Below are 230,686 nucleotides of genomic sequence, written 5' to 3' on the forward strand. Positions count from 1 at the left end.
ACTAATTTTAATCGCACCTATTTGGTATTGAAATTCAACATGAACCAGGTCGGATGTAACAGCAATGTTGATTTTAATCGCACCTATTTGGTATTGAAACGAAAGGTGCGCTCGCCGAGCAGGCCCTCGAACGCGCGTTTTAATCGCACCTATTTGGTACGAGACGTCGCCGGAAGAGCAGGAGCGGCTCTATCGGCTCGGGGTTTTAATCGCACCTATTTGGTACGAGACCCTTTCACGTGGAGGACGCTCCTGATGAGTTCGCCGAGGTTTTAATCGCACCTATTTGGTACGAGACCCCTAACCGAAATCCCAAAGACCTTCACGCGATCAAGGTTTTAATCGCACCTATTTGGTACGAGACAAAGTGCATCTTACCTTCTCTCTTCGCCTCGCTATCTCCCCCCTCACGCTTGCCTTTCTGCAGAAAGAGGTTGTAGTATGCGTGGATTAAGTCCACAGTCCACTATATGTCAATGCCACCTGCTATAACACGGACGCGACGGGCCCGCCAGATCGCCGAAGTGCTCCTCCGACACGGCCTGGGATACCTGGTAAGCGTCTCTGGCCTGGACCGGTTCGTTCCCCTGCACCGGGGACTGCTGGGGCATCCACGCCGCGCTGAACCCTACGCTGCCCCCGAACATCTGCGCATGGCTCTCGATGAACTGGGAGCTGCCTGGATCAAACTCGGCCAGTTTCTGGCCACCCGCGCCGATTTGCTTCCCCCTTCCTATCAACGGGAACTGGCCAAACTGCAGGACGCTGCCGCACCCGTCCCCGGCGAAGTCGCGCAAGCCATCATCGAAACTGAACTGGGACGCTCCCTCACGGATCTGTTCGCCCACTTCGACCCCCAACCCTTAGCAGCCGCCTCTATCGGTCAAGCTCACGCAGCTACCCTAACCGACGGCACCGAAGTGGTCGTCAAAGTGCGCCGCCCAGGCGTGGTCGAACAGGTCGAACAGGATCTGGAACTGCTCCTCAACCTGGCCCACACAGCCAACCGCCACTGGGAACTGGCCGAAACCTACGACATCGTCGGAATCGTTCAGGAATTCGCGCTAACGCTCCGAGCCGAACTGGATTACCTGCGCGAAGGCCGCAATGCCGAACGTTTCGCCCAACACTTCGCCCACAACCCGACTGTTCATATCCCCCGCGTGTTCTGGGATTATACCACCTCTCGCGTACTTACTCTAGAACGCATCCGAGGCATCAAAATCGATCACCTGGAGGCGCTCGACGCCGCTGGCTTCAACCGCACGGAACTGGCGGAACGAGTCGCCCGCATCCTCCTGCAAATGGTCTTCGAAGACGGATTCTTTCACGCCGATCCCCATCCAGGCAACTTTTTCGTCGAAGCCGACGGTACCATCGGCCTGATCGACTTTGGCATGGTCGGCACAGTAGATGCTCCCACTCAGGATCGACTGGCGTTGCTGCTGCTGGCCATCGCTCAGCAAGACCCGGACCGCCTGGTCGATGCCTTCCTGGAACTGGGCGTCGCCCGAGGCCACGTCGACCGCCTCACCCTCCGCGAAGACCTGCGCCACTTTCTCCTGGCTTACTACGATCGCCCCCTTCGCGAACTACGCCTTGAACCGCTCCTGAAAGAAGCGCTTACGATCGTTCGACGCCACCACCTGCACCTGCCTACTAACCTCGTACTTTTGCTGAAAACCGTTACGATGGCGGAAGGACTGGCCGCCCAACTGGCCCCCGATTTTCAGGTGGCCGAACTGCTCCCCGACTACATCCATCGCCTCTTGCTACACCGTTATCGCCCCCGCACATGGCTTCGGCGGCTGGGCTGGACCAGTCTGGAAGCGGCAGAATTCGGTCTGGAGTTGCCGCGTCAGCTCCGTCGATTGTTGCGCGCCCTGGAACAGGGCACGCTCCAGCTCGGCATGCGCCCCGAAGGCTTCGAACCGCTCATTGCCCGCCTGGAGCGACTGACCAACCGATTAGTGCTGGGTATCATCACGGCGGCCTTCATTGTAGGCCTGGCCGTGCTCATGACCACGTTCCGCCTGCCCGGCGTTGAACATCTAATAGGCCCTGCTTTCGGCCTGGGCTTCCTGCTGACTGCCCTGCTAGCAGCCTATCTCATCTGGGTCATTCTGCGCTCCGGCCGGATTTAACCTAAAACACTGCGCTCAGCTCTACGCGAAGCGTATGGCGGAAGGGAGCAGCCGCCCGCAGCCGCCCGTGATACCCGAACGTTAACTCTAGATTGTCGGAAAGCGTACGCTCCAGTTCAACGCCCCAGGTCACATTCCAACCTGCCGTAAGCCCCTCTGCAAGGAGATAGCCTGCCAGTCCACCTCCTGTCCCCTGCTGCCAGACATAGGCCGGGTCCAGACGCAACCGTATTCGTCCTATGCCAGGACGTGCCTGTTCGGCTTCAAGGGGCATGCGGATCGTCCACAGACGCAGCGCCTGGGGCTGGGTCTGTCCGCGCCCTATGACCAGCGCTCCACTCGCCCGACCCCGGAGCAACCTGCGGGTCAGTGCTACCCGCAGCCGGGACCGGTGCAACCGGTAGGTACGTCCACGCAACCCTTCGCTGAACTGACGATCACGCTGCACCTCGGCTTCGAGGCCTACCTCCCATTGCCGGGTTACCCGGAAGCGCACCTGCAGGCGCCCCTGCACCATGCGCCGTTCCTCGCGCCCTGTAGCCCGGTGAGCCAACGCGCGCACAGCCACCATCGATAGCGTGATGCTACGCGCTGAATGCCCTCTCCACAGATAAACGTCCTGTATCAACCGCAACCGACCGTCCAATGTCGCATCGGGGCGCAGCAAATGCGCCGGATCAAGCAACAGGAGCCGGCGCAGTGCAGGATCCCGGGTACGATCCCGCAACTCGACGGTCGTGCGCAACGTGAGTGGTCGAAGCACCTCCCAGCGGCGACCGGGCAAAAGCTCCCATTGCATCTGCACCTCAATAGCGGTGGCCGACGTGAGCGAGTCCGAAGGCACCAGAACCCGCTCGTAAATCCCTTCGTCTGGTAACGTTTCCGGGACAAACTCATCTACCTGGGGCACGCCATCGCCATTGAAATCTTCCCAGACATATTGCCCGAATTCCGGACCGGTGCGCACGTACACTTCCTGAAGCACCGGGGCCCGCTCACTCTGCACCCGGTAGCGCCAGTTCAACCGAAGCAACTGCCGACGGCTACGAAAGAATCCATTCCATTGGACTGCCAGCGTCTGATCCTGCGGAAACTGCTCCGCAAAGCGCGGAGGCGTGCGACGGCGACGATAGCCCAGCGCAGCCGTCGTTCTGAAGCGTGGGCCCGGAGCGTACTGAAGCCGCCCCTGGAGCGTCCAGATGCGTCCGGAAAGCAAACGTTGTCCCCGCCACACCTCCTCCTCTCGTCGCCATCCTATCGACAGGTCAGCATGCCATGATGAATGCTGCCATAAAAGTCCCGGTCGCACCTCCAGGTAAGCCAGCGACCCTGCCCGAAGGCTGTCGGAAGTCAGCGCACGCTGCCGACGATCTTCATGCCATCCTTCAAGGTACGACGTCAGCCCAGCCCCCAACGGTACCGCTAGCCGTCCCTCCTGACGCAGCCAATGGCCTTGCTCACGGGCCGCTTCATGGCGGCTCCGAATTTTTTCCAGATGGTAGCGAAAATGGGTCCGGGCCTCACGGCCCAGCATCATCCGAAACGCCTGCCGCACACCGCGAAACTGCCCGGGCCGATGCATTTGCCCCAACTCCAGGCTGGCCCAAATAATCTGCCCTGCCTGCCAGTCCAGACGTGCTTCATCGGTGATCTCTGCTACGGACTGCACAAAGACGCCTTTACTTTCCGCCAGATCGCGCACGCCCAAATTCCAGCGACGTGCAAACTCGACCGGCTGCAGACGACTGAACGCCGCAAAGTTGGCGCCCAGATGCTGGCGCTGCAGCGTAGCGGCCAACCACCCGACTGGCAGGGCTACCGAGTCAATCTGCAGAAAAAGCCGGTAGGCGCCTGCGCGATCATCGGATGCATCCAGCGACGAAAGCCGGTTGGCGTCGTAGCGAGAGCGAGCCCATTCGCCTCCCAGTGTCCAGCCCGGACGCGGCTGCAAGCGGGCTCGAAGCCCCACCAGCTCATGAAGGACAGGAGCTGGTAGCAACCGCACCGGTTCGTAGTCCCCCTGTCCGGGCCCTCGATAGACGTACACAATACCGTTGACGTTTTGCCCGGCCCGTACGTAGCGCCCCCGCCCGGGCCCTACCCGGCTGAACGTGACGCGGTAGACCGGCGTGCCGGGTGGTGGCGTGCTCGACAGCGCCACATAAACCGTATCGGTCGAACCATCAGGCAAGGTTCGAACTTCCCGCGTGTAGAGGACATACGGAGCCTCTGGATCAAACGGTACCCTTTCGGCCCCAGAGCGAACGGCCAGTCCGTCGCCTGCCTGTCGAAGCGCGAGCGAATCAGCACGGGTCAGCCCGAAGATCTCCCCAAAACGCCGCCCGTCGGCCTCGCGTAAGGCAGCCACCTCCAGGAACGCCACGGTGCGGCGCCGTCCCAGTTCCAGTTGCGCCTGCGAAGCCAGCAGCGAACGAGTACCGGCACCGGTTGTGTACTCAAACTCCACACTGATGCGGCGTTCGGCTGTGATCAGATGCCGGGCCGTGAAGGTCAACTCGCCGGTCGCATAGTCCATCACATAGTCGGTACCCCGGTCCAGTAACCGGCCATCCAGGTAAACCCGTTCACTGCCCGGAAGCACCAGTACGAACGGTTCACCAGCAGCGCCGGTGAGCCGATAAGGCCCCTGCATTCCTTCAACAGGCACAATGACCTGACGCCGATAAGTGCCCTTCGACACGGCTCCCGAAGCATGGATGCGCAACCGACGAACCAGCCCGGTCCCTGGCCACTGCACCGTGAGCAAAGCCCCCTGGAGCTTGCGCTGCACTTCGTACAGCGCGCCTGGCGCCAGCTTCAGGTCGTAGTCCCCCAGTTGAACCTGACCGTTTCGGGTTTGCAACCGCACAAAGACACGATCAAACTCCCGAAGGCGTTGCGTCGTCCCTTCTGGGCTAAGGGGCACGTTGGCATCGCTCAACAACGCCTCCAGGGTGACCCCATCTGCCACTTCCCCGCTGAGTTCGAGTTGCAACGCGGAGGCGACCGAAAGGTCCTGACGGTTACCGGTCACAATACCCCGCGTGATGCGGCCGCGCGGCCGTAAGCTTGCCACAGAGGGTGTAGCAGGTGCCGGCGGAACCGTCCGGGCAGGCGCGTCGGACCTGTCCGGGGGAGGAGGCAATCGGCGCGCCTGGTAATGCTGGTAGACAGGAGATACAGCCAGCGGCAGGGTGCGGTAGGCCACGACCAGCCGCTTGCCCTGCACGCTATCAGCCAGCACCAGTACGCCCTGCACGGCATCCAAGCGGTAAGCAGTTGTGTCCAGCGATCGATTGTCGAGCCAGACCTGAACGGTGCGTCTCAACATGAAAGGCCGCAGCACAAAGACGCGCGTCGTCCCCACCTGCAGCGTATCCTGCCAGGCAATCGTCCCGGGAAAAGTTTGCCCGTAGGCCGACGCAATCGTTCCCAGCAGCAGCACCCCGCCAACCAGCCCTGCCTGTAGCCGCACGATGCCTCAGCGGTTCGTTTTGGAATACCTCTATCCTTCTCGTAACACAACATTCATGCGCGCGGCGTTTGGCTCAGGATGGCTCCTTACGCGGAATATCGTAATTTGCGGAAAGTCGCTTCAAGAAGCCTTTCATCTGGCCTGGTCGGCATACATGTTGTCGGCTGGCAGCTCACGGGACGTCTACTGGATCAACCCTTAAGCATCACGCGCCAGTGATGAAGATCGATGTGGGAGAACAGGCCCTGAAGGAGGCCGAACAGTACATTCAGGAAAACCTTCGCTTTCTGCAAGCACACATTCGCAGCTTGAAGGATCGCATGCGGGCGCTGCGCAAGGCTAACATGCTTTCTCCCCGCCGTAAATATAAGATCATAGCCGAGATCCTGAGCACCACTGCCTACTTGCGTCCGGGCGCCGACAATTGAATGCGGTAAAGACGCCGCTGCGAGAGCAGCCATCCACGCTGGCCCTGCCATACCAGCCCCACCACGTCAAACGGCAGGTGCCCTACAGCTTCCAGGTGTCCACCGGGCAGGTAACGATACAGGCTACGATCGATCACCAGCCAGAGCGTATCGCCCTGCGCGGCCAGCGCCCGAGGGGCACGGGGCAACACCGGGGTCCATTGTTTTTCAAAGGTGCCCAGCCGATCGTAGGCAAGTACCACGCGTTGCGCCCTGTCGGCAATCAACAGCCGGTCGCTCGGTCCGCTGGTGAGAGCTACGGGCTGTTGCAACGGATCCCCGGCAGCAGCGCCCCCTGTCACCAGCCAGCGTTTGTCTGGTCCTCGCCGCCAGAGCTGGCCGCTGGCTGCGTCCAGCACAAAAAGCCAGCGGCCGCGCTGCTGCACGGCGATGGGCCGCATGCGCTCAGGCAGCGGAATTATTTCCAGCGGCATGCCCTGCCAGGTGAGTCGCTGCAGCCGCCGGCCCCCCTCTTCCGCCACCCAGAGCGATAGCCCGGCCTGCGCATCAATAGCTACCGGCATATCGAAGCGGCCTGGCTCGCTGCCCGGTCCGCCCAGTTCGTCTTCCACGTGCCCCTCAGGGGTAAGCCGAACCACCACGTGCCGGGCTGCATCGGCCACATAAAGTCGCCCGCCAGGATCAACTGCCAGAGCCCGCGCCTCGACAAACACCGCCCGAGGCTCCAGAAAGATTGTATCGGGTGCCTGTGCGGCGGCAAGCGATGCCCCGAGGAGCCAGCCAATCCACCAGCTATACCTGCCCCGCCGCAGCCAGCCGTGCCAGCCCTTTCTGCCCGATGTCACGGCGGTAATATTTCCCCTCAAAGTGAATGTGCGCAACCGCCTCGTAGGCGCGCCGGATCGCTTCGGTCAGTGTTTCGGCCATAGCCGTCACCCCCAGCACCCGTCCACCTGCCGTTACCAGTTGCCCTTCCGCTGTCCGCTGCGTACCTGCGTGGAAGACCACAACGTCCGGCAGCGCTGCAGCCGTCTCCACGCCTTCAATGGGCAGGCCCTTACGGTAGCGTCCGGGATAGCCCTCCGAAGCCAGCACCACGCAGGCAGCCGCGCGACGCGCAGGCGGCATCCTCAGGTCAGCGACCCGTCCTGAAGCTACCCCATCAAACACTTCTACCCAGTCCACTTCCGCCACAGGAAGCACCACCTGCGCTTCAGGATCCCCCAGGCGACAGTTAAACTCGACCACTCTGGGGCCATCCTCCGTGATCATCAGCCCGCAATAGAGCACTCCCTGGTAGGGATGTCCTTCGTCAGCCATTCCAGCCAGCACTGGTTCGACGATTTCACGGGCTACCCGCTCCAGCACAGCTTCACTCACTACCGGAGCCGGCACGTAGGCCCCCATTCCACCGGTATTCGGGCCGGTATCCCCCTCGCCAATGCGCTTGTGGTCCTGTGCCGGGGCCAGCAGCACATAGTCGCGGCCGTCGGTCAGGGCAAAGACACTGGCTTCCTCTCCCTCCATAAAGGCTTCAATTACCACTTCATTTCCGGCTGCGCCCAGTCCGCCTTCTTCCATCATCCAGCGCAGCGCTCGACGGGCCTCTGCTCGCGTCTCACACACGACGGCCCCTTTGCCCGCCGCCAGTCCACTGGCCTTCACGACGAGCGGTTCTGGATGCTGATCGATATAAGCCAGCGCTTCGTCGAAGTGCTCCGACGAAAACGTTCGGTGAGGCGCGGTCGGGATGCCATGTCGTTGCATAAAAGCCTTGGCGAACGCCTTGCTACCTTCCAGCCGGGCGGCTGCCGCCGAGGGCCCTACTACGCGCGCCCCCTCAGCTCGCAGGGCGTCGGCCACCCCTTCAACAAGCGGCTGTTCTGGTCCTACCACAACCAGCTCGATGCCCTGGTCCCGCACCAGTTTACGCAGGTTGGCCGCATCCGTAGCGGCAATCGGCACGTTGGTCCCCAGCGCAGCCGTTCCCGGGTTACCTGGCGCAATGAACAGTTCCGGGCGCTGCGGGCTCTGGGCCAGCGCCCAGGTGATCGCATGCTCTCGTCCACCGCTTCCGAGCACTAAGATCCGCATGGTTTCCTTCCGGCTCTGGTTTAGCGACACGACAGGGCTCGGCGCTAACCCGGCTGCCCGTTGGGGGTTTCCGGAGGCTCATAGAACGGGTTGCGCGCAGGCCGCACCTCACCCCGATAGATAGCACTGTATTCCAGATAGTTCTGCGCGTAACGCGCAATGTTGGCGACCTCCTCGTCGGTGAGCGTGCGCACGATGCGTCCTGGCACGCCCAGCACCAGCGAGCGCGGCGGCACCTTCATGCCAGGCGGCACCAGGGCGCGGGCTCCGATCAGACTGTCGCGCCCGATTACGGCACCATCCAGCACCACCGCCCCGATCCCAATCAGCACATTCTCTTCCACCGTGCAACCGTGCAGCACGGCCCCATGGCCGACGGTTACGCGCGGACCAATCACCGTAGGCGCCGTTCCTCGTGTGACGTGAAGAATCGCGCCATCCTGGATGTTTGAAGCCTCGCCGATTCGAATCCAGTTCACGTCGGCCCGCACTACCGCTCCGTACCAGATGCTGGCATACGGTTCCAGGGTTACATCGCCGATAACGACGGCGTTTGGCGCAATGAAGTTGGTCGCATCAAAGCGCGGATAAGCACCCAGAAAATCACGAATCATGGCGTTCCACGAGTCGCTTGAGTTCGTCCAGGAGCAGCAGCGCCTCAATGGGCGTCATGCGGTTGGGATCGATCCGGCGCAGCCGTTCTTTGAGCGTTTCAGCCACCGGATCCGGCTCGGGCTGCGCAAACAGCGAAAGCTGAAAGGCCGACGGGTCGGCGGGAATGTGTGCGCGCCGGACTGTTCGCACGGCCGGCCCAGGCTCTCCATCGCCGGCCGGAGCATCCACCACCAGGTGTTGGGCTTCCAGATGACGCAGAATTTCACGCGCGCGGGCAACGACCGGCTCCGGCAATCCGGCCATCCGGGCCACCTCAATGCCATAGGAATGGTCGGCTCCTCCGGGTACCAGCTTGTGCAGAAAAATGATTTTTCCTTCGTGCTCTTCTACTTGCACGCGGTAGTTCTTCACGCGCGGGAAGCGCTCGGCCAGCTCGTTCAGTTCGTGGTAATGCGTGGCAAACAACGTGCGCGCCGCGACCGACGGGGTTTCGTGCAGGTATTCCACAAGGGCCCAGGCAATCGACAATCCGTCAAACGTCGACGTGCCCCGTCCTACTTCGTCGAGTAAGATCAACGAGCGCGGGGTAGCGTTGTTGAGGATATTGGCCGTTTCGTTCATCTCAACGAGAAACGTACTCTCCCCGGCTGCCAGATTGTCGGAAGCGCCCACGCGCGTGAAGATGCGGTCCACAATCCCGATACGGGCGCGGCGAGCCGGCACAAACGAACCGATCTGAGCCAGCAGCACAATCAGCCCGGTCTGGCGCAGCACCACGCTTTTGCCGGCCATGTTCGGTCCCGTAATGATCAGAATCTGCTGCGAGTGCGTGTCGAGATAAATGTCGTTCGGGATAAAGGGCTCGCCGGGCGGCAGCGTGCGCTCGACCACCGGATGCCGGCCTTCTTCAATGAGCAGTTCGGTGCCTTCGTGCAGCTCCGGGCGCGTGTAGTCGTAGCGATCGGCCACTTCAGCCAGACTGCAAAATACGTCAAGCATGGCCAGCAACGAGGCGTTGAGCTGCAACTCAGCCGTGGCTTCGGCCACTTCCAGCCGCAACCGGTTAAAGAGCTCTGCCTCCAGGCTGGTAATTTTCTCTTCAGCCGAGAGAATCTTCTCCTCGTACTCCTTCAGTTCGGGCGTGATGTAGCGCTCAGCATTAACCAGCGTTTGCTTGCGAATGTAGTGGGACGGGACTTTATCGCGGTGCGTGTTGGTCACTTCAATGTAGTACCCGAACACTTTGTTAAAGCCCACCTTGAGCGAAGGAATTCCGGTGCGCTCAATTTCTTTTTGTTGTAGCCGGGCGATAAAGTCCTTGCCCGAACGAGCGATTTCGCGCAGCTCATCCAGTTCCGGGTTGAAGCCGTCCCGGATTACGCCTCCATCACTCAGCGAAGCCGGCGGATCATCAACAAGCGCCTGCCGAATGCGCTCGACAACCTGCGTGCAGAGCGTCAGTTGCTCAGCCAGCCGGCGCAGCGTGTGGCAGGAGACCTCACGCAGCGCTTGCTTAATGGGCGGGATCTGTTCGAGCGTTAGCCGCAGGTGCATCAGGTCGCGTGGCGTGGCGCGTCCCGTGCAGACGCGGGCTGCCAATCGCTCCAGATCGCCCACCTGACGGAGCTCTTCGCGCAACTGCTCCCGCAGCCGCCGGTCGTGCACCAACGCCTCGACGGCCTCCAGACGCTTTTCGATCTGACGCACGTTTTTGAGCGGGCGCAATAGCCAGCGCCGCAGCAGCCGCCCCCCCATCGGCGTGAGCGTCTCGTCCAGAATCTGAACGAGCGAGCCCTCCTGCGTGCCGTCCTGCAGCGAGGCGACCAGTTCCAGATTACGCTTCGTCTGCGGGTCAAGCACCATGTACTCATCGGTTGCGTAGCGCGTTAGCCGACGTACATGGGGCAAGCGCCCTTTCTGCGTTTCTCCCAGATAGTGCAGAGCCGCACCGGCTGCTCGAAGCCCCAGGCGCAACTCCTCGACCCCGAACCCTTTGAGCGAGTGCGTTTTAAAATGCCGGAGCAGCACTTCATAGGCGTAGTCGAAGCTAAAGACCCAGTCTTCCTGGGGCGTTACCACGAAAGAAAGACCTCGAATGTCCTGCAGTCGCTCCCGCTGCCGTTTGTCGACCAGCACCTCAGCAGGTTGAATCGTTTGCAGCAACTCTTCCAGGCGGTGAGCCGGCGCTTCGGTCACCGAAAATTCGCCCGTCGAAGCGTCCAGAAAAGCAAACCCGATGCGATCTCGTTCGCTGCGCTCCGTTCCCCAGACAACTGCGGCCAGATAATTGGGCCGTTTGGGTTCTAGCAGGTGCTCGTGAAACGAAACGCCCGGCGTAACGACCTCGACCACATCACGCTTGACTACCTTACGGGCATACTTAGGATCTTCGAGCTGCTCACAGATGGCCACCCGGTAGCCTGCGCGCACCAGCCTGGGCAAGTAGTTGTCGAGGGCGTGATGCGGGAAGCCGGCCAGCGGCACCTCGGCCGCCTGGCCGTTGGCCCGTTTGGTCAGCATAATGCCCAGCACCCGGCTCACAATATGCGCATCCTCGTCAAACGTCTCGTAGAAGTCCCCCATCCGAAACAACAAAATGGCGTTCGGATAGCGGGCCTTGATCTTATAGTACTGCCGCATCAGCGGCGTCTGTCCGGTCGGCCTGGTCTCCCCCATAGGCGTGACTGCATGCTTTTAGACCGGGAGTAAAGTAGGGCGAGATCGGGACATTACGCAACGCATCAAACCGAAAGCAGGCAGGGAACCTGCGGTCCACTCACCGGTTTTTGCGCCTAAGAAAAAATCAAATAATCTTCTTATACGTTTTTCATATTTTATTTTTTGCCTTTACACAGGGCACTTTTCAGGAGCGTGTTACGTAATATTCGGAAGCGGTTCCAATTTGTTCGAAATGCAGTCGCAAGGAGCTATGAAACACGAAGAAGCCCTGCTGCAGGAGTTTCAGGCACGCATTGAGGCCGGGGAAAAAATTGAGCCGCGCGATTGGATGCCTGAGCGGTACCGGCGGCAGCTCATCCGCATGATGTCGCAACACGCCCACTCCGAGGTAGTTGGCATGTTGCCTGAAGGCAACTGGATTACCCGGGCCCCCACGCTGCGACGTAAACTGGCCCTGCTGGCCAAAGTGCAGGATGAGGCAGGACATGGCCTTTATCTCTACAGCGCTACCGAAACGCTGGGCGTCGATCGGTATCAGCTCATCCAAGACCTGCTCGAAGGACGCGCTAAATACTCCAACATTTTCAATTATCCCACCCTGACCTGGGCCGACGTAGGCGTCATTGGATGGTTCGTGGATGGGGCCGCCATTGTCAACCAGACCATGCTGGCCAAAACGTCCTATGGCCCCTACTCTCGGGCAATGATCCGGATCTGCAAAGAGGAAGCGTTCCACAAGCGGCAGGGCTACGAAATCTGCGTCACGCTGGCTCGCGGGACGCCTGAGCAGCGTCAGATGTTGCAGGACGCAATCAACCGCTGGTGGTGGCCCACGCTTATGATGTTTGGCCCACCCGACGACCAGTCGCCCAACAGTGCGGAACTGCTGCGCTGGAAAGTCAAACGCAAAACAAACGACGAGCTGCGCCAGCACTTCGTGAACATCACCGTGCCGCAGGTGCTGGCTCTGGGCATGACGGTTCCCGATCCAGAACTGCGTTACGACGAGAAAACCGGTAACTGGATCTTTGGACCAATCGACTGGGACGAGTTCTGGCGCGTCATTCGTGGACACGGCCCCTGTAACCGAGAGCGCCTGCAGGCGCGCCGAAAAGCCCACGAAGAGGGCGCCTGGGTACGCGAGGCCGTGCAGGCCTACGCGCGCAAACGCCAACAGCAAGCTTCCCCAACCTCTGCAGAAGTAAGCCATGGCTGAACTGGAAAACGGCATGCGGCTGTGGGAAGTGTTTGTGCAGCCGCGCACTGGCAAACCCCACGAACATGTCGGCAGCGTGCGGGCTCCGCATGCCGAAATGGCCCTGCAACACGCCCGTGACGTCTATGCCCGTCGCGGGCCGGTCGTCAGCATCTGGGTCGTGCCCACCGAAGCCATCTATGCGACCAAGCCAGGAGACGAGGGGCCCTTTTTTGATCCGGCCGACAACAAGCCTTACCGCCATCCGCTCTTCTACAAAGTACCGCATGGTGTCAAAAATATTTGAGCCCTACAGCAAACATGACCCTCGAAACACTCGACGCCTCCCTCCGCCCGGTGTTGTTTGAGTACTTACTGCGCCTGGGCGACGATGCGCTCATTCTAGGCCATCGCCTGTCAGAATGGTGCGGTCACGGGCCGTACCTGGAAGAGGATATTGCGCTGGCCAACCTGGCTCTCGACTGCCTGGGCCATGCCGAAGCGCTGCTGACGTTGGCCGCTGACGTTGAAGGCAAAGGCCGCACTGCCGACGACCTGGCGTTTCTGCGAGATGCCTATGAATTCCGAAATGTGCAGATGGTCGAGCTGCCGCGCGGCGACTTTGCCTTCACCATCGTGCGGCAGTTTCTGTTTGCTACCTACGCCTGTCTGCTGTACGAAGCCCTGCAACAGAGCAGCTTTGAACCGCTCGCCGGCATTGCGGCCAAAGCCTACAAGGAGATGCGCTATCACCTGCGGCACAGCAGCGAATGGGTACGCTGCCTGGGCGACGGCACCGAAGAAAGCCATCGCAGAGCGCAGGCCGCCCTGGATGATCTGTGGATGTACACTGGGGAACTATTTGAAGTAGACGACACGCACCGGGCCCTGCTAGACGCTCGAATTGCGCCAGACCTGAACGCGCTCTATCCCAAATGGAAAGAGCAGGTCGAGTCCGTCATTCAGGAGGCTACGCTGACCGTTCCGGAAACGCCCCTGTACATGGCCACAGGCGGCCGGCGCGGTCACCACACGGAGCACCTGGGCCACCTGCTGGCTGAAATGCAATTTCTGCAACGCGCTTATCCAGGCGCCCAGTGGTAGGCAGGCAATCCCTGATAGGCCGGGCTGTTTGACCTTCTGTCCGTAGAGGCCACCATGACTCCCGCAGAAATTCTCGAGGCGCTGACCGAAGTCCGAGATCCGGAAATTCCGGTTCTGAATATTGTGGAGATGGGCATCGTGCGCGACGTGCGGCTGGAAGACGAGGCCGTGCATGTTGACATTACGCCTACCTACACCGGCTGTCCCGCTATGCGCACCATCGAAGAGGCAATTGTGCGCACGCTTCAGGCCCGAGGCTTCCAGCAGGTCGTGGTGCACAAGGTCTTTCGGGAACCCTGGACGACCGACTGGATGACCGAAGAAGCCCGCGAAAAGCTTCGGGCCTACGGCATCGCTCCGCCACCACCGCGTGCCGAGGAAGCGCCCGATCTGATTCCTCTGCCGTTTTTTGTCGCGCAGCAGGGCCCCACTGTTCCCTGTCCGTTCTGCGGCTCCGAGCAAACGCGCCAGACCAGTGCTTTTGGCTCGACCGCCTGCAAGGCCCTCTTTTTCTGCGAGGCCTGCCGCCAGCCTTTTGAATACTTCAAGCCCCTCTGACGCGGGCGGCTCCAACGTCCCCTCTTCGCGCTCCCGCACCCGGGCAACGTCGCAGCGCCTGGGAAAAGCACGCCTTTTCGGATGCAGCACCTACCAGGATCCGCATAGCTGCACGCCAACCCAGCCCCCTACTTGATCCGGTACCCTCCTTCTTCGTTAGCAAAAATCCAGGCCACGACCTCCCCGATTTCAATCGTGTCGTGCAGATACGTGGTGCGGGTAATGGAAGCAGACCCCTGCGTATGCAGGAAAGGCCGAGAGGCTAACATGCGTCGGAAGCGTTCCTGCCACCGCTCCATATTGACCGGCCGCAGGTCCACCCATCCCTTGCGGGCCCACTGGTCAATGGCTTCTGGCGTCACCGCTACTTCTTCGTAAATACTTTCTGGAATGTTGAGAAATGGTCCCCGGATGAGTTGCTGCCCATCCGGTGCCAGAATAGGCACGCCAATCGAGACGATCTGATTGCGCAGCGCCGCATCCTTTTCCAGATAACGGAACAGGGTCTCGGCTACCTCAGCGGCCGGCGCGTCACACACGGCCTGCAGCGTGCCATAGTTGAGTTTGAGCAGGTGCGCTTCATACAAAAGCTTTGAAAGCTCAGGCGGTCCCAGTTGCCCCAGCGCCACGCTATGCCCCTGCGATTCTTTCTCAAGCTGGCGGAGCCGGCGCAGCGCTGTATGACGCAGCACTCCTGCCCGGTAGCTCGGCGTCATCACGTTACTGTCCAGCCCGGCGATGATGTCGTGCCCGGTATTGCTCCCCTTAATCTCCAGCACTACCTGCTCGGCAATTTCTTCGGGCGTCAGGAATTCCATCTGGTCGATGTGCGTGATCGTCTCAAACTCCCCGCGGGCAAAAAAGCCATTTTCGCCCGTATCCACGCCGGCCATGACGAGCGTGCCCAGCCGTCGATAGGCCTGCTCCGACTCGCGCAGGCGCAGCCGATCGGTCAGGGGCGTCGTTCGGCTTTCATAGACAAACTGGGGCTGGCCGCGCCGGCGAACCGGCTGAAGGGCCACGCGCCGATAGCCGATCATAGCGGCCGGCTTGACCTCCTTGACCAGCGGTCCACCGGGCGTGCGCGCCATCAAAAACAGCAACCCGGTGTGCGCGAAGGCCATGGCGGTTTTCATCATAAGCGGCACGCTGGGGCGATCTTCGCTGTGCGTGTACGGGATATTGAGCCCCATGCCGCCGGTCCCTGTAGTGCCGATCTTTACATAAACGCGCGTTCCCACCTCGCACATGGCCCGGTGCAGCAACCGGACGTGGCGAATCAGTTGCAGCGTCGCCTGTGAAATAAGAAGCGTTTCAATATCTTGCGTCAGCGCTTCCTGCGCCTCTCTGCGATCTGGAGCGGCCCGAAACTGGTGCAGGGCATCGTGGGTCTTCAAACTGAGCGGCTCTACGTCCTGATAGCTCAGGGCGGTAGCTGTGTTGATACAGTCGACAATAACATCCGGGCGGTGCTCCCGAATCAAGCGCACCAGGACCGAACGTTCATAGGCAGCTTCAATATCGCCAAAAAGGTCCTCATACAGCGCTTCCCGATAGGCTGGATTGGCCAGTAACTGTTCCCGCGGTAGCTCTCGGAAAGCTTCACGGACAAACACATTGCCCCACGTTCCCACAAACGTTACCTCCGGGAATTCTTGCTGCAACTCCTGCAGCAGCGCGTCAACCTCTTCGCGAAGCAGACTGGAAACTACAATCTTTCTGGGACGCAACTGCCGGCTCACTTCGCGCACAATCTGAGAGCCGACCAGTCCGGCGCCCCCTAACACCAGAAAGCATTCGTCACGCATGATGTACGCTGGTTGCTTGGCAATTCTGAATTTCAGAAAGCGACCAGTTCGCGCATGGTCTCCGCGATCTGATCTACGCGGGGCACGGTTGCATTCAACAATTGCAAGTTATATGGAATCGGGATGTCCGGGACGGCCAGCCGCTCGACGGGTGCGTCCAGGAAGATAAATGCATCCCGCGCCAGCACCGCAGCGATTTCTGCGCCAAACCCAGCCGTCAGGGTATCCTCGTGCACGATCAGGCAACGGTTTGTTTTCTGAACCGAGGCCAGCACGGTCTCCCGATCCCAGGGACGCAGCGTGCGCAGGTCAATGATTTCCGCATCGACACCGCTCTGCTGACAGGCTTCTTCGCAGCGATGCACCATCGCGCCCCAGGTTACCACGGTCAGCGCTGTGCCAGACCGCACGATGCGGGCCTTTCCAAATGGCAACACGTACGCATCACCCGGATAGGGACGGCGCGCACTGGGATGGTCCAGCAACAGGCGATGCTCGAAAAAGATGGTGGGGTTGGGCGAACGCATGGCGGCCCGGAGCAGTCCGACGGCATCCTCCGCATTCGATGGGTAGGCGACCTGCCATCCGATAGCATGCACCCATCGGACCTCGTCCGACACGCTGTGCCAGGGATCCCCGACCTTAGCAAACCCGCCCGGCATGCGCACCACGATCGGAGCGGCGAAACGATTGGCCGTGCGCCAGCGGATCGTACCGCAGTTGTTAAGTTGCTCGGTCGCCGGATCCGCGTATTTCCGAAACTGAATCTCGGCCACCGGCATCAGACCAGCCAGTGCCATGCCAACCGCCCGCCCGATAATTCCTTCCTCTGAAAGACTGGTATCAAAGACCCGGGCTTCGCCGAACTCTTCCTGAAGGCCCAGCGTCGCGGTATGCACGCCGCCCTTTTTGCCCACGTCTTCCCCGAAGATGAGCAGACGGGGGTTCACCCGGAGCTCATGGGCCAGCGTGCGCCGGATGGCCTCAATCATGTTAATGCGGGGCGAGGTAGGCTGGGGCCGGTCTGTGCCCGTCGGAAGCTCCACCCCTTCGGCTGCCAGCCCGCCGGCCTGCTGCACCTCCAGGGACCCGTCCGGACGGGTCTCGGCAAAGACGTACCGGGTTACCCGTGCAGGATCAGGATCTGGACGCCGGAGCGCTGCCTCCAGCGCCGCCTCCACGTCCTGCTGCACCTGCATTTCCAGCGCCCTCCATTCGTCCTCGCTCAGATGACGAGGTACCAGCAGGGTCTTCAGGCTGCGGAGTGGATCTCGCGCCCGCTCGGCTTCCAACAGCTCCGGAGGCTTGTAGGCCTGGTTATCCTGCCCGGAATGTCCCGACAGCCGAGGGACTGTCAGGCGAAGCAGGGCCGGCCCCTGTCCGGAGCGCACATAGGTAACCGCTTCCAGAAGCAGACGGGCTGCCTCGTCGACCCGGGAGCCGTCACCATCCCAGATGCGCAGGTGTTTAAAGGAAGCCAGATTTGCGGCAATGTTACCACCGGGCGTTTGCAGATGCGCCGGCACCGAAATCCCGAACCCATTGTCCTCAATGTAAAAGAGCAGCGGTAGCCGCAGCGTGGTAGCGATCGTCAGAGCCGACCAGAAACCGTTGGTTGCGACCGCTCCTTCGCCGGCGTGCGCCACCGCGATGGCTCCCTCATAAATGGCCTCTCCCAGCACCTGCCGGCGATACTGGATAGCCTGGGCCCACCCGGCCGCTGGCGTAAACTGCGAGCCAACATCCCCTGCCATTGGGAGCACGGTCGGTCCCTCTTTGCCGGGTAGATTGCACACGACCCCAATGTCTCGACCGTCACTGTAGGCCCCTGCTTTGCCCATGGAAGCAGCAAAGGCATCCGCCACCGAAACGCCCAGCGTGAGCATCAGCGGGCGCGAACGGTAGTAGGTGCTGATCCCGTCGCGCGGATGGTTCAACAACATGCCCAGCAGCACCTGGGTCACGTCGTGGCCGCGCGCCGAGAACTGGTAAAGCACCTTGCGTTGCGGTACCAGCCGGGTTTCCTCAATTTCATCGATGAGCCGAGAGGTCAAAACGAGGGCAACGACCCGGCGCCAGTCGAATGCTTCCGGAAGCAGCGCTTTTGTTTTGGCCTCTGCCGCTTTTCCCGCTCGTTTGCGTGCCATCAGGCTTTTTGCTTCCGCTGTTTACGTTCTAGAAAGGCCGTCATCCGCCGGTACTTCTCCTCATCTTCAAAAAGAATGGCCTGCATCATCGTTTCCAGGGTCAGTCCGACGTCGGTGCTCATCTCAAAGGCGGCGTTCAGGGCCATTTTGGCAAAACGGACAGCCAGCGGGCTGGCGGCTGCAATTTCTCGGGCCAGCGCCCGGGCTTTTTCCAGCACCTGATCATCCGGCACGACCTCGTTTACCAGCCCGATAGCAAGCGCTTCCGAAGCCTCAATGATACGTCCGGTGTAGATCAATTCCCGGGCTTTCCCCAGTCCGACCAGGCGAGGCAACCGATAGGTAGCTCCAGCACCTGGAATAATGCCCAGTCGGACCTCAGGCTGACCAAAGCGGGCGCTTTCGCCGGCAATTCGGAGGTCGCAGGCCATGGCCAGCTCGCATCCGCCTCCCAGCGCCCATCCGCGCACCGCTGCAATGGTCGGAGCGGGAAATTGCTCAATCTCCCGGAACAAACTGTTGTTGATGCGCTGCAGCGCTTCTGCCCGTCCCCGCTCTCGAAGCTCGGCAATATCGGCACCGCTGACAAATGCCTGCCCCCCGGCTCCGGTAAAAATGAGCACCCGCACCGCGTCGCGCCTGGCCAACTGGTCGAGTAACTGCCGCACCTCCTGCACCATCTCCAGATTAAGCGCATTGCGCACTTCCGGCCGGTTAAAAGTGCAGCAGACAATGCCCTGTTCGTCTTCCTCGACCAGCAGCGTTGCAAACTGAAAGGTTTCGGTCATCACTCTTTTCTGGCTGGAAGCGCTTTTATTATACCAAACCCCTCTTCTCCATTCAAGCAACCCTTCGTGAAGAGATCTTGGGAATCCTTTCCGGATGGGCGCTGGCGGCAACGCCCATCCTGCCACGTCTCTTGGCTTGTCTGCTCCTCATGTTACCCGCTGCCCGTGCGCACCGATTCTTCTCAGGCGGGAGTTAGCGGAGCAGTATTCACATGCGGTCCTAATTCCCAGAGATCTACCAGCTCGTTGAGCAGATCTTCTTCGGTGTCCAGAAAGGTTCCGTCGGCATTGGCAATCTGCACCAGATCATGAAAGGCTGTCAGCCGCTGCTCAGGCGTAAGAGCCAGTTTGATCGCCTCGGCAGAAGCGCGGAGTTCGGTCTCGGTCAGGCCTTCGGCGTAGCGGTCGATCGCTTCCTGCAAGACGGCAGCTACCTGCTGCGCGCTCAGCTCAGGACACCAGGCCCGAAGCTTCCGCACAATGATCTGCCGCTCCTGGCGCGTCAGCTCATGATCAACGCCATGCGCCAGCACCAGATACAGAATGGCCAGGTGAATGAGCACTTCGGGAATATCCTCCTGACCGGGATCAAGCATGCGCAGCCGCTCATACGGGGGCTCCAGCCCCCAGCGTCGCGCCACCATCTCCAGAAGCTGGCGCTCGCTTTCCATAACAATACCATCGGCTTCCACAATGCGCAGCAGATCATGCAACACGGCCTGGCGTTGCGCTTGCGAGAGGTGCGGCTCAACCGCTTCCAGCGCGGCCTGCAACAACGCATCCTGGTCCTCTGCAGCCAGCAACACGTCAAAGGCCTCCAGCACCAGTGCCCGCAACTGGGCCGGCGGAATGGTCGAACAACGCGCCTGCAACTGGTCCATCACCGCCTCCAACCGACCATCGCCGACCGGCCATCCTTCTCGCGAAGCCGCAATCAGATACAAGAGGGCCAGTTCCTGCAGCCGGCCGGCCATGCAGTGCGATTCAGACATGCCAGCTCCCTCCTTGCATTTGTAGATCTTCTATCGTCAGCCCGGGTGGGCAGTATATTCAACCTGGCCTGTATCGGCCAGCCGGCTGTGCTTCTTTAACAAATTTCGGAAAGCAAGGTGCTTAGGTGCAAGCCCCGTTTGTTACGCTTTTGCAAGGGATTCATGTGCAGCAGGCACGCGCAGTTGCTTCACGGCCTTAACCATGGGATCGGCCGGATCAGTGCTTCGAATAATCTGAAAACCAAGCTTCCGGCACACATGCTGCATCGCGTGGTTCTGCACCAGAATATCGGCTACAATGCGCTCCAACCCTTCTGCCTCACCAATCTGAATCAGCCGGCGCAACAACTCGCTGCCCAGTCCTTTCCCCTGCACATCATCCCGCACCAGCATGGCAAACTCCCCATCATTTGTGCCATAAATTTTGGTTAGCCGCGCCACAGCCAGAATTTCAGGGCGACCAGTTTCAGGGCTGCGCCGCTCCGCTACCAGCGCCATTTCACGATCATAGTCAATAAAGCAGAGTCGCGCCAGTCGCTCATGGGCCACGCGCTGGCTGAGCTTCAAAAAGCTGGCGTAGCGAAGATAAACGCTACGCTCAGAGAGCTTGTGATGAAATTCTACCAGCAATGGTTCGTCCTCAGGACGGATAGGACGAATGAGCACCGGCGAGCCGTCCTTGAGTCGCCAGGTGCCCATATACTGACGGGGATAAGGCCGAATCGCCGGACGAGGCAGCTCCTCTTCGGCCATGTCCGGCGGATGCAGCACAATCCGAGCATCCAGGGCCACAATCTGATCGGGTGCCGCCAGCAGCGGATTTACATCGATTTCCCGAATCCAGGGTTGCTCCACCACGAGCTGGCTGAAACGCACCAGCAGCTTCTCCAGGCGGTCAAGATCGACGGATGGCCGCCCCCGCACCCCCTGAAGCGCTCGGTATACTCGGGTCTGCTCCATCATACGCCGCGCCAGCGTCGTGTTGAGCGGTGGCAGCCCGAGCGCTCGATCCCGATACACCTCTACAAGCGTCCCTCCAGCCCCAAAAAGCAATACCGGTCCAAACTGGGGATCAATGGTGCTACCTATAATCAGTTCGTAGCCGTCTTGCACGCGCACCATCGGCTGCACCGTAACCCCATCGAACGCATCGGCCTGCCCCCGTTCTACCAGGCGGTGCTGGATGGTCTCGAACGCCTGGCGCACCCTGTCGGGCGTGTCCAGATTAAGCTGCACTCCCCCTACTTCTGTCTTATGAGTGATGGTGTAGGAATGGAGCTTCAGCACGACTGGATAGCCCAGCTCCTCCGCAATGGCTACCGCTTCGTCGGCCGTGCGGGCCAGATGCGTCGGCGTTATGGGCAGGCAGTAGGCGGCCAGCACCTGCTTCGCCTCGTATTCGGTAAGCAGCGTGCGTCCGGCGCGGCGAACCTGCTCAATAATTTGCCGGGCTTGCTCACGATCCGGTCCCCCCTCAATCTCATCGTCCGGTAGCGAAGGAGTTTCATAGAGCGCGCGCAAATTGTAGCTGTAGCGCCACATGTAATTGAACACGCGCACCGCCGTGTCAGGGTACTGAAAGGTAGGGATGCCGACCCGGTTCAGGATCTGCTTGCCAGCGGCCACTTCTACCCCACCCATCCAGCTTGCCAGAATCGGCTTACGGCTCTGCGCAAAACGCCGCAACTGCTCCGCCGTCTGCGTAGGGTCAGTCATGGCCTGAGGCGTCAGAATAACCAGCAGCCCATCGCTGTTTTCATCGGCCAACGTTACTTCCAGCGCCTTCGCATAACGCGTCGGGTCGGCGTCTCCCAGAATGTCCACCGGATTACCGCGGCTCCAGTGGGGCGGTAGGAATGCATCAAGTTGCTGCAGCGTTTGCTCCGACAGCCTGGCCAACTGTCCCCCACCCTGAACCAGAGCATCCGTAGCCAGCACCCCCGCACCGCCGGCATTGGTCAGAATCGTAAGCCGCGGTCCTTCGGGACGCGGTTGCTTGGCCAGCACTTCTGCCATGTAAAACAGATCGGCAATGCGGTCCACGCGCAGTACCCCGGTGCGTCGAAAGGCTGCATTGAGCACCTCATCGCTACCGGCCAGCGCACCGGTATGCGAAAGCGCTGCCCGGGCTGCTTCTTCGGTGCGGCCTGCCTTGATTACAATGATGGGCTTTTGAAGCGCTACTTCGCGCGCTGCCGACAAAAAGGACCGCGCATCGCCAATTGATTCCATGTAGAGAATGATGCTCTTCGTATAGGGATCGCTGCCCAGGTAGTAGATCAGATCGCCCCACCCCACGTCCAGCATCGACCCGATCGAGATGAACGCGCTAAACCCTACGTTCGCCTCCAGACTCCAGTCCAGAATGGAAGTCAGCAGCGCCCCACTCTGACTGATAAACCCCACGCTACCCGGCCGCGCCATCGCGCTGGCAAACGTGGCGTTCAGCCCGGTAACAGGCCGCATCACCCCCAGACAGTTCGGACCAATGATGCGCAGCCCTCCCCGGCGCGCAATCGCCAGAATGCGCTCTTCCAGCCGCTTGCCTTCTGCCCCAATCTCTTTGAAACCAGCTGAAATAATGACCGCTCCTCTAACACCAGCGTCCACGCATTCCTGCACAACCTCCGGCACCGTAGGCGCAGGAGTTGCAATAACCGCTAAATCCACCGGCTCGGGCACCTCTTTTACCGAAGGATAGGCCCGAATGCCCAGTACGTTGGTACGCTTTGGATTGACGGGGTAGACGGTGCCGCCAAACGGATTACTGATCAGATTCCAGAGCAGCGTCCGCCCAACGCTCCCCGGACGCTCGCTGGCACCAATAACTGCCACGCTGCGCGGTTTAAAAATGGCATCCAGGTGCAAACGCCGCGGCTGGAAGAGCTCATGGGACGGGTCAGATTGCGCCGTAACGGGCCGATCCTCCATAACGTTCTAACGCTCTCGTTTAGCAAGTATTTATACCAGCATATGTACCCGTGCTATATCTAAAAGTTGAGCTCCGTTTACAAATTGATCAATTTCTTACTGTTCTGTCTGCATTTCCTCCACAAAGCGTTGCACCAGCGCAGCGGCTTCTTCGGGCGTACGCGCCTCGGCATAGATGCGCAGAATTGGTTCGGTGTTCGACTTTCGGAGGTGCACCCAGCCTTCCTCCAGGTCAATCTTCAACCCGTCAAGGGTTGAAATGCGGGCATGCGCATAGCGCCGGGCCAATCGCTGCAATGCCTGCTCAACATCTAAATGGGCAAGCGGAAGCTTGTGCTTGACCATTGCATAACGCGGCAACGTAGCCACGAATTCGGCAAGCGATTGCTCCAGATTGGCCAGGTGCTGAAGCACCATCGCTGTTCCCACCAGCGCATCACGCCCATAATGCACATCAGGCAAAATCACTCCTCCGTTTCCCTCGCCCCCCAGAATAGCCCCCACCTCCTTCATTTTCTGGACCACATTAATCTCCCCGACCGCGGCCCGGTACACTGGCATCCCATAGCGGGCTGCTACCTCCTCAATCGCCCGCGATGAAGAAAGATTGGTAACAAAAGGACCCTCCCGAAAACGCCACAGAAAATCGGCTGCAATCACCTGCGTTAACTCTTCGCTAACGTACACGCCCCCGTTGGCAATGAGTGCCAGCCGATCTGCATCAGGATCCACAACCAGTCCTAAATCGGCTTCAGTGCGGGCCACCGTCTGAATCGTTTCGTGCAAATGCTCAGGCAGCGGTTCCGGAGGATGTGCAAAACGGCCGTTTGGTTCGCCATTAAGCAATAATACCTCGGCGACCCCCAACCGTCGAAGCAGCAGCGGCAGCGCTATAGCCCCTACGGAGTTGATCCCATCGACCACGACCCGGAAGTGCCGCCGCCGGATGCGCTCTGGTTCTATAAAATCCAGCGCCAGAATGCGCTGCACATGTTCTTCCAGAAAATCACGTTGCTCGTAACAGCCCAGTTGCTCCCAGCTTACCAGGGGCATGGCGCCCGCGTCGGCCAGTGCCAACACCTGCCGGGCTTCGTCCGGCGTCAGAAATTCCCCTCGTCGATTAAGCAACTTCAGCGCGTTCCATTCGGCCGGGTTGTGCGATGCCGAAAGCACAACGCCCCCATCGGCCTCTGCAGCCAGCACAGCCACTTCAACAGTAGGCGTTGTTGCCAGATCGGCATCCACGACATCGCAGCCCACGCTCTGCAACGTAGCCGTCACGAAACGAGCACATACGGAGCCCGTCACCCGCCCATCACGCCCCACGACCACGCGGGGACGCCGCCCCTCAACCTGCTGCCGAAGCCAGGCGCCAAAAGCCGCCGCGTAGCGAACCAGTTCCGATGGCCCCAGTCCATTTCCAAAAATACCCCGAATTCCTGAAATCGATGCGATCAGCGTTTTAGCCATCGTCTTTTTCTGGACTTCTTTCAAAGAAACGGTACAGTTTACGATGTCTCTTCCATTTTCAGCCAATGCTTTTTCTTTTTTTCGTGAACGCGTTCGATCTCTGCAGGATATTCCTCGGCTTCAACCGGTTCCATTGGGCGTCGTCCGCACAGAGCTGCGTTGCCCGGAAAACATCTCGAATAAGGAGCCCAGAGGAGACGCCAGCGCAAACCACGACAAAAAAACACGTTCAACTCTTTTTTAAGAAACAGCATGTCATGGCATCCCGTTGCCTCCGTAACTTTAGGGTGTTGATGCAGCGGGCTTTTTCCTGGTTCTATGCCTGACAAATGGACCATTCCTGTTTATTCCTACCGAGAGCGGGCGCGCGGGCGCTGGTGGTTTGCCGTATTGACCGCCGTTTTCACCCTGGCTCTGATTTCATGGGGCGGCTTCGTTACCACAATCGACGCCGGCATGGCTGTGCCCGACTGGCCCTCGTCGTTTGGCTCCTACGATCCGTTTAAAACCGGCTTTCATGACCCGACGGACCCTTCAGCGCAGTGGTGGGATCGCACGCCCATCCTTGCCGAACATGGCCATCGCCTCTTAGGCGCGCTGGTGGGACTTTTGACGATTGGACTGGCGCTGTGGACCTGGTGGCGTGATCCAAGGCGCTGGGTCCGCACGTTAGGCTTCGTTGCACTCGGGCTTGTTATCTTTCAGGGCATTCTCGGTGGACTACGGGTTACGGAAAACTCGCTTACGCTGGCGGCAGTGCACGGTGCCACGGCACAGCTTTTCTTTTCCCTGATTGTGGCGATTGCGCTGTTTACGTCGCCTGCCTGGCTGGAAGCTCGTGCCATTCCGGCAGATAGTCCCCAACTGGCACGGCTGCGCCGCCTGGCATTGTGGACTATAGGGGCCCTCTACCTGCAGATTATTCTAGGCGTCCTGCTGCGCCACCCGGGCCAGGGCATTGCCCTCAATTTTGCGGCTGTGCACATTGCAGGCGCTTTTGTGGTAACCGGCCTTGTGCTGGCGGTATTCATCCACGTGCAAAAACACTACGAATCGAATCCGCTACTTAACCGGGCGGCCTGGGCCATGCTCTGGATCGTTACGCTGCAGTTTGCGTTGGGCCTTTCCGCCTACCTGGTTCTGCTGTATGAGACGCCGGCAGCCCTGCGGAGCACGCTCCAGGTGGTGCTGCGCACGGCCCATGTCGCCACAGGCGCGCTGCTCATGGGTAGCACCGTCGTGCTTACCCTGCTGGCACTGCGTCGCCGCGCCAATACACCGGCCTCAGCGGCTCTTCCTGAACTGGCCGCTACCTCGTAAACCAACCGTTGAGTCATCGTGCGTGACCAGACCCGTTCGCTACCGACTGTCCTGTCCCTTTCGGCCGAACGTCGCGTTCAGCTCCAGGCCTGCTGGGAGCTGACCAAACCGGAAATTACCTTTCAGGTAACGCTTTCGGCACTGGCTGGTTATCTGCTTGGCACGCCAGCCGCGCTCAACGGCTGGCACTTACTGGGCACGCTCACAGGCATCGGCCTGACCGCGGCTGGCGTTGGCGCCCTGAATCACTATCTGGAGCGGGACTATGACGCGGCCATGCGCCGGACGGCCCGACGGCCGCTTCCCTCGAAACGCATCTCACCGGCCACAGCGCGTTATCTGGGGCTGTTTCTCGTTTTTGCCGGCATTGGACTGCTCTGCCCGGTGGCTAACGCGCTAACAGCCGCCCTAGCCATCGCTACCGTCTTACTCTATCTGTATGTGTACACGCCCCTCAAACGGCGCACCAAGTACAATACGCTGATTGGCACCATTCCAGGTGCGCTGCCCGCGCTGGGAGGCTGGACAGCTGCAACAGGAACCCTAGAACCCGGCGGGTGGACGCTCTTTGCCATCCTGGCCGTCTGGCAAATGCCGCACTTCCTATCGCTGGCCTGGATGTATCGGAAAGATTATGAGCGTGCGCACTACCAGATGCTGCCTGTCGTAGAGCCCGATGGTCGCTCCACAGCCTGGCAGACGCTAGGCTTTACTGCCTTATTGCTTCCCCTGGGCATCAGTCCCTACCTGGCCGGCGTAGCCGGTCTGGTCTATCTGGTAGGAGCCGTGCTTCTGGGCCTGTATTTCCTGTGGCCAGCCTGGACCTTTTTCCGGACGCGCCACGTGCAGGACGCTCGCCGCGTGTTGATTGCCTCGGTCGTGTATATTCCAGCCCTGACAGGGCTTATCGTGCTGGACTGGCTGTTGCGCTAAACATGCCGGAAGCTGCTGTTACCATCGAAGACCTCACGTTCCGCTACGGTTCGCATACCGCACTTCGGTCGATCTCTCTCCATATTCCCGCAGGTTGCTGCTTTGGGCTGCTGGGGCCCAATGGAAGCGGCAAAACCACCCTCATGCGCCTGCTGGCTACGCTACTCTCTCCTACGTCGGGCCGCCTGCAGGTTTGCGGCTACGATCCTGTCCAGGCCCCCGATGCCGTTCGCCGCTGCCTGGGCGTCGTCTTTCAGCAGCCGGCACTGGACGGCGACCTGACCGTCGAGGAAAACCTGCGCCTGCACGGTGCTTTCTATGGACTGCGCGGCCCTGCCCTGACACGCCGCATCGATGAGCTGCTGGAACGCTTTGGCCTGCAAAAGCGCCGGCGCGAATTGCTCCGACGCCTGTCAGGCGGCCAACAGCGACGGGTCGATCTGATGCGAGGCCTGCTACATCGTCCCCAACTGCTGCTCCTCGATGAACCCACAACCGGACTGGATCCTCTGGCCCGCCATACCTTCTGGCAGACGCTGCGTCAGCTCCGCCAGACCGATCACCTGACGTTGATTGTAGCCACGCACCTGCTTGAAGAAGCCGAACTATGCGACCAGGTGGCCCTACTCGACGAAGGTCGCCTGGTAGCTACCGGCGCACCCGACCTCCTTGCCCGCGAACTCGGCGAGGAAGTGCTCTGGTTAGAGACTTCTGAACCAGAAACCATTGCTGCCTTCATCCAGACCCACTTCGGCCTGGAAGCCCGTGTAATCGGCGCATCCGTACGCGTAGCGGCGTCTGATGCGCACGCCCTCCTACCGCGTCTCTATGAAGCGCTGGGGAGCCGCCTGCGCAGCGCGACGGTGCGCCGTCCAACCCTTGAAGATGTCTTTCTCATACACACAGGGCACCACTTGCACCCTGCCGCTCACGCTACGCTGAGCTCATGAATGCCACGCTGCAAACCATCCGGATGCTCTGGTGGCGCGAACTGGTCAAGTTCGTACGCGACCGTGCGCGGTTGTTTGGCGCGCTCGCGCAGCCATTGGGCTTCTGGTTGCTCTTAGGACTCGGCTTCCATGGTTCCATTCGATTGGCCGGATCTGCGTCGCCAGCCTCCTACCTGGCCTATCTCCTGCCGGGTATTGTGGTGCTGACTATTTTATTTACCGCCATCTTCTCCACCATGGCCATTGTCGAAGAACGCCGAAGTGGCCTGCTGCAGGCTGCCCTGGTAGCACCCGTCCCCCGCACCGCGCTGGTGCTCGGCTATGGGTTAGGCGGCACCACGCTGGCGCTGCTGGAGGCCGTACTGCTTCTGGGTCTGCTTCCTTTCGTCAACGGCGTCCACCTTACACTCTCCGGACTGGCGCTGACGCTGGGCGTCAGCCTCCTGGCCGGACTGGCCTTCGCCGTGCTTGGTTTTGTGGTAGCCTGGCACGCCACCTCCACGCGAGGGTACCATGCGGTAATGAATGTGGTACTCCTACCACTCTGGGCCCTTTCCGGCGCCGTCTTTCCGATTGAGGGAGCTGCCCCTGTCCTTCAGGTAATGATGCGGCTGAATCCGGTTACCTACATGGTCAGCGCCTTTCGGCAGGGTCTGTTTGGGCCAGACGCTGCCGGTGCGGTGAGCACGCCCGAAGCCTGCCTGTTTATTACCACCCTGTTCACCCTGGCGTTATTGCTGCTGGCGATACGCACCGTGCGCCGATCCTCCGATCAGGGCTATTGAGGTACTGCCACCAATATCCTGCCTGCTGCCTCTGCCAGACACCTCGAGGGAACAGGACAGGTTTACTACCACCGGCCAGTCAACGTGCGTAGGCTTTCTGTGAAAGCAAGACGCACGGGAACTTCCGGCAACGCTTGTGGCTTGAAATGCCCGCAGCGCAAGCGGTATATTGTCTGGTGTGCTGTGGGTCCTTAGCTCAGTTGGTTAGAGCGCCACGTTGACATCGTGGAGGTCAGTGGTTCGAATCCACTAGGACCCACCTCTAAAGGCGGGAGGCCCAAAAGGCTCCCGCCTTTGGCTTTTCAGAAGCCCCATGTATAGGTCCACTTCACCAGCAGCACACTGGTCGGCGAGCGTCGCAGCGTGCGCCACGCAAAGCGCCAGGAATCTGCGGTTCCCTGATTGCTCCAGGCCTGCTGACTCCAGGTCCAGACCACGTAGAGGGTGGAGCCTGGCCGGTATTCGTACCGAAGGATCACGTTAACGTTCAACGTGCCCTGCTGAAAATCCGGATTGCCGTAGCGATCGCGGTCATACGGTTCCGTCAGAGGAGCCAGGCGTCCGTCCTCCCCCAGCTTCTGAAAATCCCGGTAGTGTCCCCGCGCCCAGAACCACTGCAGATAGCCCTGCAATGTCAGATCCCGCGTGAACGTATGCGCGCCCCGCAGCGTCAGGCTGATGCGGTCTACATCGCGCCGTCCGAATACGCTGGTAACCCTACCGGCCGTTTCCATTCCGTTCACATTTTGCGCCCAGGCTACTTCCCGTCGGCGAGAGCTTATGCTGAGAGCCAGGCTCAGGTCAGTGCGCTCGCCGAAACGCACCACCGACCCGATGCTTCCTCCCCAGGCGCGTCCTCCATACCGATCGACCTGCCGGTTTACCGAGACGGACAGTCCGACCGTCCGACGCTCATCGGTACTCACCGAAGCCCATACGTTCCAGCGCTGCGGTTTGCGAAATAGCCCGGCCCCGCGCGCTTCGTACAGATCCCACCCTTCGGATTCCAGATTGAGTCCCAGCCGGGTCCACCAGAAGTTCCGCCATTGCAGGTGCAGGTTCGGGCTTATTCCCCGGCTCAGGAGCAGCCCGGGGGAAAGCCGATGCATCCACCAGTAGTTCTGATTCAGGCGCACCTGCAGCAGCGGTCCCCAGGGACGCAGGTAGCGCCACTGCGTCCAGATATAGGTAACGGCCAGGTTGGTCATCGTGTGAAACCCCACATCATTGGGGTCATAATCTCGGGTGGAAAAGTTGGCCCCTACAATGCCCACCACGTGAGGGTGCCGGAGCGATCCGATCCGCGCCTGTCCCTGATATCCCACCTGAGGCGGTCCGCCCTGGCGCATGCGACGGCTGAAAGAGAAAAGCCCTTCGGTAACCAGGCCATAGTCCCAGGGATTCCAGCGCCAGTCAAAGCCGCCCGTGTACGCCTGGCGTACCCTCCCATCCTCCCGCCAGGTAGCCGTCCCGATAAGCCCCAGATAGGATCCCGGTGCAGATAGCTCTCGCTGGAGCCGCCCCACCATATAGTTGGTCAGCGGTTCCGTTCGAATGCGTTGCCGCTGGCCATTTACGTGTTCAAAGGTTGCATAGGTGCGCTGCGTAAGGGCATCCAGCAAACCAAAAGCCCATCCGTTTGCGGTTTTTCCACTCAGTTTGACCGCTCCCAGAATAGGGACGGCGGCCGGGTTCTCGACCACCCGCCAGTTCCGAATCGCTCCGGTATCTGGCAAGCTGTAATAGCCCTGCGGCTGCCGACCAATCCGGCGTGAGTAGAAGAGGTACGTCTGGAGCGCACTTTCGCCTTCGGCCCCCACCGTCTGAAAAATTGAAGTCCCTTCCAGAAAGAAAGGGCGTTTTTCGGGGTAGAAGGTCTCAAAGGCTGTCAGGTTAAGCACGACCTCATCCAGTTCCACCTGGCCAAAATCCGGATTGATGGTCAGGTTCAGGACCGTATTGTGGGTCAGACCGTATTGCACGTCGCCCCCCATTCGAAGTGTCGGGCTGAGCGCATGCAGGTACTGCGGCGTGCGGTCGGCGCTCCAGTGCGTGCCGGCTGTGACCACGTAGGGCGTTACCTGCAGGGCACGAGGCGGCCGAATGGACTCAAGCCCTTCCAGCGTGCCAAATCTGGAAACAAAGCCACCGGTAGCGCGGGGCACGTAAGCCCAGAACACCTGTTCGTTTTTGCGTCCGATAATGCGGCTGAAGTTGATCCCCCAGCGCAGCGTGTCGGCCTGGCTGAAGCGCAACGCGGTAAACGGGATCCGAAACTCCGCGCTCCAGCCGTCAGGCCGCATGGCCACACGGGCCTCCCAGAGGGCGTCCCAGTTGAAATCTTCTGCGTTGCCATCGTTCAGAATCAGAAAGTCCGCCTGCGTGCCGGCGGCATTGACCAGAAAAGCAAAGGCAGTTTTGCGATCTCGATAGCTGTCGATCAACACGCCCACCCAGTCAGCCACCACCATTCGGTCGCGCCGGGCCAGTCGTCGCAAAATCCGGTCGGGTTCGCGGTCGTAGCATACAAACCCGACGTAAAGCGCTGCGTTGTCGTAGAGCACCCGTACCTCCGTGCGTTCGGTGGCTGGTTGGCCATCGTGGGGTTCGCGCTGCCAGAACGTGGTGGCGGCCGGGGCCTGCTGCCAGGCCGCTTCTTCGATGCGGCCATCCAGCACAAGTCCCCCTGTAAGCCGCACGGCCCGAAGCGTCGGAGCCTGACGCGGCTGCGCCTGCAACATCCCCGACAGGCACAGCCCCACCATCAACAGACAGCAAGACTTCATCATACAGGAAGGCGGACAGCGGCAGGCAAAAAAAGGAAGGCATACCATTCGACGACTGGTCTACGGGCGCCCCGGTCTTCAGGTTACAGGCTGTAAAAAACCCGTCCTGCCTTTGGGAGCCTCAAGGCCAGCTTGCGGGTAGAAAGGGCCATGCAAACGGGGACAAGACAATGACAGGCAACGGGCAATCCGACGTTATTCGCCTCACCTTCCCGGACGGCTCCACGCGTACGTTTCCCCGGGGCATTACGGGCCAGGAGCTGGCCGCACAGATCTCTCCACGCCTGGCCCGTGAGGCGCTCGCCATTGAGGTTAACGGTGAGGTGCGCGACCTGAGCCGTCCCATTGAAGAGGACGCGCGGATCCGGATCCTGACCTGGAAGGATCCAGAGGGTAAGGCCGTCTACTGGCACTCCACTGCCCACCTGATGGCCGAAGCCCTGGAGGCGCTCTATCCGGGCGTCAAGTTTGGCATCGGACCGCCTATTGAACAGGGATTTTACTACGACGTAGATCTGGGCGGCCGAAAACTCTCGGCCGAAGACCTGGCGCGCATCGAAGAAAAGATGCGGGAACTGGCGCGCCGCGACGTGCCCTACGAGCGTATTCCGGTTTCCAAAGAGGAGGCGCTGGCGTACTTCAAGAAAAAAGGCGATCCGTACAAAGTCGAGCTGATCGAAGAGCTGGAAGACGGCACGATTACCTTTTACCGGCAGGGCAACTTCACTGACCTGTGCCGGGGGCCGCACGTCCCTTCGACCGGCTACATCAAGCACGTAAAACTGCTCAACATTGCCGGAGCATACTGGCGAGGCGATGAGCGCCGTCCTCAGCTTACCCGCATCTATGGCATCAGCTTTCCGAAAAAGAAAGAGCTGGACGAATACCTCCATCGGCTTGAGGAAGCCCGCAAGCGCGACCATCGCAAACTGGGCCGGGAGTTAGAGCTGTTCACCTTCAGCCAGAAGGTAGGGCCGGGCCTGCCGCTCTGGTTGCCGCGCGGCGCCACGCTACGCGAGACGCTGATCACATTCCTGCGGGACGAGCAGATTCGGCGGGGCTATCAGCCGGTCGTTACGCCGCATATCGGCCGGCTGGAGCTATACCGGACGAGCGGGCACTATCCATACTACAAGGATAGCCAGTTCCCCCCCATGATTGAAGATCCGGAGACGGGCGAAGGCTACCTGCTCAAGCCCATGAACTGTCCGCACCACATCATGATTTATGCGGACCGCCCGCGCTCCTACCGCGAGCTGCCGCTCCGGCTGGCCGAATTCGGTCAGGTGTATCGCTACGAGCAAACGGGCGAGCTGAGCGGTCTGACCCGCGTACGGGGCTTCACCATTGACGACGCCCACATTTTCTGCCGGCCGGATCAGGTTAAAGAGGAGTTCAAAAATGTCATTGATCTGACGCTTTACGTTTTTCGGGCCCTGGGCTTTGAAGAATTCGAGGCGCAGATCTCCCTGCGCGACCCGAATAACCGGGAAAAGTATGTGGGGGACGATGCGCTCTGGGAACAGGCCGAACAGGCCATTCGCGAAGCGGCCGCCGAAATGGGCCTTCAGGCCACGGAAGAAATCGGGGAAGCCGCTTTCTACGGCCCCAAGCTGGACTTCATGGTGCGCGACGCGCTGGGCCGCCGCTGGCAGCTCGGCACCGTTCAGCTCGACTATGTACTCCCAGAGCGGTTTGATCTGTATTACATCGGGGCCGATAATCAGAAGCACCGGCCCGTGATGATCCATCGCGCGCCGTTTGGCTCTCTGGAACGTTTCATTGGCGTGCTCATTGAGCACTGCGCCGGCAACTTCCCGCTCTGGCTGGCACCGGTGCAGGTAGCCGTGCTGCCGCTGAGCGACGAATTGAACGACTACGCCGAAGTTATAGGCCATCGCCTGCGCGAGGCCGGTTTTCGGGTGGAAGTGGATACCCGCACCGAAACCATCGGCTATAAAATCCGTCAGGCCGAGGTGCAGAAAATCCCCTACATGCTGATCGTAGGGCGCCGGGAACGCGAAGCTGGCACTGTTGCCGTTCGCAAGCACGGCGCAGGCGACCTGGGTCCCAGCACCTTGGCGGACTTTATAGAACGACTCCGAGACGAAATAGAGGCCGCAACCCGGCACACTCCTGTTTCGGAAAACCCATAAATTTGCATCTTCCTGGTCGGAACTCACGGGCGCGCTGCGCGTGAGTCCGTCCGCTTTGGTCAAGGTTGGAGTATCCATTAACCAAACCAGGGTACGAGCTATCGCTAAGGCAAACAAATTCCGGGTCAACGAAGAGATTCGCGCGCCTCGCGTTCGCGTTGTTGACCCCGAAGGACAGCACGGCATCTATGACCTGAAGACGGCGCTGGAAATGGCCCGCCAGCGCGGGCTGGATCTGGTAGAAATTGCGCCGAATGCAAACCCTCCGGTTTGCAAGATCATTGACTACGGCAAATTCCGCTACGAGCAGCAAAAAAAGGAAAAAGAGGCGCGTCGGAAGCAACATGCCCAGCAGATTAAAGAGATTCGCTTTCGCCCTCACACCGACACCCATGACTTTGAGTTTAAAACGCGTCATGCCCGCCATTTTCTGGAAGACGGGCACAAAGTAAAAGCCTGGGTGCAGTTCCGGGGACGCGACATTCTCTACCAGGATGCCGGCCTGGACCTGTTGCGTCGCTTCATCGAAGCGCTCCAGGATGTGGCCAAAATCGACCAGCCGCCTAAGATGGAGGGGCGACGCATGACAGTTATTCTTTCGCCTACCCGGAAAAAGTGAGCGTTTCACCAGAAATTCCCGCGCCTTCCATGTAAGGTTCGGCATATTGGCTTGCCGAATAGAAGGACGGGGTCGTATAATGGAAGACTCTGTTGATTCTATCGAGCTTGCGTAGCCTGGACGAAAGCTATGCCAAAAGTCAAAACAAACAGCGGTGCCAAGAAGCGGTTCAAGGTGACCGCCACCGGCAAGATTAAGCGGCGGCGGGCGTTTCACAGCCACCTGTTAACCAAAAAGTCCAAAAAGCGGAAGCGTCGCCTGCGCCAGGGCGCACTGGTTGACGCCACGGATGTGGGACGTATCCGGCGTCTGCTACACATTGGAGCTAAAGGATAAGCCAAGCAGGGAAAAGCACCATGCCACGGGCTACGAATAAAGTTGCGGCGCGCCGCCGGCGGAAAAAAATTTTGAATATGGCCAAGGGATACTGGGGCCGGCGGAGTAAAATTTACACCATCGCTAAGCACGCGGTTGAAAAGGCGCTGCAGTATGCGTACCGCGACCGCCGTCAGCGCAAACGCCAGTTTCGGCGGCTGTGGATCATCCGTATCAATGCAGCCGCACGCCTGAACGGAACCACCTACTCCCGGTTCATGGGAGCGGTGCGCAAAGCCAACATTCAGCTAAACCGCAAGGTCCTGGCCGACCTGGCGGTCAATGATCCGAACACCTTCAGGCAGATTGTTCGTGCTGTTTCGTCATGAAACAGGTGGGATCCACCCGATTTTTTAGCGTTCGCGCCACTGGCCTGTAACCGGGGCGCTGAACGTCATGCAAGTATTCCTGCCCGCCCCTGTTACAGGTCGGCGGGCTTTCTTATTCCGCAGGTACGCCATGGCTACCCACTCCATGCAGGAAGAACTGGAGGCGCTGCGTCACGCTATTGAGAATACGCCCATCGACTCCGAAGAGGAGGCCGAAGCCTTTCGCATTCGCTTTCTGGGGCAGCGAAGCGGCCAGATCACCCACCTGTTCAAGCGCATCCGGGAAGCTCCCCCGGAAGAACGCCCGCGCATTGGTCAGCAATTGAACGCGCTGAAGCGGCTGGCCGAACAACGGCTGGAGGCGGCCCGTGCTCGCCTGCAGCAAGCCGCCCGTCCGCGCCTGGAAATACCAGACCTGACGCTACCGGGACGCCGCGCGTTCACTGGCTCCCTCCATCCCCTGACGCAGACCCTGGACGCTATCGTGCGGGTCTTTGAACAACTGGGCTTTTCCGTAGCCGAAGGCCCGGAAATTGAAGACGACTGGCACAACTTTACCGCACTCAACTTCCCGCCCGATCATCCAGCCCGCGACATGCAGGACACGTTCTTCCTGCGTCAGGGACCCTCCTACCGGGACGCCGTCGTGCTCCGCACGCACACGTCACCGGTGCAGATTCGCGTCATGGAGCAAATGGCGCCTCCCATTCGCATTATTGCGCCAGGACGGGTCTACCGCAACGAAGCCGTCTCCTACAAGTCGTTCTGTCTGTTTCATCAGGTCGAGGGGCTCTACGTAGACCGCAACGTGTCGATGGGCGACCTGAAACAAGTGCTCTATCTGTTTGCTCGAGCGCTTTTCGGCGAAGACGTGCGCATGCGCTTCCGCCCCAGCTTCTTCCCATTTACTGAACCCAGCGCCGAAGTAGACATCTGGTGGCCCCTGCCCGATCATCCAGATGGCGGCCGCTGGATGGAGATTCTAGGCTGCGGCATGGTACACCCCAATGTGTTCCGAGCCGTAGGCATCGACCCGGAGCAGTACACCGGGTATGCCTTCGGCATGGGCGTTGAACGCATCGCCATGCTGCGCTATGGCATCGACGACATCCGTCTGTTTTACGAAAACGATCTGCGTTTCCTGGAGCAGTTTTAAACAATGAAACTCTCCTACCGCTGGCTGCAACAATACATCGCGCTCGAGCTGTCGCCTTCGGAGCTGGCCGAAGCCCTGATTGGCCTGGGCCTGGAGGTTGAAGCCGTCGAACCTCTGGGGACCGACCTGAATGGTGTGGTAATCGGCCGGGTGCTGGAAGTGCATCCCCATCCTAATGCAGACCGGCTGCGCATCTGCCAGGTCGATCTGGGCCACAACCAGTCCGTATCCATCGTATGCGGCGCTCCCAACGTAGCCGCCGGACAGAAAGTCGCCGTAGCTACGCCCGGCACAACGCTGTTGCTGAGCGACCGAGAGGGAAACCGCCAGCCCATAACCATCCGCAAAACCAAAATTCGTGGAGCAGTCTCCGAAGGCATGATCTGTGCAGAGGACGAACTGGGCCTCTCGGACGACCATAGCGGCATCCTGGTGCTGCCAGACGACGCTCCGGTGGGCCACCCCTTTGTGGAATACCTGCAACAGCAGCGGCTCATCGTACCGGACTATCAGTTGGAAATTAGTCTGACACCCAACCGAGCGGATGCCGCTAGCCATCTGGGAGTGGCCCGCGACCTTTCGGCCCTACTCGACCGACCGCTCCATCGCCCTGAGGTCGCCCTGCCTGAACCGGGAGGAGAAGCATCCCGTCAGGTACAGGTAACCATTGATGCTCCAGAGGCCTGTCCCCGTTACGTAGCCCTGCTGGTACGCAACGTGCGCGTGGGTCCCTCGCCCCTCTGGTTACGCCAGCGCCTGGCAGCAATTGGCCTGCGCTCAATCAACAACGTGGTCGATGTAACCAACTACGTACTGCACGAATGCGGCCAGCCATTACACGCCTTTGACTTCGATCAATTGCGAGGAGCACGCATCCATGTGCGACGGGCCCGCGCCGGAGAGACGTTCACCACCCTGGATGGCAAAACGCGCCAGCTTCCTGAAGGCGCCCTGCTGATCTGCGATGCCGAGCGTCCAGTAGCCCTTGCTGGTATTATGGGGGGCGAAAACTCAGAGGTTACTGACCACACGACAAATGTCCTGATCGAGAGCGCCTACTTCGACCCTTCCACCATTCGGCGCACCTCCAAAGCCCTGGGACTTCAAACGGATTCGTCCTATCGATTTGAGCGGGGCGTTGATGCCGGCCTCCAGCGCTGGGCCGCCGCTCGCGCTGCTCAGCTCATAGTCGAAGTAGCCGGTGGCGAGATCGTGCCCGGCGTTGTGGACGTGCAGATGCAGCGTTTTGAGCCACGTCCAGTGGTGCTGCGTCTGACGCGTCTGAAACAACTACTGGGCACGGAAATTCCTCCCGATAGAGCCGTTCGCATTCTGGATCGCCTTGGGTTCCAGCCTAAGCGAGAAGGCACTGCGCTTCGCTGCACTGTTCCACTTTACCGTCCGGACGTAACCGAAGAGATTGACCTGATCGAAGAAGTGGCGCGCGTGCATGGATACGATCGGCTCCCTTTGCCCGATACGTTCATTGTGCCGGCACGCGTACCCGTCGAGCCCCCAACCCAGACGCTGCGTCGCCGCATGCGCGCGTTGCTGGCCAGTCTTGGCCTGCGCGAAATCTATACCAACAGCCTTCTTTCCCGGGAGGTAGCGTACCGGTTTACCGCTGCCTCGGAGACCAACGCCCAGGCCCACGCTTCGCATCTAGTCGAAACGCTGAATCCAATCTCGGCCGAAATGGCGGTACTGCGCCCCTCCTTACTGCCGGGACTGGTGCAGACGGCCGTTCATAATCAGAACAGAGGGCAAGAAGTGCTGCGTTTCTTTGAGTTTGGCCGCGTCTTTATGCGCACCGACCGCACCGATACGCTTGTGCCCGGATTTGCAGAACACGAAGCCCTTATTATCGGACTAAGTGGCCCACATGCGCCGGAAGGCTGGGACGTGCGGCCACGTCTGACCGACTTTTTCGATCTCAAAGGCCTGCTTGAAACGCTACTGGCGACGCTGCATCTAAGCGACCGCATTGCCCTGATTCCAGCTGAATCCCCCGCACCCACCGCTGCCTATCAGGTAAATCTGGTGGCCGATGGACAGGTGCTCGGCACGCTTGCCCGCCTTTCCGACGCGCTGCAGGAAGCCTACGAACTACGCGCGCCGCTCTATTACGCCGAACTGAACTGGGACGCATTTGTCGCGCTTGCCTATCCTGTCCAGCAGCGCCGCTATCAGTCTTTTAGTCGCTTTCCTGAAGTAGCTCGCGACCTGGCTGTCCTCGTCGACCGGGACCAACCGGTTGGTCCCCTGCTTGAAACAATTCGCAAGGCCGGCGGCGACTTGCTTCGCTACGTAGGCATTTTTGACGTGTACGAAGGAGAACGCATTCCCAGCGGCAAAAAAAGCGTGGCTTTTTCCCTCCGTTTTGGAGCGAACCGAACGCTGACCGATGAAGAGGTAGATGCCCGCGTAGCAACCATTCTCCAACAGCTCCAGCAGCAATTTGGCGCGCAACTGCGGCGTTGAGGTTGTATATTGAAAGGGCTGAAGCCAGGTGCAACCATGGGTAATCGGAAACACAAAAAGTCACGGCGGCATCGACGGCCACACCGTAGTGGGCCCATTCATCTACGGAGCCTTGAATCGCTGGAGCAGTTGCGCGACCGCGTTGTCGAAACGGCCCGTGAGCTGGCGCGGTTGCGTGAAGCGCAACAGATGCTGCGGGAGCAACTTGGCTCGTTAGCCGCCGAAATGCCTGCCCTGCCTCCGGGTGGAAGTGGTGCACGGATCGTTTTTCCAGAAGACCCGGCCGTGCTACGGCAAAAAGTACAAGCCTTTATCGAAGCGGTCGATTACTACCTGGAACAGGATCTGGGCACGGCAGGCCCCTCATCCGCCGCTTCCTGACCTGACTTATGGCCCCAGAGAAATCCATCCAGGTTACCATTATGGGACGCAGTTACCCGTTACGGGTGCGTCCTGAAGATGAGGCTTTGATGTACCAGTTGGCGGCCACGGTGGATGAAAAAATGCGGGCCTTTCGGGAGGCCCATCCGGAGCAATCCGAGCTCACGGCTGCCGTAATTGTGGCCCTTTCGCTGGCCGAAGCGCTATACGAAGCCCGGGAAGCCCTCCGCGAACTGGACGAAACCTTCTGCGAAGCAGTCCAGGAGCTTCTGGCCCTGCTCGAACATCCAGAATCTGTAGTAGCCTTGCCGGAACAGCCTGCGCGCGATGCAATATAAAGGCGCTGCCTGCATCAGGCAGGCCGGCGCAAGCCTGCAGTCACGCGTGAAAAAGGGACCTAACACCTATACGCGAGGGAGCCTTCCTTCCGGCCCGGACGACAGGCCTCAGTCCCGACAGGGTCGGGATCTCCTTCCAGCGTGGAAGGGGCCGAGGAAGTCGGAACGGTCGGAGCGGCACCCACTGTGTCGATAAGGGGGTTCCTTGAACCCGGGCTGCAGGTTTGCTGCCGTTAGGTTACGCCCCGGCAAGGTAATGGAACTTGCCGGGGCGTCCTTTTTTAATGATGCGTAATCGTTGCTAACGAGGCGTGCTGCCTCCTGTTGTTCATCGCCAACCTGGACGACTATGGAACTGCTACTCATTGCCGGTCTTGCCCTGCTGGCTGTTGGCGCCGGCATTGCGCTGGATAGATGGCTGCTGACACGTACGTTGAAATCAGCTCGAGAACAGGCCCAGCAAATTCTGGCCGAAGCGGAAGCAAAAGCCCAGGCTTATCAGCGCACGCACCTGGCAGAAGCGCAGGCCGCCCTAGAACGTGAGCGGCAGGCGTTTGCGCAAGAACAGGCCGAAGCGCGCAAGGCCTTGCAACAGGCGCAGGAACGGCTTGTCGAACGCCAGGAAGCTCTGAACCGTCGCACGCTGCGCGTCAACGAACGGGAAAAAACGCTGGCCAGGGCTGCTGAGGCGATCGAGGCGCTGCGCCGAGAAGCAGATGCCAACTTCCGCCAGGCTGAAGCGCTGCACCAGCAGGCACAGGCCCTTTTTGAAGCGCTTCGCCGCCAACAAGAAGCGCTGACGCAACGGGAAACCGAGGTCCATCGCCTCCAGGAAGAACTGGCGGCGCGACAGGCAGAGCTGGACCGCACGCTTGAAGAACAAGTGCGCCGCCTGGAGCAGATCGCGGGCATGTCGCGCCAGGAAGCCAAGGAAATGCTCATCGCCCAGATGGTTGAAGAAGCGAAGTTAGAAGCCGCTTCTATGATCAAAGAAATTCGCGACGAAGCCCGCCTGAAAGCCAACCGCGAAGCCCGCAAGATTATTCTGACCGCCATTCAGCGTACGGCTGCCAGCCATGCCATTGAGAACACGGTCTCTGTGGTTAACATCCAGTCTGACGAAATGAAAGGCCGTATCATCGGCCGCGAAGGACGCAATATCCGAGCGTTTGAGGCGGCTACCGGCGTGGAAGTGATTGTAGATGATACCCCCGAGGCTGTAATCCTCTCGGCCTTCAATCCCATTCGTCGTGAAATCGCCCGACTGGCCCTGACCAAACTTATCCAGGACGGCCGCATTCATCCCGCACGCATTGAAGAGGTTGTGGAAAAGGCTACCGCCGAAATTGAAGAACAGATTATCGAAACTGGAGAGCGAACCGTTATCGATCTGAACCTGCATGGCATGCATCCGGAGCTCATCCGGCTTATCGGTCGGATGCGTTACCGGACCAGCTATGGCCAGAACCTGCTTGCCCATTCCATTGAAACAGCACGCATTGCCTCGCTGATTGCGGCTGAGCTGGGCCTGGATGCCGACAAAGCGCGCCGCGCAGGGCTGCTGCACGATATTGGCAAGGTGGTCGAAGAAGAGATCGACCGTCCCCATGCCCTGGTCGGCATGGAACTCTGCCGCAAATACCGGGAAGATCCAGAGGTGTGCAACGCCGTGGGAGCCCACCACGATGAAATCGAAATGACCACCCTTATCGCTCCGATTGTGCAGGCAGCCGACGCCATTTCGGGAGCCCGCCCGGGCGCCCGCCGCGAAGCCCTGGAAGCCTACATCAAACGACTGGAAAAGCTTGAAGCCTTAGCGGCTTCGTTTCCAGGCGTTGAACGCGTCTACGCCATTCAGGCAGGACGCGAGGTGCGTGTGATCGTCAATCATAGCCTGGTGTCAGACGCCCAGGCCGAGCAACTGGCCCTGGACATCTCCAAAAAGATTCAAAACGAAATGCAGTATCCCGGCCAGATCAAGGTAACGGTCATTCGTGAAGTGCGTTCGGTTGCCTATGCCAAGTGATCATTGCCCTCGGACCGTGAGCCAGCCTGATCTGCCTGCACCAGCATTCAGGAGCGGGCCAGCTCACGGTCCAGGTTATAGCGCTTGCGTTTTTCCCAGAGAGTTTTCTTGGAGATGCCCAGCATCTGAGCCACCTCCGTAAAGCTGGCTTTGTAATGCTTGAGCGTGTGCAGAATGTACGCCTTTTCTAGCTCTTCCAGCGTACTGCCACTGGGGAAATAGAACACCCCATTGGAAGGAGGCAACGCGCTGCCGGCAGGCGACGTAGCCGGCAACAGATGCAGATCCTCCGCTTCAATCCATTCCTTTCGGTTAAAAATCATGGCCCGCTCAAGCACGTTCCGCAGTTCCCGTACGTTGCCGGGCCAGTGGTAGGCTAACAGCTTTTCTTCGGCTTCCGGAGTCAAACCCTTGACCTGGCGCCCTAGCTCCTTGTTGAACTGTTCAATAAAATGCCGCGCAATCAGCAGCACATCTCGCCCCATTTCTCGCAGCGCTGGCAGGTAGAGGTTGACCACATTGATCCGGTAAAACAGGTCCTGCCGGAATTTCTGTTCGGCCACCAGTTGCTCCAGGTTAAGATTGGTGGCACATAGAATACGCACGTTGACCCGAATGTCTTCAATGCCCCCCAGGCGCCGAAACGTACGGCTTTCCAGGAAAGAAAGCAGCTTGGCCTGCAAGGCAAGGCTCATTGAATCGATTTCATCCAGGAAGACGGTCCCTCCATCTGCCACCTCCAGCAAGCCGGGCTTGGACGTGCGGGCATCGGTGAAGGCCCCTTTTTCATACCCGAACAGCTCGGCTTCTAGCAGATTGTCGGGCAATGCTGCACAGTTAATTTCTACAAAGCGGCCGCTACTGTAGCAGGAATTCGCGTGAATGGTACGGGCCACCAGGTTTTTGCCTGTACCCGTCTCACCACGGATCAACACAATGGTGCCGGGCACATCTCGAAGCATTTCGATCGTCTGGCGAACCTTACGGATGGCCTCGCTCTCACCGAGGATGCCTGAGATCGGGTAGTCTGTCGTTTCTTCCTGAGAGGTAGCAACCGAGGAGCGTTCGTGTCGCTTGAGAGCTTTTTTGAGAAGCATGCGCATTTCTTCCAGATTGATAGGCTTTTGCAGGTAATGAAAAGCTCCGCGACGCATGGCCTCAACGGCCGTCTGCACCGAAGAATGGGCCGTCATGATAATAACCGGCACGTGCAGCCGACGCTTGCGCAAACGCTCCAGCAGTTCGATGCCATTAATCTCTGGCATCATCAGATCGGCCAGCACCACATCAGGCTGCTGCCCTTCTTCAATGGCTTTCAGCATCGCCTGCGGATGCACGAAAGCCTGCACCTCGTAGCCGTCCCGCCGGAGCACGTTGGCAAATAGCTCGCCCAACTTGGGCTCGTCATCCACCACAAACACACAAGCCTTCGACATAGCGGGGGGGCAGATTGGTAAATGATCGCCTCGTATCCATTGGTCTTCTACTTCCTCTATAGTATCGGCTAAGTAATTCTGAACTCAAGTGATTTCATTTCAGAAAGTGGCAGATCATCCCTCTGGACAGGTACAGCGCGTTTTCTCAGGAAGTGCTTCATTTTGTAACACGTTGCAGCTTCCGGTTGCAAGGCATATAGCCATCGGTAAAAACGAAACTCTCAGGGAATTCGGGCTGTTTTCACAAGCCGTTTCTATCTTAAGAACCTTCACGTGAACCAGAACGCAACATGTTGTTTTTGCGGATACGGCTGTTTCTACTGGGGCTGCTGGCTGGACTCGGAGCCTGCCAGCCTGCTTCCGAACCGGCTGTCGGTGCGCTCCAGTTCACCGATGACCTGGGGCGTACGGTTACGTTGCCTCAGGTACCGCAACGCGTGGTGACTCTGGCCCCCAGCCTGACCGAGGTGGTTTTCGCAGCGGGTGCTGGTCATAAGCTGGTGGGCGTTACCACCGCCGACGATTATCCTCCGGCAGTTGATACGCTACCCCGCTTCAGCGCGCTGCCCGTTAATTTTGAAGCCATTGTTGCCCTTGAGCCTGATCTGGTACTGGCTACCGATCAGGTAAATAATCCACGCGACGCTGCTACCTTCGAGGCACTTGGTTTGCCTGTATATTTTTTCTCTTATGCTACGCTCGACGACGTCCTGGAAGCTATCCTGACCACGGGAAACCTGCTGGGAACTGAGCCGATCGCCCGCCGGACGGTCGATTCACTACACACGCGGCTTGCGAAGCTGGCCCAAGTCACAGATACCCTGTCCTACCGTCCCACGGTACTGGTGCTCATCAGCGACGAAACGCTCTATGCCTTTGGCCAGGGCAGCTACGTGCATGACCTGGTGGCCCGGGCCGGAGGACAGAGCCTGACGGCCTCGCTGTCCAATCCTGCGCCAGTGCTAAGCGACGAACTGGTGCTCCAGCTCAAGCCTGAGGTGATCGTTATAACCGCTGGTGTCGACTATAACCCTGCCTCCTTGCTGCGAAAGCATCCGGCCTGGGATCTGTTGCCGGCCGTTCGCAACCGGCGCATCTGTGGCGTCGAACCTGCTCTCATCCTGCGGCCCGGACCGCGTTTGATAGCCGGCCTGGAGTCGTTGCTTCAATGCCTCCACCCTGACCTGGCTCGCAAGCTGGCGCCATGAGACCGCGACCGATCCTGCTGAGCTTCTGGTTGCTCGGTCTGCTGACGGCCTCTATGGTGGCCGGCGTTGCTCTGGGAAGCGTCTCGCTAACACCGGACGTCGTGCTCCACGCGTTGCTTGGCCAGTTGACCGGGGAAGTGGTCGATCCAGTGGCCGAGCGCATTGTCTGGTAGCTCCGTTTGCCGCGCGTGCTCATGGCCCTGTTGACCGGTGGAGGCCTGGCTATTGTGGGCGTCGCGATGCAGGCCCTGGTACGGAATCCGCTGGCAGAACCTTACATCCTGGGGCTTTCAAGTGGCGCCAGCGCAGGCGCTTCCCTCTTCTACCTGGGCTTTCTACCTCCCCTGCTTTCCCGCACGCTGTCCATGCCGCTGGCGGCTTTTCTGGGCGCACTGCTGGCGCTCACGTTGGTTTATCTGATCGCCCGCCAGAACGGCGCCCTGTCGATTACGCGTCTGCTGCTGGGTGGCGTTGCTATTTCAGCGCTGATGGCATCTATCACGTCGTTCATCACCTTTGCCTCCCCCAGCCCGGACAAACTTCGGGCTGTGCTCTTCTGGCTACTGGGGTCCTTCAGCGGAGCCCGCTGGTCGTTGCTGCCACTGCCTGCGCTGGCTGCACTGCTGGGGTTGCTGGGTATGCTGGCACTCACGCGCCCCATGGACCTCCTGCTACTGGGGGAGGAGCCGGCTGCGCAGCTCGGCATTCCTGTCGAGCAGGCTAAACGCCTGCTGATTCTAATAGCCGCCCTGGTAACAGGAACACTTGTCGCCTTTTCGGGGACCATCGGTTTTGTCGGGCTGATCATTCCCCATGCCACACGTGCTCTGACCGGCGTTCCGCATCGACGCGTGATTCCGCTGAGCTTTCTGCTGGGTGCTACCTTTCTGATCTGGGCCGACCTGATTGCCCGCTTACTGCTGCCGGGCGTTGAGCTACCGGTAGGGGTGGTAACGGCGCTCTGTGGCGTCCCCTTCTTTTTGATGCTACTGCGCCGCAGCCATTACCGTTTTGGCTGACGGCTCATCCAGCCCAGTACTAACGCGGCCAATACTTGCAGTCCTACTGCTACGCTCACGAGTACCGAAATCGACGTGTCGTAGAGCACGCCCAGCAGCGCGCTTCCTCCAAACCAGCACACGCCAAAGATCGCGTGAAACAGCCCAAAAGCGGTGCCGCGTCGCTCTGCAGGAATCATCTGGGCTAGCGCTGCCCGCAGAATGGATTCCTGGGCGCCCATTCCCACCCCCCATATCGCCATACCCACCCAGGCTGCCAGCGCTCCGCCCCAGAACACCAGGGGGGCAAACGCAGCGGTCAGCGCCACGGCCAGCGCCAGGATTACCGGCCCCCGGCGGTCAAACAGCCGGCCGAGCAGGAGCGCCGCCACCGCGTCAACGCCCATAGCCAGCGCATAGCTCAAGGGAATCCAGGCTTCTGGAAGTACACGAGCTTCCCGAAAATGAAAGGCGATCAGCGGAAAGTCGGCATATCCTGCCGCCAGTAAACCCGTCCCGAGCAGATAGATCCAGAACGTGCGCGGCAGTGCGCGATGGGTCGGGCGGGCTGCCTCTGTGCGTTCCAGCGTTTGCGGACGGGGGTAGCGCAACCGGGCCACTCCGAGCAACAGCAATGCCAGCAGGGCAGGCACCAGCAGCAGCGCAAAGGCGGTCTGATAGCTTCTTCCCTGCCATAGAACTCCTGCCATCAAAAGCGGTCCGGCTACCGCTCCGATCTGGTCCAGCGCCTCGTGCAGTCCGAACCCACGGCCGTGGCCCACCTGTGCGGTTGCGTGGGAGAGGAGCACGTCGCGTGCAGGGGCCCGCAGGGCTTTTCCGGCGCGTTCGGCAATGATCAGAGCGGCAGCAATTTCCCAGCGTCCGGCCAGCGCCAACGCCGGGACGGCCAGCAGGTTTACGGCATAGCCAAGCAGCGTGAGGGTCCAGTAGCGTCGCGTTCGATCACTCAGGTAGCCACTGATCAGCCGCAGGCCATAGCCTACCAGCTCACCGGCGCCCGCGACCACGCCTACCGCCGTGGCCGAAGCTCCCAGCCAGCCCAGATAAGGACCGATCAGGCTGCGCGCACTTTCATAGGTGAGATCAGCCAACAGGCTAACCAGCCCGAACAGCACGATAAGCCAAAGGGCCTGTCGCGTCGTCGGTGAAGCAGCGCGTCCCATGACGGGTTAATCGCTCAACGCATGGCGGCCGTGGGTTCGGACATGTCTTGCCGCTGCTGTTGCGCCAGCCATTGCTGAAAAGCCCGGCGTCCCTCTTCCAGAAAGGCGATAAATTCCTCCACCGAAGCCAGTCCAGTATGCCGCGCCAGCAACGGCTGGCCGGCCGGGGCCACAATGGCGTAGGTCGGAAGGGCTACCGTGCCGGTAAGCTGCAACTGATAGCGCTGCCACTCAGGTCCTACTGAGGCATCGTCGGTATACAGTCGGAGCCGCACAAAGTCGTTTTGTAGCCGACGGGCTACTTCAGGATGTGGGAAAACAGTGGCTTCCATTTGCCGGCAGTTGGTACAGGTGTAGCCGGTAAAGTCAATAAACACGGGGCGGCCGATCGCCTGCGCTTCGGCAAAAGCGGTCTCTACCTCCTCATGCCAGCTAAGCTCTGTCCTGTTTTCAGACGCGCTACTTGCCTGCAAGAGGGTTACCAGCCCCACGTCTGTGGCCCGGCGCGGCGGCAGGTAGGCATCCAGATTACCCAGCGGTGCTCCCAGCAGTCCGGGCAGCATGTAGAGCGACATGCCAAAAAAGAGGACCGCGACCAGGAGTCGTCCGACCCCTACCGTCTCTACCAGGGGTTCGTGCGGCAAGCGAAGCTTGCCGATCAGATACAATCCCGTCAGGAAAAAGAGCACCGACACGAGCGCAATGACCAGCGGACGGGAGAGGACCCCCCAGCCCCAGACGAGATCGGCGTTCGACAAAAACTTCAACGCAGCAGCCAGCTCCACAAACCCCAGCACCACTTTGATCGTGTGCATCCAGGAGCCTGAGCGAGGCAGCGCTTCCAGCGCCCGCGGAAAAAGCGCAAACAGGACGAAGGGCAACGCAAACGTCAGGCTGAAAGTTACCATCCCCAGCACGGGATAGCCCCATTCGCCCAGAGCTGTGGCCGCCAGCAATCCTCCGACAAAAGGTGCCGTGCAGGAAAACGACACCAGCGTGAGCGTCAACCCCATGAAAAGTGCGCCCAGGTATCCCCCATGGGTCTGGCTCTGACGGTTGAAATAGTTGACCAGTCCCGAGGGTAGGCGGAGCTCGTAGAGTCCGAGCAACGACAGAGCAAACAATACGAAGACCAGTCCAATGAACAGATTGATCCATGGATTAGCCGCGATGGTCTGGGCGCCGGAAGCGCCCACCAGCAGGGCTGTCAGCACGCCCAGTCCAGTGAACGTTACCACGATGGCCATGCCATAAACGAGCGCCAGGCGAACGGCCTGAGCCCGACTTCCCCCCTGCCGCGTAAAGAACGAGACAGTCAGAGGGATCATGGGAAAGACGCAGGGCGTGAGCAACGCAGCCAGTCCGGCTCCGACGGCCAGGAGCAGGAAGCCCCAGAGCCCGCCCGATCGGGCTCGTGCCAGATCCTGCGCAGCGGCATCGGTCAGGAGCGGAGTTTCTGCAAGAGCGGGCGTGGACGGTTCCGGTTCAATGGGGGGCACGACCGGTTCAAAGCGAGGAGGCGTTGCCACAGTTGCTGCCTGCGGATCAATACGCACTGCTGCCTCGACCGGAACCTTTGTGGGCGGCAGACAAATGCGGTCATTGCAGATGGTAAACTCCACCTGCACCCTGATCCTGCGCGTGCCCGGGCGGGCGTCCGGTGCAGCCACTAAGGGCAGCGCCAGGGCGGCCTGGTCCATGAAATAACGCACTACCTTCTGGAAGAAGGGATCATAGCCTTCCAGAGGAGGCTGCTGGAGCGGATCCCCTGCCTGGCGAATCCCCTCCGGAAGTGCGTCAACAAGCAGGCGAACGCCTTTGGTGGGCGGGGGCGAGTCGAGCGCATACATCTTCCACCCCGCAGCAATCGTCGCCTCCAGTCGGAGCCAGAGCGAATCTCCTGGTGCTACTGCTTCGGGCTGAACGCGGGCGCGCCATTGTACCAGCTCAGTAGCTCGTTGCGCCTGCACGGGTTGGACCAGTACCCCGAGCAGTACCAGCCAGATATATTGTAAGGATTTATTACCGCGCATAGCCTGTTACCAGGTATGGGCAAACAAAAAAGGCGTTCGTCGGGAAAACGAACGCCTGAACCAATTGTTGCCGTTTAACCACACGCGTTAGCTTTCGGGCGTTTCAGGCTCCACGCGAATTTTGATCTGCGCTACCACTTCGGGATGCAGTTTAATCCGGGCGGTGTAGACGCCCAGCATGCGAATGTCCTCCGGCATCTCAATGCGACGCCGATCGATCTGAAAGCCTCGTTGCGCCAGATACTCAGCAATCTGGCTGGAAGTCACGGTACCAAAGATGCGGTTCTCTTCCCCTACCTTGGCCTGGATAACCACCTCCGTCTTCGCCAGCTCTTCTGCCATGCGTTCGGCTTCTTCCCGGATTCGGGCGAGCTTACGCGCCTGCTGCCGGCGTCGCTCCTCCAGGTCTTTGAGCACGCTGGGCGTTGCTTCGATAGCCAGGCCTTTCGGGATCAGGTAGTTTCGACCGTAGCCGTCCCGCACGGTTACTACCTCTCCTTCCAGGCCCAGCTTTTCTACATCCTGCAGCAGAAGTACTTTCATAGCAACATCACGGTTAGGGATAACGCATCACTTCTCGGCTGCACCGGCGACTTACTTAACCGCATCTGCCACAAATGGCAGCAGCGCCAGGTGGCGTGCCCGCTTGATGGCCCGCGCTATCTGCCGCTGCGTTTTCGCCGATACGCCGGTAATTCGCCGCGGCAAAATCTTGCCCTGTTCGTTGATAAACTGCTTCAAAAACTCTACGTCTTTGTAGTCCACGTATTCCAGATCGCGCTTCCGTGCCATGGCTCTGTCTTACTTCCGGTTAATGAAGATCGACGACTACTCTTCAGCTCCCTCTTCTTCCTCTTGCTCTACTTCTACCTCCACCTCTTCTTCCTCTTCCACTTCTACGGCTGCGGGACGCGCGCTCATCTCTTCAGCGGCTTGCTTTTTGCGGCGCTCGTAGTGGCGCAGCATCTTCGCATCCATGCGCAGCGTCAAATAGCGCAGCACTTGTTCGTCGATCTCCAGAAAGCGTTCCAGCGGGGCTATCAGCGAGCCGGGTGCTCGGAAGTACATGTTCACGTAGTAGCCGTTCCGGCGCTTCTGAATCGGATAAGCCAGGCGTCGCGTGCCCCACTCATCGACTTCAACGATCTCCCCGCCGTGCTCTTCAATGTACTGATTGACGCGGCGAACGACTTCTTTGATTTGTTCGTCGCTGAGCGCCGCGTTAATGATGTAGGTCAGCTCGTAGAAGTTCTTTTCCGCCGACATGACGCCTTCCCTGTGGAATGATTACCGGTTTGGTTCATGCCCCCATCCGCAGGTGGGAGCAGGGAGGTTGCAAGGTACGGCGCTTCAACGCTCCATACAAAGGGGTGGTTCTTCTTCGCCAAAAATTAGGCCTTGAGCTGGGCCAGCCGTTCTGCGTGTTCGGCTGTGCGCAGCGCGTTGATCAGTTCATCCAGTTCGCCTTCAATGATGCGATGCAGCGGCCAGTTTTTCAGCTCGCCTTCCAGCCGGTGGTCGGTCACCCGATCCTGCGGAAAGTTGTAGGTGCGAATTTTAGCGGATCGGTCGCCGGTTTTGATCGAAGCGCGTCGCACAGCATCCCGTTCGGCGCGCTGGCGTTCCTGCTCCAGCTCGTACAGACGCGCGCGCAGGATGCGCAGTGCTTTTTCCTTATTCTGGTGCTGGCTTTTCTCGTCCTGGCAGGAGACCACAATACCGGTGGGAATATGCGTGATGCGGACGGCCGATTCGGTGCGGTTGACGTGCTGGCCGCCTGGGCCACTGGCCCGAAAGACGTCGATGCGGAGATCCTCGGGTCGGATTTCTACATCGACCGCTTCGGCTTCAGGCAACACAACTACGCTGGCGGCCGACGTATGAATGCGCCCCTGCGATTCGGTAGCCGGCACGCGCTGCACGCGATGCACCCCGCTTTCATACTTCATGGTGCCGTAGACGTCCGGTCCCTTCAGGCTGAAGATGACTTCTTTAAAGCCACCGACCGTTCCCGGCGACGCGTCGAGCACTTCTACCTTCCATCCTTTTCGTTCAGCGTAGCGGTTGTACATCCGAAACAGATCGCCTGCAAACAGCGCAGCTTCGTCCCCTCCGGTGCCTGCTCGAATCTCCACAATGGCATTGCGCCGGTCCGTTTCATCCTGTGGGATCAGGCGCAACCGCAGATCTTCCTCAACGGTCGGCAGCCGTTTCTCCAGCTCCTCCAGCTCGTGCCGGGCCATCCGAACCAGCTCCGGATCGGATTCTGTGCGGATCAGCTCACGCAGGCTTTCTGCTTCGGCCAGCAGCCGCTCATAGGCTTCGATGGCTTCGACAATGGCACGGAGACTGGCGTGCTCACGCCCCAGTTCGGCCAGGCGTCTGGGATCGGCAGCGACGGCCGGATCCGAAAGCGCCTGCGTAACTTCCTCGTAGCGGCGCTTGATCTCTTCCAGCGGCGTTTTGGGAATCATAAGCTCTGCCCAGTCGATTTCCGCCGGGCTAACGCCAGCAATCGATGAAAGGTGCCGGCTATTCAACCGTCACACTCTTGGCCAGGTTACGCGGCTGATCAACGTTACAACCGCGCATCACAGCGATGTGATAGGCCAGTAATTGGAGGGGCACCACCGTGAGTAACGGAGTCAGAAAGTCGGGGGCAGGTGGAATGCGAATCACGTATTCGCAGAGCGCGTCCAGCTCCCCGTTGCCCTCGTCGGTGATGGCAATGACCGAACCCTGGCGGGCGACCACCTCCTCAATGTTCGAGACCACCTTATCGTAGGTCCGGTCTTTCATGGCTATGAACACGACCGGCATGAAGCGGTCAATGAGCGCAATCGGCCCGTGCTTCATCTCGGCCGCCGGATACCCTTCGGCATGGATATAAGAAATTTCCTTGAGCTTGAGGGCGCCCTCAAGGGCCACGGGGAAGTTGTAGCCCCGTCCGAGATAGAGGAAGTTGGAAGCGTAGCGGTAGACGTGCGCAATGCGACGGATCTCTTCGTCCAAGGCCAACACCTGGCGTACCTTTTCCGGGATTTCAGCAAGGGCGCGCAGGGCCTGCGCCATTTCCGCTTCGGAAAGCGTACGCCCTTCGGCCAGCTTGAGAGCCAGCAGAGTTAGAACGGTTACCTGCGCCGTGAACGCCTTGGTCGAAGCCACCCCAATCTCTGGTCCGACATGCAAATAGACGCCGGCGTCCGTCTCCCGCGCAATGGTTGAGCCCACCACGTTGCAAATGCCCAGCGTCAGCACGCCCTGGCGCTTGGCTTCCCGCACAGCGGCCAGCGTATCGGCCGTCTCTCCGCTTTGCGAGATCGCAATCACGACATCGTTGGCACGCAGCACGGGATTCCGATAGCGAAATTCGCTGGCATACTCTACTTCTACCGGGATGCGGGCAAATTCCTCAATTAAGTACTCACCGACCAAGCCGGCATGCCACGAGGTGCCACAGGCGCAGATAATGATGCGGTCGGCCGCCTGCACGCGGTCCATGACGTCGATCAGCCCTCCCAGCTTCACCGTGTTGTGGGGCAGGTCGAGCCGTCCTCGCAGACAATTCTCCAGGGCTTCGGGCTGCTCCATAATTTCTTTGAGCATGAAATGCGGATAGCCCCCCTTTTCGATTTGCTCCAGGTCCCACTCTAGCTCATGGACTTCCTTTTCGAGCAGCACGTTGTCAATGGTGCGCACCTCATACCCATCGCGACGCACCACAACGACCTCGCCATCGTTCAGATAGACCACCTGGCGTGTGTGCTCTACAATGGGAGCGGCATCGGAAGCCAGAAAGTACTCCCCCTCGCCGATTCCCAGAATCAGGGGACTGCCTTTCCGAGCAGCAATGAGCAGATCAGGATCAGTGGCCGACACGATAGCCAGCCCGTAGGTTCCGACCACCTGCGTCAGGGCTTGACGGACAGCTTCCGGGAGAGGCAGTCCTGTAGCGCGACGCACATCGTCGATCAGGTGCACCAGGGCTTCCGTGTCGGTTTCGCTACGAAACACGTAGCCTTTTTGCTGGAGCCGTTTGCGCAGCGCAGCATAGTTTTCAATAATTCCGTTGTGCACCAGGGCAAAATCCCCATTGCTGCTGACGTGTGGGTGGGCGTTGACATCGTTCGGCGCTCCATGGGTTGCCCAGCGGGTGTGTCCGACGCCCAGCGTACCTTCCGGCAGGCGCTCGCGCAGCGCAGCGGCCAGCTCGTTTACTTTTCCTTTGCGCTTGTATACCTGCAGGCGCCCGTTGCCAACAACGGCAATACCAGCCGAATCGTAGCCGCGGTATTCCAGCCGTTTGAGGCCATTGAGTAGCAACTCAGCAGCCGGACGATGCCCGATATATCCAACGATTCCACACATAAGCGACGAAAGATTTGGCATTCAGCAACCCCTTCTCCTGCCCTGCGCTCCCCCTCCCAGCAAAATACTTGCCGGTCCGGCAGCATGGAAACTTCCCCACCGGACCGGCAACGCTCTGGAAGGCAACCCCGAAGGCATCAGACGGTTTCCGAGAGGGGCTCCCGGACCGTTCGGCCGATAACCTGAGCAATGAGCCGTATCTGACGCATCATTTCCGTAAACTGATCAAAGTAAAGCGACTGGGGCCCATCGCTTTTGGCCGTAGGAGGATCCGGATGCACTTCTACCATGATGCCATCAGCACCCGCAGCTACGGCCGCCCGAGCCATTGGAATCACTTTGTCACGAAGCCCGGTGCCATGGCTGGGATCGGCCACAATAGGCAAATGGCTCTTCTGCTTGATCACAGGAATAGCAGACAGATCAAGGGTATTGCGAGTCTGCGTTTCAAAGGTCCGAATGCCACGCTCGCAGAGAATCACCTGCGGATTGCCATGTGCAATGATGTATTCCGCACTCATCAACCACTCTTCAATGGTAGCCGCCGGCCCCCGCTTCAAAAAGACGGGCTTATCCACTTTGCCCAGCTCCTTGAGCAACGCAAAATTTTGCATGTTGCGAGCTCCTACCTGGAAAACGTCCGTGTAGGGATAAATCAGCTCAATCTGGCCGACCTCCATAACCTCGGTGATGACGCGCAACCCATACTGGTCGGCCGCCTCCCGCAACAGCTTCAGCCCTACTTCTCCCAGTCCCTGAAAAGAATATGGAGAAGTGCGAGGTTTAAAAGCACCGCCTCGCAAAAATGTGGCGCCCTGTGCGGCTACATGGGCAGCCGTGGCCTGAATCTGCTCTTCACTTTCAACAGAGCATGGTCCGGCCATTACTACCACCTCAGACCCGCCGATAACTACCCCTTTTACCTCAATCTGCGTATCCTCTTTCTTCCAGGTGCGGCTGGCGAACTTGTACGGCTCGGTTACCCGATACACGTCCGCCACCCCGTCAAGCACCTTGATGTGCCGAATGTCAAAGTCTGGCTTGACTCCGATAGCGCCTAGAACCGTCTGATTGACTCCGGTTGAGCGATGCACGTCAAAGCCATATGCGTTGAGCCGCTCAATAACGGCCTGGATCTGGGCCTCGGTGGCCCCCGGCTGCATAACCACAACCATATCTCCCGACATCCAACCTGTAGTGGAGATGGCCACTTAGCGTTTAAAGATACGAAAGTTCAACGCGCAGCGAAAATCTACGCAGGTTTTTTGCTGAACCTGCTGTCGTTTTGCCCATTTACATTAAGCTGCAGATAAACCATCCAGAAGGGCCTATGGCCGACCGTAGCTCTACTGCGCACGCTCCGGCGCTTTTGTTTTTGCGTCCTGCTTCGGAACTGACGCTCAAGTCAAGCCGAACGCGCCGCCGCTTTCAGCAACTGCTGGTGCGCAACCTGAAAGATGCGCTGCGCAGCCAGGAAATTCCGTATCGGTTTCAGGGATCCTGGAGCTGGTTTCTGATCGAAACCGAAGCGCCGCTGCAGGCCATCGACGTGCTACGCCACGTACCGGGCATTGGTCCGATCATGCCGATCGAGCTGGTTACGGGCACCACGCTTGAGGAAATTGTGCGCCGCGGTACTGAAACGTTTGCAGAGCGGGTGCGAGGGCGTCGTTTTGCTGTGCGCGCTCGTCGCCGGGGCGATCATCCTTACCGCTCCCGGGATATTGAGGTTGAACTCGGCGCAGCGCTTCGTCCTTTTGCCGAGCGGGTAGACCTGACCAACCCGGAGGTTACAGTCTACGTGGAAGTGCGCGAAGATCGCGCCTACTTTTATACAACGATTCTTAAGGGAATGGGAGGGTTGCCCATTGGCAGCCAGGGCAAGGCCCTGGTGCTCATTTCCGGTGGGTTTGATTCGGCTGTTGCTGCCTGGCTTGCGCTGCGGCGCGGCGTAGCCGTCGACTACCTGTTCTGCAACCTGGGCGGCAAAGCCTATGAGCGCGCGGTGCTGCAGGTGGCCAAAGTGCTGGCCGATGCCTGGAGCTTTGGCACGCGCCCACGCTTTTACTCGCTGGATTTTGGGCCGGTCGTTGACGAAATGCGCCGCCACGTGCGTCCCGCTTACTGGCAGGTGGTGCTCAAGCGCTTAATGTACCGGGCTGGCGAGGCCATTGCGCGGGAGTCGGACGCCCTGGCCCTCATTACCGGGGAGTCGCTGGGCCAGGTCTCTTCCCAGACGCTTAAAAACCTGCACGCTATTGAGGCGGGAACGTCGCTGCCTGTGCTCCGCCCGCTGCTTACCTATGACAAAGAAGAGATTATTGATCTGGCCCGACAGATCGGCACCGCCACCCTTTCGGAGCGCGTGCGGGAGTACTGCGCGCTAACGCCCGACCGCCCGGTAACCGCTACCCGGCCGGAAGCGGTCGACCAGGAAATGGCGAAGCTCCCTCTGTCGGTTCTGGAGCAGGCTATCGCCACAGCAACCGTCTACGACCTGCGCGCGCTATCGGCCTCGGAGCTGGTCACGCCCTACCTGTTCATTGAAGAAATTCCAGAAGATGCTGAGGTCATCGACTGTCAGAGCGAAGCGCTTTACGAACACTGGCACTATCCAGGAGCCCGCCACATGGACCCCTGGCAATTGCTGCAGCAGTTCCGCCATCTGGATCGCAACCGCGTCTATGTGCTCTACTGTCCACGCGGCCTGCAATCGGCTTACGTAGCCGAAGTAATGCAGCGGGAAGGATATGAAGCGTACTCCTTCAAAGGAGGCGTGCCCGCGCTGAAAGCGTACGCCCAGGCGCGCGGAATCGAGGTGCCCGAGTTTTAACGATAGCGCTCCAGCGTAAACTTTTCACCCAGATAGCGCCGGCGCACTTCAGGATCCGCAGCCAGCTCTTCGGCGGTGCCATGTTGGAAGATGCGGCCCTCGTACAGCAGATAGGCCCGGTCGGTGATGGCCAGTGTTTCGTGCACGTTGTGATCGGTAATGAGCACGCCGATGCCGCGCGCTCGCAGATCCGCTACCAGCGCCATGAGCTCTTCGACCGCAATGGGATCAATACCGGCAAAGGGCTCGTCCAGCAGCAAAAAACGCGGCCGGGTAGCCAGGGCTCGCGCGATTTCCGTGCGGCGCCGCTCTCCTCCTGAGAGCATGTAGCCTTTTGAACGGCGCACGCGCTCCAGCCCAAACTCCTGCAGCAACTGCTCCACACGCGCCCGACGCTCGGCCCGGCTGAGCGGCTGAAATTCCAGCACGGCTTCCAGATTCTCTTCGACCGTCAGTTGGCGAAAAATCGAGGCTTCCTGCGCCAGGTATCCCACTCCCAGCCGGGCTCGCTGATACATAGGCAGATGCGTGATCTCCCGGTTCCCCAGAAAAATTTTGCCCGCATTAGGCCGCACCATCCCCACAATCATGTAAAAGGTAGTGGTTTTGCCAGCACCGTTGGGCCCCAGCAATCCTACAATCTCCCCCTGACGCACGCGCAAGCTGACGTCTTGCACCACAAAACGTTTGCGATAGCGCTTGGAGAGCCCTTCGGCCCGCAGTTCAGTGGCGTTCTGCACGTTCATGGGTGGTCGGGTTTGCGGCCGGCGCTGCGGGTGGCGCAGGTTGCCGCCATTTCGGAAGCATGCGCAATCGCTGGCGGATCCAGGTTTCTTGAAGGAAATGGGCTGGCTCTGGCCGAAGTTCCGGCACCCATCGGAAGCCTTCCAGTTGGAAAGGCATCGGGATACGGTCGCGTTCGTACTGCACGCCCTGTACTCCGCCCCACACGCGCACGCGGCGGACCCGGCTTTGCTCAAACCAGAAGACAATTTCATCGCCTGAAACGCGCACAGCCCCCTGCAGCGAGTCGTTGCGATCCCGCAGATAATAGATTGCCTCCGCGTTCGGTCCCACAATCAGCTTCCGCAGCGAGTCCTGCGCAAAATACCCTGTCAGGCGACGCCCCTTGAGCTGTTGCAGCCGGTTAAGCACCGTATCGCGTTGCACCACAAAGGCGTTCGGAAACACCCAGAGCGTGTCGCGGTCTGCCCCTCCCCGTAACCAGAGCGTATCGCCCGAAACCTGCGTTTCTTCGAGCCACGCGATAGGTTGTCCAAACAACCGCACTTCCTCCCACAGGATAGTGCCATTTTGAACGACTCGGTCGTACACCAGTGAGTCGGCCCGGGCTGACAACCGCTGCTGCCAGAGCCGAACCGAATCGACGGCGACCAACCGCCGCAGCGAATCCTGTCGAATAAAGTGCAATTGCCCCGCTCGCACCAACAAGGTGTCAACCCGCCCGGCATCCTCTGGTCGCAACAGTACCAGCAGGGGACGTCCGGTCAGCCGACTGTAGCCTGTCTGTTCGTTGTTAAAAGCCTCTCGTCCCAAAAGCAACGTTCGCGTCACCGTACCATCCTCTGTCGTATCCTGTTGTTCAATAAAGACATGTCCTTTTGCCAGCGCCACCTCCGTATCACGGAAGTAGATAACGGTATCTGCCTCCAGGTAGCGGTTTTTGCCTTCAAGTCGCACGTTTCCGTAGAACGCGGCCCGTTTTTCGTCGGACCAGTACACGCCCCGCTGACTGGTCAAAACCGCCGCACTATCGGCCAGGCGCACCCCAGCTTCAAAGACCGCCCGCTTTTCTCGGGTATAATACCATCCCATTGGCGCTTCCACCATTACACTGCCATCCCAGAGCCGAACCCGTCCGACCGCCCGTCCGACCTTCTGACGGCTGTCATAATAGACCGTATCGGCTGCTAGCGAGTCGCCCCGCTCGACAATGCGTACGTTCCCTACAAAACGGATACGCCGCTCTTCGGGCCACTGCGTGGCACGATCAGCCCAGAGTCGCGTCTCGTCCTGTTGGAGAAAGACATGGCCTATCAGCTCGCGGAAACGCCGACCTGCGGCGTCCACCCCCCCTATGAGGGAGTCGGCCTGCAACGCTACCGGCCGGCGACTTGTATCGGCCGACTGTACCTGAAGAAGTGGCACGTCGCCCCATCCTCCCCATCCCAACAGCAACCCTAATAGGAGGCTGATCATTCGTTTGCTGATGCTTCTTCAATTACGACACGTCCCGTTACGCGACGCAGGCGGTAAGACGTGAGCTGCTCGTCGGCATCCAGCTCAAATCCTTCCACCTGCTCGTCGGGGCTTAGCAGACGCACAAAGCCCGGTGCTTGAAGCCGCTCTTGATCTTCCAGCCAGCGCAATCGTTCGGTCAACAACCGCCGCCCTTCCGGAGTTATCACCTCGACAGCGCCTTCTGCTTCAAAACGACGGTCATGTTCGTAGTATATGACCCGTCTGGCCTGAAAGGCAGCGCCCGAATCTCCTTCGGGCGTAAAGATCCAGCCGCGCACTGGTTCATCTGCTGAGCCTTCAAGCACTACATACGTGCTTTCTGGATATTCCTGGCGAATGAGGTGCGCTGCCAGCAGCCGTGCGCGGGGTTTTCCTTCCAGAGAGAGTCGGTAATCGACCTGCCAGCTTTCCTGCCGGGGTTCTTGCTCGGCCTGAACCGCCGCCTTTAGCTCGGGGGGTGGAGGTTGCCGGCAGGAGGCGACCAGCAGCAAGCTACTCAGCAGAAGAAGCGGCAGGCAATTCATAGCGTGCTGGTCTGTTCTGGTTGGAGTACGGTCCAGGCTGTTTCCACGTGCATTCCGCATCGAGCCAGCCAGTCGGCGAAGCTCTGGCAGATTGCTTCCAACGTCTCCCGGGAAACAGCAGCAGCGGGGGTATAGATGCATGCAACCACGCGGCTGGTTGTGTCATCCGTTTTCGTGGCGAGGCTGTCTTTGACCGGGTTCACAATCGGGTCATCCGTCCCTGTAGCAGGATCTACGCGACAGCCCACAATCAAATCGGCCAGTTCAATTTGCTGTCCGGCTGTGTTGAACACATACGCCTCCCCGTCGGCGCCAAGTCGGAAGCGGAAATGGGTCGTCCCAGCCCGGTCCAGGTCCCAGAGGGATACGGGTAGCATGTGCAGCAGACTCATGTAGTTGGCAACATCTACCACTCCATTGATGCGCGGGAAGCGTCCTGCCTGCGCTTCCCGGAGCAGATACTCGCTGGCCGGCTTGGCACGACCGGTCGGCTTGTAGCGTCCGTTACGTAGCAGATGCCGCACAGCCTGCCGCCGCGTTTCCAGCTCGGGCGGCAATTGTTTCCGTTCAGACAGAAGTTGTTGCAACGCTTGTGATAGTCCTTCGGGCTCGAGGGTAACGGCTACTCCTTCTGCCCGCACCAGACCGAGCAGGGCGTCGTTTCGCGGGATCTTATGCTCAATTTGAACGATCATGTTGGTTCAGACTTTCTTTTTGCGCGAAAAGGTTGTAGTATACAAAAGCTCCGGGTGGTATAGAGTTTGAGCTTCTGTTGGCCAGTTCGGGGAGGTGCATTTTATCTGCGCCCCAACCGGTCGATATTTTCAACCACCCGGGACCAGCCCCAGAATGTGTGATGCATAACCCGTCAGTCATGAGTTTTACGGTTGAACCCCTGAGCGCCGAAACAGTCGTTATCCGCGTGGGCAAAGCCCTGGACTTCCGCAATGCCGCGGAGTTCAAAGCCATCTGCCAGGAACAGGTGCAAAGCGGCGTCCGCAACTTTATCCTGGATTTCTCGGAAACGGGAATCCTGGATTCTACCGGATTAGGTGCCATTTTTTCCCTGTACCGGCAAGTTTCGCCGCGGAATGGCCAGGTGGTCTTCGCGTCGGTCTCGCGGCCTGTGCAGGTGGTTGTGCAGTTGACGCGAACGTACAAGGTTTTCCGGCAGTTTCCCTCGGTTGAGGCGGCACAAGAAGCATTGCAACAAGCCTGACGGGCTCCGGCTGCCGGGTTGATCATGACCCCTCACCTGGACGTGGCCCGAACCTATGATGAGAGAAGTGCGTTACCGGTTTAACAACTTGGAGGATCTGATCGACCAGGTACACACCCTTTTCTCCCGGCCGGATGCCGATCTTCCGCTGCCTCCGGAAGACGATCTGCGTTATCGTGTTCAGTTGACCGTCCATGAATGGCTGGCCAACTTGATTCAACATGCGCGCTTTGGCAATCGCGTGCCAACTATTGAATTGACCATTCGCTGCAATGGAAAGCTCGTCGAGTGTTTCATTGACGATAACTCGGAAGGATTTGATCTGAACGGTCGCCTGGAATCGAACCCATCGATTCAGGAAGCTTTCCCTGAACGAGGCATGGGCCTGCACTTTATTCGCGCCTGTACGCAAAAGCTCAGCTACATCCGACTAAAGGATGGCCGGCATCGTCTGATCTTTACGATAGTCAAAGACGAAGACCCATGGCTCGATATTCCATTTTAGTTGTTGAGGATGAGCACACGCTGCGCCGTTTGCTCGAATACCGGCTGAGTAAGTACTACCGGGTGCGCTCGGCCGCCAACGGCGAGGAGGCGCTCCAGTTAGTGCTGGAGGAAATCCCCGACCTGATCATCTCGGACATTATGATGCCGAAGATGGATGGGTTCGCCCTCCAGCAGGCCCTGCAAACTCGTAAAGAAACCCGTGCTATTCCGTTCATCTTCCTGACCGCTAAAGCCGACGAGCAAAGCCGCATGCGTGGCATGCGCATGGGCGTGGACGACTACATCACCAAACCTTTTGATATTGATCAACTGCTCGCTCGCATTGAACGGCTACTGGAACGCACTCGATACTTTCAAACGCAGCTCGACGCGCGCATTGGACAAGACTTTTCGAAAAAGCTTATGCCCAAACGGCTTCCTTCCGTTCCGGGCTATCGACTCTACTTTCACAACAGCCCCAAAGAATATGGCGGCGGGGACTTTTTTGATTGGACGCAACATCCAAGCGGCGCTTTCTTTATTACGATTGGCGACGTGATGGGCAAGGGGCTGCAAGCTAAGTTCTATGCGTTTAGCTTTCTCAGCTACATTCGGGGCACGCTCTACGCTATGCTCCAGACCTCTCAGTCGCCCGCCGAACTCCTCCGACGGGTCAACCACGTGCTGATGCAAGACACCGTCATGGAGGAGACGTTTGCTTCGCTACTTATCCTGCGATGGGATCCCAATGCACACGAGATTACCTATGCCAACGCGGGCCATTGCCGTCCGATTCTGGTCAAAGATAACCAGGCGGCCGAAGTGGTCGAATACAGTGATCTGATCCTGGGGCTGGATCCCAACGCTACTTTTCAGGACACAACGTTGACCATTCCGGCCGGCGGCGGACTCCTGCTCTACACCGACGGCCTGATGGAGCAACGCACGACAACAGGCGAAATGATCGGCGAGCAAGGCCTGTTGGAACTTGCGCCTCTGATGGTTGGCGCAGAAGATCCGGTTCAGAATCTCTTGCAGGGCGTCCTGAGCCGCTGCAACACCGACACGTTCGACGATGATATCCTTTTCTTCTGGATGGAACGCCTGAGCTAACAGGCAGATACGCACAACGCTACGCTATCCCCCCACCCCCCGCTTTTTTTTTTTCGCTCCTTATGCCCGATGGACTTTTCCCGGTGATTGCCAGCGGCGCCGCGCTTCTTCTTGAAGTCGGCGTCGTGCTACTTTGAGGCCTGCTTCGACCCCTTCGGGCCAGCGCCAGAACGCAACCGGCACCATGAAGCCCGGCAACTCTCGGCGCAATTGCGCGCGCCAGCGTTCAGGCGTCCATGGTGCCGAGTCGCTCAGCCGGACAAAAGCGGCGGGTCGCTCTCCAAACTCCGGGTCAGGTACCGGAACCACCATCGCTTCCGCAACGCCCGGCAGACGCTGCAGCGCCCGCTCAATTGCCTCGGGCTGAATGTTTTCCCCTCCCGAAATGAACCGGTTATCACGGCGTCCCTCTACATGCAACAGCCCTTTTTCATCCACCCAGCCCAGATCACCCGTATCGAACCACCCGCCTTGCTCAAAAGGCCGGCGTAGTTGTCCATTTTCCAGGTAGCCGGCAAATCGTACAGCCCCCCTCACCTGAATGGATCCATCCGGGCCAATTTTCAGTGCCCGGTAAGGCAGCACCTGCCCGGAAGTCCGAAGCAATGCCAGAGAAGCGCCCGGAGGTGTAGCGGTCACCGTTGAAGCCATCTCGGTCAGGCCGTAACTGGTGAGCAGCGGCCATCGGCGGGCTACGCCTTCCTGCAGCACGTCCTCTGGAATAGCACTGCCGCCCAGCAATACCACCCGCAGTGCGCGCGGCGGCGCGTCGCGGAAATCGCGAAGCAGTCGCCAGAGCTGCGTGTGTACCAGCGAAACATGCGTGGGCTCATAGCGCGTGAGCGCCTGCTCCAGCGGCTCCTGACGCTCTGGAATCACAACTGCGGCCCCTACCAGCAGACAGCGGATTACCACGCCCATGCCCCCCACATGATAGAGGGGCAACACCAGCAGCCAGCGATCCCCTGCCCGCAATTGAACATGCTGCGCCACGCCCCGTGCACTGTAGAGGTGATTGCGAAGCGTATGCAGCACACCCTTGGGCGTTCCTGTGCTGCCGGACGTGAAAAAGATTGTGGCCTCCTGCTCCAACGCCAACCGGGGAATGTCTGCCCCCACCACGGGAGCACCTGTCTGTAACGTCTCTGGCGACCAGCAGGGCACCGCCGGCTGCACCGGTCGATCCGTAATCAGCGCCTGAAGCCCAACCTGTTGGATCAATGTTGCCAGCCCTCCGGGTGGCGTGCGCGTGCTCAGCAGACACGCCACGGCCTGAAGCCGCCAGAGAGCAAGCATGCAGGCTATTGTAGCTACCGGATCATCCAGCCAGATCCCGATCCGATCCCCGCGCCCTACTCCTTCCTGTTGCAGTCGGGCGAGAATCCTGCGCACCCGGTGTTCCAGAGCCCCGGCCGTAAGGGGCCCCGACGCCAGCCAGATCACCGGTTGGTCCGGCGCCCGGCTGCTCCACTGAAAAAGAGGACAAATCAGGTTACGCGTGCTCATTGACCTCCTCCAGAACGGCTGCATTGAGACGCCAGGGACCCGTTAACGCGTCGGCTACCCGGGTTGCCGGATGCAGCGCCAGCCGGGGATATACCACATCGTCAGCCAGCCAGTGGTAAGGATCCAGGCCAGCGGCCGCCTTGCTATGCGAGGCGGCGGCCAACGCCAGCAGTCCACGGGTGCCTACGCCGGTCTCAAAGGCCGCGCTCCAGACCACGGTCATGCCCAGGGCGTTTGCTTCGCGAGCGCGTTGCCAGGCCCGCAGCAGTCCCCCGATCAGGGCCGGCTTTAGCACCACGGCCGCCACGCCCTCCCAGCAGTGCAGCGGAACGTCTGGCTGCTCTGCCAACGTTTCGTCTAAGGCAACCGGTACCGGACTTCGACGCACAAAATCGTGGAGCTCGGCAGGATCACGCAACGGTTCCTCCAGATAAGCCACATTCCTATCGGCTATTGCCTCGGCAAATGTCAGCGCCTCGCGCAACGACCAGGCCCGGTTGGCATCCACACGCAACTCAACTTCTGGTCCCAGCAGGTTGCGCAGCAGCCTCACGTCCTGAGCGGCTTCCTTCGGCGCATGCTGTCCCACTTTGACCTTCACCGCCTGATACCCAGCCGCTCGAATCGCCTGCAGTCGCTCTGGATGTTCTCGCCAGTCGATCGGAATCAGCGCATTGATCGAAACCATCGGCAGCGGATCCGGTGCCAACCAGGTATCCAGGCGTTTTCCCCGACGAGCAGCCTGGCACTGCGCAAGGGCCAGCTCGACCCCCCACCGCACCGAAGCAGGCACGGATTCCAGGCTCTGCTCGACTGCTTCGGCCCATTCTGCCCAGGTGATCTCTGGCGGGAAAGAAGTCAGGCGAAATAGCCGATCCTGCAGGATTCGGCCGGCTTCGTCGAGCGTCTCACGGCTAAAGCCCGGGAGAGGAGCAACTTCACCCCACCCAACAGCCTCCGCTTGCTGAATTTGTATCAGCCAGCCCTGCCGCACCCTGGCCCCTGACGGAAGGGAGATCCGCAGCGGCAATGCAAAACGAAACAGGCGCCAGGAAGTCTCCGGCATGGCCATTTCAGGTCAGCACCCACCCCAGTGAAAACAGTATGCTGTAGCTCAGCAGCAAGCGTCCGGTAGCGGCCAGTAACGCATTCAGCACGGCGCCCTCTTGCACACGCGCCAGCGTCCATATGGCCCGGACACTGGCCGGCAGTAGCGCGAGCACTGCTATCGCTCCCCCATGCCGATAGGTGACCAGATACCAGAGCACTGGCAGCAGCAGCGCACTCAGCAAACAGAAGGCATACAAACCCACGCCGAAAGCTCGTCCAAAGCGCACCACAGGAGTCCGCTTACCGGCCTGCCGGTCTTCCTCAATGTCCCGTACGTTGTTTACCAGCAGGATCCCGGTCGAAATCAAACCCGGCGCCAATCCCATCAGCAGTACCTCTCCCGTGATGGAGAGTGTCTGCACATAATAGGTACCCCCTACAGCTACCGGTCCGAAAAAAATGAGCACAAAAAGTTCTCCCAGTCCCAGATAGGCCAGGGCGTACCGTCCACTTGTGTACAGCACGCCGAAAAGAATCGAAAGCAAACCGATGGCCAGCACCGGCCAGCCTCCTCGCCAGATCAGGTAAAGGCCAGCCACCACAGCCAGTGCAAACATCAATGCGGTTGCGCGCCGCATAGCCTCCGGGGTTACCAGACCGGCTGCCGTTACCCGCAATGGTCCCTTGCGCGTGGTCGTGTCCGCACCTTTCAAGTAATCGGCGTAATCGTTGGCAAAGTTTGTCCCGATCTGTATCAACAGCGCCCCGACCAGCGCCAGCAGCGCCGATGGCACATGAACGCCCCCATCTGCCCAGGCCATCGCCGTGCCCATCAATACCGGGGCAACCGCCGCGGCAAGGGTCTTAGGACGCGCGGCCAATAGCCAGACGCGCCAGCGCGGAAGCGCCGGTACCGAAGCCGTTGAACCGGAACCATTCGGCATGGGACCGCAGCCTTCTGCGTTTCAGGGATGGCCTCCTTCACGCAGCAGCCGCCCTTCCGTTCCAGTTTTTTGCGCGCCAGGCTTGAAGCACCTCCTCAAATGCCTGCGCGGCCCTGCTTACATAGGCCCCACGGCGACGCACTATCCCTACCGTCCGCCGAGGCGGCGGCGCAGGCAGGCGAACCGCGCGCAACCCGCAGGCCGTTTCCAAACGCAGCGTTAAGGCAGGCAATATGGTGGCTACTCGCAGCTTACGAACCAGATGCAACAACCCTTCGATCGCATTTATCTCCAGCATTACTTTCGGGCGCACGCCCATCGCCCGGGCCCAGCGATCCCAGAGTCGCCGCGTGCAGTACGTAGCAGGCAGGAGGGCCAGTGGAATCTGCGTAAGCATGTCCAGCGAAGCCACACGCTGCGCGGCCAGCGCATGGTCCGAGGGCACAACCAGCACAAGCTCTTCCTCAAACAACGGCACAGTTTCCAGACCGTCAGATCCCGGCGGCACAAAACTGAGCCCCAGATGGAAACGCCCTTCCAGCACACCGGCCTCTACCTCGTCGGCAGGCAACTCCAGCACCTGCAACCGGATCCCCGGATACATGCGCGTAAATGTTGCGACAGCGTAGGGAATCAGATAGGCTTGCACTGTCTGCACGGCCCCTACCATCAGGCTCCCCCGCTGCAGTCCCTGCAGCTCATCCAGCGCCACCTGCATAGCCTCCAGCTCGGCCAGCACGCGTCGGGCATGCGCCGCCACCACTTCACCTGCCGCTGTCAACCGCACCGGCGTCACCGACCGATCTATCAGCACCTCGCCCAACGCCTCCTCCAGCTTCCGAATCTGCTGCGAAAGCGCAGGCTGCGAAACAAAGCAGCGCGCAGCAGCCCGCGTGAAATGTCCTTCTTCCGCGACGGCCAACAGGTAACGAAGCGATCGCAGCTCGATCATAAGTATAAGTTATCGCTTTTAGAAAAATTAAATATTTTACTTATTGAAGATATCCTCTTACCTTACTGCTGTCAAGTGCCACCCAACCTCTGGACGGCTATGACGACCCAGACAATCCCAGGCTATACGTATGGACATCCGGACGTAGCGCGCTCGCCTGTCTCTATGGAGGAATTTGAGCGGCTTAAACAAACCGTATTATTCACCGAGGAAGACGTACACTACCTGCGCATGGCGGGCGACGTGCTGGCCGATCAAATCGAGGACGTACTGGACCTGTGGTATGGGTTTGTAGGAAGTCATCCCCATCTGCTTTACTACTTCCAGGGGCCAGATGGACAGCCTATTCCGTCCTACCTGGAGCGCGTGCGAGCTCGTTTTGGTCAATGGATCCTGGACACCTGCCGGCGCCCCTATGATCAGGACTGGCTCAACTATCAGATGGAGATCGGGCTCCGGCACCATCGAACGAAAAAGAACCAGACCGACGGCGTCCCGGCTCCTCCCCACATTCCACTGCGCTATCTGATTGCCTTCATTGTTCCCATTACCCTCACCATCCGGGATTTTCTGGCCCGCAAGGGGCATTCCCCCGAAACGGTCGAAAAGATGCACCAGGCCTGGTTCAAAGCTGTCACGCTCCAGGTAGTCCTCTGGAGCTATCCGTACGCTCGGGACGGCGACTTTTGAGCCGGCTCAGCTCCGAAGCATCTCTGCCCGGATGGGCAATTGGCGAAGGCGACGACCTGTGGCGGCGTAGATTGCATTAGCCAGAGCCGGAGCCACGGGAGGCACCGGGGGTTCGCCCAGGCCGGTTGGTTCCTGGTCGCTTTCCACGAAGTAGACTTCAATGGTTGGCGGCACCTCGCGCTGTCGCAGCAGGGGGTAGGTGTCAAAGTTGGTGATGGTGATCCGGCCTCCCTCCAGGGTAGCTTCTGCCTTTAAGGCAGTCCACAGACCATCCAGAATGCCGCCCACGGCCTGGGCTTCTGCGCCGTTCGGATTAATGATGCGTCCGCAGTCGATCGCCGCGACCACGCGATGCACGTGCACCTGGCCTTCGTCGTCCACCGAGGCTTCCACAACTTCGGCTACGTAACTTCGGAATGACCAGTGGCAGGCGATGCCCCGGCCGTGGCCTTCGGGCAACGGCTGTCCCCATCCCGCTTTTTCGGCTGCCAGCTCCAGCACGCGGCGTAGGCGGGCCGGGTCGTAGCCATAGGGCCCATCTGTGCGGGCTTCCATGTCGAACAGTTCCAGGCGATAGGCCAGCGGATCGCGACCGGCGGCCGCTGCCATCTCATCGATGAAGCTCTCGACCGCAAACGCCGTGTGCGTGTGATCGACCGAACGCCACCAACCGCGTGGCAGCGGACTCTGGAAGGGATGGTATTCGAGCCGCCAATTCGGCACGCGATACGGCAGCAGATCGGCTCCCCCGACCTCCGAGCGGTGCTGGTCGGGCGCCTCAGGTCCCTGCAACGTAGCGCGAATAGAAGTCGAAACCACGCGATGATACCAGGCCAGAGGTTGACCGCGTTCATCCAGTGCAGCACGAATGCGATGAACGGCCATCGGACGGTAAAAATCAAATTGCAGGTCATCTTCGCGCGTCCAGACTACCTGCACCGGCGCACCGACAGCCTTTGAAATCAAGGCCGCTTCCACGGCATAATCCGGATTCAGTCGGCGGCCAAACCCGCCTCCCAGCAGCGTGATAAAGACGCGTACGTTTCGCTCCGGAATGCCCAGCGCCTGGGCTGTAGCGCGAGCTACCCAGGCAGGAATTTGCACAGGCGCCCAGATCGTACACCGGTTGCCTTCGACATGCGCGGTGGCATTCATTGGCTCCATCGGCGCATGTGCCAGGAAGGGCACAGCATAGGTGGCGTCGACACGCCGGGCTCCTTGATCCAGTGCTTTTTCTACAACACCCCGCTCGCGGATTACCTGACCGGGCCTGGCAGCTAGCGCCTGCATCTGCTCCAGATAAGCTGCCGAGCTGTGCGCGGCAGCTTCACCGGGCTCCCATTCAACGCGCAGCGCCTGCCGCCCTTTCAAAGCCGCCCACGTATGCTCGGCCACCACGGCCACGCCCGGTCGCACATGCACATCCGCACCAATTGCGGGTACCTCGACGACCGTCCGCACGCCGGGGACCTGACGCGCTGCGGTATCGTCGTAGCTTCGCAACCGACCGGTAATGTAGGGGCACCGCACCACACTGGCCACCAGCATGCCAGGCACATGCATGTCGATACCGTACGTGGCCCGGCCCGTAATGATCTCGGGCACATCCACCCCGATGTGCGGCCGGCCGATCAGTTGAAATGCAGCTGGATCCTTCAGGGACACTGTTGCAGGAGGCTCCAGGCGCGCTGCTTCCGCTGCCAGCTCCCCGTAGGCAAGCACATCCCGTCCGTTCGGATGCAACACCTGCCCTTTTTTCGTACGGCAACGTGCCGGATCGACGCCCCATCGCCGGGCCGCGGCTTCGACAAGCAGCACCCGGGCCATCGCTCCAGCCTCGCGCAGCTCCTGCCAGCGCGTCCGCACGCTGCTGCTGCCTCCCGTTCCCTGGTTTCCGTATCTGGGATCCAGGGGAGCCTGCTCCACCCGCACCTGCTCCCAGTCGGCGTCTAACTCTTCGGCGACCAGCAGGGCCAGCGAAGTACGCACGCCCTGCCCCATCTCCGACTTGGGCACGTAAATGCGCACCGTGCCGTCCGGGTCGATCTGCACATAAGGATTCAGTTCCACGGGAGCTTCTGCACGCGCCTGCCCACTGTGGGGCACCAGACTCCCGATCAACAAGCCTCCCGTGGCAGCTACACCCACCTTCAGGAAGTCCCGTCGGGTGAGCGTAACCGGACGGCGACGCGCTTCCAGACGTTCTAAAATGAGCTCATAGCCATTCATCGCAGCCCCTCCTGCCGCATCAGTTCAGCAGCGCGGCGTATGGCCTGACGAATCCGTAAATAGGTGCCGCAACGACACAGGTTACCGGCCATGGCGGCCACAATCTCTTCGTCGGTGGGATCAGGATGCTGCTGCAGCAGGGCAGCGGCTGTCATGAGCTGACCTGCCTGGCAGTAGCCGCACTGCGGCACGTTGAGCTCACGCCAGGCTCGTTGCAGCGGATGATTGCCTGCTGGATCCAGGCCTTCAATCGTCGTAATAGGTTGGCCGGCCACCGCCGAGACAGGCAACACGCAGGAGCGCACAGGGGCACCATTCAGGTGGACCGTGCAGGCTCCACAAAGCGCTTTCCCACAACCAAATTTGGTCCCTTTCAGGCCCAGCACATCCCGCAGCACCCAGAGCAAAGGCATGTCAGGAGGCACTTCGACTGTATGCCGGGTGCCGTTGACGAGCAATTCAAACCGTTCCATTATGCCTTCTTCGCAGGTACCTGTTGCTTGCATGTTACGATGAAATATATCATCTTGCAAGTAAGAGATCGATCAATCCCCTGGGATCATGAACCGTCGCTCCTTTCTGCAGCAAACCGTTGCTGCATGCCTGTTGCCCCTGATCGGGCCTCGCAGGTTGTCCTTGCAGGAAGATCCGTTTCGCCTACTTCGCCGTAATGTGGGAATTTTTACCGGGCGCGGCGGTACTATTGGCTGGTTGGCCACCTCCGAGGCGCTGATTGTGGTGGACGCGCAGTTTCCCGAAACCGCCACACAGTGCTGGGAAGGATTGCATGCACGCACTGAGCGCAGGATTGACGCGCTCATCAATACCCATCACCATCGGGATCACACAGCAGGCAATCGGGCACTGAAGCCGCACGCGCGCCAGATCATTGCGCATCGCAACGTTCCGGAGCTTCAGCGCCGTGCAGCCCGGCAGCAGGGCACGCTGGACCAGCAGGTCTATGCCGACCGTACGTTTGACACGCAGCTCATGCTCGAAGCGGGCGACGAGCGCGTGCACGTCGTCTACTATGGGCCTGCGCATACAGGCGGCGATGCCATCATCTTTTTTGAAAAAGCTAACATCGTACACGTAGGAGATCTGGTCTTCAACCGGATGCCCTGTTTCATTGACCTGCCCGGGGGAGCGACAACGGAAGGATGGATTGCTGCCCTGGAACGGCTACATACTACCTACGAGTCAGACACCCAGTTCATCTTTGGCCACGGGCATCCCAGGTACGGCGTTGTTGGCAGCCGCGCCGATCTTCTGGTGATGCGCGACTTTCTGGAGGGGCTGCGGCGCTACGTTGAAGCAGGGCTCAAAGCTGGAAAGTCGGTTGACGAACTGGCGGCTGTCGACCGTCTACCGGATTTTCCGGAACATTACCTGGAAAGCTGGCAGCAGGGTATTCCCAATGCCATTCGCGCGGTTTACCAGGAGCTCACCGGTTCATAGAAAGCGGTCCGGATATCGCTGAGCATCGCCTCCAGCTCCTGCCAGCGCGCATAGGTGCGAGTGCGCCGGGTGCGCACTTCGATGAGCGTCGCAGTCGGACGAGTGCACGCTTCACGGTAAGCCTGCGCTAGCTCTGCAAGTGTTCGGGGAGCTGCATAGTCCAGGCCAAACAGCGCGGCTGCCTGTTCAAACCTCAGCCCATGAGGCGTTCCAAAGAAGGGCTCAAACATGTTGGTATGGGCGGCGACAGGAAGAAATGAGAAAATACCCCCCCCGTCGTTGTTCAGCACGACCACAACGACGGGTCGGTTGCGCAACAACGCCAGGCTGTTCAGGTCGTGCAGCAACGCCAGATCGCCGATCAGCAGCGTTACGGGGCGTTCCAGCCCCCAGCCGAAGCCCGTTGCGGTGGCTACGGTGCCGTCAATGCCACTGGCGCCACGATTGGCTGCCACCGGAGGTTGCGGCCCGTCAGGAGCAGCCCAGGTATGCATCAGTCGTACCGGCAGACTGCTGGCCAGCACCAGTCCGTGCGTTGGAGGCAGCCAGCGCCCCAGGTGCCAGGCCACGTCTGGTTCGGCCAGTTCGCCCTCGTCAAACTGTTCCTGCAAACGGTCTTGAATGGCCCTGTTGGCCTGTTGCCAGTGGCAGGTCCAGGCAGACGGTTGCGCTGCAGAGGGCCATGCTTCGCATAGGGCGGCGCAGGCATGAGCGACGTCCGCCTCTATGCGCCACGTTACCCGATGCGTTGGATCGAGCCGTGCCGGACTGTCGTGCACATGCACGTAGCAGCGCAGCCGGGCAGCTTTTACGAATTGAAGCAGGCGTTTAGAGACAAAGCGTCCGCCTACATGCAGCACGGCTTCTGGTTGCAAGGCGTGGGCAGCGCGTTCTGGATCGCGTAACAGCAGTTCGGCAAACGGAACATGCGGAAACGCATCAGCTCCCAGACGCAACCCGGACGTTACATCCGCCAACAGGGGCCAGCCCAGATGCGCTGCCAGTTTTGCAACGTGCGCTGCCGCGCCAAGCGAGCGCAGCCGTCCGGCTATGATGACCCCTCGTTCTACAGACCGAAGCGTAGCCGCCAGCTCGGCAACCGTGGCGGCATGCGGCCTCATCTCGGGCCCTGCATACCGCGTATGCGGCGTTTCGGCGACTTCCATGGTACGAAGTGTCTCTGGCTGAGGCACCAGCGGTTCGCGAAAGGGACAGTTCAGGTGGACCGGACCTGCCGGTGGCCGCATACTGCGATAGACCGCCTGGCTTACGGTGGTTTGAACCAGTGCTGGTTCCAGGTCCGCATCGGGCACAGGAAGCTCAAATTGCCAGCGCACGTACGACCCGAAAAGTTTTACCTGGTCAATCGTCTGGTTGGCACCAGTGTCGCGCAGCTCGGGCGGTCGGTCAGCGGTGAGTAGAAGTAGAGGTACCTCATCCTGGCTTGCTTCAATCACAGCAGGGAATCCATTGGCGACCGCCGTGCCTGAAGTGGTGATCCAGGCGGCGGGTCGTCCTGTAGCACGAGCGTAGCCCAGTGCCAGAAAAGCCGTCCCGCGCTCGTCATAATGAACCACAGCATGCGCATCCGGATGACGGGCCACGGCCGCTACCAGCGGTGTTGACCGTGATCCCGGGGCGATGCAGAAGTGCGTTACGCCACAGCGCACCAGCTCATCAACGAGCCGGTCTGCCCAGTGCTGCTGATTATGAACGTCGAAGCTCAAGGCCCAGCACGTTCACAAAGTCACTGATTTTGTGCTCAATCTCTTCCCACTCCAGCTCAGGTACCGATCCTTCTACAATACCGGCTCCGGAGTAAAGATACAGATGATGCCCCGCCGCCAGACCACATCGGATCGCCACGGCAAATTCCGCTGCTTCAACTCCTAGCCAGCCAATCGGACCGGTGTACCATCCGCGATCGAAGGGTTCCCAGGCGCGGATTGCCTCGACAGCAGCGGGGCGTGGATAGCCGCCTACAGCCGGTGTAGGATGCAACGCTTCGAGCAACGCCCCCGTCGAAACGCCTGGCCGCAATCGTCCGCGAATGCCTGTGTAGAGATGCCGTCCACGCGCCAACGTCATTTCCGAAAGCTGCGCATCGGCCTCCAGCGTCTCACACAGAGGGCGCAATTCCTCAATGATGCTCTGCTGCACGTAGTATTGTTCGCGCCGATCCTTTTCGCTCTGCAGCAATTCGGCGGCCAGCCGGGCATCGTCCGCTTCGGTCTGTCCGCGTGGACGAGTGCCGGCAACGGCTTCGCTCCAGACGTGCCCATCCGCTCGTCGAAACAGTCGCTCTGGCGAAGCGCCTAAAAACGCGGTCCCTGGTTGGGGTTGGTAGTAAAAGTGGAAGCATCCTGGGGTTGCCTCTTCGAGCCGGTGCAGCAGCGCCAGTCCATCAAGCGCCTCGTTAAAGACGTACTGCACCTGCCGCGCCAGCACCACCTTCACCATGTGCCCCTGCTGAAAGGCGGCCAGTGCTTGCGTAACGTTGCGCGTCCACCCCGCCTGATCGGGCATATCACAGCGATCTACCGGCAGCGGAAGCCGAGCGTCCATGGCCACTTCAGGCCATTGCAATGCCGCCAGCGCTTCTTTGATGGCCGCTTCGGCGGTACGATCTAGCTCCGGCACCAGGTTGCACACCAGCCAGTAGCGGCTTCCTTCTCGGCGAAGCTCAAAGCGGGGCAACCAGAACCGCCCCATGCCAAACGGTTGCCAGTGAGGTGCAACAGGAGCCTGTCCATCGAAGCGTCCTCCCCCATAAAACCGAACGCCAGGGTCTGCCTGCTGGAGATACGTCTCCAGGAAGCGCAGCGATTCTCTGGTGAGCGCCCTGTTGACCTCACACTGCAAGACCGCCCCCACTGCCGCAACTGCCTCATTCCCTTCCCGATCTGCCCAGTAGAATTTAAAGGCCATGGACTGAGCTGCCAGCCAGCTCAACAGATCGACCGGAGCAATCGGGCAACGCAGTTGCACAATCCGGTTGGTGCCCGTTTGCTGAAGGGCTCGCCGGATGCGACTCCCTAGCCGTCGAGGAAGCTCTGCGGGCGCGCACGCAGGCATTGCACCCGCTACCGCTGAAGGATCCGTTCGCCTCATGCCACCACCTCCGTTGCGCGTTCTGCTTTCACGGCGAGGCCCTCCAGATGGGCCGTACAATTCAACCGAAGTGCTCGAAACCGACCGTTTTCGCACACCAGATGATTAACGGCCGTATTGGTATGGGGCAGAGCTTCCATACGGGCCAGGCCGTACTCAGGCAGAATAGACGCCAGCAGAATACGGAGAAAGCGTCCATGGGTAACCACCAGTACCGCCTCCCCCTCATGACGCGCCAGTATGGTCTGTAAAGCGCGAAGCGCGCGGCGTTGGACATCCAGAACCGACTCCCCACCGGGAACAGGATAGGCATAATCACCAGCCTGCCAGCGCTCGTAGATGCGGCGAATCTGGGCATCATATGGGGGGGCGCAGGGTTTCCCTTCCAGATCTCCCCAGTCCATTTCTTCAAGATCTGCCATCTGGTAAAAAGGGAGATCCGGATGATACTGGCGCACCGCCTCGGCCGTAGCCCGGGCGCGCTGTAGCGGACTGGTATAGATGGCGTCTAAAGCAACCTCGGCAAAACGCCGCGCCAGCGCTTCAGCTTGCCGTTGTCCGTGTTCATTCAGCGGCGCATCTACACCGCGCCCCTGCACGATGCCGTGGCGGTTATAGTCTGTTTCGCCGTGCCGCACGAAATACAACGTTGTGATCGCCATCTATCTGGTCAGGTTCGGTTCCAGGGAAGCTGGCGCAGGCGCTGCAGGAGTTCCTGCTCCATCGCCTGCAATTCCGGTAAAGGCACGCGGTGGGTCAGAGCAGCCCGCAGCATTAGCGAGCGCAGCACCTGGTCAGGCAGCGGTAAGGGATACAGCGCTGCATGCAGACGATCCAGCAGCGGCCGGAGCAGGCGGGCCAGCACTCCCCATCGAATCAACACAAAAACAGCCAGCCCTGTCCATACTGCCAGCAGGTGACCTTGCCAGGCCAGGCCAGTTAGTCCCACCACATAGGCAGCGCCCTGCAGCCAGGGGTTGGCCAGCCCCTTCAGTATCGGAGTCAGCGGCCGAAGAATCAACAACGGTAGCAGCAGGCTGCTCAGCAGATATACGCCTAACGCCAGGCCAACAGCTACTGCCGGCTCCCATAGCCACAGCAGCGGTAGGAGTGTCCAGAGCATCAGCAGCGCAGGCAGATGCAGCCAGGTGTCGGCCTGGCGCAGCAGTTTATCCAGCGGTTCGCGTGCGAGCAGCGGCCCCGCATAGGTTCTGAGTAATGCTTCCGTTGTGCGAAACCAGTGGCCGGCCGCCGTAAAGAGCCCACGCGGCGTGTCCACATAGTACTCCGAGTGATCGGTCTCAAGGGTCATAGGGGCCGCACTCCGATTTCAGCGCCGTTCGCTCCAACGAGAGGGCTTACGCCTTGTTTCGGTTTCAGCAAAAAGAGACAAAACCGTTACTGAATAAGCACATTGTAGTAGCGAAGCGCCGGTGGAATCATTACAACGTCTCGAATGACAACCCCGTCGGGCAGGTGAAGAATAGGCCGTACGCGTCCGGTTGTATCGGCGCGGATGACTTCATAAGGAACAGTTGCAAAAAAGTCGGGTGCTGTCATCGCTGCTTCGTACTGGAAGAGGGGAACGCGAAAGCGCACGCGCACGGTAGCCGGCTCCAGGGTTACCATCCGCTGGCTGGAGGGCACTCCGGTTACGCGAACGGCCAGTTCTCGGACGCCTTCGGTGAAGGGTACCACCCGAACGTATAGCTGCACGGCCTCGGGGACGACGGTTACCAGTGGCCGCAGCGTATCAGCCAGCGGCACCCGGAGCGACAGGGAATCGCGCACCTCGCGCAGGTGCATCCGCTCAGTTGGCCAGGCAGCAAGCCGGGCTACAATAGAAGCCGCTCCTGAAACCTGCACGCTGTCCGGATCAATGCGTGGCGGATAAAGCAGATCATGCGTGGGAGGCGTCTCTATCACAACGCGCAGTTCAACCGGGAGACGGCGGGTTACGCGCGGTTCTTTTCGCAGCTCCACAACCTGCGGAACAATGCTTTCCACAACCACACCGCGCGGCAGGTTCAGATCTATGCCGGTCAGATCGACTACGTCCTGCCGGGCGTCCAGCGTAACAGTGGGAGGATTAAAATAGAGCTGCACGAGCGGATAGCCTTCTCCGCGAAGCTGCACGCGCACGACCTGTGGCGGCGGCATGGCCAGCGCCTGGTCGGGTGGCAGATTGACAACCCGCACGGGGAGATTTAGCGTCGCGGTATAGGTTTCCTGGAGCGTAAATGTAAACCAGAGGAGCGTAGAAATTAGAATGCAAATGGTAATGACCGTGCCTTTTGAAGGGCCACGCTCTGGGCGGCGTCCGTCACCTGCAGGCGTGCGCCGGCTGAAAAGCTGCTGCAACAATGGGAAGCGCTGCGTGATTTCGCTCCACACAGTCCGTTCAGCCCAGAAAGTTTGCATGGACGTCTCCAGGGCACCGCAATATAGAGCGCCGCACCAGCTTTTTGCAATTTAATCATCTGCTGCTCGAAGCAGCCGCCATCTGCGGCGCAGCCATTGCCACCCTTCTTGAAGCTCTTCGTAGCGATACAGCCGAAACGCTACCACCAGCAATCCATAGAGCAATACCAGCAGCCCCCGTCCGACTAGCCGCGCTGCTGCCGGCCACGTAAGGGTTGGTAAGCCCAGCAAAAATAATCCCACCACAATGGCCGTTGTAAGGCCCAGCACGCGCCAGGGGTACGTGGTAGGACGCACGCGAAGAGCCCGCCAGGCAGCCCCGCCAGCCAGCACCCCATACGCCACAACGGTGGCCAGTGCCGCCCCCATCGCACCCAGCACCGGAATCCACCACAGGTTCAAGGCAACGTTGAGCAGGCCTGCTCCTACCACGTTCCAGGCAATAAACCGGCTTTCGCCAGCCGCATGCAAGACGTTGACAAAGATGTTATGGAGGCCTAATAGCAAATAGCCCAGGCTCAGCGGCAGCACCAGCGGATCTGCCTGCAGGTAAACCGGGTCAGATGCCAGCCACGCGGTCACGTCATAAGCGCTCAGCGACAGTGCCAACACAATCCAGCCGCCCCAGATGCTGTAATGCCGAAACGTTCGCCGATGTAGGGTCGCTTCGCCTGCTGGCTGCGCGCCCAGGGCTTTCAGGCCGATCACGGCAAAGGCTAACTGGAAGCTCTGCACCAGCAGCATGTTGAGCACGCCGCTCAGGCGGGCTGCCCATCCATAAACGGCAACCGTTTCAGGCCCAGCAAGCCATCCAAGCAGATAACGGTCGCCGACATGAAGGACCGGCATGGCCACGCCAGCCAGCGCCAGCGGTACGCCAAAACGCATGAGCGCCCCTATCAAGTGGGGACTCCAGCGCCACGGAATGACCCGCAACATGCCGCCTACCAGCACCAGCGCGCTGCTGCCGGAAGCAAGCACCATGGCCTGCACGACCCCGCGAAGCCCCAGATGGGCGTGCGCCAGAAAGTAGTATACCCCACCAATAAACAGGGTGGTCTCCAGAAGCATGGCTGTCGTATACAGCAAGGCCCGCTCCCGCAGCCGGAGAAATGCCAATGGGACGCCGCCCACAATCTTCGCAGCCAGGTAGCCCCCAAACAGACGTAAAATGGGCGCGCCCTCTGGCCATCCCAACCTGGCGCTTAGCCATCCAGCACTCCCTCCGCTCACAACAACCACAAGCAGGGCCATGCCAACCGACACACTCAGCACGGTAAAGGGCACTGCTTCCTGATCAGCTCGGCGAGCCGGATCCGTTGCAAATTTGAAGAGTCCGGTCGTCATACCCAGCCCCAGGAGGGGAAGCAGCAACTGGGCGGTGGCCTCCAGCAACACCAGGTACCCATAGGATTCTTGAGGCAGCAGTGCCGTGTTGAGATACAGCGGGGCCAACAGCAACCCGCTGGCCTTCAGGAGCAGATTGCCTACGGCATAAATGCTGCCCTGCCGAAGCAGACGGCCCAGCATACCTGAAGGAGCTGCGTGCCTTGCGGACATGACGGTCAGGATTGCGGGCTAGCTACGCGTTCGTACAGCGCCAGCAGTTTGGCTGCTTCCCGCTCCCAGTGTAAGGAAGTGAGAAACAGACGGCGTCCGCGTTGTCCCATCGCCTGCGCTTCGCCTGGATGCTCCAGCAACCAGCGAATGGCTTCCGCAATAGCGCGCACGTCGCGCGGATCGACCAGTATTCCGGCCTCAGCAGGAGCTACAATTTCGCGAATCAGAGGCAAATCGCTGGCCACCACCGGAATACCGGCTGCCATGTATTCAAACAACTTGGTAGGATAAGCATGAGAATAATGCTTGCCCGGATGAATGAGCGCCAGCCCCACCCGAGCCCTGTGCAGCACCTGCTGCACGGCCTCACGCGTTTGCCAGCCGGCGTAGCGGACATACTGCCAGCCAGGCAGTCGTTCCATTTCCTGTTGCAGCGTCGGTGGATGGAAAGCGCCGCCCAGATGGAGGGTAACTGGACATCCCTGCTCGTTGAGCAGCGCGACAGCCTGGATCATCTCCTGAATGCCACGCAAACGCGTCAGCGTCCCTACATACACGACCAGAGGAGCACGGGCTGCATAGGGCATGCCTGCATCCGTCGCAAATTCAGCTCTCAAGGGCAAATTTCTCACCACAATTGTGCGCGGCGAGCGCAATCGTTTCTGAATCGGCTCGGTCGCGACGACAATGCCGTCCAGCCTTGCAACGGCCCGTTGTTCCAGATAAGCAAACAGTCGGCTAAGTGGGCGCCGAGCTAGCCGTGGAATCCAGTGCTGGTAAAGTAGCCAGAGGGGCGTGTCTTCGTGGACGTCGTAGATGACCCGATAGCCCCTCCGTTTTAGCGCAAACCCCACAAATAGCAACTCGGGATCATGAAGATGAAAAATAACGTCTTGCGGATAGGCACATGCGCGCCGCCAGGCTTCCCGGTTGGTTTGCGTGAAGCGTCGGATCCCACGATTCGGTCCCTTCAACGCCCGAATCTGAATACCTTCTATCACTTCATCGCGCTCGCCGGGCGCCACGATTTCCACGGAATATCCTGCCTGTTGCAGCGTGCGGGCTTCTTTGTGGAAGATCCGGATATCCCGGGGATGATGTACTGTCGAAAGATGAACCACTGTAGCGCGTTTCATCTATCCCTGCAGTAGGCGAACAATGTGTTGCGAAGGGGCTTCCGCCCCGTTTTTCAAAGTCGGGGCTGGGCCGGTTGGTTGGCGATGAGCCGCCGCGGCAATGCGCTCTGGATCGGCTCCCACTAGCTGGTTCCAACCGCCTTCAAGCGTTTCTATCCACTCGGTTTCGTCGCGCAGGGTAATGCACGGCACGCCCAGCCAGACCGCTTCTTTCTGCAGACCACCCGAATCGGTCAGCACGGCACGTGCGTGCTGCACCAGCGTTAGCATGGCCAAATAGCCCACTGGCTTGCGCAGCTCCACATTAGCCGGAATGCGAATGCTACCGTCCAGGCGAGCGCGCGTGCGCGGATGCAGCGGCAGAATCACAGGTAGTTCTAACCGTCCCAGCCCTTCGAAGATACCCTGCAACCGAACCGGATTGTCTGTGTTCTCTGCCCGATGCACGGTGGCTAGATAGTACTGGCCCGGTGCATGCCCCGTCAGATGCGTCAGCGGTACCTGTTGCTGCGCCCTCCGGGCATAACACCAGACGGCTTCCTGCATTACATCGCCTGTCAGATGCACGCCACGTGTAATTCCTTCGCGCCGCAGATTTTCGACGGCCGTAGGCGTCGGGGCAAATAACAACTGGGACAGATGATCGGCCACCACGCGGTTGATTTCCTCGGGCATTGTCCGGTTAAACGAACGCAGTCCGGCTTCTACATGGGCCAGCGGCAGCTTCAGTTTAGAGGCCACCAGCGCACCGACCAGCGTACTGTTGGTATCGCCGTAAATCAGGACCCAGTCGGGTGCCGGTTTCATGTTGCGCAGCGCCGCCTCCAGTCGGATCATCATCAGCCCGGTCTGTTCGGCATGGGTACCAGAGCCCACGCCCAGATGTATCTGGGGCGGTGGCAGGCGTAGCTCCTCAAAGAAGATGCGGTTCAGATTATCATCGTAGTGCTGTCCGGTATGAATCAGCACTTCCTCTATGCCAGCATCGACCAGCGCTCGGCTCACCATCGCTGCTTTGATGAACTGGGGGCGTGCGCCTACGATGCTGCAGACTCGCATGGTACCGAGCGGGTTACTTCCTCGAGCAAGTGAGCCAGTTCGCCTGCCAGGTACGGCCGGCTATATCGCTGGGCCAGCGTGGGCAGTGCCCCGGGCAGGGGCCGACCGGCCGCCCAGGCTTCGTAATGCCGACGCAGATAGGCAGCAATGCCTTCTACGTCGTCGTAGTCGAACATCTTGCCGGCCTTTGTCTCCTGCAGAACGGCGGCGGCATCACCCTGCACTGGCCCGATCCCCAGCACCGGCCGCCCGCTTCCCAGGTATTCGTACAGTTTGCTGGTCACAATCCCCGCATTACCGGCCGTTCGGTTGATGACCAGCAGCAGTAGCGCACTCTCCCGCAGGTACGGCAGCACCTGTCGACGCGGCATGAACGGCAGGAGGGCTACCTGCTCCGCAAGGTGATGGCGCATGAGGGCCTGGCGCACCGACGCGTCAATCAGCCCGATCAGACGCACCCGGATGGGAAGTCCGCTGGCCCTCAGTTGCACTAACGCTTTCCATAATCCTTCAGGGTTTGCGGTTGGCCCCATGCTGCCGGCATACGTGATCCAGAAATCATGAGTAGCGCGGGGAGGGCTTGCCTCAAAATCTGCCGGATCGTATCCATTGGGAATGCATACGGCGGACAGGCCTTTGGTCTGGAGCGTGCGTTGCATGGTGGGCGTCACCACAACGCGCGCCTGAGCCTGCGCCAGCACCCGTCGTTCCATCCAGGCATCCAGTCGGCGTGCCCAGCGCGTCATGGGTAGCATCTCGTAGTAATAGACATCCGTCCAGGGGTCGCGCAGGTCGGCTACCCAGGGTAGCCGGTAGCGCCGTTGTGCCCGATACCCGATCAGATGGGTTGAATGCGGCGGTCCGGTCGTGACAATTGCTTCGATCGGATACTGCCGAAGCAGGCGGGGCAGCGCGCGCAGCGCAAACGGCACCCATCCGACCCTGGCATCCGGCAAAAACAGGTTGGCCCGTATCCAGCGCGCCAAGCGCTCTTTCCAGCGCTGGTGGGGACGTCCTGCAAATCCTACGCTCACCGCCTCCTCTTTGCGCTGGCCCAGCCACCGGGCGTAAGCTGCGTATGGATCCCAGGTGCGCGTGCGAAACACCGGGACCTCAACCGGAACCTCTGCCTCCAGGGCCTCATCGCGAAACGGATAGGCAGCATCCTCGGAGCGAACCGTTAGCACCACCGGCCGCCAATCATATGCCGGAAGATAGCGGGCAAATTTCAAAAACCGCTGCACGGCTGCTCCCCCCGCAGGTGGGAAATAGTACGTTACCAGCAACACATACCGCATATTTATGACGCCTCAACCTTTTTCAAACACCTGCTATAAACTTGAACCAGTCTATGAACTACATATTGTTCACCAAAATGTTTTACAGCATATTCTCGAATGTATTTCCGTCGTTTTTTCCATGAATCATAGGCGGTATACATCTGCCGCATGGCGCCGGAAAGTGCTGCTACATTCCCCGGTTCTACCAGCATACCAGTTTCAGGCAGAACAATCTCCTCGGGTCCACCACATTGCGTAGCAATAACCGGCAACCCAGTCGCCATCGCTTCGATAAGAACAACTCCAAACGTCTCATATCTACTGGGGTGCACTAAAACATGAGATTGCCACAGGCATTGGCGTATCTCTTCACGCGTGCATCGGCCGCGAAAATGGACGCGCTCCGCTATGCCAAGCTGCTGCGCTAACCGTTGAAGCGACGCTCGCTCCGGACCATCTCCGCAGATTAATAATCGCACCTTTTGATCCTTTCCAAAGGCCGTCGCATAGGCATGTAACAGATAGTCTATTCCCTTTTCTCTTTTTAGATTAGAGATTGTAATAAATTGAAAACACTCGATTGCAGGCGTTCTTTCAGGAGCTTTAAAAAAAGCTGCCTCTACAAGGTTGGGAATGACTTCAAAATCATATATAGCAAATTTTCTTTGCAAGACCTGCTTCAGCGCCTGACTGACTGCTATCCGAACGCAGGCCTGTCGAAACGCTCGGCGAGCAGTCCGATACTGCCATGCGGGTAAGGATTGCTGCACCAATGCCGAGCTATGCTCGGTGATTACATACGGAATATTCCATGTAGCTGCGATTTGCCGGGCTGCGCTTCCTCCCCACAGAACACCATGGGCATGGATCAGATCAGGCCGTCCATACTGTGCGGCGTATGCTGCAAACAGGCGTGCTGATTGCCTGACAAAAAACCACGCTTCCATTCTCCTGAAAAAAATCTTCCAACCGCGCACATACAATTCCGGAAACCCTTCTGTGGAAGCAGATTCTATCTGAAAACGATAGGATATTAATCTCTTCCATCCTAAACTGGAGATGCCTCTAATCTCGGGAAAAATAACCCCTACTTTAATTCCTGCTCGGTGCAGCGCTTTAGCCTGATCTTTAAAGAAGATTCCTCGTTGGGGATTTTCAGCTATAGCGTACCAGGAAGGTATCAACAAGACATGCATACTCACTTTTTAGCAAAACGCTTTCGATAAAAGGATATGCCATACATAAGGACAATGGTTCCATAAACCAGAAGGGTTGCTATCCATACCAGAACGATGCCCAGCCGATGGCTGCGCGGCTCAAAGCGCATCACCACCGTATGCATCCCTGCAGGCACCGGCACGGCTCGGAGTAGATAGTTGGCCTGCAGGATGGGCACAGGTTGGTCATCGATCGTGGCCTGCCATCCGGCTGGATAGTAGATCTCGTCTACGACCAGGAGCCTCGGGGCGTCCGTATTCACTTCCCAGACAATCTCGCGAGGGCCGAAGCGCACGAGACGGACCCGGGCCGTACTCGTTGAATCAATAGGGACTACGTTGACGCCGGGCGCCTCTCGCAACAGTACCGTCTGGCGTAAATCCAGCGTGGGGTCCAGCAGGCGCTGGCGATGCGCTTCCAGGTCGGCTATCACCTCATAACGTCCTACAAGGAACGCACGTGGCAGCGCGGTAGGATTCTCCAACACGCGCCAGCGGTCGTCCTCAAACACGACCCGCATGTTCGGCAGCGAAGCTCCAGCCGGCACGACCACGTAGCGTACGCTCAGCAGGTCCAGCGCTCGGGAGCGCGGCAGGCCGGTGGTAGGATCGATAAACAGGTGATCAATGTAATCCTGAAACAGCCGTAGCTTGGCCCCGTGGTAGCCGCCGATCGATTCGTGATAATAGGAAGGCCGGGCGTTTGTCATCGGATCGCTGCGCTCCAGCGAGAGGATCCGAAAGTGTCCCGGTCCGCCCACTTCCTGTTGGCGCTCCAACAGAAAATGGTCGAAGGAATAGGTTGGAATGAGTTCGGTAATGGCCTGCGCGTCTGTCAACACCTCTTGATTCAGGTGGCGTCGTCCTACGCCCCACAGGTCTATTGTGATGAGCAGTGCCAGACCGGCCGTCGCTCCCCATCCAGGAAGCCGTTGCCGATCGTAAAGCCACAGAAGTCCACCGGCCAGTAGCAGGAAAAGCAGCGTGCGCTGCGCATCGCGGCCAAATCGCTCGGCGCGTTCGGTTCGCTGCTGGGCTACATACTGGCGCACCACCTGCAGCAGCCGTGGATCGTCGGGCGGCACGTTGTTGGCCGCGGCCACCTGTTGCGCGAGCTGTGCAACTTCACCCGGGCGCTCAAAGGAAAACAGGCTGCCGCGCGCCAGCCAGAGCACCAGCACCAGTCCGGTCAACCCCAGCCATAGTTGATAAGCCGGCCGCAACGAACGCGGCCGTCCCTGTCTGGATGCTACGAACAGCCAGCCCGCGCCCAGTGCAGCCAGTAAAGCGAGGCCCAGTGCCGCTGTGCTCAACCACGTTTCCGGCACGCGAAAGGCGTCGAACAGGGGGAAGTATTCAAACATGAAGCGGTTCAGGAGCGGAAAGTAGCTGCCCAACGAAAAGAGAATCATAAGCAGCGTGCCGCCTCCAATAATCCACACGGTGCGTTCCCGGCGACGCCAGAGCGCCAGCAGGGCCAGCCAGAGTACGATTCCGCCTACATAGTGAGGGCCTTCTGTAAAAGGCTTGGGTCCCCAGTAGGTGGGACTGCCTCCTCCGTAGGCATCTGCAATCAGCAGGGTAATCAGCTCGCCTGGCGCCTGGCTCCAGCCCATCGCATAGTCCCAGTCCAGCCCCTCCTCCCTGCCGGTCACTTCACTACCGCCGCGTATGGTGTACTGCTTGTACTCATAGACCGGCCAGTAGGGCTGGGCGATCATCAGAAGCGCCAGGACACTTCCCAAGGCCAGCCATCCGGTCGCCCGTCCAAACCCTGCCCATCGATGCGCACGCCAGGCCGCAATGCCCTCACCCACCCACCAGAGTCCTAGCAGAAACGTTACATAGTAGGTAATCTGCACATGTCCGGCGCGCAAGTTTGCTGCCAGCGCTACGGCGAACAGTAATCCGGAGAGCAAGCGAGGTTGCCGTAGCACGTGCACAAAAGCCAGCACCAGCCAGGGAGCCAGGCACAGGGCAATAAACTTCGAATTGTGCCCCGCTTTCAAAATAATCGGGATATACGTAGTCAATCCATAGGCTACCGCTGCCAGCACACCGGCCAGCGGGCGGCGTGTCAGATAGACTACCACCCCATACATGCCGGCCAGTAAAAAGAAAAAATGCGAGGTTGGCCAGAGGAACCCCCGTAGCCATCCCAGCAGATTATCAATCTGCGGCACTTTGGCCGGATAGGAAATCATGTAGGCCGGCATGCCTGCAAAGGCATTGGTGGCCCAGAGCGGCTCGGTGCCTGTTGAATCGCGATAGGCAATCACCGACTGGGCCATCGCACGCCAGTTGACCGTATCACTACCGATCAACTGCTTGCCTCCGAAGTGAATGGGCGCAAAAAAGGCAAGCGAGAGGGCCAAAAGCAACAGCAAGCAGAGCAAATGCTGATAGGGTCTGGCAAGGCGTTCCCAGGCGTCATGCCAGGCGGGCCGATGTGCTGCAGCCGCCTTTTTGGAGCGCGACGAGCGGGCCTGCGCAGCCATAAACACGTGCCCCTGCGGTTATTCAATTACTTTCGGCACCCGGAAGTAGTCGCTGTCAGCATCGGGTGCGTTACGCAACGCATCTTCGTGCGAAATGCGCTGCACGACGGAGTCCTCCCGAAAAACATTGTAGAGATCCAGTACGTGCGACATAGGCGGGACGTCGCGGGTGTCCAGTTCATTCAACTTGGCTACGTAATCCAGAATTTCTCCCATCTGCTCGGCCAGCATGTGCTCTTCTTCCTCCGAAAACTCAAGACGAGCCAGCCGTGCAATGTAGCGGACTTCCTCAATAGAGATCGCCATGGTGGTGCATGCGGGTTGATGCTGCCTGGCCTGTCAAGATACCAAACCTCGGGCGCGTGCGCTACCACGTAGCCCTACGCGTGGTTCCCTGCCTCTCGAAGCATCGCCTGCATGCGCGCCTGCACGGTATCCATCAGCGTGGCCAGATGTCGGCGACGCAACCCTTCGGTCGGCACGGGCTCGCCGATCACAACCCGAATTGTACCGGGCCGTGAAACCATGCGGCGCTCATCCAGGCAGCGATAGCTATCACAGATAACTACTGGAATCAGCGGAACGCCAGCCTCGACAGCCAGCAGAAAAGCTCCTTTTTTGAAAGGTCGCAGCTCTGGTCGATAGCCGCGCGTTCCTTCTGGAAAGAGTAGCACCGGATGGCCCTGCCGGATGCGTTCACCTGCCAGCCGTAAGCTCTCCAGCGACCGTCTTGGATTGTTTCGGTCGATAAACAGCGAAGCCGAATGCCGCATGGCCCATCCCAGCACAGGCACACGTTCCAGTTCAGCCTTTGCCACAAAGCCGAAGGGATAAGGCAGCGCATGCGACAACACCAGAATATCCAGGGCGCACTGATGATTGGCCACAAACAGACAGGGCTGCCCTGGAGACAGCCGGGCACGGTCTTCCCAGACAACCCGCCAGCCACAGGCACGCAGAATCATGCCGGCCCACCGTCGCGCCCATTTCTTAAAATTGGCGGCTGTGGGCCGGAAGCGGTGCGTGATCACCTGCAGCGGGGCAATCAGCAGCGTGCTAAGCAGGCCGACTCCAACAAACCAGAAGAAATGCAGCCGCGTCCACAGCGTAGCTGGCGGTGCTCCCTCGACGGGTGCCTCGACAGGTGCGGGGGCCAGTAAAGGCGCTATGGAAGACGTCTCCTTGACAGATTCAGCGGCCATAGCCCATTAGCCTCCAGCAGTCATCGTGGAAGATTTTCGCGTCTGGCGTAGCAGCTTCAGCAAGCGCAACGCATCGTGAAACCCTCGCTTTGCGCGGGGTTCCGCATGCACTTCGAGGCTCAGCGGCCCGGTAAATCCCATTGCCTGGAGCAACTGGAGCTGGGCGTACCATTGCACGGCCCCTTCTCCGAAGGGAGCAGGTTCCCAGACGCCTCGGTCTGGATCGATCCGCCAGTCACTGCAACGCACCAGAAAGATACGCCCTGTCAGCGCCTGCCCTCCCGCAACAGGGTTCTCGCCCGCCTTCAAAGCCGCAGCCGGATTCCAGGCCGCGCCTACCGCCGGGTGATCGACTGCTTCCAGCAGCTCGGCCAGGGCTTTGCCGGTAGGAAACGCGCTTTCTGGTTCGTTCAATACCGCCACGCGCACCTGATAGGCAGCCGCCTTATCGCCTGCCATTCGAAGTGCCTGCGCTGCTTCTTCTATCGCCACTTCCTCCTCCGCAGCAAATGCTGACACCACCACGCAGGAACAATCAATGCGCCGGCAGAAGCTCAGCACTTCATCAAAAGCAGCAATTTCATTCATCCATGTACGCCGATCCCTCACCGATCCCTCAAACATTCCAGGTACAATCGCTACAGCAGGCAGTTCATTCTCCAGCAAGCGCCGGCGCAGCTTTTCTTCGTTAACAAAAGGCACGCGGTCGGACGGCCTGCCAATCGTGCGCAGCTCTACTCCTTCTAACCCCCACAGCAAGGTCAGGTAAAGAGCACGGTCCAGGTTCAGCGTTACGGTATCTGTCAAAAGTGCAGGAATCATGGGCGATGCTCCAAAGCAGGCAATGGGAGCGTATCTTCACGTACGGGTTCCCAGGGCTCCGGCAAAATTACTTCAGACAACAGCGTTGCCTGCGCTGCCCGAACCAGCATGCGGGCTCGTTGCAACGCACGAACCCGAAGCGCTTCAGGGTCCGGGGGTGAAACAGCGGGTGAGGTCCTGTAGATCCGTTGATAGGCCTGCTGCCACCCTGAGGGGACGTTCCAGAATACCTGTCGCTCGACTTGCACCGAGTCGGGCAGCAACACCGGCTTCAGCGTGAGCCCATAGGCCGCTACGAGCTCTTGCAAATGCGGCAACGTTGCAGGATCCGGATCCAGATAGATAATTCGTTGGGTAGCGTTCAGCTCCCAGAGAGGCTGGCGCAGGTAGGCCTGCAGTCCCTGGTATCCCTGACGAGCCCCTGACCAGACGGCGAATAATACCGTGCGCTGAGGAAGCGGCCAGTAGGTAGCCAGTGTGCTGTAAAAACGCGCCAACTCCAGCAGCGCTGCGACCCCTTCTCCCAGATGGGCGCCATCGAATAGCAAAGAAGTGCCTGGCAGGGCAATAGCATCCAGATCCGCGCATACAATGACCAGCTCGGCGCGGAGCAAGGGATCTTTGCCGGCCACAAATCCCAGTACATTGAGCGCTCCCACCTGTGTCTCGTCCAGCCGTTGCACGCGCAACCGCAGGGGACGGCGGAGCCGAAGTGCCACAGCCTCCGCGCCGGTTAGATGCGCTGTCAGCGTAGACGGCGACAGCCCCAGCAGGCGTCCGGCCGCATTCGGCGTTAGCTGCAGGATTTTCAGGTTAGCAATCGGCGCGTGCGCCAGCTCTGGCCGCAATGGTCCCACCAGCAGCACTGCCTGCACCCCCTGAGCACGTGCCACGGCCGGTACCTTTTTGGCAAACGCTGCCGGCAGCAGCCAGACCGGAGCAGACGGACACCCATCTGGCACAGCGCAGAGGGCTACGCGGTCGGCCACTACGCGTCCGGTATCACTACGCGCATCCGGCCAGAATTCCAGTCCGGGATAAAAAGCAGCCGTGTCCCGATCCGCCCATCCCAGGGTGACCGGCCAGGGCAAATGCACACGTGCTTCGTAGACAAGCTGGTAGCGACCTGCTAGTGCCGGCTGCAGTCGAAACTCTCGCATGCGATCTGCTACGTACCGTGCAGCTAAGGCAAAGCTACGCGAACCGGTCACCCGTTCCCGCATAGCAGGCTGCAGCAGCACGTCCAGATGTTCCGCCAGCAAAAGCGGATCGTCCGGTTCATGGAATTGAATCCGTTCTTCCGCGGGGGGACGTGGTGCCGGTGCACAGGTCGCTACCCCGATCGTCAGCCCCAGAATTGGCAGTAGACGGTACATGCCGCGCGCAGCACACCTAAGAGTCAGGACTTAACCCTCAAGCCCTTTATTACGTTTCGCCGGATGCTGGGCCGAACAAAAAGCGGGAAGCTGATAAATCAGCTTCCCGCCTGCTACCCGCCATCTTCTAGTTTCCTGTCAATCACGCGGCATGCGCGCCTGGCGCATCGCTTGCTGACTGAACCGCTCCAACCGTTCTCGAAGCTCCTGGCGGCTGCGTTCCAGCAGGTCGCGCTCCAGCGGCCGCTGGGCCCGCACCGTGAGCGGATCCAGAATCTTCACCTGCAGCACGATCAGGAGTTCAGTCTGGGTAATGGTGCGCTGCGTGCGGCCGAAGATGTACCGCAGCCCAAAAAACCACCAAGGTAGGTCCTTCAAAAGCGGAACGCCCTTCCGCGCAATCGACTCGCGCGTTGAGTAAAGTCCGCCAATAATGGTCTGCTCGCCATCCAGCAGAAGCACTTGCGTATCGGCAGTGTTTCGGTCAATAATGGGGCCGGCCGGGGAAGGCGTTGCGCTGGAATTTTCGACCAGCACATCCAGATGCACAAATTCGACCAGCGGGGCGCCCGCCGTGTCGGCTACCGGGGCTACAATAAGGGTAGGTGTAACGTCGATAATGATACCGGTTGACACAAACTGGGTAATGGTATTGCCGGCAAAGTCCCGGGTCTGGATCGGAACGTCTGAGCCAATCTGGATGCGCCCCTGCTCTCCACTTTGCACCGTGATCTGCGGACTGGCAATTGTCTCGCCGATTCCTTCTGTCTCCAGAAAGCGGAAGAAATTGGTCAGTTGCCGAAAGTTGATACGCTCGGGCGCTTCAATAAGGGGCTGGAGTGGATCAAACAGCTTATCGGTTTTCAGATAGAACTGCACATTATCCTGGCCGGCCACACCTCCTGCTGCTCCCCCACCTCCTACTCCGCCGGCACCGCCTCCCTGGCCCGCACCGACATTGAGCCCAAAGAATTGATCCCAGTTAATGCCGATATCTCGCGCTTTGGTCAGGTTCACGCTGAACAGAATGGCATTGATCTGGATCTCTCTTGTTTCAAGCGTAGCGGGTTGAACCAGTTCGGGCTGGGGAGCCGCTTCAGCCCGCCGAGGCCCGATAATCACCTCTGGCTTTTCAGGAGCCTGTTCGACAATGAAAAACTTTTCGGTTTCCCGATAGGTCAGGCCTTTTGTCTGAAGCACCAGCTCAAAAGCGTCGAAAAAGTGCATGCTTGAGATAGAAATTCCGATAGGCTCGGTGCGTTCTTCAGGATCGATAATCTGCTTGCCCGTCACCCGCTGAAAGATTGGATTGAGCAGCTCAAAAAACTGATTGAGCGGTGTGGTGGGCAAAAACGACACCAGTTGATCAGGGGGCACGTAGGTGCGCATCACCCGTTGCGGTGGGCGATCCTGCGACAGACCGGGCCAGGTCAGCAGTCCACCAATCAGTAGCAAACCAAGTGCTGTCGCGATCCAGGTTCTCGTCTGCACGTGCTCCATGGCAACTCTTTTCGGGTTAGCTTCCATTTACTGGTTTAAGGGCATCAGCAAGACGGGGCCCAGTGCCTGCCGGTAGCGTTCACCGGTTTCCAGGTGCAAGACCACTTCGTCTAGAATGCCCCCACGATTCAGCCGGGCCACCACTCGGCCTTCCACCGGATCAATTTCCGTAATCTGTCCCAGGTACACGGCGTCCCCGACCTTTACCGTGCGCAGCCCGGAAGCGTCCTGAAAGACGGCACGGTCCCCTACGATAGAGACCAGCGTAGCCTGCTCGATGTCTACCAGGTTGTCGGTGTTTGGCGGAAGCTGCTCCAGGATGCCCGGATAGAAGGGATTAACCGGTGGATTTTTTTCTGGAAAGACAGCACGGGGCAGTTGCCGGTACAAACTGTCAGCCAGGTGCGCTACCTGCAGATCGGGCAATCCACCATAGTAGGCTTCCAGTAGCATATTGAACGAGACCATGATCATCATGCGTTCTTTACCGCTGACGCGGTCGGCCTTGACCAGGTCGATGTGGTCCAGCGAAAGATGGCGGATTCGGTAAAGCTCGGGGCTGTTTTCAATTTCCCAGACAAAGCGATACAGGTGATGAAAATAGCCTCGGCCTTCAATGCGGAAGGTGTAGTAATTGACATTCTGCGTTTGTCCGCTTCCTATGAATTGCACATTGAAGGTTTCAAAGCCGCGTCGCGACAGTTCGTTCAGGCGCGCCACGACGTCGGGCGTACTCAACGATGCCGGGATGTATCGATAGCGCGAGCGCCACCGGCTTTCGACTTCCCGCGCGCGCTCTTCAGAGGCGCTGTACTCAGCCAGTAATGATCCCATTTCAGTTTCGCGCATATGCGCCAGCTTTTCCAGCTTTTCGTAGTGTTCAATCGCCCTAGGCAGCTTGAAATAGGTCAGGTAAATGCCCACGCCGGTCAGTATCAACCAGCCTACAAACAGCAGCAGCGCGTTGCCGTACTTCTTCCACATAGTTGCTTATGGATTCGAGGGTTTGGACTGTACAGGCTGAGCATTGACGGCAAACTGCTCGCGCAGGTAGCGTGCAGGCTCGGGCAGGTCGTTGGGCAGCGGGATTTCGATTACAAAGGCATACACCGGCCACCCGCGAATTTCTGAGAAGGTGAGCGCGCGGATGATGCCGTTCATACGCTGAGCCAGCTCCACAACGCGGTCGCGAGCGATGGCGCTGCCCTTTAATTCGACCCCATCGGTACGCGGGCGCCAACTGTCAACCCAGATGCCGCGGACCATTGCGACCTCACGCGAGAGTTGCGCCAGCGCCCGGCTCCAGCGGTCGCTTCCTACCAGCAACGAGTCAAGCACGTCGAGCGCCCGGAGTGCCTGCTGCGTGCGTGCATTCAGACTGTCGATGCGGGCCTGGAGCGCCCGTGCGTCGGTTTCGGCAATAGCCGGGGGAAGCCTGCGCAGGCGTTCCTGGCGTTCGTTCAGCTCGGCCTCCAGCGTCAGATAACGCCATACAAAAAAGAGCGTGGTAACAAAAAGCAGCGCATAGAGCGCCCACACCTGCCAGCCAAACGGCAACTCCCAGCGCCGTCGCAGGCTGGATGGAAAGAGGTTAACAGGTTCGAAGGCCTTCAAAAACTCCGGATCCCCCACCAGACGCAGGGCAGCTAACTGCGCTGCCAGCGATCCCGGCCCCACTTCCTGATCGTCCAGCGGCAGATATCGCCGTAGGTTTTCAATGCGGGCGTTGGGAAAAAAGACCTCCAGACTTCGCTGGATTTCGGTCTCGCCGTGCTCGCCCACCAGGAAGACGTGCGACACTTCCCCGATGCCGTATTCATCTTGCAACAGCAGAATGCGGCTGCAGATCGTCTCGGGCGTGTCGTGCATAGTCAGCGAGCGAAGACTTTCGGCGTGCTGGAGCGTCTCCCCTTGTATGAAGAGCACCAGCGTGTCGTCGGCGCCTACGCGCAGCACCAGCGAGCGCGTTTCCGGCGATTCGGGAGCTATCTGGCGCAGCGCCGTCCGAACCAGTCCCAGGTATAGCGACACTTCGGTCTCAAACAGCCGCGTACGTGGCAACCGGCGATTCGACTCGGCCTTGAGCGCCTGCAGCGTAGCCGTTACCGGCTCGCTGGGACGTGGATAAATGGCCAAAAATCGATGCGTCTCTTCATCAGAAGGCGTCATGGCCAGGAAGGCCACCTGCTCTTCCTCAAGTGGCGTTCCCACCTGCTGCTCCAGTAGCTCCAGCAGCGCCTTGCGATCAACCGGACCGGTCTCCTGATCTTTGGTTGCCAGGCGGCGGGGCAATCGCAACTCAACGTAGGACAGATCCACAGAAGGCAGGCAGAAGGCCACCTCGGGATCGCCATAGCCCGCTTCCCGGCATTCAGCCAGGATGTCGGAAAGCTCCATCACAAAGATGGCGGCCGGCGGTCCCTGTTCGCTGCCTGCTCCATCGCCACTTAGATCAAATTCGGACTTTAAAAATGGCGTTGCAGTCCCACTTCCACCGAACTGAATCGAAAAGTCGCCTCCCGTCTCCTGGCCTTTGACTTCCGGCACGCCCTGTTGCACACTGGCAAAACGGGTTACGCGCTGTCGCGTAAATCGCCGCACGACTTCCAGCCCTTCTGCCTCGCGCTTTAGCAGCACGGCATAGACGGTCCGTCCTGCTATCGTAACGCCCAGCACGTAAGGGACCTTGGCACGCGTGACCTTCTGTTGCTTCGACTTCATGGTGTTACAAATCGTCGTTGCGGTAACGTTTGGAAACGCAGAGCCGCTGTTTACTGGAGCAATTGCTGAAGGCGCCGCTTATTATTGGCGAAATCAAAGGCCACTTCCGGCGTAATCAAATGCTGCCGGACCAGTCGGTACAAATCCTGTTCCAGGGTGGTCATGCCCAGTGCTCCGCCTTCCCACATCATCTGGTAGATTTCGCCGATATTCTTGTTTTTGATGGCCGCCCGTGCTGAGGGCGTCATCCAGAGCACTTCCTTGGCCAGAATGCGCCCTCCCCCGATCTTAGGCACCAGCTTCTGCGAGATCACGCAGCGCAGCACATCAGCCAGCCGATTTCGCACGCGGTCCTGCTCATCGGGCGGATATTCAGCTACGATGCGGTCGATTGTCTCTACGGCCGAGCTGGTGTGCAGGGTGGAAAAGACTTTGTGTCCCGAGTCGGTAATCTCCAGGGCCGCCGAGATGGTCTCGGGATCTCGCATCTCCCCGATCACGATAATGTCAGGGTCCTGGCGAAGGGCCTGCACAATCCCCTCCTTAAAGGTGCGCACGTCACGTCCAACTTCGCGATGGCGAATCAGGCATTTGCGCGAACGGTGCACATATTCTATAGGCCGTGCGATAATGACCACGTGCGCATAAACGTCGTCGTTGTTCGCGTCAATGATGGCATCAAGCGTGGTGCTCTTACCGGAGCCTGTAACCCCCGTCACCAGCGTGAGGCCATCCCGCACGTGCCGAAACATGAGGCCGCGCTCAATCAGCGGATGGAAGCCCAGGCTTTTGAGCGGACGAATTTCGTCGCTAATGGCGCGCATGTTCAGCGCCACATGGTCCATATCGAAGTAGACGGTGGCGCGGAACCGCCGGGGCATGCCATTGCGGCCCTCAACAGGCAGCTCATACGAAAAGTCAAGCGCACACTCTTCGAAAAAGAGCTGGAGCTGCCGTTCAGTAAGCAGATTCAGAATAAGCAGCGCGGCCTCATCACATGAGTAGGTGCCCATTTCCTGGTAGGGCCGCTTGTCGCCATGCACGCGGTACCAGACGTATCCATTGGCAGCGGGCCCTCCCATATCCAGGTCGCTGGCATTGAGCTCCAGCATGCGCTTCACCAGCAACTGCATGTGCTCGCGCAGCAGCGTGCGGTCTTTATCCAGCAGTGCGTTGACCTGCTCGGCCAGATAGCGCGCGCGGTCCTGGCCCACAAGCGAAGGCGGCACCGCATCCAGAAGCGTCTTGCAGATCTTGGGCAAAGGCGGTACGGGCCGCACGCGCGGTCGCTGCGACGCAGAAGCATGCTGCGCCAGCACTTCGGCCAGCGCGGGATTGGGGTTCGACATGGTTCGTTCACCCGATCGGTTACCTTTACGGATATCGCCTCCTACGTCTGTCGCTTAAGTTCGCCGGTAAAAAAAGACGGCGTTACAGCGGAGAAGCGCCTCTGCCGCAACGCCGTCGGCGCTCACATACGACCCGTCGCAGGCTCAGGAAGCCGGAACCGGGATGAATTCGATTTCAATCACCTGGTCACTGAAGTCCGGCATGTGCCCGAAATCGAGCAACTTGTAGTAGCCGCGGCTGTCGGTTTCGCGCCATCCCCATCCACCATAGCTGCGCTTTCCGTTACGCTCTCCCCACTGAGGGCCTCGGCGTCGTCTCCAGCGCCGATCTCCATATCCCCACCGCTTGACATCTTCCAGCTTGGCCCGCGGGAAGATGAGGTCCTCAAAGGCAATGCGCCAGACGTTAGGACGGGTCGGATGCGCCTGAATCATAGCGTACATGCCCTCCTGCATCTGGCTAAAATCACCCACACTCTCCAGCAGCGCAGGCCGCGTGTATTCATAGAAGGGATCATTGATATCAATACTGGTGTCGCCGCGCCGCTCGCAGTTGAAGTCGGCATCGACGGCCAGAATGAAATTCACCCGCTCACCCGGATTCAACACCGTCGAATACAGCGCCTCCGCTCCATCCCGATTGTTCCCCGGCGCAAACACCAACTCAGGCTCCAGGGCAATGTATCGGCCGTTACCGTTACCGCGCAGCTCCACGTCGCGCTGATTGCTGCACGATCCGCCCAGCGCCGGATTGCTGGGATCACATCCTCCCAGATTGTTGCCCATTCCATTGTTGTTCCTGGGCACGAAGCGTTGGAGATAGATGGCCGAGCAATACCCCGCCATCGACTCTAGAAACGTCACCTTCACCTGACTCGGCTGATCCACCTCCAACACCCCCCGCATCACCCGATGCGAACCAATCCGATGCTCCGCCTCCCCATACCGACCGATCGCCACCGCCCCATAGGACGAAGCCCCCAGCGGATAAACCCAGGCCTCGTAGCTGCCTCCCTGAAGCTGACCCGTCAGCTTCCCGGCGCTGCCGTTGACCGCCGAAACCAGTTGCTCCAGGCTCCAGTCGGGGTTGGCCGATTCCAGGCGCCGGGCCCGTGAAATAATCCGGTTGTAGGCTGAACGGGCAATTTCGCGGGCCAGTGCCTCCTCCTGACGCTCCGCCTGTCGCTCATCCGACTCCAAACGCATTGAGCTGCTCTGCAACAGCAGAATGCTACCCCCAATAACTGCTGCTACAGCCAGTAGAATAGCGATCTTTCCCATACCTTTTCTTCACTGTTTTGGTGAATGGATTACGTCTCGTTTACGAGTTGCTATCTATCCTGCGAACCAGCAGGGTTGACCCATAGTAGACCTGTCGTAGCACCTGAGAACGGGCCACTTCAAATGGCGTGACCATGGTAAACCGAACACGGGTATTTTGCATCTGGTCTTTTTGCGCCACCGGATCGCTCAGAGGCTTTGCATCCCGGTCCAGCAAATCGATCCTGAAATAGCTCAGCAGGGCCGGACTGCTACCACTGTATTGCCAGCTTCCACTTCCAACCCGCTCCTCACGCAGAAGCCGGTACACTGCTATCGAATCACCCTGAAGGGCTCGCTTCCCTACCGAAATCAGACGATAGCGTACGTACAGGCGAATGGTTGAGCCATCGCTGGCAATCGAGTCGCGGAAAAATACGAACTGGGTCGTTACGCCTGTTGCGTTATCATATACGGGATTCTCATAGGGCGCCTCTGAGGCAAAGTCAACATTTTCGCCCATCCGCAGCAAGTCATCTTCCAGCCAGGTAGCCAGATCATTGGCCTGACGCTTGATGATATAGTTCACCGATTGCTCCAGGTTGATCTCGGCTACTCGCTGCTGGACTCCCAGCAGCATCAAAAACAGCACGCCACCTACAATCAGGGCGTTGAGATTGTCAAAAATGACCCACATGGCCGCATTTCACCCTTCAATAGCCGTAGGCAAAAACACGCTGCAGTCGAATGGGCACCGATAGAAAAGGATCTAGCGTGTTTCTCCAGTCATCCTGCACCGCAATGGTTACCCGCTTGAAAGCCGTTGGAGAGGTCGCTCTGACTGCCTCGCCCAGCGCGTTGTAATCCACGTACTCGACGGTAATGCCCACATTGAACCACACCGTATCCTGCCCCATTACAAAGGGACGCAGCACGCGCTGGTTATGAAAGTCGTCGATATCGTCACAGGTAGCCGTTCCGCCAAAAGCCTGGCAATGCAGATTAGAGGGCGTCCCGAAGTCTGTCGTGTCCGAAAACAACGTCAGGTCGTTCACCGTCCCATTGGTCAATCCATCCACCACGGCCTGGTCGAAGGCCCGCGTGCGGATAATCTCCATGGTCTCTATCGCCACCGATTGCGCCATTTCTTCGATTTCGCGCTTAAGCGTGGCCCGCTGAAAGGCGACGTACCACTGATTGACCGATACGGCGAAGTTGACGGCCAAGATCATGGCCAGCAACGCAAACAATGACTGGGCCATGACTCCCTGTTGTCTGGTTATGGAATATGGGCTACAAAGGGTATTCCACCCCTTTAGATTCGCCTATCTGGCGCTCTGTGATCTGGATCTCAGCTCGACAGGTTACCTTTTGTAACTCACTCACTCGTCTGTGGTCGTCACCCGCACCATTTCTTCGACCGTAGTCTCACCGGCCAGCACTACCTCACGGGCAGCGTCTCGCAGCGTCTGCATGCCCTCTTTGATGGCCTGCTCCCGGAGCGCATCCTCGTCAATAGATCCCTGGGCCTCGACGATCATGTGCCGGATCGTCCGCGAGAAATACATGGCCTCGACGATCGCCCGCCGGCCCTTGTAGCCAACCCCCTTGCACACTTTGCAGCTCCGATCTCGGCCTGCCTTGTAGAAGGTAGTGCGGGCAATCTCTTCGTCTGTGAAGCCCAGCTTACGCAGCATTACGTAGTCAGGATCCTTGTCTTCTACTTTGCAGGCCGGACAGACTTTTCGGATCAGGCGCTGCGCCACCACCAGGTTAATCGCATAGGCAATCAAAAACGGCTCAATCCCCATCTTGTAGAGCCGGCTCACCGCACTGGGCGCATCGTTCGTGTGCAGCGTCGAAAACGTCAAATGCCCCGTGTTGGCCAGCTTGATGGCCAGCTCGGCCGTCTGCCGGTCGCGCATCTCGCCTACCATGACAATGTCGGGGTCGTGCCGCAAAATGGCGCGCAGCGCATCCTCCAGCCCCAGCTTATGATTGAGCTTAATCTGGCGCACGCCCGGGATGATGTATTCGACCGGATCTTCAATAGTCAGCACGTTCACTTCCGGGCTGACGACCTGGTGGAGGGCGGCGTAGAGGGTGGTGCTTTTACCGCTGCCGGTAGGACCGGTAACGATCACCATGCCGTGAGGCTGCCGAATAGCCCGCTCAAAACGCTCCAGCGCCTTCTTGCTAAGCCCCAGCAGACGCAGGTCTTTGATAACCCGGCGATCGTCCAGCACGCGAATAACGATCGACTCAGAGCGCAGGTCTTCCAGCGCGTTGGCAATAGGCAGTACGGAGACGCGGAAGCGGATCAGGTGGTCGTCGATCCAGCGCTGAATAAAACCATCCTGCGCCGCTTCGCGCTCAAAGCGATCCACATTCATCGACTGGTCTTTGATCACCGCGATGAATGCTTCCGGGTGCACCTTGTCTTCGACGTGCCAGCGCGTGAGCCGTCCATCAATTCGGAAATGAATTTCTACCTTTTTCTGGTTGTTCGGGAAGATGTGGATGTCTGAGGCGCCCTGGCGGACGGCTTCGACCAGCGTTGCTTCAAAGAGATTGATAAGCTTGGAGCGGTTGATCTCGGCTTCCAGGGCGTCTTCATCGATCAGCTCTGTTTCGGTGTCGTAGCTGGTCCCCAGGTCATACGCAGCTTCTTCTTGCACACGCTCCAGGTATTCGTTCCGCCGCGGATAGGCTTCCATCAGCGCCTGCATAATCACCCCCCGGGGCGCGTACTGGAGCTCAAACCGCTCTAGCTTGAGCCGGTGCACCAGCCGATGCACTTCAGGCCGCATGGGGTCGTGCGTAACCAGCACGAGCTTGACGGCACCGGTCTGGGCGTCCAGATCTACCTCAAAGGGCACAACCCCCAGCTCGATCAGGCGCTCCCGCACCTCTTCTTCGAAGGTATCCATCACCGAACGCACAAACTCTGGACTGGGCTTACCCGGCTCCAATTTGGCAATGGGGAATGCGTACAGCCGCGCCGCCTCTTCATAAATGGAGTCCTGAGGCACATGATCACTTTGCGCCAGCACACGCCAGAGTGGTTCCCTGAGCTTTTCATCCTGCTGCCGTTGATAGGCCTGATAGACCTGATGCAGCGCCACCACCTCTTTTTCCAGCAGTCGGCTCACGACACGATCCCGACTAATGGCCTCCTTGAGTTCCGGCAGATCATCCAGTACGATTTTAACAGGCGGCGGCACGTCTTCTTCCTCGTCGTCCGCAGAGGACGTATCAAGCGACTGCTCTTCGTCCCCAGCCGCATCGGACGCCACCTCTAACGTCTCCACCTCCACCTCAGGCGTTGATTCGAGAACAGCTTCAGCCTGGGCTTCCGCCGCAGGCTCTGCTGCAGGCGTGTCGATCAGCTCGTCCGGTGCCGATACGGCAGGAGGGTCGCCAACAGGCGCAGACTCCGAGGCCGGATCTACCAGCACTTCTCCGACAGGCTCCTCTTCAGGCACTCCAGACGTTACGGTGGCCGCTACCTCCTCATCGATTCCTCCTGTATCCTCTTCCCGCCCGCTTTCTGGCAATGCTTCAAGCGCCGAAGGCGCAGGCCGGGCGTCGGCTTCAGTCGCCTCCTCATCGGGTAAGCTGCCCGACACCTCCACTACCTCGGGTTCTGACGGAGCTGCGGATGGCACTGCCTCTTCCCCCTGCGTCGCTTCCTCAGTTTCCGGCATCGATGCCTCCGGCGAAGCCGGTGGAGCTTCGGGCGACGCCGGGGTCAGTAAGGGCGGTCGGAAATTTTCCAGTTCAGCCAACCGTTGCTGCAGAATACGCTCCGGCGCGTACCGTAGCTCGGCCGGCAATCCTAATTGCTGGATAACGGTCTCTAGCTCGGGACGCGTTGGATCGTGCGTGGCCAGCAGCAAGACGCGGTCCCCGCCCTTCTTACCCTGAGCAAATGCACAGGGTAACAGTTGCCACTCAAACAGGGCATGCTGCACTGCAGGCGGCAGCAGCAACAAAATGGCCTTAATGAACTCCACCGACGGACGCGTCTCGTCCACGGGCGCCGGTTCAACTCCGCCGACACGGGCGGCTTCCGCCAGCACGGTTTCCCGATCAACGCCCGGCACTTCCAGCAAGCAGCGCCAGAGCGTTTGATCCGGGCATCGACGGCGCAGCACGATAGCCCGGGCAATTTGATCCAGCCGCACGGCTCCCCCATAGAGCAGCGCCATGACCACCTCATCTTCGAACATTTCTGCCAGCTCAGGCATGAGTGCTCCTGGGGGTAAGGAAGCCGTTCGCGCATCACGGGCTGCTGCTCCGTTGCTTTGCTGGTCAGCTTTCGCGCCAGGTTCTCCAGCGTGCTTTTGAGGCGGCGGGGACGTTCTCCCCGGGACGTTCTCGCCGCCCGCGGCCGCACTAGACAGGCTGGCCTGCATGCGAGCAGGCGGTGGCTCTTTGCCAGCAGCAACATCCGACCGATTTTTCAACCGGCGCTCATCTGGCAGCGCATCAGCGGGTGGCTCTTTGCCAGCAACCTCTAACAGAGCATCCGTCAGATCCGAGGATGCTGTATGAGCAGCGTCTACCTCTATCCTGTCTGGCTCCTGCGACGCAGGCGGCGGTTCTGGAGGACGTTCAGAATGTCCGTCGCCGGCCATTTCCAACCATGCCTGCGTCGGACGCCGATTCTCCTGATGCCCGGATGCTGCTTGCGGTGCAGATTCCGGTTGCCGCTCCTCTGGCGCCTTCCCTCCAGATGCTTGCCCGGCGGCATCGGGCGATTGTTGCATGGAAGCCGACGCGTTATCCCCGAACTTCAGCCGCCGCAGCTCTTCGTTCCACTCACGATGCGAACGGCGGCGCCCGAACAGACCACTCCAGCTCATAGGCTCGATCGTTCTGGCGCGCTTGCGCGTGGTTGTTGGTTAATGCCGCACTGTTCCTCCGCAGCGGTGCTACCGCCCCATCCGCATCAGGTCGGTGGTAGAGGGTTGCACCAGGGCTACCTCGGAGGAAATAATGGTCAGCACGGCAATGGCGATCGTAATCAAAATGGCGATGACTGTCTGGATTCCTTCCACCACCGCCTTCAGCTTTAGCGTTGTCTCGCTTTCGTAGTAGTTGGCCATCTGCTCGGCCGCTCCTCGCACGTTCCCCGTCTCCGAACCACTCCGAAAACGTGCCAGTGCCATCTGAGTAAAGACCCCACTGGCTTCCATGGCCCGCACCAGATCCATCCCCTGCGCTACCATCAAGGGAATCGTAATGGTCTTGATCCGGTGCTCCATGTAGCGGTTACCACAGGCTTCCGCGGCAATTTTGATCACACTGATATTTTCCCCGCTGTTGGAATACAGAATGGCAAAGACCCGGCAGAAAATTTCAATGTTGAGCTTGTGCAACAGTCCACCAATGATGGGCAGCTTGATCAGCCAGCGATGCACAACCAGTTGCCCCTTCTCGGAGCGAGCAAACGCCACAAAAGCGCCTACCGCCGCCGCAAATCCCAGCGTCAGCCACAAAATGTTGCGATCAAGCCACTCTGAAAACTTCATGGTTGCGGCCGTCATGGGCGGCAGTTCCATGCCCAGATCGGCCAGGAGCCCGGCTGTCATCGGGAAGATGTACCACACGTACCAGATAAACGTGGCCACCAGCGCGACGATCGTAATGGCCGGCGTGATCATCGCGCTGCGGACGCTTTTGCGAAACTCGTTCTGCCGCTCCAGGAACCGGGCCGTGGACTCAAAAATCTCGGCCATGTTACCACTTTTGGAGGCCAGGCCGAGCATGTAGGCTGTAAACTTACCCAGAATGTGCTGATGCTTCATGAACGCCTGCTGCGCTTCCATGCCGGCCTTCAGGTCGGCGTTCAAATCCCGAATGACCTGGCGCAGCGAGCTGGAAGAGATGTCGTTAACCAGCAGGTTCAGCACTTCGTCGAAAGGCAACTTCTCGCGCAGCAGATTGGCTGCCAGCCGCACGAACATAATGATGTCGGTCCGGGGGGGCTTCAACTGGAGGTCGAGCAGCTTCCGCTCAATGCGGATCACCTCCAGCCCCATCTTGCGCAGGGCCTGTGCCAGCTCTTCGGCCGTGTACGCCTTTTGCTCACCGGTGATGACCCGGCCGCTTGGATGCCGCACCTTGTAAAGGAACGTGCGGCGCGGCTGCAACATCTGCGGCCGGAAGCCGTGTTTCTTGGCCAGTTCGGCGAGTTTCTTACGGGCTGCCCGCATCGAAGGGGCCAGCACCGTCCCCTGCACAGGAACCCCGCTCAGACTGATCCCACTGAAGCGAAACTCACGAACAGGCATAGGAAGCTGCCGCCAATCCTTATGAAGGGAAGAAAAGGAGGCCGGTGGCGCCCCGCCGGGGCGCACTCCCCCGCACAGAACGCCACCGGACCTTTACGCGCAATGGGTATGTTCGGGGGGTTACAACATCAACCGCCGCCGCCGTTGTTATTATTGTTGCCTGTGGTGTAGCTCCACGTAATGTCGTCCGGCGTGGTACCGTCAATCGTGACCGTGGCAATGGTCGTATTCGCGTCACAAACGCGGTTGCCGTTCTGATCGGTCGTCAGCCCATAGATGGTCAGCGTGGCAGCTGAACTATTACCGCTGAGCGCATAGCAACCATTCACCGTCAGGTAACGGCCATTAGCATCCAGGCTGGACGAGGGAATGCCAATCGCCTGGAAGCTGACGCTCGTCCAATTACCACTGTCGCCTCCTCCACCAAACGCTTTGGGCTTAAGCATCCAGGCCTGGATGTCGGAAATCAGCCGCATCGCATCGCTGACCGCTGCATCCCGGTCGGCCTTGGCCTTACCTTCGGAGAAGGCCTGAATACCGGCGACCACGGCAATTCCGACGATCACCATGCCGAGCACGAGGAGCAGAAGCTGTTGCTGACCCATGACGAGCCTCCTGTTTGGTTAATGAATGTTTCGCTTTTCGTTAGAGGACAGGCTTCTGAGCAGGTATCGACCGCAGGTGCCTGCGGCTTAAATACCTGCCGCATTTTTTTTCCTGCGGCGCCTCCACCGAAGCCCTGGCCCTAGCTTGCTGCACACGTCGTGCCACTTTGATTCCCGACGCTATTGACTGGCCTTTTCGCTATGAAATCCAATCTTTTAGAGCCTATCCTCATCAGAATTGAGTAACCTCCTCTATGCCCCAGGCATTACATTAGGTAACCAGGTGCGCAAAAATGAATCCTCTCTCTCTTTGCGTGGACTGGCAACTGAAGAAAGACGCCGGCCCATCAAGCAGACAACGCGGTAGATCGGCCTTTTAACGCTGCAAAAGCGCAGGTTACAATGCGATAGGCCAGGCACGGGTACCTGCATGCGCCGGTAGCGCCGAACCCACCTAGGCAGTTCCCCCTAAAAAAAGCCCCTCCACAGGGAGGGGCTCAGGAAGATGCCGAAAGAGCGTTCAGGCAAGCGCTCTCTGCTCTGTCCGATCCATCAATTACTGTTCAGTCCGGCACAGGCTTCGACTTCTTTAGCTTTTTCCATCTGGTCGGTCTGCACATACGCCTGGAAGAGGGCGCGGCAAATAGGCTGAACGTTTTCTCCCTGCGCTTCCATGAGCTCGCGCGCCCGTTCCAGCGGCGGAATCGCCTGCGCAAAGAGCTGTCGGCGTTCTTCAATCAATTGCGCTATCTGTTCTTCGAGCTGGCGAATTTGATCACGGGAGAGCTCCGAGCGATGCGCGCGCAGGCTGTCGTCCAGCGCCACAGCTCTGTCGTTCACATCAACCGCCTTGTTAATATAGGTGGCGCCCAGATTGTAGAAGGCGTTTGCATATTCCGGATCCAGCTCGGTTGCCTTCTTTAGATGCGTGATCGCTTCATCGTAGCGACCGGCTTCCAGCAACAGCGAGCCGTAGTTGTATTGGTAAAGTTTGTTGTCAGGCTCTTTCTCTACCGCCTCTTTATACATATTCATTGCTTCCTCTAGCTTGCCGGCCTGCACATAGGCATTCAGCAACTGCGACTCAATATCCGGATCGTCTGGATAGCGCTGGCGTGCCTTTTCCAGGATTTCCAGCGCCTTTTCCGGCTGCTGCTGAATCCGATACAGGTCGGCCAGAATCAGATAGGTATCTTTGGAAGCTTCGCCTTTCGAGATAGCCGTTTCCAGAGGGGGAATGGCTTCCGCCCGCTTGCCCGCATTCAGCAGAGAAAAGGCCTGGTTCACATAGGCCCCGGCCGAATCGGGCTGGATAATGGTAGCCCCTTCAAAATAGGCGGCTGCCCATAGATAGTAGGTTGAATCCTCACTGCCTCGGTTGAAAGCATTAATACCGTTCTGGAACTCTCGAACGTAGGCAAAGCGGAGCTGGTTGACAATACCTTCTTCTAATTTGGGATCCAGTTCTATGGCCTTCTGAAAGGCCGCCACCATCGCCCGCACCGTATCCAGGCGTGCTTCAGGCTCCAGGTCCTGCTGGTTGGCCAGAATGTCCAGAATTATCCGGCCTTTGAGTTCATAGGCCTCGGGGTTCTGCGGATTGCGCTCCAGTGCTTTTTCGACGTTCTCTAGAGCCCGAGCATAGTCCTTATTGCGCAGGTCCAGTTTGGCCCCTTCAATGTTAGGATCTCCTGAGCAGCCATTGGCACCGGCCAGCACCAGCACCCACCCGCTTATCAGCAGCATGCCCAGCGAGCGCTTCCAGGCAGCAAAACAGTGTAGCGCGTTCATGTTGCCCTCGGCTTTGCAGTTAACAGAAATCACCTCAATGCCTTTAACGGCTATTTCTTTCCTGAAGGAAATTAACGACTGAATGCGCCCGGCACAACCGGTTGACTGGATTCTTTCATTTTTGAAAGCAAAACGACAGGGTTTCCCGCCAAAACGTCTGAGCGCCTCGGACACCTGTCGTGCTACGTCACTGCATTTTTTCTCATGTTGTTTGTCGTTTTTTCGGCGGCATGTGCCAATCTGGCGCACTTTCACCAGCGGCATAGCTGTTGATAAAAAGTGGGGTGGAATCCTGAGAAAACAACCATCAAACGGAGGAGAGAGCCATGACGAGCCTGGTTCGTTTCTCGCCGATGACTGAACTGCGCCGGCTGCAGCGCGAAATGGATCGGCTGTTTGATACGTTCTTCGGGCGCGAGGTGGAAACGACCGAAGAAACCACGCCGGTAACCTGGGTGCCGCGGGCTGACCTGGCCGAAACAGACGATGCCTACCTGATCCAGCTCGACGTACCCGGCATGAGCAAGGATGAGCTGACGGTGACCTACCATGATGGCACGCTCACCGTCAGCGGCGAACGGAAGTCGGAAACAAAGGAAGAAAAACCCAACTTCATCCGGGTTGAGCGCAGCTACGGCCGCTTCTATCGGAGCTTTACGCTTCCGAAGGCGGTCGATGACAAAAACATCGAAGCGAAGTACGAGAACGGTGTGCTGACGATTCGCGTGCCCAAAGCGGAAGGCAGCAGGGCACGCCGCATCGAAATCAGCTAATCAGCCCGGCAGCACATGAGATCGGGGCTATTCCCAGCGGAATAGCCCCGATTTTGTTTGTCGCCCTTTGGCGCTACACATATCAGGGGCTATCTGTAGACTCAGACGCGCGGCTTTATGCTGTCTCTTTTTGTTTTTGTGGAGCCGCCTGCTCTAAAACTTCAGGAATCTCCCGAACGCCCCGCGCGTACGCGCATGCAGTATGCGCAGGTTAACTTTTGCGGAGTGCATTGCTCGGTTGCGCCAACGGTTGGCCGGTCCACTTCCTGGCATCGCTGCCCACCTCCAGATGGCTCCGGCCTACCGGCAGTCTCCCGATCAGCTTCGCGTCGAAGGGAAGCCCTGCCGGGAGGCCGGCGTGCTGGCCCTGCTGTTTCCGGAGCAGGATGATCCCTACCTGCTGCTGGTAGCGCGCCCCGCTCATCTGAAAGATCATGGGGGCCAGATCGGATTTCCCGGTGGGCGCCGCGAACAGGGCGAAACGTTGCAGGAAACCGCGCTGCGAGAAGCCTACGAAGAGCTGGGCCTGCCCCCCGAACGCATTGACGTGCTGGGTGCCCTGACGCCCCTTTACATTCCGGTCTCTAACTACTGCGTGCACCCCTTTGTCGGGTGCATCGCTTCGCTGCCGGAGCTCCGTCCCTGTCCTGAAGAGGTGGAAGCTGTGCTCCGCATCCCCCTGACTGCCCTGCTGGACCCCACCAATCGACGCCGAGAACGCTGGATGATTCGAGGCCAGGCGGTTATGGTGCCCTTCTTTGCCATACAGCATTATCGCATCTGGGGCGCTACGGCGATGATGCTGGCCGAGCTGCTGGCTTTGCTCCGCGAGGAGACGCTGATGGATTAGCGAAAAAGCCTGCTTTCTCAGCAATTTCCCGTCGCAATCTCTGATAGATCGCTGTCAGTCCACGCAGACGTTGCATCCCCAGCAGCGGTGCAATGCCCAACTGAGAAAGCAGATCTTCAGGTGCCTCCAGCACCGCTTCGGGAGGCTCCCCGTCAAAGGCCTCAATCAACAACGCCGTAAAAGCACGGGGTGTAGGCGCCTCACGCGGCACATCGGCATAGATGCGCACGCGCCCTTCCTGCACTTCGGGCAAGAAAAAAACCGGCGACTGGCATTCGCGGACCATGCCTATCCCGGCATCCCGAAGGGGGACATACGCAGGCGGAAGCGGGGGCAGCCGATCCGCAAAATCCAGCAGCAACTCCAACCGCTGGTCCTGATCGGCTTCCCGAAACATCTCCAGTAAGACATCCAGCTTACGCATAACCCTTTAATTTTTCTTGAGAGACGCTGCAACAGCAGGCTTTGCTCCCATAAAGCCCCCCTGACACCTAGAGGGCTTCAGTCCGACTCGCCTCCGAATCGCCCCGTTCGATAGGCACGCCGACCAGGTTGCCCCATTCGGTCCACGAACCGTCGTAGTTCTTTACCTGCGCAAAACCCAGCAGGTACTTCAGCACAAACCAGGTATGGCTTGAGCGTTCGCCAATGCGGCAATAGGTGATCACGGTCTCTTCCGGGCACAGCCCTTTCTCCCGCAAATAAATGCGTTCCAGCTCTTCCCGTGATTTAAACGTGCCGTCTTCCCGCACGGCCATGCTCCAGGGGACGTTCTGCGCGCCGGGGATATGACCGGCCCGTAACGCTCCTTCCTGAGGATAGTCGGGCATATGAACCAGCTCTCCCCGGTACTCAGCCGGCGTCCGCACGTCAATCAAGGGCTTGCCCGCCTGCATGTGCGCCTGCACCTCATCCCGGAAAGCTCGAATCGAAAGATCCGGATCCCGGGCCTGGTAAGCGGTGCGCGGAAACGAAGGCATAGCCCGGGTCAGCAGCCGCCCTTCCGCAATCCACTTCTGACGCCCACCATCCATAATGGCGCATCGCTCGTGGCCAAAAAGTTTAAAAATCCAGAAGGCATAGCAGGCCCACCAGTTGTTTTTGTCACCGTAAAAGACGACCAGCATATCGTTTGAAATGCCCCGAGCCGCGCACAGCGCTTCAAATTGTTCTTTGTTGATATAGTCCCGAACGATCGGATCTTGCAGATCCTGCACCCAGTCGATTTTGACCGCGTTCGGGATATGACCGGTTTCGTAGAGCAGCACATCCTCGTCCGACTCCACAAGGCGCACATGCTCGGTATCGCTCAGATGCGCAGCCACCCAGTCGGTAGAAACTAACGCCTCGGGATGGGCATAGCCGGCCATGATTTTATCTGGTTTCTGCGTTACCTGCCTGCTCCCACCCTTTTTAAAGCCTTGTACTCGTTACACCAGAAAATAGTGTCATTCGCCTCGGGACGGAAGATGCTCGGACCCGCTATCGTCGTCTGAGAATAATCGACCCGGTTTTATTTCGGTAAAGCGTTGTGTGGCCGACGAAGTACCTCAGCGCGTGACGACAAACGTGTACTGCACGCGCGCGTAGCTCCCGAAAACACCGCGGCCTCCTTCCACATGCTCCAGCACCGCCGGAATCTCGCCCGGTGAAAGCGTCGAACCTCCCTGCTGCACGCTCTGCGTGCGGATCAAATCGTACAGGTTATCATCCAGCGCACTGATCGTTACCCGATTCGGTCCGTAGAAAAGCACCGCCAACCAGGGCAGTTGCAGGCGCAGTGTTCCATCGGCCGCCTCCACATAATGGGCCTCGTTCAGAATGGGAGAGCCGCTGACGCGCATCTCATCCAGGGTGAAGGTGCTGTCCTCGTAAAGCGCCCGGCCCAGCGGCGTCAGATTCTCTTCGGTGGGCTCCAGGGCTTCGGTGGTGATGATATAGACTGCCTGGCGTCCGGGATATTCGCTGCGCGTCATGAACAGCTCCAGACGCACCTCACTTCGATAACGCACCGAATCCAGATTGACACCAAGCACGCGGAACGTATCCGGCACCGTCGTCTCAGCCGTCAATAGCGTCCCGTCCGGCATGCGGGCCTCCAACCGATACCTGCGCAACGGACGCACCCGCACCTCGCGCACCAGCGGAACCGGCACGTAGTACCCCGGAGCCTCCGGATGCTCTTCGTACGGATACCAACGCTCCAGCATACCCTGGGCGTCCAATAACGCAATGCGCACCTGCGCCCCCCGAACCCGCACCGAATCCGGCACGTAACGCGCCTCCAGCGGAAGCGTCCGCGTCAGCCAGACCGGCTGCAGGGGCTCCCCGGCAATCTGATAGGACTCCACTACGTATTCCGGAACAAAACGAACGGGCGCAACCTGGTCGCAGGCCGCCCAACCCAACGCGCCAAGAAGCACCACGACGATAATGCGATACATAGCTCAAAACTGTAAGGTAAAAGAGAGATTAGGCAACGGAATGGGAATCTGAGGAACTTCGTTGCGCCGGACTTCTCCCTCTCGAGTAAACTCAAAGAAGTAGAACCACAGATTACGCCGGGCATAGGCATTAAGCACCTGCACCTGAAGCGTGTAGTCGGCTATTCCGAAAAAGCGACCGCGCCGCGTCAGCCCTACATCCAGCCGATGATAGGCAGGCAGCCGGGCATTGTTGTAACCCGGCGTCAGAATCACATTGCGCGTATCGGCGCCAAAAGGATCTCGCCCGAGCCGGTACTGCCCGTAGGGCTCTGTATAGGCCTGCCCCGTTGCGTAGGTAAAAACGGTCGAAAGCCGCCAGCTCCTGGACAGATCGTAACTGAGCACCAGACTCAGGTCATGCGTCCGATCGTATTTAGGAGGATAGAACTGCGGACGTCCCTGCGCATCCAGGTTCACGCCCGGGAAACGCCGACGCGTACGTCCCCAGGTATAGCCCAGCAGTCCCGTCAAGCGCCCTACTGAACGTTGCACCAGAACCTCTACGCCATAGGCGTATCCATCTCCTACCCGAAACAGGTCGCGGTAAGCCAACCCGGCCACATCAGGCAGAAATGGATCGAACTCAAACAACGCCCGCATGGTGCGGTAATAGGCTTCCAGCTCCACCTGCACGCCGGCGGCTGGTTCCCACTTGGCGCCCATGACCACCTGATCGCCCCACGCCGGCCGCACGCCCTCATCCACCGTCAACCAGACGTCAAACGCGGTGATGAGCTCACTGGAAATGAGCGTCAGGTACTGATAATAGCGGCCATAGCCCGCCTGCAACCGCAGATTGGCACGGGGACGATACTCGACCGACAGACGCGGTTCCACGCGCACATAGGATCCTCGGCCGAAGTAGCTCAGCCGCACGCCGCCTTCCAGCACCCAGCGCACCGACGGACGGAACGTCTCCTGCACATAAAGCGCGCCGTAAAGCGCATCAATGGCCGCGCGCATGCTCTCTTCCTGGTCGAACCGGTCGCGCAGGCGAAAGCGAAACAGTCCTCCCCAGTACCCCAGTTTCAGCGTATGCTTGTCGCTGGGGAAGTATTCAAAATCGCCGCGCACCGACCAGTCGGTTACCGTGTTGGTGCGTTCGAAGGGCGTGCCCGCCAGCTCAAACGTAGGCAAGCTGAAATAATAGGAACCCGTCACCCGAAAGCTGGCAAATAGTTGCTCCGAGAACAAATGCATCCATCCCACCGTGGCTGTTCGGTTTCCGTAAGAAACCCGCAACTGACTGTCTTCCAGAAAAGGCAACTTCAACGCGTCCATCCCTGCGTAGAAGGCCAGCGAGAGTCGATCATTGGCCGAGGCATCAATGTTCAGTTTACTATTCAGATCATAGAAATAGAACCGATCGGGTGCTCCTTCTACGTTTTGACTGCGCAGCACTGCCAGCAGGGGTTCTATCGTAGATCGGCGAAATGCAATCATCCAGGATCCCCACCGGTATGGGCCTTCGAGCAGGAGGCGCGAGGCTAACATCCCGATGCTCAGGCGGCCCCGGGTCTGGTTACGGTTACCATCTTTGTTGTACACGGCCAGCACGGACCCCAGGCGGCCGCCGTAGGCAGCCGGATACGCTCCTTTATAGAGACGGACGTCCTTAATGGCGTCGGGGTTGAACGTAGAGAAAAAGCCAAAGACATGCGTGGGATTATAGACGGTGGTGCCGTCCAGCAAGATCAGCGTCTGATCCGGGCTTCCCCCCCGCACGTACAGCCCACTGGAGTAATCAGAGGCTGCCTTCACGCCGGGCAGCAGTTGCAGCGTTCGAAATACATCTGGTTCAAAAGCAGCGGGCAGTTCCTGCACCAGGCGGGTTTCAACCTGCGCAACGCTCAGGTTGCGCGCCTCTTCCAGCGTTCGCGTTGCCGTTACCACCACTTCTTCTGCTTTCAGGGGCTCAGGCTCCAGTGCCACATCGAGCCGCCTGCGCTCACCGGGCTGCAGCGTTAGCTCGATCTGGAAGCGGCGATAGCCCAGGTAGGAAACAGCCAGGGTGTACGTGCCGGGTGGGACGCCGGTTAACGTATAGAATCCGGCCGCATTGGTCGCTGTCCCATAAGCGGTTCCTTGGAGCACGACGTTAGCCGAAATCAGCGTTTCGCCGGTGGCAGCGTCCCGCACAAACCCGCTAATCGTTGCAGGTTGCGCCTGCGCCTCCCCGGTCAGTAACAGAGTACCGATGAGCACAAACCAGCAGCCGCGATGCATAAACGTAGGGGTTGTCGGTTCAGGCCGGTTTCATTTGACGAAAAGGCCTGCCGTCGGTTGCATTGCCGCTTCAGCGTGGTAGCAGAGTCAGCGCCCGATCCGGATAGTCCGTAATCAGTCCGTCCACCCCCAGGCGCAGCAGTCGTTGCATGTCCGCGATGCGGTTGACGGTCCAGGGAATCAGGCGCATGCCATGGGCATGGACAGCCGCCACCAGGGATGCCGTGACCAGTCGGAAGTGCGGACCGTACACTTCTGGCACAAACCCTAACCGCTCCAGTTGTTCTTCCAGGGTACGCGGATCGCGGCGCTCCACCAGCAGGGATAGGGCCAGCTCTGGAAACAGCCGCCGGGCCACCTGGAGCACGCGCACATCAAAGGACAGCAGTGTGGTTCGCGCTACCACGCCACAGGCAGCTACCACGGCTTGCACCTGCCGCACGAACGTTTCCGGATCCGGATGGTATCGTCCGTCCCATTCAGGCCGGGATTTGATCTCAATGCTGTAGTGCAGGGGTGGGCGCTTCAGGCTGGCCGCATACGCCTCTGCCTGGCGCAGCACGTCCTTTAGGCGAGGTTTGGGCGCAGGCACAGGTTCCTGATGCGGAAACCGGGGATGTCGCCGGCTGCCGCAATCAAACCGGGCAATTTCTGCATACGTCATCCGGTACAGGTTGTAGCGCCGAAACGGCCGGACGGGACGCCCCGAAGGCTCCCGGCACAAGGTGGCCGAAAACCAGGGCTCATGCGACACGACCATTTCGCCATCTCCGGCGATGACAACGTCCATTTCCAGCGAAGTAACCCCCAGTTCAATGGCTCGAGCAAAAGCAGGCCATGTATTTTCTGGACGCAGCCCGCGCGCGCCGCGATGCCCCTGAATGTCTGGCCAGGTCGGTCCTTTCATTTACCTGCTGCTTCTTTTTTGCAAATACAAATTTATTCAAGCTTTCTAAATCCAGAAAATGAGAACTTTTTTCATCTGGTGCGTTCGCTTTTTTGAGACGATTTTTCTATTTTGTAACGTTTCTCAGCAAAAAACGCTCTGTTACTCTTACATCCAATTTACTGCTTGTTTTAAACCAGTAATATCAAAAATGGAAGCAGAAAAACCTCGCATTATTCCTGTCAATATTGAGGAGGAAATGAAATCCTCCTACATTGATTATTCCATGTCTGTCATTGTGGGACGAGCCCTTCCAGACGTGCGAGATGGTCTGAAGCCGGTGCATCGGCGCGTCCTCTACGGCATGTATGAGCTGGGGTTGACGTCGGGGGCTCCGTACAAAAAAAGCGCCCGCATTGTAGGGGAAGTGCTCGGCAAGTATCATCCCCATGGTGATGCAGCCGTTTACGACACCATGGTGCGCATGGCGCAGGATTTCGCCATGCGGTATCCCCTGGTTGATGGCCAGGGCAACTTCGGCTCCATCGACGGCGACAGTCCCGCGGCAATGCGCTATACAGAGGCGCGCCTGACGCGCCTGGCCGAAGAAATGCTGCGCGACATCGACAAGGATACGGTCGACTTTCAGGATAACTTCGACGGCTCTCTGAAAGAACCGGTAGTCTTGCCCGCAGCACTTCCCAACCTGATCGTCAACGGAGCCGACGGGATCGCCGTGGGCATGGCCACGAAGATCCCTCCGCACAACCTGGGAGAAGCCGTCGATGCCCTGGTGGCTATGATTGACAACCCGGATATTTCGCTTGACGAGCTGCTCCAACACCTTCCTGCCCCCGACTTTCCCACAGGAGGCATTATCTACGGCTATAGCGGCGTCAAGGAAGCCTACGCTACCGGACGCGGCCGCATTGTCATTCGCGCCCGCATGCACGAAGAGGAAGTGCGGCCCGGCCGCATGGCGCTGGTCATTACAGAAATTCCCTATCAGGTGAACAAAAGCAGCCTAATCGAAAAAATCGCGCATCTGGTGCGAGAACGCCGCATTGAGGGCATCACGGACATTCGAGACGAAAGCGACCGAGAAGGACTCCGCGTTGTGTTAGAGCTGCGTAAAGATGCGGTGCCGCTGGTCGTGCAGAACCAGCTCTATAAATATACCCCGTGCCAGCAAACTTTCGGGGTCAACATGGTGGCCCTGGTAAATGGCCGCCCCCGCACGCTCACGCTCCGAGAACTGATGCGCCACTACCTGGACCACCGCCACCAGGTCGTGACGCGCCGCACTCGCTTTGAGCTACGTAAAGCCGAAGAGCGTGCTCATATCCTGGAAGGACTCAAAATTGCGCTGGATCATCTCGACATTGTTATCAACATCATTCGCTACTCGGCCGATCCCGAAGAAGCGCGGCAGCGCCTCATGGAAGGCGTGCTGCCCGAACGTCTGACGCCAGCCCAGCGGCAACGCCTGGGCCTACCCGTCGAACCGGTCTCGCACTTTACGCTTACCGAAACCCAGGCCAATGCGATCCTGGCCCTGCGGCTGAGCCGCCTGACCGGCCTCGAACGCCAGAAAATCGAAGAAGAGTATCGCACCCTGCTGCAGGAAATTGAACGGCTACAGAGCATTTTGAACAACGAGCCGCTGCGCTGGCAGATCATTCGGGAAGAACTGCTGGCACTGAAGCAGAAGTACGCCGACGCGCGCCGCACCGAGATCGACTACGCCGGCGGGGGAGACTTCGCCATTGAGGACTTGATCGAAGACGAGCAGGTGGTGGTCACGCTCTCGCATCAGGGACTCATTAAACGCACCCCGGTCCACATCTACCGCCAACAGGGCCGCGGTGGCGTCGGGATGAAGGCCAGTGGCATGCGCGAAGACGACTATATCGAACACTTATTTGCCTGCAAGAACCACGACTACCTTCTCTTTTTTACCGACCACGGCCGCTGCTACTGGCTGCGCGTCTATGACATCCCCGAAGGAAGCCGCACCAGCCTGGGCCGCTCCATTCGCAACCTGATCCAGATCGCACCCGACGACCGCGTACGGGCTGTGCTGAACATTCGCAAGGAAGATTTTGAAAACCCGGATTTCCTACGCACACATTACGTGCTCATGGCCACCCGTCAGGGACTCGTCAAAAAGACGGAGCTGGCCGCCTTTAGCCGTCCTCGCGCCGACGGCATTATCGCTATAGCGTTTGCCGAAGGCGATGAACTCATTGAAGCCGTGTTGACCGATGGCCGGGCGCACGTACTCCTGGCCTCTTCCGGCGGACGCGTGGTGCGCTTCGACGAATCCGATGTGCGGCCTATGGGACGCAACACGCGGGGCGTGCGCGGCATTGCGCTGGGCACTGGCGAGCAGGTGGTGGGCATGGTGGCTGTCGCTCCGGAAGTAGCACCCTGCATTCTGGCTATCAGCGCCAGAGGCTACGGGAAACGTACCCCCCTGGCGGAATATCCCGTTCACCGGCGGGGCGGCAAAGGTGTATGGACCATGAAAATCACACCCCGCACCGGCCGTCTCATCGCCATCAAAGCCGTGCAGGACACCGATGACTTGATGATTATTACCCAGAACGGCTTGATGATTCGTCTGCATGTAGCCGGCATTAATCGGATGGGGCGGCACACCCAGGGCGTCCGACTGATCCAGCTCAAACCGGGCGACGCTATTGCGGATGTAACCCGACTCGTAACCGAAGCGCAAGAGGACGAAGCCGTGCCAGCAGAGACTACTGTCTGAGGTGGCCCGCAGCGACTTTTCAGGGACTCGTCCGCTCGGACGAGTCCCTCGCTCGGGTGGGCCGCGCCTGCTCATGGGACACGGGTGCACCCCCGCTTTACAAAAAAATAAGGTCGGCCTTTACAGACCGACCTGAGGATACCACGCAGACCGCGTTTCAGCTAGCAGACTGCTGACGTGCCACGTGCTCCAGCGCCCGGCGTAACCGTTGAAGCCCCTCGTCAATCTCCGCCTCGGTGATAATAAGGGGAGGCCGAAAACGGATTGAGCGTTCTCCGCAGGCCAGGATAAGGACGCCCTCTTCCAGGCTTCGCTGGCGGACGGCATCCCGAAACGCCGGCGTTGGCAGGTCAAAGGCGCACATGAGTCCGCGCCCCCGCACATTGGTCATGAAGGGGAGTTCCCGCGCCATTTCCTCCAGGCGACGCAACAGATGAGCGCCCGCCCGGGCTGCGTTTTCTACTAGATGATCTTCTTCAATAATCTCCAGAATCCGATCAAACCGAACCATGTCCGCCAGGTTACCGCCCCAGGTAGAATTTAACCGGCTGGACACGTGAAACACATTGTCTTCGACTTCATCCAGCCGGCGTCCTGCCAGAATGCCGCACACCTGCGTCTTCTTGCCAAAGGCAATGATGTCGGGCTGCACGCCAAGCGCCTGATGGGCCCAGAAGGCACCTGTAATGCCTACTCCGGTCTGCACCTCGTCAAAGATCAACAAGGCATCGTTCTCATCCGCCAGCTCCCGAAGCGCCTGCAAAAACTCTGGCCGGAAGTGGTTGTCGCCCCCTTCTGCCTGAATCGGCTCAATGATAATGCAGGCAATTTCATCTTTGTACTCGTAGAAATACTGTTTGGCCTGGCGGATCGCCAGTTGCTCCAGCCTAATCGTACGCTCCAGGTTTTCCTCCGTCAGCGGAAACGTCAGTTTGGGATTGATCACGCGCGGCCAGTCAAACTTGGGAAAGTACTGGGTCTTCCGTGGATCAAACGTATTTGTCAAGGAAAGCGTATAGCCACTGCGCCCATGAAATGCCTGATCAAAATGCAATACGCGGTGCCCTACTTCACGGCGATATCCCTTCTGAAAGTTCTTGCGCACTTTCCAGTCAAAAGCCGCTTTGAGTGCATTTTCTACAGCCAACGCCCCGCCATCGATGAAGAAAGCATAAGGCAAATAGTCTGGGATGCCCACCCGCTCGAACGTCTGCACAAACCGCGCCATATGGACGGTATAAATATCCGAATTGGTTACCTTGTTAAGCGCAGCCTCCAGCAGACGTTTTTTAAAGTCCTCGTCTGCTAGCATTTTGGGATGATTCATCCCGACCGCGCTGGATGCAAAAAAACCAAAAAAGTCAACAAATTCCCGACCCGTAAGCTGGTCGTACAGACGCACGCCCTGGCTCCGCTCCATATCAAGCACAAGGGGCAGCCCATCCGTCAGCAGGTGGCGCGACAGAACGGGCCGCACCATTTCCGGCGTAATCTGCTGCGTGGTCAGATGCTCCATAAGACACTCCCTTCTGTTTTCCACAACAACAGTTCAGGCGCAAAATACAAAAACCAAACCATCGAAACGGAAACGCCGGGCGGGAAAAACTTGAAAGAACAACGAAGGAGCGACTGGATCTGCCTGGTAACCGCATGGGATCATTTCGGCACGAACCGGGTAGCCTTTCCCCGATTTTGGGTCAGCTAAGATGCTTTGGAAAGCGCAACCTGCTATGAACCAGCAGCATACCCCGTCACCTCGTCGTCGCTTTCTACCGGGCGAAATTGAGTTAAAGCGGGTGCCCAAGGAGCCCCTTTTCCCAGAAGGAGATGGAGGTTTTTTCGAACTGCCCGTCATTGATCCGCCTCCTGTAACCAACGAGCGCGGCCGGCGCCCGGCCTGGCTTCGCGCCAAATTACCCTATGGCCCTACGTACCGACGCGTGCTGGACATCGTGGAGACGCACCGGCTGCACACGGTCTGCCAGAGTGCCCGCTGTCCGAACATGGGGGAATGCTGGACAGCAGGTACGGCCACGTTTATGATCCTGGGGAACGTCTGCACGCGCTCATGCGGCTTCTGCGCGGTCAAAACTGGCCGACCCGATCCGGTCGATTGGGATGAGCCGCGTCGCGTAGCCGAAGCCGTGCGTCTGATGGGCATCCGACATGCCGTCGTTACCTCCGTTGACCGGGACGATCTGGAAGATGGGGGCGCGGCCCTGTTCGCAGAAACGATTCGACAGATTCGAGCCCTCAATCCGGGCGTAACCGTCGAAGTGCTGATTCCGGACTTTCAGGGCAACTGGGACGCCCTGCAATTGGTGTTGGACGAACGTCCGGACATTCTTAACCATAATATCGAAACCGTCCCTCGCCTCTATCGACGCGTACGTCCGCAGGCACGTTATGACAGATCTCTGGAACTGCTCTGGCGCGCCAAGCAGGCCGGCCTGCGCACTAAAAGCGGTATTATGGTTGGACTAGGCGAAACCAGAGAAGAGGTGCTGGCCGTGATGGACGACTTCGCCCGCATTCAGCTCGACATTATGACCATTGGCCAGTACCTGCAACCTACCCGCATGCACTTGCCGGTAGAAGAGTTTGTGCATCCCGACGTGTTCCGATGGTACAAAGAAATGGGAGAAGCCAAGGGTATTGGCCATGTTGAAAGTGGACCCCTTGTCCGCTCTTCCTATCACGCCGAGCAGCACGTATAGGAGGCGTCCTTAGCGCCGTCTCCGGCTATTTGTCCGAGGCGAAGCGCCCTGCTCCAGCTTTCGGACCCATTGCTGCCACTGGGCCGGATCAATCAGAACGGCTACCGCCTTTCCCTGCCGCTGCACAATTACCGGCCCCTGGGCCAGTCGTCTTTTCAGTTCTTGTGTCGCCTGCAAGCGAATCCTGGAAATAGCCACCGTCTCTGCCGGTGCTTCACGCATGCGCTTCATTGTCCCAGATCAGTCACCTCTCTAGCATTTGTAGAGTATTACGCCGAACCAGTCAATTTTTGCCGTTCGTTACCACTTTATTACGCATGTTACTTCCCCCATCTATTACCTTGTATTTGGTTGTCATAACAAACTGGATGGGCCCCTGTCATGAAACGTAACGTAGGCACCATTGACCGGGTTATTCGCATTGTCATTGCCCTGGTAATTGGCGGGCTGTACGTTACCGGTCAGATCAGCGGCACCGTGGCCGTCATTCTAGGCATTCTGGCGCTGATTTTTCTGGTAACGGGGCTGGCCGGGAGCTGTCCCCTTTACGCCGCCCTTGGCCTGTCCACTTGCCCGCGAAAAGCCAGCAGCTAATCGCTCCAGCGATTACGTTTCCCGCATGGTGAGGTAGCGTAGCAAGCTACCCCACCATGCGGAGCGTATGCTGTTTCTCAGGCTTTACCCGGTCCGGAAAAGAGACTGGAACTTCATAGCCATCGGCAGTGAGCCGCTCACCTTGAGTTTGCCCATCATCATGAGCGACATCGGATTGGCCTTGCCGTTGTTGATCTTAAGCCAGTTTTCGGCGGAGGTGGTTACAGTGACCGTGGGGTTTTCGTGCGTTCCTTCTTTGATTTCCAGCGTGCCATCCTTGATCACCATGTAGTACGTCCCTCCGCCTTCGCCGGTCAGGTTAAGCTGCACGACACCTTCCACACCTGCTGCCTGATCGGGCAGGAATCGCTCCTTATAGGATTCGAGCACTTCGGGAATACTGTTGTACTGTGGCATGGCTGATCTCAGCTTGGTGAAACGGTTCATGTTGTAGCCAAACCGGCCCCGAATGCTCCTTCGGCAGCCAGTTTCTGAATTTCCTTCATTGTAAACCCAGCTTCCTGGAGCACCGTCAGGGTGTGCGCGCCCAGAGAGGGCCCGGTATGCCGATAGGTAGGCGGCGTGCGCGAAAAATGTACAGGAAAGCCTACCTGGCGCTGGGTGGTGCCGTCTGGACGCGACACGGTAACGATCAGTTGCCGCGCCTGCACCTGAGGGTGCTGCGTCATTTCCTCCAGCGTCAATACGGGCTCAACGCACACATCATGTTCAGCAAAGCGTGCCTGCCATTCGGCCAGGGTGCGCGAAGCGATGGTCTGGTGAATTTCCTTTTTGAGGCGTTGCTGGACAGCGACATCCCACACATTGTAGCCGTAAGGAGCCAGGTCGGGGCGACCGATTGCCTTGCAAAAGCCTTCCCAGAACTTAGGCTCCAGTCCGGCCACAGCCAGGTAGCGTCCGTCGCGCGTGCGGTAGCAGTCGTAGAAACTGCCCCCATTCAGGGGTTCGGTTTCGTAGCCGGGTTGATGTCCGGCTGCTAGAAAACCACTGACGGCCAGGCCATTGAAAGCGATGGTGGTATCAAGAAGAGCCAGATCCAGATATTGTCCTTTGCCTGTGCGCTGGCGATGCACTACAGCAGCCAGAATGGCCAGCGCGGCAAAGAGTCCGCCTGCCACGTCGGCCAGGGGCACGCCAGAAGGTCCTGGTCCGGCTTCCCGACGGCCGGTATGGCTCAGCAGACCCGAAAGCGCCTGATAATTCAGGTCATGCCCTGCCCGTTCGCGGTAAGGCCCTGTCTGGCCATAGCCCGTGATGGAGCAGTAAATCAGGGCTGGATTTTCCTTAGCCAGCGTCTCATAGTCAAGCCCCAGCCGCTGCATAACGCCTGGCCGGAAGCCTTCAATGACCACGTCGTAGTGCCGGACGAGCCGGCGTACCACCATGGCCGCTTTGGGGTGCTTCAGGTCAAGTGCTACAGAACGCTTAGAGCGGTGGATCCAGGCATAGCCGGCCGCCACTCCGGTTTCATCGTAGGGGGGTGCCAGACGCATCAGGTCAGGCCGATCCGGGGCTTCAATGCGCACCACGTCGGCGCCCAGATCGGCCAGCAGGAGCGTCGCATACGGTCCGGGCAACAGCGTCGTAAAATCGAGCACGCGTAGCGAAGCCAGCGGTCCTGGCATAGATCTTCAGGCATTTACCGAGGCGGAAACGCCCATGGCCGTTTTTTGCAGGTTGCCCAAGACCAGGGGCGTTAGCCATGCTGCCACCGCCTCCGGCGTCTGTTTTCCCTTGAGGCTGCCCCAGCAATAGACTCCCTGCACCAGGCTAATGTACGCGCTGGCCAGCCGCTCCGGATCAGAAATGGTTGTGAACGTTTTCTGTTGTTTTCCCTCCTCGATTACAGCCTGCCAGCAGGCTTCATATTGCTGCAGCACCTCTTCCAGGTTGATCGTGAGCGTTTGCTGCAGCGTTTCTAGATCTTCGCACTGCAGGAGCAGCCAGCTTTCATGATAGGTGATCAGGTTACACAGGTGGTGCTCAATAAGCTGCGCCAGTTTGGTTTCTGGATTTGCCGTGCTGTTTACAATGTTCCGTGCCTGTTGGAGCAAATGGCAGAGGGGAGTTTCGATAACCGTCCATATCAGGTCAGCTTTACTGGCTACATAGTAATAAAGGGCACCCCGAGGGATGCCTGCCTCCTCGGCCACGTCCTGCAACCGCACCCGTTTCAATCCCTTACGTCGAAATACGCGGGCTGCGGCCTGATAGATTGCTGCTTCGCGTTCCCTTCGATTCATACCCGCCTGTCATATATCCCGATATCCGGCAGGGTCCGGAGGCCAGGGCTCCGAACCCTGCCGGCCGGGAACCTGTGGTTTAGTATCCTCCTACGGTGTAGGTCAGGCGCGTCGTAATCAGCCGTCCCATCTTGGGCGCGCCGATATATTCGCGATGCTTGTTATTGAGCAGGTTTTGCGCCAGTATGTCAATGCGCAGGCCAGGCGCCAGGCGGCTCAGGTCATAGCCTACTCCCAGATCAAGCAGGAAGTAGCTCTCAACCGTACCTCTGAAGATACCCGAGCGCACCTCAAACTTATCTACGTAACGCCCGGCCAGGTTAATTGACAGCCCCGAAGGAGCGGTGTACGTTACTCCACCTCCCACTTTGTAGCGCGGTGCGTTCATTGAGATCTCGCGTCCAGTGCCGGGTTCGCCCAGCTCCTCATCGTCAAAGAAGTTATCGCTGACCCATGAGAAGTTGGCAAATAGATTCCACCGCGCATCTGGCGTCCATTGCACGGCTACGTCAACGCCATAATAGTCCACGTCTCCAAAGTTTACGTAGGTAAGCAGCAGTTCAGGCTTTCGATTCGGATCGAAGTTTTCGACCGGCTCAATAAGCCCAATGGGATTCGCGGCCAGGGCAGCGGCAGCCTGCTGATAGATACCGGCCAGGGTCTGCCGGTCCAGCCCATAGGCAGCCAGTTCATCATCCGTAAAGGCATCCATAATGGCCGCGGCCAGATCGTTGGCCACGCCAGGCGTCACCACGAGCGGGGTAAAGGGCTGCAGCTCGCTAATAAAGTTTTTCTTACGGGTGTAGTACAGATCGACCATTACCAGCAGCTTGTTGGCAAACAGCCCTTTATACCCCAGTTCATACGAGTTGGTGATCGTCTGACGCGCAGCGGGTACATCTTCCAGGCTGGTAAGCACGGCCCCGTCAGGAGTGACCATCAGTCCTGACGAAAAGCCCTGAATCTGACTGGCTTTGCTTTGCAGGAACGCCACCAGGGGGCCTGGAAGCGCGCCCTGGGCTGCCAGCCCAGCGGTTACCGCCTGATAAGCTACGGCCAGCGGAATGCCGACGCCAGGCCAGGCCCGGATGCCCGGAATGAAGCTAGAGGTCTGCACCTGGCTTGGGAACGTCCAGCCATCGACGGCCCCTACCCCCCGTATGCCAAAGGGTCCGCGATCTTCGATAAAGAGATCCAGGAAGAGGTTCACGCCCGGCGGTGTGGTAAACGCGCGGTTATAGGTGGTGCGGAAGCTGTGCGTAGAAGAAGGCTTAAAGACAAATGCCACGCGCGGCGAGAACTGCGTTTTCTGAATCACATCATCATAGTCCAGGCGTCCTGCCAGGACGATGTCGAGCGCGTCGCCCAGACGCGTTTCCGACTGGACGTACCCGCCGACCTCATTGGTTTCATCCCGTCCTTCGAAACGGCCGTGGATAGTCCCGCCCGTACGGGGCACCGTCCGACGGTAGTCGGCGCCTATGACAAAGCGCTGGCGATCGTCCAGCACACTGAAGCTGTACTGCGCCTGCGCGCTCATGAGAAAAGATTTTTCGTAGACATAGACAGGGCTTCGCACAAAGTGCGTGTTGCCGTCGTCATTTTGCGTGTAAAACACCTGCCCGAAGAATCCACCGGCCTGCAGCCGAAGCTGGGCAAAGTAGGTCGAGAAATTATCCAGCACGTTTTCGCCTGTGTTGGCCAGTGTAATTTGCTTGATGGAGGAGTATCCGCCACTGGCCGTTAACGTGGTCTGAGGATTCAGTTGGTACTGCAAGGTGCCGTAGACATAGCCCTGCCAGGTGTCGTAATCGCGTCCTCCCCAGCGGGGATGAATGGCATTGAGCAGCTCCCGATCTGTTGGATCGTCCGGATCCAGGCGCCAGTCCTGTCCCTGGCTGTAGTAACCTACAATTTTGTAACCCAGCCGATCATTGATGACGCCTGCGTGGCGAAGCGCCCCCTGAATGATTGAGCGCTCGCCTCCACCAATCATGACCGACGTACCTGGATAAGTCAGTGGGTCTTTTGTGATGAAGTGGATTACGCCTTGCTCCACACCCGCACCATAAAGCGCCGAGTTAGGCCCTCGAACCACTTCAACCCGGGCCAGGTCAATCGGCGCAATAGGCATAGCGGAAAAGGCATTAATAGCCAGGCTAGGCGTGGTGGCCTGCCGGTAATCCACCAGGGCATACGTTTTGGCAACGAAGACAGAGTTGAACCCCCGCAGCGATACCTGGAAACGATTCAGGCTGGATTGCGCAATGTCTACGCCGGGAACGTACCGCAAAGAGGCCACCGTAGCGTGCGTGGCCGTTTGCTCCAGCTCTCGCGCGTCTAATACCGAAATGGACGCTGGCGACTCCAGCACTTTCTCCTGCCGACGAGAGGCCGTTACCACCACGGGGTTCAACCCCAGTTCAACGGGCGTCAGGGCCAGGTTAACGGTTACCGTAGCCCCGGCTGTCAGCGTAACCGTTTGCCGGGCATCTTCATAGCCCACAAAGCGGGCAACTACCTCATAGGTACCGGCCGGCAGATTTTCTAACCGATAGTTTCCTGAAACATCGGCTGCCGTACCCCGAAAGACCGTAGTTTCACCTGGACGATAGAGGACTACGTTGGCGCCCGGCAAGGGATCACCATTTTCGGCATCCGTCACCTGCCCTTGAATCGTGGCCGTCGATTGCGCGGCAGCCAGTCCAGGCAAAAACACCAGGGCTAGCAATAGCCAGCTACGCATAAGCACGTAGGTCATTGTTGTCATCCACGGTTGGTTAACGGTGTTCACTCCTCGGGGTGTTATAAGACGGTTTAATCAGGACAAGAGGCTTTACGCCAATCCCGCAGCCTCCCGCTCGCGCCGCACCAGTTCCCGTCGCAGGATTTTGCCTGACAGCGTCTTGGGGATTTCCTCCACGAACGCCACGCGGCGAATCTTTTTGTACGGCGCTACCCGTTCGGCTACATAGGCCATTAATTCCTCAGCGGTTGCCTGCATGCCAGGCTTGAGCACTACATAGGCCTTGGGAACCTCGCCCGCCTCTTCATCGGGGCTTGGCACCACCGCCACGTCGGCCACCGCCGGATGGCCCTGCAGAATCTCCTCCAGCTCGGCCGGTGCTACCTGATAGCCTTTGTACTTGATGAGCTCTTTTACCCGGTCCACAATGTACAGGTAGCCGTCCGCGTCGATGCGGGCAACATCGCCGGTGTGCAACCATCCCTCGTCGTCAATCGTGTCGCGCGTCGCCTGCGGATTTTTCCAGTAGCCCTTCATCACCTGAGGTCCCCGAATCCACAGCTCGCCTGTCTCTCCTTCCGGCACATCTTCATGGGTCGCCACATCCACAATGCGGAACTCCGTATTCGGCACCGCCACGCCCACCGACGAAAGCTTGATGGGATAGCCGCGCGGCAAGAAATGCGTTACGGGACTTGTCTCCGTCATGCCGTATCCCTGACGCACGATGACGTTCAGTCGCTCTGCACACTGGCGCGCCACCGGCTCCGGCAGAGGAGCTGCCCCGGAGTTGACGTAGCGCAGACTGGACAGGTCATACTGATCCACCAGCGGATGCTTCGCCAGCGCCAGGATAATGGGAGGCACCAGAAAGGCGGTTGTAATCCGATAGCGTTGGAGCAGCTCTAGAAACTGCTCCAGATCGAAGCGCGGCATGGTGACTACCGTACATCCAGCATGGAGCGCCATGCTCATAATGACTGTCATGCCGTATATGTGGTAAAACGGCAAAATGCCAATAAGCACCTCGTCCTCTTCGAATTGCTCGACGGCCATTGTCTGAGCAATATTCGCCACCAGGTTATAGTGCGTGAGCATGACGCCCTTGGGCCGTCCCGTGGTGCCACTTGAATACGGCAACACCACCAGATCCTCGCGCGGTTGAATTTCCACAGCCGGTGGCTCGGCGCTGGTCTGCAACAGCGCAGCCAGCGGCGTAGCCCCCTCAGCCTCACCAATGACAATCACCTCCTCTACGCCCGCACGTTCGGCGGCTGCCCGCGCGTTTTCCAGAAACATCGGGAATGTTACCAGCAACCGGGCTCCGGAATCCTCCAGTTGATGCGCCAGCTCATCAACAGTATAAAGCGGATTGACAGTGGTGACAATACCACCGGCCATCGCCACCCCATAGAACACAACGGCATACTCTGGCAAGTTGGGGCTGTAGATGGCCAGCACATCTCCTTTCCGAAACCCCCGGGCAGCCAGACCGGCCGCAAAGGCCTGCGCCCGCGCGCGAAGCTGCGCGTAGCTCAGCGTGCGCCCTGTCATCCCCTCAATGAGCGCCGGCTTGTCCGGATGCGTATCCACCCGCTGGAAGACCATCTCCGGCAGCGAAATCTCCGGAATCGGAACGTCGGCAAAAGGACTCTTGTAAATGCGCATGGCAATTTTTCACAGAATGAAAGAGATTTTAACAAAGCTTCACCATAAAATAAACGATCGTTCACTTTTGCGCAAACCCATTTGGATGGGACCATTAACTGTTCAGACAAAAAGATCGGGCGTCAATTCCCCGATGGAGGGATCAACCGCATACGGCGTGAAATCTGTCACGCCTACCTGGCGCAGCACGTCCTCGTCGATGAAGAACTGCCCGGTGCACTGGCGACTGGGTTGCGTCAGAATAACATGCGCTGCATCGGCCATAATCTCAGGCTTGCGGGAGCGCCGCACCATCTCTTCGCCGCCCAGCAGATTACGCACGGCGGCCGTTGCAATCGTCGTGCGCGGCCATAGCGCATTGACCGCCACCCCGGCCTCGCGAAATTCCTCGGCCATTCCCAGCACGCACATCGACATGCCATATTTCGAAAGCGTATAGGCCAGATGCGGCGCAAACCACCGCGGCTCTAGCTTGAGCGGCGGCGACAATACCAGAATATGCGGGTTTTCCGCCTTCATCAGATGCGGCAGGCAGGCCTGCGAGCAGGCAAACGTTGCGCGCACGTTCACCTGATGCATCAGATCAAAACGCTTCATGGGCGTTTCAAGGGTGCCTGCCAGATAGATTGCACTGGCATTGTTCACCAGGATGTCGATTCCCCCAAAGTGGGCAACGGCTTTTTCAACAGCCTCCTGGATCTGATCCTCAAAGCGCACATCGACCGGAAGCGGCAACGCCTCTCCCCCGACTGCCCGAATTTCTTCGGCTGCTGTGTAAATAGTGCCCGGCAGTTTCGGGTGGGGCTCTACCGTCTTAGCTGCAATCACGATGCGCGCCCCATCGCGCGCAGCCCGCAGCGCGATCGCTTTGCCAATACCGCGACTCGCGCCGGTAATGAACAATACTTTCCCCTTGAGGGACCCTCCTGTTACAAGCTGCATCTTTCCGAAGGTCTTTTCTTCATGGAACGCACATAGTATATTGAACAAGTGTTCACTCGCGCAATCCCTCTCAATCGCCCATGCAGGTAACAATGCACGAAACGCTGCTCCTTGAACGCGACGGGCCGGTGGCTGTGTTAACGTTGAACCGACCCGAACGACGCAATGCGCTCAATCGCACTCTGGAAAAGGCGCTGCACAACGCGCTGCTGCACGTGCGAGACGATCCAGATATCCGCGCCATCGTGCTGACCGGTGCGGGACCTGACTTCTGCTCAGGTGCCGATCTGGACGCCTTTCAGGCCAACCCCTCACCGGCCTTCGTGCGCCAGCACTTGCTGCAGGTCTACGGCCCTCTGGTTGAACTGATAACGTCGATCGAAAAACCCATCCTGGGCGCTATCAATGGCACCGCGGCCGGGGCCGGATGCTCGCTGGCGCTGGCCTGCGACCTGCGCATCATGGCCGACAACGCAAGCCTGATGCTGGCTTTTAGCAACATCGGCCTGGTCCCCGACATGGGGGCCACGTTTCTACTGGTGCGCCTGGTGGGCTATGCACGCGCCTTTGAAATGGCAGCCGAAGGGCAGCGCATCCCGGCCAGCCGTTGTCTTTCGTGGGGACTGGCCAACCGGGTGGTGCCAGCAGACCGACTCCAGGAAGAAGCGCGTCGCTGGGCCCATGAGCTGGCGGCCCGTCCCACGCTAGCCCTGGGCCTGACCAAAACAGCCCTGCACTATGCACTTACCGCTTCCTTGCGTGAGGCCGTTGCCTATGAAGCGCTCCTTCAGCAACAGTGCATCCTGAGCAACGACCACCGCGAAGGGGTCCAGGCCTTCCTGGAAAAACGTCCCCCCGTATTTACCGGAAGCTGAATCATGGAACTGTGGCAACACTCCGCACTCGAACTGGGCCAGTTGATTGCCCGCCGAGAGCTGCGTGCCGTCGAAGTGGTCGAGCATTTTCTAGAGCGCATCGCCGCGCTAAATCCTACCCTTAACGCGCTTGTCACGCTGGACCCGGAAGGTGCTCTGGCGGCTGCCCAGGCTGTGGATGAACAGTTGGACCGTGGCGAATCCCTTTCGCCGCTGGCCGGAGTGCCCGTCACGATCAAGGATCTGACGGAAACGAAAGGTCTGCGGACCACGTACGGCTCGGTGCTGCTGCGCAACCACGTGCCCACCGTCGATGCCGTGCTCGTTGAGCGGCTGCGCCGGGCTGGACTCCCCATTCTGGGCAAAACCAACACGCCGGAATTCGGTGGCAAATTCGACACCGAGAATCGTCTGTTTGGCGCCACACGCAATCCCTGGAAGCTGTCGCACAGCCCGGGCGGCTCTTCGGGAGGAGCAGCCGCCCAGGTAGCGGCCGGCCTAGGCCCTCTTGCTCACGGCAACGATGGTGGGGGCTCGATTCGCGTGCCTGCCTCCTGTTGCGGCGTGTTCGGACTTAAACCGCAGTTCGGACGCGTGCCTTTCTGGCCCCGCCAGGATAGCTGGGCCACGCTGAACCACGAAGGCCCTCTTGCCCGAACCGTGCGCGACGCGGCCGTCCTGCTGGACATCATGGCCGGGCCAGATGCCCGCGATCCCTACAGCCTGCCCGGCCCTGTCCCTTCGTTTCTGGCTTCCTGCGAAGGCGACGTGCAGGGCCTGCGAGTGGCCTGGAGCCCTACCCCAGGCTATGGCCGCATCGATCCCGAAGTGAAAACGCTCTGCGAGACGGCCGCTCGCACCTTTGAAGACCTGGGTTGTTACGTCGAAGAAGCTTCTCCGCGGTTGGACTTTCCTGCGGAAGCGTTCCTGGGCATTATCGTCCCCCGCATGGTTGCCCAGCTTGAACGCGACCTGCCTCCAGACTTTGCAGCGCACCTGGATCCCATGCTGGCCGTCTTTCTACCTTATGCCGATCACCTTTCATCCCGCGACGTAGCTCGCGCCGAATTTACCCGGCTACAACTTTATGATCGGGTGGAAGCCTTCTTGCAACAATACGATCTCTGGCTTTTGCCGGTTATGGCGGCTCCTCCTCATCGCTCGGGTGAATTCGGTCCTACCGAAGTGGCAGGCCACCCGGTCGAAAGTCCTCTAGAACCATTCTTTACGTTTCCATTCAACTTGACCGGACACCCGGCCGCCAGCGTGCCGGCTGGTTTTACGCAGGAGGGATTACCCGTCGGTCTGCAACTTGTCGGTCGACGCTTTGACGAAGCTACCGTTCTGCGGGCCGCAGCCTGTTACGAGGCGGCTCGTCCATGGGCCAACCATTGGCCTGAGATTGCGCTTCAGCCAACCAACCACGCCTGACAGACAATGAGCGAACACCGCAATTCATTTACAACCAACCTGAAGGACAAAGTAGCCCTGATCACCGGCGCAAGCCGCGGCATTGGACGAGCTATTGCCGAAGCGTACGCGGCTGCCGGCGCCCGCGTCGTCCTAGCTGCTCGTAAGGCCGAAGCGCTTGAGGCTGTGGCCGAAGTAATCCGTAAACAGGGCGGCGAAGTCCTGGCCATTCCCACCCATGTCGGCCACCCCGAGGAGGTAGATGCTCTGGTTGCCCGAGCTGTTGAGACCTTTGGCGGCATCGACATTCTGGTTAACAACGCGGCGACCAATCCGCACTTTGGCCCGATTTTGACGGCCGAACCGTCGCACTGGGACAAAACCTTTGAGGTAAACGTCAAGGGCTATTTTTACACAGCCCGCGCCTGCCATCCCCACATGAAACGCCGAGGTGGAGGCAAAATCATCAACATTGCCTCCATTGCAGGGAAGCGCCCTCAACCCGGCATGGGCGTCTACTGCGTTACCAAAGCGGCCGTGCTCATGCTGACCGAAGTGCTGGCCGCTGAACTGGCTTCCGACAATATCCAGGTCAACGCAATCGTGCCGGGCTTCATCCGGACGCGTTTTAGTCGCGTGCTCTGGGAAACCCCAACCCTGCACGACACCATCGTGCAGCAAATTCCCCAGCGCCGCATGGCTGAACCTGATGAGCTGATCGGCCTGGCGCTGTTTCTGGCCTCGGAAGCCTCTAACTATATGACAGGCACAGCCCTTCCCATTGACGGAGGTTTACTGATTGGTTATTCACCCATGAAGCTGTCATGAATACGCAGGTCTTACCGAACACCTTACTGGACGAGGTGCAATCCTTTCTTGAATCGCGGGTATACCCGCTGGAGCAGCGCCTGTTGCGCAAAGGATTAGGGGCGCTGCGCGAGGAACTGGAGCAACTACGCGCCGAAGTAAAGGCCCGCGGCTGGTGGTGTCCTCCGCTCCCCCAGCACCTGGGCGGCATGGGATTGTCGCTTACGGAATTCGCTCATCTGAGCGAGCGTCTGGGCCGCACGCCGCTGGGCCATTACCTGTTCAACTGCCAGGCACCCGACATCGGGAATATGGAGCTGCTGCTGGCCCATGGTACGCCGGAGCAGCAGGAGCGCTTTCTCCAGCCCCTGGTACGGGGCGAAATACGCAGCTGTTTTGCCATGACGGAGCCAGAGCATGCCGGTTCCAACCCCGTCTGGCTCAGCACCACAGCCCGCCGCGAAGGAGATTACTATATTCTTGACGGCCACAAGTGGTTCGTTACAGGTGCTGAGGATGCAGCCTTCGCCATTGTGATGGCCATCACCAATCCGGAGGCCGAGCGCCCTCATGAGCGGGCCAGTCTGCTCATCGTTCCTACCGATACACCGGGTTTTTTGCATGTGCGTCGGCTGCCTGTCATGGGCGAGCTGGGCGAGGGATGGCTAAGCCACTCCGAAGTGCGCTTTGAACGTTGCCGCGTCCCTCTAAGCTACCGGCTGGGGCCCGAAGGCGCAGGCTTTGCGCTGGCGCAGGAGCGGTTAGGCCCGGGCCGGATTCATCATGCCATGCGCTGGATTGGCATTTGCGAACGCGCACTGGCCCTGATGTGTCGTTATGCGCTGCGCCGGGAGCTGGCGCCGGGACAGCCCCTGGCCGATCAGCAGGTAGTCCGGCATGCCATTGCCGACAGTCGGGCTGAAATTGAAGCCGCTCGCCACCTTATCCTGGCCACTGCCGAGAAAATCGAACAAGCGGGCACTCATGCCGCACGTGTCGATATTTCACTGCTCAAGTTTTACGTGGCGGGTGTGCTGCAACGCGTGCTCGACCGAGCGCTGCAGGTGCATGGCGCGCTGGGTATGACCGACGACACTATTCTGGCCTTCTGGTACCGCCACGAACGCGCTGCTCGCATCTACGACGGTCCGGACGAGGTGCATCGCGACCTGGTCGCGCGTTTGGAGCTACGCCGCTATCTGGAAACCTGACTTGCCGCCTATGTTTGTGCAGGAGCCGCCTGTCCTCGACAACACCTATGAAACCGACCCGATGCTGCGCGGCTACCTCGCGCGCGTTCTTCCTCCTGAGGTGCTGCGCGACCTCGAACCCGAACTGCAGGAGCTGGGCGCCCTCGCTGGCGGACCGCTTTACCGTCTCCAGCTTGAAGACCGCACCAGCGAACCCGTTCATATTCCCTGGAGTCCCTGGGGCGAACGTATCGATGAAGTGCGCCTGACCCGGGTCTGGCAGGAAGCTGAACGCCTGGCTGTACGCTTCGGCCTGGTCGCCACTGCCTATGAACAAGCGCACGGGGCCTTTTCGCGCATTCATCAGTTTGCCAAAGTCTACCTGTTTGCGCCTTCAACTGATATCTATGCCTGTCCGCTGGCAATGACCGACGGCGCCGCTCGCACGCTGCTCGCCAGCGGCAATCGGCAACTGATCGAGCGGGCTCTGCCGCACCTGACAAGCCGGGATCCTGCGACCTTCTGGACCAGTGGTCAGTGGATGACCGAGCTGGCAGGCGGCTCAGATGTCGGACGAAGCCAGACCGTGGCACGCCGCGCACCGGACGGCTCCTGGCGCCTCTATGGCCGCAAATGGTTTGTCTCGGCCGTTACAGCCCAGATGGCGCTTATCCTGGCCCGTCCGGAGGGCAATCCTCCAGGAGGCCAGGGACTGGCCCTCTTCTATGCTGAGCTGCGCGACGCGCAGGGACGACCACGGGGCTTTCAAATCCTGCGCCTGAAAGACAAGCTAGGAACGCGCAAGCTGCCTACAGCCGAAGTCCTGCTAGAAGGACTACCGGCAGAGCCGGTGGCCGGCCTCACGCATGGCACGCGGGCCATCGCTCCAATGCTGAACGTCACGCGCACCTGGAACGCCATCACAGCCACGGCACTCATGCAACGCGGTCTCATGCTGGCCTGCAGCTATGCTCGGCGGCGAATCGCCTTCGGTAAGCCCCTGATCGAACATCCGCTTCACCTTGATACGCTGGCTGGTCTGCAGGCTGAAACGGCTGCCGCCTTCCACCTGTCCTTCCTGATTGCTGAACTCATGGGCCGGGCCGAAACCAACATAGCGACGGACAGTGAACGGGCCCTATTGCGGCTGATGACTCCGGTCGCCAAGCTAACAACGGCCCGGCAGGCAGTAACGGTGCTGAGCGAAGTACTGGAGGCTTTTGGAGGCGCCGGCTACGTTGAAGACACGGGACTGCCCGCCCTGCTGCGCGACGCGCAAGTGCTTCCTATCTGGGAGGGCACGACCAACATACTGGCTCTTGATGTGCTGCGCGCGCTCGACGAGGTCGAGGGCCTAACTGCCCTGCAGGAAGCTTTTGACACCTGGCTACCGTCGCTGCCTGCTGCGTTGGCATCGCCCGCCCGAAAAGCGCAGGCGGCGCTGCAGGCAGCCACAACCTGGTTAACCAGAGTGGCTGCCGATCCCGCTCGGCTTCAGGCCGACGCTCGTCGCTTTGCGCTCACGCTGGGACGAGCTACGGCGCTGGCCTTGCTATTACGCCAAGCAGCCTGGGGGCTAGCGCGCCATGACGGCCGCCCAGCCGCAGCTGCGCTGCGTTTTGCCCGAACCGACATCAACGCCCTGGCAGCCTGCGCACCGCCAGCCGAAAGCCGCGCCCTGGTGCTGGACGAACCGTTCCACCTACAGCCGTCTCTGTCGCCATGAGCGTTCGACTCGAACCCCATGAGCTGAGCGACGTCCGCCCCGAAGCTCGCTTTAATGAAGCCCGGCTTGCTGCTTTTCTGCGGGGTAAGCTGCCGGGCACCGACCAGCCGCTGCGCGTACGGCAATTTACCGGTGGCGCCGCTAACCTGACTTATCTGCTTGACTACGGCACCCATCAGTACGTACTGCGGCGCTCTCCACCTGGCCCCCTGCCACGCGGCGGCCACGACATGCGCCGCGAGTACACGGTGCTCTCGCGTCTATGGCAGGCGTATCCGCTCGCACCCCGTGCCTTCCTTTTCTGCGACGACCCCGAAATTGTGGGCACCCCCTTTTTTGTAATGGAGCGACGGCATGGCGTGGTCGTACGCACAGAGCTGCCCGCCATATTTCAGCCACATCCCGATGCGCCTCGCCGCATGGCCCTGGCACTTGTCGACGCGCTGGCCGACCTGCATGCCGTCGACTTTCGCGCCATTGGTCTCGGCGAGCTAGGCCGCCCCGCAGGCTTTCTCGAACGCCAGATCGAAGGCTGGTGGAAACGCTGGGAAGCTGCACGCACCATGGATTTGCCTGACCTGGCGGCCGTTTACACCTGGCTCCAGGCTAACCGGCCAGCCCATGCTGAAACGGCGCTGGTGCATAATGATTATAAGCTGGACAATGTGATGTTCGCGCTTACCGATCCAGGCCGTATCGTTGCTGTCTTCGACTGGGACATGTGCACTCTGGGCGACCCGCTCAGCGACCTCGGGGCCCTGCTGGCCTACTGGGTTCGTCCAGACGATCCTCCTATCTTTCGTTCCCTGACCACCATGCCCCTGGACGAGCGCTTTCCTACGCGGGAGGAGCTGGTGGCCCGCTATGCAGCCCGCCGTGGCCGCCCACTTCCAGACGTGCGCTTCTACCATGTGCTGGGGCTTTACCGCGTCACGGTCATCGTAGCCCAGCTCTATGCTCGCTTTGTTCGGGGCTTAAATGCTGATCCACGCTACAAAGCCCTCGGCTCTGTTCTCCCTGCCCTGGCCCGGGCCGCCCGCACTGTGGCAGAAGCCTGATGCACGCATCGCTACCGCATCGTTTCTATCCGGGATAAATCAAGCATTCGCACCAGAAAAGCCCACTTATCCGCCTCCATCTCGATTCGTTTCCGGGTCGGGATGCCTCCCCCGTGCCCGGCCCGAGTCTCAACGCGTAGCAGAATGGGCCGGGCGCACCCCTGCGCCCGTTGCAGCGTGGCGGCAAACTTGTACGAATGCGCCGGCACCACCCGATCATCGTGGTCCGCCGTCATGATAAGCGTCGGCGGATAGCAGCGGTGCAGGCGTACGTTGTGCAGAGGAGAATAGGCATACAGAAAACGGAAATGCTCAGGGTTCTCGGGTGAGCCGTATTCGGGCACCCAGGCCCATCCAATCGTAAAACGGTGGTAGCGCAACATATCCAGCACGCCCACCTGCACAATCACCGCTCCAAACAGCTCCGGCCGCTGCGTGAGCACGGCCCCGGTCAACAATCCGCCGTTGCTGGCTCCACCAATAGCCAACCGATGAGGCGAAGTATACCCTTCCCGGATGAGATATTCTGCTGCCGCAATAAAGTCGTCAAACACGTTCTGCTTGTTTTCGAGCATGCCCGCCCGGTGCCAGGCTTCGCCGTACTCTCCCCCTCCCCGGAGATTGGCCACGGCATAGATTCCACCGAGCTCTAACCAGACCAGGTTGCTCGGATTGAACGAGGGGGTGAGACTAATGTTAAAGCCACCGTAGCCGTACAGGTAAACGGGATGCGTTCCGTCGCGCACCAACCCCTTGCGATGAACCAGAAACATGGGAATCCGCGTCCCATCCTTGCTTTGATAGAAAACCTGCCGTACTTCGTAGGGATCTGGATCGAAGTCAATCTCCGGTGCATGAAAGACCGTTGTCCTGCCCGTCTCCAGATCATGTCGGAAGATGGTCGTCGGATAGGTAAAGCTGGTGAAACTGAAAAACAGCTCCGAATCGTCCGGACGCCCGCTTACGCTGGAGACGCTTCCCAGCGTAGGCAGTGCGATAGTATCCAGAAGCGTTCCGTCCAACGCGTGCACGGTCAAACGCGTTTTGACATCTTCGAGCGCCCGCACCACAAAACGTCCACCGGCCAGCGTTACTGACTGGATCACCGCCTTGCTTTCCGGGATGATCGTGCGCCAGTTGGCACGTTCTGGACGGGTAATGTCAATGGCGATCAGGCGGCCATTCGGGGCCTCCAGGTTGGTCAGAAGGAAAAATGTTGTCCCGGTGTTGCCCACAAATTCGTAGCGCGCGTCAAAATCATCCAACAACCGCACGACCGGCGCATCTGGTTGATTTAAGTCTTTGTAGTACAGTCGATTACGCGTATCAGTCCCTTTCCAGACGGTTAGAATCAAGTACTGTCCGTCGCGGGTTACTTCGGCGCTAAACCCCAGCTCTGGATCGTCCGGGCGCTCGTAGATCAGCACATCCTGGGATTGGTCCGTGCCTAACCGATGAAAGTATAGCTTCTGGTTTCGGTTGGCGGCCGCCAGCGTATCATCGGTTGGTTCAGGGTAGCGGCTGTAGAAAAAGCCGCTGTTGTCAGGCAACCAGGCAGCTCCGCTGAATTTGATCCATCGCAGCGTTTCCGGAAGATCTTTGCCGGTCTCTACCTCGCGGATGCGGAACGTGCGCCAGTCGGAACCTGCCTCGCTGAGTCCATAGACCACATAACGACCATCTGGACTGATGGCCAGCGTGGCGAGGGCGATGGTGCCATCCTCGGAAAACGTATTGGGATCAATCAGCACGCGAGGTGCCCCGTCGCGCCCTTCCTGCACGTAAAGCACCGATTGATCTTGCAGGCCGTCGTTTTTAAAGAAGAAATACCGTCCTCCTTCTTTCTGAGGCACGCCATAGCGAGGATAATTCCACAGCTCTCTCAGGCGCTGGCGAATCCAGGCACGCTGTGGAATACTGTCGAGATAGGCAAAGGTCAGCGTATTTTGCGCTTCGATCCACCGCCGGGTTTGCTCGCTGTCCAGATCTTCCAGCCAACGATATGGGTCTGGTACCAGCACCCCGTGGTAATGATCAACCACAGGCACCCGGGGCGTTTCCGGATAGCTGATCTGTTGAGCCCAGAGCGTTGGCGTTTGCAGCAACGCCACCACCAGCCATCCAATCATGCGCTGCTTCATTTGGCGTCCTCTTATTAGCCTTCCTGAATTAGACAGGACAATTTAGAAAACGGTGGTCACTATGTGGCAAGCGTGACTGGCGGATCAGCGTAGGGGATGCCCTGCGTTGTCTGCGCTTTCGAGTAGAAGGGCTTCGGAGCATTTCGGGCTACTGTCCAGCAGGACCGATACTTGACCTTCCGCAGCAGGTTGAGCAAGGCGCCCAATCGCTCCTTAGAGAAACGCGGCGAATCTGTAGCAGGCGGCTCCTCCGATCTGCAACGCATCAGCACCGACAGCACAGGCCGCCGTGCGCAACAGAGCTGCGGCGAGGCGAGGGTTTGCGCCTCCAAAAAGCTCAGAGCGGTTCAGCAGCGCTGTTCTCCAAATACCAGTTCCAACTCTCCTTCTGGAGGGTGGTCCATTCGCTCGGCTGGAAACTCCCGGTAAATGCGACCGGCATACTCAAAAGGTCCGCAGGAGAAATAGTAGTCATGTGTACCGGGCGTTCGATACAGCACCATGCCTTCCGGGCAGCCCAGCGTCCGGTAGAACCGTTCAAAGCGGTGTAGAAAGACCTCGACCCGGTGCCGGCGCACTTCTTCTTCGGTAAACCGAATGCGATACCAGTAACGTGAGGCCGGATGGTGGGCCCGTGGCTTGCCGGGACAGGCCCGCCCAGGCGTCGCGGATGTCGAAGAAACAGCCATAGTCCCCCCTTAGCAATCGTACGTATCTACCGTGCTACCGGGGGGATCGGCCAAATCGCGCCGAATTTAAGCTGTTATTACAGGAAATGTCCGGAGAACCAAAATTTTAGCCCCCGATCGTAATCATGGGGCGGTTTCGCATGCGGGCCAGGTTATACATTCCGGCGTGACGCGCATGCTTGCGTCCCACGGCTGCGCTGATGAGTGCCAGCAGCTCCTCGTCGCTGGCTCCCTGGCGCATGGCATCCCGGAGGCTGACCTCGGCTCGGCCAAACAGACATACCTTCAGGCTGCCATCGGCCGTAATCCGCAGCCGGTTGCATCCTTCGCAGAAGGGTTCCGTCATGGAGGCAATAAAGCCCAACCGCCCCTGATGGCCAGGAATGCGAAACAGGCGGGCTGTGCCATGGGGGTCAAATGCGATGGGCTCCAGGACATAATGCGCCTCAATGCGGGCGCGCATTTCAGCGGCTGGTACCAGTTGCGCATCGTTCCAGCCATTCCCATCGAAAGGCATAAATTCAATAAAACGCACTTCAACGGGTCGGTCCTTTGTCCAGGCCGCAAAGTCCAGCAGTTCATCGTCGTTAAAGCCGCGCAGCACCACACAGTTTACTTTGAGGGGTCGATAGCCGCGCTCAATGGCCAGGTCGATAGCGCGGATTACCTGCTCGAAGCCTTTGCGGCGCGTGAGGATTTCGAAGCGTTCCGGGCGCAAGGTATCCAGGCTGATGTTGAGTTGCGTTAGCCCGGCCGATTGCAAGCGTTCCAGTTTTTTAGGAAGAAGCAGACCATTTGTGGTCATAGCCAGCGTTTTGAGTCCGGGCAGGCGGGCCAGTTCCGCCACAATATGCTCAACGCCCTTTCGGAGCAACGGCTCGCCGCCTGTTAATCGGATTTTTGTTACCCCCTGCGTCACAAAAAGGCGGGCCAGCCGAACAATCTCCTCATCGGTCAACAGATGTTCCGGAGGGGTCCAGTCCAGCCCTTCTTCGGGCATGCAGTAGCGACAGCGCAGGTTGCAGTGCTCAATCAGCGAAATGCGCAGATAGGTATGGCGGCGTCCGAATCCATCAGTTAGCACGTCAGCAGCCGAGCGGGCCGGATCGTAGGACAGCCCAAAATCTTCTGGGACGTGTGCGGGGTCCCCCCCTTCCGGTGTCGTCAGCACAGGCAGGAGGTATTGCATAGCAACCGGTGCCGTAGGCTTTTTGGTAACTTCTACAAAATAAAGCCCAAAAGTTCAACGGGAGCTTACGATTTTTTGCGGGGGGGTTGAAAGACGGGCTCAAACTCGCGCAGCGGCATTCCTTCGGCAGGGGGAATGCGGTGTCGGCTATCGCGCTCCAGAACCAGTTCGTAAACAACCCGGTCACTTCGGTAGTAGCGCTGCTGGTAGTACACCACTTTTCCGCCGGTTGTGCAGGAGATGCGATGGATGCACAGCAAGGCCATGCCTGAGGGCACCTCTAACCAGCGCGCTACTTCAGGCGTTGCATTGATCGCCTCAATGCGGTAGCGACCGCGCACAATGGGGATGTCCAGCGCTTCCAGAATGCCGTAGATGGTTTCACGCTCCAGATCTTTCCCCTCCAGGAACTGCGCGTAGAAGGGAGTCAGCCAGGTTCGGTCAAATGCAATGGGTTCGCCATTGCCCAGGCGCAGCCGGTCCAGCCGCACCACCGTGCTACCTTCTGGAACTTCCAGTCGGGCGGCCACCTCGGCCGTGGCATCTTCTGGCGCAAAGTGGACCACTTTTGAGCGGGCTTCAAGCCCGGCACGCGCCATGTCTTCCGCGAAATCGGTCAACCGCACCAGCCCTTGCTGAATGTGCGGGCGCCGCACAAACGACCCAACCCCCTGGCAGCGATAGATCAATCCCTCGTACTCCAACGTCTGCAAGGCCCGCCGCACGGTTATGCGGCTGACGCCAAAACGCTTGCTCAACTCATGCTCGGATGGCAGCCGATCCTGCGGCTTATAGACCCCCTGCTCGATCTGCTCACGCAGCCAGTCGCTGAGCTGCTGATGGCGCGGTCGTCCTGGTTGCAACATTGTCTACCACAAAATGTGTTTTAACAAACTTACAACAAAATTATCGACCTGGTTTTTGAACGCGTTTTTTCACCGGCAATTTCCTTTGCAATAGCTGAATTCCCTGTATCTTTGGGCGCGTTCTCAGGAAATCAACAGGATATAGAGCGATGGAACAAACACTGGCCATTCTGAAGCCGGACTGCGTGCGGCGTGGTCTCATAGGCGAGGTCATTCGCCGGATTGAGGCGGCAGGCTTTCGCATCCGTGCCATGAAAATGGTGCATCTGACCAAAAAAGAGGCGGAAGGTTTTTATGCGGTCCATCGGGGACGGCCGTTTTTTGAAGAACTGACCACGTTTATGTCGAGCGGTCCCTGCGTGCCGATGGTATTGGAAAAGGAAAATGCCGTGGCAGACTTTCGGGCGCTTATCGGCGCGACCGATCCCGCCGAAGCGGCTGAGGGTACGATCCGGCGTGAATTTGCTGAATCCAAAGGTCAGAACATCGTCCATGGCTCCGACTCCGTCGAAAATGCCCGGATCGAGATCCATTTCTTCTTCCCAAGCATCGAGCTGGTGGATCGTAGGTAAGCAGCTGGTTGTCGCTTTAGTGGTGCTACAGGCGGGCTGCTTCACCGCAGCGCCCTCCAAACGCGTGCGCACAGGCGCAGAGGTGCTGGCAGCCCGCCATTTTGATCTACTGCGTGGCAAGCGGGTCGGGCTAATTACCAATCATACCGCCCGCATCGATACGATGCATTTGATCGACCGGCTCATGGCCGAACCTGAGGTGCATCTGGTGGCCCTGTTTGCGCCGGAGCATGGACTGCGGGGCACAGCCGCCGCCGGCGAAGAAATCCGAGACGGGCGCGACGTGCGCACAGGGCTTCCGGTTTATAGCCTCTACGGCGCTACGCGCAAGCCAACGCCAGAGATGCTGGCCGACCTCGACGTGCTGGTGTTCGATATTCAGGACGTAGGCGCTCGCTGCTACACGTACATCTCCACCATGGGGTTGGCCATGCAGGCTGCGGCGGAGGCCGGTATCCCCTTTGTGGTGCTTGACCGGCCCAATCCCCTCGGCGGCGAGCTGATTTCAGGCTTCGTGTTAGAGCCGGCCCAGACTTCGTTTGTGGGCCTCTACCCCATTCCTCTGGTCTATGGCCTGACCATTGGGGAGCTGGCTCAATTGATCCGGGGAGAACAGTTGTTGCCTGGGCTGGAGCATCTGGAACTGATCGTGGTGCCGATGGAGGGATGGCAGCGTGCTATGCAATGGCCCGACACCCAGCTCCCCTGGCGCTCGCCCAGCCCTAACCTTCCTTCGTTTGAGGCGGCTCTAGCGTACCCGGGGACCGTCTTTTTTGAAGCAGTCGACGGCAGCGAAGGACGAGGTACGGATGCACCTTTCCTGCAAGTAGGTACGCGCTGGGCCAACGCCCGAGCGCTGGCTGACACGCTCAACGCCCACCAGTTGCCAGGCGTCCGTTTTGAGCCCGTTTCATTCGTGCCGCAGCCTCGTCCGGGCGCTCCGCATCCTCGCTACGAGGGTGAACGGCTGCAGGGGGTACGTCTGCGCATTACAGACCGCCGGCAATTCCGTCCGGTTGTTACTGGCATCTATCTGCTGCACGCCTTTTATCACCAGGCTCCGCCCGCATATCGGGAGACATTCATTCAGCGGCCAGCCTGGCTAGCCCGGCTGGCGGGCACCGAACGGCTCTATGCTCTGCTAAAAGCAGGCGCCTCGCCAGAAGCCATTGTTGCTGCCTGGGAAGCAGATCTCAGGGCGTTTCAGCAGCAACGTCAACCCTATCTGCTCTACTGAGTGGTTTTAGAAGCGCGTGGCCGCCAGAGAATTGCCCAGATCACTTCCAGATAGCCGACCACGATCACAATAGGGGCCACATTGCGCGACCAGAAACCATCCAGTTCATGTTCAATGGCCATGATGGCAAAGCCCAGCACCACAAGCGCAACCCCCAGCAGCAGCAGTTGGTAATTGCGTCGCGAAAAAACCATAGGCCGTCCGGCAGAAGCCGCCGGACGCGTTCTGGTGCGAGCCGTTGTGCGTGGACGAGCCATTCTGGGTTTCACGCTACGTTGCTTCGCTTCGCGAACCTGAAGGCATACGTCCAGGTTCCACCGCACGAAACGTTGCCAACCATTCAGCGGCTATGCGTGCTGCGCACTTGCTGTATGCGGTGCTCTTTGGATTCTTGAGCACAACTGGTCTGCATGCACCGGTCTCGTTGGAAGCCCGCCTTGAGCGCGTTCGGTCCACACTGGCTACGGAGCAGGCTTTCTGGGGATTGTATGTGGCCGACGTGGAAAATGGCCATGTGCTGGTAGCCCAGCATGCCAGGCAGGGTTTATTGCCGGCCTCGACGCACAAACTGTTGACCACAGCCGCCGCCCTGGACCTGCTGGGTCCGGATTACCGGTATCGGACGGTTTTATACTTTAATGGTCGCGTAGAAGGCACGACGCTGCGAGGTGACCTGATCCTGCGCGGCTCGGGAGATCCTACCTTTGGCAGCCCTGCCTGGCCCGGACCCGACCCGCTGCAGCGCTGGGCGTTCCAACTGGCCCGCATGGGCGTCCGGCGCATCGAAGGCCGCCTTATCGGAGATGACAATCGCTTCGACGAGCGCCCCTATGCAGATGGCTGGGATATTGACTATGTTACTTCGCAGCTTAACCTGGGACTAGGGTTTGCTGTCAGTGGGCTCTCGTATCACGACAACGTAGTGCACCTGCGGATGCGCGCTACCCGGCCAGGCGCTCCTCTTGCTGTTGCGCAGGAGCCCTTTAATTACCTGACAATAGAAAACCGGGCTTACACAGCCGCCCGGCGCTATGGCGAAGCGCTCCAGCTTGAACGAGCGTTTGCTTCAGAGCAGGTGCGTCTGCGAGGCTCGGTACCGTATCGATACCGGGGAACCATTGAGCTCCCCGTAGCCAACCCTACCCGTTATGCCCTGGAAGCCTTTCGCTACTATCTGGAGCAGGCGGGGATTACCGTAGCGGCTACGTTGGTAGACATCGACGATTTACCCCAACCGCCTCGCTACCACCAGCGACATGCGCTGCTGGTGCATTTCTCGCCACCGCTAGCTGAAATTGTGCGCGTGATTAACCATCGCAGCCATAACTTCTATGCAGAGCAGGTTTTTCGCACGCTGAGTCCGGACGGTTCGTCCGAGGGGGCTGCCCGGCGCATTCGTGCCTTTTTACAGCGCCAGGGCATTAACCCACGTGGCCTTACCATTCGCGACGGATCCGGGCTTTCTCGCAAAAACCTGGTTCCACCGGCTGTTCTGGGACAGCTTTTAGTCGCCATGCAGCATCACCCTGCGCATCAGGCATTTGTTGCGTCCCTGCCTCAAGGGGGCGCGCGCAACTCAACGCTGGAAGACCGCCTGCAGGATCTCCCTGTCCGGGCCAAGACAGGCTCTCTACTTCACGTGCGTACGCTGAGCGGCTATCTTACTACCCGCCATGGACGTCAGCTTGCCTTTGCCTTTATGGCAAACAACTACACCATACCTGCTGCGCGTATTGTGCGCACACTGGATCAAATGGTCCACACCCTCTACGCTACCCCCTAGCTGCCTATGCCCACGCTCCAACTGCCCCCCTTCCTTGTAGCCCGCATGTTACGCGTGGCGCTGGGAGGGCTTTTGGTGGTGCTGCTGCAATGGTTGGTGTTAAACCGTCTGCTTCTCTGGGGCGCCTATCCCGACGCGGTCTTACTTTTTGTAGCCTATCTTGGACTGGCTTACGGCCGCCGGGCAGGCCTGATTGGCGGCTTTGCCAGCGGACTTCTACTGGATGCGCTGCTCGACAGTTGGGGGTTGCACGCGCTGGCCAAAAGCCTTATAGGCTTTCTGGTGGGCCTGTTCGCTCTGGAAGAGCCGGAAGCGTTTCGTCCGACGCTTGGCCAGGCGTTCCTGGGCGGTCTGGTGCTGGCGTTGGTTCATAACGGTTTGCTGGTAGCGCTGCTGGCCCTGGCTGCCGGCACGCGCACGGCTTTCATGGTTGAAGCGCTCTGGTTAGGGAGCGCCCTGTACACCGCATTTCTGAGTGCGCTGGTTGTCCTGGTGCGTCCGAACTGAAGGACAAATGCGGAAAGCTGCCAATACGTTTGCTTCCTGGTGCTGGCTGGTGGCGGTCCAGGCTTAATTCCGATACGACTGGCCGCGTCCGGCGGCCCCTTTTTCAGCGCATTTGCTCCAACGCGCGCCGCAGGTCTGACAGGATCCCGGCTGCCGTTACCTGAGGGCCGGCGCCTGGCCCACGCACGACCAGAGGTGTGCGACAGTAGTAGGTTGTCGTGAAAGCAATCAAATTATCGGTGCCCTGCAGGTTATAGAAGGGCGAGTCGGGACCAACGGCCTGCACGTTGACGGCCAAGCGACCATCTTCAATGCGTCCGATATAGTGCAGGCGCTGTCCCTGCTGACGCGCCTTTTCAATTTGCTCCTGCCAGTGGGCATCCCAGTCGGACAACCGTTCCAGAAACTCTTCAAGCGACACGCTGCGCAGTTCACTGGGCACCAGTGGTTGCACGGTTACATCGCTTCGCTCGACCGGCAATCCCAGTTCACGTGCCAGAATAAGCAGCTTGCGCGCCACGTCTTCTCCTGAGAGATCATCACGGGGATCTGGTTCCGTATAGCCTGCCTCACGAGCCGCCCGCACTGCTTCAGAGAACGGAACGCCTTCAGCCATTTGATTGAACAGATAGGCAAGCGTACCCGAAAAAACCCCTTCGATTCGTTGCACTTTGTCACCAGCCAGGAGCAAATCCTGCAGCGTAGCAATGACAGGCAGCCCCGCCCCGACCGTTGTTTCGTAGCGATAAGGCACGCGCCGTTCCCGGGCAACTTCGCGCAGGCGTTGGTAGAAGGCATATGGCAGCGTATTTGCCCGTTTATTGGGCGTAACCACGGCGACGCCAGCGGTTAGTAATTCCGGATAGCGCCGAGCAACTTCCTCAGAAGCTGTTGCATCGACCACAACCAGCCGCCGCGGTCGCTCTGTGGTTAGCAGTTGGACCAGTCGGTCCAGGTCCATTGGTTCTCCTTCTGCCTGGAGTCGCTCGCGGGCTTCATTCCACGGAATACCGGCGGGTTGCCAGAGCATTCGTTCAGCCGTGGCCAGGCCGGCCAGCCGCAGCTCCAGTCCCTCTTCTGCCTGCAGATGGGGAATCTGACGGGCCAGCATATCCAACAGCGTCTTGCCAATGACCCCCACCCCGATCAGGAACAGATGGGCCCGCATGGTGCGCAGAATGAACGTCTCATGCAGCGCCTGCACTGCCCGTTGCGTATCTCGCTGGGCAATGACGGCCGAGATATTTGTCTCGGCCGCTCCCTGCGCAATAGCCAGCACGTTAACGTTGGCCTGGCCAAGAGCTGAAAACATGCGTCCGGCCAACCCGGGCTGATGGCGCATGCGATCCCCAACGACCGAAACCGTGGCGCATTCCGGTACGACGTAAATGCGCCGAATTCGTCCGGTCTCCAGTTCAAAGGCGAAGGTGCGTCGGAGCGTCTCCAGCGCCGCTTCTGCATCGGCCGCGCGCACGCCCAGGCAGAGACTCTGTTCGCTGGAGGCCTGCGAAACCAGCAGTACGTTGATTTTCTGCTCAGCCAGTGCCAGAAAGGCCCGTCCCGAGATGCCCGGCGTTCCCAGCATACCAGCGCCTTCCAGCATGAGCACTGCAATATCTCGAATGGCCGTTACCGCCCGGGCGTACCACGGCGGTGGAGGGGCATCGGCCGTGATGAGCGTACCCGGTGCTTCGGGGCGCAGCGTGTTTCGGATGCGCAGGGGGATCTTTTTGGCCTGCAATGGCTCCATGGTTCGCGGATGTAATACTTTGGCCCCGAAATAGGCCATTTCAGCCGCTTCTCGATAACTCAGATGCGGCAACACGAAGGCTTCGGGCACCAGCCGAGGATCCGCCGACATGACGCCATCCACATCCGTCCAGATCACCACAAGTTCGGCTTCCAGGGCCGCGCCCAGAATCGTTGCCGTGTAGTCGCTGCCAGAACGCCCCAGCGTCGTGGTCACGCCCTCCGGCGTCGCCCCGATAAAGCCGGTTACGACGACCACCTGATCCTCCGGAATTGCCGCAAAGCGCTCACGGATCAGGCGATGGGTCGTTGCAAAATCAACATTAGCCTCCCCGAACGTATCATCTGTGCGGACCAGTTCGGTCGCTTCCAGGGCAATAGCCGCACTCCCTGCCGCCCGAAAGGCTGCCGCGACCAACGGTGCTGCCAGCCGCTCACCAAAGCTGAGAATGGCGTCCCGCGTTCGGGGGGTGCACTCGCGCAGCAGGTACAGTCCGTCAAGCAGTTCGGTCAACGCCTGCCAATGCGCATTGAGCTGGGCTTCGAGAGCCGTCCGCTCCTCAGGTAGCACAAGCGCCTCCAGCACTTCCTGATGCCGCTGCCGGAGCGTTTCGATAGTGGCACGATGCCCCCCGGTGCGCGCCAGAGCTGCGTCAATGCATCCCAGTAGCTGATCGGTTACGCCGCCCAGCGCCGACACCACTACGACGCGCCGGACCGTCTCCGGCTCGGCCTGAACAAGCTGCACCACGCGCCGAATTCGATCGGCCGTGGCTACCGAAGTGCCCCCGAACTTGTGAACCCGGACGGGACGTGTGGTTGCCATCGTCAGCGCCCCCGAATATATGCGTTAACATTCCGTCAATTTAGGCGTGGAATTTACGATAGGAACTTGCGTTTTTCGTTTTAAAGACCCATTAAATTACTGAAAGCGCTTCGCCCTCAACGACCCGTGAAAAAACAGCGCAACGCTCGCCTGGCCATTGACGAGTGCGGAGCTTTTTTCGTAAGCTGGCGTTCCAGCGGTCAGAAGATGGGGCCATAGCTCAGTTGGTAGAGCGCCACAATGGCATTGTGGAGGTCGCCGGTTCGAATCCGGCTGGCTCCACAGAAAGTGGGATGCTTCTTCTGAAGCGTCCCACTTCTTTTTTGGATTGCTCTTCGCCAGCGTCCCGTGCCCGCTGCCAGGCCTGCCTGAGCGGTACTGGTCTGCGCCCTCACCCCGGTTTCTCCACTTTTTGGGGTAAGCGACCCGGTGCTCGGTTGCCAGGGCGCCCTCATGTGCATCTGCGGATCGAATATGCCTGCCGCTCTGTCTTCGGCTGGTGTGCCTTGCAGAAAAGCAGCGCCAATGCCGGAGCTGTCAGAGACCGTTTGAAAAGCCGGTAATACGCGGTCGCCTGCGCCTTCATGCCCTTTTCGCCGGAGAGCGCTCAGGCTTCCCATCGGCAGGCCCGCATGTCCAACCAGAACACTTCCGCTCAAGCGCAATAGCCCCAAGACCGTGCTAATCGATCAGCGCGTACGCCCCGTCTTCGAGGGGAACGCCACGCATTGTTTTTTCCTAGCTTTCTCTCTGGTCTCTATGATTTTTTCGTACGCTTCTAACGAAGAATCCTGGTAGATTGGCTGCTTAAAGCGTAACTTCGCTAAGCTAAAAATCTTCTTTTGCGCTGCAAGTTGTTCAAGGGAAATCGGAGCCGACCATGCCAACTGCCAAGCTTATCCTCGAAGACGCGACTGTTGAGCTGCCCGTCATCATTGGCACAGAAGGCGAGCGGGCGATTGACATTCGCAAGCTTCGGAGCCAGACCGGCTACATCACCTACGATCCGGGCCTGGCCAACACGGGTTCCTGCCAGAGCAGCATTACGTTCATCAACGGCGAGGCTGGCGTTTTGCGCTACCGAGGATATGCTATTGAAGACCTGGTGGCGCACTCCTCCTTCGTTGAGGTCAGCTATTTGCTCATTTATGGAGAATTGCCCACGCGCGCGCAGCTAGAGCAGTTTCAGGATCGGCTGACGCATCACAGCCTCCTGCACGAAGACATGAAGAAGTTTTTTGAGGGGTATCCCCCCAGTGCCCATCCGATGAGCGTACTCTCGGCCATGGTGGCTTCGCTCTCGACATATTACCCGGATTCGACGGATCCGGAAATTACAGAGCTGAACATGATCCGATTGCTGGCGAAGCTAAAAACTATCGCCGCCTTTTCTTATAAGAAATCAATTGGTCAGCCGTACATCTATCCTCGCAATGACCTGAGCTACACGGCGGACTTTTTGCACATGATGTTCGCCGTCCCTTCCGAACCGTACGAAGTGCCTCCTCTGTTTGAAAAAGTACTGGACGTGCTGCTCATTCTACATGCCGACCATGAGCAGAATTGTAGCACCTCAACGGTACGCATGGTAGGCAGCAGCGGAGCCGATCTGTTTGCAGCCATTTCGGCAGGTATCAGTGCCCTGTCGGGACCGCTACATGGGGGCGCCAATCAAGCGGTTATTCAAATGCTGGAGGCCATTCACCAGGACGGTGGCAATTATCAGAAGTATCTGGCCAAAGCCAAAGACCCGAATGATCCCTTCCGGTTAATGGGGTTTGGGCACCGCGTTTACAAAAACTTTGACCCGCGCGCCCGGCTGATTAAAAAGCTCGTCGATCAGGTCTTTAATGAAATGGGCGTCCACGATCCGCTCCTTGAAATTGCTAAAAAACTGGAGGAAGCGGCGCTGCAGGACGAATATTTCATTGAGCGCAAGCTGTACCCCAACATTGACTTCTACAGCGGCATTCTGTACCGGGCCATGGGCATCCCAACCAACATGTACACCGTCCTGTTTGCAATGGGCCGATTGCCCGGATGGATTGCTCAGTGGAAAGAAATGCGCGAAGATCCCCACACGCGCATTTACCGGCCACGTCAGATCTATCAGGGGGCTACGCACCGCCCGTACCGTCCTCTTGACGAACGGGAATGACCGAAAACAGGAGACTAGGAGGCGTTCGTCTCCGAGGGTGGCTCCTGGGCGAGGCGTGCGCGGAGAAAAGCCAGGGTATGCGCAATGAGTTCGGGAGGCGGCTCCGGGATTTCGGTTGCCTGACGAGCCAGTGCGATGGTCTTGCGATACTGGTCCAGGTAGGCCTGACAATCGGGACAATCTCGCAGATGGGCCTCAAAGGCTGCCTGCGTGCGCGCGTCCAACGCTCCGTCCAGGTACGCTGCCAGAAACCGGTTCACCTCTTCGCAGGTGAGTCCGCGTTTACGGCCCAGCCATTTTCGGATCCAGGCTTTCATAAGTCTTCCTTTTCAATGTGGGGACTGAGCAGGGCGCGCAGTGCCTGACGGGCGCGGTGCAGCCGCACCCGCACTGCTCCTTCGCTCAGGTTAAGCAATTGCGCGACTTCTTCCGTCGAGAATCCTTCAATGTCGCGCAGCAAAAGGACCTCCCGATAGGTGTCGGGGAGTCGATCTATTGCTTCTCGGACCAGCCGGCGCAGGTCTTCGCGTTCAGCCAGCACGTCGGGTGGCCAGGGACGGTAGCGCTGGGCATACATGCCCTGGGAGAAAGCAGGCTGAAGGCGATCCAGGTCGGCTTCATCCATGGGCGTATAGCGACGCGTTTTGCGCAGAAGAACCCGCGCCTGGTTCAGCGCAATGCCGTACAGCCAGGTAGTCAGCCGCGAGTCGCCCCGGAACGAGTCGATTCGGCGAAACGCCTGCAAAAATGCCTCTTGCATGACGCTCTGGGCTGCCTCCCTGTCGCCTAACAGGCGCAGCAGAAAGCGAAATAGCCGCGGGCTTTCGGCACGGACCAGCGCCTCGAAGGCGGCCGGATCGCCCCGCCGCAACGCCTCTAGATCATAAGGGGGCGGTGTGTCTGAAAACTCCGGCATGCCCTGTGCTTTACGTAACAAGCCGGCTCTAAGTTGGTACAGGAAGCGCGGTGAGCCGACCTGGTTCAGGCCGAGCGTTCGTTTTCAACCCATTGCACGGCGTGTTGCATCAGTTCAGCCGCTGTGCGCAGACCTAGCTTGGCCTTAATGCGCGCTCGGTACGACTCCACGGTTTTGACGGATAGATGCAGCCGCTCAGCAATTTCACGGGTGCTGAGACCGCGTCCAGTCAGCTCAAACACCTCCAGTTCCCGATCACTGAGCAGCTCCAGGGGCGACTGGCCTGCTGAACGTCGATGCCCCGTCATGCTCATCAATAGCCGCTCGCTCACCTCCTCACTGACGTACAGTCCCCCTGCCAGCACGCGCCGCACTGCTTTCACAATTACGTCTACGGCTTCCACTTTCATGACGTAGCCGCGCGCTCCGGCTCGGATAGCTCGCTCTGCATAGAGCGCTTCATCGTGCCGCGAAATGACCAGTACCGGCAACTCCGGATCCCAGGCATGCAGATGCTTGATGAGCTCCAGCCCGCTCATGCCGGGTAGCGAGATGTCCACAATCGCCAGGTCGGGGCGGACGTCATCCAGCATGCCAAGCGCCTCTTCGGCCGAAGCCGCCTGCCCACACACCTCCAGATCCGGTTCGGCTTCCAACGTCAGCGCCAGCCCTTTGCGGACCAGCGGATGATCATCAACGATCAGAATGCGTTTCTTCATCCTGCGCTCAGGGAATCACTTCACTTTCGGGCAGAACCTGCGATGCGTCGGCTGGAAGCACGCGTCCGCTCAGCGGAACAACCGCATGTACTTCCGTGCCCCCTTCTGCGCGCCGTCGAATTTCCAGGTGGCCGCCCAGCAAGCGGGCCCGGTAGTGCATGATGCGCAGCCCCATCCCCCGCGTTTCCGGCAATTTGTCCGGAATGCCTACCCCATCGTCCCGCACCCACAGATGGAGCGCTTCGTCGTCGGCCTTGAGCGTAACCGTTATACGCTGCGCCTGTCCGTGCCGCACGGCATTGTTCAGCGCTTCCTGCGCGATGCGGTATAGATGCGTGGCTACCAGGTTGTCGGCTACAGGCACCTCTTTCTCTGTCTGGAAGCGGCAGCGAATGCCAAACAGTTGCTCGGTCTGGCGGGCCAGGCGGTGCAACGCAGCCTGCAGGCCGTTCGCCTCCAGTTCCACTGGGATCAGCCCACGCGCCAGCGTGCGCGCCTGCTGGTCGGCCTGCCGAATCAGCTCTGTTAGTTCTTCCAGCTCGCGGGCTTCCGGTCTTCCCTGAGCTGCCAGTCGCCGCGCCAGACTCTGGCTGATCAGGGCCATACCGGTCAGCATCTGGCCGAGTCCGTCGTGCAGATCTTGTCCGATGCTGCGCCGTTCCTCGTCGCTAATGCGCAGGATCTCCTGCTCCAGGCGTCGGGTTTCGGACAGATCGCGCACGATCCCGGTAAAAAGTCGCCGATCAGGCAGGCGCACCTCGCTGACGGCCAGGTACATGGGAAACGTGGTGCCGTCTTTTCGCTGGCCGGTTACTTCTCGACCTCGGCCAATAATGCGGCGGCGCCCCGTTTCCAGGTAGTTTCGGATGTAGCGGTCATGCTGCTCGCGATAGGGCGAGGGCATCAGCACCGAAATATTTTGTCCGATGACCTCTTCGGCCCGGTAGCCAAAGATGCGCTCTGCCGCAGGATTAAAGAGCAGAATACGGCCTGTTTCATCGATGGTAATGATGGCATCGACAGCTGTCTCCACAATAGCCCGGTAGCGTGCTTCGCTTTCACGAAGCGCTTCCTCATGGGTGCGGCGTTCAATAGCCGTGGCCAGCACGTGCGCTACGGCCTGCATGAAGTGTACATCGTCATGCGCGAAGGTGCGGGGGCGGCAGGTGTGCGCGCCCAGCACCCCCCAGGAGTGTCCACCGACGAAGATGGGCACGCTCAATCCGGCCTGCACGCCATGGCGTCGAAGTAGCTCGGGACAGGCAAAGCGGCGCTCCTGAGCGAAATCTTCCACGACGATAGGGCTGCCGGCTCGCAACGTATAGCCGGCTTGGGACTCGGTCCCGGCTGGCACGCGGAAGGTTCCTACGACGCCTTCCTGCCAGCCATAGCCAGCCACCAGCAAGAATTCCTGCTCTTCGGGGAGCAAGCGCAGGACTTTGGCCAGTTCAACTCCCAGCGCAGCCGCTACGCGTTCCGTGGCATATTCCAGCAGTAGCGGTAAGGGCACATTGGCCAGTGCCCGACGGCCCAGTTCGGCTACGACGGCTTGCTGCCCTACCCGCACTTGCAGTTCGCGCTCAATGTCCCAGCGCCGCTGCCGCGCGCGCGCTCGACGCACCAGCAGTCGCAGCCGCGCCTTTAACAGCATTGAAGGAGCCGTTACGTCCAGGAGATCGTCGATACCCGAGCCCAGCAGTTCGTCCAGCGCCCCCAGTTGGCTGGTGTCGGTCAGCGCTGCCACCAACACCACCTGTTCTCCACCGGCTGTTGCCCGCACCGTCTCAACCTGCTCACGCAAATGATCCGGAGGGCCAAACAAGATGAGGAGGTGCGGAAGTGTTTCTGGAGATGGCAGCACTACGTCGGGGCGCAGCGTTACCATAACCTCTCCTTCTTCGCGGAGTAGGCGGCTTAGCCGCCGCCCCACGTTCCGCGAAGCCCCCCAGATTCCGACCTGGACCGATGTCATTGTGCCGTATGCCTAACGTACCGCCTGCGGTGAAAGGTGGGCCCCTTCTTCGGAAAGTATAGCCAACCCTCAGACGGCACGCAAGCCGGCAAGTCCGGTTCCTGGCAGCTCAAACAACGCGGCTGCACTTCCTGTGGTATCTAACCGCGCCTCTGGCCCCAGTACATAAGCCAGAAACACGAAAAATATGACCGTCAGCACGAACAGTAGCACAAGCGTTACCAGCAGCCAGCGTGGCGTAATTTCAGCCATGGATCTTTGCAACTAAGTGCAGGCAAACTGTTGTCCGTTTTAAATAACCACAATAGCCTGCACTTCGTCAAGTCAGAAGGCGGCAATGAGCACAATATGGTCCCGCAAAGCAGGATACTGTTCCAGGAGACGCTTTGTTGAATCATTCATGGGGCCCAGGCCTTGCGCAAAACAAAACCGCTCTACCTGGAATCCTGCGTCGGTGACCACTTTACTGAGCGTGTACGGAGTAAACCAGAATCGATGGTCGGAATTGACAATTTCCTGATGCTGCTGGGCTGCCTGATAGTTTAGAGCTTTCAGCGCATTGGGGACGGTCAGAATCAGTCGATCAACCAGTTCAGCATATTTCTCGTGGATCTGCTGTAAAAACTGCACGGGATTTCCAATATGTTCCAGGACTTCGCCGAGAATCATATAATCCCAGTGTTCGGCTTGCAGCTCTTCCGGTACTGGATCGGTGAGCACATTGTGTTGCAGGATAGTGTACCCGAACTGACGCGCCACGGCAATGGCTTCTTCGTCGATGTCCACCCCTACGCATCGTCGGGCCACACGAGCCAGCTCGGCATGCAGCCAGCCTCCCTGTCGCAACTTTTGCTCAATCAGGGGCGCGTGATCGGCGCACCCAACGTCCAGAATAGCCCGATCTTTTACAATATTTTTGAGCAACTCATTTCTGTAAATAATAGCCACATTAGGATGGGATATAATAGCTCTAAATCCATTATCAAATTTACTTCCCAAAAGATAGTCTTTCCACTTTGCAACATTTATCCATCCATATTTATCTAATATCACTCTATTTTTATTATCATATTTATTTTCCATTTTATTATTATCTCTCACAGGTTTAATGTTAGATGAGGCATATTCTCTATTCAAAGACAAAACTAAATTGTCAATGGCTTTAATCTGATCTGATTGATTAAAATTTTCAACAATCCAATCTCTATATTTTTTGCTATCATAATTATCAGAATATATAGCTTCCAAAAATTCATCAATATTCCTAAACAACCATTCTCTGGGAAAAATTTTATCAGCTCCAAAAAAATAATGAATCACAGGCTTGATGCCACATGAAGCAGCTTCTAAAACACTATACGGACATCCTTCATGTACACTGGTAGAAATTATAAAATTCTTATCATCTAACCATGTTTCTATATCTTCTACCCATCCTTCCATTATTACATGATCCTGTAAATCCAATTCTCGAATCATGTGATTCCAGTACACCTCAAAGCGACGCTCTTGATGAATGCCGGCTACATACAACCGATAACGCTTATCCCTCTGCACAAGCCGATAAATACATTGAAGAAGGAATGAAGGATTCTTCTTATGATTAATATATCCCACATAAGCTAGATTAAATCCAGGATTTCTATTTTTAAACTGAAATCGATTAATATCCACACCATTTGGAATTACTATTTTCTCTACATGATAGGCTATACGAGGAAAATATTGTTCAAAGAGTTGCTTTATATGAGGCGCAACAAATACTAGCCTGTCGATAAACTCCCAGTTCACTCGCTGGGGTAACTCTGAGAAAACTTCGTAGCTGTGCAACCGGCAGACGACCGCTGCGCGCTTGGTCAAACGATGGCTTGCCTCCACCAGGAGCGAATCACACCACTCAAACCAGACCACATCGGCCCAGTCCAAAGCTTCCTGGACCTGCAACCAGTTAACGCTTTTCGGGAAATGATACACGCGCACGTGATGGCGGCGCGCTAGCTGTTTTTCAATGTCCACAATAAACGTTGTATGGGGCCCGCACACAAACGCTACTTTGCATACCTGCTCCCCCGGTTCCGTTGGTTCTCCCAGATAAATGCCGGGCTGCGCGTTCAGCGTCGCCTCCCATTGCCGGCGGACTTCGCGCGCCAGGTCGCGCTCATATTTGCGTTTCTGTTCACTATCAGGAATGGCTTCCTGATAGCGCACAAACGTCTCAACCGCTAACTCGAACTGATTGTACCGCAGCAGTTGATCGATCAGATTGAAGAAGGCGTTCTCATGGCCGGGATCCACCTGCAAGGCGCGCTCAAAGCATGCTACGGCTCGCTCCAGTTGTCCCAGTTCGGCGTAGGCCAGTCCGGCATCGTTGAGCGCGTAGGGATTGTCGGGCTCTTGCTCCAGTACCGACTCGAAGCGCTGCAGCGCCTGCGGGTAAGCCCCGCGCACGAACAGTTCTTCGCCTTCTAACAGTTGGTTTTTTAGATCGTCGCGCATCGCAGATATTTCGGATATGTGCTGGTTGACTCCGCAGCACCCTTGCTACAAAAGCATTGCCACTTGTGACGGGTCCCTTCAACACCCTCCGAAAGGACAGGGAGCCAGGGCCCGAAGCCTCTGGAAGCCCAGAAAAGTGTTACGAGGGAGATGGGCCGTTGCTATCGGTACGAGAAAAAGTTTTCCGCCGGCACGGCAAAAAATTCATTGATGCTTTAACAACTTCAGCCATACGTTCACTCTACCTCAGCAGAATTAAAATAGATGTATATGGATGTTTAAATGCTTACTTCTTTTTAGCAACACAAAAAATCTCCGCACAATATTCTGGCAATTCATCGCCAATTTTGAATAATGCATCACAATATGAATCACTTAAGGTATCCATCATTGAGTTCGGAAGAGGTTTTAACATAATTCCCTTCATAGCCAAAATTTCAAAATCATTATTTTCTAATTCATGTCTTAATGATCTAAAATCGTAGTATCTTTGGTGGCCTACTTTATAATCTAATGGTCCAAGCTGATCTAGATAGCTGATATAGCCCATTGCCTTTCCAATACGACGATGCAGAGAGGTGGCATTGGGGACAGTCAGAATAAAGCATGAATCAGCATGCATGAGCTGATACACTTTGCTCAGAAAAATGCTTGTATCCATTACATGTTCAAGGACGCCGAAAGCTAATATACAATCAAAAGACTCACTACTCACAAATTCTTCCAACATACACTTTTTAACTTCAACATTTGAATTAGCCAGTCTTTTACTTGACTTCTCAAAAAAAGTATGCGCCGGTTCTAATGCGATCATATGATCAAAATACTTCCTCAATTCCATTGTTGTCCTTCCTTCACCACATCCTATCTCCAGCGCTTTATTTCTTCTTTGAATCAGCGGTAGGGATTCAATAAATCGCAATATACGATATTTTGCCAGTCTGCCATTGAAGCCTGCTTCATAGCTATGAGTCCGGGCAACCTGATCCAATATCGATTGATATGACTTCATTGTTGTATCATTAAACTTGCTTCAAAATATCATTGATCTGCCGATTGTCGATAGCATTTCGACAAACTCATAAGGAAGCATAGCCCGTTGTTCACGTAAATACGACAGCGCCCAGGAAGCCTCATCATCTCGGGGAGTAAAGGAGCATTCTATCAGCAAATCACTTAATAGTATGGCTATCTGCAGTCCTATACCATAAGCTCGTTGGAGAATTTGCCCTCTTCGTAAGATAAGCTTTGCCAGTTCAAATCTTTGGATTCTATGCATTTGCTCCAGATAATATCCTGCAACAATCAGTGCTACCAGATGTACCAAAGCTTTCTCTTTATTGAATTTTTTTCTGTGAGATAAGGTATTTTCATGGATACATCTCATATACTTTCCGTATTTCGTTACATGCATCCTGCGGTGGGGATACATTCCACACAGACGTGCCATGAGCACCAGATCCTCGTTGATTCGAAAAAAGGAATCCGCTAACAAATTTTTAACTTCATCAACTCTAAAAAGAGAACCAGCTACCAGAGCAAATATCTCTCCGGTTTTTACAATAACTTCCAATAATTCTAATCCTGTTTTGTTATGGAATAGATATCGATCATATTGTTTTTTGAAGGCGATATGATTAAATGCTATAACTTCTGGCATTGTAATGCATAATACATTTTCCTGATTTTTCTCTACATTTCTTGCTTCTTCAAGAAAACTATCAAATTCTTCATAATAATCGTCATCGCCACACATCATACAATACGCTGTTTTTACGCGATGCACCCCTTTGCTAACAGCGTGAGCTACACCTTGATGAGGCTGTTCATCAAATACTTTGATTGTCCTACCCGATATCTTACGCTTTAGTTCATTCACTATCTCATCATCACATCCATCACACACCAGATAAACATTCATGTTATCCCATTTTCCATCCTCCATGTTTGCTAGAAAATGATCATTCCGATTGAATGTAGGAATAATCACTGTTATATTTTCTATATTCACCATATCTCACCCTATCTTTATCTATCAGATGCATTGCTCTATATTCACAAATGTAATGCCAGCCTGAAAGGCAGCCAACTGATCCAGTTCTGTATCTCCTACATAAATTGCATTTCTGGGATCTATGTTAAAAAAATGACAGACCTTCAATAACCCTTCTGGACTTGGCTTCCCCGACCACACGTCCTCCTTGCCCACAATATAAGGGGTAATCTCTCTCCAGATCGAGTGATTAAAAATTTGACTCAGTGCAGCGTGGGTATTCGAGGAAACTATTCCAACGGGCCGACTACGCCGCTTACGCAACACTTCATATAAGACAGGATGCACCGACGCCGGATCAAAGGCTGCCGCCTCCTCCTCTGCAATCAGTCGGCACAGCTCCTTGAACGCATCGCCGCCCTTTTCTATGCGCAGACGCCGCAGATTCTTATCAATACCTGCTCCCTCATCCCATACCATGCCCCAACCTTGCGCAGCGCGCGCAAGGCGCTGCTTTAGCGCACGCCAGTCGAGATGCAAACGGGCCACAGTGCCATCAAAATCACAGATTAATAGCGGCACCTCAATCAGGACACGCACGCCTCTTGCCAGTTTACTTCGTGAAATAACCGCGGACGTCGATCAACTCCACGTATCCAGTAAAGACCTTCCGCTACCGGATTGTAAGGAGGAACCTCTGGAATCGACTCACCAAGTGCCAACCGAACATAGTAATAAGGCATGTTACAGCCTGCCGCACTAAAGAAGTTACTTGTCGTAAAGAACCGACCGGGATTGATCTCCGTCACACACGGACATCCAGCCACATTCTCTTTCAAATCGACACAGTAAACGCCATGCGGCTCCGGATCAACCGCCTTCACAGCCTGCGTCGCAATCTCATTCACATCAGCTCGGTGTACCGTGCGGGCAACAGCAGGCGACGAGGATTGTCCACTCGGCATTAAATGTCCCATAAGGTATTCCAGACGCTCCCTCGCCATGGAAGTAACTAACTGCCCTTGATACCATAGACTCTGAAAGGCAAACTCTCGACCAGGTAAAAACTCGGATAACATAAAATGCTCGGGACGCAATCCTTTCATTTCCACCCAATACCGAATCCACCCTTCTGCTTGCCTGCCACTCCGAACAGGAAGTGCAGCCCTGGAGCCTGCTCCATGGATAGCTCGCACCCAGACCAGCCCCTCAGAATGCGATCGAATCTGCTCAAAAGCACGGGACACTTCCGCCAGGGAAGTAATGCGCACAGACTTCGGCACTGGAACGCCCGCTGCTGCCAGCACTTGGTTACACCAGAACTTATCGTGACAAATGCGAATGGCGCTCATAGACGGCAAAAAAATGCGGGCCGGAATTTGCTCTCGATGCGCCGCTAAAAATGCAACTTCTACATCTGGCTGAGGATGCACTAAATCAATTTGCTCTCGCTCAATAATTCGACACAAAACAGATAGATAGGCTGGATCGGTACATCGAGGCACTACGTAACGCGATTCTACCTCGGCACAGGCCAGATGATAAGGATTTATATCAACACCTACGATATAAAAAGGCTCTTCTGCCATTCGAAGCGAATCAATAAAATTGGCTGCAGCTGCACCACCAGCTCCAGTTACCAGAATGCGCTTCATAGATCCACTCGTTAAAGGCTGATTACCTCCTTGAAAGCTTCCGCCTGTAACGCAACTTCCAAAGCACGCAGCCCCTCTTCTCCTGTAACAGGAGGCTCCTGTCCCTGTTTAATCGCTATAAGAAAAGCCTCTATCTGTAATCGAAGCGGCTCTGCCTGATTATTGCCCCCCAGACATAGCTGATCTTTCCCCATGACCATAATCTGTCTCGTGATTAAATTTGATTGTATCAATTTAGTAGAAGTTACAATATGAATCTCTCTGGCCTTATAAGGAGTAATCCAATTGACAGTAAGTTGTGCGCTAATTCCTTTTTCCGTACGCAACAAAATAGAGGCCACATGCTCTCTTCTCAATGAAAAATCAGGTACTACACAAAAAACATCTGATATATCTTGATTTGTTATATAACGTACCAGATCGATATCATGAATAGCTAAATCCACAATAACACTTGTGTCTCTGATGCGAGGTGGACAGGGACCTACGCGAATGATATTTATAGAAAGAATTTCATCTGAACTAACAAGTGATTTGATAGTCTGCACAGCAGGGTTAAAACGCTCAATATGTCCTACCATCAGCTTCCGCCCACAATCTGCAGCTACCTGAATCATCGCTTGCGCTTCAGAAAGGGAAGTCGCTATGGGCTTTTCGACCAGTACATGCATCCCATGCTCCAGAGCGGCAAGTGTAAGCTCCGCATGTAAGGAAGAGGGCACCGCTATACTCACTGCTTCAATACCAGCGTTAAAAAATGCTTCCAGCGAATCAAATGCCTGGCATCCATAGAGGCGCGCACACGCCAGAGCAGCCGACTTATCCACATCATAAATCCCTACTAACATACTCTGGGGCAGAGTCGCATAAATACGAGCGTGATGGCGCCCCATCTTCCCTACCCCAATTACACCTGTGCGAATAGGACAACTCATCCTTTACATTAGTTAACCTGTTTATCATTGCCAATCGAAAGGCCTACAAATGCATTGCCAGCGAATTATTGCTCCGCCTTGTTTCTCCCAGGATGACGTGGATCTAGATTAAAAAATGCCCGAAGTGCCGCGAAAAGCTCTGCATGACGATAAGCCAGGAGCTCCGGTCGCTCGAAAAAGTTTTCCACCGCCACGGCAAAAAATTCGGCCGCATTCGTCGCGGCATACGGCCGCAGCAACGAACGTCCTTGCCTCACCTTCACCATCTCCTGCCGGATAAGGCGTCGCCAGGCCTCCGCCGAAGTCGGATCTAAGAGGGTCGGCATCCCATCAGCATCCAGATTCCCAAAGTCGAACACGTGCGCCAGCTCGTGCAGCACCACATTGCTCCCATCATGGGGCACCGCCCACCCCTCCTGGACGGCTTTCACCGACAGAATAATCGGCCCCTGCGCATGCGCCATCCCATCAAACGCCCCGGCCGCATCTTCATAATAGTCTTCGTCAAACCGATCGGCATAAAACAAAAACGTGCGCTGCGCAGGCCATTCCCAGTCAGGCCGGCCATGCAGCAACAGCGCAGCGCCAGCCGCAACCGCCAGCCGAAGCTCGTCGGTCACCGCCACCCCCACACCTTCAAACCGCTGCTCGGCCAGGAAAAACTGGACGTCCCGTTCAAAGCGGCGGCGCCCCTGCGCATCAAGCTGCCGGTAGAAAGGCACATGCACTTCCAGCCAGCGACGCCAGGACGCTGGAAAAGGACGGCGCGCCAGACGCCAGCGCCGAAGCGGCTTTCGGATTCCCATAAGCAGCACGCCGAATCCTACCAGCACCCCGGGCCAGCCTCCAACACCAGCCCGCAGGCCTACCAACGCTGCCAGGCTGCCCAGCACCAGCGCCAGAATCCCATAAAACCACACCGTAACTGGTCGCACAATTCGCATAGTATCGCCTTCCCTGGCCCAAACTCAAGGAAAAGTTGCCCGTTTGACTGGAAAATTATGCCTCTCTCAGGCCAGGCATGTTCGGTAAACGCGCCTGTCCCCCCGGCAACCTCCTTGGCAACCCTTTTGCCAGGCATATAAGTCGGTCCTCGAAGCCATCCTACCTGCCCCATGTTGTTGCGTCTTCAGAATGCGGCCGCCTCCATGACCGAGGCCATCCGCCAACAGGAACGCCTCGCAAATAACCTGGCCAACGTGAACACGGCCGGTTTCAAACAAGCACGACTTTTCGTGGAAGCACTGAACGAGCGCCTCGACGCCGAACGCGCTCCCCGGAGCGACCGCCGCCTCACTCAGTGGAATGATATGACGCAGGGAGCGCTTGAGCATACCGGTAATCCCCTGGACGTGGCTATTGAAGGCGACGGGTTCTTTGTCGTGATTGACGAGACAACCGGCGCAGCCTTCTACACGCGCGCCGGCCAGTTCCGGCTGGACGCGGAAGGGTACCTGCGCACCCTCGATGGACTGCTGGTCGAAGGCGAGGAGGGTCCCATTCAGCTCTTGCCCCATGAACGCACCCGCTCGCTTTCCATCAGTCAAGATGGCGTGCTCCGCGCAGACGAACGTGAAGTAGCCCGCCTGCGCATTGTACAATTTGCTCGGCCGGAGGCGCTGCAACGCGTAGCCGGTGCTCGCTTCACGGCACCAGACCAGGAACCCCAGCCTGTCGAAGCCCCGCGCCTGCGCCCCGGCTTTCTTGAAAGCAGCAACGTAAACCCGGTGCTCGCCATGACAGAAATGATCGAGCACTTTCATCGCTTTGAAACCCAGCAAAAGATTATCCAGACCACTGACCAGCTACTGGGACAGATTATTCGGAATCTCGGGAAGTTCTAAACCATTCCGCGTGCGCTTATGTTACGGGCACTCCGCACAGCTGCTCTGGGCATGAACGCCCAGCAAACCAACGTTGACAACATCGCCCATAATCTAGCCAACGCAAACACAACGGGCTTTAAAAGCGCCCGCGTCGTCTTTCAGGATCTGCTTTACCAGACTGTTCAGACGCCCGGCCAGGAAGAAGCAGAAGGCCTGACGCCGCCGGCTTCGCTGCAGCTCGGAAGCGGCGTAGCGGTCGTTGCCACCGTGCGTCAGTTCACGCAAGGCAGCCTGGTAGAAACCGGCAACGCACTGGACCTGGCAATCAACGGGGACGGATTTTTCCAGATACGACGGCCAGACGGCTCCATCGTTTACACCCGGGATGGCACGTTCACGCTGAACGCCGACGGAACGTTTGTCACGCAAACAGGCCTCCCGCTGGAGCCAGAACTGAGCGTTCCTCCCGATACGGTTGAGATTCATATCAGCCAGGACGGCGTGGTATCTGTCCGGCTGCAAGGTGAAACGGAACGCATCGAGATTGGCCAGCTCGAACTGGCACGCTTTCCCAATCCGGCCGGCCTGCGCGCTCTGGGCGGCAACCTCTATGAGCAGACGGAAGCCAGTGGCTTTCCCATTCTGGGCACTCCGGGTGAAGAAGGCTTCGGAACGGTCAAGCAGGGTTTTCTGGAAGCGGCCAACGTCGATGTGGTGCAAGAAATGGTCAATCTGATTACCGCCCAGCGGGCTTACGAGATCAACTCCAAAATGGTCTCTACCACCGAAGAAATGCTGCAAACGGCCAGCCAGATGAAGCGGTAATGATGCGGCTGCTGTGGATCATCGGACTGCTGCAATGGCTTGGAGTCCCTCACCCGACTCCCGAGCCGCTGGAGGTGCGGCTCCAGCGCGCCATTGATTCGCTGCTGGCCGAAACGTTTCCTGCTCTGGCTGCCCACCTCAAACCGCGCCTGCTGCGCTATCAGCCTGTAGCTGCCGGCCAAATTCGCATGCAGCTACCTTCCACAGTCGATGATCCCACGGGCCCTCTGCAGGTTGAACTCTGGACCCCTGATAATCGGGGAACGTGGCGCAAGGCAGGATGGGCCCTGTTTTACGTGGCCCGTTACGACTCTGTGGTTGTCGCTCGCCAGGCGCTCCAGCGCGGTGAACCGGTTGATCCAACGGCCCTGACAATTGTCTGGCAGGAAATTACTCGCCTTCGCACCCCTCCGCTGACTCCTACGCGGCTACGCCAGTTGCAACAGCAGGGCGTCCTGCTGGCGGCTCGCTCGGTAGCTGCGGGCCAGATCCTGCGCGCCACTGATCTACGCCCTCCCTATGCGGTCCAGACAGGCGACACGGTCTGGATGCGCTACCGCCGAGGCACCCTCCTGCTGCGGCTCCGCTGCCAGGCCCGCGCTTCCGGGTTCATTGGCGACGTGATTGAACTATACGCCCCCCAGACCCAGGCCACCTATCGGGGACGCATCGTAGCGCCCGGCCTGGTTGAATGGATTGCCACCCTCCAACCCTAAGCGTTACCAGCCCATGCGTACGCTGCTGTTGCTAAGCCTGCTGTTGCTGCCCGGCCTGTCGGCTGCTGCACAACCTTCGCTGTACGCCGACTTCCGCGCAGTGCGCCCGGGCGATATCATCACCATCATTCTTGCTGAGCGCACCGCGGCGCAACGCGAAAGCAACTATGAACACCTGGCCAATGCTAAGGTAGGGGGAACCGGTGCGGTCAGCGGTACGCTGGGCGGACGCTTCAGCGCCGACGCCACGTTCGTGCGTGAAAGCAAGGCCAACAATGAAACCATTCAGCGCGACCTGCTGGAAGGAACCGTCACAGCGCTGGTGGTTGGCATCGATTCCACGACAGGCAACCTGTTCATCGAAGGGGAACGAAAGCTCAACATTAACGGCGTCACCCACCTCATGCGCATTTCTGGCGTTGTGCGTCCCTACGACGTCCGCCATGACAACACGGTGTTTTCCTACCAGATTGCTAATGCCCGGATCGAATACCGACAGAGCGGTCTGCCCCGTAAGTTCTTCCGCCCAGGTCTGTTAACCCGCCTGGGCGCCCTGGCGCTGATTGGTGCCGCCATTGCCCTTGGCGTTCAGTAAATGAGCGGTAAGCGCCATGCGTCATTGGATCTGGATCGGATTACTGTTTGCCGCCTTCCTGCCCGCGCAGGGGCAGGACGCTGGCCAGGCGCGTCTGAAGGACCTGGTCACCATAGAGGGAGCCGCCCCCCTTCAGCTCATTGGCTATGGCCTGGTGGTGGGGCTGGACCGCACCGGCGACCGCGCTCGCGGTCAGCGTGGCGCTCCTTACACCGTGCAAAGCATCGCCAATATGCTGCGTCGCTTTGGCATCACAGTCGATCCCAACCTGCTGCGCGCGCGCAACGCAGCCGCCGTCATGGTTACTGCCACGCTGGACCCATTTGCAGCGCCAGGTACACGTCTGGACGTTACTGTCTCTGCCCTTGGCGACGCGCGGTCGCTTTCCGGCGGGGTTTTGCTACAGACGCCCCTGCAGGACCCCACGACCGGTCAGGTGTACGCAATTGCCCAGGGCCCCATCTCAACGGGAGCAGTCCTCGCTTCCAGCTTCGGCTCCTCTGTCCAGATCAACCATACCAATACAGGCCGCGTGCCCGGTGGCGGCGTGGTCATTGCCACGCCTCCGGTTACGCTCAGCGGGCCCCAACTGGGCCTGGTGCTTAAACGTCCAGATTTTACGAACGCCACGCGCATTGCCGAAGCGATCAATGGGCGCTTCCCCAACGCAGCCGAAGTGGTTCACGCCGGCCTGGTGCGCATCAACGTACCGGACGGCATGGACAATCCAGCCCAACTGCTGGCTGAGCTGGAGCCATTGACCATCGCGGTTGATATCCCGGCTCGCGTTGTAATCAACGAGCGAACAGGGACCATCGTGGCCGGTGGCAACGTGCGCATCAGCGAGGTGATGATCACCTATGGCAGCCTGGTTATCTCCACACAGGCCGAGCCATTCGTAGCCCAGCCGCCACCCTTGAGCCAGGGAGAAACGGTAACGGGCGCGCGCGCCACCATCGACGTGCAGGAAGAAGTAGCCCGCTCGGTTGTGCTGGGCCCTAATGCCAACGTAGCCCAACTGGCTGCTGCCCTGAACGAGCTCGGCCTGACTGCCCGCGATATCATCGCCATCTTCCAGGCTATCGAACGAGCTGGTGCCCTCCAAGGTGAACTCATCATCCTATGAATAACATGCCCCAGAACATCCAACACCTTCTCGGTCCTACCGGCGCCAGTGCCCTGCTGGGCGCGCGGCGCCCTCATACCCCGGAAGAGGCGGCACGCCAGTTTGAAGAGCTCCTGCTCCGCCAGTTCGTGCAGGTTATGACCCGCAACCTCTTTCGCGAATCGTTGACCGGAGACGAAGCACCCGGCTGGCTCAGCACCTACCGCGATGCCCAACGGGACGCACTAACAGATGTGCTGGCCCGCCATTTAGCTGAGCAGGGACGCCTGGGCATTGCAGAATTGCTACTGCGCCAGTGGCAGCAGTCCGGTTACCTCCCTCCTTCAGATAACGAACCGGAGTCGAATCCATGAACATTCCGCATAACCTTTTGCAGCAGTTTATTGAGACCATCGAAGCCGAGCTGCAATTGCTGGGGCAGCTCGAACAGAGCTTTGAAGCGCAGTTAGACGCGCTGCGACGCCATGAGCACGAAGCCCTGGAGCAGGCTGCCATGACTACCAGCGAACTGGTAACCCGGCTTGAACGCCTGCAACAGAAGCGAGCCGGCAAAGGGCGTCTGCTGCGCCGCATGCTGCGTCTGGAGCTTTCCGCCCCCACCGAACAGCTACTGGCCGCTCTTGAAGCCCACCCGGAAAGCCGTCCAGCCGCTCACGCGCTCCGGCAACTACAGCAGAAGCTTCAAGAGCGACTCCGCCAGACTCGCCAACGCTGTGAAACGCTTGAGTTTTCGCTGAAATACGCGATACAAATAGGACAGGAGCTGCTGGAACTCCTACAGCTCCTGGACCAGCCTGCCAGTCGTGTATATACCCCCACCGGACAAACCCGGCAGGCCTGCCCCCAACGATCTGTCGTCAATCGCCTGGGTTGATCCATGAGCCTGAACCAACTGTTTAGCCTGACGCGCCGCTCCTTTCAGACGATCCAGGCGGCGATGAATACCATCGGCCAAAACGTGGCCAACGCCAACACCGAGGGCTACGCGCGCCGGCGCGTTACGCTCCAGGCCGTTAACATTCGCGACGTCGGCCTTTATACCGCCCTTCCTCCCCGCTCGGCCACCGGCATGGGCGTCTCGGTAGCCGCCTACGAACGCCTGCGCGATCACCTGCTTGACGTGGCGGCCTGGGAGGCTCGCGCCAGTCTGGGGGCCTCCGACGAAGAAACCCGCATCTTGCAGGTGCTGGAAGGCATGCTGGCCGCCGACAGTGAATCGGGACTACCCGCCCTGCTCAATGACTTCTGGAATCGCTGGACCGACCTTGCGAACCACCCCACCGACACCGGTGTCCGTGAAGCGCTACGCGGACAGGCCCAGACGCTCGTTGACACGTTCCGTCGGTTGGCTCGCAACCTCGAAACCCTCACCACGCAAACCACAGATGCCCTGCGCGACGCTGTCGATCAGGCCAACAGTCTGCTTCAGGAGCTTGCCTCGCTTAACGCTACCATCCAGGCAGCCCGCCAGAAAGGCAATCCCGACTTAGTGGCCGAAGACCGCCGCGATCAACTGGTTCACGAACTGGCCGAACTGCTCCCCGTCCAGGTCCAAACGCTCGACGATGGCTCCTATCAGCTTACGGTCAACGGCATGGCCCTCGTGCAGGGCGATCAGGTCATGCCGCTCACCCTGAATCTGAGTGGCTCCACCCCTACCCTAACGTTTGGCAACACAGGCATTGCCTTCCAGACGAAGGAAGGCCAGGACGGACGCATTGGGGCGCAGCTTCGCCTGCTTACGAATACAATCCCCGACGTGCGACAACGCCTTGACACCCTGGCCGCCACCTTAGTCAACGAAATCAACAATCGCCATACAACCGGGTATGGACTGGACGGAGGGACCGGCCGCCCCTTCTTTGATCCAGCCGGTACCACTGCTGCCACCATTGCCCTGTCATCGGATGTGCTGAATGATAGTCGGGTTATTGCGGCCTCCGGCGATCCTACCGCACCGGGCGACAACAGCGTCGCCCTGCAGATCGCCGGGCTGCGCGACGCGCTGCTGTTCAACGGTGGCACTGAAACCGCCGAGACCTATGCAATCAACCTGGCTGCAGGCATCGGAACCGCCGCCAAAGACGCTACAAGCCGCCTGGAACGCTCCCGAGCCACTGTTGACCACCTGGACGCCCTCCAGCAGGGCGTTATGGGAGTGTCGCTCGACGAAGAGCTGACCAACATGATTCGTTTTCAGCAGGCCTATGCCGCCACCGCCCGCGTGCTGGACACCGCCCGCACCATGATGGACACGCTGCTAAACCTTTAAACGCGTAGCTGGCTATGAATTCGTTGCACGTTGCGTTTACCCGCCAGCAGAGCCTCTACCAGCTCCTGGCTGAGCGCCAGATTCAGGAACGTCGCCTGGAGCTGGCCCGCCTCCAGGAGCAGATGGCAACGGGCCGCCGCGTTAACCGCCCTTCTGACGATCCCAGCGCCTATGCAACGAGTCAGGCGCTGCGCCAACTGGCGCAGCGCTACGACCAGCACGAGCGTACGCTGGCACTCGGGCGCGCCTGGCTGGCAGCCACGGAAGACGCACTGGCCACTCTCGTCGATCTGTTTAACAGCGCCTACGAAGAAGGTTTGCGGATGGCCACGGAGACGGCCGCAACAGCCGACCGCGCTACCACCGCCAACGTGCTCGAAAAACGCCTGCAGGCCGTGCTCGACCAACTCAACGCGCGCCATAACGGGGAATATCTATTTGCCGGCACCCGCACCACAACGCAGCCTTTCCAGCTCAGCGGCGCTACTGTCGTCTACAACGGCAACAACCAGACGCGCCTCCAGGAAATTCTGCCCGGCCTGCAAATCGCTCTCAATTTACCCGGCAACGAGGTCTGGGAAATTGATGAAAACGGCGATGGCACTCCGGACTTTACCCTGACCGAAGCCTGGCAAGACCTGATCAATGCGCTACGTGCGGACGACACCAACCAGATCCAGGCTGCTATGGCACGCCTGGACGCTGCCCGCAATCATTTGCTCGACCGCATCGCGCAGGTAGGCGAAATCACCCGACGACTATCCATGGCTGAAACAGAGCTGCAAGATGCGCGCCTGCGCTTAGAAACGCAACGCAGTCAGTTGGAAGACGCTGACTTTGCAGAGGTCGCGGTCAAACTCCAACGCAACCAGCTCAGTCTGGAAGCGACCCTCCAGGTAACCTCCCGCCTGTTGCAAACCAGCCTGTTGAATTATCTGGCACCATGATGCACGGATCGTTTCTGGAAAACTTTCAGCTTCCGCTTCCCGCCTTTAACCGGATGGAGCACGTAGATGAGCGGCTCCGCCCGCTCTGGGCGGCGGTTAAGCGGAAGGAACCGCGACGGGTGCTGGCGCAAGCCGCTTCTATGCTGACGTTGCCGGAAATGGCAGCGGCTGAAATACGGGCTGGCCTGCTCAACGCCCTGGGCGCTGCTCGCCTGCAGCTTCGCCACTACGAAGCGGCCGAGCGCATGCTGCGGCTGTCGCTGGCAGCCCTACCGCACCAGTGGATCGCACCACGCCTGCTGGCACACCTCTATGAGGTGCAGCGTCAGTACGAGCCAGCCTACACCCTACTGGACCAGCTAAAAGCGCAGCCTGCAGAGGTACCCTGGGACGAGCCGCTTGCCGAAACGGACTGGCACCTGGGCCTGGCCGCACTGGCCTGGCGCCTGCGCCGCTGGTCCGTCGTTGCCGCCCATGTACGGGCAGCTTTTCCGATAGCTGACCAGATGCCACCGGCGCTGCAGGCTGACCTGCTACGACTGGCTTTTTACCAGGGACGCCCTGCTGAAGCGCTTGCCATGGCCCAACACCTGCTTCAGCAGCAGTCCGACGAGCAGGCGGTCGATGTGCTCCTGCAGACCTTTGTGCAGCAGGGCTGGAAACAGGAAGCATGCATCCTCTACCGGCAGGCCTACCATCGCTATCCAGAAAGCGAACGCTTCCGCCGGCGCCTGATCGCCCTGTGTTTGCAAACAGGGGCCGTCGAAGAAGCCCGCCGGCTAGCTCGCCTGGGCGCGCTCTCCCTGGATGTCGAACTGTAACCTACCCGGGCCATGCACGCGGCGCGTCCAACCCTCAGTCGACTGGAACTTCGGTGTCCACCGCTTCCTCAAACGCTGGTGGAAGCGATGAAGCTGCTTAACCAGCCCGACCAGCTCGAAGTCGGGCCGGTTACGCGCCTGGTCGAACGCGACCCAGTCGTAGTTGCCCGCCTGCTGCAGATTGTCAACTCGGCCTACTATGGCCTGCGCCGCACCGTCAGCAGCGTAGAACGCGCTGTGGTGCTGCTTGGCCCCGTGAGCGTAGCCGGCATTATCGTAGGGATGCATATGCTGCGGCTGCGCACCACGCTCCCCTCTTCGGCGCTGGCCTGCTTTAACCGGTTAGCTCAGCACTGCCAGGCCACCGCTTTTCTTGCCCGCCACCTGCTGGAAACGCTCCTGCCTCGCCAGAGCGGCCAGACAAGCGTGGGGTTTACAGCCGGCCTGCTGCACGACTTCGGCAAAATCATCCTGATCTACAACTTTCCCCTGGAGGCGGTCGGCTTTTACGAGCAGCAACGTCTGCAGGGCGAAGTGCAAGCGCGCGATGAACGCCATCTCGAACAATTGCTCTTTGGCTGTGACCATACCGAAGCTGGTGAGTACGTCGCCCGCAAGTTGAATTTTCCTGACGTGCTGGTGGACGTCATCCGCTACCATCACGTCCCCGAACAGACCCCGCACGTTAGCGAGGCGTACATGATCACCCCTGCCGTAGCGGTGGCCGATCTGGTCGCGCGCACCATGGGCTATGCCTTCACGCATCCGCTGAGCTCGGAGCAATGCCTGGCCCATCCGGCCTGGCATTTGCTAATGCAACGCTATGATCTGACGGACTGGACGCCGCAGGCTCTCCTGACCCACCTGCAAGAACAGCAGGAATTTTTAGATCAACACGTACAGCATCTGAGTCTACCGAATCCACGCCAACGCAACCGACGCCTTCTATGAAGCTGCTGCTCATTGAACCCACCCGGCTTCGCTGCCGCATCGGCAATTTGCTACGCCTGGGCGGCATTGAAGAGATCACCGAGGCTACCAGCAGCACCGAGGCGCTCCAGTTGCTGCAAAAGCAACCCTATGACCTGTTGCTCATTGGCCCCCACGTCCGGGAGCCTTCCGGACTGGAGCTGCTGCGGCGCCTGCGTCAGACAGAAGGGCTGAAAGACACTGAAGCACTGATCTTTCTGGAAACTCCTACCGACGAGATGGTGCTGGAAGCCGCCGAGCTCAACGTACAGGGTATTATCGTTGTCCCCTTCGACGATGATTACTTGCTCTTTCGCGTGCGTGAGACGCTGCGCAAACTACGACAACGCCGGCAACCCGCCAACAAACCCACCTATCACAAACGACTCCATCTGGTTACGCCGTCGGCTTCTAAACCCGCTTCATAGTCACGAAACCGTTCCCAAAATACACCGCCGTCTTCTCATTCAGCCCGCCAGGCCGTAGATTCTCCCCAGATTTTTTACGGGTAATCAATCCGGCCTGCCATGCATCTAACGTGGCTCGACGGCGCGCTGATCGCTGCCTACTTTGCGCTTTCGCTGGCCATTGCGCTGTACTACTACCGACGCGCCGGCAAAGACACGTCGGAATTTTTCCTCTCGGGCCGTAGCATGCCCTGGTGGCTGGCCGGCACCAGCATGGTAGCGACCACCTTTGCCGCCGACACGCCGCTGGCTGTTTCTGAACTGGTGGCATACAACGGCATTGCCGGCAACTGGCTCTGGTGGAATTTCGCGCTGGGAGGCGTGCTCACCGTGTTTTTCTTTGCCCGGCTATGGCGGCGAAGCGGTGTGCTGACCGACGTTGAGTTTGTCGAACTGCGCTACAGTGGACGCGCTGCAGCCTGGCTGCGTGGCATCAAGGCTGTCTACTTTGGCCTGCTGATGAACGTGATCATCATCGGCTGGGTGTCGCTGGCCATGGAGACTGTGATTGAGGTGCTGTTTCCTGATCTGACGCTGTTTGGCCGCACGTCATTCACGATTCTGGGGATTGAGCTAAGTGCTTCCCTGGCCCTGGTCGGCCTGCTGGTTCTGCTCGTAGGCGTCTATTCCCTGATTTCCGGACTCTGGGGCGTGGCCGTCACTGACCTGTTCCAATTTGTGCTGGCCATGACGGGCACCACGCTTCTGGCCTTTCTAGCGCTCAACCTGCCCGAAATCGGAGGCCTCGCGGGCCTGAAATCGCATCTGCCAGAACCCACGTTTCGCATGCTCCCCACCATCGGCGAGGCGGTCCAGGGCGTGGGCGTGCTGACCCTCTCCGCCGTGGCCTTTGCAGCCTACGTGGGCGTCCAGTGGTGGGCCAGTTGGTATCCCGGCGCTGAACCCGGTGGCGGCGGCTATATCGCGCAGCGCATGCTGGGCGCCCGAGACGAACGCCATGCCATGTTCTCGGTGCTCTGGTTTACCATTGCCCACTACTGCGTGCGCCCCTGGCCCTGGATCCTGACCGCCCTGGTGGCCCTGGTCCTGTTTCCGGACGAAAATCCCCGAACGGCCTATGTGCTCGTTATGCGCGACACCCTGCCACCGGGATTGCTGGGCCTGCTGTTTGCCGCGTTCCTGGCTGCCTTTATGAGCACCGTATCGACCCAGCTCAACTGGGGCGTTTCATACCTGGTCAACGACGGCTGGCGCCGGTTTGTGCGCCCTCATGCCAACGAGCGGCACTACGTGCGCGTCGGTCGTATCCTGACGTTCCTGCTGGCTGTTATCAGCGTGCTGGTCACTACGCAGTTGGAGTCCATCAGTGGCGCCTGGAGCCTGATTCTGACCGCCTCAGGCGGACTGGGGCTCGTGCTCATTCTGCGCTGGTACTGGTGGCGCATCAATGCCTGGAGCGAACTGACCGCTACGCTGGTGCCCCTCTTGCTGGCTGGCCTTGCCCTGATCGGCGTGCCGGTTCCGGGACTGCTGGATCCTTTTCCTACTAACCTGTTCGCCGTCGTTGCCTACACCACGCTGGCCTGGGTAACCGTCACGCTCTTTACGCCTCCTACCGACCAAGCCACACTCGACGCCTTCTACCGCCGCGTGCGCCCTGCTGGACCAGGATGGCGTCCGGTTGCCGCACGCCATCCCGACATCCAACCCGACACGTCGCTGCGCACGCTGGCCATCGACTGGCTGGCCGGTGTTGCGCTCGTCTACAGCTCCCTGTTTGGGGTCGGTCAGTTACTCCTGGGATCGCGACTCTGGGGCCTATTGTTGTTGCTGGGCGCCGCTGGTGCCGGTGCCTTTCTGTGGCACCACCTGCGCCATCAGCTTCCATCCCACGCCCCGAAACGTCCCGTCGGCGATTGAGTATCACAGGGGCGTTCGAAAACAGCAGGGTTGTGGGACCATGTCCACTTTCCGCGGAGAATTGATTATCGTCGGCGATCGCGTGCTGATTGAGCCCGACGAAGGAGAGCGCCAGACAAAAACAGGCCTATACCTGCCCGCTACCGTCGTAGAACGCGAACGCGTGGGCACCGGTCGGGTCGTTAAAGTCGGCCCAGGCTACCTGATGCCCAATCCGGAATACTCCGAAAGTGAGCCCTGGGCCTCACACAAGGAAGCCGTTCGTTACCTTCCGCTCCAGGCCCAGCCCGGGGACTATGCGTTTTTTCTGAAGAAAGATGCCATTGAGCTTACGTACGACAACCGCAACTACGTGATTGTCCCCCACAGCGCTATTCTGGCCCTCGTGCGCCCGCACACCGAAGATCTGCTGGAAAACCTGGACGACCTGGGCGATCTCGACGATCTGCTCAACTCGTAGCCGACGGGTTAGCCCCCTTAGGCCACCTGCTCCCACCAGGGGCGCGTCTCGTCCAGGGAAACCGATACAGGAGGCAGTGACTCGCGGACGGGCGGCGGCGCAGGAGGTGCAGGGGCTTGCTCCAGCGAAGGCAACGCACAGATTCGGAGCAAATAGCCTGCATAGCGCCCGAAGGTCAATGAGGGGAGCGCCTCCAGTCGTTGCGCAATCTGGGCCCGCTCTTGTTGCTGGGCCTGCATGCGCTCAAGCAGCCGCTGCCGCTCCTCGTCGAAGCGGGCCAGACGCTGCCGCACGTAGCGCTCCAGCCGCAACTCTTCGGCGGGCGACAGTCGCGTAGGCAGTTCGTGCTGGTAGCGGGCAACCAGCGTAGCTCGCCAGAGATTAATGCGGGCGCGCGTCTCATCGCTGAGCTGGCGGGCGCGGGCCACCCGCTCGGGCGTGGCCTGATAGGCATTACGGATGCCGGCCGCTTTGAGCCGGATCACCACCTTGTGCGACAGCCCCTCGAACTGGGCTGCCTCGTCGATGAAATGATACTTCAGGCGATCGTACAGGGCCTCCTCGCGCAACTCCTCCAGACGTTGCTGCCGGAGCGTCTGTTGCCGCTCCAGAAACGCCCGGCGTTCCTGCTCCACCTGCACGAGTTGCTGGCGCAACCTTTCAAGCAATTCATCGAAAAAGGCCAGTTCACGCTGCAGCCGCCGCCTGCGCCGCACAATAGGCAGCCGTTGATAGTGCACCAGCGCCATGCCCAGCGCGACCAGGGCGCCTCCTCCCCCCACGGCCAGTCCTGCAGTCCCTCCTCCCATCAGCGCAAGCCCTGCGCCGAGCATGCCAATGCCCAGCAGGCCGGGCAAGAACGCCCGTTCAAAGCCGGTGCGCGCCTTCCTTCCTACCCGCTGTCGACGAGCTCGGCGGCGCCCGGGCACCTCCTTCACCGCCCCCTGATGCACGTCCGCAAGCCGCGGCACCTGCACAGGCTCCAGGTGGCACGCCTGCTGGAGCAGTTTGACCACAGGTTGGAGTGGCGTTATAGCTGCCAATTCCTGAAACAGCGGCGAACGTTCCGGCGCATACAGATCGCCGGCCCGAAACAGCAGGGCTTCATCAAGCGGATAGCGGCGAGCCAGCTCCGGTCGATGCCGCAATGCCTGCAGGGCCGTGTAGATGACCAGCGCCGGAAAGCGATCGATCCAGGGTCCAAAGTCGGCTTCGCTTCGATCCGGATGCTGGTAGTTGCGGTGACCCAGTTCCGGACTTTTGCGGCCGCGCAGTGCTGGCACATAGACTGCGTCGTAATCGACCAGCGTCAGCCTCAGGCGATCTTCTTCCCCAGCGACAAGCACATTCCCGTGCTGCAGATCCCCATGGGCCATGCCGGCTGCTTCCAGTTGCGCCACGAGCGCCACCCAGGCTTCAATCAGTCGTTCAAGCACTTCAGGATGCTCCAGGTGCGTGGCTACGAACCGGTTAAGCGGAATTCCCTCGGCCCAGTCCATTTTCAGCAGAGGCCAGGTCTGCCCCTCTACCTGAATACCGGCTTCTTGAAAATCAAAGGCAACCAGCGGTAGCGTTGGATGGCGTGCCAGATGCCGGGCCAGTGCCCGGTAACGCGCAGCCAGATCAGGCACCGGCGCATGGAAGCAGCGCACGGCCCACCGATGGGTGCGCCCTTGCAACACGAACACCGTTGCAAACGCCCCGCTGATGGCCCGGGGTAGTCCCAGGGCATCCACTTCCGGAGTGGCCTGTTGCAGTTCCGGATCGACAAACGCCATTTCCGGAAACTGCACCGCCTCTCGGTACTGGCTGGGCGTCGGAAACGCCGGCATAGCCTTCAGGGCAGTCGTCCGCTTCGCACCGTTTCAAGCAAGGCTTCCAGTGCTGCTTCACGCTCTCGCTGGGCTTCCTGGGCCTGATACACTTCGGGATCGGCGGCCCGTTCGGCGCAGTCGGCCAGCGGACAGCGCTCGCAGGTCAGGTTAACCTCCAGATCAGGCAACGCCGGGTCCTGCGCAAAATGCACCTGCTGCCGAAAGTGGTCATCCATGAGAAAGCCAATCGCTACGCAGGCGTTTTGCTCGGGCGTCAGCACCAACGGACGCGCCAGCGCTACCGTAAAGAAGGTGGCGTCTTCGTTCAAAAAGTGCATCCGTGCTGCCGCTACCATCGGATCGTCCCCGGGGTCCGGCGGCGGCGTCTGGGCGGCCAGTTGGCGCAGCAGTTGGATGGCAGGCCAGCGGCGACAATAATGCTCACCCAGTCCAATGCCATGCGGCACAGGAACCCGCGACAGATTGAACACCTTGGTTAGCTGAAAGCGATCGGTGCCTGGCCGATGGAACAGACGCAGGAAAAAGATCTCGCGCAGCCCAAAGTGTTGCGGGATAAGCTCGGTCAGGCGATAGCAGAGCATTTCAGGAGTTGCACCGTAGCGCTTCAGAAAGGCCCGCAGCACTGCGCTATCCCAGTGCGCATACGCCAGAAACGTCCGCAGATCGGCGCAGAGCGTATCCTCATCCAACAGCAGTGCTCCCGCAAAGTAAGAAGCCCGGAAGTTGTTGAGCACCTGGTCAAACGACTCGACGCGAAGCCAGGACGACGTAATGGCCCGTTCTTTCAGGTCCAGAAACTGGTAGCCCAGTTCGCGCGCCAGAATAAAGGCCTGTTGCACCGGTAAGAGTCGGCCATTGACAAAAAGCACCGGCTGAGGGCCCTCAGCAAAAACAGAACGAAAGTTGTGGAGCACAGGATGACGGGGCAGGGTCTCCGTGTCGATCCGGTATCCGTACGACTCCTCCAGAATCTGGCGCAGCCGCTCAGGGGGAATGGGTTCTCCTGCGGGCAAATCATACTGCGCCCGAAAATTCCGCGCCGCCTCTTCTAGCTCGGGAAAGTAGTTGTTATGCATCTGTTGGTAGGAGCGCAGGGCGGCAAACAGGAAGTGTTCGACCTGCACATCGTACATTTTGCCGATTTCCAGGAACGTGCGCACCAGAGCCCCGGCCTTTGTCGGGTGATCGGTAAAGAGCTGGAAGAGATCTTCGGGCGTCAGGCCAAACAGTTCAAACGGGAATTCTTGAACAAAGTCGGAGGAGAACACGGCAGCCAGCGGATCGAGCCGTTCATCCAGGCGCGGCGAAATCAGCTCCTCGTAAGAGACCGAAAAGACGGCGGCCAGCTCAATGAGTTTGTCTGGCTTAGGGAATTTTTTCCCCTTTTCGATCTCACTCAGGTAGGAGACCGACAGACCGGCCCGCGAGGCCACGTCCTGCAGCGTCAGCCCGCGTTGCTGGCGGAGTGCTTTGAGCTTAAGGCCCAGGACAAAGCGTACCAGGTCGGCGTTGAGTTCCATCAGGGTAGTGGTTGACGGTGGACGGACCGCGCAAGTTAACGACAAAGTCGGCCGAAAGTCTCTTTTGTGAAATTTTTGTGTTGGCGAAATTTCGCTATTGACATACCTTTTCGCTTGTTGTATGGTAGAGACCATAGCGCTTCCACTTAACCAACCCAGTAGTTGCTATGCGCCAACCAGTTGCTGCGGCCAAAGCTGCGCGTCTCGAAGCCGAATGGCGGTCCAATCCGCGCTGGGAGGGTATTCGTCGTCCCTATTCCGCTCAGGACGTGCTGCGCCTGCGCGGCTCCGTCGAAATTGCCTACACGCTGGCCGATCGTGGTGCCCGTCGCCTCTGGGAACTGTTGCACACGGAACCCTACGTAGCCGCGCTCGGCGCCCTGACCGGCAACCAGGCCATGCAGCAGGTAAAGGCTGGCCTCAAGGCTATCTACGTCAGCGGCTGGCAGGTAGCCGCCGACGCCAACCTGGCCGGCCAGATGTACCCGGACCAGAGCCTCTACCCGTCGAACAGCGTTCCGGCTCTTGTGCGCCGCATCAACAACGCGCTGCTCCGCGCCGATCAGATCCACCATGCTGAAGGAGACGATTCGATCGACTGGCTGGTCCCCATCGTGGCCGACGCCGAGGCAGGCTTTGGCGGAACGCTCCATGCGTTTGAACTGACAAAAGCGCTCATCGAAGCGGGCGCTGCCGGCATCCATTTCGAAGACCAGCTCGCTTCTGAAAAGAAATGCGGCCACCTTGGCGGCAAGGTGCTCGTGCCCACCGGCCAGTTCATTCAAACGCTGATCGCCGCTCGCCTGGCCGCCGATGTCATGGGCGTACCGACTGTCATTATCGCCCGCACCGACGCCAATGCCGCTACCTTGCTCACCAGCGACATTGACGAGCGTGACCATCCTTTCCTCACCGGTGAGCGCACGCCCGAGGGCTTCTATCGCGTTCGCGCAGGCCTCGACCAGGCCATCGCCCGCGCGCTGGCCTACGCTCCCTACGCTGATCTGATCTGGTGCGAAACCTCCACGCCCGACCTGGACGAGGCCCGGCGCTTTGCTGAAGCGATCCATCGCGAATACCCGGGCAAACTGCTGGCTTACAACTGCTCGCCCTCGTTCAACTGGAAGAAGAACCTGGACGAGGCCACCATTGCCCGCTTCCAGCGAGAGCTGGCGGCCATGGGCTATAAGTTCCAGTTCATTACGCTGGCTGGCTTCCATACGCTCAACTACTCCATGTTCGAACTGGCCTATGACTACGCCCGGGAAGGCATGCCCGCCTACGTGCGCCTGCAGCAGAAAGAATTTGCTGCCGCAGAGAAAGGCTTCACGGCCGTGCGACACCAGCGCGAGGTGGGCACCGGCTACTTCGACACGGTGCGTCTGATCATTTCGGGCGAGCAGTCCAGCACTGTCGCGCTGGACGGGTCCACCGAAACCGAGCAGTTCCACTAATTACGCGACCTTCCTACCGCGGGCAGTGTACCACTACGGCGGCTACGTCGTCGTTGCGCAGGTCGCGACGACGACGGGCCGCCGTAATGTGTACAGCCCACTCCTCCGGCGCCAGCTGCAATAGCCGCGCCGGATTGGTGGCCAGCAGCCAGGCCCCCAGCGCATCGGTAGCTAGAATGAACGCATCGCCTGCACGCCAACGTCCTGCCATCCCTTCAACAGCCGGAAGAGCGGCGTCGCCCCGGCTACTAATCAGAACCGGCCGATGATGAAAGCCGGCTGGATCTTCCAGCGGCCAGGCCTGCCGCAAACAACCCTGACGCAGATGCAGTAACACCGCATCCCCTACCGCTACAGCACGCCAGGTGCCATCCGATTGTACAACCAGTCCTAGCAGCGCCGCATGCGCTCCTTCCTCCAGCTTCGCAGCCAGATACCAGGGCAGCGCTGCTTGCGGCGCACCGGGTTGCCAGCACGCCCGCCACGCTACAATCCGTTGCCGCAACCTTTCAGGCGTGGCCGGAAGCTCCTGGCAGAAACGCTGCACCAGGTGCCGGGCCCAGGCTCCCGAAAAGATCGACTCGGTTGCCCCATCTGCCACTGCCGCAGCAAAGGGCCACCCAGGCCGCACCGCAAAGGCGTCTTCACAGGCGGCCAGCGACGACCCGGCCCGCGGCAGCCAGAACGTCTGCACCAGCGGCGCGTCCATCGCCAGCTCAACGCAGCGTGCTCGGACGGGTCCCAATCTCCAGGAAACGGACCAGCGCCACTGGATCGGCATTGAACACAAAGCCGCGCGTATCCATGGTTACCCGATACCCCTCCTGCTCGGCTGCCGCCCGCATGGTAAAAGGCAGCACGCTCGACATCTGAAACAGCAGCAGCGCATATTCGTCGCGCGGCAACTCCTCTACGCTGGCCGGTAGCTCCACCGCCGGTTCCTCAGACGAAGAAAGGTGCACGTTGAAGAGCAATGTTTCGCCGTCATCCGTCGCAAAACTCCGGAGCTGCTGCGCATAGCGCAGCGGATCGCCGTCTGTGGCCTCGCCGTCGGTAATGTTGATGACGATAGGCGGAAACGAGTGGGGATGCAGATCAATCCAGGTACGCACCATTGAAGCCGCCAGATCTAGCGCCTGGCACATCGGCGTGCCATTTTTAGCATACGGATCGAACCATACCGGAAATTTGACGCGCCGCTCTACAAAGCCCCCTTTGCCATCTGGCACTTTTTTCAACCGTTCTTCCAGCCGCAGCGGCCGCTCGGCCAGATGGCTGATCGGGACCAGCTCGCCTGCCACTCGGTAGCCTTCGGCAGGCCGAATCAGTGGCTGCACCCGCTCGCCATAGCCAATTACCCCCACGTAGAAGTAGTCCCGCACGCCGTCTTCTTTAGCGCAGCGCAGAATCAGATTCTGAAGCAGCCGGTTGACCACGTCGGCCAGCACCCGTGCCTTGCTGGGCGCTGCATCGCCGCGCTGCTCGGCCCCGCCAAAGGGCTCCTGCATGGAAGCCGACTGGTCCAGCAAAAACAGGATGGCTGTCGGCGAGGTCCGGCTGATCTCCGCAGAGTAGGCCATGTAGGATTGGGAGGGTTTAGGGCTTTCAAAGGGCGCGCTGCCATAGAAACGGCGTGAGATGCGAAGAGTTCAGCGAATACGCCCCAGCAAGCGGCGAGCGTCTTCCTGATAGGTTGTATCGCTGGGCTCAGTAGGAGGCAGCGCAAGCGCGCGTTTCAGTTCCCGAATGGCTCCGGCGCGGTCGCCCAGGCGTAGCAACGTGCGTCCGAGCTCCAGGTGGTGCACCACGCGCTCGCGAATGGCCAGCGCTCGTCGGAAATCGGAGGCCGCTTCCTCCAGTGACGCATCGGGCAATCCACCATAGAGCAGGCGCACCAGCGTGCGCTCAAACCCACTGAGCGTTGCGACTTCGTAGTGCCAGCGACCGCGCAGGTGGTAGGCCACATCGTCGTTGGGATCAAGCGCGAGGGCTCGGTCGATATAGGCGCGGATCTGACGGGCGTGCTCCACCTTAGCCCGGGCGCCAGAAACCAGCGCCAGCCGACCTGCCGCAATGGCCGCCGCCACATAAGCCTGACTGTTAAGCGAGTCGGCCGCAATGGCCGCCTGCGCGTCCTCCAGCGCCTGCCAGTACAGCGCGCGCTGCTGCTGCTTTTCAGACGCCCGCATGCCCAGCTCAACGCGCACGCGCGACCGGCGCCAGAGCAGTTCGGCAGCATTCGGAGTGCGTTGGAGGCTATCGTTCAACAGGGCCAGCGCCTCTGCAAAAGCTCCCTGTTGCCACAGGCTGTCCACATAGGCCAGCCACGCGCCGTCCTGAGCCCATCCGGCTTTTCCGAGAAGCAACCCGAGCAGACTTCCCAGCAGCCAGGTTCTGACGAAACGCACCGGCATTGTTACAGACCTGAAGTTTTTACGGACCAGAGGTGGTTCTGGGGCGAAGGTATGGTTTCACTTCCTCAAGCGCAAGCTCTTCCCAGCTCCCATCTTCGTACTGAATCCAGACGCGCCGCTTGAAAATGTCCAGCTTCTGGACCGTTCCCCGACCGCGTTCGGTCTCAACCGGCGTATCTACCGGCGGAAAATCCTTCAGCGCGGCCATGTACTGTTCCAACTCATAATTGAGGCAACACTTCAACCGGCCGCACTGGCCACTCAGACGGGCCGGGTTAAGGGGAAGATTTTGAATTTTAGCGGTTTGCGTGGCGACCGGCTTGAACTCCTGCAGCCAGGTGGCGCAGCACAGCTCACGGCCGCAGGACCCGATTCCTCCAATGCGGGCTGCTTCGTCGCGGGCCCCGATCTGACGCAATTCGACCCGCGTGCGAAACGTGCGAGCCAGGTCGCGCACCAGTTGTCGGAAGTCTACCCGATGATCGGCCGTAAAGTAGAAGGTGATCTTTTTGTGGTCGAATTGCCATTCGGCATCGACCAGCTTCATGGGAAGGCCCAGCCGTTCGATGGCCCTGCGGGCTATGTAAAACGCTTCAATTTCCTGCTGCTTGTTGGCTTCCCAGCGGTCGATGTCGTCGAGCGTGGCCAGACGCACGATGCGAGGAAATTCAGCCTCGTCGTCGAGCCCTTTGGCCCGCACGCGCAGGCGGACAAGCTCGCCGGTCAGATGCACGATGCCAAAATGCACACCTCGGTCTGCCTCCACAATCACATAGTCTCCTGCCTGCAGCTCCAGCCGATCGACATTGCGGTAGAGTCCCTTGCGGCGCCCTTTGAAGCGGACTTCCACGATGTCGTAGGTTGGATAGGGGCCGCTGAGGTGGCCCAGCCAGTCGAACACGTGCAGCGAGGGGCAACCGTTACCGGAGGCACATCCGCCACCGCATCCCCCTCCCTGCACGCACGCGCTACCACAGGCCATGGTCTATGAACAGGCAGGTTCTTTCATGCCAACGTGCCAGTGATAGACCTGCTCGATCGTCAGGTTCCGCTTCAGGCCAGGCCCAGCGTCAGGGGGTCGTCCAGCGCCGGCACAAGGTGTTCGGGCGCCTGGCCGTGCATGGCCTCGCGCAGGGCAGCGGCCAGCACGCTCAGCACCAGGAACGGCTGCACATTCCGTTCAATAAGATCCAGTGCTTCTTCGAGCAAACGGGCCATGCCCTCCAGGTCGGCTTCGGGAAGATTTTGACAGAAGCGTTGGATGGCTTCCTGCTGATCCAGGTTGACCAGGGGAGCCTGCTCCCCGATCGTCCGAAACAGGACCAGGTCGCGCACCCACCCCAGCATAAGCTGCAACAGCCCCTTGAGGCGTTCGCGCCCCAGCGTGCTCAGTTGCTCCAGCAGATCGACCAGGGCTTCGCTGTGGAAGCGGTAGGCCTGGCGCAGAAAAGTCAGCGCCTGCTCGCGGTCAGCCTGGAGCACTTCGTTTTCGAGCAGGTCAAGGGCCCGACTGTAGGAACCGTCGGCCATACGGGCCAGCATCACGGCCCGCGCTTCGTCTACCCCTTCCCGCACCATGAGCGCCTGTGCGATGGCTTCGGCGGGCAGCGGATCGAACCGGAGGTGCTGGCAACGGGATCGAATCGTAGGCAGCAAAAGATCTGGGCGAGAAGTGGTGAGGATGAAAACCGTCTGTGGCCCTGGCTCTTCCAGCAACTTCAGAAAGGCGTTGGCCGCCTCAACGCGCATCCGGTCGGCATCAATCAGGATCGCCACCTTGTAGCGTCCTTCCAGCGGTTTAAAGCTGACGCTGCGCCGAAGCGATTCGTTGATGCGAGCGACCGAGTAAAAGGCCTGCTTGTTGGAGACCCGGGTCGGGTCGTCCAGCACAGGCCGGCGCACGTAGTCCACGGTGGCATAGGGTTGCGCGGCCAGTCGTTGCAGGCGTTCGTAGAGGTCGTCCGGGTCGGCATCGCTGGGGTGCGGTAGCATGACCTGCACGTCCGGGTGGATCAGCCGCTGCACCTTGGTGCAGGGCACGCAGTGGCCGCATGGATCGTTGCCGCCCTGCGCACACTGCAACGCCTGGGTGAACGTCAACGCAGCCGCCCGCTTGCCCGTGCCGTCGGGGCCGTAGAACAGATAGGCGTGCGCCACGCGCTGCTGCGCCAACGCCCGGCGCAACGCTTCGACAATGCGCTCCTGTCCGATAATGCGATCCCAGCCCATGGATCTGTTGTTTTGCACGCTATTAACGGGACGAGGGGAAACAAAGTGCCCGGCTTGCTCATTGGGTAAGAGGCGTTGCGCGCAGGCGGTCTCCCACCGTAATTTTGGCGTAACGTTTCTGGCGCGGTAGCTCAGTCGGTTAGAGCGTCGGATTCATAACCCGGAGGTCGAGGGTTCGAATCCCTCCCGCGCCACCAGAAGAAAGCGTCCCGACGTCGGGGCGCTTTCTTTGTTGCCGCTCCCCTACAGGTGCAGAGGACGCTTTCGGGATCGCCTCCCATCGCCTGGCCTTCAAAACGACCCTGCACCCGGAGCGTATCAAACAAATACAAACGGCTCCTCGGGGCAAACTCAGGCAGCGGCCTCCTCTACCGCGCGGCGTAGCGGCGCGACAGGCATGTCCGGATCGCAGGTCAGGCCCTGCCGTACGAAGATGCGGTAAAAAGACACAGTTGGTCAGGCCAATACAGGCCCCTTCAATGGGAAAGGGGCGGCCATTGTAGCTGGGCTGTAGACAGCGAGGGCGGCACCGACAGCACGACGAAAAGCTCGTCGGCCTCGAGCAGCAGGCAGCCGCTCAGGAAGGCTGGCAGGCAGCAGGCGGCCCGCAGCAGGCAACGGGCTCGCATGGCTGTTGTCACAGCGTGCGCACCTCTACGCGCAGGCAATCTTTGCCTTCCCGCCAGCAGCGGTAGACGGTCTCCCACAGCACGACCGGCACCCGAAACCGCCCCTGAAAATGCAACTTCGCATTCGGATACCGACTCCAACCCGGATCCCAACCCACCGGCGAAACGACCACTTCAAACCGCCCCTCGTAAAACACCAGCAGAAACGGCTCGGTCTGCACCGTGTCGATCCGGCTGAAGCGCACCCAGCTCCGCAACGAATCCTCCCGCGCAATCCAGTAGTTTGTCAACCTGACATCCCCTTCACTCTCGCCAAATGAACCCATTCTTCCCAGAGAAGACTCCGGCCATCTTCCCTGCGCCACGAATTTCCTGAGGTAGGGATCCGTGTTGAACAGGTAATAGGTCGTGTCTACACGCGGCGGCCTTGCCCAGACGTCAAGAGTCAGTTTGGCTTCATAGAAAGGCAGCGCGGGCGTGGGATCGCGCAGCACGAACTCCAACATAAGGTAAGGGGGCGGTAGGGTTCCGGGGCCGAAAGCTTCCGGCGGCCGCAGCTCGATCATCCCACGGGCCGAATTCGGCCGCCAGGGCCGACCGTCCAGACAGATGAACGCATAGGCCACAGGCCCCTCCGGCGGCACCACCAGCTCCGGCCGGCGACAGCGCAAATCCTCCGGACTTTGCGCCTCCAGCAAGCTACACCCCCACCACATCACCACGACCAGCAACCAACCCTTCCGCATCGCTTCCTACAGCGGTGGATTCAAAACAAACCAAACAAAACGCGGAGGAACCCACGCCGGCCCCTCCGCAGCCCCTACCTACCGAACCCGCGTGATCGACTGCGTCAACGTGCGACCACCAGCCCGCAACACCACCACATAACGACCCGCCGGCCACGAGCCCGTCGCCAGCACCACCCGATGCCAGCCCGCCTCCATGCGACCCGGCCAACGTATCCCCTGGAGGTGGCAGTCCATGGGCAGTCGTTGCTGAGCCTGCGGCTTAAGAGCTTCTATGGTCAGGGGTGGGCTTCAACGAGCGGGACTGGCTGCGCCTGAAGCGTGCCTGGGCTCAGCCGCCAGCATCCCGGCAGAAGCATGGAGAGGATAAGCCGAGTGCGTCTCATGGCTTCTTCCGTTTTCGGTTGATGAAGGGTTTTTCGGTCAACCGAGAACGGCCGGTGACGGAAAGGGTCACCACGTCGCCGTGGTATACTAAAGAAATAACCTTTTGCCCGCTCTGCCAAGAGGTTTCAAAGGGCATCTAAGCGCTGCTTGCTGCACGCAGCCTGCTACAGAGGCCTCATGCTGCCTGCATGGCTTCGGCTTCGGCCACCACTTTCTCCTGCACGTGGCGCGGCATGGGTTCGTAGTGGCTGAAGCGGGCCCGGTGAATGCCGCGTCCCTGCGTGAGCGAGCGCAGCGTGGTGGCGTAGCGGTAGAGTTCCGCCTCGGGCACGTAGGCCTTGATCTTCTGGAAAACACCCTCCATTTCGATGCCCTGAATGCGGGCGCGGCGCGTGTTCAGATCGCCCATCACATCGCCGGTAAAGGTATCGGGTACGATCACTTCCACCTCGTCAATGGGCTCCAGCAGCACCGGTTGCGCCTTCTTGAAGGCCTCTCGGAAGGCCATGCGGGCGGCTGTCTTAAAAGCGGCCTCGTTGGAGTCGACCGGATGCATGCCCCCATGATAGATGATCACGCGCACATCGCCCACCGGGTAGCCGGCAATCGGGCCGTTCTGCATGGCCTCCAACACGCCTTTCTGGATGGCACCGAAGAAGCGTTTCATGTCGATGACGCCGCCCACGATGGCATCGACGAAGTGCACGCGGGCGCCCCAGTTTGTTTCGACGGTCACTTCACCCCGCACGGTAATGTCGGAAGGCGGCTCGAACGGCTCCGTCAGCGGCTCCACATGAATGGAAATGTCGGCGAACTGTCCGGCTCCCCCTGTCTGTTTCTTGTGGCGGTACGAGGTGCGCGCGCTGGTCTGGATCGTCTCTCGGTAGGCCACTTTGGGTTTGACAAACTCCACCTCCACGCCGAAGCGGTTCTTCAACCGGAAGCGGGCAATTTCCAGGTGCATCTCGCCCTGTCCGGCCAGCACGATCTGGCGCAGCAGCGGATCCTGGATAATTTGCAGCGACGGATCTTCCTCGACGAGCTGGTGCAGCCCCTGCATCATTTTGTCTTCATCGCCCTCCCGTAGCGGACGGACGGCCACCGCGTAGCGCGGCTCAGGGAACGCGATAGGCGGCAGCACAAAAGACGTCCCTTTGGGCCGGAGCGTATTGTTGGTGTGCGTGTCGCGCAGCTTGACCGTGGCCCCCAGATCGCCGGCCACCATCCGCGGGACTGCCTCCCGCTCGCGTCCATTCATGGCGTAGAGCGCGCCCAGGCGTTCCACCGTGCCCGTCTGAGCATTTTCCAGGTCCAGTCCCTGCTCTAGCGTACCAGAGTAGACCCGGAAATAGGAAAAGTCGCCCACATGCTGCTCGGCCATCGTGCGGAAAATGAAGGCGACGGGCGGTCCTGAGGGGTCAGGCGCCAGCGTACCGCCATCTGCCAGCTTCGCAGGAGGCATATCGGCAGGCGAGGGCGCCACGTTAACCAGAAAGCTCAGCAGCCGCGAAATGCCAATGACTTCGGTGGCGCTCACCACGAAGATCGGGAAGAGCTGCCGGCGGATCATAGCCGCCCGCAACCCCTTGCGCATTTCATCCTCGGTAAGCGTCCCCTTTTCAAAGTACAGCTCCATCAGGCCTTCATCGTTTTCCGCAATGTCTTCGATGAGTGCCGTGTGGAGCGCTTCTGCTTCCTCCTGAAAGGCCGGGTCAATCTCACGCTCTTCCGGCTGCAGGCTCCCTTTCGGGTAGGTGAGCTGCTTCATATGGAGCACGTCAATAATCGAGCGCGTACCCGTGCCTGCCGGAATCTGCACCACGGTGGCCCCGCGTCCGAACCGCTCTTTGATCTGCGCCACCAGCGTTCGGAAATCAGACTCAGCCCGGTCCAGGTGGTTGACCACGAACATGGACGGAATTTGCTGCTCGCGGCCGTATTCCCAGGCCAGCTCTGTACCTACCTGGACGCCTTCCACCGCATTCATCACGTAGATGGCCAGATCGGCTACCCGGAGCGCGGCCAGCACCTCTCCGACAAAGTCCGGATAGCCCGGCGTGTCGAGCACGTTGATTTTATGATCCTGCCAGGGGACGTGCAGCAGCGATGTAAAGACCGACATGCCGCGCTCCTTTTCACTGGGGTGATAGTCGCTGACTGTATTGCCTTCTTCGATGGATCCCATGCGCGAGATGACGCCGGCCGTGTAGAGCATAGCTTCGGCCAGCATGGTTTTGCCGCTTCCCTGATGGCCGACCAGCGCAACGTTACGAATGTGCGTGGCTTCGTAGACGCTCATAGGCACCTCCTGCTGGTTTAAACCGGGCATAAAGCGCTTCCACAGGCGCCTTACCCCCGGCTGTTTTCGGAAAAGAACCGCCCCGTCCGGGTTTTGTTTAAGATACAAGCGAATCCGAAATAGTCAAGCCGATCGCTGCATGAAACCACTACTTCTGGCGTTAGAAACCGCCACAGACGTGTGCAGCGTGGCCCTGTTTGCCGGCGAAACGCTATGCTTCGAGGCCATCCTGCAGCGCGGGCGCATCCACGCCGAACAGCTTGTTCCGCTGATTGCCAACGCGTTGGAACGCTGCGAGCGGCAGGCGGCCGAGCTGGACGCGGTGGCGGTCTCCATGGGACCGGGCTCCTATACGGGACTTCGAGTGGGAGTCAGCACGGCCAAAGGACTGGTCGAAGCAACAGGGGCGCGCCTCATCGGCGTACCTACCCTGGAGGCACTGGCCGCTTCCGTCATCCCTTTTGCCGAACCCCACGATCTTGTGGTGCCGCTACTTAACTCACGCCGCACCGAAGTGTACGCGGCCATTTACCGCATCACACCCGATGCCACGCTGCACCCCCTGGCTGCTCCCGCCGCGCTGGAAGCTGCTTCGGTTCCTGAATGGCTTCCCTCTATTGAGGCTTCCCATCACACGTGGCTGGTAGGCGAAGGCGTGCAGCGCGTGTCGGCACATCTGCCGGAAGATTCAACAACCCTTCGCCTGCTTGATCCCGCTCAGCATTCCCTGCGCGCTTTCTGGGTGGGATGGCTCGGCCTGGCCCGCTACCGGGCCGAACGCTTTGAGGAGGTAGCCACCTTTGAGCCCTTCTACCTGAAGGATTTTGTGGCAAAGCCGTATCGGCACGCACCGGCCCCTTCCCTTTCCTCCTGAATTTTTGTATGCTACCAATCCTCCCCCAACGAGTGTAACGCAACATCATGGCCTGGTTTAAGCGCAAAACGCAGGGGATCCTGACGTCACGCGACCAGCAGATGGACGTGCCGGAGGGGCAGTGGGAAAAGTGTCCGCAATGCGCGCATATTCTTCACCGCCGTGAGCTGACCGAGCATGCGCGGGTATGTCCCAAGTGCGGGCACCATTTCCCGATGACCAGCCTTGAATACTTTCAGCTTATTTTCGACGAAGGCCGTTTTACGCTACATGATCAGCATCTAACGTCGGATGACCCCCTGGAATTTGTTGATCGCAAACCCTACCCGGCCCGCGTCGAAGAGGCCCATCGCAAAACAGGCCTGAACGAAGCCGCCCAGCGCGCTACCGGCACCATAGGTGGCCATCCCCTTTCGGCAGCTGCCCTGGACTTTCGCTTCATTGGCGGCTCAATGGGCTCCGTCGTGGGCGAAATTGTCGCCCGCGCCATCCAGACCGCTTATGCGGAACGTATTCCGCTGCTGATCATCTCGCAGAGCGGTGGCGCCCGCATGATGGAAGGGATTCTCAGTCTGATGCAGATGGCCAAGACGGCCGCTTTGCTCACGCGGCTCGATGAAGTGCGCATGCCCTATATCTCCCTCATGACCAATCCGACCACAGGCGGCGTTACCGCTTCATTTGCCATGCTGGGAGATATCAATCTGGCCGAGCCTGGCGCATTGATCGGTTTTGCCGGCCCGCGTGTCATTCGCCAGGCCGTAGGGCAGGACCTGCCTCCCGGCTTTCAGAGCGCTGAATTCCTGCGAGAACACGGTTTTCTGGATGACATTGTAGACCGCCGCCAGCTCCGCCGCTACCTGATTCACCTGCTTGATCTGTTACTGGAATCTCATTCCCCCTTGCCCACCCCCCCATCGACATCGTAGCTTTACAAATGGTCTGTTTTTTGTTTTCCGGCATGCAGGTAACCCCAACCCGCTGGAGACGGATCGCTCAAGCGCTACCACCTCGGACATTCCTCACATAACGTCATCCGCATCCCTCCCCGAGGAGAAGGGAGAGGTATTCATGGTGTGGGAAGAACGTACCCTGTCCGGTTCATTATGAGCAAAGCGCTGCGTGCCGGAAAATTCACAGGCGGGTTGGTACTGCTGCTATTAGGTGGACTGCTGCCGGGCTTGCGTCCCCTGACCGGCGCGTGGACGCTGCATGCGCAGACACCGCCTGCCCGGCTCCAGGCCGATACTTCCCGGACAGATACGCTGCGCACCACCCGCGCCGATCGATGGCTCCCGCGCCCTGCTCGCGACCTTCCTTATGCCCGATTGTGGCCACGCACCGCTTCGCTCGTTACGCTTCGCCCCAGCGCCTGGCGCCAGGAAATCGTACTGGATTCAACCCGGCTGGCCTACCACATCCATGAACGCATTGGCTCCATCGAGGTGCGCGTGCCCGTCACGCTCGACTTCACGACGTACCGGGCCCTGCGCCTACGCCAGGCCCTGCACGCAAACTGGGCCACGCTCCAAACGCAGCGGCAGCGACAGGCTACCCGACGACGCCGGGGAGGTCTGGGCGTCAGCATCGCGCTGCCCGGTGGCCGCCAGAGCGCTTTTTCGACCATCTTTGGCCGTCCGGAAGTAGACCTGCGCGTCAATGGCCAGGCCAACATCAACGCTGGCTTTAACTACCGAAAAAGCGATCAGCAAGTAGCGTTCTCAGGCCGCGTTGCCCGACTCGATCCCGACTTTAAGCAAGACCTGCGCCTGGGCATCACCGGTACCATCGGCGACAAGCTCCGCGTCAACGTCAACTGGGACACCAATAACCAGTTCGACTATCAAAACCAGCTCCGCCTCGAATACACCGGCTACGAGGACGAAATCATCCAGCGTATCGAGGCGGGCAATGTCATGCTCCAGACCCCTTCGCAACTCATCCGCGGAGGCCAGAGCCTCTTTGGCATCAAGGCGCAGTTTCAGCTCGGCGGCCTGCAGATCACCACCGTGGCCAGCCAGCAGGAAGGCCAGGCCAACTCGCTGACCATCAGTGGCGGCGCGCAGACTACCACGTTCGACCTGCAACCCACCGACTATGACGACAGCCGCCATTTCTTCCTGGCCTACTACTTTCGTAATCGGTGGGAAGATGCCCTGTCTGATCCCCCCAACATACGAGTCGCCAATGGGTTTGAGCGCATTACCGAAATCGAAGTCTGGAAGCTGGTCTACCCGGTACGGGACGATGAGAACGTGCGCCAGGTAGTAGCGCTCGTCGACCTGGGCGAGCCGGAAGCGCTGCTGACGCTGGCCAACGCCTACACGCGCGTCGATGCCGCAGCCCTGCCCGACAACCGCAACGACCGCTACGACGATTCGCCCGGAGGCGAAGTGGACACCTATCTGCGCAACGGCCAGGCCAACGCAGCAGCCTATCTCAAAAATCAGCGCGGCCTGAGCGAAGATGACTTCCAGATTGGCCGCTTCAAGCGTCTGGAACCCGGCCGCGACTACACCTTCGATGAGGTGCTCGGCTATCTCTCCCTGACGCAACGACTCCAGGAAAATGAAGCGCTCGCGGTCGCCTTTCGCTACCGGGCAGGCGGCCGCATCTACCAGGTAGGCGACTTTTCCTCAGAAACCGGAGGCGCCGGCGGCGGCCAGGACGAAGACCGTCTGGTGCTCAAACTGCTCCGTCCCAGCCGCCCCCGCCAGCCTTCCCCTGCGACCGGCTACAACCCGGCTGTCTGGTATCTGGAACTGCGCAACCTCTACCGCCTGCCCGGCCGCGGGATCAATCCCGAGGACTTCGAGCTGGAGATCTACTATCAACCACCCGGTAAAACGGCTCAGAAATTCCTGGCGGAACTGGGCGCCCAGCGCACCCTGCTTCAACTGCTCGGCCTGGACCGTCTCAACCAGGACCAGGCTCCTGTCCCCGACAACCGCTTCGACTTCCTGCCCAGCATTACCATTGACCCGGGCGAAGGGCTGCTCATCTTTCCGTTTCTAGAACCCTTTGGCGAGCGGCTCGCGCAACTCATCGATGCCACCGAGCTACCCGACGACCAGAAAGCGGCTCTCAAAGACCGCTACGTCTTCCAGGATCTCTACACGCAGAAAAAGGAAAACGCCCGCCGCAATACAAAACACAACGTCTACCGCATTCAGGGCTCCTACAAAAGCGCAGTTCAGGACTTTTACGATCTGCAGGCCTATGCTGGCCTAGTCGAAGGGTCGGTGCGCGTTACCTCAGGCGGCACGCCCCTGCAGGAAGGGGTCGATTTTGTCGTGGACTACCAGAGCGGCACCGTACGCATCATCAACCCGGCCTATCTTACGCCCGGCCGTGAAATTCAAATCTCCTATGAACAGAACGCGCTGTTCAATCTGCAAAAAAAGACGTTGCTCGGCCTCCGGGCCGACTACACGCTGGGCGAAAATCTGACGCTGGGCGCCACCATGATGCGCCTCAGTCAGAAATCACTGGTCGACAAGTTTCGGCTCGGTGAAGAGCCCATCAATAACCTGATCTGGGGCATCGATGGTTCGTTCACGGCTCGCCCACGCTGGCTGACCTACATGCTGGACGCATTGCCATTGATCCAGACCAAAGAGCCCAGCGAGATTTCCTTTTCAGGCGAATTTGCCCAGCTACGTCCCGGACATGGCGAAACGCTGGCCTTCGAACGCACGCGCCGTGAGCTGCGCGACAACAACCGCGACTTTCCACGGGACGAATTGAAAGGCATTTCCTACATCGACGACTTCGAAGGGTTTGAAAACACTTTCTCCCTGAAACAACCGGGCAGTTGGCGCCTGGCCTCCCCACCCGACTCAATTGCCCGCTACCCTGCCGGGTTCACCGGAAGCCTGTACGACTCGCTGCGCACCACCTGGCGGGGCATCTTTACCTGGTATCAGCTCAGTGACGTGCTCGTGGCTGACCTGGCCCGCCGCGCACCCGTCTACGACCCTGAAGCGGTCCGGCCCGTTCTCATCACCGACGTGTTTCCTAACCGGGACGTCCGGGGGGAGCTAAACCAGACGCTGCCCACACTCGACGTGTACTTCAACCCACACCGCCGCGGCCCTTACAACTATACCACTGAACTCGACGACTTCCTCAATCATCCAGAAGAGGTCTGGGGCGGCATGATGCAGCGCCTGCCAGAAGGATACACCGACTTCAACCTGAAAAATATTGAGTTTATCGAATTCATCTTCCGCCCCTTCCCGGAAAATCCGGAGCGAGATGCCGGCCCTCAGGCCAAACTGTACATCGATCTGGGATCCATTTCCGAAGACGTGATCCCCAACGGTAAACTGAACGCCGAAGATGGGCTCTCCATGACAGACCCCACTTCTGGTTTTCGGGGTGATCAGTGGAGTCGCTATCCTACCAGCATCCAGAATAATTCCGTCGACCTGGACCTGAGCCTGCGCCGCACCGAAGACCTGGGGCTAGACGGCCTCGTCTCGTATGACCTTTCCGCTTATCCTGAAGTCTACACAGAAGCCTTCCACTTCCGAAAGTTTCTGGAATCGCTCGATCCTGCCCATCCAGACCCGCGATACCGAGCGGAACGGGCTCGCGCGCTCCGCGATCCTTCAGGCGACGACTATCAGAGCTTCGATAACGAAGCCTTCTTCAATGACCCCGAGCTCTTTCCACCGGAACTTTACCCGAACGGCGTTCCCCTGCAGGAACGGTTTGCCCACTACTTTCCGGGACTGGAGCTGAACGCCTATGAAACGCAGAACCAACTGGCCACAGGTGCTTCGGTGCGGCGCGGCAACTCGCGCATCCCGGACACCGAAGACTTGAACTTTAACGCCTCTATCGATACAGACAACAGCTACTTTCAGTATGAAATTCCCCTCAGCAAAGCCATTCTCGACTCCCTGGCTCACCCTGATCGAGAGGATGACTACATCGTAGGTGCGATCACCAATAGCCGGGGAGAAACCTGGTATCAGGTGCGCATCCCCGTGCGCAAATATACCCGCCGGGTAGGTAACATCCAGGACTTCTCGCTCATCGAAACCATCCGCGTGTGGACCACCGGCCATCGCGTCCCGATCACGCTGCGTTTTGCCACCTTCGAGCTGGTAGGGAGTCAGTGGCGCAAGGCCGAAGAGGTTGCTGTCGAAGAACAGACGCCGTCCGACACGCTGTTTGCTAACACGCGGGTTAGCATCTCCAGCATCAACAATGAAGAAAATCCGGACATTTATCGCACGCCCAACGGAGCTATTATCAGCCAGGTGCGCATGGCCAGCGGCGTCGTGCGTAACGCCCGCGAGCAAGCGCTGGTACTGCGCGTCGAAAATCTCTACCCCGGCCATCAGCGAGGGATCTACAAAACCTTCACCCAGGGGTTGGATCTGCTTCGGTATTCCAACCTGCGCATGTTCGTCCATCTACATGGCACGTTAGGCGATGGTACCCCGCTCGAAGCACTGGCCCAGCAGGATCCTGAGGCCGCGCGTCAAAAAGTCCGGCTCTTCGTGCGCCTGGGCTCAAACGCCAGCAACGACTACTATGAGTACGAGCAGCCCCTCATGCCCAGCTCGGTCACGTCAGGCAATAGCGATGAGCTATGGCAAACCTTCCAGCGCTGGGGGGATCGGGTAATTGATCTGAACTCGGTCAACATCCTGCTCAGCGCCCTCAATGAACTGAAAATCGCCCGTGACGCCGTCGGATTCCCGGCCGACAGCGTGTTCTGGAACAAGATAGACGGCCGCCCCACAGCCCCAGGCGTCCCCGACGCCGACGCCTTCGCGCCGCCCGGCACGCGCCTGGCTGTCAAAGGGAATCCTTCTCTGGGGCGCATCACCATGATCATCATTGGCGTGCGCAATCCAGCTCCTCCTGGCAGCACCGACCCCCGCGACCGACTGGAAGAAGTGGTTGTCTGGCTGAACGAACTACGCGTCTCGGGCTATGACGAAAAAAACGGCTACGCCGCGGTAGCCAACGTAAGCCTGAAGCTGGCAGACCTGGGCCGCGTGCGCGCCAGCTTTCGCATGCAAACCGATGGGTTTGGATCGCTTTCCAGCACGCTTGGCGAGCGTGAGCAAACCAACCAGCAAAGCTGGAGCCTGGCAACCGACTTCAATCTGGACCGCCTGCTTCCCCGCCGCTACGGCTGGTCTATTCCCTTCTCGTTGCAACTTCAGTCCAGTACTTCGACGCCTCGCTTCGACCCGGCCCGCGGCGACGTGCGGGTTGCAGAAGTGCTCAACCAGATCAAGCGAGATACCACGCTGTCGCGCCAGGAGCGCGCCCAGTACCGCCAGGCAGTAATCGAGCGCGTGCAGACGCATTCGTTTACGCGCTCGTATAGCTTCCGCATTCAAAAACGAGGTTCTAAGTCCTGGCTGACGCGCACCTTAATCGATGGGCTCAGCTTCAGCTATGCTTTTGCCGAAACCCAGGCGCGAAGCCCTACCCAGCGCTTCCAGAATTCATGGCGCTGGAATGCCTCGCTGAGTTATCGCCTGAACATCCATCGTCCTCGCACCGTACGGCCATTCTGGTTTCTGGACAACGTGCCCCTTGTTGGCCTGTTGGGAAGGCTGCGTTTTAACTACTTACCCCAGAGCCTTTCCTGGGCCGGCAATGCCAGCCGAAATTTCTCCGGCAGCCAGGACCGTCCGGCCCTCCTGCCTGGCCAGCGCAATCCTGAGCTGCCCGACCTGGTTGCCAATCCGATCCGCGAGCAGCACAACTTTGCGCACAGCCGCACGTTCAGCCTCCAGTACAACCCCTTTACGTTTCTAAATCTGAGCTTCGACACCAATACCCGGCAAAGCCTCAACGCCCTTAGCGTCGACACTGTCTATCAGGTCGTTACCCCCGACACTGTCTATGCAGGACGCACGCTGGCTGAAGCGCTGGCGCAAGGCCTGATCGACTCATCAGACGTGGGCGTCCGGGCTTTTGAGCAGTATCGGTTGCGCCCTGTGCCTGTCCGCCGCATGCTGCAACGCATCCTGGATGGAGCGGAGGGTCTGCGCACCGACAGCTATCAGCAACGCTTCACGGCCAGCCTGCGTCCCAACCTGCGCACGCGCTGGCTACAATTGCAGGACATTAACTACACAGCTCAGTTCTCCTGGCAGAACGGTTCTATCCAGCGCAACACAGGGGCCAGCGTATCCAACCAGGCCGGCCTCAGCAGTGGGCTGACGCTCCGCCCTCGCGAACTGTGGCGCAAGTTGGCGTTTTATCGCAAACTGGAAGAACAGGAGCGACAGACCAGCCGGCGTCGTCGCCAGTCCCGGGCGCAACAGCAAGACAAAGACAAACCCCGCATTCGTCCCCCTAACCCTATCGTGCTTTTGCGGCGCCTCTTTCTGGCCATTACCGGCATTGAAAATCTGCAAATTACCGGCCGCGTCAACTGGAGCAGCGCCTCCAGCAACGTTGGGCGCGGTCCTATCGACAGCGTGCAAGTTGCCTACAGCCTGTTGGATGCATTGCGCGGACGCGGTCCGTCGGTAGGCTATCGCTTTGGCCTGGCTCGCCGAATTGATCTTACCAACCGCATCCTGGACCCCAGCCTGCAGGTAACCGATCTGCTTAATAATGACTATGAGTTGCGCGCCACCACCTCGCTTCAGCTCAGTCCCAACCTGCAGGTGTCGCTGAACTGGAGCGTCAGTTGGAATGTGCGCACTGACTATTCGTACCGGCCGCTGGACAACGGCGGGGTTGATACAACCCGCACCGAGCGCGGCAGCAGCCGCGCTTCGGTCTGGGCCTTCGGGGCTTCGTACCTGAAACTATTTCGGCGTCAACTTGAAACCTATCGGCAAGACTTCCGGCAGGCCGCCAATCCAGGCGAATTTGGCGATGAAAACGGCGATGGACGAGTGGCGTTGACCAATGCCTCCGTGGTGGCAGACTTCCGCCGCGCCTTTATCCGCACCCTGGGTCTGCTGGGCACGAACACGCCTATCCCCATGCCAAGCTGGCAACTCACGTACTCGGGATTGTCGCGCTGGCCCCTGTTTCGACGCCTGGCCCAGAGCGTTACGCTCCGGCACAGCTACAGTGCCGATTACAGCAGCGATTACCGCACAAACCTGAACGCGCTGGTCGATGACCCCGAGGCGGCTGTTGGCACGTTCGTACTGGGAGGACGGCGCATTCGCTACCGATTTCCACGCTACGAGATAAGTGCCGTGCGCATCAACGAGCGCTACCAGCCACTCATCGGGCTGGACATCACCTGGAAAAATCGCCTGCAAACCAACCTGGCCTGGTCTAAAAGTCGCACCTACTCCCTATCCACCAACAATGAAGTCAACACAAGCGCTACCAGCGAGCTAACCTTCACGCTCAGCTACCAACGCCAGGGCCTGCGGATTCCATTTCTGCCCATCAAACGTCTGAATAACCGCGTTGGCATTAGTCTGAGCATTGCACGTTCTGCCACCGAGGAACGACGCTTTTCCCTTTTCCGAGCGATGCAAGCGGCGGCCAACGATCCAGAAGCCTTTAATCCAGAGGATGCCTTAAGTCCGGACTTTGCCCCCATCCTGACCTCCTGGACCCGCACCACAATTGCCCCTCAGATCTCCTATCAGTTCAGCAACCGCGTCTCGGCCAGCTTCCAATTGCGTTACGAGCGCTTTGAAAGCGCCGATAGCCGCGTGCCGTCGTCTACTACCATTCAGGGCGGATTCAATATTCGCGTAAGCATCTCCAACTAAGGGCACGTTGGCCGTCTGACGGCGTAAAAAGCCCCGAACAGATCCATGCACACCATGGCTGAGCGAGTTGTCGTCTGTCACTTAGGACGTGTCGCCTACAAGCCTACCTGGGATCTGCAACGGTTGTTGCAGGCGCGGCTGGTAGCCGCCAAACGACAAGATCCTCCTGCCCCCATCCCCCATGTCTTCTTGCTCGTTGAACATCCGCCCGTCTATACGCTGGGCAAAAATGGTCGTTTAAATCACCTGCTTCTTTCCGAAGAAGCGCTGCGAGCACGGGGCGCCGAATTTTTCCACATTGACCGAGGGGGCGATATTACCTTTCACGGTCCAGGCCAACTCGTAGGCTATCCGATTCTGGATCTGGACCGCTTTTTTACGGACATTCACCGCTACCTGCGCGAGCTGGAAGAAACCATCATCCGCACCTGCACAGAGTACGGCCTGCTGGCCCGGCGCGTCCCCGGACGCACAGGAGTGTGGATCGGGCCAGACGCACGGGGCGCAGAGCGTAAAATCTGTGCTATGGGCATCCGCTGTAGCCGCTGGGTCACGATGCATGGCTTTGCGTTCAATCTCAACACCGATCTGCGTTACTTCTCTTACATTATTCCCTGTGGCATTGCCGATCGTAAGGTAACCTCCCTGGCCGCCGAGTTAGGACGCCCTGTCGCAGAAGCTGAAGTGCGCGCGCGCCTGCTGCACCACTTTGCCCGGTGCTTCGAAGCAACGTTAACGGTTTACGAAGGAGATGAAGCCTTTGCATTTCTGGAAGATTATCTTGAAAAAGAAGGCATTGCGTCTTGGGTTAAAGCAGGCCATGTCGTATCATAAAACGGAACCGAAAGAAACCGTTTCGGTTGTCTGAGCATCGCTTCGTCAACCTGCACAGGCTGGCTATGGCAGCTTTTGACCTTGATCACTTCACGCGCCAGTTGATCGCCGAGGCCCTCTTTTATGACGAAGAGTACGGCGCACTGGGCAATCTCAGCCTGATTGACCCGCGCGAGGGCCGGGAGCGCTTCATCGCCTCTTACGTCCCCGAAGAGGGGCATTTTACAATCGAAGAGGCGACAGCGTGGGAGCAAGGAGCGGTCGATGAGGAGGTGGGCTACGCCTTAGCCGTTGACTTCCAGGAATACGGGGTCTACGACACTCCCGAGGCGGCGGCGGAAGCCCTGCTGGCGCTTGCTCGCGAGCACGACTTGCTCCCCAGCATTACGCTTCTGTTCGAGGAGGACGAGGTAAGCTAAACGCGAAGCGCTTGCCAGAGTCCCCAGGCCAGCACGCCCCACCCAAGCATAAAGGCCGCTCCGCCCAGAGGTGCCAGCGCTCCCAGCCAAGAGGCGTCGGCCAGTACCAGGACGTACAGGCTGCCGGAAAATAGTACGATTCCGGCCAAAAAGCACCATCCGGCCACGGTCAGCGTAGCAGCGTTGAGTTGATGCAGCAGCCATCCTGTCAGCAGCAAGGCCAGTGCGTGGTACATCTGGTAGCGCACGGCCGTTTCAAACGTATGCAAGCGCTCAGGCGTAACCCTCGGCGCCAGCCCATGGGCTGCAAAGGCACCCAGCGCAACTGCAAGGCCCGCTAGCACGGCGCCCAGCACAAGAAAAGTTCGCGCCATTTTCCTGCAGTTGTTGTCGGTTACCGGTTGCTTCGGCTACGTTGTTTGCACCGGAGCGTTTCCCGTTCGGTTATTTTTCAGGCTTGTGAATTTCAAAGGTAAAGACGCGGTCGTTGAGCTTCAGCGTGTAGCTGCCTGGCGCAAAGCGGTCTGCCAGCATCAAGTAAAAGCGAAAAGGACGCACCACCGGCCGACACCGTTTGCGCTGAGGCCGACGCATCCAGAGCTGAATCCGCAGCAGGGTGCCGGCCCGCTGTTGCGTCACGGCATCTAGCTCGGAGCAGGCATCTGGCAGACTTCCCTTGATAAGTAATTCGACGGGAACTGTATTCCTCGTCCCGTGAAAGGGAGCCGGACGTACGTGAATGGTATCAATCGGGACTGGATAGCGCCAGTACGCCACGGCTGAATCAGGTAACGTCAGCGTCAGCGTTACCCGACCGTCCGGTGCCCGTTTCGCATAGCGATGCCCGAACTGATCGTCAGGAGCTAGCAGGCGGGGACTTACACAGGCACTTAGCAGCGCCAGTCCTATCACCCCGTACTTCCATCGCATCGCCCCGGCAAATGCCCACTAGCCTGTTGTCGCAATCGGCTCCTTAAGGAGCTGCACCTCGGCCCCCGTACGATCTTCGGTAACCTGCTCCTGGGGCGCATCCCCCCAGAGCCGCTCCAGGTTATAAAAAGCCCGCTTTTCGGGCGTGAAGATGTGCACCACGACATCCACGTAATCCAGTACCACCCACTGCAGGTGCTCCCGCCCCTCCACATGCCAGGGACGCTCCTGGCAGCACTGCTCAATCCGCTCCTCAATCGCCTCAGCAATGGCACGAATCTGCAAATCCGATTGGCCGGTGCAGAGCACAAAGTAGTCGGCCACCCCACTAACCTGGCGCATGTCTATGACGACCAGGTCCTGCGCCTTCTTCTCCAGAGCCGCATCAACGGCATGCCGCGCCAGCACGCGAGACGGATAACGCACGCGCTGCTGAGCGTCTAACGGCGATACTGTCTGAAGCTGAGCCATTCCTCCTTGTTTTAGTCCAATTGATTTCTAAACGGTGCCAGTTGCGCGTAATCCTTTCCAATAATGACGGACGCATCCAGAAAGAGATCCGGACGAATTTGCTGACGCACCCGATCTTCGGGGATGCCCAGCACAGCCGCTACTTTGCGGGCAGCTTCCAGATCACCTACGCGATCAATAACCAGCGAATACGGCACGTCGAATGAGGTGTGGTCTCCTACCTCAACCACGTCAAATCCGTGTCGGCGTAAATAACGCGTCGCCTGCGCCGCTACACCGTCCACCCCACACCCATTGCGCACCTCTAGCTGGATAATGTCCCCTACCAGACGTGCCGGATTTTTTTCTCGGACCGGATCAACACGCGGCGCCAGCAAGCGCACCCCCAGGGCATACAGCAAAATCCCAACGCTCCCGATCAGGAAAATAAGCAATGCATTTTCAAGCCTTCTGGGACGCCCTTTCGTCCTGCGCCTCATCTTCTTTGCCATAGCGCACCATCAGCATGGGCGCCTGCGCCCCTCACCGGTCGTTCCAGAACCAGGCTCCCCGTGCACCTCGGAACGGATAGTAGCCGTACGGTGCCATGAAGTAGCCATACGGACTCTGCCGCACTGTCAACTGAAAGAGCATATTCTCCCGCGGCCGGTAGGCAATCTCTGCATTCCGCAAGAAAATCTGCGGACGTCGGTTCAATCCCAGACTGCCCCCAAAAGGCGAATGGGCGATCCCTATGTCCACGCGAGCCGCCAGCTTGTTACTGAATTGCCAGAGCATAGAGTTCGTGTAGATACCCAGCGAATAGCTGGCCCCACCAAAGGTACCCATGCTCATTTCATAGGAGTGCTGCATGCGGAAATGCTTCGGGCTAAACAGGTCGCTCAGCGAAAACCCGGTGCCCGGATTGTAAAGCCGCATCGGAGCGCGCTGCACCGCCGAAGAAACGTCGGCGCGCAACTGGGCCTGAGCCGGAACGGTAACGCCCAGTAAGATCACAAAGCCGATTAGCAGGAATATCTTACGCATAGCTTTTCCTGAAGTTAGGAGCGTTGCAAGGGTATAGTGTACACGATCCGGTCATCATTGTCAAGAACGGTCCGGCGCATCAATTGTTGCCCGAGCGGAAACCTTTCGTCTTTTCCTGCATGCCTTTCAGCTCAACGCGCTGCTTAAGCAATTACCCTGCCGTGGCTTTGCCTCGTGTTATTCTGGGTATTGAAACGTCGTGCGACGACACGGCGGCGGCCGTGGTCGTCGAAGGACGCCTGCGCGCGAACGTCGTCGCCTCGCAGCAAACGACGCACCGCCGCTACGGGGGTGTCGTACCGGAACTAGCCTCGCGGGACCATCAGCGCCGCATTGTGCCGGTCGTCCGTCAGGCGCTGCAGGAAGCGAACCTGACCTCTCGGGACCTCGACGCTATCGCCGTCACCTACGGCCCCGGGCTGGTTGGCTCGCTGCTGGTAGGCCTGAGCTTTGCCAAGGCCTTTGCGCTTGGCCTGGGGCGTCCGTTGATCGGCGTCAATCATTTAGAAGGGCATATTTATTCGGTTTTTATTGAACCACCATCTCCCCCCTTTCCTTATCTATGCCTGATTGTTTCAGGCGGACACACGCAACTGATGCGCGTTGACGAGGGCTTCCGCCATACACTCCTGGGGCGCACGCGTGACGATGCCGCCGGTGAAGCCTTTGACAAAGTCGCCCGCCTGCTGGGCCTGGGCTATCCAGGCGGCCCGGAAATCGACCGCCTGGCCCGCCGAGGCAAGCCGGATTTTGTAGCCTTTCCGCGTCCGCGGCTGGAAGGCTATGACTTTTCGTTCAGTGGCCTGAAGACGGCTGTGCTGTACTACCTCAACCGGCTGCCAGAAAAAGAACGGGAGCAACTGCTCGAACAGCATCGCGCAGACCTCTGCGCCTCCTTTCAGCAGGCTGTTGTCGATGTGCTAATGGAGACGCTCCGCCGCGCTATCTGCGACACAGGACTCCGACATGTTGCCATTGTGGGAGGCGTCTCGGCCAACTCAGCGTTGCGCGCCGCCGCCCAGCGGCTAGCCGAGGAACTGAATGTTCGATTGTATATTCCTCCCCTGGCCTACTGCATGGACAACGCAGCGATGATCGCTGTTACCGGCTACTTTAAAGCACAGGCGGGTCTGCAAAGCCCGCTCACGCTGGCAGCAGTCCCTGCACTGTCTATCTAACATCTGGCGACTTTAATACCATGTCGTTTGAACTGCTCCACAGCGCCATTGACCACGCCCAGAACCATCGCCCGGAACTGCCGGAGTCGCCCACAGAGGCCGACATGATTCCCTGGCGACGACGCATCGACGAAATCGACCGGGCCATCCTACGCCTGCTTAACGAACGCGCCCGCTGCGCTAACATTATCGGCTACATCAAAAAGAAGCTGGGTTTGCCGGTCTACGTACCCGAACGTGAAGAAGAGGTGCTGCGTAACGTGCTCTCAGCGAACGAAGGACCACTTTCCAATGAAGCGGTTCGCCGCCTCTTCGAACGCGTGATCGACGAAACGCGCGCCCTGGAACGTCAGAAATATCAGGATGCGCCCTCCGAGCACCCATGAGACGCTGGTTCGTCGCACTCATATCGGCCCTTTTTCTGCTTACCGGAGGCCTGGCCTGGATTGCGCTAGCTCCCAATACCCCGGCTTTTGAGGGTACGCGCGGCGTCAAAATTCCCCGAGCTGCTACGTTTGCGCAGGTAGTCGATTCTCTGGAGGCTGCCGGTATCCTGCGACGCCGTGCTTCGTTTGTCTGGCTGGCTCGTCTGACCGGATGGCAGCATCAGATTAAAGCGGGGTACTATACTTTTGAAGCAGGCGTTTCCAACTATCACCTGCTCAGCGTTCTGCGCCGAGGGCTGCAAACGCCCCTCCGGGTCACCATTCCCCCGGGCTCACGCCCTGAAGTGGTAGCAGCGGTAGTCTGCAAGACGCTAGCCTGCGCTCCCGATTCGCTGTTAGCTGCCCTGCAAGACGCTGGCTTAGCGGCTGAGCTGGGCACCGACACGCTCCATCTGTTTGGCCGTCTGCTACCCGACACCTACTTCTTTTACTGGCTTACCGATCCCCGCACGGTCATCCGCCGCATACACCGCCACTTTCTGGACTTTTTCACGCCTGAGCGTCGCGCGCGTGCCGACAGCCTAGGCTTAACCATCGACGAAGTGCTCACGCTGGCCTCTATCGTCGAATGGGAAGCAGGCCCTGAAGAGCGACGGCGCATTGCCGGCGTTTATCTGAACCGTTTGCGCCGGGGCATGCCCCTACAGGCTGATCCTACCGTTCAATACGCCATCCTGCAACGGGAAGGAAAGAAACGTCGCCTGCTTTTCGCTGACTATCGGATTGACCACCCTTACAACACCTACCGCTTTCGGGGATTACCTCCCGGCCCCATTACGAATCCTTCGCCTGATGCGATCGATGCAGTGCTCTACGCGGAGCAGCACGATTACCTGTACTTTGTGGCCGACGGCAAAGGCGGACACGTCTTTAGCCGTACGTTTCGGGAGCACGTGCGAGCAGCCAACCGCTACCGCCGCCTGATGCAGCAACGCCGCCAGGCAAACCGCACGAGCCGTGCTCCTATCGGCGCCGACGAATAGCCGGGGCCTTTGGTGGCGGAAGCGTGTACGTCAATCCGATCACGAGCCGGTTTCGTCGCACCGTTTCACGCACAAACGGAGGCCGCTCAACGTCCCCATAAGGCTGATAATAGTCCTCAAATTGCTCCTGCGTCCACCCTATGTGGAAGCGGAACGACTCGGCCAACTGGATTGAGGCCCCCAGGGAACCAAAAACGCGCTGGCGGTCAGTCTCTGTTTCTCGAATCTCGGACCTGTGCGGATCCGGGAAGACGGCCAGGCCACCGTACAGGGTGGTTCCTCCCAGTTGATAGGCCAGGCCCAGCCGCGTGTTCACCACCGGCTCCATCATGTCCCGGACCTGACGGTTCAACTCTTGAATAAAGCTTCGATCAGTAGCTGCATCAAAGCGCAGTTGCGACCAGTCGATCAATTCCAGGTCCAATCCCACGTAAAGCTGCCGCGTCTGATAGGCTGCTCCTATCCGCAACCGCCAGGGCGTGCGAATCTCATAGTCAAATGAGCCTGTACCCGCATCCCCGGGCTGCCCACCGTATTGCAGCGATCCCCCCTCATCGAAGAAAGTTTCCAGCACGGTACTGTACTCCTCCTGAACCGAGAAGAAAACCGGTGTTTCTATGCTTGCGCCCAATCGCCAGCTCGGCGAAAGCCGCGCCGAGAGCCCAGCCCGCACACTGAATCCCTGCAGATCCGCCTCAAAGAAGTCCTGCGCTCGCAGATAATCGAAGCCCCGCAGCAGCCCTCCTTCAACGGCCACTTCGTACAGATCCGGCGTGTTTTCGTCGCGAAAGTCGTCCTCCTCGTACTGCCGCTCAAAGCGATAAAAGCCCGTGACAATCCCGATCGAAACGCCTAAAAACAAATCCGGCGCTGCCTCAATGGCACCTCCAAAGCTTAGCTCATGCAACCCTCCTTCTTCAGTTACCTCCCCGATCTGCCGGATGGTCGTTCCAGGCGCCACGGCCTGGTAAAAGGGATAACGTCCGGCCTCATATTCTGCGGGCAGAAATTCAATGGCTCCGGCCTGATAGGCTATGAAAGGAATGTCGTTGTTGAATTGCAAATCTCCGTCGTCGGTTACCGTATATTCTCCAGGATACGGAAGATAGGAGTCGGTGATTGAGTTGGCACTGTTGTCGCCCTGAAAGTAAAGGCGGCGCGTGAAATCAGCTACGCGGGCATAGGCCATTCCCAGCACAAGCGAGCCGCGTACAGTCGGGACCTTGTAAACGGCCGCCAGGTGATCCAGGTTGGTGGCACGCAGTTCACTTTCCCAGTCGAAGCGGTTGCCGGGCACGTAGTAGGTGGCGGCATCCCGGGCGTTCATCCACGTCAATCCTCCTATCACTTCCGAAGCGCGGTAGTAGCCCAGACCTGCCGGGTTGCTGTAAAGGGCACCGTAGTCCGCCAGCCCGGCTGCACTGGCACCCGACATGGCCGTCAGGCGCGCGCCCACTCCTGGCAACCGCTGTGAAAAACGCCAGGCGTCCGCTACAGTCTGCGCACGCACCTGTCCTGCGGTCAGCATAAACAAACAGAATCCACCAAACAGATACCGCAATACGTTCCTCATGGTCTACATTGCGCTTGATGACAGGGAGTTGGTGAGCTGCGCTGCCTCCCGCACAAAAGCCCGCGCTCGCATACGCTCACACGGGCTTTTGTGCGAAAAGCCTTCCGCCGCACCGGTACGCCGGCTCAGTGATTGCCCCGCGCTCCACCCCGTCCATGGCTTCGCACTGTCGCCCGGCTCCTTTCCGGAGCTCTATGCCCAGCAGACCGAACAGCCGGAGTCGAACGCGGCGCCGGAGCCGACCGGATGCGAGATGCAGGAGGATGGCTGCTGCGGGGCCGAGGCGGGTGCACTCGCGGTGCAGGCGCCGTCGAGCGGACCCTTGTCCGGGTGTGCCCTGGTGTGAAGGCCCGCACGGACGGTGCCCGATGCATAGCCCCCAGCTCATGCTGATACTGCCGCATTTCCTGCCGATCGTCGTGGTTGCCGCGGGGCCGTGTGCGCCGAGTGGAACGTGCGGGTCGGTCAGGTGAGCGCCTGGCCGGGGCCCGCTGCACACGCGTCCGCGCATCCTGGTTGCCGGCCGGACGCTTCACCGTGGGCCGCCGTCGTTCAGGACGAACGGCGGAGCGACCGCGCTCCGTCTGCCGTGTTGGTCTACGCGTCACCGTCGAGCGGGTACGCTCCCCGGAACGTCGGGTACCCCGCGTTACCACCGAACGTCCTGTCGTAGCGCGGGGGCGCTCCGAGCGAACGCGCGTATCACGCGAGCGCGTCACCGTACGCGCTCGCGTCCGCGTAGCCTCCTGCGTGGAATGTCGTTCCACGCCGGTGGACGTGCGTCGCGGCGCTACCCGGGTGCCTCGCGTTGTACGGACAATCGACCGCGTGCGCGCGTATGTATCCTCCCGCTCATACCGGCTGCGTCCTCGGAGACGTGGGGTGCGCCCTATCCAGGCGCTTCGCCCCAGCGAAGTCCCCCGCGGCGCATAGTTCCAGGCGACCCGACCGCGAGAGGGCGTGGCAAAAAAGTAGTGGAGATGTCCGGGATAGTAGGCCCAGTAATAGGGACTATAGTAGTAATATCCAAAGCCGTAGAACCAGTAATACCCGTGATGCACGTGCGGCCAGTGTAAGAACGGATCCCCGAAAAAGAAGCTCAGCCGAAAGCGGAACGTCGGGCCGTAATAGAACGGATCGCAATAGAACGGGTCATAATAAAACGGGTCAAAGCAGTCGTAGTAGAAGAAGGGGTCCCCATAGAAACGAGCAAAATAGCGGCGGTAGTAGTACGGCGGGCGATCGTAATAGTAGTATTCCTTAACAACTGTACGGTCGTCGTCGTAGCGCTCCACAATCACCCGGTCCGGCAGACGTTCGTACGCTTCCTCTGCTTCTTCTTCATAATAAACCCGTTCGGTGGCCGCCAACTGCGTATAGCAGCCCGTCAATCCCCCCACAAGCAACCCGGCCAGCAGCAGACTCCAGAGACTGCCGCGGGCCGATTTCCTCATGCGCAAGGAGTGCAGCAGGCGGTTCATGGTTCGGGGCGGTCTGGTTAATCGATTGTTCACGATGTTAACGTCGGGGTGGTCCAAAAGGTTTGGCGGCTTGCCAACAAGAACCCGCGCCCCTATATTCGCGGACGCTTTCCGGTAAAAAAAGAACCAAATTGCAGACCATTTTCGACTTTAGCGGTGTTTGAAGCGTTAGAGAGGCGCTGAGCGTCTGGCGTGTCCTGTTTTGCTTTCAACCTCTGTACAATATGGCTGACGTTATTACACCACGTTCGGTTGACTACGCCCAGTGGTACGTCGATGTCATCCGGGCGGCTAAGCTGGCTGACTACTCCCCCGTGCGGGGCTGTATGATTATCCGCCCCAATGGCTATGCGCTCTGGGAAAACATGCGGGCCGTGCTGGACCGCATGTTTAAGGAGACGGGCCATGAAAATGCCTACTTTCCGCTATTTATCCCGGAGTCATTCCTGGCCAAAGAAGCTGAGCACGTCGAGGGCTTTGCCAAAGAGTGTGCGGTCGTAACGCATTCCCGTCTGAAAATTGACGAAAACGGTCGGCTTATACCGGACCCGGCGTCAAAGCTTGAAGAAAACCTGATCGTTCGCCCCACCAGCGAAACCATTATCTGGGATACGTTCAGCCGTTGGATTCAGTCCTGGCGCGACCTGCCCATCCTGATCAATCAGTGGGCGAACGTAGTGCGCTGGGAGATGCGCACCCGTCTGTTTCTGCGCACCATGGAATTCCTCTGGCAGGAAGGTCACACCGCTCATGCCACCCGCGAGGAGGCCATCGAAGAGGCGCTTCGCATCCTGGATATCTACACGACATTCGCTGAGGAATACATGGCAATGCCGGTCATTCAGGGCGTCAAGACGCCCAGCGAGCGCTTTGCCGGAGCGGTCGAGACCTACTGCATCGAAGCGCTCATGCAGGACGGCAAAGCTTTGCAGGCCGGCACCAGTCACTTTCTGGGCCAGAACTTTGCAAAGGCATTCGACTGTAAGTTTCAGAATCAAAACAACGAACTGGAGTACGTCTGGGCTACATCCTGGGGGGTCTCGACGCGTTTGATTGGCGCACTGGTCATGACGCATTCTGACGACCAGGGGCTGGTCCTGCCTCCCCGCCTGGCCCCTACGCAGGTTGTGATTATCCCGATCTTCCGCAACGACGCAGAAAAGTCGGCCGTGCTGGAGCAGGCGCAGCGCATGGAGCGCGAGCTGAAAGATGCGGGCTTTACGGTCAAGCTTGATGCACGGGAGACGCACCGGCCTGGCTGGAAGTTCAACGAGTACGAAGTGCAAGGCGTCCCACTTCGGATCGCCATTGGGCCCCGCGACGTTGCGCAGGGCACCGTCGAACTGGCCCGCCGCGACACGCGCACTAAAGAGACCGTCCCCCAGGAGGGGCTGGCGGCACGCGTACGCGAAACGCTTGAAGCCATCCAACAGAACTTGCTGGCCCGCGCGCGCGCCTTTCGCGACGAAATGACCACGCGGGTCGATACCTACGAGCAGTTTAAAGAGGTGCTGGAGGAAAAAGGCGGCTTCATTCTGGCCCACTGGGACGGCACGCCGGAAACCGAAGCACGGATCAAAGAAGAAACCAAAGCCACCATTCGCTGTATCCCGCTTGACCGAGACGCTGAGGCCCTGGGCACTCGGGAAGAAGGTCGCGATATGCTCACCGGCAAACCCTCCAAACAACGCGTTGTCTTTGCCAAAGCCTATTGAAATCGCTTGCCCACTGCCGATAATTTCCAGGTAACGTCCAACCAACCATCAGCCCGCCTGATTTATCTAAAACCGCTACTACGGTTGAGCATACACCTGACAGGATGATGCCCCGGGGAGGCGGGCGAGGTATGGTGCGTTCATCACTGGCGTTTCTGGTACTGCTGCTCCCGGCTACCCTTGCTCAGGCGCAAGGATGGGGACGCGTAACCGGACGCGTTACCGATGCGGAGACCGGAGCCCCGCTGGCCGCCGTAACTGTGCTCGTTGACGGCACCAACTATGGCACGGCTACCGACGAGGCCGGCCGCTACCAGCTCCGCCTGCCAGCTGGTCGCTACGTGCTGCGTTTCTCGGCCATTGGCTACGAAACGCGACGCGACTCTGTGACCGTCGCGCGCGATCAGACAACCCGACTCGACGTGCAACTGGCTGTCCAGGTCGTCGAACTGGCAGATGTTACCGTCGAGGCACAGGCTGTCGAAACGGAAGCCGGTGTTTTTACTATCGACCCGGAAACGGCCCAGCGTATCCCGGCACCGCTCAGCAGCGGCTTCCGGGCATTGAAAGTGCTTCCCGGTGTTGTCTCCAACAACGAACTGTCGTACCAGTATTCTGTCCGAGGCGGAGGCTACAACGAAAATCTGGTCTTCATCGACGGCTTTGAGGTATATCTGCCCTTCCGGGCCCAGAAAGGCGAGCAGGAAGGACTGGGATTGCTAAACCTGGCGCTTACAGACCGGGTAACGCTTTATGCCGGAGGCTTCCCGGCTCGCTATGGTGGTAAGCTCTCCTCAGCCCTGGAAGTCCGCTATCGACGTCCCTATCAGGAACCTCTGCGGGGATCTGCCACCCTGTCGCTGCTTGATGCGGGGCTGGCGGCCGGCGCCTCTGCCCTCAACGGCAAGGTGGGTTGGATGCTCGGAATTCGAAAGGCGCGTGCCCGCCGCTTTTTCAGCACGCAGGAACTCAAGGGCAACTATCAGCCGGATTATACCGATCTACAGGGCACGTTGACGCTTCGCCCCTCTGCGCGGTACACCCTGGAGTTTTTAGGAATCGTGGCCCGTCATGACTTTCTGCTTGATCCCGGCACGCGCAAGACCTACTTTGGCACGGTCAGCTTTGACCCGACGCAACCGTCTAACCTGGAATCCATCTGGCTGGACTACGAAGGCGAAGAACGCGCAGGCTTCCGGACCTACTTCGGAGGCGCACGTCTTTCGAGCTGGCTGAGCCCGGGCTTTCGGCTCTCCCATGAGGTTGCCTATTTCGAGACCGTAGAGAACGAATACCGTGATGTGCGTGCCCGGGCCGTGCTCTACCAGGTAGACCCCGGTAGTGGCGAACACGTGCCCGAAGGCGCAGCCCGCCAGCAAGATACCGCCGACAACCAGGTGCGCGTGCAAACCTGGACTGCCGCCCAACGCTGGCAGTTCTATCCGCAAGGCCACGCCCTTGAAGCAGGCGTGTACGTGCGGCACCTCGTCTTTACAGATCGGCTGAATGAACGCTCGGTGGCCGTTGGCGCTGACCCATCTGGGTCTGGATTATTGCGCGTGGTACTGGACAGCCTGAATGCTCGTGCTCGCCTGGGCACCTGGCAGAGCGGTGGCTATGTGCAAGATGCGATTGAACTGCTTCCTGAAAACCGCCTGCTGGTAACGCTGGGTGCACGTCTGGACTACTTTGCCTTCAACGGCGAATGGACGTTTTCGCCCAGGCTTTCGGTTCGTTACAAAGCCTCCGACGTGCTCACGCTGACCGGCGCCTGGGGCATTTACTATCAACCTCCCTCCTATCAGGAACTGCGCGGCCAGCCCTCTCCGGAACGCCCACTGCGCGACCAGCTCAACCGCAACCTGAAGGCCCAGCGCGCTCATCTGGTGGTCGCCGGTGCCGAATATTTTCTGCCCCGCAAGCGGCTCTACCTCCGCGCCGAAGCCTACTGGAAAGACCTGGATCGCCTGATCTCCTACGAAGTCGAAAACGTCCGCCTGGAATACAGCGGCCTGAACGACAGCTACGGCTACGCCTACGGACTCGACCTGCAGGTGCGCGGCGAGTTCGTACCCGGCGTCGAAAGCTGGGTCAACTACGGCTTTCTCGTTACCCGCGAACACTTCCTGCCCGCCTACCAGAACGCCTACAACGAAGGCTGGCGCCCCCGGCCCACCGACCAGCGCCACACGCTGTCGCTTTTTGTGCAGGACTATGTACCCGGCGATCCTACCTGGAAGCTACACCTGCGCATTCTTTTTGGCAGCGGGCTGCCCTACACGCCCCCCGTACCCGGCCGCCGCGTAGGCACCTATGTTGCCCAGGTGCCCGGCCCCCGCATGTCAGCCCGCTACCCGGAGTATCGCCGCGTGGACATGGGTGCCACCAAGGAGCTGGAACTGACCCGGCTGCCCGACGGCCGCCCCGTCTATCTGGAACTGAGCGGCGAGCTGCTCAATGTGTTCGATATGACCAATACGGTGGACTATACCTGGATTCCCGGCCAGAACGGCATCTGGAAACGCATTCCCACCCGTCTGACGCCCCGCACCTTCAATCTTCGCCTTCGAGTGCGATTTTAACGGTGCGCCGCCGCGCTACCCGAAGCTTTTCCGGCTGAGCTGGTCGGCTCGTCGCGTTGGTTCTGGCAGGCGAAAGCGTGTGGTGCAGCGCAGCGTGAGCGCTACGGCCGCTTCCAGCGTCATGCGGTGCCCTACGCTCACGTACACCGGCCGCACTCCTGTGCGCGTGCGCACTACAGCCCCAATCACCTCGCCATTGTCATACAGGAGGGTCCAGCTTCCTTTTTCCACCCCGGGTTCGTCGTGATGCCCGGTCAGCCGGGACTTGGCCACGCCCACCGATGGATGATCCAGCAACACGCCCAGATGCGTGGCCAGTCCGCACCGTCGCGGATGGGCCCATCCCTGTCCGTCCACCATGAGCACGTCTGGCCGGATGCGCAGCCGGGCCAACGCCTGCAATAGCAGCGGCACCTCCCGAAAGCTGAGCAGTCCGGGGATGTACGGAAACGCAACCGGTCCTTCGACCACAACGCACTCCAGCACCTGCTGCGACGCTACCTGCCAGACCACCACGGCCGCCCGTCCCCGCTCGCCCCGCACGCTCACGTCCAGTCCGGCTACCGTTTCCATGCGGTCCGGTACCTCAAAGCGTACCTGCCGGGCCAACTGTCGCTGCAACGCCCGCGCCTCTTTCGGCGACAGGTTCCAGGGATGGGATACGCGCGGAATCAGTCCCATACAGATTGATCGCCGGTTCGACAAGCGCCCCCCTGCGCCGCTGGTCTCTTGCTGCCCGGCTTATCGGGGCGTTGCTTCGTTGCCGTAGTGCTCGGTCATCAACTGTTGCTGCACCTGCTGGTAGAGCTTTCGGAAGGCTTCCGGATTGCGCGCGTAGGTTTCCAGCCGACGCGCTACCGCAGCCGAATCCAGCCCATAATGCGCCAGCACCGAATCGCGCATGGCTGGCGTTACGTCGCCTACCAGGGCCTGCCGGGCTGCCAGCAAATGCAACTCCACCAGGACGTGCACCAGCATGCTATCGACAGCAACTCCTTCTGAGGTTTCCCCTCTGCATCCCGGCAGCAACAATCCAACGGCCAGGCACGCAACGGCCAGTCCCTTTCTTTTGCCGCTCATGCCAGAATTCTCTTGCAGGTTTACCTGCAAGATACGCTGCTCGCGGCTGCCCTGCTCAATGCAGCCGTTTACCGACAGTCAGGAAAGCACCAGAGAGCTTCCTGCTGAAGACACAGCCAGACAAAAAACAGGCACCCTGCCAGAAGCCTCCGGAAGTCAGCTTACTGTTTCCATAGCTCCAATCAGCGTCAATCTTAGCCTGTGGGCGAAAGCAAGCATCTTACAATCAGGCTGATTCCTTTGACCCATCGACCATGCCAGGTTAGCAGCACCTTTTTAAACGCAAACATGGCTCTCTGCATGTCTAATACGGGCCCTCTCCAAACCACAAGCGGCAGCCTGCGCTGGCGCAGGCTGCCGCTTGCTATGCGTTTCAGGATATGGATCAGGGGATCACCTTGTTGAGAGGGTATTCGATAATGCCTTCGGCACCGGCACGTTTGAGCTCAGGAATGAGCCGGCGCACCTCTTTTTCTTCAATGATTGTTTCGATGGCCACCCACTCCTCCCCGTCGGCTGCCAGCGGCGAAATGGTCGGCCGCCGCATCGCCGGCAACATCCGGATAATCTTTTCCACGTCGGCCTTACGGGCATTCATTTTCAGGCCCACGCGGTTTTCGGCCCGGATGGCCCCCTCCATCAGCATCGCGATGTTTTCGATCTTGCGTCGCTTCCAGGGATCCTGCCAGGCCTGTTTGTTGGCAATGAGTTGCGTGTTCGATTCCATGAGCACTTCCAGGATGCGCAGCCGGTTGGCCCGCAGCGACGCCCCGGTTTCGGTGACCTCTACAATCGCATCAACCAGCTCGGGACATTTGGCCTCGGTGGCGCCCCAGGAAAACTCCACCTCTGCCTCCACACCACGCTCGGCCAGCCAGCGCCGGGTCAGATTGACCACCTCAGTAGCGATGCGCTTGCCCTGCAGGTCCTGAACTGATCGGATGTCAGAGTTTTCAGCCACCGCCAGCACCCAGCGCACTGGCCGCATGCTCTGCTTTGAATAGATGAGATCGGCCACGGTGACCACATCGGCGCCGGTCTCCAGCACCCAGTCCTTCCCCGTAATGCCGGCATCAAAGACGCCGTCTTCAACGTAGCGGGCCATTTCCTGGGCCCGCACAAGCATGGCGCTCAGCTCTTCATCGTCGGTCGAAGGAAAATAGGAGCGCTCCCGAATGCTGAATTTGAAGCCAGCCTTTTCCAGCAACTCCAGGGTGGCCTGCTGCAGGCTTCCTTTGGGCAGGCCCAGCCGCAACACGCGGCGCGGCGGTTCCTCAGCCTGTTGGGTTTGGGTCTGCGTAGCGACTTCGACAGCCATAGAACAACGCAGGATTTTTGGCGGGTTTGTTCAGGTTAAGGGGTTGCAGGGGTAGACGCAGCCTCCAGGCGCGTCCGGAAGGTATAGGCGATGACCTCCATCTGGCGCAGAAACTCGCGTTTTCGAAAGCCAGGGGCAAACACCATCCCGTCGATCATGTAGAGCCGTCCGCTCTGCTGATCATAGAACGTATAGTTGACGAACGGGCCGCCCATACCGGCCGGAAAGAGCCGTCCGTCTGCTAACTCGGTCACCATGTGCCAGAGTCCGCGGGTTTCGTAGCCATAGCGCCCCAGAAAGTCGATAGCGCGTGTTTCGAGCGGTTGGCGGTAATCGATCTGCACAAAGCCTCCCGCATTGCCCTGCAGGTAGCGTCGGGTGAGCGAGTCGCGCGTGGCATAGATCCAGGCCGGGGTCAGCCGTGCCGGATCTGCATTCTCTTCATAGTACACGAACAGGCTGCGCCAGGTGTCGGGAAGCACGCGCCGCAACCAGACAAAGCGCGTCGTGTCAAGCACAATGACATAGTCGTGCTGCACGTTCACCGCAAAGCCATGATGCGCCATGAGCGTATCTTCCAGGTGGAACTGCCGGCCTTTTTCGAACATTTCGGCCGCCAGCCACTCCCGGGCCATCTCGTTAAAGGCAGCCCGCAGCCGGGGTGTTGCCTGGCGTATTGCCGCGGCAAGCTGCGAATCCGTCTCGGCCACAACAAAATAGACCAGTTGGCGCCGCCGCCACAGATCGCGCCGGGGCACTACAGCAGCCGAACCGGCCCGCACGGCCTGCAGGGCTTCGGCCGAAAACGCCTGTTGCACCAGGCGAGAAACGCGGCTTGAATCGCGCAGCGCGGCCACAAACAGTACGTTCTTGAATTTCTTAATGCGATCCAGATCGTCCTGCGTTCGCGGCTCGATAGGCCGCAGGGTAAAGAGCGGCTCCGGATTGGGCAACGTCTGTACATAGTAGCCAAGCGCCAGGCGCAGGGCTTCACCGACCGGCCCTGTCCATAACGTAGAATCAATGACGACCTGAATTTCTCCATTCTTGCCAATAGCCAGCGGGCGGTAGTCCACCTTACCACAGCCAAGCACCAGCGGCAATCCAAGCATCCAGAGTCGTGTAGCAAAGCGCCAGGGCATGGTATGCTGCAGGATCTAATGCCAGGCAATACTGCGCGTGGAACGTTGCCGCATGGCTTCAGGTGCCCTGACTCAGGAAATCGGGACCGACGTGCCGTATTTCAGGCCATGTACAAAACGGCGCACCGTCTCCTGCCGACTCTCGAACGTCTGCGCCGGATCATCCCAGAGCCGCTCAACCAGCCGGATCAGCGCCGAGCCCACAATAAATCCGTCGGTGTGCCGGCTCAGGCGCCGGGCATCTTCATGGGATTTGATCCCAAAGCCTACCAGCAAGGGATTGCGGGTAACCTGGCGCCGGGCGCGCTGAAGGTAAGCCTCTACTGCGGCGGGGTCGGCGAGCTGGCTTCCGGTAAGCCCCGTGACTGAAACGGCATAGACAAAACCTGTCGCCCGGGCATCAATCGCGCGGATGCGTTCGTCCGGCGTGTTCGGAGCGATCAGATAGACCATGGCCAGGCCGGCTGCCCGGGCTGCGTCGGCCAGCTCCTGGCCTTCTTCGGGAGGCAGATCAGCCAGAATCAATCCATCCACACCAGCCTGTGCAGCATCGCGGCAGAAGGCCCGGTAGCCATAGCGATAGATCGGGTTCAGGTAGCCCATAAGCAACAGAGGCGTCTGGCTACGCGCCCGAAACCACTCGGCCGTGCGAAACGCATCGGTCAGGCGCACGCCATGCTGAAGCGCGCGTTCACTGGCACGCTGAATCGGCACGCCTTCGGCCAGCGGATCGCTAAACGGCATGCCCAGCTCAATGAAGTCTGCCCCGGCTTCGTCGATGACCTCCAGCAGTGGACGCGTGCTTTCCGGATCGGGAAAACCGTTCGTCAGAAACAGGCCCATGGCTTTCTCTCCACGGGCCTTCAGCGCATCAAACATTGCTTGCAGGCGATCGCTCATATTGTTCATTAGCTGGTAGGATACCGATCCTGGCACCAGTAGGGTTCTCTGCAATGGTAAGTTGCCAGACAGCCTCCGTTGGCGTCCGGCGTCGCCAACCGACCTGGACCGGTGCGGCCGCCCTCTTGGAACGCACGATGGTTGGGCCCGAACAGGCCAGTTGTTCTGTTCCGGCGGCAGGTGCACAGGGTGATCAAATCGCCCCCGGGCCGGATGGCCAAGTACTCCTGTAGTCGAATCGAACGCCGGTGATGCCGGTCAGGGTTGTATTGTGACGCCATGGCCAATAATGGTCGAGGCTACCGCGTCCTGCAGGCGCGTGGCCGTGTTACCACTGCTTGTGTTTGCTGTGGTCTACTGAGGTTATGCCATGTTTTTCTGGTTATCACTCCCCTGATACCGTGCAATGGTCTCCATGTCTTTGTCGCCCCGGCCGGACAGGTTGACTACCACAACAGCATCTGGTCCCAGCTCACGCGCCAGGCGGGGCAGGAAGGCCAGCGCATGAGCCGTTTCCAGCGCCGGAATGATACCCTCGGTGCGGGCCAGCAGGCGCACGCCTTCGAGCGCCTCCTGGTCGGTAGCCGTTACGTAGGTCACCCGTCCCAGATCTTTCAGATAGGCGTGCTCGGGTCCCACACCGGGATAGTCCAGTCCGGCCGAGATAGAATGGGCCAGTTGTACCTGGCCGTCGTCGTCCTGCAGCAGGTAGCTCATGGCTCCGTGCAGGACGCCGGGGCGCCCGCAGGTGAGCGTGGCGGCGTGTCGGCGGTCGAGTCCTTCACCGGCTGCTTCGACCCCGTACAGTCGCACCTGTTGGTCGTTCAGGAAGGGATAGAAAAGCCCCATGGCGTTAGAGCCACCTCCCACACAGGCCACCAGCGCGTCAGGCGTTTCGCGGCCGATATGCTCGGCCAGTTGCCGTCGCACTTCGTCACCGATCACGCGTTGAAAATCGCGCACCAGCATCGGGTATGGATGGGGGCCCACGACCGAGCCAATCAGGTAGAACGTCGTGTGCACATTTGTTACCCAGTCGCGGATGGCTTCATTGGTCGCATCCTTGAGCGTACGGCTTCCACTCTCGACGGGACGCACCTCAGCGCCCAGTAGCTGCATACGCAGCACATTCAGATGCTGGCGCGCGACGTCTTCGGCTCCCATGTATATGACGCACTCCATGCCAAAGCGGGCGCACACCGTGGCCGTTGCCACGCCATGTTGTCCGGCTCCTGTTTCGGCGATGATGCGCGTTTTGCCCATGCGCCGGGCCAGCAGAATCTGGCCAATGGTGTTGTTGATCTTGTGGGCGCCCGTGTGGCATAGATCCTCCCGCTTCAGATAGACCTGCATGCCTCCCAGCGCTTCGCTGAGCCGGGGTGCAAACGTCAGCGGCGTAGGCCGGCCTACGTATTCCTGAAGCAACGCGTGGTATTCCGCCCAGAAGGCCGGATCCTGTCGTGCTTCGGCATAAGCTGCCTTCAGCGCCTCAAGCGCCGGTACCAACGTCTCGGGCACAAAGGCGCCGCCATATGGGCCAAAATGACCACTGGCATCCGGTGCATTGTAGGTCTCCAGGGGCTCAAGCTTCGCAGTCGCCATCGTGTTACGAAATCCAGGGTCTGTATGGAGCAACCGGCCGGGCACCTGGCTCGCCGCTCCCTGAGTATTACAGGATCGACGTCCTACGCCACTAGAACGCTATCCACTGGCGTGACATGCACCTCTGCACGCATCCGTAAATGGGCAAGGCATGCCACCCCGACATCTGGGTTCTCGCTGGCGCGCCTGTTGCCCTTTCCCGGCCTTACTCCATAGCCTCCGCTTCCAGTTGCTTGCGCAGCGCGTGAAACACCTCGAAAAAGCGCGCCAGCTTGTCGAAATCTTTTTTACCCGGCGCGGTTTCTACACTACTCGACAGATCCACCCCCAGCGGACGCATGGTGCGAACCGCCTCCTCCAGGTTATGCGCCCCAATTCCGCCCGCCAGCAGGATCGGATAGTCGGCCGAGAGTTCACGGGCCAGTCGCCAGTTAAACGACTCGCCTGTACCGCCCCAGAGATTTGTTTTGTGTGTGTCAAGCAGGAAGTACGTTACCCAGGGACGATAAGGCTCCATGAGGGCCCGCAACTGTTCGGCCGACGCATCGTGCACCACATGGATGGCTTTGATGATCGGCGCGTCGATCTCGGCGCACCAGGCTGGCGGTTCCGTGCCATGCAGTTGGACCATTGTAAAGCCCACTTCTTCAAGGGCCCGGTTCACCACATCAGGCGTGGCGTTCACAAACACCCCCACCTTTTCTGGTCCATGGATCCACTCAATGATTTCCCGGGCCACCTCAGGGGCGACATAGCGTGGACTTTCCGGATATTGAATGAACCCCAGAAAGTCCGCGCCGGCGGCCGCACAGTAACGGGCATCCTCCAGGTTTGTAATGCCGCAGATTTTAACTTTAAGCATCACATTTTTTTGGTTAGACGGCCAGGCGCAACGTATCAGAAGCCATCAGCCGCTGGCGCACCTCCCGACGCAGCCGTTCCAGCGCTTCCCCTGGATGCGTTGCCCGCATAAAGGCTTCCCCGATCAGCACTGCATCAATGCCGTGCCGGCGCAGATGCACCAGCTCGTCGGCCGTGCGCAGACCACTTTCGGCTACGCGAACAATGCGTTTCGGTACATGCCGCAGCACCTGCACGGCCCGGTTGACATCTACCTCGAACGTATGCAGGTCGCGATTGTTGACGCCCAGGATTTCAATCTTATCCAGGTCAAGCTGGTCTAGCTCACGCTCCGTATGCACTTCGACCAGACACGACAGGCCTAGTTCAACGGCCATGTCGTACAGCTCGTGCAACTGGACTGGATCCAGCAGCGCGGCAATTAACAAAATGGCATCGGCTCCATAGGCTCGCGCTTCGACGACCTGGTACGGATCCAGAATGAAATCCTTTCGGAGCAAGGGAAGGTCAACGGTGCGCCGCGCTGCTTCCAGATGCTCCAGGCTGCCCTGGAAATAATCCGGCTCGGTCAGGACGGATATGGCCTGCGCGCCGTGCCACTTGTACTGACGCGCCAGTTCCGGTACGTTAAGCTCTCGCCGGATGATACCGCTGGAGGGCGAGGCTTTTTTGATCTCCGCAATAATAGCCAGCTCCTCTGAGCGCAGCGCGGGGCGCAGCGGCAACGTGGGACTCTGATAGTGCGAACGTTCTACCAGCAGGGCAATGGGAACGCGACGCTTTCGTTCTTCCAGACGTTCACGGACAGTCTGTGCGATCTGATCTAAGCGGGTCATGGCAACTTCCTCCAGGCTACGGTGGACGATTGGTCAGCCAATGATGCAGCGAAACGACGCAGTCGTACGCAGTGCTACCTTCGGCCCCTGACGGGGCCAGTAGTAGGCGCCATACCTACTAAATCGCTCATCGTAGCAGGTGCACCGTCCTAATAGACCGGGCTTTCCAATCGATATGCACAAGGCACGGTTCATAGCCTTAAGCTGCCGGTTGTCGCGTGGTTGTTTCCTGTGCAGCCTGGCGGGATACGCGGATCAGTTGCTCCAGGCGATTTCGGGCAGCCCCGCGATCAATGCTTTCGCGGGCAGCCTCCAGGCATGCCTGCAGATCGTCTCCAAAGCGTCCACTCACGTAGAGCGCATAGGCTGCGTTCAAGAGCACCACATCGCGGTGCGGTCCGGTCTCCCCGTCGAGTACTCGGCGCAGCAGGCGGGCATTGGTGCTGGCATCGCCGCCCCGCAATTGTTCCAGGGGCGCCCGCGACAGTCCTAACATTTCCGGGGCAACGCGTCCGCTCCGGGGTGCCTCGTCGCCTTTCCGGTACTCATAGGTAACGGTCGGGGCAGCCAGCGAAAGCTCGTCAAGTCCGTCCTCGGCATGAACAGCCACCACGTGCTCTGCTCCAAGACGCGCCAGGATAGCCGCCATGGTGGCCGCTACGTCCGGCCGAAAAGCGCCCACAAGCTGGCGCCGCACACCGGCCGGGTTGCAGAGCGGTCCCAGGATGTTGAAAAACGTTCGCACTCCCAGCGCCCGCCGCACCGGCATGACGTGACGCATTGCCGGATGAAAGCGCGGAGCAAAGGCGAAGGCGATCCCCACCTCCTCCAGACAGCGCTCGACACCTTCCGGTCCCAGATCGATAGCCACCCCCAGCGCTTCCAACACATCGGCCGAGCCGGCCTGCGACGACACCGAACGGTTGCCATGCTTTACCACCGTCACGCCGGCCCCGGCGCATACAAAAGCGGCTGCGGTTGAAATATTGAACGTGCCCGAACGGTCACCGCCCGTCCCGCAGAGGTCAATCGCGCATGGGTCGTCCACGCGCACAGGCACGGCATATTGCCGCATGACACGCGTAAAGCCCACCAGTTCGTCCAGCGTTTCTCCCCGCGCCCGCAGTCCCATGAGCAGGCCGGCAATCTGCTCGGGCGAAGCTTCCCCTCGCATCATCTGATGCATGGCCGCTTCGGCCTCCTCCTGCGTCAGCGTGCGGCCTTCAGCCAGGGCTGTCAGGTAGGGTTGCATGACGGTCTATCGTTGCGTTTGCAGGACCGACGTCGCACGCGTCTGGTGCCAGGATTTTACCTGGCGCAGCCAGTTGGCAATCAGACGGGGTCCTTCGGTGGTGAGCACACTTTCCGGATGAAATTGCACCCCTTCCACCGGATAGGTGCGGTGGCGCAGCCCCATGATCACCCCCTCCTCTGTCCAGGCCGTGATCTCCAGCACCTCAGGCAGCGTGTTGCGCTCCACCACCAGCGAATGGTAGCGGGTCGCCGTAAACCCCTGGGCCGCTCCTTCGAACAGGCCCTCGCCCGTGTGGAAGATGCGGCTCGTCTTGCCGTGCATGAGCGAGGGTGCATGCACGATGCGGCCGCCATAGACTTCCCCGATGGCCTGGTGCCCCAGGCACACGCCCAGGATCGGCGTGGTGGGTCCCAGCTCGGCAATAACCGCCTCGGTGATGCCGGCCTCGGCCGGTCGGCCCGGCCCCGGCGAGATCAGGATCGCCTCAGGCTGCATGGCGCGCACCTCGTCGAGCGTAAGCGCGTCGTTACGCACCACGTGTAGATCCCGGGTGTGCTGCCCGAGCAGGTGCACCAGGTTGTAGGTAAACGAGTCGTAGTTGTCAATTACCAGAATCATGACGTTTCCGGACGATACGTGGCATAGTGCAGCCCGACCCGATCCCGCACCTGCTCCATGATTTCCTGCGCTCGCTGGCGGCCTTTGCGTCCGCCTTCGCGCAGCACGTCCATCACATAGTCCGGATGCTTCAGCAGCTCCCGCCGCCGCTCCCGGGCTTCGGCAAAGTGCGCGTCAATCAGCTGAATCAGCTCTTTCTTGGCGTCCCCATAGCCGTAGCCGCCCTGCCGGTAAGCCTCGGCAATCCGGTGGCGCGTTTCCGCATCGGCAAACAGCTTGATGAGCGCAAACACGTTGCAGCGCTCCGGATCCTTCGGTGCCTCCAGCGGCGTCGAATCGGTCACGATCGACATTACCTTCTTCCGCAGCGTTTTGCCCTCATCGAAAATGCCGATCGTGTTGCCATAGCTTTTGGACATCTTGCGCCCATCAATGCCCGGGACCACCGCCACTTCTTCCCGGATCAGCGGCTCCGGGATCGGAAATAGCGGCCGGTCAGGCGGGCAGAACGTACGGTTGAAGCGCTGCGCAATGTCGCGGCAGATCTCAATGTTCTGCTTCTGGTCAGCTCCGACAGGCACCAGCGTGCCGCCATAGATCAGGATGTCAGCCGCCTGCAATACCGGATAGTTGAACAGGCCGGCGTTGGCCGGCAGGCCCTGGGCCACTTTGTCCTTGTAGGCCACGCCCTTTTCAAGCATCGAGACCGGCACCAGGTTGTAAAAAATCCAGGCCAGCTCTGTGACCTCCGGGACATCGCTCTGAACAAACAGCGCTGCTTTCTCGGGATCGAAGCCCAGGGCCAGGTAGGTAACGGCGGCCTCGAACGTGTAGCGCTGCAGCGCTTCGCGGTCGTGAATGGTTGTCAGCGCGTGATAGTTAACAATGAAGAAGTACGACTCGTACTGCCTGTGCAGCTCCAGGTGCTGGCGGATGGCGCCAAAATAGTTGCCCAGATGCAGCTCCCCGGACGGCTGGATGCCCGAAACAACCACGGTCCGCGTGGCCGCACCGCCAGGCTGTGCCGTCTGCTGAGCGGGTGTGGTGGTTGCCGTACTCATGACGCTGCTGCCGTCGCTGGTTTCGGATAGCGTCGAGCTACTTCTTGCAGATAACGGAGGCGTTCTTCGCTGTGCTGCCGCACAAGATTCAGCGTGGCTCTGGTGCGAATCTGGTGGTTCAGCTTGAGCTCATCGGTAACAAGCTGGAGAAAGCGCTGCTCCGCCTCCAGGAGCCGGTGGATCATCTCGGCCGGATCGCTGCCCAGGTTGAAGTCGTCCGGCTCCATATCGACCCCGCTATAGGCCGTGCCGCCCGCGCTGAAGACGACCTCGGCCAGCTTCCCTACGTCCACCCGGGCAATCTTCTGAAACTGCTCCAGCCGTTCGGCAATCTCCGCCTCGCCAATCGTGCGAATCACATAGTCGTGCTGATGGTTCAAGGCAATATGCTCGCGAATGATCGGATTGATTCGTTCAACAGTCTCCTGGCGGGAGAGCGACTTTCCAATGCCGCCCTTGTTGAAAATCAATGTTTTCAGCGAAACCATGGTCGGTGCAGGGTTTGGTTACCTTTATAACAAACCGGACGCGGCGACGCGCATGGCCTCGACCAGCGCCCGGGCCTTGTTAACGGTTTCCTCGTACTCCCGTTCGGGCTCACTATCGGCCACGATGCCCGCCCCGGCCTGTATGTAGATGGTGCCGTTGCGGACCACCATGGTGCGGATGGCAATGCAGGTGTCCAGGTTGCCCGAAAAATCCATGTACCCGACTGCCCCGGCATAGACGCCCCGGCGCGTGGGCTCCAGCTCGTCGATGATCTCCATGGCCCGCACCTTGGGCGCGCCGCTGACCGTGCCGGCTGGAAAGCAGGCAGCCAGCGCATCAAGCGCATCGTAGCCAGACGCAAGCTCCCCGGACACCAGCGAGACCAGGTGCATTACGTGGGAGTACCGCACGACAAAGGCGAACCGATCCACCTGGACGGTGCCGAAGCGACAGACCCGGCCCAGATCGTTCCGGCCCAGATCGACCAGCATCAGATGCTCTGCCTGCTCCTTGGGATCGGCTTTCAGCTCGGCCTCCAGCGCCTGATCCTCCTCAGGCGTGCGGCCCCGCGGCCGCGTCCCGGCAATGGGCAACACTTCGGCCCGCCCGTGCTCAACGCGCACCAGCACTTCCGGTGACGAGCCGATCAGCGCCAGATCCCCGAAGTCGATGTAGAACAGGTAAGGCGACGGATTGACCTGCCGGAGAGCCCGGTATAGATTGAAGCGGTCGCCCGTATAGGGCATGGCAAATCGCTGTGAGAGAACCACCTGAAAGATGTCCCCCTCATAGATGTACTCCTTGGCCCGGCAAACTGCCTCGCAGAAGGCGTTGCGTGAAAAGTTGGACGTAAGGGGCGCGGCAGGAAGCGCGACCGGCTCCGGCACTTCCAGCGACGCCTGCGCCAGCATGTCGCTCAGCATATCCAGCCGGGCGACCGCCTCGTCATAGGCAGCGTGCAGCTCCGTGTCGGGCTCGACAAAAACCCCGGCCATGAGCACGAGCTGATGGCGCACGTGGTCGAACGCCACCACCGTATCGTAGAAATTCCAGCGGGCATCCGGCAGCTCCAGGTCATCGGGTGGAGGAGAAGGCAGGTGCTCCAGTTGCCGGACCATATCGTAGCCCAGATAGCCTACCGCCCCTCCTGTGAAACGCGGCAGCTCCGGCACGCTGACCGGATGGTAGCGCCGAAGCAACTGGCGCATTGTGGTAAAGAAGTCGGTCGCGCTCTTCTCCGACCGGTCGGGATGGTGCAGCACAACTCGCTCCCCGCGCACTTCTACCCTTAGGTAGGGCCGCGCTCCCAGAAAAGAATAGCGTCCCAGCTTTTCCCCTCCCTCCACACTTTCCAGCAAAAATGCATCCGGTGCCATGCTGCGGAGCCGGAGAAAGGCCGAAACCGGCGTCAGCAGATCCGCGCCCACGCGCCGAAAGACGGGCACGAACAGATGCGCGTGGCCGTCTGCTCGATGCGTCTCAATTAATCGGTGGAAGGTCTCGAACGTCATCTCCCTAACAAAAAAGCCCACCGCGAAGCTTGCGGTGGGCCGTCTTGTTTCCCGTACAGGATGCATCATCAGGCACGTGCGCGGCCCACCACGGCGGGGGTAAACCACCACCAGCCATAATAGTGGGCGCTATGATACGCAACGTGCCGCATCGTGGCCTTAAAGATACGACGCGATCGCGTTCCTGCACAACCCGTTCCTTGAAAAATCGGCAAACCGTGCGTGTGACTTAAAGGGGTGTGTTCAAGAAAAGTCCCTGCGTTCCTGTCTGCGACGCGTGCCGGTTCGTAGCAAGCCACGGCGCAAAGCGAAGTGGCGTACCCGGAAACAACACGGCGCCGGCGCTTCGCAGGCAGCCCTGTCGAACCTGCGGGATCTTCTTGCCGACCACACCACGATCCTGCATGCACGCTGGCCGATAGTCGGAGAGAAAGAACGTGCCGCCTTGCTTTCCGGCCGCCCATCTGGCAGGCAGTTGCCCGGAGCGTCCCGGCCTTTCGACAGCCTCCAGCGTGCCCTCATGCCTTTCGCCGCAGCACCCTTCAACCGATGCGCCATTTCTCCCATAACATCCTGAATGTTCAGCCATTCCTCCCCCATCGTCCCTCTTGACAATGTGTGTGTGTTAACTAGGGGTGCGCGGCCGGTCGTCTGGCCCGCACCCCCGGCGGCCGGCCTAGGGCCCATCGGGTGCGAACCATTCAGATCAGAGAAAGCGTACGATGAAACAGGGAATCTCTTTGCCCACAATGCTAACCATAGTCGTGTTGGGCTTACTGAGCAATCTTTTTGCTCCCAGAGTCAGTTTTTCAGAACCTTCTATTCTATGTGCCTGGGAAACAGAAGAATGTGCCAGCGTCGTCTTTCAGTACACGGATCGCTGGGTCTTAGAGATTCGTTGTGGTAACGAAACGCATCTATACGAAGGATCCGGCATATGGCCAGGCTTCTGCCCCGAATAACCGGCAGTCTGCTGGGTTGCCTCTTGCTGGTCTTCGAGCTCAGGGGACAGGCGCCTATTGCCTTGTCCCCTGAGCTCATTCTGAGCGGTGAACAATTCGGCAAAGCCGTTGCCCTTGCAGTCGATCGACGTGGTCGCGTTCTGGTAGCGGACGCGCGGGCTTACCAGATCGTATTGTTCGACTCAGCTGGAGCGGCACTCGACACGCTGGGCCGACGGGGCGAGGGTCCCGGGGAATTCCAGTTTCCACCGCGTCATCTCACTTACCAGCCCGACACAGACGTGCTCTATGCCCTGGAGCTTTTCAGCGGCCGCGTGCACGCCTGGCGCCTGTCTCCTGCAACCAAATGGATTGGGACGCGCTCGCTGGTCGCCTCGCTCAGCGACGCCCAACGGGTCGAGGCCGTATGGGCCTGGGGAGCCGACACGCTCGTGCTGCGGGTCGTCGAACGTCGCCGGGGTCGCAACGTCCATAATCTCGAAGCTCTTCGATGGTACCACTGGACCCAACGCACACAAGTGGCCCTTTTCGCGCTGCGTCCTGCCGAAGCCATTCGCACAGAAGTATCCTATACTATACTCCCTTTCCTGGCGCGCACGCTGGTAGACGTGCGCCCGGGTCAGGGCATTGCCTGGCTCTGGAGCGACAGCCTCATCGTGCACATTTACGATCCCAGAAGCCAACGCTGGGCACACCTTCCCTTTCGGATTACGCGACGCCTCCCGTTTACACAGACGCAATGGCAGCAGGCCGTGGACCGGATGCGACGGCTGGCTCCCCCGAGGTACAAATCCCTTGTCTATCCTCGTCCCCAGCGCAATTACTGGCCCTACACCGATGATTTGCTGCTGGACGACCAGCGACGCGTGTGGCTCCGGCTGCAACAGGGACCAGAAGTCACAGACCAGACCGTGTATCTGGTGGTTTCCGAAAAAGACCAACGCCAGATTGTTCTGGAAGGCTCCGTTAATCTGGAAGTTGTGCAACAGGGACAGGCCTGGGGCATCAGGAATGCCCCCGATGGCCTCAAAGAAGTGGTTCGTTATCGATTGCCTTTTGACCGGTGATCATATGACGAATACGGGAATCCCATCGCTCAGATCACATCTATGAGGATGCACCCTAAGACTGTTCCGGACACCCTCTTGCCGTCCGGCTTCATTCAGAACTCCTGTCGAATCCCCTCAGCCGCAGCACCCTTCAACCGATGCGCCTTTCTTCCCATAACGTCCTGAATGTTCAGCCATTCCTCCCCCATCGTCCCTCTTGACAATGTGTGTGTGTTATTTCCGGGTGCGAGGCCAGTCGTCTGGCCCGCACCCCCGGCGGCCGGCCCGGGGCCCATCGGGTGCGAACTACAAATCTTAAAGGAGGTGCACTATGAAACGCTTGCTGCTTCCCTTCGCCCTTATCCTCTCGCTGCTGGGCAGCCTGTTGTTGCTTGATACCGCAACGCGCACGGAAGTAGTGACCAACGCGGCTGCCCTGATCACACCTACGGAAGCCTGTGCAGGAGGCTGCGAAGAAGCCGACTGCCCTGGTAGTGGTGCGCCATGTTGCGAAGAGTCGTGGTTATTTGGACTTATCAAAAAGGTAAAAACGTACGAGGCACCTACTCCTCCTAATTGAACAACCATTTCCAAATCAGCATTGCTCGAGAGGATGGATCATTACTCAAATGATCCATCCTCTTATTATCTAACACCAATAACAAACAAATGGATATCATGACAAAAAAACATATATTGAAGATTGCAATTGTTCTACTAACTCTATCCGGTTTTGGCGTGGCGTTCAGCATCTTGTCTCTTCCAGGGAAATTACCTGAGATCAAACTTTCCGATCAAATGCCTCCTCCCCAGCCCCAAGCACTTACTGATCGTCGAATAGCCAATGTTCTACTAAAGCGTGTTCAAGTATTAGGCAATACACCAGAAACTTTCCTAAACTATGTTGATTTTATCAAAATAGGCCCTCGAAAAACTGTTTATGTCTTTGACAGGGGAGTTAACCAAGTTATTCAGTTTGACCTGAATACAGGACAAATAGTACAACGTTATGGCAAAGGACTAGGAAAAGGACCTGGAGAATTTAATGTAGTTACTGATTTTGAAGTAGACAATGACGGATATGTTTATGTTTGCGATTCAGAAAATAGTCGCATTACAATATTTTCCCCAAATGGATCATTGTTATCTACCTTATCACTCTCCAGTCCTCCATTAGGAATTGCTCTGTTAAAAGACAAATACATTGCAGTGCAACTAATAGATCCAAAGAACGATGCCTTATTTGAGATATATCAACTTGAAAAGAATCGCGATAAGTATAAACTAAAACTTATAAAACGATTTGGCAAATTTTTTGAAAAGCAAGCAGCTTTAGGACTACTATTGAATGGTTTAATTACAGGTTCTGACACTTTCTTTGTGTATGCACCACGGCGAATTGGCTGGCTTACAGCATTCAGACTCGACGGAACGTTGCTGTATCACAGAACTACTATTGATCCTATTCCTGTTCCTAAGCTCATTCGCCAGGGAGCAGTAACAAGGGTAGATCGGAATGCTCCTCGAGCAACCTTCGAAGTAGTTATTGATGGAAATAAAGTTTATCTTTATGCAGGTAAAGTAAAAATGGAATCAAACAGCATATATATGATTGATCTATATGATGCATATACTGGAGATTATTTATTTTCTATTCCTTTGCCGGAACGATTTGGTTTATTAGCCATTCGCGACTCTTTAATTTATGCAACACAGGACACTGTGGTTACGGTATGGCACTGGCAATTAAAGGAGGATTAAGTATTATATAGTCGGTTGCGTAGCGCCTCTTTATAAAATAGGCCGGATAATCATGAATCCAAACCTGGCGTTCCTCTGAAAACACTAAACGCCTCAAGTGCCGGACAATCGCTATGCAGGCTTTTGCAGGCAGCTACCTGCACGCAGCGATCGGGTTGTTGGCTGGAGTTGCATACCTGCTGCCAGTCGACCGCATCTATCGCTCCGTGCAGTGGGAGCTACTCTGGGAAGTGGGCGAACCCGTCCTGCTCAACCCGGTGCAGGTAGAGATAGGTCCAGGCGGACGCGTGTACGTGATGGACTACGGCACGTTTCGGCTGCACGTCTTCACCCCGGACGGGCAGCTTCATCGCACCATAGGCCAGGGCGAAGGACAGGGCCCCGGCGAATTCAGCCATCCCATCGACTTTGTCATCGATGCCCGGGGCCGCATCTGGGTCCTGGACGCCACCACGGCACGGGTGACCATCTTCTCGACAAGCGGCTCCTTGGATACGCTCTGGACGTTGCCCTTTCCCGCCAGTCGGCTGGCCCTTTCGCCCGACAGCCGGCACTACGCACTCTTTCCGATCTCCCCGCGCCGTGAAGGGGCTTTCGCGCTGTTCCGAGACGGCCAACTGCTCGGCTTTTTCGGACAACTGGCAGCCGATCAGGTGCAACGCTGGATTGCTTTCGACGGCCGACTGATGGGCGATCGAGAAGGTTTCTACTACACAGCCATTCGCGCTGGATGGGTCGCCTCGTTCGACTGGAACGGCCGCGTGCGCTTTTCGTGGACCAGCATCGAACCGGTGCCTTTTCCGCAACCCGAGCGCACGCCCGAAGGGGGCCTGCGCCTCACGCGGCGCCATCGTTTCGTATCGTACGACATAGCACCGGGGCCGCATCCGGAGACGTTTGCCGTGATGGGGTTGCTACCGGTCGATGGACGTTACCGTGCCGTCATCGACGTGTATCACCGCCAGGATGGGCGCTACTGCTACAGCCTCCAGCTACCCCGAGGCGGCTCCGGCTTCACGTTTCACGGAAATCGGCTCTATCTGGTCAATCGTATCGCCTTGCTGGCCTACCGCCTGGAAGGAAACACGGCCTGCCCTCCAGCAAAATAGTAGCGACAAAAAGTCGTTAGTTGCTGCCAAACCTGGAGTTTGACACGAGATAAGAATATCTTAGTCACAGGAAAATCCAGAGTTATAGCCCAGATACATGAGGCGATTGCACACCCTATCCACAACCTGAATAAGTTTACTATGTTGCCCAGAACCATTTCTATGGCGATACTCTTTGTTGCTTTGCCACCATCCTATTGCCTGGCGCAGACCTGGACCGCCTCGTTCTCCACGGAATGGAGGCTGGGATTAGAAGAAGTAGAACCTCAATTCTTTCGCTGGCCCCTCCAACTCATCACAGATCAAAAGGGCTACGTATACGTGCACAGTTATGGAGACGCATACCTTCGCGTCTTTGATGCAAACGGACGCTTCGTCAAATACATCGGGCGCAAAGGACAGGGACCTGGGGAATTCGAGGTAATCGATCAGTTTTTTGTTGATTCCAAAAACAAACTTTATATTAACGATCCTATCAATGATCGTATTACAATTTATGATCATAGTAGGGAAAGTTTTGTAACAATATCTTACCCTTTATATATCTATAAAGCATACTCTATTCAAAAGGACTCTATGCTACTCATTGCGCGGTTAAAATTAAATAAAAACAAAAGATTAAATAAAAACAAAAGAGATTGCATACTTTTCATTACTGACAACAAGTTTAACCTCGATCACAAGTCTTGTGTAGCCCGCGCCTCGCTGTTCTGGTCACCGGAAGATCCACTCTATGCCATGCTGGTGCGTCGAGGCGCCATTCGGGTGGCCTATCGTCAGGGCGTCCTCATGGCCGCGCCCTGGCTCTATGAAGGCGTACTCTTCCGCCTGGAACGCCACCGTGACCAGTGGCAGGCAACGCGGCTTACCGGCCTCCACCCCGGCAAATCGGCCTACACCAAACTGCCAGACGGCACGGCCCCCTGGGACCTGTCGCCTTCAGAAAGAAAACACATGTTCTTTGCCAGTGGTCCGTATGGGCGCCTTGCCCTGCGCATTCATCGTCGCAGCCTGGGCGTCTTTGCGCTGGCCAATGGCGGGTGGGGGCATTTCAGTATAGACCAGCAGCATGATCCGCCGATTGGTTTTCTGGAGATCTGGGATGGGCGGGGCCAGTATCTGGGTTATGCCGAGCTTCAGTCGCCTCCGTACGACATCCTGTGGAAAGAACCGGACAGGGACACGTTTTATCTGTTGCGGTGGCAGGAGGATTTGCCGGTTATCGAAAAGGCCCGGCTACAGCTGCAGCGCAGACAGTAACGTGGCGCCAGGGCGCTGCTGATCGGGGAAGGTTTCGGACTGGACAATTCGGCACAGCCGCAGGTGCGCTTGCAGTTCGGCCGGCGGTGTCTTGTCCGGATCGGATTACTGCGCTTATTGCGCCGTGGTTGACGACAGGCGGAACCTGACGCCATTGCGCTTTGCTTTAGGGCCGACTACAGGCGGGTGTGCATCGCCGCTCTAGGCCTCCTTCCAGACCCACGTGCAGGCCTGTCTCACCCATAGCCGGCCCGAGGCCCATCGGGTGCGAACTGCCAATCTCAAAGGAGGTGCACTATGAAACGCTCGCTGCTTATTTTAGGCCTATTGATAGGATTCAGTATCTCCTCTTTTACTTTTCTGCCTCCTGAAGAAGTATGCCAGTGGAAGACAGATACCTGTCTGGTAATTATCCTTCAATAATGAAGGGTACGGGGAAATGATAATCCGTTGCGATGATGGCTACCGAGATGAAATTATTCAGGAAGGCACCTGGACATTCTGCCCGGAATAGCTCTAAAGCAGGCCTCCGTCTGTGCCTTTGCCCCCTTCTGTTTATTTTCTTCGGCGCGCGATCTGTCCAAGGACAATCTGCTCCGGTCTTGTCCCCAGACCTTGTGCTGCCGGGCCATCTTTTTGCCCGCGTGGTATCGGTAGCCATGGATCGCCATCAGCACATCCTGGTGGCCGATGCCGGCGTCTACCACGTGCTCCTGTTTAGCGCGCAGGGCGCGCCGATCGACACGCTGGGCCAACGGGACAACGGCCCCGGCGAATTTCAGACCCTTACGCGCATCGCCTGTCCACCTGAAGGTGACTGGCTATTCGTACTGGAAGAACTGTCCCGCCGCGTGCATCGCTGGCACCTGGATCCCGCTCCCCGCCACGTGGACACTCGGATTCTCCCCTCCCCACGCGCGCCAGCCCGCTGGCCGCTGGAACTCTGGCCCGTAAGCGCCGACACGCTGATCCTCCGTTTTGCAGCCAGCCTGATCGACGCCGGTGCGCATGGACTTTACCGCTATCAGTGGTCAAATCGGCAACTTCACCGGCTACTTCCGCTGCGTGAAAATGAGGTCATCCGTCGGGGAACGCGTCGCACGGTCTTTCCCTTTCTGGCGCGCCAGCTTGTGGCCGTTCGGCCTCCCCACGGCATTGCCCTGGTCTGGAGCGATAGCCTCCAGGTGGTGCTGTATGACCTGAAGGGCAACCGGCAGGCACGCCGTCGTTTTAGTGCGCCCCCGCCTCGTGCTCTGACCTCTGAAGACTGGGCCAGAGCACGCCAGATGGATACCCGTTTTGCCTTCTCTGCATCCCTGCCGCGCCTTGGACGAACGCACTGGCCTTACGTCGACGATCTGCTGCTCGACGATGCGGGCAACATATGGATGCGGCTTCTCTAGGGATGGCCGGACGAGCAGCCTCGAAGCACCCAGTACCTGGTCTTCACCTCTCGGGGTGACGTGCACCTGGTTTATCTGAAGAGTGCCATTGACCTTGAGGTTTGCAGAATGGTCGGGCGCTGGGCTTGCGGCAGGAAGCGGACGGGACCCGGTCGGTGGTTGTTTTCTCGCGGATTCGCCTGCACCAGCACGACGCCACGCAAGAATAACCGTCTGGTCCAGGCCCCATCGAGTGCGAACCAGACTAAATGCAACGTGTCATGCAGGGGCTAAGTATAGGTACCTGGCTCGGATGCGCCCAATGAGACCGCAGAGGTCCCGACTGCGTTTGCTGGTAGGGCTCTGGCACCGCTGTGCTTCCCGACAGCGGGCCCTGGTGCAGCATCCCGTAGAACGGTGGTTGCTCCGCATTGTCCTGGGCTTAAGCATCGCGGGCGCCTTTGTCTGGGGTCTTCTGGCGGCCTGGATGCTCCCCTTACGGTCTCTCTCGCTGCATACGCTCCATAGTGCGCTCTTAGGGCTGCTGCTCCTCTGGCCACTTTTGCTTTCACTCTGGCAGTCGGGCCCCCAATTGCCGGTGCACGCATGGCTGGTATGGCCGGTTACGCGCAACTGGCTGGCCCATGGGCTCCAGATGCTCAGCTTACTTCACGCAGGAAATGCCTGGCTTCTGCTTTTTCTGCTGGGTATCTGGGCGAAAGGCATTGCCCCTTCGTTTTCTCTGGCGTCAAACCTGGGATGGCTGGCAACGGCCGGCTTGCTGCTTACCCTTGCGCAATGGATAACGAATGGGCTGCGCATCCTTCGCTATAGCTACCCCACGAGTTATGTATTGATATGGCTGGGCGGCATCGTGGGCATCGGACTTTTGAGCACGCAGGACGGACTCTCCTGGCTGGCCGGGCAAACGCTTGATCGCGCGTTAAATCAACCGGCCTCGGTCCTCTGGATACTGCTTGTTGTGAATATATGCTGCTACCTTTTGTCCTTACTGCCCATCCGAAAATCTCTGTTTGTGGACCACCCTTTTATGTTTCCCCTATCGTCTGCTTTATCTACGCGTCCACGCTGGACCGCGTCAGGCATCTGGCGCCTGGTGCGGCTACAACTGCTTTTAATCTGGCGACATCGCTTTACAAGAATGATGCTATTTCTACCTCTGCTGTTTGGGTTGATGGGTTCCATTCAGTTCGGAGTAGGTTTGCAGCAAAATGCCTGGATTTATACCGCAACAGGTACAGGGTTTCTGTTAGGGTCTTCCCTGCATTTCCTGATCCATATGCTCAGTTGGCAGAGCACATACGCAGCGGCTCTGTTTACCTGGCCGATATCCTATCAGGATCTGGGACGGGCAACGTTGTGGGTTGCGCTGGGACCGGCTTCAACTGGCTTTCTCACAGGTGCGGGCATTGTATTTTTAATTGACCCGTCGGTGCTTATCCATCTGCTTGTTCTCTATGGCTATCTGGTAGGCTGGGTGCATCCTATTTTGCTCTGGCAAATGCCGTTACATGGCGTGCGCGTCCAGCTCCATCCCCAATCTGTTAGTCCATCAGGTCCTCCTCATCGACGTCCCTTTCGTCTCATCGGTCTTGTGCTGCTGCTTATCGGGCTGGCGGTGGGAGGCATAACGGCCGGAAAGTGGGGCTTGCTGATGCTGGCCCTGTTAGGTGGGGTGGGTCTATTAATGCTTCCGCTCTGGCTTGATCTGTTTGAAGTACAGATGCATCGTCAAAAGCATTCCCTCCTGGTCCACCTGCAAGCAGTATAGCGCCATGGAAATTCGAATTGCTAACTTGAAAAAATGGTCAGGTCACAGCCGTTGATATACCTGCGCTAACCGTTCACGCTGGCGAAATCGTTGGACTGATCGGGCCAAACGGATCCGGCAAAACCACCTTACTCCGCTTAATCCTTGATCTCGTCGCTCCTACCGAAGGACAGGTATGCATCAACGGACAGGACGTGCGCCGGACGATTGACTGGAAATTTGCGACCGCAGCGTATCTCGACGAAGGCTTTTTGATCCCCTTTCTAACGCCGCTCGAATATCTCAATCTTGTGGGCAGCGTATATGGACTCCAGGAAACCGAAATGCAGAAACGCCTGGACGAGCTGGCCCCGTTTCTTGAGCCCTCGCTGCCAGCGCTGCTCTCCCTGAATCACTTCCGGAATGTACTCACACAAACCTTCGCTTGCACTGTAATCTTGCGCGGGCGCTTTATTGACAGGAAAGCGGATTCTCTATGACACCGCCCCCTGTTCTGCTGTGCAATCTTCTGTGAATCCATACTGCTTACGGCCCTCTTTACCCTGCGACTGTGGAACCACTTCCTGCGTTTGGCCTTTGGGTTGAAAAAAGCAGTCTTTACCTGAAGAGCTATGATAGGCGTTTTAGGTCACCTGGCCGTGCTGTCGGCCTTCGTGGCGTGCGTGTTAGCAGGACTTGCGTACTGGCAGGCCGCCCGGCAGCGCGATGCGTTTGATTGGATCCGCCTGGCACGGGGAAGCTGGCATGTGATGTTTGGCGCCACGGTGGTGGCCTCCGGAGCGTTGCTTTATTTGATCCTCACGCACCAGTTTCAGTACGCGTATGTTTATCAGTACTCGTCGCGCGACCTTCCCCTGCATTACTTGATCTCCTCATTCTGGGCCGGCCAGGAAGGTTCCTTCCTGCTGTGGATTCTTTACACCGGTCTTCTTGGATTTGGCATGATGCGCTGGTCGGGCCGTTTTGAAGCCCCAGCAATGGCTGTGATCGCCCTGAGCCAGGCCTTTCTGCTGTCAATGGTGATCGGAGTGAAGCTTGGTCCTCTGACTATTGGCTCGTCTCCGTTTCAGTTGCTGGTTGAGCGCTTTCCTGACGCTCCTATTTTCCGCCAGAATCCGGGCTTTGTACCGGCCGACGGCAATGGTCTCAACGATCTGTTGTTAAACCCCTGGATGACGGCTCATCCGCCTACGTTATTCGTAGGGTTTGCCGCCATGGCAGCGCCTTTTGCCCTGGCTATTGCCGCGCTCTGGCAGCGTCGCTATCGAGAATGGATCCGGGTAGCCATGCCCTGGATGCTGTTTGCGGTGCTGGCCCTGGGAGCGGGTATTCTGCTGGGCGGCTACTGGGCCTACGAAACGCTTTCTTTTGGGGGATACTGGGCCTGGGATCCCGTAGAAAATTCCTCGCTGGTCCCCTGGATTACCGGAGTAGCTGCCTTGCACGCCATGCTGATCCAGCGGCGTAGTGGGCGAGCTTACCGCATGGCGCTTGTGCTGACCCTAGTCAGTTATGTGCTGGTCATCTATTCGACGTTCCTGACGCGCAGCGGCATTCTGGGCGATCTGTCGGTCCATTCGTTCGTTGATCTGGGGCTGCATAATCAACTGCTCGTCTGGATTGCGTCCATGATCTTACTGGGCGGCATCCTCCTTGTCGCGCGGTACCGTGAGCTGCCAGCCCCTGCCGATGAGCCACCCGCCCTTTCGCGCGAGGCCTGGATTTTCATCGGGGCGTTGCTCCTGACCATCACGGCCCTGGTCATTCTGGTCGGCACCAGTGCCCCTATTTTAGGTAAGCTTTTCCGCGACAATCCGGCCAGTGTGGCCACTTCGTTTTACAACCAGTGGACGCTCCCCCTAGCAGTCGTCTTCACTTTCTTAATGGGTGCCGCGCAGCTCATCTGGTGGCACAAGATGGAAGTGGACATGGCGCACCGGTTGCTCTGGCGACCGCTGGCCCTTTCGGTGGGGGCGACGTTAGCGGTGCTGTTAGGGACGCCCTTCGTCGAGCATACCGTACGGCCGCTCATGCCCTCTGCAGATAGCCCCATGGCTCAGGCTGACCTGCTGGGCGGCCTCACGCAACTCTGGCAGGCCTACGGCTACAGCCTGCTGCTGCTTTTGCTCGTTTTTGCTTCGTTTTTTGCCTTTTTTGGCAATTTGCAGGTGCTCTGGCGCATTGGACGGGGCAATCCACGTCTGGCTGGCGGAGCCCTCTCTCATGTCGGCCTGGCTATCATGCTGCTGGGCGTTGTCGCTTCGAGTGGTTTTAGCCTCCCTCTGCCCCATCGGGGCGTACCGCCGGCTTTCCGCGACGAGGAGCGCACCAACTTTGTGCTGGTGCGCGATGAACCTCGACGTGTAGGTGGGTACGAGGTGCGTTACGAAGGCCGCGGCCTCACGCCCGAGGGCCATACCTTCTACCGCCTATCGTTCACGGCTCCCGACGGCCGCACCTTCACGCTGAAGCCGGTTGCTTATCAGAACCGCCGCGAAGAATGGATCCTGCATCCCGACATCAAGCTATCGCTCTGGAAAGACCTGTTTGTAGCCGTTTCCCCTGCGGAAATGTTCGAGCAGGATTCCACCTTCTCTGAAAAAGGCGGTGAGCTGGTGCTGGCCCGAGGCGATTCGGTGGTGCTGGGTCGCCAGGAATTCGCGTTGCGTTTCGTGGGCTTCGACACGCAGGTTGATCCGTCACTGCTGCCCGACAGCACCACTATTGCTGTAGCAGCTGTCTTGCACGTGACGAACTTGCAGACGCAGGAAACACGCATCCTGCGGCCTGTCTACTTAGTACGGGCCGATCGCTCCGTGCAATACATCCAGACGCGCGTGCGCGACTGGAATCTGGCGATCACGTTCACCAGCATGAACGTCAGTTCTGGAGAGATCACCCTGGCCATTGAAGGCGTGGACGTGATGCCTGACGACTGGATCGTCGTGCAGGCCTACGAAAAGCCGCTGATCAACCTGGTATGGCTGGGCTTTTTACTCATGAGCGGCGGGATTGGGCTCGCGCTCATGCGTCGCGCCCGTGAACTGCGCCCTGTGCTGCGCCGCTAAGCCATCACGCCGGAGGCGTCGGTAAATTTCGACGCGCCATGCCTGGTTGAGGAGGGCATAGTCGCGTGCCTGCAAGGTCTCATCTACGTCCTGCACGCATAAAAAGCCGTAGTCTACCGGCGAACGGTTGCCAAGCGGCGCGCTGCTTAAATTGAGCAGCCCGGCCCGGCTCAATCCCAGAAAGAAGGTGCCGTATCGCTGGCCCAGCACGCACAACGCGCTGTCAGCCAGTTCCAGGCGCGCTACATCCACCCGTCGATACCAGCCTGGATCGACCCGGTCCAGATGAGCTGCGCCTCGCGCTGCCCGTTGGCAAGCCGATTCCCAGGAGACCGAAACCGCTCGACGTCGCCACCAGCGTCCGATCATTTTCGCCCAAAGTTCAGATCCACCGGCTCTGGATGTTCGACCCAGTCTGCTACAAAAATGTTCGTCTCGTGCGAGGGTTCTCCCCGGGCATTGCGGTTGGAGGCAAAAATCAGCCGTTTTCCATCGCGCGAAAACATCGGAAAGGCGTCGAACGTCCCGGAATACGTAATCTGCTTCAGCCCCGTACCATCCAGACGAATGAGAAACAGGTCAAAGAGACGTCCGCCATCCGTGTGATGGTTCGAGGCAAAGATGATCCGCTCCCCATCGGGATGGAAGTAGGGTGCCCACTGCGCCCCGGGCAACTGAATAATGCGACGCGGATTGCTGCCATCAGCATTGGCCACGAACAGGTCCATGTCAGAGGGCTCCACCAGTCCCTGCGCAAGCAGGCGCTGGTAGCGTTCGGCTGCCTCACCGGTTGGTCGGCTGGCCCGCCAGACAA

The 230,686-nt window shown here is 59.1% G+C and carries 200 protein-coding genes and 3 tRNA genes (1 of these 203 running past the window's edge); 81 read left to right on the plus strand and 122 right to left on the minus strand.

Annotated features, from left to right (window positions below; translation table 11 throughout):
- Positions 1-476 precede the first annotated feature (476 nt).
- Positions 477-2,144: an ABC1 kinase family protein gene (locus BUA15_RS02130; protein WP_072714303.1), complete on the plus strand. Its 1,668-nt coding sequence runs from the start codon at positions 477-479 to the stop codon at positions 2,142-2,144.
- Between the two features lies 1 nt (position 2,145).
- On the opposite strand, the gene BUA15_RS02135 is transcribed toward BUA15_RS02130, so the two are convergent.
- Positions 2,146-5,619: a hypothetical protein gene (locus tag BUA15_RS02135; RefSeq protein ID WP_072714304.1), complete on the minus strand. Its 3,474-nt coding sequence runs from the start codon at positions 5,617-5,619 to the stop codon at positions 2,146-2,148.
- Between the two features lie 218 nt (positions 5,620-5,837).
- Between BUA15_RS02135 and BUA15_RS02145 the strand changes: the two genes are divergently transcribed.
- Complete coding sequence (locus BUA15_RS02145) at positions 5,838-6,047, plus strand: hypothetical protein (protein WP_072714306.1); 210 nt, start codon at positions 5,838-5,840, stop codon at positions 6,045-6,047.
- Here BUA15_RS02145 and BUA15_RS02150 read toward each other — a convergent pair.
- Genes BUA15_RS02150 through mutS form a run of 4 tightly spaced genes read right to left on the minus strand, consistent with a single transcriptional unit; the run spans position 6,020 to position 11,432 of the window.
- Positions 6,020-6,892 carry an NHL repeat-containing protein gene (locus BUA15_RS02150; RefSeq protein ID WP_072714307.1) on the minus strand — a complete coding sequence of 291 codons (873 nt, stop codon included), beginning with the start codon at positions 6,890-6,892 and terminating at the stop codon, positions 6,020-6,022. The genes BUA15_RS02145 and BUA15_RS02150 overlap by 28 nt on opposite strands.
- On the minus strand, positions 6,840-8,141 hold the full coding sequence (gene purD / locus BUA15_RS02155) for a phosphoribosylamine--glycine ligase (RefSeq protein ID WP_072714308.1): 1,302 nt from the start codon (positions 8,139-8,141) through the stop codon (positions 6,840-6,842). The genes BUA15_RS02150 and purD overlap by 53 nt, the downstream gene beginning before the upstream one ends.
- Before the next feature lie 44 nt (positions 8,142-8,185).
- Complete coding sequence (locus BUA15_RS02160; RefSeq protein WP_072714309.1) at positions 8,186-8,755, minus strand: gamma carbonic anhydrase family protein; 570 nt, start codon at positions 8,753-8,755, stop codon at positions 8,186-8,188.
- Positions 8,745-11,432, minus strand: coding sequence for a DNA mismatch repair protein MutS (gene mutS, locus BUA15_RS02165; RefSeq protein ID WP_072714310.1), 2,688 nt, complete (start codon positions 11,430-11,432; stop codon positions 8,745-8,747). The genes BUA15_RS02160 and mutS overlap by 11 nt, the downstream gene beginning before the upstream one ends.
- A gap of 253 nt (positions 11,433-11,685) precedes the next feature.
- On the opposite strand from mutS, the gene paaA reads away from it, so the two are divergent.
- Genes paaA through paaD form a run of 4 tightly spaced genes read left to right on the plus strand, consistent with a single transcriptional unit; the run spans position 11,686 to position 14,292 of the window.
- Positions 11,686-12,651, plus strand: coding sequence for a 1,2-phenylacetyl-CoA epoxidase subunit PaaA (gene paaA / locus BUA15_RS02170; protein WP_072714580.1), 966 nt, complete (start codon positions 11,686-11,688; stop codon positions 12,649-12,651).
- Positions 12,644-12,937: a 1,2-phenylacetyl-CoA epoxidase subunit PaaB gene (gene paaB / locus BUA15_RS02175; protein ID WP_072714311.1), complete on the plus strand. Its 294-nt coding sequence runs from the start codon at positions 12,644-12,646 to the stop codon at positions 12,935-12,937. The genes paaA and paaB overlap by 8 nt, the downstream gene beginning before the upstream one ends.
- 14 nt (positions 12,938-12,951) lie before the next feature.
- Complete coding sequence (paaC, locus tag BUA15_RS02180) at positions 12,952-13,734, plus strand: 1,2-phenylacetyl-CoA epoxidase subunit PaaC (protein ID WP_072714312.1); 783 nt, start codon at positions 12,952-12,954, stop codon at positions 13,732-13,734.
- Between the two features lie 54 nt (positions 13,735-13,788).
- Positions 13,789-14,292 carry a 1,2-phenylacetyl-CoA epoxidase subunit PaaD gene (paaD, locus tag BUA15_RS02185; RefSeq protein WP_072714313.1) on the plus strand — a complete coding sequence of 168 codons (504 nt, stop codon included), beginning with the start codon at positions 13,789-13,791 and terminating at the stop codon, positions 14,290-14,292.
- Between the two features lie 128 nt (positions 14,293-14,420).
- Here the strand turns inward: paaD and BUA15_RS02190 are convergent, their stop codons facing one another.
- From BUA15_RS02190 to glmM, 6 genes are all read right to left on the minus strand, one after another.
- Positions 14,421-16,100 (minus strand): hypothetical protein, encoded by a 1,680-nt coding sequence (locus BUA15_RS02190; protein ID WP_245771885.1) that lies wholly within the window; start codon positions 16,098-16,100, stop codon positions 14,421-14,423.
- A gap of 32 nt (positions 16,101-16,132) precedes the next feature.
- The gene (locus BUA15_RS02195) at positions 16,133-18,247 is read right to left on the minus strand and encodes an alpha-ketoacid dehydrogenase subunit alpha/beta (RefSeq protein ID WP_084660497.1); all 2,115 of its coding nucleotides are present in this window, start codon (positions 18,245-18,247) and stop codon (positions 16,133-16,135) included.
- Positions 18,247-19,035, minus strand: a complete 789-nt coding sequence (locus BUA15_RS02200; RefSeq protein ID WP_072714315.1) for an enoyl-CoA hydratase/isomerase family protein — start codon at positions 19,033-19,035, stop codon at positions 18,247-18,249. The genes BUA15_RS02195 and BUA15_RS02200 overlap by 1 nt, the downstream gene beginning before the upstream one ends.
- A 182-nt stretch (positions 19,036-19,217) precedes the next feature.
- On the minus strand, positions 19,218-20,027 hold the full coding sequence (locus tag BUA15_RS02205; protein WP_072714316.1) for a tellurite resistance TerB family protein: 810 nt from the start codon (positions 20,025-20,027) through the stop codon (positions 19,218-19,220).
- A 141-nt stretch (positions 20,028-20,168) separates the two neighbouring features.
- Positions 20,169-22,958, minus strand: a complete 2,790-nt coding sequence (locus BUA15_RS02210) for a bifunctional acetate--CoA ligase family protein/GNAT family N-acetyltransferase (protein ID WP_072714317.1) — start codon at positions 22,956-22,958, stop codon at positions 20,169-20,171.
- Between the two features lie 96 nt (positions 22,959-23,054).
- Positions 23,055-24,428, minus strand: coding sequence for a phosphoglucosamine mutase (glmM, locus tag BUA15_RS02215; RefSeq protein WP_072714318.1), 1,374 nt, complete (start codon positions 24,426-24,428; stop codon positions 23,055-23,057).
- A 318-nt stretch (positions 24,429-24,746) separates the two neighbouring features.
- Between glmM and BUA15_RS02220 the strand changes: the two genes are divergently transcribed.
- The 5 genes from BUA15_RS02220 (at position 24,747) to BUA15_RS02240 (ending at position 28,675) form a co-directional block, all read left to right on the plus strand.
- Positions 24,747-25,748 carry a COX15/CtaA family protein gene (locus BUA15_RS02220; protein WP_072714319.1) on the plus strand — a complete coding sequence of 334 codons (1,002 nt, stop codon included), beginning with the start codon at positions 24,747-24,749 and terminating at the stop codon, positions 25,746-25,748.
- 18 nt (positions 25,749-25,766) lie between these two features.
- Positions 25,767-26,681, plus strand: coding sequence for a heme o synthase (gene cyoE / locus BUA15_RS02225; RefSeq protein WP_072714320.1), 915 nt, complete (start codon positions 25,767-25,769; stop codon positions 26,679-26,681).
- A 2-nt stretch (positions 26,682-26,683) separates the two neighbouring features.
- The gene (locus BUA15_RS02230) at positions 26,684-27,631 is read left to right on the plus strand and encodes an ABC transporter ATP-binding protein (RefSeq protein WP_072714321.1); all 948 of its coding nucleotides are present in this window, start codon (positions 26,684-26,686) and stop codon (positions 27,629-27,631) included.
- Complete coding sequence (locus BUA15_RS02235; protein ID WP_072714322.1) at positions 27,628-28,416, plus strand: ABC transporter permease; 789 nt, start codon at positions 27,628-27,630, stop codon at positions 28,414-28,416. The genes BUA15_RS02230 and BUA15_RS02235 overlap by 4 nt, the downstream gene beginning before the upstream one ends.
- Before the next feature lie 185 nt (positions 28,417-28,601).
- A tRNA-Val gene (locus BUA15_RS02240) sits at positions 28,602-28,675 on the plus strand.
- A gap of 43 nt (positions 28,676-28,718) precedes the next feature.
- Here BUA15_RS02240 and BUA15_RS02245 read toward each other — a convergent pair.
- Entirely contained in the window at positions 28,719-31,205 is a 2,487-nt protein-coding gene (locus BUA15_RS02245) for a DUF5916 domain-containing protein (RefSeq protein WP_143149546.1), read from the minus strand.
- Between the two features lie 167 nt (positions 31,206-31,372).
- Between BUA15_RS02245 and thrS the strand changes: the two genes are divergently transcribed.
- From thrS to rny, 9 genes are all read left to right on the plus strand, one after another.
- Positions 31,373-33,358, plus strand: coding sequence for a threonine--tRNA ligase (gene thrS / locus BUA15_RS02250; protein WP_072714324.1), 1,986 nt, complete (start codon positions 31,373-31,375; stop codon positions 33,356-33,358).
- A gap of 55 nt (positions 33,359-33,413) precedes the next feature.
- On the plus strand, positions 33,414-33,977 hold the full coding sequence (gene infC, locus BUA15_RS02255) for a translation initiation factor IF-3 (RefSeq protein WP_272482039.1): 564 nt from the start codon (positions 33,414-33,416) through the stop codon (positions 33,975-33,977).
- 129 nt (positions 33,978-34,106) lie between these two features.
- Entirely contained in the window at positions 34,107-34,313 is a 207-nt protein-coding gene (gene rpmI / locus BUA15_RS02260; protein WP_072714325.1) for a 50S ribosomal protein L35, read from the plus strand.
- 20 nt (positions 34,314-34,333) lie between these two features.
- Positions 34,334-34,681, plus strand: coding sequence for a 50S ribosomal protein L20 (gene rplT, locus BUA15_RS02265; RefSeq protein ID WP_072714326.1), 348 nt, complete (start codon positions 34,334-34,336; stop codon positions 34,679-34,681).
- A gap of 145 nt (positions 34,682-34,826) precedes the next feature.
- Positions 34,827-35,837, plus strand: a complete 1,011-nt coding sequence (gene pheS, locus BUA15_RS02270) for a phenylalanine--tRNA ligase subunit alpha (protein WP_072714583.1) — start codon at positions 34,827-34,829, stop codon at positions 35,835-35,837.
- Between the two features lie 3 nt (positions 35,838-35,840).
- Complete coding sequence (gene pheT / locus BUA15_RS02275) at positions 35,841-38,318, plus strand: phenylalanine--tRNA ligase subunit beta (RefSeq protein WP_072714327.1); 2,478 nt, start codon at positions 35,841-35,843, stop codon at positions 38,316-38,318.
- Between the two features lie 36 nt (positions 38,319-38,354).
- Complete coding sequence (locus tag BUA15_RS02280; RefSeq protein ID WP_072714328.1) at positions 38,355-38,699, plus strand: hypothetical protein; 345 nt, start codon at positions 38,355-38,357, stop codon at positions 38,697-38,699.
- An 8-nt stretch (positions 38,700-38,707) separates the two neighbouring features.
- Positions 38,708-39,037, plus strand: coding sequence for a cell division protein ZapA (locus tag BUA15_RS02285; protein ID WP_072714329.1), 330 nt, complete (start codon positions 38,708-38,710; stop codon positions 39,035-39,037).
- 349 nt (positions 39,038-39,386) lie between these two features.
- The gene (rny, locus tag BUA15_RS02290; protein WP_072714330.1) at positions 39,387-41,063 is read left to right on the plus strand and encodes a ribonuclease Y; all 1,677 of its coding nucleotides are present in this window, start codon (positions 39,387-39,389) and stop codon (positions 41,061-41,063) included.
- 47 nt (positions 41,064-41,110) lie between these two features.
- Here the strand turns inward: rny and BUA15_RS02295 are convergent, their stop codons facing one another.
- Positions 41,111-42,499 (minus strand): sigma-54-dependent transcriptional regulator, encoded by a 1,389-nt coding sequence (locus BUA15_RS02295; RefSeq protein ID WP_072714331.1) that lies wholly within the window; start codon positions 42,497-42,499, stop codon positions 41,111-41,113.
- Positions 42,500-42,789: 290 nt separating this feature from the next.
- Between BUA15_RS02295 and BUA15_RS02300 the strand changes: the two genes are divergently transcribed.
- Genes BUA15_RS02300 through BUA15_RS02305 form a run of 3 tightly spaced genes read left to right on the plus strand, consistent with a single transcriptional unit; the run spans position 42,790 to position 44,726 of the window.
- Complete coding sequence (locus BUA15_RS02300) at positions 42,790-43,707, plus strand: ABC transporter substrate-binding protein (RefSeq protein WP_072714332.1); 918 nt, start codon at positions 42,790-42,792, stop codon at positions 43,705-43,707.
- On the plus strand, positions 43,704-43,880 hold the full coding sequence (locus BUA15_RS13810; protein ID WP_245771888.1) for a hypothetical protein: 177 nt from the start codon (positions 43,704-43,706) through the stop codon (positions 43,878-43,880). Before BUA15_RS02300 ends, BUA15_RS13810 begins: the two co-directional genes overlap by 4 nt.
- Before the next feature lie 6 nt (positions 43,881-43,886).
- Positions 43,887-44,726, plus strand: a complete 840-nt coding sequence (locus tag BUA15_RS02305; protein WP_341475723.1) for a FecCD family ABC transporter permease — start codon at positions 43,887-43,889, stop codon at positions 44,724-44,726.
- Here the strand turns inward: BUA15_RS02305 and BUA15_RS02310 are convergent.
- From BUA15_RS02310 to aroF, 8 genes are all read right to left on the minus strand, one after another.
- Complete coding sequence (locus BUA15_RS02310) at positions 44,711-45,889, minus strand: MFS transporter (RefSeq protein WP_072714333.1); 1,179 nt, start codon at positions 45,887-45,889, stop codon at positions 44,711-44,713. The genes BUA15_RS02305 and BUA15_RS02310 overlap by 16 nt on opposite strands.
- 14 nt (positions 45,890-45,903) lie before the next feature.
- On the minus strand, positions 45,904-47,922 hold the full coding sequence (locus BUA15_RS02315) for a protein-disulfide reductase DsbD family protein (RefSeq protein ID WP_072714334.1): 2,019 nt from the start codon (positions 47,920-47,922) through the stop codon (positions 45,904-45,906).
- A gap of 87 nt (positions 47,923-48,009) precedes the next feature.
- The gene (gene rplI / locus BUA15_RS02320) at positions 48,010-48,465 is read right to left on the minus strand and encodes a 50S ribosomal protein L9 (RefSeq protein WP_072714335.1); all 456 of its coding nucleotides are present in this window, start codon (positions 48,463-48,465) and stop codon (positions 48,010-48,012) included.
- 51 nt (positions 48,466-48,516) lie between these two features.
- The gene (rpsR, locus tag BUA15_RS02325; protein ID WP_072714336.1) at positions 48,517-48,714 is read right to left on the minus strand and encodes a 30S ribosomal protein S18; all 198 of its coding nucleotides are present in this window, start codon (positions 48,712-48,714) and stop codon (positions 48,517-48,519) included.
- A gap of 36 nt (positions 48,715-48,750) precedes the next feature.
- A complete protein-coding gene (gene rpsF / locus BUA15_RS02330) occupies positions 48,751-49,188 on the minus strand; it encodes a 30S ribosomal protein S6 (protein WP_072714337.1) in 438 nt (145 codons plus the stop codon).
- A 125-nt stretch (positions 49,189-49,313) separates the two neighbouring features.
- A complete protein-coding gene (gene prfA / locus BUA15_RS02335; protein ID WP_072714338.1) occupies positions 49,314-50,396 on the minus strand; it encodes a peptide chain release factor 1 in 1,083 nt (360 codons plus the stop codon).
- A 58-nt stretch (positions 50,397-50,454) separates the two neighbouring features.
- Complete coding sequence (glmS, locus tag BUA15_RS02340) at positions 50,455-52,290, minus strand: glutamine--fructose-6-phosphate transaminase (isomerizing) (RefSeq protein ID WP_072714339.1); 1,836 nt, start codon at positions 52,288-52,290, stop codon at positions 50,455-50,457.
- A gap of 137 nt (positions 52,291-52,427) precedes the next feature.
- Positions 52,428-53,465 (minus strand): 3-deoxy-7-phosphoheptulonate synthase, encoded by a 1,038-nt coding sequence (gene aroF / locus BUA15_RS02345; protein WP_072714584.1) that lies wholly within the window; start codon positions 53,463-53,465, stop codon positions 52,428-52,430.
- A 155-nt stretch (positions 53,466-53,620) separates the two neighbouring features.
- Between aroF and thiI the strand changes: the two genes are divergently transcribed.
- Entirely contained in the window at positions 53,621-55,123 is a 1,503-nt protein-coding gene (gene thiI, locus BUA15_RS02350; RefSeq protein ID WP_072714585.1) for a tRNA uracil 4-sulfurtransferase ThiI, read from the plus strand.
- Here thiI and lptB read toward each other — a convergent pair.
- Genes lptB through BUA15_RS02370 form a run of 4 tightly spaced genes read right to left on the minus strand, consistent with a single transcriptional unit; the run spans position 55,120 to position 58,604 of the window.
- A complete protein-coding gene (gene lptB, locus BUA15_RS02355; RefSeq protein ID WP_072714340.1) occupies positions 55,120-55,869 on the minus strand; it encodes an LPS export ABC transporter ATP-binding protein in 750 nt (249 codons plus the stop codon). The genes thiI and lptB overlap by 4 nt on opposite strands.
- Complete coding sequence (locus BUA15_RS02360; RefSeq protein ID WP_143149547.1) at positions 55,847-57,343, minus strand: OstA-like protein; 1,497 nt, start codon at positions 57,341-57,343, stop codon at positions 55,847-55,849. Before BUA15_RS02360 ends, lptB begins: the two co-directional genes overlap by 23 nt.
- Positions 57,340-57,909, minus strand: a complete 570-nt coding sequence (locus BUA15_RS02365; protein ID WP_072714342.1) for an LptA/OstA family protein — start codon at positions 57,907-57,909, stop codon at positions 57,340-57,342. The genes BUA15_RS02360 and BUA15_RS02365 overlap by 4 nt, the downstream gene beginning before the upstream one ends.
- Positions 57,906-58,604: a phenylalanine--tRNA ligase beta subunit-related protein gene (locus BUA15_RS02370; protein WP_072714343.1), complete on the minus strand. Its 699-nt coding sequence runs from the start codon at positions 58,602-58,604 to the stop codon at positions 57,906-57,908. The genes BUA15_RS02365 and BUA15_RS02370 overlap by 4 nt, the downstream gene beginning before the upstream one ends.
- Positions 58,605-58,783: 179 nt before the next feature.
- On the opposite strand from BUA15_RS02370, the gene BUA15_RS02375 reads away from it, so the two are divergent.
- Genes BUA15_RS02375 through BUA15_RS02385 form a run of 3 tightly spaced genes read left to right on the plus strand, consistent with a single transcriptional unit; the run spans position 58,784 to position 60,727 of the window.
- On the plus strand, positions 58,784-59,128 hold the full coding sequence (locus BUA15_RS02375) for an STAS domain-containing protein (protein WP_245771890.1): 345 nt from the start codon (positions 58,784-58,786) through the stop codon (positions 59,126-59,128).
- Positions 59,129-59,183: 55 nt separating this feature from the next.
- On the plus strand, positions 59,184-59,633 hold the full coding sequence (locus BUA15_RS02380) for an ATP-binding protein (protein WP_072714345.1): 450 nt from the start codon (positions 59,184-59,186) through the stop codon (positions 59,631-59,633).
- Positions 59,612-60,727 carry a PP2C family protein-serine/threonine phosphatase gene (locus BUA15_RS02385; RefSeq protein ID WP_072714346.1) on the plus strand — a complete coding sequence of 372 codons (1,116 nt, stop codon included), beginning with the start codon at positions 59,612-59,614 and terminating at the stop codon, positions 60,725-60,727. Before BUA15_RS02380 ends, BUA15_RS02385 begins: the two co-directional genes overlap by 22 nt.
- 60 nt (positions 60,728-60,787) lie before the next feature.
- Here BUA15_RS02385 and menE read toward each other — a convergent pair whose 3' ends face one another.
- Genes menE through cynR form a run of 4 tightly spaced genes read right to left on the minus strand, consistent with a single transcriptional unit; the run spans position 60,788 to position 65,179 of the window.
- Positions 60,788-62,233, minus strand: coding sequence for an o-succinylbenzoate--CoA ligase (menE, locus tag BUA15_RS02390; RefSeq protein WP_072714347.1), 1,446 nt, complete (start codon positions 62,231-62,233; stop codon positions 60,788-60,790).
- On the minus strand, positions 62,220-63,299 hold the full coding sequence (gene menC, locus BUA15_RS02395; RefSeq protein ID WP_072714586.1) for an o-succinylbenzoate synthase: 1,080 nt from the start codon (positions 63,297-63,299) through the stop codon (positions 62,220-62,222). Before menC ends, menE begins: the two co-directional genes overlap by 14 nt.
- 7 nt (positions 63,300-63,306) lie before the next feature.
- Positions 63,307-64,227, minus strand: a complete 921-nt coding sequence (locus BUA15_RS02400; RefSeq protein WP_072714348.1) for a 1,4-dihydroxy-2-naphthoate polyprenyltransferase — start codon at positions 64,225-64,227, stop codon at positions 63,307-63,309.
- Positions 64,228-64,264: 37 nt separating this feature from the next.
- On the minus strand, positions 64,265-65,179 hold the full coding sequence (gene cynR / locus BUA15_RS02405) for a transcriptional regulator CynR (protein WP_218587555.1): 915 nt from the start codon (positions 65,177-65,179) through the stop codon (positions 64,265-64,267).
- A 99-nt stretch (positions 65,180-65,278) separates the two neighbouring features.
- On the opposite strand from cynR, the gene BUA15_RS02410 reads away from it, so the two are divergent.
- A complete protein-coding gene (locus BUA15_RS02410) occupies positions 65,279-65,869 on the plus strand; it encodes a protoglobin domain-containing protein (RefSeq protein WP_072714349.1) in 591 nt (196 codons plus the stop codon).
- Between the two features lie 6 nt (positions 65,870-65,875).
- Here BUA15_RS02410 and BUA15_RS02415 read toward each other — a convergent pair whose 3' ends face one another.
- On the minus strand, positions 65,876-68,098 hold the full coding sequence (locus tag BUA15_RS02415; protein ID WP_072714350.1) for a xanthine dehydrogenase family protein molybdopterin-binding subunit: 2,223 nt from the start codon (positions 68,096-68,098) through the stop codon (positions 65,876-65,878).
- Positions 68,095-68,571: a (2Fe-2S)-binding protein gene (locus tag BUA15_RS02420; RefSeq protein ID WP_072714588.1), complete on the minus strand. Its 477-nt coding sequence runs from the start codon at positions 68,569-68,571 to the stop codon at positions 68,095-68,097. Before BUA15_RS02420 ends, BUA15_RS02415 begins: the two co-directional genes overlap by 4 nt.
- 88 nt (positions 68,572-68,659) lie before the next feature.
- Here BUA15_RS02420 and BUA15_RS02425 point away from each other — a divergent pair, with 88 nt between their 5' ends.
- Positions 68,660-69,556, plus strand: a complete 897-nt coding sequence (locus BUA15_RS02425) for an MBL fold metallo-hydrolase (protein WP_072714351.1) — start codon at positions 68,660-68,662, stop codon at positions 69,554-69,556.
- Here the strand turns inward: BUA15_RS02425 and menD are convergent.
- The 26 genes from menD to BUA15_RS02555 form a co-directional block, all read right to left on the minus strand.
- On the minus strand, positions 69,532-71,283 hold the full coding sequence (menD, locus tag BUA15_RS02430) for a 2-succinyl-5-enolpyruvyl-6-hydroxy-3-cyclohexene-1-carboxylic-acid synthase (protein ID WP_072714352.1): 1,752 nt from the start codon (positions 71,281-71,283) through the stop codon (positions 69,532-69,534). The genes BUA15_RS02425 and menD overlap by 25 nt on opposite strands.
- Positions 71,264-72,667 (minus strand): isochorismate synthase, encoded by a 1,404-nt coding sequence (locus BUA15_RS02435; protein WP_072714353.1) that lies wholly within the window; start codon positions 72,665-72,667, stop codon positions 71,264-71,266. Before BUA15_RS02435 ends, menD begins: the two co-directional genes overlap by 20 nt.
- Positions 72,664-73,329 carry a histidine phosphatase family protein gene (locus BUA15_RS02440; protein WP_072714354.1) on the minus strand — a complete coding sequence of 222 codons (666 nt, stop codon included), beginning with the start codon at positions 73,327-73,329 and terminating at the stop codon, positions 72,664-72,666. Before BUA15_RS02440 ends, BUA15_RS02435 begins: the two co-directional genes overlap by 4 nt.
- A gap of 8 nt (positions 73,330-73,337) precedes the next feature.
- Positions 73,338-73,979, minus strand: a complete 642-nt coding sequence (locus BUA15_RS02445) for a hypothetical protein (RefSeq protein ID WP_072714355.1) — start codon at positions 73,977-73,979, stop codon at positions 73,338-73,340.
- Between the two features lie 86 nt (positions 73,980-74,065).
- Complete coding sequence (locus BUA15_RS02450) at positions 74,066-75,088, minus strand: CdaR family protein (protein WP_245771891.1); 1,023 nt, start codon at positions 75,086-75,088, stop codon at positions 74,066-74,068.
- A 51-nt stretch (positions 75,089-75,139) separates the two neighbouring features.
- Complete coding sequence (locus BUA15_RS02455) at positions 75,140-76,648, minus strand: lipopolysaccharide biosynthesis protein (RefSeq protein ID WP_245771892.1); 1,509 nt, start codon at positions 76,646-76,648, stop codon at positions 75,140-75,142.
- A 5-nt stretch (positions 76,649-76,653) separates the two neighbouring features.
- Positions 76,654-77,784 (minus strand): glycosyltransferase family 4 protein, encoded by a 1,131-nt coding sequence (locus BUA15_RS02460; RefSeq protein ID WP_072714357.1) that lies wholly within the window; start codon positions 77,782-77,784, stop codon positions 76,654-76,656.
- A complete protein-coding gene (wecB, locus tag BUA15_RS02465) occupies positions 77,785-78,843 on the minus strand; it encodes a non-hydrolyzing UDP-N-acetylglucosamine 2-epimerase (protein WP_072714358.1) in 1,059 nt (352 codons plus the stop codon).
- Positions 78,822-80,141: a glycosyltransferase family 4 protein gene (locus tag BUA15_RS02470; protein WP_072714359.1), complete on the minus strand. Its 1,320-nt coding sequence runs from the start codon at positions 80,139-80,141 to the stop codon at positions 78,822-78,824. The genes wecB and BUA15_RS02470 overlap by 22 nt, the downstream gene beginning before the upstream one ends.
- Before the next feature lie 2 nt (positions 80,142-80,143).
- Complete coding sequence (locus BUA15_RS02475) at positions 80,144-81,319, minus strand: glycosyltransferase (protein ID WP_072714360.1); 1,176 nt, start codon at positions 81,317-81,319, stop codon at positions 80,144-80,146.
- 2 nt (positions 81,320-81,321) lie between these two features.
- Positions 81,322-83,838: a YfhO family protein gene (locus BUA15_RS02480; protein ID WP_072714361.1), complete on the minus strand. Its 2,517-nt coding sequence runs from the start codon at positions 83,836-83,838 to the stop codon at positions 81,322-81,324.
- Positions 83,839-83,856: 18 nt separating this feature from the next.
- Entirely contained in the window at positions 83,857-84,144 is a 288-nt protein-coding gene (gene gatC, locus BUA15_RS02485) for an Asp-tRNA(Asn)/Glu-tRNA(Gln) amidotransferase subunit GatC (RefSeq protein WP_072714362.1), read from the minus strand.
- Between the two features lie 74 nt (positions 84,145-84,218).
- Positions 84,219-85,040: a lysophospholipid acyltransferase family protein gene (locus tag BUA15_RS02490; RefSeq protein WP_072714363.1), complete on the minus strand. Its 822-nt coding sequence runs from the start codon at positions 85,038-85,040 to the stop codon at positions 84,219-84,221.
- 6 nt (positions 85,041-85,046) lie between these two features.
- Positions 85,047-85,862, minus strand: a complete 816-nt coding sequence (locus BUA15_RS02495; protein ID WP_072714364.1) for a sugar phosphate isomerase/epimerase family protein — start codon at positions 85,860-85,862, stop codon at positions 85,047-85,049.
- Positions 85,859-87,238: a zinc-binding metallopeptidase family protein gene (locus BUA15_RS02500; RefSeq protein ID WP_072714365.1), complete on the minus strand. Its 1,380-nt coding sequence runs from the start codon at positions 87,236-87,238 to the stop codon at positions 85,859-85,861. The genes BUA15_RS02495 and BUA15_RS02500 overlap by 4 nt, the downstream gene beginning before the upstream one ends.
- Before the next feature lie 138 nt (positions 87,239-87,376).
- Positions 87,377-88,738, minus strand: coding sequence for a type II secretion system protein GspD (locus tag BUA15_RS02505; RefSeq protein WP_072714366.1), 1,362 nt, complete (start codon positions 88,736-88,738; stop codon positions 87,377-87,379).
- Between the two features lie 27 nt (positions 88,739-88,765).
- Positions 88,766-89,722: a hypothetical protein gene (locus BUA15_RS02510; protein ID WP_072714367.1), complete on the minus strand. Its 957-nt coding sequence runs from the start codon at positions 89,720-89,722 to the stop codon at positions 88,766-88,768.
- Positions 89,723-89,728: 6 nt separating this feature from the next.
- A complete protein-coding gene (locus BUA15_RS02515) occupies positions 89,729-91,459 on the minus strand; it encodes a PilN domain-containing protein (RefSeq protein WP_072714368.1) in 1,731 nt (576 codons plus the stop codon).
- A 50-nt stretch (positions 91,460-91,509) separates the two neighbouring features.
- The gene (locus BUA15_RS02520; RefSeq protein ID WP_084660498.1) at positions 91,510-92,808 is read right to left on the minus strand and encodes a type IV pilus twitching motility protein PilT; all 1,299 of its coding nucleotides are present in this window, start codon (positions 92,806-92,808) and stop codon (positions 91,510-91,512) included.
- Positions 92,809-92,952: 144 nt separating this feature from the next.
- Positions 92,953-94,089, minus strand: coding sequence for a hypothetical protein (locus BUA15_RS02525; protein ID WP_072714369.1), 1,137 nt, complete (start codon positions 94,087-94,089; stop codon positions 92,953-92,955).
- Positions 94,090-94,129: 40 nt separating this feature from the next.
- Complete coding sequence (locus tag BUA15_RS02530; protein ID WP_072714370.1) at positions 94,130-94,765, minus strand: hypothetical protein; 636 nt, start codon at positions 94,763-94,765, stop codon at positions 94,130-94,132.
- 16 nt (positions 94,766-94,781) lie between these two features.
- Positions 94,782-95,330: a hypothetical protein gene (locus BUA15_RS02535; protein ID WP_072714371.1), complete on the minus strand. Its 549-nt coding sequence runs from the start codon at positions 95,328-95,330 to the stop codon at positions 94,782-94,784.
- Positions 95,331-95,450: 120 nt separating this feature from the next.
- Complete coding sequence (locus tag BUA15_RS02540; RefSeq protein ID WP_245771893.1) at positions 95,451-98,318, minus strand: GspE/PulE family protein; 2,868 nt, start codon at positions 98,316-98,318, stop codon at positions 95,451-95,453.
- 687 nt (positions 98,319-99,005) lie between these two features.
- On the minus strand, positions 99,006-100,367 hold the full coding sequence (locus BUA15_RS02545) for a type II secretion system F family protein (protein ID WP_072714372.1): 1,362 nt from the start codon (positions 100,365-100,367) through the stop codon (positions 99,006-99,008).
- A gap of 128 nt (positions 100,368-100,495) precedes the next feature.
- Positions 100,496-100,972 (minus strand): hypothetical protein, encoded by a 477-nt coding sequence (locus tag BUA15_RS02550; protein ID WP_072714373.1) that lies wholly within the window; start codon positions 100,970-100,972, stop codon positions 100,496-100,498.
- A gap of 552 nt (positions 100,973-101,524) precedes the next feature.
- The gene (locus tag BUA15_RS02555; RefSeq protein ID WP_072714592.1) at positions 101,525-102,763 is read right to left on the minus strand and encodes a tetratricopeptide repeat protein; all 1,239 of its coding nucleotides are present in this window, start codon (positions 102,761-102,763) and stop codon (positions 101,525-101,527) included.
- A gap of 326 nt (positions 102,764-103,089) precedes the next feature.
- Here BUA15_RS02555 and BUA15_RS02560 point away from each other — a divergent pair, with 326 nt between their 5' ends.
- Together BUA15_RS02560 and BUA15_RS02565 are read left to right on the plus strand one after the other, a co-directional pair.
- Positions 103,090-103,536 carry an Hsp20/alpha crystallin family protein gene (locus BUA15_RS02560; RefSeq protein ID WP_072714374.1) on the plus strand — a complete coding sequence of 149 codons (447 nt, stop codon included), beginning with the start codon at positions 103,090-103,092 and terminating at the stop codon, positions 103,534-103,536.
- Positions 103,537-103,738: 202 nt separating this feature from the next.
- On the plus strand, positions 103,739-104,386 hold the full coding sequence (locus BUA15_RS02565; RefSeq protein WP_072714375.1) for an NUDIX hydrolase: 648 nt from the start codon (positions 103,739-103,741) through the stop codon (positions 104,384-104,386).
- On the opposite strand, the gene BUA15_RS02570 is transcribed toward BUA15_RS02565, so the two are convergent.
- The 5 genes from BUA15_RS02570 to BUA15_RS02590 form a co-directional block, all read right to left on the minus strand.
- A complete protein-coding gene (locus BUA15_RS02570; RefSeq protein WP_072714376.1) occupies positions 104,325-104,810 on the minus strand; it encodes a SufE family protein in 486 nt (161 codons plus the stop codon). The genes BUA15_RS02565 and BUA15_RS02570 overlap by 62 nt on opposite strands.
- A gap of 67 nt (positions 104,811-104,877) precedes the next feature.
- Positions 104,878-105,756 (minus strand): sulfurtransferase, encoded by an 879-nt coding sequence (locus BUA15_RS02575; RefSeq protein WP_072714377.1) that lies wholly within the window; start codon positions 105,754-105,756, stop codon positions 104,878-104,880.
- Between the two features lie 180 nt (positions 105,757-105,936).
- Entirely contained in the window at positions 105,937-106,830 is an 894-nt protein-coding gene (locus tag BUA15_RS02580; protein ID WP_072714378.1) for a DUF4249 family protein, read from the minus strand.
- Positions 106,831-106,833: 3 nt separating this feature from the next.
- Positions 106,834-109,098, minus strand: a complete 2,265-nt coding sequence (locus tag BUA15_RS02585; protein ID WP_072714379.1) for a TonB-dependent receptor — start codon at positions 109,096-109,098, stop codon at positions 106,834-106,836.
- A gap of 70 nt (positions 109,099-109,168) precedes the next feature.
- Positions 109,169-110,005, minus strand: a complete 837-nt coding sequence (locus BUA15_RS02590; protein WP_072714380.1) for a glycerophosphodiester phosphodiesterase family protein — start codon at positions 110,003-110,005, stop codon at positions 109,169-109,171.
- 190 nt (positions 110,006-110,195) lie between these two features.
- Between BUA15_RS02590 and gyrA the strand changes: the two genes are divergently transcribed.
- Positions 110,196-112,757 carry a DNA gyrase subunit A gene (gyrA, locus tag BUA15_RS02595; protein WP_072714381.1) on the plus strand — a complete coding sequence of 854 codons (2,562 nt, stop codon included), beginning with the start codon at positions 110,196-110,198 and terminating at the stop codon, positions 112,755-112,757.
- A 157-nt stretch (positions 112,758-112,914) separates the two neighbouring features.
- Here the strand turns inward: gyrA and lat are convergent, their stop codons facing one another.
- Entirely contained in the window at positions 112,915-114,273 is a 1,359-nt protein-coding gene (gene lat / locus BUA15_RS02600; RefSeq protein ID WP_072714382.1) for an L-lysine 6-transaminase, read from the minus strand.
- A 214-nt stretch (positions 114,274-114,487) separates the two neighbouring features.
- Between lat and lipA the strand changes: the two genes are divergently transcribed.
- The gene (lipA, locus tag BUA15_RS02605; protein ID WP_072714383.1) at positions 114,488-115,474 is read left to right on the plus strand and encodes a lipoyl synthase; all 987 of its coding nucleotides are present in this window, start codon (positions 114,488-114,490) and stop codon (positions 115,472-115,474) included.
- 9 nt (positions 115,475-115,483) lie between these two features.
- On the opposite strand, the gene BUA15_RS02610 is transcribed toward lipA, so the two are convergent.
- On the minus strand, positions 115,484-115,705 hold the full coding sequence (locus BUA15_RS02610; protein WP_072714384.1) for a type II toxin-antitoxin system Phd/YefM family antitoxin: 222 nt from the start codon (positions 115,703-115,705) through the stop codon (positions 115,484-115,486).
- 150 nt (positions 115,706-115,855) lie between these two features.
- On the opposite strand from BUA15_RS02610, the gene BUA15_RS02615 reads away from it, so the two are divergent.
- Positions 115,856-116,068, plus strand: coding sequence for a YgaP family membrane protein (locus BUA15_RS02615; RefSeq protein ID WP_072714385.1), 213 nt, complete (start codon positions 115,856-115,858; stop codon positions 116,066-116,068).
- A gap of 84 nt (positions 116,069-116,152) precedes the next feature.
- Here the strand turns inward: BUA15_RS02615 and BUA15_RS02620 are convergent, their stop codons facing one another.
- The 6 genes from BUA15_RS02620 to BUA15_RS02645 all read right to left on the minus strand — a co-directional run bounded on the left by BUA15_RS02620 (position 116,153) and on the right by BUA15_RS02645 (position 123,688).
- The gene (locus BUA15_RS02620) at positions 116,153-116,515 is read right to left on the minus strand and encodes an SCP2 sterol-binding domain-containing protein (RefSeq protein ID WP_245771894.1); all 363 of its coding nucleotides are present in this window, start codon (positions 116,513-116,515) and stop codon (positions 116,153-116,155) included.
- The gene (locus BUA15_RS02625) at positions 116,512-117,714 is read right to left on the minus strand and encodes a CaiB/BaiF CoA transferase family protein (protein WP_072714387.1); all 1,203 of its coding nucleotides are present in this window, start codon (positions 117,712-117,714) and stop codon (positions 116,512-116,514) included. Before BUA15_RS02625 ends, BUA15_RS02620 begins: the two co-directional genes overlap by 4 nt.
- 6 nt (positions 117,715-117,720) lie before the next feature.
- Entirely contained in the window at positions 117,721-118,332 is a 612-nt protein-coding gene (locus BUA15_RS02630) for a TetR/AcrR family transcriptional regulator (protein ID WP_072714388.1), read from the minus strand.
- Positions 118,333-118,411: 79 nt separating this feature from the next.
- A complete protein-coding gene (locus BUA15_RS02635; RefSeq protein ID WP_072714389.1) occupies positions 118,412-121,093 on the minus strand; it encodes a TonB-dependent receptor in 2,682 nt (893 codons plus the stop codon).
- A gap of 75 nt (positions 121,094-121,168) precedes the next feature.
- On the minus strand, positions 121,169-122,746 hold the full coding sequence (locus BUA15_RS02640; protein ID WP_072714390.1) for a 4-coumarate--CoA ligase family protein: 1,578 nt from the start codon (positions 122,744-122,746) through the stop codon (positions 121,169-121,171).
- Positions 122,747-122,848: 102 nt separating this feature from the next.
- Positions 122,849-123,688: an SDR family oxidoreductase gene (locus BUA15_RS02645; protein ID WP_072714391.1), complete on the minus strand. Its 840-nt coding sequence runs from the start codon at positions 123,686-123,688 to the stop codon at positions 122,849-122,851.
- 80 nt (positions 123,689-123,768) lie between these two features.
- Here BUA15_RS02645 and BUA15_RS02650 point away from each other — a divergent pair, with 80 nt between their 5' ends.
- From BUA15_RS02650 to BUA15_RS02675, 6 genes are read left to right on the plus strand one after another with little or no spacing between them, the layout of a single operon-like run.
- A complete protein-coding gene (locus BUA15_RS02650; RefSeq protein ID WP_072714392.1) occupies positions 123,769-124,563 on the plus strand; it encodes an enoyl-CoA hydratase/isomerase family protein in 795 nt (264 codons plus the stop codon).
- 3 nt (positions 124,564-124,566) lie between these two features.
- Positions 124,567-125,994 (plus strand): amidase, encoded by a 1,428-nt coding sequence (locus BUA15_RS02655; protein ID WP_072714393.1) that lies wholly within the window; start codon positions 124,567-124,569, stop codon positions 125,992-125,994.
- A 6-nt stretch (positions 125,995-126,000) separates the two neighbouring features.
- Positions 126,001-126,801 (plus strand): SDR family NAD(P)-dependent oxidoreductase, encoded by an 801-nt coding sequence (locus BUA15_RS02660; protein ID WP_072714394.1) that lies wholly within the window; start codon positions 126,001-126,003, stop codon positions 126,799-126,801.
- On the plus strand, positions 126,798-127,991 hold the full coding sequence (locus BUA15_RS02665) for an acyl-CoA dehydrogenase family protein (protein ID WP_072714395.1): 1,194 nt from the start codon (positions 126,798-126,800) through the stop codon (positions 127,989-127,991). The genes BUA15_RS02660 and BUA15_RS02665 overlap by 4 nt, the downstream gene beginning before the upstream one ends.
- Before the next feature lie 10 nt (positions 127,992-128,001).
- A complete protein-coding gene (locus tag BUA15_RS02670) occupies positions 128,002-129,696 on the plus strand; it encodes an acyl-CoA dehydrogenase family protein (protein ID WP_072714396.1) in 1,695 nt (564 codons plus the stop codon).
- Complete coding sequence (locus tag BUA15_RS02675) at positions 129,693-130,754, plus strand: phosphotransferase family protein (protein ID WP_072714397.1); 1,062 nt, start codon at positions 129,693-129,695, stop codon at positions 130,752-130,754. The genes BUA15_RS02670 and BUA15_RS02675 overlap by 4 nt, the downstream gene beginning before the upstream one ends.
- 11 nt (positions 130,755-130,765) lie before the next feature.
- Here the strand turns inward: BUA15_RS02675 and BUA15_RS02680 are convergent, their stop codons facing one another.
- From BUA15_RS02680 to BUA15_RS02695, 5 genes are all read right to left on the minus strand, one after another.
- Positions 130,766-132,883 (minus strand): prolyl oligopeptidase family serine peptidase, encoded by a 2,118-nt coding sequence (locus tag BUA15_RS02680; RefSeq protein ID WP_072714593.1) that lies wholly within the window; start codon positions 132,881-132,883, stop codon positions 130,766-130,768.
- A gap of 71 nt (positions 132,884-132,954) precedes the next feature.
- Positions 132,955-133,161, minus strand: coding sequence for a hypothetical protein (locus tag BUA15_RS13575; protein WP_143149548.1), 207 nt, complete (start codon positions 133,159-133,161; stop codon positions 132,955-132,957).
- Between the two features lie 81 nt (positions 133,162-133,242).
- Positions 133,243-133,584, minus strand: coding sequence for a hypothetical protein (locus BUA15_RS02685; protein WP_072714398.1), 342 nt, complete (start codon positions 133,582-133,584; stop codon positions 133,243-133,245).
- A 106-nt stretch (positions 133,585-133,690) separates the two neighbouring features.
- Positions 133,691-134,773 (minus strand): GTP 3',8-cyclase MoaA, encoded by a 1,083-nt coding sequence (gene moaA, locus BUA15_RS02690; protein WP_084660499.1) that lies wholly within the window; start codon positions 134,771-134,773, stop codon positions 133,691-133,693.
- A gap of 65 nt (positions 134,774-134,838) precedes the next feature.
- The gene (locus BUA15_RS02695) at positions 134,839-135,639 is read right to left on the minus strand and encodes a GntR family transcriptional regulator (protein WP_072714399.1); all 801 of its coding nucleotides are present in this window, start codon (positions 135,637-135,639) and stop codon (positions 134,839-134,841) included.
- A gap of 149 nt (positions 135,640-135,788) precedes the next feature.
- On the opposite strand from BUA15_RS02695, the gene ndk reads away from it, so the two are divergent.
- On the plus strand, positions 135,789-136,211 hold the full coding sequence (gene ndk / locus BUA15_RS02700; protein WP_072714400.1) for a nucleoside-diphosphate kinase: 423 nt from the start codon (positions 135,789-135,791) through the stop codon (positions 136,209-136,211).
- A gap of 64 nt (positions 136,212-136,275) precedes the next feature.
- Positions 136,276-137,448, plus strand: a complete 1,173-nt coding sequence (locus BUA15_RS02705) for an exo-beta-N-acetylmuramidase NamZ family protein (protein WP_245771895.1) — start codon at positions 136,276-136,278, stop codon at positions 137,446-137,448.
- Here BUA15_RS02705 and BUA15_RS02710 read toward each other — a convergent pair.
- Entirely contained in the window at positions 137,442-137,642 is a 201-nt protein-coding gene (locus tag BUA15_RS02710) for a DUF3098 domain-containing protein (protein WP_072714595.1), read from the minus strand. The genes BUA15_RS02705 and BUA15_RS02710 overlap by 7 nt on opposite strands.
- Positions 137,643-137,797: 155 nt before the next feature.
- Between BUA15_RS02710 and dacB the strand changes: the two genes are divergently transcribed.
- Positions 137,798-139,231 carry a D-alanyl-D-alanine carboxypeptidase/D-alanyl-D-alanine endopeptidase gene (gene dacB / locus BUA15_RS02715; protein WP_072714402.1) on the plus strand — a complete coding sequence of 478 codons (1,434 nt, stop codon included), beginning with the start codon at positions 137,798-137,800 and terminating at the stop codon, positions 139,229-139,231.
- A 6-nt stretch (positions 139,232-139,237) separates the two neighbouring features.
- Positions 139,238-139,738 carry a rod shape-determining protein MreD gene (gene mreD / locus BUA15_RS02720; RefSeq protein WP_072714403.1) on the plus strand — a complete coding sequence of 167 codons (501 nt, stop codon included), beginning with the start codon at positions 139,238-139,240 and terminating at the stop codon, positions 139,736-139,738.
- Between the two features lie 103 nt (positions 139,739-139,841).
- On the opposite strand, the gene thrA is transcribed toward mreD, so the two are convergent.
- Positions 139,842-142,313: a bifunctional aspartate kinase/homoserine dehydrogenase I gene (gene thrA, locus BUA15_RS02725; RefSeq protein WP_072714404.1), complete on the minus strand. Its 2,472-nt coding sequence runs from the start codon at positions 142,311-142,313 to the stop codon at positions 139,842-139,844.
- 209 nt (positions 142,314-142,522) lie between these two features.
- Between thrA and BUA15_RS02730 the strand changes: the two genes are divergently transcribed.
- Positions 142,523-142,595: transfer RNA gene (locus BUA15_RS02730), tRNA-Ala, on the plus strand.
- Between the two features lie 598 nt (positions 142,596-143,193).
- Positions 143,194-144,471, plus strand: coding sequence for a citrate synthase (locus BUA15_RS02740; RefSeq protein ID WP_072714406.1), 1,278 nt, complete (start codon positions 143,194-143,196; stop codon positions 144,469-144,471).
- A gap of 14 nt (positions 144,472-144,485) precedes the next feature.
- Here BUA15_RS02740 and BUA15_RS02745 read toward each other — a convergent pair whose 3' ends face one another.
- The 12 genes from BUA15_RS02745 to BUA15_RS02800 form a co-directional block, all read right to left on the minus strand.
- The gene (locus BUA15_RS02745; RefSeq protein ID WP_072714407.1) at positions 144,486-144,788 is read right to left on the minus strand and encodes an anti-sigma factor family protein; all 303 of its coding nucleotides are present in this window, start codon (positions 144,786-144,788) and stop codon (positions 144,486-144,488) included.
- Positions 144,785-145,387 (minus strand): RNA polymerase sigma factor, encoded by a 603-nt coding sequence (locus tag BUA15_RS02750; RefSeq protein ID WP_072714408.1) that lies wholly within the window; start codon positions 145,385-145,387, stop codon positions 144,785-144,787. Before BUA15_RS02750 ends, BUA15_RS02745 begins: the two co-directional genes overlap by 4 nt.
- Before the next feature lie 65 nt (positions 145,388-145,452).
- Positions 145,453-146,106 carry a response regulator transcription factor gene (locus BUA15_RS02755; protein ID WP_072714409.1) on the minus strand — a complete coding sequence of 218 codons (654 nt, stop codon included), beginning with the start codon at positions 146,104-146,106 and terminating at the stop codon, positions 145,453-145,455.
- A 7-nt stretch (positions 146,107-146,113) separates the two neighbouring features.
- Positions 146,114-148,078 (minus strand): PAS domain S-box protein, encoded by a 1,965-nt coding sequence (locus BUA15_RS02760; protein WP_072714410.1) that lies wholly within the window; start codon positions 148,076-148,078, stop codon positions 146,114-146,116.
- Positions 148,079-148,147: 69 nt separating this feature from the next.
- Positions 148,148-148,330 carry a hypothetical protein gene (locus BUA15_RS02765; RefSeq protein ID WP_072714411.1) on the minus strand — a complete coding sequence of 61 codons (183 nt, stop codon included), beginning with the start codon at positions 148,328-148,330 and terminating at the stop codon, positions 148,148-148,150.
- A 72-nt stretch (positions 148,331-148,402) separates the two neighbouring features.
- Positions 148,403-150,574: a glycosyltransferase gene (locus BUA15_RS02770; RefSeq protein ID WP_072714412.1), complete on the minus strand. Its 2,172-nt coding sequence runs from the start codon at positions 150,572-150,574 to the stop codon at positions 148,403-148,405.
- A gap of 286 nt (positions 150,575-150,860) precedes the next feature.
- Positions 150,861-151,586, minus strand: coding sequence for a class I SAM-dependent methyltransferase (locus BUA15_RS02775; RefSeq protein WP_072714413.1), 726 nt, complete (start codon positions 151,584-151,586; stop codon positions 150,861-150,863).
- Positions 151,587-151,607: 21 nt separating this feature from the next.
- Positions 151,608-152,588 carry a glycosyltransferase family A protein gene (locus BUA15_RS02780; RefSeq protein WP_072714414.1) on the minus strand — a complete coding sequence of 327 codons (981 nt, stop codon included), beginning with the start codon at positions 152,586-152,588 and terminating at the stop codon, positions 151,608-151,610.
- 21 nt (positions 152,589-152,609) lie between these two features.
- Positions 152,610-153,167, minus strand: coding sequence for an HAD family hydrolase (locus BUA15_RS02785; RefSeq protein WP_072714415.1), 558 nt, complete (start codon positions 153,165-153,167; stop codon positions 152,610-152,612).
- Positions 153,155-154,222, minus strand: coding sequence for an ATP-grasp domain-containing protein (locus BUA15_RS02790; RefSeq protein ID WP_072714416.1), 1,068 nt, complete (start codon positions 154,220-154,222; stop codon positions 153,155-153,157). The genes BUA15_RS02785 and BUA15_RS02790 overlap by 13 nt, the downstream gene beginning before the upstream one ends.
- Before the next feature lie 11 nt (positions 154,223-154,233).
- Positions 154,234-155,157, minus strand: coding sequence for a Gfo/Idh/MocA family protein (locus tag BUA15_RS02795; RefSeq protein WP_072714417.1), 924 nt, complete (start codon positions 155,155-155,157; stop codon positions 154,234-154,236).
- A 65-nt stretch (positions 155,158-155,222) separates the two neighbouring features.
- The gene (locus BUA15_RS02800; RefSeq protein ID WP_072714418.1) at positions 155,223-156,101 is read right to left on the minus strand and encodes a zinc-dependent peptidase; all 879 of its coding nucleotides are present in this window, start codon (positions 156,099-156,101) and stop codon (positions 155,223-155,225) included.
- 171 nt (positions 156,102-156,272) lie between these two features.
- Here BUA15_RS02800 and flgF point away from each other — a divergent pair, with 171 nt between their 5' ends.
- From flgF to BUA15_RS02870, 14 genes are all read left to right on the plus strand, one after another.
- Entirely contained in the window at positions 156,273-157,001 is a 729-nt protein-coding gene (flgF, locus tag BUA15_RS02805) for a flagellar basal-body rod protein FlgF (RefSeq protein WP_072714419.1), read from the plus strand.
- Positions 157,002-157,019: 18 nt separating this feature from the next.
- Complete coding sequence (gene flgG / locus BUA15_RS02810; protein ID WP_072714420.1) at positions 157,020-157,808, plus strand: flagellar basal-body rod protein FlgG; 789 nt, start codon at positions 157,020-157,022, stop codon at positions 157,806-157,808.
- Positions 157,808-158,524 carry a flagellar basal body P-ring formation chaperone FlgA gene (gene flgA / locus BUA15_RS02815; protein WP_072714421.1) on the plus strand — a complete coding sequence of 239 codons (717 nt, stop codon included), beginning with the start codon at positions 157,808-157,810 and terminating at the stop codon, positions 158,522-158,524. Before flgG ends, flgA begins: the two co-directional genes overlap by 1 nt.
- Before the next feature lie 13 nt (positions 158,525-158,537).
- Positions 158,538-159,119, plus strand: coding sequence for a flagellar basal body L-ring protein FlgH (locus BUA15_RS02820; protein WP_072714422.1), 582 nt, complete (start codon positions 158,538-158,540; stop codon positions 159,117-159,119).
- Between the two features lie 16 nt (positions 159,120-159,135).
- A complete protein-coding gene (locus BUA15_RS02825; RefSeq protein ID WP_072714423.1) occupies positions 159,136-160,245 on the plus strand; it encodes a flagellar basal body P-ring protein FlgI in 1,110 nt (369 codons plus the stop codon).
- Between the two features lie 5 nt (positions 160,246-160,250).
- Positions 160,251-160,598, plus strand: coding sequence for a peptidoglycan hydrolase (locus BUA15_RS02830; RefSeq protein WP_072714596.1), 348 nt, complete (start codon positions 160,251-160,253; stop codon positions 160,596-160,598).
- Positions 160,595-161,119, plus strand: coding sequence for a flagellar export chaperone FlgN (flgN, locus tag BUA15_RS02835; RefSeq protein WP_072714424.1), 525 nt, complete (start codon positions 160,595-160,597; stop codon positions 161,117-161,119). Before BUA15_RS02830 ends, flgN begins: the two co-directional genes overlap by 4 nt.
- A gap of 3 nt (positions 161,120-161,122) precedes the next feature.
- The gene (flgK, locus tag BUA15_RS02840) at positions 161,123-162,517 is read left to right on the plus strand and encodes a flagellar hook-associated protein FlgK (RefSeq protein ID WP_072714425.1); all 1,395 of its coding nucleotides are present in this window, start codon (positions 161,123-161,125) and stop codon (positions 162,515-162,517) included.
- A 14-nt stretch (positions 162,518-162,531) separates the two neighbouring features.
- Positions 162,532-163,464 (plus strand): flagellar hook-associated protein FlgL, encoded by a 933-nt coding sequence (gene flgL / locus BUA15_RS02845; protein WP_072714426.1) that lies wholly within the window; start codon positions 162,532-162,534, stop codon positions 163,462-163,464.
- Entirely contained in the window at positions 163,461-164,285 is an 825-nt protein-coding gene (locus tag BUA15_RS02850) for a tetratricopeptide repeat protein (protein WP_072714427.1), read from the plus strand. The genes flgL and BUA15_RS02850 overlap by 4 nt, the downstream gene beginning before the upstream one ends.
- Before the next feature lie 12 nt (positions 164,286-164,297).
- A complete protein-coding gene (locus BUA15_RS02855) occupies positions 164,298-165,236 on the plus strand; it encodes an HDOD domain-containing protein (protein WP_072714428.1) in 939 nt (312 codons plus the stop codon).
- Positions 165,233-165,682 carry a response regulator gene (locus BUA15_RS02860; RefSeq protein WP_072714429.1) on the plus strand — a complete coding sequence of 150 codons (450 nt, stop codon included), beginning with the start codon at positions 165,233-165,235 and terminating at the stop codon, positions 165,680-165,682. Before BUA15_RS02855 ends, BUA15_RS02860 begins: the two co-directional genes overlap by 4 nt.
- A gap of 99 nt (positions 165,683-165,781) precedes the next feature.
- Positions 165,782-167,602 carry a sodium:solute symporter family protein gene (locus tag BUA15_RS02865; protein ID WP_072714430.1) on the plus strand — a complete coding sequence of 607 codons (1,821 nt, stop codon included), beginning with the start codon at positions 165,782-165,784 and terminating at the stop codon, positions 167,600-167,602.
- A 40-nt stretch (positions 167,603-167,642) separates the two neighbouring features.
- On the plus strand, positions 167,643-168,062 hold the full coding sequence (locus BUA15_RS02870; protein ID WP_072714431.1) for a co-chaperone GroES: 420 nt from the start codon (positions 167,643-167,645) through the stop codon (positions 168,060-168,062).
- Positions 168,063-168,079: 17 nt separating this feature from the next.
- On the opposite strand, the gene BUA15_RS02875 is transcribed toward BUA15_RS02870, so the two are convergent.
- Both BUA15_RS02875 and BUA15_RS02880 read right to left on the minus strand, forming a co-directional pair.
- Positions 168,080-169,894: a lipopolysaccharide kinase InaA family protein gene (locus BUA15_RS02875; RefSeq protein ID WP_072714432.1), complete on the minus strand. Its 1,815-nt coding sequence runs from the start codon at positions 169,892-169,894 to the stop codon at positions 168,080-168,082.
- 5 nt (positions 169,895-169,899) lie between these two features.
- Positions 169,900-171,417, minus strand: a complete 1,518-nt coding sequence (locus BUA15_RS02880) for a helix-turn-helix domain-containing protein (RefSeq protein WP_072714433.1) — start codon at positions 171,415-171,417, stop codon at positions 169,900-169,902.
- A gap of 167 nt (positions 171,418-171,584) precedes the next feature.
- Here BUA15_RS02880 and aceA point away from each other — a divergent pair, with 167 nt between their 5' ends.
- A complete protein-coding gene (gene aceA, locus BUA15_RS02885) occupies positions 171,585-172,871 on the plus strand; it encodes an isocitrate lyase (protein ID WP_072714434.1) in 1,287 nt (428 codons plus the stop codon).
- Positions 172,872-172,884: 13 nt separating this feature from the next.
- On the opposite strand, the gene BUA15_RS02890 is transcribed toward aceA, so the two are convergent.
- The 5 genes from BUA15_RS02890 to holB form a co-directional block, all read right to left on the minus strand.
- Positions 172,885-173,580 (minus strand): protein phosphatase 2C domain-containing protein, encoded by a 696-nt coding sequence (locus BUA15_RS02890; RefSeq protein WP_072714435.1) that lies wholly within the window; start codon positions 173,578-173,580, stop codon positions 172,885-172,887.
- A gap of 7 nt (positions 173,581-173,587) precedes the next feature.
- Positions 173,588-174,451, minus strand: coding sequence for a vWA domain-containing protein (locus BUA15_RS02895; RefSeq protein WP_072714436.1), 864 nt, complete (start codon positions 174,449-174,451; stop codon positions 173,588-173,590).
- 69 nt (positions 174,452-174,520) lie between these two features.
- A complete protein-coding gene (locus tag BUA15_RS02900) occupies positions 174,521-175,285 on the minus strand; it encodes a tetratricopeptide repeat protein (protein ID WP_072714437.1) in 765 nt (254 codons plus the stop codon).
- A 19-nt stretch (positions 175,286-175,304) separates the two neighbouring features.
- The gene (locus BUA15_RS02905) at positions 175,305-176,267 is read right to left on the minus strand and encodes a PSP1 domain-containing protein (protein WP_072714438.1); all 963 of its coding nucleotides are present in this window, start codon (positions 176,265-176,267) and stop codon (positions 175,305-175,307) included.
- Positions 176,268-176,338: 71 nt separating this feature from the next.
- Positions 176,339-177,514, minus strand: coding sequence for a DNA polymerase III subunit delta' (gene holB, locus BUA15_RS02910; protein ID WP_072714439.1), 1,176 nt, complete (start codon positions 177,512-177,514; stop codon positions 176,339-176,341).
- Positions 177,515-177,634: 120 nt separating this feature from the next.
- Here holB and BUA15_RS02915 point away from each other — a divergent pair.
- Positions 177,635-177,711 (plus strand) — tRNA-Met (locus BUA15_RS02915).
- A gap of 279 nt (positions 177,712-177,990) precedes the next feature.
- On the opposite strand, the gene BUA15_RS13685 is transcribed toward BUA15_RS02915, so the two are convergent.
- The 4 genes from BUA15_RS13685 to fusA all read right to left on the minus strand — a co-directional run bounded on the left by BUA15_RS13685 (position 177,991) and on the right by fusA (position 181,575).
- Positions 177,991-178,143, minus strand: a complete 153-nt coding sequence (locus tag BUA15_RS13685) for a hypothetical protein (RefSeq protein ID WP_178139368.1) — start codon at positions 178,141-178,143, stop codon at positions 177,991-177,993.
- Between the two features lie 8 nt (positions 178,144-178,151).
- Positions 178,152-178,889, minus strand: coding sequence for a hypothetical protein (locus BUA15_RS02920; RefSeq protein WP_072714440.1), 738 nt, complete (start codon positions 178,887-178,889; stop codon positions 178,152-178,154).
- A 78-nt stretch (positions 178,890-178,967) separates the two neighbouring features.
- On the minus strand, positions 178,968-179,126 hold the full coding sequence (locus BUA15_RS13690) for a hypothetical protein (protein WP_178139369.1): 159 nt from the start codon (positions 179,124-179,126) through the stop codon (positions 178,968-178,970).
- A gap of 325 nt (positions 179,127-179,451) precedes the next feature.
- Positions 179,452-181,575: an elongation factor G gene (fusA, locus tag BUA15_RS02925; protein WP_072714597.1), complete on the minus strand. Its 2,124-nt coding sequence runs from the start codon at positions 181,573-181,575 to the stop codon at positions 179,452-179,454.
- A gap of 139 nt (positions 181,576-181,714) precedes the next feature.
- On the opposite strand from fusA, the gene tsaB reads away from it, so the two are divergent.
- The 5 genes from tsaB (at position 181,715) to BUA15_RS02950 (ending at position 192,431) form a co-directional block, all read left to right on the plus strand.
- Positions 181,715-182,449: a tRNA (adenosine(37)-N6)-threonylcarbamoyltransferase complex dimerization subunit type 1 TsaB gene (tsaB, locus tag BUA15_RS02930; protein ID WP_072714441.1), complete on the plus strand. Its 735-nt coding sequence runs from the start codon at positions 181,715-181,717 to the stop codon at positions 182,447-182,449.
- A 47-nt stretch (positions 182,450-182,496) separates the two neighbouring features.
- On the plus strand, positions 182,497-183,378 hold the full coding sequence (accD, locus tag BUA15_RS02935) for an acetyl-CoA carboxylase, carboxyltransferase subunit beta (RefSeq protein ID WP_072714442.1): 882 nt from the start codon (positions 182,497-182,499) through the stop codon (positions 183,376-183,378).
- A gap of 177 nt (positions 183,379-183,555) precedes the next feature.
- Positions 183,556-191,178 carry a T9SS outer membrane translocon Sov/SprA gene (gene sov, locus BUA15_RS02940; RefSeq protein ID WP_072714443.1) on the plus strand — a complete coding sequence of 2,541 codons (7,623 nt, stop codon included), beginning with the start codon at positions 183,556-183,558 and terminating at the stop codon, positions 191,176-191,178.
- Positions 191,179-191,223: 45 nt separating this feature from the next.
- On the plus strand, positions 191,224-192,012 hold the full coding sequence (gene lipB, locus BUA15_RS02945) for a lipoyl(octanoyl) transferase LipB (protein WP_178139370.1): 789 nt from the start codon (positions 191,224-191,226) through the stop codon (positions 192,010-192,012).
- Between the two features lie 65 nt (positions 192,013-192,077).
- Positions 192,078-192,431, plus strand: coding sequence for a hypothetical protein (locus BUA15_RS02950; protein WP_072714444.1), 354 nt, complete (start codon positions 192,078-192,080; stop codon positions 192,429-192,431).
- Here BUA15_RS02950 and BUA15_RS02955 read toward each other — a convergent pair.
- The 5 genes from BUA15_RS02955 to BUA15_RS02975 form a co-directional block, all read right to left on the minus strand.
- The gene (locus BUA15_RS02955; protein WP_072714445.1) at positions 192,428-192,805 is read right to left on the minus strand and encodes a DUF423 domain-containing protein; all 378 of its coding nucleotides are present in this window, start codon (positions 192,803-192,805) and stop codon (positions 192,428-192,430) included. The genes BUA15_RS02950 and BUA15_RS02955 overlap by 4 nt on opposite strands.
- Positions 192,806-192,875: 70 nt before the next feature.
- Entirely contained in the window at positions 192,876-193,361 is a 486-nt protein-coding gene (locus BUA15_RS02960; protein WP_072714446.1) for a hypothetical protein, read from the minus strand.
- 18 nt (positions 193,362-193,379) lie between these two features.
- Positions 193,380-193,832: a ribosome silencing factor gene (gene rsfS / locus BUA15_RS02965; protein WP_072714447.1), complete on the minus strand. Its 453-nt coding sequence runs from the start codon at positions 193,830-193,832 to the stop codon at positions 193,380-193,382.
- 11 nt (positions 193,833-193,843) lie between these two features.
- Positions 193,844-194,311: a LytR C-terminal domain-containing protein gene (locus BUA15_RS02970; RefSeq protein WP_143149549.1), complete on the minus strand. Its 468-nt coding sequence runs from the start codon at positions 194,309-194,311 to the stop codon at positions 193,844-193,846.
- Between the two features lie 43 nt (positions 194,312-194,354).
- Positions 194,355-194,858, minus strand: a complete 504-nt coding sequence (locus BUA15_RS02975) for a hypothetical protein (RefSeq protein WP_072714449.1) — start codon at positions 194,856-194,858, stop codon at positions 194,355-194,357.
- A gap of 167 nt (positions 194,859-195,025) precedes the next feature.
- On the opposite strand from BUA15_RS02975, the gene tsaD reads away from it, so the two are divergent.
- From tsaD to mltG, 3 genes are read left to right on the plus strand one after another with little or no spacing between them, the layout of a single operon-like run.
- The gene (gene tsaD, locus BUA15_RS02980; RefSeq protein WP_218587559.1) at positions 195,026-196,036 is read left to right on the plus strand and encodes a tRNA (adenosine(37)-N6)-threonylcarbamoyltransferase complex transferase subunit TsaD; all 1,011 of its coding nucleotides are present in this window, start codon (positions 195,026-195,028) and stop codon (positions 196,034-196,036) included.
- 20 nt (positions 196,037-196,056) lie between these two features.
- The gene (gene pheA, locus BUA15_RS02985; protein WP_072714451.1) at positions 196,057-196,422 is read left to right on the plus strand and encodes a chorismate mutase; all 366 of its coding nucleotides are present in this window, start codon (positions 196,057-196,059) and stop codon (positions 196,420-196,422) included.
- Entirely contained in the window at positions 196,419-197,465 is a 1,047-nt protein-coding gene (mltG, locus tag BUA15_RS02990; protein ID WP_072714452.1) for an endolytic transglycosylase MltG, read from the plus strand. Before pheA ends, mltG begins: the two co-directional genes overlap by 4 nt.
- Here the strand turns inward: mltG and BUA15_RS02995 are convergent.
- Complete coding sequence (locus BUA15_RS02995; RefSeq protein WP_072714453.1) at positions 197,446-199,038, minus strand: OmpP1/FadL family transporter; 1,593 nt, start codon at positions 199,036-199,038, stop codon at positions 197,446-197,448. The genes mltG and BUA15_RS02995 overlap by 20 nt on opposite strands.
- A gap of 125 nt (positions 199,039-199,163) precedes the next feature.
- A complete protein-coding gene (locus BUA15_RS03000; RefSeq protein ID WP_072714454.1) occupies positions 199,164-200,519 on the minus strand; it encodes a hypothetical protein in 1,356 nt (451 codons plus the stop codon).
- A gap of 224 nt (positions 200,520-200,743) precedes the next feature.
- Between BUA15_RS03000 and proS the strand changes: the two genes are divergently transcribed.
- Both proS and BUA15_RS03010 read left to right on the plus strand, forming a co-directional pair.
- Positions 200,744-202,234, plus strand: a complete 1,491-nt coding sequence (gene proS / locus BUA15_RS03005; protein ID WP_072714455.1) for a proline--tRNA ligase — start codon at positions 200,744-200,746, stop codon at positions 202,232-202,234.
- Between the two features lie 131 nt (positions 202,235-202,365).
- Positions 202,366-204,816 (plus strand): TonB-dependent receptor, encoded by a 2,451-nt coding sequence (locus BUA15_RS03010; protein ID WP_072714599.1) that lies wholly within the window; start codon positions 202,366-202,368, stop codon positions 204,814-204,816.
- A 15-nt stretch (positions 204,817-204,831) separates the two neighbouring features.
- Here the strand turns inward: BUA15_RS03010 and nfi are convergent, their stop codons facing one another.
- The 13 genes from nfi to trpE form a co-directional block, all read right to left on the minus strand.
- The gene (gene nfi, locus BUA15_RS03015) at positions 204,832-205,497 is read right to left on the minus strand and encodes a deoxyribonuclease V (protein WP_072714456.1); all 666 of its coding nucleotides are present in this window, start codon (positions 205,495-205,497) and stop codon (positions 204,832-204,834) included.
- 60 nt (positions 205,498-205,557) lie between these two features.
- Complete coding sequence (locus BUA15_RS03020; RefSeq protein ID WP_245771898.1) at positions 205,558-205,896, minus strand: DUF4296 domain-containing protein; 339 nt, start codon at positions 205,894-205,896, stop codon at positions 205,558-205,560.
- 385 nt (positions 205,897-206,281) lie between these two features.
- Positions 206,282-207,214 (minus strand): ATP phosphoribosyltransferase, encoded by a 933-nt coding sequence (hisG, locus tag BUA15_RS03025; protein ID WP_072714457.1) that lies wholly within the window; start codon positions 207,212-207,214, stop codon positions 206,282-206,284.
- A gap of 35 nt (positions 207,215-207,249) precedes the next feature.
- The gene (locus BUA15_RS03030; RefSeq protein WP_072714458.1) at positions 207,250-208,356 is read right to left on the minus strand and encodes a DUF4837 family protein; all 1,107 of its coding nucleotides are present in this window, start codon (positions 208,354-208,356) and stop codon (positions 207,250-207,252) included.
- A 72-nt stretch (positions 208,357-208,428) separates the two neighbouring features.
- Entirely contained in the window at positions 208,429-209,256 is an 828-nt protein-coding gene (gene trpA / locus BUA15_RS03035) for a tryptophan synthase subunit alpha (RefSeq protein WP_072714459.1), read from the minus strand.
- 363 nt (positions 209,257-209,619) lie between these two features.
- Positions 209,620-210,858 carry a tryptophan synthase subunit beta gene (gene trpB / locus BUA15_RS03040; protein ID WP_072714460.1) on the minus strand — a complete coding sequence of 413 codons (1,239 nt, stop codon included), beginning with the start codon at positions 210,856-210,858 and terminating at the stop codon, positions 209,620-209,622.
- Positions 210,859-211,063: 205 nt separating this feature from the next.
- The gene (locus tag BUA15_RS03045; RefSeq protein WP_178139371.1) at positions 211,064-211,723 is read right to left on the minus strand and encodes a phosphoribosylanthranilate isomerase; all 660 of its coding nucleotides are present in this window, start codon (positions 211,721-211,723) and stop codon (positions 211,064-211,066) included.
- Between the two features lie 10 nt (positions 211,724-211,733).
- A complete protein-coding gene (trpC, locus tag BUA15_RS03050) occupies positions 211,734-212,555 on the minus strand; it encodes an indole-3-glycerol phosphate synthase TrpC (RefSeq protein WP_072714462.1) in 822 nt (273 codons plus the stop codon).
- Between the two features lie 199 nt (positions 212,556-212,754).
- Positions 212,755-213,807 (minus strand): anthranilate phosphoribosyltransferase, encoded by a 1,053-nt coding sequence (gene trpD, locus BUA15_RS03055; RefSeq protein ID WP_072714463.1) that lies wholly within the window; start codon positions 213,805-213,807, stop codon positions 212,755-212,757.
- Between the two features lie 6 nt (positions 213,808-213,813).
- Positions 213,814-214,428, minus strand: a complete 615-nt coding sequence (locus tag BUA15_RS03060) for an anthranilate synthase component II (RefSeq protein ID WP_072714464.1) — start codon at positions 214,426-214,428, stop codon at positions 213,814-213,816.
- Positions 214,425-215,489 (minus strand): tryptophan--tRNA ligase, encoded by a 1,065-nt coding sequence (trpS, locus tag BUA15_RS03065; RefSeq protein ID WP_218587556.1) that lies wholly within the window; start codon positions 215,487-215,489, stop codon positions 214,425-214,427. The genes BUA15_RS03060 and trpS overlap by 4 nt, the downstream gene beginning before the upstream one ends.
- Positions 215,486-215,977, minus strand: coding sequence for a hypothetical protein (locus BUA15_RS03070; protein ID WP_072714465.1), 492 nt, complete (start codon positions 215,975-215,977; stop codon positions 215,486-215,488). The genes trpS and BUA15_RS03070 overlap by 4 nt, the downstream gene beginning before the upstream one ends.
- Before the next feature lie 24 nt (positions 215,978-216,001).
- Positions 216,002-217,489 carry an anthranilate synthase component I gene (gene trpE, locus BUA15_RS03075; RefSeq protein WP_072714466.1) on the minus strand — a complete coding sequence of 496 codons (1,488 nt, stop codon included), beginning with the start codon at positions 217,487-217,489 and terminating at the stop codon, positions 216,002-216,004.
- Between the two features lie 937 nt (positions 217,490-218,426).
- Here trpE and BUA15_RS03080 point away from each other — a divergent pair.
- From BUA15_RS03080 to ccsA, 9 genes are all read left to right on the plus strand, one after another.
- Entirely contained in the window at positions 218,427-219,518 is a 1,092-nt protein-coding gene (locus tag BUA15_RS03080; RefSeq protein WP_072714467.1) for an NHL repeat-containing protein, read from the plus strand.
- Between the two features lie 313 nt (positions 219,519-219,831).
- Complete coding sequence (locus tag BUA15_RS03090) at positions 219,832-220,080, plus strand: hypothetical protein (protein WP_072714469.1); 249 nt, start codon at positions 219,832-219,834, stop codon at positions 220,078-220,080.
- Positions 220,081-220,178: 98 nt separating this feature from the next.
- Positions 220,179-221,261 (plus strand): 6-bladed beta-propeller, encoded by a 1,083-nt coding sequence (locus tag BUA15_RS03095; protein ID WP_178139372.1) that lies wholly within the window; start codon positions 220,179-220,181, stop codon positions 221,259-221,261.
- A 113-nt stretch (positions 221,262-221,374) separates the two neighbouring features.
- Complete coding sequence (locus BUA15_RS03100) at positions 221,375-222,370, plus strand: 6-bladed beta-propeller (protein WP_072714471.1); 996 nt, start codon at positions 221,375-221,377, stop codon at positions 222,368-222,370.
- 141 nt (positions 222,371-222,511) lie between these two features.
- Positions 222,512-223,630, plus strand: coding sequence for a 6-bladed beta-propeller (locus BUA15_RS03105; RefSeq protein ID WP_072714472.1), 1,119 nt, complete (start codon positions 222,512-222,514; stop codon positions 223,628-223,630).
- A gap of 659 nt (positions 223,631-224,289) precedes the next feature.
- Entirely contained in the window at positions 224,290-225,033 is a 744-nt protein-coding gene (locus BUA15_RS03110) for an NHL repeat-containing protein (protein WP_143149550.1), read from the plus strand.
- Positions 225,034-225,334: 301 nt separating this feature from the next.
- Positions 225,335-226,804 (plus strand): DUF5687 family protein, encoded by a 1,470-nt coding sequence (locus BUA15_RS03115; RefSeq protein WP_143149551.1) that lies wholly within the window; start codon positions 225,335-225,337, stop codon positions 226,802-226,804.
- A 56-nt stretch (positions 226,805-226,860) separates the two neighbouring features.
- Positions 226,861-227,283, plus strand: a complete 423-nt coding sequence (locus BUA15_RS03120) for an ATP-binding cassette domain-containing protein (protein WP_084660500.1) — start codon at positions 226,861-226,863, stop codon at positions 227,281-227,283.
- 132 nt (positions 227,284-227,415) lie between these two features.
- Positions 227,416-229,872 carry a cytochrome c biogenesis protein CcsA gene (gene ccsA, locus BUA15_RS03125; protein WP_072714476.1) on the plus strand — a complete coding sequence of 819 codons (2,457 nt, stop codon included), beginning with the start codon at positions 227,416-227,418 and terminating at the stop codon, positions 229,870-229,872.
- Here the strand turns inward: ccsA and BUA15_RS03130 are convergent.
- Both BUA15_RS03130 and BUA15_RS03135 read right to left on the minus strand, forming a co-directional pair.
- Complete coding sequence (locus BUA15_RS03130; RefSeq protein WP_072714477.1) at positions 229,798-230,241, minus strand: hypothetical protein; 444 nt, start codon at positions 230,239-230,241, stop codon at positions 229,798-229,800. The two genes, ccsA and BUA15_RS03130, sit on opposite strands and share 75 nt — an antisense overlap.
- Positions 230,238-230,686, minus strand: the final stretch of a protein-coding gene (locus tag BUA15_RS03135; RefSeq protein WP_072714478.1) for a TolB family protein. It continues 691 nt past the right edge of the window; the window shows 449 of its 1,140 coding nt (coding positions 692-1,140); the start codon falls outside the window, past its right edge; it ends in the stop codon at positions 230,238-230,240. Before BUA15_RS03135 ends, BUA15_RS03130 begins: the two co-directional genes overlap by 4 nt.

The organism is Rhodothermus profundi (assembly GCF_900142415.1).
GTDB lineage: Bacteria > Bacteroidota > Rhodothermia > Rhodothermales > Rhodothermaceae > Rhodothermus > Rhodothermus profundi.

Coding starts and splice junctions, on each gene's coding strand:
- BUA15_RS02475 (WP_072714360.1), bottom strand. CDS start 81,319: ATGCATGTCTTGTTGATACCTTCCTGGTACGCTATAGCTGAAAATCCC.
- BUA15_RS02145 (WP_072714306.1), top strand. CDS start 5,838: ATGAAGATCGATGTGGGAGAACAGGCCCTGAAGGAGGCCGAACAGTAC.
- BUA15_RS02200 (WP_072714315.1), bottom strand. CDS start 19,035: ATGACCGAAACCTTTCAGTTTGCAACGCTGCTGGTCGAGGAAGACGAA.
- BUA15_RS02685 (WP_072714398.1), bottom strand. CDS start 133,584: ATGGCTGTTTCTTCGACATCCGCGACGCCTGGGCGGGCCTGTCCCGGC.
- BUA15_RS02415 (WP_072714350.1), bottom strand. CDS start 68,098: ATGAATGGCTATGAGCTCATTTTAGAACGTCTGGAAGCGCGTCGCCGT.
- BUA15_RS03030 (WP_072714458.1), bottom strand. CDS start 208,356: ATGCCCTGGCGCTTTGCTACACGACTCTGGATGCTTGGATTGCCGCTG.
- proS (WP_072714455.1), top strand. CDS start 200,744: ATGGCTGACGTTATTACACCACGTTCGGTTGACTACGCCCAGTGGTAC.
- trpB (WP_072714460.1), bottom strand. CDS start 210,858: ATGGCGACTGCGAAGCTTGAGCCCCTGGAGACCTACAATGCACCGGAT.
- BUA15_RS02520 (WP_084660498.1), bottom strand. CDS start 92,808: ATGTCGAACCCCAATCCCGCGCTGGCCGAAGTGCTGGCGCAGCATGCT.
- BUA15_RS02310 (WP_072714333.1), bottom strand. CDS start 45,889: ATGGGACGCGCTGCTTCACCGACGACGCGACAGGCCCTTTGGCTTATC.
- accD (WP_072714442.1), top strand. CDS start 182,497: ATGGCCTGGTTTAAGCGCAAAACGCAGGGGATCCTGACGTCACGCGAC.
- BUA15_RS02880 (WP_072714433.1), bottom strand. CDS start 171,417: ATGGAACTCAACGCCGACCTGGTACGCTTTGTCCTGGGCCTTAAGCTC.
- glmS (WP_072714339.1), bottom strand. CDS start 52,290: ATGTGTGGAATCGTTGGATATATCGGGCATCGTCCGGCTGCTGAGTTG.
- BUA15_RS03070 (WP_072714465.1), bottom strand. CDS start 215,977: ATGGTTTCGCTGAAAACATTGATTTTCAACAAGGGCGGCATTGGAAAG.
- prfA (WP_072714338.1), bottom strand. CDS start 50,396: ATGATTCCCAAAACGCCGCTGGAAGAGATCAAGCGCCGCTACGAGGAA.
- BUA15_RS02245 (WP_143149546.1), bottom strand. CDS start 31,205: ATGATGAAGTCTTGCTGTCTGTTGATGGTGGGGCTGTGCCTGTCGGGG.
- BUA15_RS03110 (WP_143149550.1), top strand. CDS start 224,290: ATGGATCGCCATCAGCACATCCTGGTGGCCGATGCCGGCGTCTACCAC.
- BUA15_RS02770 (WP_072714412.1), bottom strand. CDS start 150,574: ATGCGCGACGATCTAAAAAACCAACTGTTAGAAGGCGAAGAACTGTTC.
- rny (WP_072714330.1), top strand. CDS start 39,387: ATGGAACTGCTACTCATTGCCGGTCTTGCCCTGCTGGCTGTTGGCGCC.
- thrA (WP_072714404.1), bottom strand. CDS start 142,313: ATGGCAACCACACGTCCCGTCCGGGTTCACAAGTTCGGGGGCACTTCG.
- pheA (WP_072714451.1), top strand. CDS start 196,057: ATGTCGTTTGAACTGCTCCACAGCGCCATTGACCACGCCCAGAACCAT.
- BUA15_RS02780 (WP_072714414.1), bottom strand. CDS start 152,588: ATGGTGAATATAGAAAATATAACAGTGATTATTCCTACATTCAATCGG.
- BUA15_RS02695 (WP_072714399.1), bottom strand. CDS start 135,639: ATGTTGCAACCAGGACGACCGCGCCATCAGCAGCTCAGCGACTGGCTG.
- BUA15_RS02280 (WP_072714328.1), top strand. CDS start 38,355: ATGGGTAATCGGAAACACAAAAAGTCACGGCGGCATCGACGGCCACAC.
- BUA15_RS02765 (WP_072714411.1), bottom strand. CDS start 148,330: ATGGCTGAAATTACGCCACGCTGGCTGCTGGTAACGCTTGTGCTACTG.
- pheS (WP_072714583.1), top strand. CDS start 34,827: ATGCAGGAAGAACTGGAGGCGCTGCGTCACGCTATTGAGAATACGCCC.
- gatC (WP_072714362.1), bottom strand. CDS start 84,144: ATGGCGATCTCTATTGAGGAAGTCCGCTACATTGCACGGCTGGCTCGT.
- BUA15_RS02960 (WP_072714446.1), bottom strand. CDS start 193,361: ATGCGATGGAAGTACGGGGTGATAGGACTGGCGCTGCTAAGTGCCTGT.
- BUA15_RS03130 (WP_072714477.1), bottom strand. CDS start 230,241: ATGATCGGACGCTGGTGGCGACGTCGAGCGGTTTCGGTCTCCTGGGAA.
- mltG (WP_072714452.1), top strand. CDS start 196,419: ATGAGACGCTGGTTCGTCGCACTCATATCGGCCCTTTTTCTGCTTACC.
- BUA15_RS02620 (WP_245771894.1), bottom strand. CDS start 116,515: ATGAACCGTTTCACCAAGCTGAGATCAGCCATGCCACAGTACAACAGT.
- rplT (WP_072714326.1), top strand. CDS start 34,334: ATGCCACGGGCTACGAATAAAGTTGCGGCGCGCCGCCGGCGGAAAAAA.
- trpE (WP_072714466.1), bottom strand. CDS start 217,489: ATGACGTTCGAGACCTTCCACCGATTAATTGAGACGCATCGAGCAGAC.
- aceA (WP_072714434.1), top strand. CDS start 171,585: ATGCGCCAACCAGTTGCTGCGGCCAAAGCTGCGCGTCTCGAAGCCGAA.
- BUA15_RS02550 (WP_072714373.1), bottom strand. CDS start 100,972: ATGGGTCAGCAACAGCTTCTGCTCCTCGTGCTCGGCATGGTGATCGTC.
- BUA15_RS02495 (WP_072714364.1), bottom strand. CDS start 85,862: ATGATTCCTGCACTTTTGACAGATACCGTAACGCTGAACCTGGACCGT.
- BUA15_RS02640 (WP_072714390.1), bottom strand. CDS start 122,746: ATGCGCATTTACAAGAGTCCTTTTGCCGACGTTCCGATTCCGGAGATT.
- BUA15_RS02920 (WP_072714440.1), bottom strand. CDS start 178,889: ATGCGGAAGGGTTGGTTGCTGGTCGTGGTGATGTGGTGGGGGTGTAGC.
- BUA15_RS03095 (WP_178139372.1), top strand. CDS start 220,179: ATGACAAAAAAACATATATTGAAGATTGCAATTGTTCTACTAACTCTA.
- BUA15_RS02370 (WP_072714343.1), bottom strand. CDS start 58,604: ATGATCGTTCAAATTGAGCATAAGATCCCGCGAAACGACGCCCTGCTC.
- BUA15_RS03010 (WP_072714599.1), top strand. CDS start 202,366: ATGGTGCGTTCATCACTGGCGTTTCTGGTACTGCTGCTCCCGGCTACC.
- trpC (WP_072714462.1), bottom strand. CDS start 212,555: ATGACCCGCTTAGATCAGATCGCACAGACTGTCCGTGAACGTCTGGAA.
- BUA15_RS02490 (WP_072714363.1), bottom strand. CDS start 85,040: ATGGCCGCTGAATCTGTCAAGGAGACGTCTTCCATAGCGCCTTTACTG.
- BUA15_RS02900 (WP_072714437.1), bottom strand. CDS start 175,285: ATGCCGGTGCGTTTCGTCAGAACCTGGCTGCTGGGAAGTCTGCTCGGG.
- BUA15_RS02375 (WP_245771890.1), top strand. CDS start 58,784: ATGAGTTTTACGGTTGAACCCCTGAGCGCCGAAACAGTCGTTATCCGC.
- BUA15_RS03000 (WP_072714454.1), bottom strand. CDS start 200,519: ATGAACCGCCTGCTGCACTCCTTGCGCATGAGGAAATCGGCCCGCGGC.
- trpS (WP_218587556.1), bottom strand. CDS start 215,489: ATGAGTACGGCAACCACCACACCCGCTCAGCAGACGGCACAGCCTGGC.
- fusA (WP_072714597.1), bottom strand. CDS start 181,575: ATGAGCGTCTACGAAGCCACGCACATTCGTAACGTTGCGCTGGTCGGC.
- rpsR (WP_072714336.1), bottom strand. CDS start 48,714: ATGGCACGGAAGCGCGATCTGGAATACGTGGACTACAAAGACGTAGAG.
- BUA15_RS02825 (WP_072714423.1), top strand. CDS start 159,136: ATGCGTCATTGGATCTGGATCGGATTACTGTTTGCCGCCTTCCTGCCC.
- BUA15_RS02865 (WP_072714430.1), top strand. CDS start 165,782: ATGCATCTAACGTGGCTCGACGGCGCGCTGATCGCTGCCTACTTTGCG.
- BUA15_RS02665 (WP_072714395.1), top strand. CDS start 126,798: ATGAATACGCAGGTCTTACCGAACACCTTACTGGACGAGGTGCAATCC.
- paaA (WP_072714580.1), top strand. CDS start 11,686: ATGAAACACGAAGAAGCCCTGCTGCAGGAGTTTCAGGCACGCATTGAG.
- BUA15_RS03020 (WP_245771898.1), bottom strand. CDS start 205,896: ATGAGCGGCAAAAGAAAGGGACTGGCCGTTGCGTGCCTGGCCGTTGGA.
- BUA15_RS02410 (WP_072714349.1), top strand. CDS start 65,279: ATGACGACCCAGACAATCCCAGGCTATACGTATGGACATCCGGACGTA.
- BUA15_RS02440 (WP_072714354.1), bottom strand. CDS start 73,329: ATGGCGATCACAACGTTGTATTTCGTGCGGCACGGCGAAACAGACTAT.
- paaB (WP_072714311.1), top strand. CDS start 12,644: ATGGCTGAACTGGAAAACGGCATGCGGCTGTGGGAAGTGTTTGTGCAG.
- BUA15_RS02975 (WP_072714449.1), bottom strand. CDS start 194,858: ATGCGTAAGATATTCCTGCTAATCGGCTTTGTGATCTTACTGGGCGTT.
- BUA15_RS02670 (WP_072714396.1), top strand. CDS start 128,002: ATGTTTGTGCAGGAGCCGCCTGTCCTCGACAACACCTATGAAACCGAC.
- BUA15_RS02645 (WP_072714391.1), bottom strand. CDS start 123,688: ATGCAGCTTGTAACAGGAGGGTCCCTCAAGGGGAAAGTATTGTTCATT.
- cynR (WP_218587555.1), bottom strand. CDS start 65,179: ATGATCGAGCTGCGATCGCTTCGTTACCTGTTGGCCGTCGCGGAAGAA.
- BUA15_RS02800 (WP_072714418.1), bottom strand. CDS start 156,101: ATGCGAATTGTGCGACCAGTTACGGTGTGGTTTTATGGGATTCTGGCG.
- BUA15_RS02760 (WP_072714410.1), bottom strand. CDS start 148,078: ATGACATCGGTCCAGGTCGGAATCTGGGGGGCTTCGCGGAACGTGGGG.
- holB (WP_072714439.1), bottom strand. CDS start 177,514: ATGGGCTGGGATCGCATTATCGGACAGGAGCGCATTGTCGAAGCGTTG.
- BUA15_RS02890 (WP_072714435.1), bottom strand. CDS start 173,580: ATGGACGCGCCGCTGGTGCAGACGTTCTGGCTGCCGCGGGCCGGGTCG.
- BUA15_RS03100 (WP_072714471.1), top strand. CDS start 221,375: ATGCAGGCTTTTGCAGGCAGCTACCTGCACGCAGCGATCGGGTTGTTG.
- BUA15_RS02450 (WP_245771891.1), bottom strand. CDS start 75,088: ATGCAAACTTTCTGGGCTGAACGGACTGTGTGGAGCGAAATCACGCAG.
- trpA (WP_072714459.1), bottom strand. CDS start 209,256: ATGAGCGATCGCCTGCAAGCAATGTTTGATGCGCTGAAGGCCCGTGGA.
- BUA15_RS02530 (WP_072714370.1), bottom strand. CDS start 94,765: ATGTGGGTCATTTTTGACAATCTCAACGCCCTGATTGTAGGTGGCGTG.
- BUA15_RS02850 (WP_072714427.1), top strand. CDS start 163,461: ATGATGCACGGATCGTTTCTGGAAAACTTTCAGCTTCCGCTTCCCGCC.
- BUA15_RS02220 (WP_072714319.1), top strand. CDS start 24,747: ATGCCTGACAAATGGACCATTCCTGTTTATTCCTACCGAGAGCGGGCG.
- BUA15_RS02285 (WP_072714329.1), top strand. CDS start 38,708: ATGGCCCCAGAGAAATCCATCCAGGTTACCATTATGGGACGCAGTTAC.
- BUA15_RS02545 (WP_072714372.1), bottom strand. CDS start 100,367: ATGCCTGTTCGTGAGTTTCGCTTCAGTGGGATCAGTCTGAGCGGGGTT.
- BUA15_RS02790 (WP_072714416.1), bottom strand. CDS start 154,222: ATGAAGCGCATTCTGGTAACTGGAGCTGGTGGTGCAGCTGCAGCCAAT.
- wecB (WP_072714358.1), bottom strand. CDS start 78,843: ATGCGAGTCTGCAGCATCGTAGGCGCACGCCCCCAGTTCATCAAAGCA.
- BUA15_RS02205 (WP_072714316.1), bottom strand. CDS start 20,027: ATGTCTGAATCGCACTGCATGGCCGGCCGGCTGCAGGAACTGGCCCTC.
- BUA15_RS02455 (WP_245771892.1), bottom strand. CDS start 76,648: ATGTCCGCAAGGCACGCAGCTCCTTCAGGTATGCTGGGCCGTCTGCTT.
- BUA15_RS02675 (WP_072714397.1), top strand. CDS start 129,693: ATGAGCGTTCGACTCGAACCCCATGAGCTGAGCGACGTCCGCCCCGAA.
- flgL (WP_072714426.1), top strand. CDS start 162,532: ATGAATTCGTTGCACGTTGCGTTTACCCGCCAGCAGAGCCTCTACCAG.
- BUA15_RS02655 (WP_072714393.1), top strand. CDS start 124,567: ATGGAACTGTGGCAACACTCCGCACTCGAACTGGGCCAGTTGATTGCC.
- BUA15_RS02535 (WP_072714371.1), bottom strand. CDS start 95,330: ATGGCCCAGTCATTGTTTGCGTTGCTGGCCATGATCTTGGCCGTCAAC.
- dacB (WP_072714402.1), top strand. CDS start 137,798: ATGCGTGCTGCGCACTTGCTGTATGCGGTGCTCTTTGGATTCTTGAGC.
- BUA15_RS02580 (WP_072714378.1), bottom strand. CDS start 106,830: ATGTATCGCATTATCGTCGTGGTGCTTCTTGGCGCGTTGGGTTGGGCG.
- lptB (WP_072714340.1), bottom strand. CDS start 55,869: ATGAACGTGCAGAACGCCACTGAACTGCGGGCCGAAGGGCTCTCCAAG.
- nfi (WP_072714456.1), bottom strand. CDS start 205,497: ATGGGACTGATTCCGCGCGTATCCCATCCCTGGAACCTGTCGCCGAAA.
- menE (WP_072714347.1), bottom strand. CDS start 62,233: ATGAGCACGCGTAACCTGATTTGTCCTCTTTTTCAGTGGAGCAGCCGG.
- paaD (WP_072714313.1), top strand. CDS start 13,789: ATGACTCCCGCAGAAATTCTCGAGGCGCTGACCGAAGTCCGAGATCCG.
- BUA15_RS02565 (WP_072714375.1), top strand. CDS start 103,739: ATGCGCAGGTTAACTTTTGCGGAGTGCATTGCTCGGTTGCGCCAACGG.
- BUA15_RS02660 (WP_072714394.1), top strand. CDS start 126,001: ATGAGCGAACACCGCAATTCATTTACAACCAACCTGAAGGACAAAGTA.
- BUA15_RS02615 (WP_072714385.1), top strand. CDS start 115,856: ATGAAACGTAACGTAGGCACCATTGACCGGGTTATTCGCATTGTCATT.
- BUA15_RS03105 (WP_072714472.1), top strand. CDS start 222,512: ATGTTGCCCAGAACCATTTCTATGGCGATACTCTTTGTTGCTTTGCCA.
- ndk (WP_072714400.1), top strand. CDS start 135,789: ATGGAACAAACACTGGCCATTCTGAAGCCGGACTGCGTGCGGCGTGGT.
- rpsF (WP_072714337.1), bottom strand. CDS start 49,188: ATGTCGGCGGAAAAGAACTTCTACGAGCTGACCTACATCATTAACGCG.
- BUA15_RS02950 (WP_072714444.1), top strand. CDS start 192,078: ATGGCAGCTTTTGACCTTGATCACTTCACGCGCCAGTTGATCGCCGAG.
- BUA15_RS02315 (WP_072714334.1), bottom strand. CDS start 47,922: ATGCGCGGTAATAAATCCTTACAATATATCTGGCTGGTACTGCTCGGG.
- BUA15_RS02750 (WP_072714408.1), bottom strand. CDS start 145,387: ATGCCGGAGTTTTCAGACACACCGCCCCCTTATGATCTAGAGGCGTTG.
- BUA15_RS02555 (WP_072714592.1), bottom strand. CDS start 102,763: ATGAACGCGCTACACTGTTTTGCTGCCTGGAAGCGCTCGCTGGGCATG.
- glmM (WP_072714318.1), bottom strand. CDS start 24,428: ATGGCTAAAACGCTGATCGCATCGATTTCAGGAATTCGGGGTATTTTT.
- BUA15_RS02160 (WP_072714309.1), bottom strand. CDS start 8,755: ATGATTCGTGATTTTCTGGGTGCTTATCCGCGCTTTGATGCGACCAAC.
- BUA15_RS13575 (WP_143149548.1), bottom strand. CDS start 133,161: ATGCGTTGCAGATCGGAGGAGCCGCCTGCTACAGATTCGCCGCGTTTC.
- BUA15_RS02365 (WP_072714342.1), bottom strand. CDS start 57,909: ATGAATTGCCTGCCGCTTCTTCTGCTGAGTAGCTTGCTGCTGGTCGCC.
- BUA15_RS02995 (WP_072714453.1), bottom strand. CDS start 199,038: ATGAGGAACGTATTGCGGTATCTGTTTGGTGGATTCTGTTTGTTTATG.
- BUA15_RS02905 (WP_072714438.1), bottom strand. CDS start 176,267: ATGGCCTGTGGTAGCGCGTGCGTGCAGGGAGGGGGATGCGGTGGCGGA.
- BUA15_RS13810 (WP_245771888.1), top strand. CDS start 43,704: ATGAGACCGCGACCGATCCTGCTGAGCTTCTGGTTGCTCGGTCTGCTG.
- BUA15_RS02795 (WP_072714417.1), bottom strand. CDS start 155,157: ATGAGTTGTCCTATTCGCACAGGTGTAATTGGGGTAGGGAAGATGGGG.
- BUA15_RS02460 (WP_072714357.1), bottom strand. CDS start 77,784: ATGAAACGCGCTACAGTGGTTCATCTTTCGACAGTACATCATCCCCGG.
- tsaB (WP_072714441.1), top strand. CDS start 181,715: ATGAAACCACTACTTCTGGCGTTAGAAACCGCCACAGACGTGTGCAGC.
- BUA15_RS02505 (WP_072714366.1), bottom strand. CDS start 88,738: ATGGAGCACGTGCAGACGAGAACCTGGATCGCGACAGCACTTGGTTTG.
- BUA15_RS02740 (WP_072714406.1), top strand. CDS start 143,194: ATGCCAACTGCCAAGCTTATCCTCGAAGACGCGACTGTTGAGCTGCCC.
- flgK (WP_072714425.1), top strand. CDS start 161,123: ATGAGCCTGAACCAACTGTTTAGCCTGACGCGCCGCTCCTTTCAGACG.
- BUA15_RS02570 (WP_072714376.1), bottom strand. CDS start 104,810: ATGCGTAAGCTGGATGTCTTACTGGAGATGTTTCGGGAAGCCGATCAG.
- BUA15_RS02190 (WP_245771885.1), bottom strand. CDS start 16,100: ATGCGTGACGAATGCTTTCTGGTGTTAGGGGGCGCCGGACTGGTCGGC.
- BUA15_RS02235 (WP_072714322.1), top strand. CDS start 27,628: ATGAATGCCACGCTGCAAACCATCCGGATGCTCTGGTGGCGCGAACTG.
- BUA15_RS02295 (WP_072714331.1), bottom strand. CDS start 42,499: ATGTCGAAGGCTTGTGTGTTTGTGGTGGATGACGAGCCCAAGTTGGGC.
- BUA15_RS02380 (WP_072714345.1), top strand. CDS start 59,184: ATGATGAGAGAAGTGCGTTACCGGTTTAACAACTTGGAGGATCTGATC.
- BUA15_RS02525 (WP_072714369.1), bottom strand. CDS start 94,089: ATGGGAAAGATCGCTATTCTACTGGCTGTAGCAGCAGTTATTGGGGGT.
- lat (WP_072714382.1), bottom strand. CDS start 114,273: ATGGAGCATCTGACCACGCAGCAGATTACGCCGGAAATGGTGCGGCCC.
- thiI (WP_072714585.1), top strand. CDS start 53,621: ATGGCCGACCGTAGCTCTACTGCGCACGCTCCGGCGCTTTTGTTTTTG.
- BUA15_RS02510 (WP_072714367.1), bottom strand. CDS start 89,722: ATGTGGAAGAAGTACGGCAACGCGCTGCTGCTGTTTGTAGGCTGGTTG.
- BUA15_RS02470 (WP_072714359.1), bottom strand. CDS start 80,141: ATGCGGTATGTGTTGCTGGTAACGTACTATTTCCCACCTGCGGGGGGA.
- BUA15_RS02870 (WP_072714431.1), top strand. CDS start 167,643: ATGTCCACTTTCCGCGGAGAATTGATTATCGTCGGCGATCGCGTGCTG.
- thrS (WP_072714324.1), top strand. CDS start 31,373: ATGACAGGCAACGGGCAATCCGACGTTATTCGCCTCACCTTCCCGGAC.
- mreD (WP_072714403.1), top strand. CDS start 139,238: ATGCCCACGCTCCAACTGCCCCCCTTCCTTGTAGCCCGCATGTTACGC.
- ccsA (WP_072714476.1), top strand. CDS start 227,416: ATGATAGGCGTTTTAGGTCACCTGGCCGTGCTGTCGGCCTTCGTGGCG.
- BUA15_RS03090 (WP_072714469.1), top strand. CDS start 219,832: ATGAAACGCTTGCTGCTTCCCTTCGCCCTTATCCTCTCGCTGCTGGGC.
- BUA15_RS02230 (WP_072714321.1), top strand. CDS start 26,684: ATGCCGGAAGCTGCTGTTACCATCGAAGACCTCACGTTCCGCTACGGT.
- flgG (WP_072714420.1), top strand. CDS start 157,020: ATGTTACGGGCACTCCGCACAGCTGCTCTGGGCATGAACGCCCAGCAA.
- flgA (WP_072714421.1), top strand. CDS start 157,808: ATGATGCGGCTGCTGTGGATCATCGGACTGCTGCAATGGCTTGGAGTC.
- BUA15_RS02480 (WP_072714361.1), bottom strand. CDS start 83,838: ATGGCTGCGCAGGCCCGCTCGTCGCGCTCCAAAAAGGCGGCTGCAGCA.
- BUA15_RS02300 (WP_072714332.1), top strand. CDS start 42,790: ATGTTGTTTTTGCGGATACGGCTGTTTCTACTGGGGCTGCTGGCTGGA.
- BUA15_RS13685 (WP_178139368.1), bottom strand. CDS start 178,143: ATGCGAGCCCGTTGCCTGCTGCGGGCCGCCTGCTGCCTGCCAGCCTTC.
- BUA15_RS02195 (WP_084660497.1), bottom strand. CDS start 18,247: ATGGCACGCAAACGAGCGGGAAAAGCGGCAGAGGCCAAAACAAAAGCG.
- BUA15_RS02820 (WP_072714422.1), top strand. CDS start 158,538: ATGCGTACGCTGCTGTTGCTAAGCCTGCTGTTGCTGCCCGGCCTGTCG.
- BUA15_RS02540 (WP_245771893.1), bottom strand. CDS start 98,318: ATGCCTGAGCTGGCAGAAATGTTCGAAGATGAGGTGGTCATGGCGCTG.
- rplI (WP_072714335.1), bottom strand. CDS start 48,465: ATGAAAGTACTTCTGCTGCAGGATGTAGAAAAGCTGGGCCTGGAAGGA.
- BUA15_RS02860 (WP_072714429.1), top strand. CDS start 165,233: ATGAAGCTGCTGCTCATTGAACCCACCCGGCTTCGCTGCCGCATCGGC.
- BUA15_RS13690 (WP_178139369.1), bottom strand. CDS start 179,126: ATGGACTGCCACCTCCAGGGGATACGTTGGCCGGGTCGCATGGAGGCG.
- lipB (WP_178139370.1), top strand. CDS start 191,224: ATGCACACCATGGCTGAGCGAGTTGTCGTCTGTCACTTAGGACGTGTC.
- BUA15_RS02895 (WP_072714436.1), bottom strand. CDS start 174,451: ATGGCCTACTCTGCGGAGATCAGCCGGACCTCGCCGACAGCCATCCTG.
- BUA15_RS02500 (WP_072714365.1), bottom strand. CDS start 87,238: ATGTACCGTCTACTGCCAATTCTGGGGCTGACGATCGGGGTAGCGACC.
- BUA15_RS02855 (WP_072714428.1), top strand. CDS start 164,298: ATGCACGCGGCGCGTCCAACCCTCAGTCGACTGGAACTTCGGTGTCCA.
- BUA15_RS02130 (WP_072714303.1), top strand. CDS start 477: ATGCCACCTGCTATAACACGGACGCGACGGGCCCGCCAGATCGCCGAA.
- BUA15_RS02575 (WP_072714377.1), bottom strand. CDS start 105,756: ATGGCCGGCTATGCCCATCCCGAGGCGTTAGTTTCTACCGACTGGGTG.
- BUA15_RS02650 (WP_072714392.1), top strand. CDS start 123,769: ATGCAGGTAACAATGCACGAAACGCTGCTCCTTGAACGCGACGGGCCG.
- BUA15_RS02385 (WP_072714346.1), top strand. CDS start 59,612: ATGGCTCGATATTCCATTTTAGTTGTTGAGGATGAGCACACGCTGCGC.
- BUA15_RS02610 (WP_072714384.1), bottom strand. CDS start 115,705: ATGAAGCGCATGCGTGAAGCACCGGCAGAGACGGTGGCTATTTCCAGG.
- BUA15_RS02830 (WP_072714596.1), top strand. CDS start 160,251: ATGCCCCAGAACATCCAACACCTTCTCGGTCCTACCGGCGCCAGTGCC.
- sov (WP_072714443.1), top strand. CDS start 183,556: ATGAGCAAAGCGCTGCGTGCCGGAAAATTCACAGGCGGGTTGGTACTG.
- purD (WP_072714308.1), bottom strand. CDS start 8,141: ATGCGGATCTTAGTGCTCGGAAGCGGTGGACGAGAGCATGCGATCACC.
- aroF (WP_072714584.1), bottom strand. CDS start 53,465: ATGGTTGTGGTTATGCAGCCGGGGGCCACCGAGGCCCAGATCCAGGCC.
- BUA15_RS02875 (WP_072714432.1), bottom strand. CDS start 169,894: ATGCCGGCGTTTCCGACGCCCAGCCAGTACCGAGAGGCGGTGCAGTTT.
- BUA15_RS02560 (WP_072714374.1), top strand. CDS start 103,090: ATGACGAGCCTGGTTCGTTTCTCGCCGATGACTGAACTGCGCCGGCTG.
- BUA15_RS03080 (WP_072714467.1), top strand. CDS start 218,427: ATGGCCAGGCTTCTGCCCCGAATAACCGGCAGTCTGCTGGGTTGCCTC.
- BUA15_RS02625 (WP_072714387.1), bottom strand. CDS start 117,714: ATGCCAGGACCGCTGGCTTCGCTACGCGTGCTCGATTTTACGACGCTG.
- flgF (WP_072714419.1), top strand. CDS start 156,273: ATGTTGTTGCGTCTTCAGAATGCGGCCGCCTCCATGACCGAGGCCATC.
- BUA15_RS02745 (WP_072714407.1), bottom strand. CDS start 144,788: ATGAAAGCCTGGATCCGAAAATGGCTGGGCCGTAAACGCGGACTCACC.
- paaC (WP_072714312.1), top strand. CDS start 12,952: ATGACCCTCGAAACACTCGACGCCTCCCTCCGCCCGGTGTTGTTTGAG.
- BUA15_RS02210 (WP_072714317.1), bottom strand. CDS start 22,958: ATGGAGGATCGGCCCGTTACGGCGCAATCTGACCCGTCCCATGAGCTC.
- BUA15_RS02420 (WP_072714588.1), bottom strand. CDS start 68,571: ATGGAACGGTTTGAATTGCTCGTCAACGGCACCCGGCATACAGTCGAA.
- BUA15_RS03115 (WP_143149551.1), top strand. CDS start 225,335: ATGAGACCGCAGAGGTCCCGACTGCGTTTGCTGGTAGGGCTCTGGCAC.
- hisG (WP_072714457.1), bottom strand. CDS start 207,214: ATGGCTGTCGAAGTCGCTACGCAGACCCAAACCCAACAGGCTGAGGAA.
- rsfS (WP_072714447.1), bottom strand. CDS start 193,832: ATGGCTCAGCTTCAGACAGTATCGCCGTTAGACGCTCAGCAGCGCGTG.
- trpD (WP_072714463.1), bottom strand. CDS start 213,807: ATGCAACCCTACCTGACAGCCCTGGCTGAAGGCCGCACGCTGACGCAG.
- flgN (WP_072714424.1), top strand. CDS start 160,595: ATGAACATTCCGCATAACCTTTTGCAGCAGTTTATTGAGACCATCGAA.
- BUA15_RS02635 (WP_072714389.1), bottom strand. CDS start 121,093: ATGACCTACGTGCTTATGCGTAGCTGGCTATTGCTAGCCCTGGTGTTT.
- lipA (WP_072714383.1), top strand. CDS start 114,488: ATGAACCAGCAGCATACCCCGTCACCTCGTCGTCGCTTTCTACCGGGC.
- BUA15_RS02425 (WP_072714351.1), top strand. CDS start 68,660: ATGAACCGTCGCTCCTTTCTGCAGCAAACCGTTGCTGCATGCCTGTTG.
- BUA15_RS02955 (WP_072714445.1), bottom strand. CDS start 192,805: ATGGCGCGAACTTTTCTTGTGCTGGGCGCCGTGCTAGCGGGCCTTGCA.
- BUA15_RS02400 (WP_072714348.1), bottom strand. CDS start 64,227: ATGCCGAATGGTTCCGGTTCAACGGCTTCGGTACCGGCGCTTCCGCGC.
- menC (WP_072714586.1), bottom strand. CDS start 63,299: ATGCCGGAGACTTCCTGGCGCCTGTTTCGTTTTGCATTGCCGCTGCGG.
- BUA15_RS02445 (WP_072714355.1), bottom strand. CDS start 73,979: ATGACCCTTGAGACCGATCACTCGGAGTACTATGTGGACACGCCGCGT.
- BUA15_RS02970 (WP_143149549.1), bottom strand. CDS start 194,311: ATGAGGCGCAGGACGAAAGGGCGTCCCAGAAGGCTTGAAAATGCATTG.
- BUA15_RS02360 (WP_143149547.1), bottom strand. CDS start 57,343: ATGATCAGCCTCCTATTAGGGTTGCTGTTGGGATGGGGAGGATGGGGC.
- BUA15_RS02515 (WP_072714368.1), bottom strand. CDS start 91,459: ATGAAGTCGAAGCAACAGAAGGTCACGCGTGCCAAGGTCCCTTACGTG.
- pheT (WP_072714327.1), top strand. CDS start 35,841: ATGAAACTCTCCTACCGCTGGCTGCAACAATACATCGCGCTCGAGCTG.
- BUA15_RS02630 (WP_072714388.1), bottom strand. CDS start 118,332: ATGAATCGAAGGGAACGCGAAGCAGCAATCTATCAGGCCGCAGCCCGC.
- BUA15_RS02435 (WP_072714353.1), bottom strand. CDS start 72,667: ATGAGGCGAACGGATCCTTCAGCGGTAGCGGGTGCAATGCCTGCGTGC.
- BUA15_RS02585 (WP_072714379.1), bottom strand. CDS start 109,098: ATGCATCGCGGCTGCTGGTTTGTGCTCATCGGTACTCTGTTACTGACC.
- gyrA (WP_072714381.1), top strand. CDS start 110,196: ATGGAAGCAGAAAAACCTCGCATTATTCCTGTCAATATTGAGGAGGAA.
- BUA15_RS02710 (WP_072714595.1), bottom strand. CDS start 137,642: ATGGTTTTTTCGCGACGCAATTACCAACTGCTGCTGCTGGGGGTTGCG.
- moaA (WP_084660499.1), bottom strand. CDS start 134,773: ATGCAATACCTCCTGCCTGTGCTGACGACACCGGAAGGGGGGGACCCC.
- mutS (WP_072714310.1), bottom strand. CDS start 11,432: ATGGGGGAGACCAGGCCGACCGGACAGACGCCGCTGATGCGGCAGTAC.
- BUA15_RS03060 (WP_072714464.1), bottom strand. CDS start 214,428: ATGATTCTGGTAATTGACAACTACGACTCGTTTACCTACAACCTGGTG.
- BUA15_RS02755 (WP_072714409.1), bottom strand. CDS start 146,106: ATGAAGAAACGCATTCTGATCGTTGATGATCATCCGCTGGTCCGCAAA.
- BUA15_RS02775 (WP_072714413.1), bottom strand. CDS start 151,586: ATGAAGTCATATCAATCGATATTGGATCAGGTTGCCCGGACTCATAGC.
- BUA15_RS02680 (WP_072714593.1), bottom strand. CDS start 132,883: ATGATTGGATGGCTGGTGGTGGCGTTGCTGCAAACGCCAACGCTCTGG.
- BUA15_RS02590 (WP_072714380.1), bottom strand. CDS start 110,005: ATGAAAGGACCGACCTGGCCAGACATTCAGGGGCATCGCGGCGCGCGC.
- rpmI (WP_072714325.1), top strand. CDS start 34,107: ATGCCAAAAGTCAAAACAAACAGCGGTGCCAAGAAGCGGTTCAAGGTG.